222 protein-coding genes, 1 pseudogene and 1 riboswitch (2 of these 224 cut by a window edge) are annotated in these 228160 nt (G+C 60.1%); of the genes and pseudogenes, 103 read left to right on the plus strand and 120 right to left on the minus strand.

Translation table 11 applies throughout. The features are described from left to right. The 3 genes from gcvP to NBG89_RS07730 all read left to right on the plus strand — a co-directional run. On the plus strand, positions 1-1483 hold the 3' portion of the coding sequence (gene gcvP / locus NBG89_RS07720; protein ID WP_431322326.1) for an aminomethyl-transferring glycine dehydrogenase. The gene continues 1382 nt to the left of window position 1, outside the view; only the last 1483 of its 2865 coding nucleotides appear in the window; its start codon lies off the left edge, out of view; its stop codon occupies positions 1481-1483. Positions 1484-1578: 95 nt separating this feature from the next. Further along, positions 1579-1824: a DUF982 domain-containing protein gene (locus NBG89_RS07725; protein ID WP_431322630.1), complete on the plus strand. Its 246-nt coding sequence runs from the start codon at positions 1579-1581 to the stop codon at positions 1822-1824. A 159-nt stretch (positions 1825-1983) separates the two neighbouring features. After that, a complete protein-coding gene (locus NBG89_RS07730) occupies positions 1984-3000 on the plus strand; it encodes a glycosyl transferase family 90 (protein WP_431322327.1) in 1017 nt (338 codons plus the stop codon). A gap of 5 nt (positions 3001-3005) precedes the next feature. Here the strand turns inward: NBG89_RS07730 and NBG89_RS07735 are convergent, their stop codons facing one another. From NBG89_RS07735 to NBG89_RS07775, 9 genes are all read right to left on the minus strand, one after another. Next, on the minus strand, positions 3006-3965 hold the full coding sequence (locus tag NBG89_RS07735) for a UDP-glucuronic acid decarboxylase family protein (protein ID WP_431322328.1): 960 nt from the start codon (positions 3963-3965) through the stop codon (positions 3006-3008). A gap of 80 nt (positions 3966-4045) precedes the next feature. After that, positions 4046-4663: a LysE family translocator gene (locus NBG89_RS07740; protein ID WP_431322329.1), complete on the minus strand. Its 618-nt coding sequence runs from the start codon at positions 4661-4663 to the stop codon at positions 4046-4048. A gap of 139 nt (positions 4664-4802) precedes the next feature. Further along, a complete protein-coding gene (gene sufA, locus NBG89_RS07745; protein ID WP_431322330.1) occupies positions 4803-5195 on the minus strand; it encodes a Fe-S cluster assembly scaffold SufA in 393 nt (130 codons plus the stop codon). A gap of 138 nt (positions 5196-5333) precedes the next feature. After that, positions 5334-5714 (minus strand): SUF system Fe-S cluster assembly protein, encoded by a 381-nt coding sequence (locus NBG89_RS07750; protein ID WP_018854912.1) that lies wholly within the window; start codon positions 5712-5714, stop codon positions 5334-5336. Between the two features lie 11 nt (positions 5715-5725). Continuing rightward, positions 5726-6967, minus strand: a complete 1242-nt coding sequence (locus NBG89_RS07755; protein WP_431322331.1) for a cysteine desulfurase — start codon at positions 6965-6967, stop codon at positions 5726-5728. A gap of 12 nt (positions 6968-6979) precedes the next feature. Then, positions 6980-8254: a Fe-S cluster assembly protein SufD gene (sufD, locus tag NBG89_RS07760; RefSeq protein WP_431322332.1), complete on the minus strand. Its 1275-nt coding sequence runs from the start codon at positions 8252-8254 to the stop codon at positions 6980-6982. A 23-nt stretch (positions 8255-8277) separates the two neighbouring features. Then, positions 8278-9033 carry a Fe-S cluster assembly ATPase SufC gene (gene sufC / locus NBG89_RS07765; RefSeq protein WP_431322333.1) on the minus strand — a complete coding sequence of 252 codons (756 nt, stop codon included), beginning with the start codon at positions 9031-9033 and terminating at the stop codon, positions 8278-8280. A 72-nt stretch (positions 9034-9105) separates the two neighbouring features. Further along, complete coding sequence (sufB, locus tag NBG89_RS07770; protein WP_018854908.1) at positions 9106-10575, minus strand: Fe-S cluster assembly protein SufB; 1470 nt, start codon at positions 10573-10575, stop codon at positions 9106-9108. Positions 10576-10718: 143 nt separating this feature from the next. Next, the gene (locus NBG89_RS07775) at positions 10719-11885 is read right to left on the minus strand and encodes a cysteine desulfurase family protein (RefSeq protein WP_431322334.1); all 1167 of its coding nucleotides are present in this window, start codon (positions 11883-11885) and stop codon (positions 10719-10721) included. A gap of 205 nt (positions 11886-12090) precedes the next feature. On the opposite strand from NBG89_RS07775, the gene NBG89_RS07780 reads away from it, so the two are divergent. Continuing rightward, positions 12091-12768, plus strand: coding sequence for an alpha/beta hydrolase (locus NBG89_RS07780; RefSeq protein ID WP_007789602.1), 678 nt, complete (start codon positions 12091-12093; stop codon positions 12766-12768). Positions 12769-12832: 64 nt separating this feature from the next. Then, on the plus strand, positions 12833-13930 hold the full coding sequence (locus NBG89_RS07785) for an IS630 family transposase (protein ID WP_431322335.1): 1098 nt from the start codon (positions 12833-12835) through the stop codon (positions 13928-13930). Here the strand turns inward: NBG89_RS07785 and NBG89_RS07790 are convergent. Further along, the gene (locus tag NBG89_RS07790; RefSeq protein WP_431322631.1) at positions 13927-14409 is read right to left on the minus strand and encodes a GNAT family N-acetyltransferase; all 483 of its coding nucleotides are present in this window, start codon (positions 14407-14409) and stop codon (positions 13927-13929) included. The genes NBG89_RS07785 and NBG89_RS07790 overlap by 4 nt on opposite strands. Before the next feature lie 41 nt (positions 14410-14450). After that, positions 14451-15569 (minus strand): anhydro-N-acetylmuramic acid kinase, encoded by a 1119-nt coding sequence (locus NBG89_RS07795; RefSeq protein ID WP_431322336.1) that lies wholly within the window; start codon positions 15567-15569, stop codon positions 14451-14453. A gap of 116 nt (positions 15570-15685) precedes the next feature. Between NBG89_RS07795 and tyrS the strand changes: the two genes are divergently transcribed. Next, on the plus strand, positions 15686-16942 hold the full coding sequence (gene tyrS / locus NBG89_RS07800; RefSeq protein WP_431322337.1) for a tyrosine--tRNA ligase: 1257 nt from the start codon (positions 15686-15688) through the stop codon (positions 16940-16942). A gap of 52 nt (positions 16943-16994) precedes the next feature. On the opposite strand, the gene NBG89_RS07805 is transcribed toward tyrS, so the two are convergent. Beyond that, positions 16995-20384, minus strand: a complete 3390-nt coding sequence (locus NBG89_RS07805) for a DUF3971 domain-containing protein (protein ID WP_431322338.1) — start codon at positions 20382-20384, stop codon at positions 16995-16997. Between the two features lie 119 nt (positions 20385-20503). On the opposite strand from NBG89_RS07805, the gene NBG89_RS07810 reads away from it, so the two are divergent. The 5 genes from NBG89_RS07810 to NBG89_RS07830 all read left to right on the plus strand — a co-directional run bounded on the left by NBG89_RS07810 (position 20504) and on the right by NBG89_RS07830 (position 25271). Next, the gene (locus NBG89_RS07810; RefSeq protein ID WP_431322339.1) at positions 20504-20977 is read left to right on the plus strand and encodes a peroxiredoxin; all 474 of its coding nucleotides are present in this window, start codon (positions 20504-20506) and stop codon (positions 20975-20977) included. Continuing rightward, a complete protein-coding gene (locus tag NBG89_RS07815; protein WP_431322340.1) occupies positions 20974-21801 on the plus strand; it encodes a ferritin-like domain-containing protein in 828 nt (275 codons plus the stop codon). Before NBG89_RS07810 ends, NBG89_RS07815 begins: the two co-directional genes overlap by 4 nt. Before the next feature lie 97 nt (positions 21802-21898). Further along, positions 21899-23197 (plus strand): M23 family metallopeptidase, encoded by a 1299-nt coding sequence (locus NBG89_RS07820; protein ID WP_431322341.1) that lies wholly within the window; start codon positions 21899-21901, stop codon positions 23195-23197. Positions 23198-23354: 157 nt separating this feature from the next. Then, positions 23355-24842 carry a DEAD/DEAH box helicase gene (locus NBG89_RS07825; protein ID WP_088694229.1) on the plus strand — a complete coding sequence of 496 codons (1488 nt, stop codon included), beginning with the start codon at positions 23355-23357 and terminating at the stop codon, positions 24840-24842. 6 nt (positions 24843-24848) lie between these two features. Further along, entirely contained in the window at positions 24849-25271 is a 423-nt protein-coding gene (locus NBG89_RS07830; RefSeq protein ID WP_088694230.1) for an NUDIX domain-containing protein, read from the plus strand. 3 nt (positions 25272-25274) lie between these two features. Here NBG89_RS07830 and NBG89_RS07835 read toward each other — a convergent pair whose 3' ends face one another. Genes NBG89_RS07835 through NBG89_RS07865 form a run of 7 tightly spaced genes read right to left on the minus strand, consistent with a single transcriptional unit; the run spans position 25275 to position 30970 of the window. Beyond that, positions 25275-25592, minus strand: coding sequence for a TfoX/Sxy family protein (locus tag NBG89_RS07835; protein ID WP_431322342.1), 318 nt, complete (start codon positions 25590-25592; stop codon positions 25275-25277). A 3-nt stretch (positions 25593-25595) separates the two neighbouring features. Beyond that, positions 25596-27230, minus strand: a complete 1635-nt coding sequence (locus NBG89_RS07840; protein WP_431322343.1) for an NTP transferase domain-containing protein — start codon at positions 27228-27230, stop codon at positions 25596-25598. After that, the gene (locus NBG89_RS07845) at positions 27227-27931 is read right to left on the minus strand and encodes an XdhC family protein (protein ID WP_431322344.1); all 705 of its coding nucleotides are present in this window, start codon (positions 27929-27931) and stop codon (positions 27227-27229) included. The genes NBG89_RS07840 and NBG89_RS07845 overlap by 4 nt, the downstream gene beginning before the upstream one ends. Continuing rightward, positions 27931-28260, minus strand: coding sequence for an XdhC family protein (locus NBG89_RS07850; protein WP_431322345.1), 330 nt, complete (start codon positions 28258-28260; stop codon positions 27931-27933). The genes NBG89_RS07845 and NBG89_RS07850 overlap by 1 nt, the downstream gene beginning before the upstream one ends. Continuing rightward, positions 28257-29519: a vWA domain-containing protein gene (locus NBG89_RS07855; protein WP_431322346.1), complete on the minus strand. Its 1263-nt coding sequence runs from the start codon at positions 29517-29519 to the stop codon at positions 28257-28259. The genes NBG89_RS07850 and NBG89_RS07855 overlap by 4 nt, the downstream gene beginning before the upstream one ends. Before the next feature lie 3 nt (positions 29520-29522). Next, positions 29523-30452 carry an AAA family ATPase gene (locus NBG89_RS07860; protein WP_431322347.1) on the minus strand — a complete coding sequence of 310 codons (930 nt, stop codon included), beginning with the start codon at positions 30450-30452 and terminating at the stop codon, positions 29523-29525. 23 nt (positions 30453-30475) lie between these two features. Continuing rightward, complete coding sequence (locus NBG89_RS07865; RefSeq protein WP_088694462.1) at positions 30476-30970, minus strand: flavin reductase; 495 nt, start codon at positions 30968-30970, stop codon at positions 30476-30478. 171 nt (positions 30971-31141) lie between these two features. On the opposite strand from NBG89_RS07865, the gene NBG89_RS07870 reads away from it, so the two are divergent. From NBG89_RS07870 to purB, 4 genes are all read left to right on the plus strand, one after another. Then, complete coding sequence (locus NBG89_RS07870; RefSeq protein WP_431322348.1) at positions 31142-32224, plus strand: branched-chain amino acid ABC transporter substrate-binding protein; 1083 nt, start codon at positions 31142-31144, stop codon at positions 32222-32224. Positions 32225-32262: 38 nt separating this feature from the next. After that, positions 32263-32943 carry a ribulose-phosphate 3-epimerase gene (gene rpe, locus NBG89_RS07875; RefSeq protein ID WP_431322349.1) on the plus strand — a complete coding sequence of 227 codons (681 nt, stop codon included), beginning with the start codon at positions 32263-32265 and terminating at the stop codon, positions 32941-32943. A gap of 16 nt (positions 32944-32959) precedes the next feature. Then, complete coding sequence (locus NBG89_RS07880; RefSeq protein ID WP_431322350.1) at positions 32960-33451, plus strand: hypothetical protein; 492 nt, start codon at positions 32960-32962, stop codon at positions 33449-33451. A gap of 63 nt (positions 33452-33514) precedes the next feature. Then, a complete protein-coding gene (gene purB / locus NBG89_RS07885) occupies positions 33515-34822 on the plus strand; it encodes an adenylosuccinate lyase (protein ID WP_431322351.1) in 1308 nt (435 codons plus the stop codon). Here purB and NBG89_RS07890 read toward each other — a convergent pair. Both NBG89_RS07890 and NBG89_RS07895 read right to left on the minus strand, forming a co-directional pair. Continuing rightward, on the minus strand, positions 34819-35316 hold the full coding sequence (locus NBG89_RS07890; protein WP_431322352.1) for a low affinity iron permease family protein: 498 nt from the start codon (positions 35314-35316) through the stop codon (positions 34819-34821). The genes purB and NBG89_RS07890 overlap by 4 nt on opposite strands. Before the next feature lie 70 nt (positions 35317-35386). Next, complete coding sequence (locus NBG89_RS07895) at positions 35387-36190, minus strand: DUF2189 domain-containing protein (protein ID WP_431322353.1); 804 nt, start codon at positions 36188-36190, stop codon at positions 35387-35389. Between the two features lie 158 nt (positions 36191-36348). On the opposite strand from NBG89_RS07895, the gene NBG89_RS07900 reads away from it, so the two are divergent. The 7 genes from NBG89_RS07900 to NBG89_RS07930 all read left to right on the plus strand — a co-directional run bounded on the left by NBG89_RS07900 (position 36349) and on the right by NBG89_RS07930 (position 42287). Next, complete coding sequence (locus tag NBG89_RS07900; protein WP_431322354.1) at positions 36349-36906, plus strand: RBBP9/YdeN family alpha/beta hydrolase; 558 nt, start codon at positions 36349-36351, stop codon at positions 36904-36906. 421 nt (positions 36907-37327) lie between these two features. Next, positions 37328-39622 (plus strand): putative bifunctional diguanylate cyclase/phosphodiesterase, encoded by a 2295-nt coding sequence (locus NBG89_RS07905; protein WP_431322355.1) that lies wholly within the window; start codon positions 37328-37330, stop codon positions 39620-39622. 231 nt (positions 39623-39853) lie between these two features. Continuing rightward, complete coding sequence (gene purC, locus NBG89_RS07910) at positions 39854-40618, plus strand: phosphoribosylaminoimidazolesuccinocarboxamide synthase (protein WP_007532892.1); 765 nt, start codon at positions 39854-39856, stop codon at positions 40616-40618. 33 nt (positions 40619-40651) lie between these two features. Beyond that, positions 40652-40894 carry a phosphoribosylformylglycinamidine synthase subunit PurS gene (gene purS, locus NBG89_RS07915; protein ID WP_007789552.1) on the plus strand — a complete coding sequence of 81 codons (243 nt, stop codon included), beginning with the start codon at positions 40652-40654 and terminating at the stop codon, positions 40892-40894. A 21-nt stretch (positions 40895-40915) separates the two neighbouring features. Next, on the plus strand, positions 40916-41161 hold the full coding sequence (locus NBG89_RS07920) for a hypothetical protein (protein WP_028744592.1): 246 nt from the start codon (positions 40916-40918) through the stop codon (positions 41159-41161). Between the two features lie 8 nt (positions 41162-41169). Continuing rightward, the gene (gene purQ, locus NBG89_RS07925) at positions 41170-41841 is read left to right on the plus strand and encodes a phosphoribosylformylglycinamidine synthase subunit PurQ (RefSeq protein ID WP_088694244.1); all 672 of its coding nucleotides are present in this window, start codon (positions 41170-41172) and stop codon (positions 41839-41841) included. A gap of 47 nt (positions 41842-41888) precedes the next feature. Then, a complete protein-coding gene (locus tag NBG89_RS07930) occupies positions 41889-42287 on the plus strand; it encodes a hypothetical protein (RefSeq protein ID WP_431322356.1) in 399 nt (132 codons plus the stop codon). Here the strand turns inward: NBG89_RS07930 and NBG89_RS07935 are convergent, their stop codons facing one another. Further along, positions 42288-42635, minus strand: coding sequence for a DUF1127 domain-containing protein (locus tag NBG89_RS07935; protein WP_431322357.1), 348 nt, complete (start codon positions 42633-42635; stop codon positions 42288-42290). It abuts the gene before it with no gap. On the opposite strand from NBG89_RS07935, the gene NBG89_RS07940 reads away from it, so the two are divergent. The 4 genes and pseudogenes from NBG89_RS07940 to NBG89_RS07955 all read left to right on the plus strand — a co-directional run bounded on the left by NBG89_RS07940 (position 42634) and on the right by NBG89_RS07955 (position 47292). After that, positions 42634-44052, plus strand: a complete 1419-nt coding sequence (locus NBG89_RS07940; protein WP_431322358.1) for a PLP-dependent aminotransferase family protein — start codon at positions 42634-42636, stop codon at positions 44050-44052. The genes NBG89_RS07935 and NBG89_RS07940 overlap by 2 nt on opposite strands. Before the next feature lie 104 nt (positions 44053-44156). Next, positions 44157-44680: pseudogene (locus tag NBG89_RS07945) on the plus strand (acyloxyacyl hydrolase). A 124-nt stretch (positions 44681-44804) separates the two neighbouring features. Then, positions 44805-47039 (plus strand): phosphoribosylformylglycinamidine synthase subunit PurL, encoded by a 2235-nt coding sequence (gene purL / locus NBG89_RS07950; RefSeq protein WP_431322359.1) that lies wholly within the window; start codon positions 44805-44807, stop codon positions 47037-47039. 19 nt (positions 47040-47058) lie between these two features. After that, positions 47059-47292, plus strand: coding sequence for a BolA/IbaG family iron-sulfur metabolism protein (locus NBG89_RS07955; protein ID WP_088694250.1), 234 nt, complete (start codon positions 47059-47061; stop codon positions 47290-47292). Between the two features lie 20 nt (positions 47293-47312). Here the strand turns inward: NBG89_RS07955 and NBG89_RS07960 are convergent, their stop codons facing one another. Beyond that, positions 47313-48464, minus strand: a complete 1152-nt coding sequence (locus NBG89_RS07960) for a hypothetical protein (RefSeq protein WP_431322360.1) — start codon at positions 48462-48464, stop codon at positions 47313-47315. Positions 48465-48748: 284 nt separating this feature from the next. On the opposite strand from NBG89_RS07960, the gene grxD reads away from it, so the two are divergent. The 3 genes from grxD to NBG89_RS07975 all read left to right on the plus strand — a co-directional run bounded on the left by grxD (position 48749) and on the right by NBG89_RS07975 (position 51750). Beyond that, positions 48749-49084, plus strand: a complete 336-nt coding sequence (grxD, locus tag NBG89_RS07965) for a Grx4 family monothiol glutaredoxin (protein WP_007532908.1) — start codon at positions 48749-48751, stop codon at positions 49082-49084. 144 nt (positions 49085-49228) lie between these two features. Next, positions 49229-50434 (plus strand): multidrug effflux MFS transporter, encoded by a 1206-nt coding sequence (locus tag NBG89_RS07970; protein WP_431322361.1) that lies wholly within the window; start codon positions 49229-49231, stop codon positions 50432-50434. A gap of 35 nt (positions 50435-50469) precedes the next feature. Then, positions 50470-51750, plus strand: a complete 1281-nt coding sequence (locus tag NBG89_RS07975; protein WP_431322362.1) for a multidrug effflux MFS transporter — start codon at positions 50470-50472, stop codon at positions 51748-51750. Positions 51751-51825: 75 nt separating this feature from the next. On the opposite strand, the gene NBG89_RS07980 is transcribed toward NBG89_RS07975, so the two are convergent. From NBG89_RS07980 to NBG89_RS08030, 11 genes are all read right to left on the minus strand, one after another. Beyond that, positions 51826-52425 carry a LysE family translocator gene (locus tag NBG89_RS07980; protein WP_431322363.1) on the minus strand — a complete coding sequence of 200 codons (600 nt, stop codon included), beginning with the start codon at positions 52423-52425 and terminating at the stop codon, positions 51826-51828. Positions 52426-52586: 161 nt separating this feature from the next. Next, positions 52587-53411, minus strand: a complete 825-nt coding sequence (locus tag NBG89_RS07985; RefSeq protein WP_431322364.1) for an inositol monophosphatase family protein — start codon at positions 53409-53411, stop codon at positions 52587-52589. Positions 53412-53440: 29 nt separating this feature from the next. Beyond that, positions 53441-54325, minus strand: coding sequence for a tRNA 2-thiocytidine(32) synthetase TtcA (gene ttcA / locus NBG89_RS07990; RefSeq protein ID WP_431322365.1), 885 nt, complete (start codon positions 54323-54325; stop codon positions 53441-53443). A gap of 59 nt (positions 54326-54384) precedes the next feature. Continuing rightward, on the minus strand, positions 54385-55314 hold the full coding sequence (locus tag NBG89_RS07995) for a glutaminase (protein ID WP_431322366.1): 930 nt from the start codon (positions 55312-55314) through the stop codon (positions 54385-54387). Between the two features lie 171 nt (positions 55315-55485). Further along, a complete protein-coding gene (rpsD, locus tag NBG89_RS08000) occupies positions 55486-56103 on the minus strand; it encodes a 30S ribosomal protein S4 (RefSeq protein WP_088694258.1) in 618 nt (205 codons plus the stop codon). A 256-nt stretch (positions 56104-56359) separates the two neighbouring features. Then, positions 56360-57811 (minus strand): alkaline phosphatase, encoded by a 1452-nt coding sequence (gene phoA, locus NBG89_RS08005; protein ID WP_431322367.1) that lies wholly within the window; start codon positions 57809-57811, stop codon positions 56360-56362. Between the two features lie 165 nt (positions 57812-57976). Continuing rightward, on the minus strand, positions 57977-59491 hold the full coding sequence (locus NBG89_RS08010) for a helicase HerA domain-containing protein (RefSeq protein ID WP_431322368.1): 1515 nt from the start codon (positions 59489-59491) through the stop codon (positions 57977-57979). Between the two features lie 91 nt (positions 59492-59582). Further along, positions 59583-60710, minus strand: coding sequence for an MFS transporter (locus tag NBG89_RS08015; protein ID WP_431322369.1), 1128 nt, complete (start codon positions 60708-60710; stop codon positions 59583-59585). 107 nt (positions 60711-60817) lie between these two features. Further along, entirely contained in the window at positions 60818-61618 is an 801-nt protein-coding gene (gene murI, locus NBG89_RS08020) for a glutamate racemase (RefSeq protein WP_431322370.1), read from the minus strand. Then, on the minus strand, positions 61599-62429 hold the full coding sequence (locus tag NBG89_RS08025) for an RNA methyltransferase (protein ID WP_088694261.1): 831 nt from the start codon (positions 62427-62429) through the stop codon (positions 61599-61601). Before NBG89_RS08025 ends, murI begins: the two co-directional genes overlap by 20 nt. Before the next feature lie 212 nt (positions 62430-62641). After that, positions 62642-63172: a hypothetical protein gene (locus NBG89_RS08030; RefSeq protein WP_088694466.1), complete on the minus strand. Its 531-nt coding sequence runs from the start codon at positions 63170-63172 to the stop codon at positions 62642-62644. A 187-nt stretch (positions 63173-63359) separates the two neighbouring features. On the opposite strand from NBG89_RS08030, the gene NBG89_RS08035 reads away from it, so the two are divergent. The 3 genes from NBG89_RS08035 to NBG89_RS08045 all read left to right on the plus strand — a co-directional run bounded on the left by NBG89_RS08035 (position 63360) and on the right by NBG89_RS08045 (position 65823). Then, positions 63360-64571 (plus strand): NADP-dependent isocitrate dehydrogenase, encoded by a 1212-nt coding sequence (locus NBG89_RS08035; RefSeq protein ID WP_431322371.1) that lies wholly within the window; start codon positions 63360-63362, stop codon positions 64569-64571. Between the two features lie 78 nt (positions 64572-64649). Beyond that, complete coding sequence (locus tag NBG89_RS08040; RefSeq protein WP_431322372.1) at positions 64650-65096, plus strand: N-acetyltransferase family protein; 447 nt, start codon at positions 64650-64652, stop codon at positions 65094-65096. Between the two features lie 106 nt (positions 65097-65202). After that, positions 65203-65823: a glutathione S-transferase family protein gene (locus NBG89_RS08045; protein WP_431322373.1), complete on the plus strand. Its 621-nt coding sequence runs from the start codon at positions 65203-65205 to the stop codon at positions 65821-65823. Positions 65824-65833: 10 nt separating this feature from the next. On the opposite strand, the gene NBG89_RS08050 is transcribed toward NBG89_RS08045, so the two are convergent. After that, complete coding sequence (locus NBG89_RS08050) at positions 65834-66685, minus strand: AraC family transcriptional regulator (protein ID WP_431322374.1); 852 nt, start codon at positions 66683-66685, stop codon at positions 65834-65836. Between the two features lie 127 nt (positions 66686-66812). Between NBG89_RS08050 and NBG89_RS08055 the strand changes: the two genes are divergently transcribed. Next, positions 66813-67445 (plus strand): LysE family translocator, encoded by a 633-nt coding sequence (locus NBG89_RS08055; protein ID WP_431322375.1) that lies wholly within the window; start codon positions 66813-66815, stop codon positions 67443-67445. A 96-nt stretch (positions 67446-67541) separates the two neighbouring features. On the opposite strand, the gene alaS is transcribed toward NBG89_RS08055, so the two are convergent. Both alaS and recA read right to left on the minus strand, forming a co-directional pair. Continuing rightward, positions 67542-70202 (minus strand): alanine--tRNA ligase, encoded by a 2661-nt coding sequence (alaS, locus tag NBG89_RS08060; RefSeq protein WP_431322376.1) that lies wholly within the window; start codon positions 70200-70202, stop codon positions 67542-67544. 152 nt (positions 70203-70354) lie between these two features. Beyond that, entirely contained in the window at positions 70355-71443 is a 1089-nt protein-coding gene (gene recA / locus NBG89_RS08065) for a recombinase RecA (RefSeq protein ID WP_088694268.1), read from the minus strand. Between the two features lie 240 nt (positions 71444-71683). On the opposite strand from recA, the gene NBG89_RS08070 reads away from it, so the two are divergent. Together NBG89_RS08070 and NBG89_RS08075 are read left to right on the plus strand one after the other, a co-directional pair. Then, on the plus strand, positions 71684-72628 hold the full coding sequence (locus tag NBG89_RS08070) for a carbohydrate kinase family protein (RefSeq protein ID WP_431322377.1): 945 nt from the start codon (positions 71684-71686) through the stop codon (positions 72626-72628). Positions 72629-72656: 28 nt separating this feature from the next. Continuing rightward, a complete protein-coding gene (locus NBG89_RS08075) occupies positions 72657-73583 on the plus strand; it encodes a pseudouridine-5'-phosphate glycosidase (RefSeq protein ID WP_088694270.1) in 927 nt (308 codons plus the stop codon). Positions 73584-73612: 29 nt separating this feature from the next. Here the strand turns inward: NBG89_RS08075 and cckA are convergent, their stop codons facing one another. Further along, positions 73613-76213, minus strand: a complete 2601-nt coding sequence (gene cckA / locus NBG89_RS08080; protein WP_431322378.1) for a cell cycle histidine kinase CckA — start codon at positions 76211-76213, stop codon at positions 73613-73615. A 287-nt stretch (positions 76214-76500) separates the two neighbouring features. Between cckA and NBG89_RS08085 the strand changes: the two genes are divergently transcribed. Beyond that, the gene (locus NBG89_RS08085) at positions 76501-77511 is read left to right on the plus strand and encodes a flagellar biosynthetic protein FliO (protein ID WP_431322379.1); all 1011 of its coding nucleotides are present in this window, start codon (positions 76501-76503) and stop codon (positions 77509-77511) included. 68 nt (positions 77512-77579) lie between these two features. Here the strand turns inward: NBG89_RS08085 and dksA are convergent, their stop codons facing one another. After that, positions 77580-77999, minus strand: a complete 420-nt coding sequence (gene dksA, locus NBG89_RS08090; protein ID WP_007532954.1) for an RNA polymerase-binding protein DksA — start codon at positions 77997-77999, stop codon at positions 77580-77582. A gap of 273 nt (positions 78000-78272) precedes the next feature. On the opposite strand from dksA, the gene NBG89_RS08095 reads away from it, so the two are divergent. The 4 genes from NBG89_RS08095 (at position 78273) to NBG89_RS08110 (ending at position 82159) form a co-directional block, all read left to right on the plus strand. After that, on the plus strand, positions 78273-78770 hold the full coding sequence (locus tag NBG89_RS08095) for a SixA phosphatase family protein (RefSeq protein WP_431322380.1): 498 nt from the start codon (positions 78273-78275) through the stop codon (positions 78768-78770). 77 nt (positions 78771-78847) lie between these two features. After that, the gene (locus NBG89_RS08100) at positions 78848-80323 is read left to right on the plus strand and encodes a YcjX family protein (protein WP_431322381.1); all 1476 of its coding nucleotides are present in this window, start codon (positions 78848-78850) and stop codon (positions 80321-80323) included. Beyond that, complete coding sequence (locus tag NBG89_RS08105; protein WP_431322382.1) at positions 80320-81396, plus strand: YcjF family protein; 1077 nt, start codon at positions 80320-80322, stop codon at positions 81394-81396. Before NBG89_RS08100 ends, NBG89_RS08105 begins: the two co-directional genes overlap by 4 nt. 211 nt (positions 81397-81607) lie before the next feature. After that, a complete protein-coding gene (locus NBG89_RS08110) occupies positions 81608-82159 on the plus strand; it encodes a hypothetical protein (protein WP_431322383.1) in 552 nt (183 codons plus the stop codon). Positions 82160-82206: 47 nt separating this feature from the next. On the opposite strand, the gene folK is transcribed toward NBG89_RS08110, so the two are convergent. The 3 genes from folK to folP form a co-directional block, all read right to left on the minus strand. Next, positions 82207-82656 carry a 2-amino-4-hydroxy-6-hydroxymethyldihydropteridine diphosphokinase gene (folK, locus tag NBG89_RS08115; RefSeq protein ID WP_431322632.1) on the minus strand — a complete coding sequence of 150 codons (450 nt, stop codon included), beginning with the start codon at positions 82654-82656 and terminating at the stop codon, positions 82207-82209. Between the two features lie 61 nt (positions 82657-82717). Then, on the minus strand, positions 82718-83086 hold the full coding sequence (gene folB, locus NBG89_RS08120; RefSeq protein WP_431322384.1) for a dihydroneopterin aldolase: 369 nt from the start codon (positions 83084-83086) through the stop codon (positions 82718-82720). Next, positions 83083-83955, minus strand: a complete 873-nt coding sequence (folP, locus tag NBG89_RS08125; RefSeq protein WP_431322385.1) for a dihydropteroate synthase — start codon at positions 83953-83955, stop codon at positions 83083-83085. The genes folB and folP overlap by 4 nt, the downstream gene beginning before the upstream one ends. Before the next feature lie 92 nt (positions 83956-84047). Between folP and NBG89_RS08130 the strand changes: the two genes are divergently transcribed. Further along, complete coding sequence (locus NBG89_RS08130) at positions 84048-84674, plus strand: DUF922 domain-containing Zn-dependent protease (protein ID WP_431322633.1); 627 nt, start codon at positions 84048-84050, stop codon at positions 84672-84674. 291 nt (positions 84675-84965) lie between these two features. Here NBG89_RS08130 and NBG89_RS08135 read toward each other — a convergent pair whose 3' ends face one another. Together NBG89_RS08135 and NBG89_RS08140 are read right to left on the minus strand one after the other, a co-directional pair. Then, on the minus strand, positions 84966-85286 hold the full coding sequence (locus NBG89_RS08135) for a 2Fe-2S iron-sulfur cluster-binding protein (RefSeq protein WP_431322386.1): 321 nt from the start codon (positions 85284-85286) through the stop codon (positions 84966-84968). Between the two features lie 205 nt (positions 85287-85491). Further along, positions 85492-85860 (minus strand): Hpt domain-containing protein, encoded by a 369-nt coding sequence (locus NBG89_RS08140; RefSeq protein WP_431322387.1) that lies wholly within the window; start codon positions 85858-85860, stop codon positions 85492-85494. 468 nt (positions 85861-86328) lie between these two features. On the opposite strand from NBG89_RS08140, the gene NBG89_RS08145 reads away from it, so the two are divergent. Continuing rightward, complete coding sequence (locus NBG89_RS08145; protein ID WP_431322388.1) at positions 86329-92784, plus strand: hypothetical protein; 6456 nt, start codon at positions 86329-86331, stop codon at positions 92782-92784. A 196-nt stretch (positions 92785-92980) separates the two neighbouring features. Here NBG89_RS08145 and NBG89_RS08150 read toward each other — a convergent pair whose 3' ends face one another. From NBG89_RS08150 to NBG89_RS08165, 4 genes are read right to left on the minus strand one after another with little or no spacing between them, the layout of a single operon-like run. Then, positions 92981-93589, minus strand: coding sequence for an ABC-type transport auxiliary lipoprotein family protein (locus NBG89_RS08150; RefSeq protein ID WP_431322389.1), 609 nt, complete (start codon positions 93587-93589; stop codon positions 92981-92983). Between the two features lie 22 nt (positions 93590-93611). After that, positions 93612-94982, minus strand: a complete 1371-nt coding sequence (locus NBG89_RS08155) for an MCE family protein (protein ID WP_088704807.1) — start codon at positions 94980-94982, stop codon at positions 93612-93614. 9 nt (positions 94983-94991) lie between these two features. Continuing rightward, complete coding sequence (locus NBG89_RS08160) at positions 94992-95837, minus strand: ABC transporter ATP-binding protein (protein WP_431322390.1); 846 nt, start codon at positions 95835-95837, stop codon at positions 94992-94994. Positions 95838-95846: 9 nt separating this feature from the next. Beyond that, complete coding sequence (locus NBG89_RS08165) at positions 95847-97016, minus strand: MlaE family lipid ABC transporter permease subunit (RefSeq protein WP_431322391.1); 1170 nt, start codon at positions 97014-97016, stop codon at positions 95847-95849. A 99-nt stretch (positions 97017-97115) separates the two neighbouring features. Here NBG89_RS08165 and dgcA point away from each other — a divergent pair, with 99 nt between their 5' ends. Further along, positions 97116-98099, plus strand: coding sequence for an N-acetyl-D-Glu racemase DgcA (gene dgcA, locus NBG89_RS08170; protein WP_431322392.1), 984 nt, complete (start codon positions 97116-97118; stop codon positions 98097-98099). Here dgcA and NBG89_RS08175 read toward each other — a convergent pair. Continuing rightward, on the minus strand, positions 98051-99271 hold the full coding sequence (locus NBG89_RS08175) for an MFS transporter (protein ID WP_431322393.1): 1221 nt from the start codon (positions 99269-99271) through the stop codon (positions 98051-98053). The two genes, dgcA and NBG89_RS08175, sit on opposite strands and share 49 nt — an antisense overlap. Positions 99272-99432: 161 nt before the next feature. After that, positions 99433-100257, minus strand: a complete 825-nt coding sequence (locus NBG89_RS08180; protein WP_431322394.1) for a UDP-2,3-diacylglucosamine diphosphatase — start codon at positions 100255-100257, stop codon at positions 99433-99435. A gap of 227 nt (positions 100258-100484) precedes the next feature. Here NBG89_RS08180 and NBG89_RS08185 point away from each other — a divergent pair, with 227 nt between their 5' ends. Further along, positions 100485-102797, plus strand: coding sequence for an NADP-dependent malic enzyme (locus NBG89_RS08185; protein ID WP_431322634.1), 2313 nt, complete (start codon positions 100485-100487; stop codon positions 102795-102797). A 122-nt stretch (positions 102798-102919) separates the two neighbouring features. Continuing rightward, a complete protein-coding gene (locus NBG89_RS08190; RefSeq protein ID WP_431322395.1) occupies positions 102920-104002 on the plus strand; it encodes a DUF2865 domain-containing protein in 1083 nt (360 codons plus the stop codon). Between the two features lie 6 nt (positions 104003-104008). On the opposite strand, the gene bluB is transcribed toward NBG89_RS08190, so the two are convergent. Next, positions 104009-104698: a 5,6-dimethylbenzimidazole synthase gene (bluB, locus tag NBG89_RS08195; RefSeq protein WP_431322396.1), complete on the minus strand. Its 690-nt coding sequence runs from the start codon at positions 104696-104698 to the stop codon at positions 104009-104011. Between the two features lie 40 nt (positions 104699-104738). Then, positions 104739-104920, minus strand: a riboswitch (cobalamin riboswitch). Positions 104921-104945: 25 nt separating this feature from the next. Continuing rightward, positions 104946-105779 (minus strand): TolB family protein, encoded by an 834-nt coding sequence (locus NBG89_RS08200; protein ID WP_431322397.1) that lies wholly within the window; start codon positions 105777-105779, stop codon positions 104946-104948. Positions 105780-106007: 228 nt separating this feature from the next. Between NBG89_RS08200 and NBG89_RS08205 the strand changes: the two genes are divergently transcribed. The 3 genes from NBG89_RS08205 (at position 106008) to NBG89_RS08215 (ending at position 109556) form a co-directional block, all read left to right on the plus strand. Then, a complete protein-coding gene (locus NBG89_RS08205) occupies positions 106008-107921 on the plus strand; it encodes an LTA synthase family protein (protein ID WP_431322398.1) in 1914 nt (637 codons plus the stop codon). A gap of 81 nt (positions 107922-108002) precedes the next feature. After that, the gene (locus tag NBG89_RS08210; protein WP_431322399.1) at positions 108003-108527 is read left to right on the plus strand and encodes a DUF1003 domain-containing protein; all 525 of its coding nucleotides are present in this window, start codon (positions 108003-108005) and stop codon (positions 108525-108527) included. A gap of 132 nt (positions 108528-108659) precedes the next feature. Continuing rightward, positions 108660-109556 carry a hypothetical protein gene (locus tag NBG89_RS08215; protein WP_431322400.1) on the plus strand — a complete coding sequence of 299 codons (897 nt, stop codon included), beginning with the start codon at positions 108660-108662 and terminating at the stop codon, positions 109554-109556. A gap of 105 nt (positions 109557-109661) precedes the next feature. On the opposite strand, the gene NBG89_RS08220 is transcribed toward NBG89_RS08215, so the two are convergent. Beyond that, a complete protein-coding gene (locus NBG89_RS08220; RefSeq protein ID WP_088694468.1) occupies positions 109662-111035 on the minus strand; it encodes a class II 3-deoxy-7-phosphoheptulonate synthase in 1374 nt (457 codons plus the stop codon). A gap of 290 nt (positions 111036-111325) precedes the next feature. Between NBG89_RS08220 and NBG89_RS08225 the strand changes: the two genes are divergently transcribed. Then, the gene (locus NBG89_RS08225) at positions 111326-112696 is read left to right on the plus strand and encodes a pilus assembly protein TadG-related protein (RefSeq protein ID WP_431322401.1); all 1371 of its coding nucleotides are present in this window, start codon (positions 111326-111328) and stop codon (positions 112694-112696) included. A gap of 6 nt (positions 112697-112702) precedes the next feature. Here the strand turns inward: NBG89_RS08225 and gor are convergent, their stop codons facing one another. From gor to rpiA, 3 genes are all read right to left on the minus strand, one after another. Beyond that, positions 112703-114088 carry a glutathione-disulfide reductase gene (gor, locus tag NBG89_RS08230; RefSeq protein WP_431322402.1) on the minus strand — a complete coding sequence of 462 codons (1386 nt, stop codon included), beginning with the start codon at positions 114086-114088 and terminating at the stop codon, positions 112703-112705. A 111-nt stretch (positions 114089-114199) separates the two neighbouring features. Next, positions 114200-114784: a DUF2059 domain-containing protein gene (locus tag NBG89_RS08235; RefSeq protein WP_431322403.1), complete on the minus strand. Its 585-nt coding sequence runs from the start codon at positions 114782-114784 to the stop codon at positions 114200-114202. A gap of 17 nt (positions 114785-114801) precedes the next feature. After that, a complete protein-coding gene (rpiA, locus tag NBG89_RS08240; RefSeq protein WP_431322404.1) occupies positions 114802-115500 on the minus strand; it encodes a ribose-5-phosphate isomerase RpiA in 699 nt (232 codons plus the stop codon). Between the two features lie 191 nt (positions 115501-115691). On the opposite strand from rpiA, the gene NBG89_RS08245 reads away from it, so the two are divergent. Further along, positions 115692-116396, plus strand: a complete 705-nt coding sequence (locus NBG89_RS08245) for an HAD family hydrolase (RefSeq protein ID WP_431322405.1) — start codon at positions 115692-115694, stop codon at positions 116394-116396. Between the two features lie 57 nt (positions 116397-116453). Here the strand turns inward: NBG89_RS08245 and NBG89_RS08250 are convergent, their stop codons facing one another. After that, positions 116454-118328, minus strand: a complete 1875-nt coding sequence (locus NBG89_RS08250; protein ID WP_431322406.1) for a L,D-transpeptidase family protein — start codon at positions 118326-118328, stop codon at positions 116454-116456. Between the two features lie 400 nt (positions 118329-118728). Between NBG89_RS08250 and fumC the strand changes: the two genes are divergently transcribed. Both fumC and NBG89_RS08260 read left to right on the plus strand, forming a co-directional pair. Next, the gene (gene fumC, locus NBG89_RS08255) at positions 118729-120120 is read left to right on the plus strand and encodes a class II fumarate hydratase (RefSeq protein WP_431322407.1); all 1392 of its coding nucleotides are present in this window, start codon (positions 118729-118731) and stop codon (positions 120118-120120) included. Positions 120121-120277: 157 nt separating this feature from the next. After that, a complete protein-coding gene (locus tag NBG89_RS08260) occupies positions 120278-121885 on the plus strand; it encodes a fumarate hydratase (RefSeq protein ID WP_431322408.1) in 1608 nt (535 codons plus the stop codon). Positions 121886-121891: 6 nt separating this feature from the next. Here the strand turns inward: NBG89_RS08260 and NBG89_RS08265 are convergent, their stop codons facing one another. After that, on the minus strand, positions 121892-122107 hold the full coding sequence (locus NBG89_RS08265) for a hypothetical protein (RefSeq protein ID WP_431322409.1): 216 nt from the start codon (positions 122105-122107) through the stop codon (positions 121892-121894). 349 nt (positions 122108-122456) lie between these two features. Between NBG89_RS08265 and NBG89_RS08270 the strand changes: the two genes are divergently transcribed. Continuing rightward, on the plus strand, positions 122457-123527 hold the full coding sequence (locus NBG89_RS08270; protein ID WP_431322410.1) for a GGDEF domain-containing protein: 1071 nt from the start codon (positions 122457-122459) through the stop codon (positions 123525-123527). Between the two features lie 54 nt (positions 123528-123581). On the opposite strand, the gene NBG89_RS08275 is transcribed toward NBG89_RS08270, so the two are convergent. Together NBG89_RS08275 and NBG89_RS08280 are read right to left on the minus strand one after the other, a co-directional pair. Next, entirely contained in the window at positions 123582-124193 is a 612-nt protein-coding gene (locus tag NBG89_RS08275; RefSeq protein WP_431322411.1) for a pyridoxamine 5'-phosphate oxidase family protein, read from the minus strand. A 50-nt stretch (positions 124194-124243) separates the two neighbouring features. After that, on the minus strand, positions 124244-125197 hold the full coding sequence (locus NBG89_RS08280) for an alpha/beta hydrolase (RefSeq protein ID WP_431322412.1): 954 nt from the start codon (positions 125195-125197) through the stop codon (positions 124244-124246). A 45-nt stretch (positions 125198-125242) separates the two neighbouring features. On the opposite strand from NBG89_RS08280, the gene NBG89_RS08285 reads away from it, so the two are divergent. Further along, positions 125243-125710 carry a MarR family winged helix-turn-helix transcriptional regulator gene (locus tag NBG89_RS08285; RefSeq protein ID WP_088694305.1) on the plus strand — a complete coding sequence of 156 codons (468 nt, stop codon included), beginning with the start codon at positions 125243-125245 and terminating at the stop codon, positions 125708-125710. A 2-nt stretch (positions 125711-125712) separates the two neighbouring features. Here the strand turns inward: NBG89_RS08285 and NBG89_RS08290 are convergent, their stop codons facing one another. Both NBG89_RS08290 and NBG89_RS08295 read right to left on the minus strand, forming a co-directional pair. Beyond that, positions 125713-126903, minus strand: a complete 1191-nt coding sequence (locus NBG89_RS08290; RefSeq protein ID WP_431322413.1) for a low temperature requirement protein A — start codon at positions 126901-126903, stop codon at positions 125713-125715. A 25-nt stretch (positions 126904-126928) separates the two neighbouring features. Next, positions 126929-127303 (minus strand): gamma-butyrobetaine hydroxylase-like domain-containing protein, encoded by a 375-nt coding sequence (locus tag NBG89_RS08295; protein ID WP_431322414.1) that lies wholly within the window; start codon positions 127301-127303, stop codon positions 126929-126931. A gap of 134 nt (positions 127304-127437) precedes the next feature. On the opposite strand from NBG89_RS08295, the gene moaA reads away from it, so the two are divergent. Continuing rightward, the gene (moaA, locus tag NBG89_RS08300) at positions 127438-128484 is read left to right on the plus strand and encodes a GTP 3',8-cyclase MoaA (protein ID WP_431322415.1); all 1047 of its coding nucleotides are present in this window, start codon (positions 127438-127440) and stop codon (positions 128482-128484) included. A 21-nt stretch (positions 128485-128505) separates the two neighbouring features. Here the strand turns inward: moaA and NBG89_RS08305 are convergent, their stop codons facing one another. After that, the gene (locus tag NBG89_RS08305) at positions 128506-129276 is read right to left on the minus strand and encodes an SDR family oxidoreductase (protein WP_431322416.1); all 771 of its coding nucleotides are present in this window, start codon (positions 129274-129276) and stop codon (positions 128506-128508) included. 204 nt (positions 129277-129480) lie between these two features. Here NBG89_RS08305 and NBG89_RS08310 point away from each other — a divergent pair, with 204 nt between their 5' ends. From NBG89_RS08310 to NBG89_RS08325, 4 genes are read left to right on the plus strand one after another with little or no spacing between them, the layout of a single operon-like run. Then, a complete protein-coding gene (locus NBG89_RS08310; RefSeq protein WP_431322417.1) occupies positions 129481-130389 on the plus strand; it encodes a DMT family transporter in 909 nt (302 codons plus the stop codon). A 7-nt stretch (positions 130390-130396) separates the two neighbouring features. Further along, the gene (mobA, locus tag NBG89_RS08315) at positions 130397-131029 is read left to right on the plus strand and encodes a molybdenum cofactor guanylyltransferase MobA (protein WP_431322418.1); all 633 of its coding nucleotides are present in this window, start codon (positions 130397-130399) and stop codon (positions 131027-131029) included. Next, positions 131029-131544, plus strand: coding sequence for a molybdopterin-guanine dinucleotide biosynthesis protein B (gene mobB, locus NBG89_RS08320; RefSeq protein ID WP_088694312.1), 516 nt, complete (start codon positions 131029-131031; stop codon positions 131542-131544). The genes mobA and mobB overlap by 1 nt, the downstream gene beginning before the upstream one ends. 22 nt (positions 131545-131566) lie before the next feature. Beyond that, the gene (locus NBG89_RS08325) at positions 131567-132355 is read left to right on the plus strand and encodes an N-acetyltransferase family protein (RefSeq protein ID WP_431322419.1); all 789 of its coding nucleotides are present in this window, start codon (positions 131567-131569) and stop codon (positions 132353-132355) included. Positions 132356-132422: 67 nt separating this feature from the next. Here the strand turns inward: NBG89_RS08325 and NBG89_RS08330 are convergent, their stop codons facing one another. Further along, positions 132423-134762: an OmpA family protein gene (locus NBG89_RS08330; RefSeq protein WP_431322420.1), complete on the minus strand. Its 2340-nt coding sequence runs from the start codon at positions 134760-134762 to the stop codon at positions 132423-132425. 322 nt (positions 134763-135084) lie between these two features. On the opposite strand from NBG89_RS08330, the gene NBG89_RS08335 reads away from it, so the two are divergent. From NBG89_RS08335 to NBG89_RS08350, 4 genes are all read left to right on the plus strand, one after another. Then, positions 135085-135861 carry an ABC transporter substrate-binding protein gene (locus tag NBG89_RS08335; protein WP_431322421.1) on the plus strand — a complete coding sequence of 259 codons (777 nt, stop codon included), beginning with the start codon at positions 135085-135087 and terminating at the stop codon, positions 135859-135861. Positions 135862-135974: 113 nt separating this feature from the next. Then, positions 135975-136778, plus strand: coding sequence for an ABC transporter permease (locus tag NBG89_RS08340; RefSeq protein WP_088694315.1), 804 nt, complete (start codon positions 135975-135977; stop codon positions 136776-136778). Beyond that, positions 136775-137605 carry an ABC transporter permease gene (locus NBG89_RS08345; protein WP_431322422.1) on the plus strand — a complete coding sequence of 277 codons (831 nt, stop codon included), beginning with the start codon at positions 136775-136777 and terminating at the stop codon, positions 137603-137605. Before NBG89_RS08340 ends, NBG89_RS08345 begins: the two co-directional genes overlap by 4 nt. A 158-nt stretch (positions 137606-137763) precedes the next feature. Further along, positions 137764-138030, plus strand: coding sequence for an usg protein (locus NBG89_RS08350; RefSeq protein ID WP_431322423.1), 267 nt, complete (start codon positions 137764-137766; stop codon positions 138028-138030). Between the two features lie 18 nt (positions 138031-138048). On the opposite strand, the gene NBG89_RS08355 is transcribed toward NBG89_RS08350, so the two are convergent. Further along, the gene (locus tag NBG89_RS08355) at positions 138049-138771 is read right to left on the minus strand and encodes a DUF2270 domain-containing protein (RefSeq protein ID WP_431322424.1); all 723 of its coding nucleotides are present in this window, start codon (positions 138769-138771) and stop codon (positions 138049-138051) included. Positions 138772-138895: 124 nt separating this feature from the next. Between NBG89_RS08355 and NBG89_RS08360 the strand changes: the two genes are divergently transcribed. The 5 genes from NBG89_RS08360 to NBG89_RS08380 all read left to right on the plus strand — a co-directional run bounded on the left by NBG89_RS08360 (position 138896) and on the right by NBG89_RS08380 (position 141571). After that, a complete protein-coding gene (locus NBG89_RS08360; protein ID WP_431322635.1) occupies positions 138896-139711 on the plus strand; it encodes a methyltransferase domain-containing protein in 816 nt (271 codons plus the stop codon). A gap of 122 nt (positions 139712-139833) precedes the next feature. After that, positions 139834-140514 (plus strand): glutathione S-transferase family protein, encoded by a 681-nt coding sequence (locus tag NBG89_RS08365; RefSeq protein WP_431322425.1) that lies wholly within the window; start codon positions 139834-139836, stop codon positions 140512-140514. Further along, positions 140511-140843, plus strand: coding sequence for an ArsR/SmtB family transcription factor (locus tag NBG89_RS08370; RefSeq protein ID WP_431322426.1), 333 nt, complete (start codon positions 140511-140513; stop codon positions 140841-140843). The genes NBG89_RS08365 and NBG89_RS08370 overlap by 4 nt, the downstream gene beginning before the upstream one ends. Before the next feature lie 8 nt (positions 140844-140851). Next, positions 140852-141328 carry an SRPBCC family protein gene (locus tag NBG89_RS08375; protein ID WP_431322427.1) on the plus strand — a complete coding sequence of 159 codons (477 nt, stop codon included), beginning with the start codon at positions 140852-140854 and terminating at the stop codon, positions 141326-141328. Between the two features lie 63 nt (positions 141329-141391). Then, positions 141392-141571 (plus strand): hypothetical protein, encoded by a 180-nt coding sequence (locus NBG89_RS08380; RefSeq protein ID WP_431322428.1) that lies wholly within the window; start codon positions 141392-141394, stop codon positions 141569-141571. Between the two features lie 26 nt (positions 141572-141597). Here NBG89_RS08380 and NBG89_RS08385 read toward each other — a convergent pair whose 3' ends face one another. Then, positions 141598-142413, minus strand: coding sequence for a class I SAM-dependent methyltransferase (locus NBG89_RS08385; protein WP_431322636.1), 816 nt, complete (start codon positions 142411-142413; stop codon positions 141598-141600). A gap of 111 nt (positions 142414-142524) precedes the next feature. On the opposite strand from NBG89_RS08385, the gene NBG89_RS08390 reads away from it, so the two are divergent. The 4 genes from NBG89_RS08390 (at position 142525) to NBG89_RS08405 (ending at position 146696) form a co-directional block, all read left to right on the plus strand. Then, positions 142525-143655, plus strand: a complete 1131-nt coding sequence (locus NBG89_RS08390; protein ID WP_431322429.1) for an ABC transporter substrate-binding protein — start codon at positions 142525-142527, stop codon at positions 143653-143655. Between the two features lie 91 nt (positions 143656-143746). Next, positions 143747-144883 (plus strand): ABC transporter substrate-binding protein, encoded by a 1137-nt coding sequence (locus NBG89_RS08395; RefSeq protein WP_431322430.1) that lies wholly within the window; start codon positions 143747-143749, stop codon positions 144881-144883. Further along, positions 144883-145950: a FecCD family ABC transporter permease gene (locus tag NBG89_RS08400; protein WP_431322431.1), complete on the plus strand. Its 1068-nt coding sequence runs from the start codon at positions 144883-144885 to the stop codon at positions 145948-145950. Before NBG89_RS08395 ends, NBG89_RS08400 begins: the two co-directional genes overlap by 1 nt. After that, positions 145944-146696: an ABC transporter ATP-binding protein gene (locus NBG89_RS08405; protein WP_431322432.1), complete on the plus strand. Its 753-nt coding sequence runs from the start codon at positions 145944-145946 to the stop codon at positions 146694-146696. Before NBG89_RS08400 ends, NBG89_RS08405 begins: the two co-directional genes overlap by 7 nt. A gap of 31 nt (positions 146697-146727) precedes the next feature. Here the strand turns inward: NBG89_RS08405 and NBG89_RS08410 are convergent, their stop codons facing one another. From NBG89_RS08410 to NBG89_RS08425, 4 genes are all read right to left on the minus strand, one after another. Then, complete coding sequence (locus NBG89_RS08410) at positions 146728-147552, minus strand: ATP-binding cassette domain-containing protein (protein WP_431322433.1); 825 nt, start codon at positions 147550-147552, stop codon at positions 146728-146730. Positions 147553-147562: 10 nt separating this feature from the next. Further along, on the minus strand, positions 147563-148399 hold the full coding sequence (locus NBG89_RS08415; RefSeq protein ID WP_431322434.1) for an ABC transporter permease subunit: 837 nt from the start codon (positions 148397-148399) through the stop codon (positions 147563-147565). A 109-nt stretch (positions 148400-148508) separates the two neighbouring features. Next, positions 148509-149684, minus strand: a complete 1176-nt coding sequence (gene ssuD / locus NBG89_RS08420; protein WP_431322435.1) for an FMNH2-dependent alkanesulfonate monooxygenase — start codon at positions 149682-149684, stop codon at positions 148509-148511. Between the two features lie 30 nt (positions 149685-149714). Then, positions 149715-150680 carry an aliphatic sulfonate ABC transporter substrate-binding protein gene (locus NBG89_RS08425; RefSeq protein WP_431322436.1) on the minus strand — a complete coding sequence of 322 codons (966 nt, stop codon included), beginning with the start codon at positions 150678-150680 and terminating at the stop codon, positions 149715-149717. Positions 150681-150930: 250 nt separating this feature from the next. Between NBG89_RS08425 and NBG89_RS08430 the strand changes: the two genes are divergently transcribed. Continuing rightward, positions 150931-151800, plus strand: coding sequence for an NAD(P)-dependent oxidoreductase (locus NBG89_RS08430; protein WP_431322437.1), 870 nt, complete (start codon positions 150931-150933; stop codon positions 151798-151800). Beyond that, positions 151797-152498 (plus strand): DNA alkylation repair protein, encoded by a 702-nt coding sequence (locus tag NBG89_RS08435; RefSeq protein WP_431322438.1) that lies wholly within the window; start codon positions 151797-151799, stop codon positions 152496-152498. The genes NBG89_RS08430 and NBG89_RS08435 overlap by 4 nt, the downstream gene beginning before the upstream one ends. Positions 152499-152563: 65 nt before the next feature. Here the strand turns inward: NBG89_RS08435 and NBG89_RS08440 are convergent, their stop codons facing one another. Then, the gene (locus NBG89_RS08440) at positions 152564-153553 is read right to left on the minus strand and encodes a sugar-binding protein (RefSeq protein ID WP_007533089.1); all 990 of its coding nucleotides are present in this window, start codon (positions 153551-153553) and stop codon (positions 152564-152566) included. Positions 153554-153600: 47 nt separating this feature from the next. Beyond that, complete coding sequence (locus NBG89_RS08445) at positions 153601-154581, minus strand: NAD-dependent epimerase/dehydratase family protein (RefSeq protein WP_431322439.1); 981 nt, start codon at positions 154579-154581, stop codon at positions 153601-153603. Between the two features lie 131 nt (positions 154582-154712). Between NBG89_RS08445 and NBG89_RS08450 the strand changes: the two genes are divergently transcribed. After that, positions 154713-155537, plus strand: coding sequence for an ATP-binding cassette domain-containing protein (locus NBG89_RS08450; RefSeq protein WP_431322440.1), 825 nt, complete (start codon positions 154713-154715; stop codon positions 155535-155537). Positions 155538-155573: 36 nt separating this feature from the next. After that, entirely contained in the window at positions 155574-156572 is a 999-nt protein-coding gene (locus tag NBG89_RS08455; RefSeq protein WP_088694335.1) for an ABC transporter permease, read from the plus strand. A 20-nt stretch (positions 156573-156592) separates the two neighbouring features. On the opposite strand, the gene NBG89_RS08460 is transcribed toward NBG89_RS08455, so the two are convergent. From NBG89_RS08460 to NBG89_RS08470, 3 genes are all read right to left on the minus strand, one after another. Further along, positions 156593-157081, minus strand: coding sequence for an Lrp/AsnC family transcriptional regulator (locus tag NBG89_RS08460; RefSeq protein WP_007533095.1), 489 nt, complete (start codon positions 157079-157081; stop codon positions 156593-156595). 68 nt (positions 157082-157149) lie between these two features. Continuing rightward, positions 157150-157800 carry a uracil-DNA glycosylase family protein gene (locus NBG89_RS08465; protein WP_431322441.1) on the minus strand — a complete coding sequence of 217 codons (651 nt, stop codon included), beginning with the start codon at positions 157798-157800 and terminating at the stop codon, positions 157150-157152. Next, entirely contained in the window at positions 157794-158330 is a 537-nt protein-coding gene (locus NBG89_RS08470; protein ID WP_431322442.1) for a thermonuclease family protein, read from the minus strand. Before NBG89_RS08470 ends, NBG89_RS08465 begins: the two co-directional genes overlap by 7 nt. A gap of 106 nt (positions 158331-158436) precedes the next feature. Between NBG89_RS08470 and NBG89_RS08475 the strand changes: the two genes are divergently transcribed. Then, on the plus strand, positions 158437-159972 hold the full coding sequence (locus tag NBG89_RS08475) for a sensor histidine kinase (protein ID WP_431322443.1): 1536 nt from the start codon (positions 158437-158439) through the stop codon (positions 159970-159972). Between the two features lie 4 nt (positions 159973-159976). Here the strand turns inward: NBG89_RS08475 and NBG89_RS08480 are convergent, their stop codons facing one another. From NBG89_RS08480 to cobT, 4 genes are all read right to left on the minus strand, one after another. Next, entirely contained in the window at positions 159977-160114 is a 138-nt protein-coding gene (locus tag NBG89_RS08480) for a hypothetical protein (protein ID WP_431322444.1), read from the minus strand. A gap of 161 nt (positions 160115-160275) precedes the next feature. Further along, positions 160276-160611: a hypothetical protein gene (locus tag NBG89_RS08485; protein WP_431322445.1), complete on the minus strand. Its 336-nt coding sequence runs from the start codon at positions 160609-160611 to the stop codon at positions 160276-160278. A 428-nt stretch (positions 160612-161039) separates the two neighbouring features. Continuing rightward, on the minus strand, positions 161040-161420 hold the full coding sequence (locus tag NBG89_RS08490; protein ID WP_088694341.1) for a diacylglycerol kinase: 381 nt from the start codon (positions 161418-161420) through the stop codon (positions 161040-161042). Positions 161421-161540: 120 nt separating this feature from the next. Continuing rightward, on the minus strand, positions 161541-162557 hold the full coding sequence (gene cobT / locus NBG89_RS08495; protein WP_431322446.1) for a nicotinate-nucleotide--dimethylbenzimidazole phosphoribosyltransferase: 1017 nt from the start codon (positions 162555-162557) through the stop codon (positions 161541-161543). A 139-nt stretch (positions 162558-162696) separates the two neighbouring features. On the opposite strand from cobT, the gene NBG89_RS08500 reads away from it, so the two are divergent. Genes NBG89_RS08500 through NBG89_RS08510 form a run of 3 tightly spaced genes read left to right on the plus strand, consistent with a single transcriptional unit; the run spans position 162697 to position 164411 of the window. Further along, the gene (locus NBG89_RS08500; RefSeq protein ID WP_431322447.1) at positions 162697-163479 is read left to right on the plus strand and encodes an adenosylcobinamide-GDP ribazoletransferase; all 783 of its coding nucleotides are present in this window, start codon (positions 162697-162699) and stop codon (positions 163477-163479) included. Between the two features lie 18 nt (positions 163480-163497). Continuing rightward, positions 163498-163713, plus strand: coding sequence for a DUF1289 domain-containing protein (locus NBG89_RS08505; protein WP_431322448.1), 216 nt, complete (start codon positions 163498-163500; stop codon positions 163711-163713). Next, a complete protein-coding gene (locus tag NBG89_RS08510) occupies positions 163710-164411 on the plus strand; it encodes a TIGR02281 family clan AA aspartic protease (protein WP_431322449.1) in 702 nt (233 codons plus the stop codon). Before NBG89_RS08505 ends, NBG89_RS08510 begins: the two co-directional genes overlap by 4 nt. A gap of 26 nt (positions 164412-164437) precedes the next feature. Here NBG89_RS08510 and NBG89_RS08515 read toward each other — a convergent pair whose 3' ends face one another. The 3 genes from NBG89_RS08515 to NBG89_RS08525 form a co-directional block, all read right to left on the minus strand. Then, positions 164438-165199: an ABC transporter permease gene (locus NBG89_RS08515; RefSeq protein ID WP_088694346.1), complete on the minus strand. Its 762-nt coding sequence runs from the start codon at positions 165197-165199 to the stop codon at positions 164438-164440. Next, on the minus strand, positions 165196-166122 hold the full coding sequence (locus NBG89_RS08520; protein ID WP_431322450.1) for an ABC transporter ATP-binding protein: 927 nt from the start codon (positions 166120-166122) through the stop codon (positions 165196-165198). The genes NBG89_RS08515 and NBG89_RS08520 overlap by 4 nt, the downstream gene beginning before the upstream one ends. Before the next feature lie 392 nt (positions 166123-166514). Next, positions 166515-167843, minus strand: coding sequence for an extensin family protein (locus tag NBG89_RS08525; protein ID WP_431322451.1), 1329 nt, complete (start codon positions 167841-167843; stop codon positions 166515-166517). 276 nt (positions 167844-168119) lie between these two features. On the opposite strand from NBG89_RS08525, the gene NBG89_RS08530 reads away from it, so the two are divergent. Both NBG89_RS08530 and NBG89_RS08535 read left to right on the plus strand, forming a co-directional pair. Then, positions 168120-169166, plus strand: coding sequence for a diguanylate cyclase domain-containing protein (locus NBG89_RS08530; protein ID WP_431322452.1), 1047 nt, complete (start codon positions 168120-168122; stop codon positions 169164-169166). 123 nt (positions 169167-169289) lie between these two features. Beyond that, positions 169290-169709, plus strand: coding sequence for a DoxX family protein (locus NBG89_RS08535; RefSeq protein WP_431322453.1), 420 nt, complete (start codon positions 169290-169292; stop codon positions 169707-169709). 79 nt (positions 169710-169788) lie between these two features. Here NBG89_RS08535 and NBG89_RS08540 read toward each other — a convergent pair whose 3' ends face one another. The 4 genes from NBG89_RS08540 to NBG89_RS08555 all read right to left on the minus strand — a co-directional run bounded on the left by NBG89_RS08540 (position 169789) and on the right by NBG89_RS08555 (position 175996). After that, a complete protein-coding gene (locus NBG89_RS08540) occupies positions 169789-171198 on the minus strand; it encodes a pyridoxal phosphate-dependent decarboxylase family protein (RefSeq protein WP_431322454.1) in 1410 nt (469 codons plus the stop codon). Positions 171199-171341: 143 nt separating this feature from the next. Then, a complete protein-coding gene (locus NBG89_RS08545; RefSeq protein WP_431322455.1) occupies positions 171342-171581 on the minus strand; it encodes a hypothetical protein in 240 nt (79 codons plus the stop codon). Positions 171582-172299: 718 nt separating this feature from the next. After that, positions 172300-173961: an alpha/beta hydrolase gene (locus tag NBG89_RS08550; RefSeq protein ID WP_431322456.1), complete on the minus strand. Its 1662-nt coding sequence runs from the start codon at positions 173959-173961 to the stop codon at positions 172300-172302. 217 nt (positions 173962-174178) lie between these two features. After that, positions 174179-175996, minus strand: coding sequence for a methyl-accepting chemotaxis protein (locus NBG89_RS08555; RefSeq protein WP_431322457.1), 1818 nt, complete (start codon positions 175994-175996; stop codon positions 174179-174181). Positions 175997-176314: 318 nt separating this feature from the next. On the opposite strand from NBG89_RS08555, the gene NBG89_RS08560 reads away from it, so the two are divergent. From NBG89_RS08560 to NBG89_RS08570, 3 genes are all read left to right on the plus strand, one after another. Beyond that, a complete protein-coding gene (locus NBG89_RS08560) occupies positions 176315-176701 on the plus strand; it encodes an acyl-CoA thioesterase (protein WP_028744706.1) in 387 nt (128 codons plus the stop codon). Between the two features lie 212 nt (positions 176702-176913). Then, positions 176914-177360, plus strand: a complete 447-nt coding sequence (locus tag NBG89_RS08565; protein ID WP_431322458.1) for an SRPBCC family protein — start codon at positions 176914-176916, stop codon at positions 177358-177360. After that, positions 177353-177685 carry an ArsR/SmtB family transcription factor gene (locus NBG89_RS08570; protein WP_431322637.1) on the plus strand — a complete coding sequence of 111 codons (333 nt, stop codon included), beginning with the start codon at positions 177353-177355 and terminating at the stop codon, positions 177683-177685. The genes NBG89_RS08565 and NBG89_RS08570 overlap by 8 nt, the downstream gene beginning before the upstream one ends. Before the next feature lie 27 nt (positions 177686-177712). Here the strand turns inward: NBG89_RS08570 and NBG89_RS08575 are convergent, their stop codons facing one another. After that, entirely contained in the window at positions 177713-178066 is a 354-nt protein-coding gene (locus NBG89_RS08575) for a DMT family protein (protein WP_088704838.1), read from the minus strand. 294 nt (positions 178067-178360) lie between these two features. Between NBG89_RS08575 and NBG89_RS08580 the strand changes: the two genes are divergently transcribed. Next, complete coding sequence (locus NBG89_RS08580) at positions 178361-179434, plus strand: conjugal transfer protein (protein WP_431322459.1); 1074 nt, start codon at positions 178361-178363, stop codon at positions 179432-179434. Further along, positions 179397-179600: a hypothetical protein gene (locus NBG89_RS08585; RefSeq protein WP_431322460.1), complete on the plus strand. Its 204-nt coding sequence runs from the start codon at positions 179397-179399 to the stop codon at positions 179598-179600. The genes NBG89_RS08580 and NBG89_RS08585 overlap by 38 nt, the downstream gene beginning before the upstream one ends. On the opposite strand, the gene NBG89_RS08590 is transcribed toward NBG89_RS08585, so the two are convergent. Next, a complete protein-coding gene (locus NBG89_RS08590) occupies positions 179590-179874 on the minus strand; it encodes a hypothetical protein (RefSeq protein WP_431322461.1) in 285 nt (94 codons plus the stop codon). The genes NBG89_RS08585 and NBG89_RS08590 overlap by 11 nt on opposite strands. Positions 179875-179949: 75 nt before the next feature. Here NBG89_RS08590 and NBG89_RS08595 point away from each other — a divergent pair, with 75 nt between their 5' ends. From NBG89_RS08595 to NBG89_RS08620, 6 genes are all read left to right on the plus strand, one after another. Next, positions 179950-180348: a VOC family protein gene (locus NBG89_RS08595; protein WP_431322462.1), complete on the plus strand. Its 399-nt coding sequence runs from the start codon at positions 179950-179952 to the stop codon at positions 180346-180348. A gap of 399 nt (positions 180349-180747) precedes the next feature. Then, positions 180748-181461 carry a hypothetical protein gene (locus tag NBG89_RS08600; protein WP_431322463.1) on the plus strand — a complete coding sequence of 238 codons (714 nt, stop codon included), beginning with the start codon at positions 180748-180750 and terminating at the stop codon, positions 181459-181461. Then, the gene (locus NBG89_RS08605; protein WP_431322464.1) at positions 181368-181751 is read left to right on the plus strand and encodes a VOC family protein; all 384 of its coding nucleotides are present in this window, start codon (positions 181368-181370) and stop codon (positions 181749-181751) included. Before NBG89_RS08600 ends, NBG89_RS08605 begins: the two co-directional genes overlap by 94 nt. 193 nt (positions 181752-181944) lie before the next feature. Beyond that, entirely contained in the window at positions 181945-184800 is a 2856-nt protein-coding gene (gene uvrB / locus NBG89_RS08610; protein WP_431322638.1) for an excinuclease ABC subunit UvrB, read from the plus strand. 666 nt (positions 184801-185466) lie between these two features. After that, entirely contained in the window at positions 185467-186252 is a 786-nt protein-coding gene (locus NBG89_RS08615; protein WP_431322465.1) for a hypothetical protein, read from the plus strand. Between the two features lie 433 nt (positions 186253-186685). Beyond that, positions 186686-186898 carry a cold-shock protein gene (locus NBG89_RS08620; RefSeq protein ID WP_007533154.1) on the plus strand — a complete coding sequence of 71 codons (213 nt, stop codon included), beginning with the start codon at positions 186686-186688 and terminating at the stop codon, positions 186896-186898. A gap of 406 nt (positions 186899-187304) precedes the next feature. Here NBG89_RS08620 and dusA read toward each other — a convergent pair whose 3' ends face one another. After that, on the minus strand, positions 187305-188333 hold the full coding sequence (gene dusA / locus NBG89_RS08625) for a tRNA dihydrouridine(20/20a) synthase DusA (RefSeq protein WP_431322466.1): 1029 nt from the start codon (positions 188331-188333) through the stop codon (positions 187305-187307). A 160-nt stretch (positions 188334-188493) separates the two neighbouring features. Here dusA and NBG89_RS08630 point away from each other — a divergent pair, with 160 nt between their 5' ends. Next, positions 188494-189189 (plus strand): fumarylacetoacetate hydrolase family protein, encoded by a 696-nt coding sequence (locus tag NBG89_RS08630; protein WP_431322467.1) that lies wholly within the window; start codon positions 188494-188496, stop codon positions 189187-189189. Between the two features lie 12 nt (positions 189190-189201). After that, complete coding sequence (locus NBG89_RS08635; protein WP_431322468.1) at positions 189202-189741, plus strand: gamma carbonic anhydrase family protein; 540 nt, start codon at positions 189202-189204, stop codon at positions 189739-189741. Between the two features lie 36 nt (positions 189742-189777). Here the strand turns inward: NBG89_RS08635 and NBG89_RS08640 are convergent, their stop codons facing one another. From NBG89_RS08640 to NBG89_RS08655, 4 genes are all read right to left on the minus strand, one after another. Next, positions 189778-190164, minus strand: coding sequence for a hypothetical protein (locus NBG89_RS08640; protein ID WP_431322469.1), 387 nt, complete (start codon positions 190162-190164; stop codon positions 189778-189780). A gap of 178 nt (positions 190165-190342) precedes the next feature. Beyond that, positions 190343-190741 (minus strand): Fur family transcriptional regulator, encoded by a 399-nt coding sequence (locus tag NBG89_RS08645; protein WP_088694367.1) that lies wholly within the window; start codon positions 190739-190741, stop codon positions 190343-190345. Then, positions 190738-191553: a zinc ABC transporter permease subunit ZnuB gene (gene znuB, locus NBG89_RS08650; RefSeq protein ID WP_431322470.1), complete on the minus strand. Its 816-nt coding sequence runs from the start codon at positions 191551-191553 to the stop codon at positions 190738-190740. The genes NBG89_RS08645 and znuB overlap by 4 nt, the downstream gene beginning before the upstream one ends. Continuing rightward, positions 191546-192505 (minus strand): ATP-binding cassette domain-containing protein, encoded by a 960-nt coding sequence (locus NBG89_RS08655; RefSeq protein ID WP_431322639.1) that lies wholly within the window; start codon positions 192503-192505, stop codon positions 191546-191548. The genes znuB and NBG89_RS08655 overlap by 8 nt, the downstream gene beginning before the upstream one ends. Positions 192506-192606: 101 nt before the next feature. On the opposite strand from NBG89_RS08655, the gene znuA reads away from it, so the two are divergent. Together znuA and NBG89_RS08665 are read left to right on the plus strand one after the other, a co-directional pair. Further along, entirely contained in the window at positions 192607-193593 is a 987-nt protein-coding gene (znuA, locus tag NBG89_RS08660) for a zinc ABC transporter substrate-binding protein ZnuA (RefSeq protein ID WP_431322471.1), read from the plus strand. A gap of 79 nt (positions 193594-193672) precedes the next feature. Continuing rightward, on the plus strand, positions 193673-194878 hold the full coding sequence (locus NBG89_RS08665) for a GTP-binding protein (protein ID WP_431322472.1): 1206 nt from the start codon (positions 193673-193675) through the stop codon (positions 194876-194878). A 219-nt stretch (positions 194879-195097) separates the two neighbouring features. Here the strand turns inward: NBG89_RS08665 and NBG89_RS08670 are convergent, their stop codons facing one another. The 10 genes from NBG89_RS08670 to NBG89_RS08715 form a co-directional block, all read right to left on the minus strand. Continuing rightward, positions 195098-195409, minus strand: coding sequence for an RcnB family protein (locus NBG89_RS08670; RefSeq protein WP_431322473.1), 312 nt, complete (start codon positions 195407-195409; stop codon positions 195098-195100). A 164-nt stretch (positions 195410-195573) separates the two neighbouring features. Next, on the minus strand, positions 195574-197187 hold the full coding sequence (locus NBG89_RS08675; RefSeq protein WP_431322474.1) for a glycoside hydrolase family 43 protein: 1614 nt from the start codon (positions 197185-197187) through the stop codon (positions 195574-195576). A 96-nt stretch (positions 197188-197283) separates the two neighbouring features. Continuing rightward, positions 197284-198315, minus strand: coding sequence for an L-glyceraldehyde 3-phosphate reductase (gene mgrA / locus NBG89_RS08680; RefSeq protein WP_431322640.1), 1032 nt, complete (start codon positions 198313-198315; stop codon positions 197284-197286). An 85-nt stretch (positions 198316-198400) separates the two neighbouring features. Beyond that, positions 198401-199534, minus strand: coding sequence for a Gfo/Idh/MocA family protein (locus tag NBG89_RS08685; RefSeq protein WP_431322475.1), 1134 nt, complete (start codon positions 199532-199534; stop codon positions 198401-198403). A gap of 8 nt (positions 199535-199542) precedes the next feature. Continuing rightward, the gene (locus NBG89_RS08690) at positions 199543-200304 is read right to left on the minus strand and encodes a sugar phosphate isomerase/epimerase family protein (RefSeq protein ID WP_431322641.1); all 762 of its coding nucleotides are present in this window, start codon (positions 200302-200304) and stop codon (positions 199543-199545) included. A 42-nt stretch (positions 200305-200346) separates the two neighbouring features. Continuing rightward, a complete protein-coding gene (locus tag NBG89_RS08695; protein ID WP_431322476.1) occupies positions 200347-202812 on the minus strand; it encodes a beta-mannosidase in 2466 nt (821 codons plus the stop codon). A 120-nt stretch (positions 202813-202932) separates the two neighbouring features. After that, complete coding sequence (locus NBG89_RS08700) at positions 202933-204018, minus strand: ABC transporter ATP-binding protein (protein ID WP_431322477.1); 1086 nt, start codon at positions 204016-204018, stop codon at positions 202933-202935. 3 nt (positions 204019-204021) lie between these two features. After that, positions 204022-204957: a carbohydrate ABC transporter permease gene (locus tag NBG89_RS08705; protein WP_088694378.1), complete on the minus strand. Its 936-nt coding sequence runs from the start codon at positions 204955-204957 to the stop codon at positions 204022-204024. After that, entirely contained in the window at positions 204950-205852 is a 903-nt protein-coding gene (locus NBG89_RS08710) for a carbohydrate ABC transporter permease (RefSeq protein ID WP_088694379.1), read from the minus strand. The genes NBG89_RS08705 and NBG89_RS08710 overlap by 8 nt, the downstream gene beginning before the upstream one ends. Before the next feature lie 211 nt (positions 205853-206063). Beyond that, entirely contained in the window at positions 206064-207299 is a 1236-nt protein-coding gene (locus NBG89_RS08715; RefSeq protein ID WP_088694380.1) for an ABC transporter substrate-binding protein, read from the minus strand. Positions 207300-207753: 454 nt separating this feature from the next. On the opposite strand from NBG89_RS08715, the gene NBG89_RS08720 reads away from it, so the two are divergent. Both NBG89_RS08720 and NBG89_RS08725 read left to right on the plus strand, forming a co-directional pair. Further along, on the plus strand, positions 207754-208788 hold the full coding sequence (locus NBG89_RS08720; RefSeq protein WP_431322478.1) for a LacI family transcriptional regulator: 1035 nt from the start codon (positions 207754-207756) through the stop codon (positions 208786-208788). Between the two features lie 68 nt (positions 208789-208856). Next, positions 208857-209414 carry a cysteine hydrolase family protein gene (locus NBG89_RS08725; RefSeq protein WP_431322479.1) on the plus strand — a complete coding sequence of 186 codons (558 nt, stop codon included), beginning with the start codon at positions 208857-208859 and terminating at the stop codon, positions 209412-209414. A gap of 59 nt (positions 209415-209473) precedes the next feature. Here the strand turns inward: NBG89_RS08725 and gndA are convergent, their stop codons facing one another. Next, entirely contained in the window at positions 209474-210925 is a 1452-nt protein-coding gene (gndA, locus tag NBG89_RS08730; protein WP_431322480.1) for an NADP-dependent phosphogluconate dehydrogenase, read from the minus strand. Between the two features lie 125 nt (positions 210926-211050). On the opposite strand from gndA, the gene NBG89_RS08735 reads away from it, so the two are divergent. The 3 genes from NBG89_RS08735 to NBG89_RS08745 all read left to right on the plus strand — a co-directional run bounded on the left by NBG89_RS08735 (position 211051) and on the right by NBG89_RS08745 (position 212666). Next, a complete protein-coding gene (locus NBG89_RS08735; protein ID WP_431322481.1) occupies positions 211051-211836 on the plus strand; it encodes a helix-turn-helix domain-containing protein in 786 nt (261 codons plus the stop codon). Positions 211837-211904: 68 nt separating this feature from the next. Next, complete coding sequence (locus tag NBG89_RS08740; protein ID WP_431322482.1) at positions 211905-212303, plus strand: SRPBCC family protein; 399 nt, start codon at positions 211905-211907, stop codon at positions 212301-212303. 9 nt (positions 212304-212312) lie between these two features. Then, positions 212313-212666: a VOC family protein gene (locus NBG89_RS08745; protein ID WP_431322642.1), complete on the plus strand. Its 354-nt coding sequence runs from the start codon at positions 212313-212315 to the stop codon at positions 212664-212666. Here the strand turns inward: NBG89_RS08745 and NBG89_RS08750 are convergent. The 13 genes from NBG89_RS08750 to NBG89_RS08810 form a co-directional block, all read right to left on the minus strand. After that, complete coding sequence (locus NBG89_RS08750) at positions 212620-213384, minus strand: PAS domain-containing protein (protein WP_431322483.1); 765 nt, start codon at positions 213382-213384, stop codon at positions 212620-212622. The genes NBG89_RS08745 and NBG89_RS08750 overlap by 47 nt on opposite strands. 184 nt (positions 213385-213568) lie before the next feature. Continuing rightward, positions 213569-214504, minus strand: a complete 936-nt coding sequence (locus tag NBG89_RS08755; RefSeq protein WP_431322484.1) for a lipid A biosynthesis lauroyl acyltransferase — start codon at positions 214502-214504, stop codon at positions 213569-213571. 4 nt (positions 214505-214508) lie between these two features. Further along, on the minus strand, positions 214509-215537 hold the full coding sequence (locus NBG89_RS08760; protein ID WP_431322485.1) for a zinc-binding dehydrogenase: 1029 nt from the start codon (positions 215535-215537) through the stop codon (positions 214509-214511). 54 nt (positions 215538-215591) lie between these two features. Next, positions 215592-216878: a beta-ketoacyl-ACP synthase gene (locus tag NBG89_RS08765; protein ID WP_431322486.1), complete on the minus strand. Its 1287-nt coding sequence runs from the start codon at positions 216876-216878 to the stop codon at positions 215592-215594. Positions 216879-216889: 11 nt separating this feature from the next. Continuing rightward, positions 216890-218086: a beta-ketoacyl-ACP synthase gene (locus NBG89_RS08770; RefSeq protein WP_431322487.1), complete on the minus strand. Its 1197-nt coding sequence runs from the start codon at positions 218084-218086 to the stop codon at positions 216890-216892. Beyond that, positions 218083-218565, minus strand: coding sequence for a 3-hydroxyacyl-ACP dehydratase FabZ family protein (locus NBG89_RS08775; RefSeq protein ID WP_431322488.1), 483 nt, complete (start codon positions 218563-218565; stop codon positions 218083-218085). Before NBG89_RS08775 ends, NBG89_RS08770 begins: the two co-directional genes overlap by 4 nt. Positions 218566-218679: 114 nt before the next feature. Continuing rightward, complete coding sequence (locus tag NBG89_RS08780; RefSeq protein ID WP_007533215.1) at positions 218680-218958, minus strand: acyl carrier protein; 279 nt, start codon at positions 218956-218958, stop codon at positions 218680-218682. Between the two features lie 171 nt (positions 218959-219129). Then, positions 219130-220110, minus strand: coding sequence for an adenosylcobinamide-phosphate synthase CbiB (cbiB, locus tag NBG89_RS08785; RefSeq protein ID WP_431322489.1), 981 nt, complete (start codon positions 220108-220110; stop codon positions 219130-219132). Then, the gene (gene cobD, locus NBG89_RS08790) at positions 220107-221108 is read right to left on the minus strand and encodes a threonine-phosphate decarboxylase CobD (protein ID WP_431322490.1); all 1002 of its coding nucleotides are present in this window, start codon (positions 221106-221108) and stop codon (positions 220107-220109) included. Before cobD ends, cbiB begins: the two co-directional genes overlap by 4 nt. Next, entirely contained in the window at positions 221105-222412 is a 1308-nt protein-coding gene (locus tag NBG89_RS08795) for a cobyrinate a,c-diamide synthase (protein ID WP_431322491.1), read from the minus strand. Before NBG89_RS08795 ends, cobD begins: the two co-directional genes overlap by 4 nt. After that, complete coding sequence (cobA, locus tag NBG89_RS08800) at positions 222409-223251, minus strand: uroporphyrinogen-III C-methyltransferase (RefSeq protein WP_431322643.1); 843 nt, start codon at positions 223249-223251, stop codon at positions 222409-222411. Before cobA ends, NBG89_RS08795 begins: the two co-directional genes overlap by 4 nt. A 149-nt stretch (positions 223252-223400) precedes the next feature. Continuing rightward, positions 223401-224351 (minus strand): nucleoside hydrolase, encoded by a 951-nt coding sequence (locus NBG89_RS08805; RefSeq protein WP_431322492.1) that lies wholly within the window; start codon positions 224349-224351, stop codon positions 223401-223403. 74 nt (positions 224352-224425) lie between these two features. Next, positions 224426-224845 carry a cobalamin biosynthesis protein gene (locus NBG89_RS08810; protein ID WP_431322644.1) on the minus strand — a complete coding sequence of 140 codons (420 nt, stop codon included), beginning with the start codon at positions 224843-224845 and terminating at the stop codon, positions 224426-224428. Between the two features lie 97 nt (positions 224846-224942). Here NBG89_RS08810 and NBG89_RS08815 point away from each other — a divergent pair, with 97 nt between their 5' ends. Then, positions 224943-225728: a TSUP family transporter gene (locus tag NBG89_RS08815; RefSeq protein WP_431322645.1), complete on the plus strand. Its 786-nt coding sequence runs from the start codon at positions 224943-224945 to the stop codon at positions 225726-225728. Positions 225729-225764: 36 nt separating this feature from the next. Here NBG89_RS08815 and NBG89_RS08820 read toward each other — a convergent pair whose 3' ends face one another. The 3 genes in view from NBG89_RS08820 to cobN are tightly spaced (at most 1 nt apart) and all read right to left on the minus strand, a layout consistent with a single transcriptional unit that may run on beyond the window. Then, positions 225765-226190, minus strand: a complete 426-nt coding sequence (locus tag NBG89_RS08820; RefSeq protein WP_431322493.1) for an EamA family transporter — start codon at positions 226188-226190, stop codon at positions 225765-225767. Beyond that, complete coding sequence (gene cobO / locus NBG89_RS08825) at positions 226190-226822, minus strand: cob(I)yrinic acid a,c-diamide adenosyltransferase (protein WP_431322494.1); 633 nt, start codon at positions 226820-226822, stop codon at positions 226190-226192. Before cobO ends, NBG89_RS08820 begins: the two co-directional genes overlap by 1 nt. A 1-nt stretch (position 226823) precedes the next feature. Next, on the minus strand, positions 226824-228160 hold the 3' portion of the coding sequence (gene cobN / locus NBG89_RS08830; protein WP_431322495.1) for a cobaltochelatase subunit CobN. Its footprint extends 2446 nt past the window's final position; only the last 1337 of its 3783 coding nucleotides appear in the window; its start codon lies beyond the right edge, outside the window; its stop codon occupies positions 226824-226826.

The following is a 228160-nucleotide window of genomic DNA, read 5'->3' on the forward strand; positions in this document are numbered from 1 at the left end:
GGGCCTCGCCCGTACCAGCGAGTACCTGACGCATCCGATCTTCCACATGAACCGCGCCGAAAGCGAGATGACCCGCTACATCCGCCGGCTGTCCGACCGCGATCTGGCGCTTGACCGCGCGATGATCCCACTCGGCTCCTGCACGATGAAGCTGAACGCGACAGCGGAAATGCTGCCCATCACATGGCCTGAGTTCTCGGATATTCATCCATACGTTCCAGCCGATCAGGCGCTCGGCTATCGCGAGATGATCGATGACCTGACAGAGAAGCTCTGCGCCGTAACTGGCTATGATGCCTTCTCCATGCAGCCGAATTCCGGTGCGCAGGGCGAATATGCCGGCCTGCTGACGATCCGCAACTATCATATCGCCAATGGCAACGGTCACCGCGATGTCTGCCTCATCCCGACCTCCGCGCACGGCACCAACCCTGCCTCAGCACAGATGGCCGGCATGAAGGTCGTTGTCGTCAAGGTTCGCGAGAACGGCGATATCGATATGGATGATTTCCGCGCTAAGGCGGAGCAGTATGCGGAAAACCTCTCCTGCTGCATGATCACCTACCCCTCGACGCACGGCGTCTTCGAGGAAACCGTCAAGGAAATCTGCGACCTCGTGCACAGCAAGGGCGGCCAGGTCTATCTCGACGGTGCCAACATGAACGCCATGGTCGGTTTGTCTCGCCCCGGTGACATCGGCTCAGACGTCTCCCACCTCAACCTGCACAAGACCTTCTGCATCCCGCACGGCGGCGGCGGTCCCGGCATGGGCCCGATCGGCGTCAAGTCGCATCTGGCGCCATACCTTCCCGGCCACCCAGAAACCGACGGTCGTTCTGGTGCCGTTTCGGCGGCCGCTTTCGGCTCGGCTTCTATCCTGCCTATCTCCTGGAGCTACTGCCTGATGATGGGCGGCGAAGGCCTGACGCAGGCGACGAAGGTTGCGATCCTTAACGCCAACTACATCGCCGCCCGCCTGAAGGGCGCCTATGACGTGCTCTACAAGTCCGAGGCCGGCCGCGTGGCGCACGAATGTATCATCGACACTCGCCCGTTGGTCGACAGCGCGGGTGTCACCGTCGACGACGTCGCCAAGCGTCTGATCGACTGCGGCTTCCACGCCCCGACGATGAGCTGGCCGGTTGCCGGCACGCTGATGATCGAACCGACGGAGTCGGAAACCAAAGCCGAACTCGACCGCTTCTGCGAGGCGATGCTGGCGATCCGCCAGGAAGCCAGGGACATCGAGGAAGGCCGTTCCGATCGGGCCAACAACCCGCTGAAGAACGCCCCGCACACGGTCGAAGACCTCGTTGGCGAATGGGATCGTCCCTACTCCCGCGAACAGGCGTGCTTTCCGCCCGGCGCCTTCCGCGTCGACAAGTACTGGTCGCCGGTCAACCGCGTCGACAACGTCTTCGGCGACCGCAACCTGGTGTGCACCTGCCCGCCGGTTGAGAGTTACGCCGAAGCTGCGGAGTAACATCCGAATGGCCTTCCCTTTTCAGGGAGGGCCGTTTCCCACATACACTGGAAATGAGGTAGGCGCGGATGCCAAAGGACGACAGCGATTCTGTGATGCAGGCTCCGTGGCCGAAGCCGGTTCTGCTCGCTCTTGAAGAGCCCGGAAAATACGTGACCATCGCGACCACGCAGGCAGCCTCCTGGGCTATGATCGAGGACTGGCCGACCGAAGACGGTGCGGCACTCGACAAGGCACTCCTGGTCTGCGCCGACGTCATCAAGGGCAAGCGCACCAACGAGGATGCGCGACGTGCCTTCATCGAAGCGGCCGTCGAAGCAGGCATCGACATCAAGAGCTGACTAAGTCGTCGCACCGGCGCAGCCTTCCCAGCCTGAGGATTCGTTCGCCATGCCCTGTGGCGAGCGCGCGTGATCTGTTTTTTCACCTCGACCCGTCTTACTGATTGGCGCGTGACAGTGTCAGCAATCGCGTGAAGATCGTCGCCTCAGCTTGGGAACATGATGACTTACTCTACCACTCTCAATCCGCTTCGCCACTACAGCACGCGACGAGTTGGCCCCTATTTCAGGCGTGAGTTCGAACGGGTCGGCGCCCGACCGCCAAGGGTTCGCATTAGCTATGCCGATGCTGGCAATCCCCCCCGAGATGTTCGGATCGAGCGGCATGGGCAACAGTTCACGCTTGTTCTCGAAAGCGCCGCGACACGGTGGTTTTCCGGACACATGCGGTATAAGGTTTGCAGCTTTGCCTATTGGCTTAGCCTGTGCCCGCCAGAGGTGAGGCAGATCACCGTCAACGCCACTGATGGCCAGGCGGTCTCCAACGCACGGTTTGCTGCGTCGGTGCGATTTCCTCATCATGTGGGCTTGCCAGATCCGCATTTCTTTCAGCATGACGGCTTTGCTGCCGAAATGGAACGCGGGAGGACCGCGCCGCGCTGGGAGGACCGCTCGAACGACATCGTCTGGCGTGGGGGCATGAATGGATGTGGCTGGGCGAGCTTTGCGCGGGAAGACATCGACAATCCCGCCGTCCTGCAGAGGATTCGCATGGTCATGCAGCTTAGGGACATGGCGGGATTAGACGTCCGATTCGTCGATCTCCATCCGAGTGCGGACGAGTATGAGACACTGGCGCACAGGCAAAAGTTCCTGGGTCAGCCAATTCCGGCACAGAGCTGGCTTGGGCGCAAGTTCGCGATCGATATCGACGGGTTCACCAACACATGGTCGAACCTCCTGGTTCGCATGCTCTATGGATGCTGCGTTCTCAAGGTCCAGTCACAATTCGGCTTTCGCCAGTGGTACTATGACGAACTCAGGCCATTCGAACACTATGTGCCGGTGGCTGCCGACATGTCGGACTTCCGCGAGAAGGTCGACTGGGTGCGCAGCAACCAAATGGAGGCCAAGGCCATCGCGGAGCGCGGTCAGGCGCTGGCGCGTACGCTCACTTTCGCAACCCAGGCTCGGCGCGCTGCCGACCTTATCGAAGAACACTGGGACCGGAGATAATCCGCCTAAACGACCGCCAGTACCGGCGTCGCACGAACGGATTTGAAGTGGGCAATCGTGCGCATCAGGCCTTCGCGGAGCGGGACACTTGGCGTCCAGTTCAAAAGCCGCCTCGCCTTGTCGACATCCGGCAACCGCTGACGCGGATCGTCAACGGGAAGCGGACGATGGACGATCCTCGAATTGGAGTCGGTCAATTCGAGGACAAGGTCCGCCAACTGGCGGATCGTGTACTCTTCGGGATTTCCAAGATTGATGGGGCCGGTAATATCCGGAAGACTGCTCATCATGGCCATCAGACCCACCACCAGATCATCCACGTAGCAAAACGACCGCGTCTGTGTTCCGTCGCCATAGATGGTGATGTCGTCGCCCGACAATGCCTGAATGATGAAATTTGCGACAACTCTCCCATCGGCGGGATGCATGTGGGGACCATAGGTATTGAAAATGCGTACGACCTTGATCGGCAGGCCGAACTGGCGGCAATAGTCGAAAAATAATGTCTCGGCGCTCCGCTTTCCCTCGTCGTAGCAGGCTCGCGGGCCGATCGGATTGACGTTGCCCCAATAGGTTTCCGATTGCGGATGGACATGCGGATCGCCGTAAACCTCCGATGTCGACGCCTGCAGCACCGGGATATTCCTGAGTCGAGCCAGCTCGAGCACGTTGAGCGCTCCGACGACGCTCGTCTTCAGCGTCGCGATCGGGTCGGCCTGATAATGGACCGGCGAGGCTGGGCACGCCAGGTTGTAGATTTGGTCAACCTCGAGGCTCACGGCCTCGTTCACGTCGTGGGTCAGCAGTCCGAAGGCGGGGTTATTGAGCAATTCCGCGATATTGTGCATGGAACCGGTCGCGAAATTGTCCATGCAGACAACCTGATGCCCTCTCTGGAGCAACTTTTTGCAAAGATGTGTGCCCACGAAGCCGGCGCCGCCGGTAACAAGGATGCGTTGACTCATAATGCCTTGCGCTTGTTTGTGACGTTGCACGCCTATCGCGAATTGGATCTGCCTTCAAGGGAGCCAGACAAGGCCGCACGCTAGAGAAGCGAGTAGGCCGCAGAGGCGAGCGCAGCGAGGCCGAAGAGTATCAGCAGGTAGCTTGTTCCCCGCACGACCTTTGCTGTGAAATCTCTTGGCAATTTGTCCCTGGCAAAGCTAACCGTACCGCTCAAAAAGAACCACCAGGCCAGCGACCCGCTGAAAACACCACCGACGATGACAGCAGAGCTAAATCGTCGTGTCTCCTCTGTCAGCCCGAAACCGGCAAACAGCGCGCCGAAGGAGAGTATGGTGGCGGGATTAGAGACCGTCAGCAAGAACGTTGCAAGCGTTGTGCCCATCAGACCCGCCGCCCCCACATTTGCTGCCCGGACCGGATCGTGCGTGAGCCCACGATAGCCCAGCGCGAGGAGCAATAAGCCTCCACCAATCGCCAGAGGCAGCGTTGCTGCCGACATGGTCTGCTCGAAGACCGCGATGCCGGTTACAGCTACCAGCGCATAACTGGCATCACCGAGCGCAGTTCCGAGGCCACAGGAAAAACCGGCGGTAAAGCCGCGCTCCAGGGTACGTTTGATACAGAGCATTCCAATCGGACCCAGTGGCGCGGTGATGATGACACCCAGCAGAGCGCCCTTCGCAAACAGCAGTAGCATTGTTCAGTCGGTTCCTTTCCGTAGGAGACAATCCTGCGGACTTTTCGAAAGAGAGCCCTTAGAGCGCCATCGCGATGAGGTAAAATAAAAAAGGCCGCCGAAACCGGCAGCCTCATCGATAATTCGACGATTGTGACAATCAGTGCGCGGGAACGACAGCGTTGCCCTGAGCGGCGAGCGCCGCGAGATCCGCCGGCTTCAGCTCGACGGATTCGCCACAGCCGCAGGCAGACGTCTGGTTCGGATTGGTAAAGGTAAAACCGGACCGCAACGTCGTGCTCTCGAAGCCCATTTCCGTGCCGAGGAGGTAGAGCACGGCTGATGGCTCGACCCAGACCTTGGCGCCATCGCGCTCGATCAGGTCGTCCTTCGCATTCGGATCGGTCACGAGGTCGATGGTATACTCCATCCCCGCGCAGCCACCCTTCTTGATCCCGACTCGAATGCCCTTGGCCTCCGGCCCAGAGTTTTCGATGATAGCCTTCACGCGGTTCGCGGCGGCTTCCGTCATGCTCATGATTGCAAAGCCCATCGGCCTCTTCTCCTTCCGCGCACGGATTAAAGGTCCGGCGTTTCACGATTCAAATGTAGTGCCAGCAGCTTAACCGATCAATACCAACCGGACCGCATGATCTGATACCGAAAAGTCTGCGACTTTTCGGTATCATGCTCAGTACCAACCGACGGCGACCTGCGCCTCTTCCGACATGCGGTCCGGCGTCCACGGTGGATCGAAGGTCATTTCCACCTCGACGCCGGACACGCCCTCGACCGCGCCGACGGCATTCTCGACCCAGCCCGGCATCTCGCCGGCGACCGGGCAGCCCGGCGCCGTCAGCGTCATCATGATCTTCACCATGCGGTCGTCTTCGATATCGATCTTGTAGACCAGCCCGAGCTCGAAGATGTCGGCCGGAATTTCAGGATCATAGACTGTCTTGAGCGCCGAGATCACATCGTCGCTGAGACGCGCCAGTTCATCGGCCGGAATGCTGGAATGCACGATGCCTTCGCGCACGTCGATCTTCTGTTCGCTTTCGTCCAGGCTCATATGGACACTCCTTAGGCAAAGAACTTGCGCGCATATTCCAGCGCATCGGCCAAGGCATCGACCTCGGCCCGCGTATTATACATCCCGAACGACGCGCGGCATGTGGAGGTGACACCGAAGCGTTTCAAGAGGGGCATGGCGCAATGGGTGCCTGCGCGAACCGCAACGCCCTGACGGTCGATCACCATCGACACGTCATGCGCGTGCAGACCGGCCAACTCGAAGGAGAAGATACCGCCCTTGCCCGGCGCCGTGCCGAACACTCGCAACGAATTGACCGCTTGCAATCGCTCTGCGGCATAGGCAGCGAGATCTGCCTCATGGCGCGCGATCGCCTCGCGGCCGACCTTCTCCATGTAATCGAGCGCATAGCCGAGCCCGATCGCTTGGACGATCGGTGGCGTCCCGGCTTCAAAGCGATGCGGCGGATCGTTGTAGGTCACGGCATCCTCCGTCACCTCGAAGATCATCTCACCGCCGCCTTGGAAGGGCCGCATCTCGCGCAGCCGATCCTTCTTGCCATAGAGCACGCCGATGCCCGACGGCCCATAGAGCTTGTGACCGGTCATCACATACCAGTCGCAATCGATGTCCTGCACGTCGACGGGCATATGCACGGCGCCCTGCGAGCCGTCAACCAGCACAGGGATACCGCGCTCATGCGCGATACGGCAGATTTCCTTGACCGGAACCACTGTGCCGAGCGCATTCGACATATGCGTGATCGCGACGAGCTTCGTCCGTTCCGTCAAGCTCTTTTCGAAATCCTCGATGTGGAAAGCACCCTCGTCGTCGACGGGTACCCAGACCAGCTTGGCGCCCTGCCGCTCGCGGATGAAATGCCACGGCACGATGTTGGAGTGATGCTCCATGATCGAGATGACGATCTCGTCGCCCTCGCCGAGCTTTGGCATGCCCCAGCCATAGGCGACGGTGTTGATCGCTTCGGTCGAAGACTTCGTGAAGATGATGTCGTTGACATCAGGCGCATTCAGGAAGCGCCTGACCTTCTCGCGGGCGCCCTCATAGGCATCGGTTGCTGCATTCGAGAGGAAATGCAGACCACGGTGAACGTTCGCATACTCGTTCGAATAGGCATACGAAATCGCATCAATCACCGCCTGCGGCTTCTGAGCGGAAGCGCCGTTGTCGAGATAGACCAGCGGCTTGCCATAGACTTCCCGCGCAAGGATCGGGAAATCCTTGCGAATGGCTTCGACGTCGTATGCTGTGGCCGGAACTATCTTGTCCATGACGCTATCCGATCAGGCGTGCTTCTCGAGCCAGGCCGAGATGACGCCTTCCAGCGATTCGACCAGGGCTTCGTCTTCCAGTTCTTCGACGATCTCGGCAACGAAGGCGTTGACGAGCATGGCGCGTGCCTTTGCCCGGGGAATGCCGCGCGCCATCATGTAGTACAGATGATTGTCGTCGATGTCCGCAACGGTGGCGCCGTGACCGCACTGAACGTCGTCAGCGAAGATCTCAAGTTCCGGCTTTACCGAAAATTCGGCGTCGTCGGACATCAGAAGCGTGTTGCAGGCCATCTTCGCGTCGGTCTTCTGCGCATCGGGGGCGACACGGATCATGCCCTGGAAGACACCCTTCGCGCGGTCGAAGACGACGTTGCGGATCACTTCGGTGGAACCAGTATGCGGGACGTTATGGCCGAGCACCATCGTCACGTCGGTATGCGTCTCAGCACCAAGCAGATTGATGCCACGCAGCGTCAGATCGGCGCCCTCGCCCGTCACCTTGATGTGCAGTTCCTGGCGAACCAGCTTGCCGCCGGCATTGATGACGAAAAGCTTCAGCTTGGCATCGGCGCCAAGATCAACGCGGATCTGGCCGAGGTGCGTATCGTCTGCACCCTGCTGCTGGATGATGATCCAGGTAAGCTCCGTGCCCTCTCCGACCGTGATGTCGCTGACGTGCGACACAAAAGCCGCATCCGACGTCACTCCGAGGTGACGTTCGATGACGGTTGCCTTGACGTTGGCGCCGAAGTTGACGGGCAGGCGCGTATGCGTCTGGCCGCCAGCGTGAACGAACTGGATCTCAAGCGGTGCTTCAAGCTCGGTTTCGGCTGCTACGTCAATGACATAGCCATCGCGAACGAAGCTGCCATTGATGCGGCCGATTGCGTCGTCGTTGCCGAGTGCGCCGAGGCTGGTTGCAGCTGTGCCGCTCGAGAGCAGAGCCGCGTAGTCGGAAATATCGAGGCCATCGACCGAAGCCCTGAGATCGGGAGCGCCCTGAATAACCGACAGAACCGAGGACTCTTCGACCAGCGGGTCGCGTGCTTCGGAGCCGGCGTCGCCAGCCTGGTCCGGAATGGCGCGCAGCAGGGTCTTGAGATCGGTATAGTGCCAGGCCTCGATGCGGCGCGTCGGCAAACCCGCCTTCTTCAGGTCGTCAAGCAGCCTGTCCCGAATGGCGATGACCGAACCGTCGCCCGGCAGTTCGCCGATCTGGTTGTTGAAAGCCTCGATGAGCGCCGCTTCCGCGGCGGTCTGGCGGCTCGTCGTCTGCATGTTCATGAGACTCGTCCTTTCCGCCTCGATCAGGCTACCGCCCCGATGATGTCGGCGTAGCCATTGGCTTCCAACTCATGCGCCAGCGTCTTGTCACCCGACTTGATCACCTGGCCCTTGTAGAGAACGTGAACGGTATCCGGAACGATGTAGTCGAGCAGGCGCTGGTAGTGCGTGATGACGACGACAGCGCGATCCGGCGAACGCAGCGCGTTGACGCCATCGGCAACGATCTTCAGCGCGTCAATGTCGAGACCGGAGTCGGTTTCGTCGAGGACGCAAAGCTGCGGCTGCAGCAGCGCCATCTGCAGGATTTCGGCGCGCTTCTTCTCACCGCCGGAGAAGCCGACATTCAGCGGGCGCTTCAGCATTTCGGTGTTGATCTGGAGCTTGCCGGCTGCGTCCTTGACGAGGCGCATGAAGTCAGGTGTCTTCAGCTCTTCTTCGCCGCGCGCCTTACGCTGTTCGTTCATCGCAACCTTCAGGAACTGCATCGTGGCAACGCCCGGAATTTCGACCGGATACTGGAAAGCCAGGAAGATGCCCTTGGCAGCGCGCTCGGCGGCGTCGAGTTCCAGGATGCTTTCGCCGTTGTAAAGGATGTCACCTTCGGTGACTTCATAGTCTTCGCGGCCCGACAGGACGTAGGAGAGCGTCGACTTGCCGGAGCCGTTCGGGCCCATGATGGCGGCGACTTCGCCAGCCTTAACGGTAAGGTTCAGGCCGCGGATGATCTCGGTGCCGTCTTCGGCGATGCGGGCGTGCAGGTTCTTAATTTCAAGCATGGTTTTGTCCCATAAAAAGCAATCGGAGAAAGGCGCGATCCACGCGCCCTCGCGCATTCATGTCATGTTGCGTCAGCCGACGCTGCCTTCGAGCGAGATGCTGATAAGCTTCTGCGCCTCGACGGCGAATTCCATCGGCAGCTCCTGCAAGACTTCCTTGACGAAGCCGTTGACGATCAGGGCGATCGCCGCTTCCTCCGGAATGCCGCGCTGCAGGCAGTAGAAGAGCTGGTCTTCCGAGATCTTCGAGGTGGTTGCCTCGTGTTCGAACTGCGCCGTGGAGTTCTTTGCCTCGATATACGGAACCGTATGGGCGCCGCACTTGTCGCCGATCAGCAGCGAATCGCACTGCGTGAAGTTGCGCGCGTTGCTCGCCTTCCTGTGCGCCGATACCTGGCCGCGATAGGTGTTCTGCGACACGCCGGCCGCGATACCCTTGGAGATGATGCGGCTCGAGGTGTTCTTGCCGAGATGGATCATCTTGGTACCGCTATCGACCTGCTGATGACCGTTCGAGACGGCGATCGAATAGAACTCGCCGCGGCTATCGTCGCCGCGCAGGATGCAGGACGGATACTTCCAGGTGATCGCGGAGCCGGTTTCGACCTGCGTCCAGGAGATCTTCGAGCGGTCGCCACGGCAATCGCCGCGCTTGGTGACGAAGTTGTAGATACCGCCCTTGCCCTGGGCATCGCCCGGATACCAGTTCTGAACCGTCGAGTACTTGATCTCCGCATCATCGAGCGCAACGAGCTCGACGACGGCGGCATGCAACTGATTTTCGTCGCGCTGCGGCGCGGTGCAACCTTCGAGGTAAGACACGTATGCACCTTCCTCAGCGATGATCAGCGTGCGCTCGAACTGGCCGGTGTTCTTTTCGTTGATGCGGAAGTAGGTGGACAGTTCCATCGGGCAACGAACGCCCTTCGGGACAAACACAAACGAGCCATCGGTGAAGACGGCGGAGTTCAGGGTCGCATAGTAATTGTCGGACGTGGGAACGACGGAGCCAAGGTACTTCTGCACCAGTTCCGGATGCTCGCGGATGGCTTCCGAGATCGACATGAAGATCACGCCGGCTTTCTTCAGCTCTTCCTTGAAGGTCGTAACGACGGAGACGGAGTCAAAAACGGCATCGACCGCGATCTTCGGCTTCTCGACACCCGCCAGGATTTCCTGCTCCTTTAGCGGAATGCCAAGCTTTTCGTAGACCTTGAGGATCTCCGGATCGACCTCATCAAGCGACTTCGGACCAGGCGTGCTTTTCGGCGCGGCGTAGTAGTAGATGTCGTTGAAATCGATCTTCGGATAATCGACGCGCGCCCAGGTCGGTTCTTCGAGTGTCAGCCAGCGCTTGTAGGCCTCCAGCCGCCATTCGAGCATCCATTCCGGCTCCTGCTTCTTGGCGGAGATGAAACGGATGATGTCTTCGGACAGGCCCTTGGGCGCCTTGTCCATTTCGATGATGGTCTCGAAACCGTATTTGTACTGATCAACGTCAATCTGGCGGACGCGATCAACCGTTTCCTGGACGGCGGGCATGTCATTCTCCAATCTCGCCGGAGAAAAGGTCCGGCAGCTTGTCGTTCGGGCAGTATCCTTTGCCCCGTATGTAGGTGGCCAAAAGGGACTTTTCAGCCCGAATGGCAAGCGGAAAATTGCGTTTCCGCAAATTTATGAAGCGGTCACGCCGCCTCCCCGGCCGGCTTGCGCCGAGCGGATATTTTCGCAAAGACGGAAATCGCCTTGTCGATCTCTTCTTCGGTCGTGGCAAAGCCCAACGAAATGCGCAAAGCACCGAGCTTGGGATCACGCCCCATGGCAACGAGAACATGGCTCTCGCCGACCTTGCCGGACGAGCACGCAGACCCTGCAGAGAGCGCGACACCTTCGAGATCGAAGGCGATCTGGCCAGTTTCGGCCTTCAGCCCCGGAAGCGTGAAGAAAGTCGTGTTCGAAACGCGTTGGCCCTCGGAGCCGTAGATGACGACGTCGGGCGCCGCGCCGCGCATTCCGGTTTCCAGTCGATCGCGCAGCGCCGAAATGGCCTCGGTGCGCGTCTCAAGTTCCGCGACAGCAGCCTCGGCCGCAGCACCGAAACCGATCACCGCAAGCGAATTCTCTGTCCCAGAACGGTGACCTTTCTCCTGCCCACCGCCATGGATCAGCGGCCGTGGCATCAACACTTCGCCGCGCGTGACAAGCGCACCCGCACCTTTTGGACCGCCGATCTTGTGCGATGACACGATCATGAAATCGGCGGCGAGTGCGTTGATATCCAATTTCAAGCGCCCTGCCGCCTGTACGGCATCGACAACGAGCAGACCGCCATAGGCCTGTACGATCTTCGCGACTTCGGCCATTGGCTGAACAATGCCGGTCTCGTTGTTAACAAGCATGACCGCGATCATCGGCAATCCGGTCGACTTGTCGTGAGCCGCAAGCAGGGTGCCAAGCGCATCAAGATCGACAACGCCAGCCTCGGTAACCGGAATCTCTGTCGTCTGTTCCTTCGGGAACCGGCCTCCTTCGCGCACCGCGGGATGCTCGACCGCCGAATAGTAAAGCCGGCTGACTGTAAGCGGCGTCCGACCCATCTTGAAATCTGGCGTCAGCACCATGTTGGCTGCTTCCGTGGCGCCACTGGTAAAGATCACATGCGCGGGATCAGCACCCGCAAGCGCCGCCACCTGCCGACGTGCCTGCTCGATTGCAGCTCGCACAGCGCGGCCTTCGCCATGCACCGAGTTCGGGTTGCCGAACAGGTCCATCGCGCGCAGAATCGCGTGGCGCGCATGCGGATGCAGCGGCGAAGTCGCGTTCCAATCGAGATAAAGGCGTGGCGGCGCCATGATCTTTCGTCCTGCGCTAAATCCTTGCTAGGCGGCTCGGCTCATTTTCCTTGAAATTTCGGCCGGGCTTGCCTTATGACACATCCCACAATGCGTGGAGCGCCATGCAAGTTTCGAATTGTTCTAAACTGCGTTTTAGAAAAGCTGACAACATTCGTCAAGTCTGCGCAGCGCGAACGCGAAGAAATAAAACGCCGGAGTACCGATGCCCGAAGTCATTTTCAACGGCCCCGCAGGCCGCCTTGAAGGCCGCTACCAGCCCTCCAAGGAAAAGAGCGCGCCGATTGCCCTCATTCTGCACCCGCACCCCCAGTTCGGCGGCACGATGAACAACCAGATCGTCTACCAGCTCTTCTACATGTTCCAGAAGCGCGGGTTCACGACATTGCGCTTCAACTTCCGAGGGATCGGCCGGAGCCAGGGTGAGTTCGATCATGGCGCGGGCGAGCTTTCGGACGCCGCATCGGCGCTCGACTGGGTCCAGAGCCTGCATCCTGATTCGAAGACTTGCTGGGTTGCCGGCTATTCCTTCGGCTCGTGGATCGGCATGCAGCTCCTGATGCGCCGCCCGGAGATCGAAGGTTTCATGTCGATCGCGCCACAGCCGAACACCTATGACTTCTCCTTCCTCGCGCCCTGCCCGTCTTCCGGCCTGATCATCAACGGCGAAGCCGACAAGGTCGCGCCCGAGAAGGACGTCAACGGCCTCGTCGAGAAGCTGAAGACGCAGAAGGGTATCCTGATCACCCACCGCACGGTGCCGGGCGCCAACCACTTCTTTAACGGCCAGGTCGAGACCTTGATGAGCGAATGCGAGGATTACCTCGATCGCCGCCTGAATGGCGAACTGGTGCCAGAGCCGGCTGCCAAGCGCATCCGCTAGTCACCTGGAACCAAAGTAAGCTTCATTTTGTTCTGCTTCTGTCACAAGAGCAGGAGTTTGATCGATGGTTGGCAGGCAGGCGGACCTCGTCGTTCTGAGCGACGCGGATAGAAATTTCCTCGAATCTCAGGTGCGCCGGCATAAAGCGCCACGCTCCTTGTCGGATCGATGCCGGATGGTCTTGCTGTGCGCGCAGGGTTTGCAAAGCAAGGACGTTGCCGAACGCCTGGGTGTTCACGAGCACACTGTTGGCAAGTGCCGCCGCCGGTTCGTACAGGATGGTATTGAAGGGCTGACAGATGAATATCGTGCCGGTCGACCGCGAACTGTCTCCGATGCCCAGGTTGCTCAGGTCGTCGAGCGTACGTTGAACGCCACTCCCAAGGATGCCACGCACTGGTCCATCCGTTCGATGGCAGCCGACAGCGGCCTTTCGCATACCACCATCCGTCGGATCTGGACCGCATTTGGCCTGCAGCCGCATCGTGCTGAGACATTCAAACTTTCCTCTGATCCGCTCTTCGTCGATAAGGTGCAGGACATCGTCGGCCTTTATATGTCGCCACCGGACCGGGCGATCGTGCTATGCGTGGATGAGAAATCGCAAATCCAGGCATTGGATCGCGAGCAGCCTGTGCTGCCGATGGCGCCGGGCGTTGCCGAACGGCGCACTCATACCTATGTCCGCAACGGCACGACATCGCTGTTCGCAGCGCTCGACATTGCCACTGGGGCGGTGATCGGTCATTGCTACAAGCGTCACCGGGCCACTGAATTCCTCGACTTCCTGAAGCGGATCGACGCCGAAATGCCGAACGGGCCGGACGTGCATCTGGTGATGGACAACTATGCGACCCACAAGACGCCGAGGATCAAGGCTTGGCTCGCGCGCCGCCCACACTGGCATGTTCACTTCACGCCAACGTCGGCATCCTGGATCAATCAGGTCGAGCGGTGGTTCGCAGAGCTGACGCGAAAGCAGTTGCAGCGCGGCGTACACCGTTCCACTGCAGAATTGGAAGCCGACATCGACGCCTTCATCGAAACCCACAACGAAAACCCCGCCCCATACAGGTGGGTCAAATCCGCCGACCAAATCCTCGCGTCGGTCAAGCGCTTCTGCCAAAAGACAATGAACCGAACTTCAGATTCAGGTGACTAGGCCGAGCGTATCCCGGCGGTCAGTTCGAACGTCGGGCAGGACAATCCGTCAATGATGATCGGCATGCGGCTTCGCATGCCGATTTTCGTTAGCACATGCTGTGATGCGGTATTGTCCGGATGCGTGAAGGCGATGAACTGCGGCGCGAAGTTCTGTCCGAAAAACCAGTCCGCCAGCCCGTTCGCAATCTCCGTCGCATAGCCCTGGCCCCATTCGCGGTGCCGAAGCGAGTAACCGAGTTCGAAATCCTGCCTGTCACCGCCGAACAGTGAGAAACCGGCGCGGCCGATGAAGCGACCATCCTCACGACTGAGGATTTTGTATTTCGTTGTTCCCTCCCGCGCCTGCTCACCAAACCAGTTGCGCAGCCGCTCCTCGGCCTTCTCCTGCGACCATGGCGCCGCACCAGAGAGATATCGCGTCGTCTCGATCGTCGAGTGAAGCTCCTGGATCAAGCCAGCATCGTCAGGTTCCCACATGACTGCGACCAGGCGCGGCGTCTCCAGAATCACCTGGCGCGTCACGGCTTCACCACGACACCGCCGCTGACCGGAGCGCGCACACCGGTCGTGCCGGGAAACGTCAATGGCAAGCCGTCCAACGACCTCACCGCGAGGTAGGCCCAGGCCTCGGCCTCCATTGAATCGCCGTTGAACCCCGCCAGTTCTGCGGCTATCACCTCGGCGCCCTGGCGATGGGCGATATCTTTCAAATCCTGCATCAGCACGCGATTGAGCCTGCCACCACCGCAGACGACATAGAGGGTCGGCGCCACCGGCAAGTGACCGGCGGACTTGATGATCGAGGCGGCCGCGACATAGGCGAGCGTGCGAGCGCCGTCGGCAAGCTCTGCGTCTGCACCCGATGGCGGCGGAAAGTCGTTGCGGTCGAGCGATCGCCGCTTCTCCCCGGCAAAAAACGGGCTGTTCAAGTAGCGATCTGCCAGTTCCGCGATGATCCGCCCCTCCGAGGCGATCATGCCCCCCTGATCGAACGGTACACCCGCATGGGTCTCGACCCACTGGTCGATCAGTGTATTGCCTGGCCCGCTATCATAGCCGACGAGCACGCCGTCTGCGCCGATATAGGTCAGGTTGGAGATCCCACCGATATTGACGAAGCAGACTGGCAAGGTCGCATCAGGCACGTTGGCGGCGAGCGCTGCATGATAGATAGGTACCAGCGGTGCGCCCTGGCCGCCGTGAACCATGTCGTTGGCGCGGAGGTCGTAGGCGACCGGTATCCCTGTCTCCTGCGCCAGGAGCGCCCCATCGCCGATCTGGACGGTCAGTGCCTCATCCGGCCGGTGCAGCACTGTCTGCCCATGAAAGCCGATGACGTCGATCGTGGCCGCGTCGATCGCGTTCGCGGCGAGAAATTCCCTAACGGCAACTGCATGACGTAACGTCAGTTCGCGCTCGATCGACGCCAGATCGTCCGGCCGTTGCGCACGTTGCGTAATGGCCTTTGCCTGTTCCAGCGCGAGCTTCAATCGATCGCGGAAGGTTGGCTCATAGGGAACTCCGAGAGAGGGCCCGCGCTCGACGACGGCGCGGCCATCGGTACGCAGCAGCGCCACATCGATGCCATCCATCGATGTTCCGCTCATCAAGCCGATCGCGGTCCTGATCTTCTCCATGACGCCTCGCTGGAAGATTTCTGCAAAATGGTGACTGTTCGGCAAAACAGTGCTAAACGCGCCGCGTCACTTCAACAATAGACAATCCGAAAATCCGCATCTGAGAGCAAAAGGTCATGTCCGAGTTCAAATCCGATTTCCTCCGAACGCTGAAAGAGCGCGGCTTCATTCATCAGATCTCCGATGAATCCGGCCTCGACGAACTCTTCGCCAAGGAAACGGTAACGGCCTATATCGGCTTCGACCCGACTGCGCCGAGCCTGCATGCGGGTTCGCTGATCCAGATCATGATGCTGCACTGGATGCAGGCGACCGGCCATCGCGCCATATCGCTGATGGGTGGCGGTACCGGCATGGTCGGTGACCCTTCGTTCAAGGACGAAGCACGCCAGTTGATGACGATTGACACCATTGAGAGCAACATTGCTTCGATCAAGCGGGTCTTCTCCAATTACCTGACCTACGGCGAAGGCCCTAAGGATGCATTGATGATCAACAACGCCGAGTGGCTGCGTTCGATCAACTACCTGGAGTTTTTGCGGGACGTCGGCCGGCATTTCTCAGTCAACCGGATGTTGTCCTTCGACAGCGTCAAAACGCGGCTTGACCGCGAGCAGTCGCTGTCGTTCCTCGAATTCAACTACATGATCCTGCAGGCCTACGACTTCGTCGAGCTTGCCAAGCGCTATGATTGCCGTCTGCAAATGGGTGGTTCGGACCAGTGGGGCAATATCGTCAACGGCATCGACCTCGGTCACCGCATGGGGACGAAACAGCTCTACGCGCTGACCTCGCCGCTGCTGACGACCGCTTCTGGTGCCAAGATGGGCAAGTCTGCGACCGGCGCTGTCTGGCTCAACTCCGATATGCTGTCTGCCTACGACTTCTGGCAGTACTGGCGCAATACGGAAGACGCCGACGTCTCGCGCTTCCTGAAGCTCTACACAACGCTGCCGATGGACGAAGTTGCACGCCTCTCGGCGCTTGCCGGTTCCGAGATCAATGAAGTCAAGAAGATACTGGCGACGGAGGTCACGGCGATCCTGCATGGCCGCGCGGCGGCCGAACAGGCAGCCGAAACCGCCCGCAAGACCTTTGAGGAAGGCGGTCTTGCCGAGAACCTTCCGTCGGTCGACGTCCCGGCTGCCGAGCTCGACGGCGGCATTGGCCTTCTGTCGCTGATCGTCCGCGCCGGCCTGGCAGCCTCAAACGGCGAGGCACGCCGGCACGTTCAGGGCGGTGCCGTACGCATCAACGACCAGGCCGTCAGCGACGAGCGCAAGATCATTGGCAGCGGCGAGATCACTGCCGATGGCGTCATCAAGCTCTCGCTCGGCAAGAAGAAGCACATCCTGATCCGTCGCGCTGCCTAAGCGCGGTCGAGATCTCAAGCGGAAAGCCGGCCTCGCGCCGGCTTTTTTGTGCCTATTGAAACTCGAAAATGTTCCGGAAGACACCGGGCGCGATGATCGACAACGGATTGATGATCATGTCGGGCGATTCCAATTTTCCTGTCAGCTTGAACGTGATGCCGATCAGGCCGCGGTCCGTGCCATTGCCGAGGATGATGCCGATCAGAGGCAATTCGGCAAAGAGCCGATTCAGGCCGTAGGCAGGCATGAAGGTGCCTGTCATGTCCATATTGCCGCGTTGGTCGCGCAGCATGCCTTGGAACACCGCGCCGACCTGATCGCCACGCACGACGCCGTTCTCGATGCTGATCACGCCGTTCCTCGAAACGATCCGTGCAAAGCCGCGCTGGAAGCGTTGTGCCGAGGTGTCGATGTTCCGCTTGACCGCAGAGTTCAGGCTTCGTTGCTCCTGACCGACCGGCGTCGAAACGATCGAGTGCAGACGCTGCTCGTTGACGAGAGAGAAGCGCCTGATGTCGATCGAGCCATCCCAATTGTCACCCGCCCCGAGGCGAATCTGTAGGTTGAGCAGACCGCTCATCATGTGCTGATAGAGATCGGCAAAGCGCGAGACGGAGCCCGCGTCGCCGCTGGTCACATTAATGACGCCATTGCTCTTCGTCTGGGCTACGAACGCCTCGCCGCTGTCGGTGACGCCGGTAAAATTCAGCGACTGCAGCCTGCCGTCCGCAGACACGTAAAGCATGTCGACATTTCGCATCTTCTCGTCATTGAAACCGACGATGCGACCGAGCTTGGCTCGGACGGATACGCTGCCGTTGCGATCGGGATTGTCGCCTCCGCCGCCGGACTTCAGTCTGGCGATGATCGGGCGAGCATCGGCGCTATTGCCTGACACAGAGAGATCAAGCCCTCCCTTGCCGCGCTTCACCGACACGGCAAAGTCGTCCAGCGAAGACAGTTTGACACTGTCGAAATCCGCCTTCACAAGGCTGCCCTTGCCGATGACAAGCGAGCCGTTTGCTCCGAATCCGTCCCCCTTGAGGACGAAATTCTTCAACTCCGTGTTGTCGGCCGGGCCTGAGGATTCGAACGTGGCGGTCGCGCCGATACCGCTACCTTTTGCCCAGCCGATCCATGGGAGAGACAGCCGGGCCCTTCCAAGGTCGACGGTGACCGCCTGCCGGTCCTTATCGATACGGTTGAGCTCGACGTCGATGCTCCCATCGATGATCTCGTTGAGACCGGGCAACACCTTTTCCCGCTGGTCGTTGTTGAGGGTAGCGGTGATGGTCTGCTGCGGTTGAACGTCGGAAGATTTATCCGTTGGCTCGACAAGCTCGATACCGGCGGGAATGCCGTCGATCAGGCCCTTTCCGTCGAGGGTTACCTGCTTCGGATCCGCGTTCAGCACCCCGTTGAGATCAGTGATCTTACGGCCGGACATCGGCTTGGCGACATCGAGATCCTGTAGCTGTAGCACCGCTTTCCATTCGGCCGGCGGAGGATTCTGCGACGAGATCAGCCCGAGCCGGGCCTGCACTTTTGCCGACACCTTGCCCTTGAAATCTTCGGGCACAAAGCCCGCGCGCTGTAATACTTGGATGGGCTTATAGGTCAGCAATTCGCCGACCGCGTCCGCCGCGCCGGAGATGGGAAGATCGAGTTCGGCCATGAGCGGCTTGTCGTAAGTCGACGGCAGGACAAAGGTCCCCTCGCCGACGGTCACCGATCGTCCCGAGGGAAAGAACGCCGTTCCTCCCTTGATCGAAATTGTCGCGCGCGGACCACTCAGATCAAAGTGGGCATCCGTATCGCGGATCGGCGGGATATCGCCGGCCACGTTCATCCGTGTATCGGCGATGTCGAACGCAATGCGGATCTGGTTCGCATCGAGTTTCAGACCCTTGCCAACGGCTTCGTCCAGGCGTCCAAACGGAATGAAGACAGAGATCGATGCGTCGGTAACTGTCCCCCCGAAGAGGTTGTGTTGAACCCACTCGCGGCCCTTCGACGCCATCCAAAAAGGCCACAGCTGTTTGACTGCCGTCGTTTGCAGCTGCTCCGACTGACCGGCAAAGCTGATCTCAGGTGAAACATCGCCGAAGCGGACATGCAGTGAGCCGAAGAGGCCGCCAGCCGGGCTCGAAACCCGCATGTTCTCGAATTGCAGCTCACGACCGGCAACGAGGTATCGGCCGGTTGCCTGGATATCGAAGGCGAGCGGTTGCTCGCCTGACGCAACTGGCGCTGCCGTACCGCCGCTGACAAGCAGGTCGATTCCGAAGCCCTTTCCGGCTAAGGCATCGATCTTGTCCAGATCGATAAGCGCACCGGTAACCGGTACGGAGGTTGCGCCGAACTGAACGCGGGATTTCGCGATCTCGAGCGTTTGCTTGGAAAAATCATAAGCAAGGTTGATGCGACCACCGCTCAACTCCTGCTCGTCGCCGTCCATATAGAAGTGCCCCGGCTTCAGCTCGATTGAGGCACCGAGCGCAGGTGACGCTTGGTCGCCCGTACGAACTGCAGAGATCGCCAAGTCACCAAAGCCGTCGATGCCTTGCCGGATTTGACCCTGGACATTCCGCTTGAGCGTGAACGGCCCTAGGTCGACGCCGACCACCTGCCCTGTCAACTTCGAAGTGCGTCCTCCGGCACTTTCCGTGACGACGCCGAATGTTGCCGGCTTACCATTAATCGCGACCTCGCCATCCAGCGCCAGCGCGCCCTGGCGTGTCCTCGAGAAGGCCAGACTGTCAACGACGATGGAGAGCGGACCGTTTGCCGTATCGGCCAGCTTGATGTCGATGCCCGAGAGCTTCACCGACCGCGTTCCCCCACGCTCCACGAAGCTGTCGATCATGTCGAGCTGGGCAAATGCAGCGCCCATCGCAGCCGGGATTTCGTCGATCCTGACATCATCAAGCTTGAGCGGTTTCCCTGACGGCAGCAGGGCTGTATCGAGCGCGATATCTTCCGCCTCGATCTGCGCAATCGCTATGCGACCGCGAAAGAGTTGCAGCGGGTCGAGCGCTATGCGCATAGCATGCGTCGTCGAAAGGTGCTGTCCGCTCTCCTCATCGATCATGTTGACGTCGCGCGCCTCGAGGGCAAGGCGCATATTCGATGTGAAGCGGATGACCGTAGAACCGACCTCGGCCCGATAGCGCGGCCCGATGGCTGAGTTGAGCGCAGCCTTCGCCTGCCGCGACAGCGGCGCGTCAAACATGCCGCTTTCCACTGTGAAGACAATTGCTGCGAGCACGAACAGAATGACGGCAATGCAGCCGCCCGTAGCACCGGCAGTTCTGCGCATGCGCGAACGCGTTGGCGGGCAGCTGACGATGATGGGATCTTCGGCCTGCGCCGAGGGAAGCTCATGCAGTGCGACGATATCTTTCTTGCGGAATGTAATTTTCTCGCCGCGGATCGCCGACATGCGCCTCGCCTAACGCCTCAATTTGTGGTCTGGACCAGACTGGCTGGACGAATATTCGTTCAGTATATATCTGGCAAATCACCTGTTATCCATAAACTCGGCAAAAGAAAGGTCTCTCCATGGCGGATATCAGCATCGGCACCGCGGCGCCCGACTTCGATCTTCCGCGTGACGGTGGAGGCCGCGTCTCGCTTGGTGATTTCCGCGGCAAACCATTGGTGATTTTCTTCTATCCCAAGGATGACACATCGGGCTGCACGGCGGAATCACTTGCTTTCACGGCGCTGGCCGATGAGTTCGAGAAGGCTGGTGCCGCCGTCATCGGTATGTCTCCTGATTCCGTGAAATGCCATGATCGCTTCATCAAGAAGCACAACCTTTCGGTCGTCTTGGCGTCAGATGAAGAGAAGACGACGCTCGCGGCCTACGGCGTGTGGAAGCAGAAGAGCATGTATGGCCGCAATTTCATGGGCGTGGAGCGCACAACTTTTCTCGTGCGCGAGGACGGGACAATCGGGACGATCTGGCAGAAGGTGAAGGTGCCCGGCCACGCTGAAATCGTGCTGGCCGCAGTGCAGAACCTGTCTCGATGACGCCTCGGTCCAACATCACATCCTTGCGTGGCGGAGCGATCGATGCGATCCGCGCGACAGATCTCGATGAGAAGACCACGCTTGCCCAGGAAACCGCCACACGTTGGTTCGGTCGTACGCTGTCACTGCGTTCGCCGCTCGACGCGCCGCTGCCCGAGAGGCCAGGCCGTCCGGACAAGCCAGACCTGATACCACCGACGCAGGTCGAAAAACGCTCCCTGCATACCGTCAAGGGACGCATCGCACTGCTGCATGCGATCGCACACATCGAGCTGAACGCAGTCGACCTGGCGCTTGATATCGTTGCGCGATTCGCCACCGAACCTGTCCCTAATTCCTTCTTCGATGGATGGATGCAGGTTGCCTTCGAGGAAGCGAAGCATTTCCATATGGTGCGCGCCCGCCTGAATGACCTCGACGCGGACTATGGTGACCTGCCCGCCCACGACGGTCTGTGGCAGGCGGCCCACTCGACGAGGAATGACCTGACGGCCCGCCTCGCCGTTGTCCCACTCATACTTGAGGCGCGTGGGCTCGACGTCACGCCATCGCTACAGGCCAAGATGCGCGAGACCGGCGATCTTGAGAGCGCGGCCGTGCTCGATGTCATTTACAACGACGAGAAAGGTCACGTTGCGATCGGCGCCAAATGGTTCCGCTTCCTCTGCGCCCGCGAAAGGCGTGATCCCGCACGGGCATTCCACGAACTCGTGCGTGCCAATTTTCGCGGTCCGTTGAAGCCTCCCTTCAACGACATCGCAAGGGCCGAAGCGGGCCTGACGCCGACCTTCTACCGGTCGCTGACATCGACCAGTAACGCCTGATCTCATAGCGACAGCCATGCTGACCTAATTAAATATTAACCATAATCGTGCGTAATTAAGGCAATTGAGGCATTGGCCGTCAATTGGGAGAGTCTCCGTGACGCATGCACAGCACAGCCGCGTATTCGGTCAGAAAAAACAAGAGCATATACTGATCCTGGCGAGCGGCGATCGGGTTCGCCACCTAACGATCCGGCCATGGATGGCGGCAGTCGCCTTCTGCTTCGTCGGCGTCTTTGCAATCGGCTATCTCCTGGCGACTTCTTATCTCGTGCTGCGCGACGATCTGATCGGCGCGACGATGGCCAGGCAGGCGCGCATGCAGCATGACTATGAAGACCGAATCGCCGCTCTGCGTGCCCAGGTGGACCGCGTCACCTCGCGTCAATTGCTCGATCAGCAAGTTGTCGAAGACAAGGTCGACAAGCTCATGGAGCAGCAACTGGCGCTCACCTCGCGCCACGGCAAGCTGGGCTCCCTGCTCGACCGCGCCGAAAATTCCGGTCTCGGCGGCAAAGCGACCACACCGCTCCAATCCTATGCACCCGAAGCAAATGACAAGCATGCCTCGCTTTCCGGCGCAGTTCAGGCCATCGAGAACCAGCTTGCTGGCGCTGACGGGCCGGCTGAAGCGACGCCTGATAACGCTACGTTGGCCGACGTGCCGGCAAAGGAGACTGTTGGCGATCGCGCGGACCGCGTTTTCTCCAAGGTGACGCTGTCTCTCAAGGACATCGAGCAGAAGCAACGCAGCCGCATCGCACAACTGACGAGCGATGCCGGTGGCGCGGCCAATGCCATATCGAAGGTCCTGACGCGGTTCCGAATTCCTGTACCGGTCGAGCGCATGAAGCAGGAGGACAGCGCAGTCGGCGGCCCTTACATCGAGCCCGAAAGCGCGGATGATTTCGATACCTCGATCTCGCAGCTCGACGATGCCCTGACCCGCCTGGAGACCGTACGGAGCACAGCGGAATCGCTGCCGTTCCAGAACCCGGCTGTCGGCAAGGAGATCACCAGCTCGTTCGGGAACAGGCGCGATCCATTCCTTGGGCGCCTGGCGCTGCACTCTGGTATCGACTTTCGCTTTGCGCCCGGCGAGAAGGTTCGCCCGACAGCACCCGGCAAGGTGATCGCGGCCGGCTGGACCGGCGGCTACGGCAACATGGTCGAAGTGGATCATGGCAACGGCATTTCCACGCGCTACGGCCATATGTCGGAAATTCTGGTGAAAGTTGGCGACAAGGTTGACCGCAATGACGTGGTTGGTCTTGCGGGCAGCACCGGCCGGTCCACCGGTACGCATCTCCACTACGAGGTCCGCCAGGATGGTCGTGCCGTCGACCCCATTTACTTCATGAATGCGGGCTTGAAGCTTGCGAGTTACATACAGTAACTACGCGCGCTAACCACGTCTTTACCTCTGCACTGGCTGCAAGGCCTGTATTCCTTGACTTAAGGACAGTTTCGGCTTATGTCGCGCTGCATTGCGGCACGCAATCACGCCGACTCAATCAGAGTACGGCCGAACCGGAACGGAAACAGTTTTCCCTTTGACGACATTTGCTGATCTTGGCTTGAGCCAAAAAGTGCTTTCCGCTGTGACAGACGCGGGCTACACGACGCCAACTCCAATCCAGGCTGGCGCGATTCCTTTTGCGCTTGAACGTCGCGACATTTGCGGGATTGCGCAGACGGGAACGGGCAAGACCGCGTCCTTCGTTCTGCCGATGCTTTCGCTGCTGGAGAAGGGGCGCGCCCGCGCCCGTATGCCACGCACCCTCATTCTTGAACCGACCCGCGAGTTGGCTGCGCAGGTCGCGGAGAACTTTGAAAAGTACGGCAAGAATCACCGGTTGAATGTCGCACTGCTGATTGGCGGCGTTTCCTTTGAAGATCAGGATCGCAAGCTTGAGCGCGGCGCCGACGTATTGATCTGCACACCTGGCCGCCTACTCGACCACTTTGAGCGCGGCAAGCTCCTGATGAGCGCTGTCGAAATCTTCGTCATCGACGAAGCCGACCGCATGCTCGACATGGGTTTCATCCCGGATATCGAACGGATCGCAAAGCTTATTCCGTTTACCCGTCAGACGCTCTTTTTCTCGGCGACTATGCCGCCTGAGATCCAGAAGCTCGCCGATCGCTTCCTGCAGAATCCGGAACGTGTCGAAGTCGCTAAGCCGGCATCGACGGCGAAGACCGTAACGCAGCGCTTCGTTGCCTCGCATGGCAAGGACTACGAGAAGCGTGCCGTTCTGCGTGACCTCATCAAGGCGCAGACCGATTTGAAGAACGCGATCATCTTCTGCAACCGCAAGAAGGACGTATCCGATCTCTTCCGTTCTCTGGACCGTCATGGCTTTTCCGCCGGCGCTCTGCACGGTGACATGGATCAGCGCTCGCGCATGACCATGCTGCAGAACTTCAAGGACGGTAACCTCCAGCTTCTCGTGGCTTCCGATGTCGCCGCTCGCGGTCTCGACATTCCCGACGTCAGCCACGTTTTCAACTTCGATGTTCCGATCCATTCCGAGGATTATGTTCATCGCATCGGCCGTACCGGCCGCGCAGGCCGTTCCGGCGCTGCATTCACCATCGTCACCCGCCACGACCAGAAGCACGCCGACGCAATCGAAAAGCTGATCGGCGAGAAGGTCGAGTGGTTGAACGGCGACCTTTCCGCCTTGCCCCCTGCCGAACCTAGCCGTGACGACGATCGCTCGCGTCGCAAGGGGCGAGACAAGGACCGCGGCCGTGGCAAGGGCCGTGGAGGTCATAAATCTGATATCGCCGTCGCAGATAATGACGTCGAGACGATGGAAACGGCAGCACCAGCAAAGGTCGAGAGCGTGAAGCAAGAGCGCAAAGCAGAACAACAGAAGCCGCAGCACAACACGCGCGCCGCTCGTCCCTATCCGGCAAATGATGACAATCGCGATCGCCGCCGCTACCGGGACCACGACGACGGCCCGACGCCGGTCGGCTTCGGCGATGAAATTCCCGCCTTCATGTTGATCACGGCCAACGCCAAGATCTAACGAGCCATGGGCGCGCCGGGTATCGATTTTCCGGGCGTTGGTGTTGGCCTGGTGATTTTGCGTGACCGCAAGATCCTGCTTTATAAGCGTATCCGCGCGCCCGAGGCCGGCCACTGGAGCATCGTGGGCGGCAAGGTCGATCACATGGAGCCGGCCGAGCAGGCGGCGCGTCGTGAAGCGGAAGAAGAGACCGGCCTATCGATTGGCCGCGTCAATCTCCTCGGTCCCGCGGAAGTCATTAGCAAGGCGGATGAACAGCACTGGGTCTCCCTGCTCTATATTGCGTCAGAATTCGACGGCGAACCGAAGCTGACTGAGCCAGAAAAGCTCTCTGACTTCGGTTGGTTCAGCCGTTCCGACCTCCCGCAGCCTCTCTCCGCATTCGCGGCGGCCGCAATGGCCAGGCTGAAAGCCGACGAACTTCTCTAGGCTTCATTCCGCACGGAGCGCTGCCTCATAGGCAAGCCGTACCCACCGCGCCATAAGGTCGGGGTCATCATAGGCATCGTCCGGGATCGACCAATATGGCATCTTCACCGGGTTTCCCTTCTTGCCTTCATATGCCCATTGCGTCGCCCCTGCCGCGGCAAATTCGGGCGCGCTCTGCTCGTCGGCTTTCAGCAGCATCTCACCGCGCACCTCGACTGCAACGATCCGGCCCATGTGGTAGATTCCCTTGCCGCCGAACATCCGTTTGATAGTGACGGGGCCAAGCCCCTGAAACATTTCTTCGATCGCTGCCGCATCCATCCCTCAACCCTTCAAAATTCCACCCGCCGCAACGACGGCCTCCGGCGTGTCCACATCCAGATGCGCCGCATCGCCGATGTCGATGTCTACCACAGGCACGCCTGACGTTTCGATGATATGCCGCGCCCCAACGTCACCTTCCAGCCTCATGACCTCATCGAATAGCGACTTCGGGATGATTACGGGGTTGCCCCGCTTGCCGCGGGACACCGCACGGATGATCGAGTGGCCGCTCGATTGCTCGAACGCTCTGATCAGTGCATCGAGATCGCCACTGGAGACGCCCGGCATATCGGCCAACATCACCAGGATTCCATCCGCCTCCCGCGCCTGCTCAACGGAAAAGCCTGTGGCGAGCGACGAGGCCATGCCAGACGCATAATCCGGATTGTGAACTGTCGTCGCTTTCAGCCCGGACAGTGCTGCTTCGATGTCGTTCTTGCGATGCCCGGTCACGACGATGACCGACGACGACCGACTGCCGATCGCGGTCATCACCGATCGGCGAATGAGCGGCACGCCGTCAAACTCTGCGAGCAGTTTGTGTGGACCGCCCTCGCCCATCCGGCTGGCCTTGCCGGCGGCGAGAAGGACGGTCACAATATTGCCGGCGGGGACAAAGCGCGCCTCCGCTTCACGAATGCTTGGCCGCGTCTGAATTTCCATCAGAAGACCTCCCACGCCCATGCCGCTGATGTCGATTGCGCTTGGCTGTTCACCGGCTAGGACCCGATCGAGTACCCAGTCGAAGCCATTCTCTTTCGGGCTGCGCGCGCATCCCGGCGCCCCGATTACGGGAATGTCGCCGATGTGCCCAAGAACGAGAAGGTTGCCCGGATCCACGGGCATGCCGACCTGCACCACTTCGCCGCCTGCCTGTCGGATGGCCTCGGGGATCACATCCTCGTCGTCGATCACGGCGGACGCGCCGAAAAGGATGAGCAGTTTTGGCGCCTCATCGGGCGCGCTCGCAACCTCTCGCAGTGCTTTTGCAACCGGCTGCGCCCGATGAGCAACCCGGGTTTCCCTCACGAGATGACTGCCTGATGCAATCAGCCGGCGGGAAAGCACGCGGGCGGTCTTATCCATCACCGCTGGCTTCAGCGATGGCAGCTCAGTTGCGATCAGAGAGACCGATCGGCTGGCAAAGGGCTTCACCTCGAACGCGGATGTGGCCCGCAGGACCTCGCACGCAATGTCGAGTTTTGCGCCAGAAACGGCGAGCGGAATGATCTTGAATGTTGCAACCATATCGCCCTTCCGAACTGGCACATGGTCGTTCAAGCAGGCAAGCGTTATGGCGGGGTCGATCCTGTTCAGCCGGTCAACGGTACCGCGACTTGCGACAAACAGACCGTCAACGGTCGAATACACGTTCACCCGCCCGGTGGAGGCCTCCGAGAAGCGCAGGTGGTCGGGCGCGACGGCCTGCGCAAGTCGTTTCGCCGCCTCGTCCTCGCCGATGTCGCCCGGCTCCATGCGCGCCGCGATCACATGCTCTATGCCTTCGCCGCGCAGCCTCACGATATCACTGGCGTCGATCCTGTGACCTTTTGGCAAGCTGCCGCCTGCAAGTTTGACCGCATGCGCGAGAATCACGCCGTCGGCGGCATCGAGGGAAAACGAACCGAATTTCATTTCTTGTCACCAATCGGCGATACGGCCCGTGTCCGCAGCGTCTGGACGATCTCGGCGAGAATGGCGACCGCGATTTCGGCGGGGCTCGCCGCGCCGATATGCAGCCCGATCGGCGCGCTGATCCTGCCGAGTGCCGCCTCGTCCACGCGATCGGCGCGCAGCCGTTCCAGTCGCGCCGCATGCGTCTTGCGGCTCCCGAGGGCACCGACGTAGAAACAGCCAATCCGCAATGCCTCGGCAATCGGGAAATCGTCGATCTTCGGATCATGCGTCACTGCGACGAGCGCGGTATAGGCGTCCAGCGGACGATCCTTGAGGACATCAACCGGCCAATCCGCAGTCAGGTCGATGCCGAGGAACCGTTCTGGCGTGGCGAAAGCCGTTCGCGGATCGATGATCAGCACATCGAAGCCGGCGAGAGATGCCATCTGCGCGAGGACCTGACTGATGTGAACGGCACCGATGATCACGATATGGGCCGGCGGCAAATGCACGTTCAGAAAATAGCGATGTCCGTCGACGTCGATTGCCGTCGATTTGCCGGAGCGCAAGGCAGCCTCGACGGCATCCTGTAGCGAAGGCTCTACAGAATCTCCCTCGATGACGACGCTATCGCTACCGCTCCCGAGATCGGTCAGCAGTATGGCAGCCCGGCGAGCCCGGCGAGCGTCATTGAGCCGCGCAAGATTTGCGGCATCCATCAATCGAGCCTTTCAACATAAACGCGAATGCGGCCACCACAGGAAAGGCCGACCCGCCACGCGGTTTCATCGGCCACGCCAAATTCGAGCATCTTTGCTTTGCCATCGGCGATCACGTCCAAAGCCTCGGCAATAACGGCCCCCTCGACGCAACCGCCCGATACAGATCCCTCAAAATTGCCATCCCGGTCGATCACCAGATGGCTCCCCGCCGGACGTGGCGCCGATCCCCACGTTTCGATCACCGTGGCAATAGCAACGTCCCGCCCGCCCTTTCGCCAGGCTTCCGCCATCATCAGTGGATCAAGGTCAAAGGATGTCCCTGTCATGCGATGCCTTTCAAGGTTTCAAGATATCGGCGCGGATCGTACGTGCTCGATCTGGTCGCGCCGAGTGCCTCCGCGAGGTCGCTCAAGGATGATAGATTGTGAACCGGTCGGAATTCGTCAACATGCGGAAGCATCGCCCGCACGCCACGCGCTCGCGGCTCGAAGCCATCGAAGCGCAGCAGTGGATTGAGCCAGATGAGACGCCGGCAGGAGCGATGCAGCCTGTCCATCTCGGCTGCGAGCAGATCCGTTCCCTCGCGCTCCAGCCCGTCGGTGATAAGCAGCACGATCGCGCCTTGCCCGAGTACCCGCCGAGCCCATAGCCGATTGAACTCCTTTAGCGTTTCTCCGATCCGAGTTCCTCCGGACCAATCCTTTACGGCCGCCGCGCATTCATCCATTGCTTCATCGGGATCCTTGTGTCGCATCTGGCGGGTGACATTCGTGAGGCGTGTCCCGAATAGGAAGGTATGAACCCGCCGGCGCTTCTCCGTCAGCACATGGAGAAAGTGGAGAAAGATGCGCGTGTACTGGCTCATGGAGCCGGAGATGTCGGCAAGAACCACCAAGGGCGGCTGGACCTCGCGGATCTCACGATATCGCGGAAGAATGAGCCCTGCCCCGCTACGCAGTGCCGCCCGCATGGTCGCACGCGGATCGACACGCGTGTGGACATGCGATGGCCGAAAGCGCCGAGTGGGCACCTTATCCAGTGGCAGTTGCAGCTTCGCGAGCGCTTTCTTGGCGGCGGCAATCTCCGTCGCTGACATTTGCGCAAAGTCCATCCGCCGGAAAACCTCGTTGCCCGACATGGTGAAGCGCGCGTCTATCTCGATGTCGGGCTCGTCGCGCGGCGGCTTGTTGTCTCGACGTTCGCCGAGCAAGGCGTCGGCGGCGCGGCTTTCGCCGGGCTTTGCTTTCTCCTTCGCGCGAGTGTCTGGCGCCCGTGGTGACATCATCGCAATCATCTTCTCGACAAGATCGCGTGAGCGCCAGAAAAGGCGAAACGCCTCGTCGAAGACCGGTTTGTCTTCGTGCCGCTTAACGAAGACGGACGAGAGTGCTGCGTGAAATTCCTCGCGCGACCCCATGCCGATTGCCTCTACCGCCTCGATGGCATCAACGATCGCCGCCGGCCCGATCTTCATGCCGGCCTTTCGCAATGCTCTGGCGAAGAAGACGATGTTGTCGGCAAACCGACCGTCGCCGACCGGAGGGGGCGGAACGACGATCCCATCCTGTCCGCTTGTCGGATCCATCCGTTATCCTGCCGCCTGCAGTTCGCTCTTTATGTCGTCCAAGACTTTCGCGCCGTCGCTGCCTTGAATGCGCGCGATATCGTCCTGGTATTTGAGCAGTGTTCCGATCGTATCGGAAATCGTTTCCGGATCGAGCGCCAGACGGTCGAGTTCCGTCAGCGCCGTCGCCCAGTCAATCGTTTCAGCAACTCCCGGGTTCTTGAAAAGATTTAGGGCCCGGAGCCTCTGCACATAGGCAACGATCTGCGCGGACAGCGCGGCATTGCAACCCGGCACCTTTCGGCGAATGATCTCCAGCTCCTGCTGCGCATCGGGATAATCGACCCAATGGTAGAGGCAACGCCTCTTTAGAGCGTCGTGGACCTCGCGCGTCCGGTTCGTGGTGATGATCACGATCGGCGGTTCGGCGGCGCGGATGGTGCCAAGCTCGGGGATCGTCACCTGAAAGTCGGAAAGAACCTCCAACAGAAAGGCCTCGAACGCCTCATCGGTACGATCGAGCTCATCGATAAGGAAGACAGGTGCCCGACCATCAGCACTGGATAAAGCCTGCAGCACGGGACGGCGGATCAGGTATCGCTCGGAGAAGATGTCGGATTCTATTCTGTCCCGGTCGGTCAGGCCGGACGCTTCGGCCAACCGGATTTCCAGCATCTGTGCTGGATAGTTCCATTCGTAGACAGCTGATGAGATATCTAGCCCTTCGTAGCATTGCAGGCGGATCAGCGGTCGCCCCAAAGCCTTCGACAGAACCTTTGCAATCTCCGTCTTCCCGACGCCCGCCTCCCCTTCAAGAAAGAGAGGCCGCTTCATCTTTAGGGCCAGGAAAAGCACCGTTCCAAGCGCCCGCCCCGCCAAATAGTCCTGATCGCCCAGCATCGCGATCGTCTCGTCGATCGACGATGGCAGCGGTGGATGCGCTTGATCCCGCATGTTTCCTCCCTTTTTTCAGGAAGTTATAGCGTGTGATAGTCCCGGTTCATATAGACAAGCGCCGGCTTCGCCTCGTTGTACCGGACCGCCACGACCTCGCCAAAAATGATATGGTGCGTCGACATTTCCTTGATTTCGCTGACGCGGCAATCGAAAGAGGCAAGGGCGTCGTGAAGAATGGGCGCGCCGGTGACCAGCTTGTCAAAGACGCCGGTCGCGAAACGCTCGTCATTTGTGATCTGCGTACGGCCGGAAAAAGCATCCGCAAGCGCTTGATGGTGCGCCGCAAGCGTATTCAATGCGAAGATACCGCTCCGGAAGAAGATGTCGTTCTTCGGATTGCTGTTGTTCAGGCACACCAGAACGGTCGCAGGGCTGTCCGTTACCGAGCAAGCGGCGGTGATGGTAACCCCCCGGCGCTCCTCGCCGATTGCGGTCGTCACGAGCTGCACGTGGCCTCCAAAGCGGCTCATCGCATCCCGGTAGAGGCGCGGATCGATCGGTTGCTTATTCAACAAATGCATTCTCCATCCGGCGTTCGCCAGCTTGCTGTTTCCTGTAGTATGAAGGTGATCGGTTACCTTTTCTACAAAAGCCAGGCGAAAAGCTTCCCGATTGCGCGTTTTTCTTTGACGATCGATGCCGGACGGATAAAAGAGCAGGACAAACGACAGGGACCTGCAGCTTTTATGAATACTTTGCGTGGCCTAGCACTTCTGCCGATGCTGCTCCTTGCGGCCGCAGAATGCCATGCCGGTGGTCTTACGATTGGTGTCGTAGCGCCACAGAGTGGCAACCTCGCGCCAATCGGAGCGCAGATTATCGCCGGTGCCACTGCCAAGATCCAGCAGGACGGCGACACGATCGTCACGGTCGGAGAGACCTGCGAGGAAAATAGCGGTGCGGCCATCGCCGATGCGCTGATCAATGCCAAGGTCCAGGTCGCCATCGGTTTTCTCTGCAGCGAGACGCTCGAGGGCGCGTTGCCGAAGCTGAAGGACGCAGATATTCCGGCGATCACCGTCTCCGTACGCTCGCGCATCCTCATGGAAGACGCTCTAAAAAATGGCTGGCCGCTCTACCGGCTGGCGCCAGCCGATGGCGCCGAAGCGGAGAAGATCATCGAGGTGATCTTACGCGAATGGGCGGCCTCGCCGATCGCCCTGATCGAGGATGGCACCATCCATGGTCGGGAACTTACGGAAGCGATCCGCAACGCCCTCGAGGAAAAAGGCCTTAAGCCCGTCTTCACCGACACCTATCGACCTGGCCAGGAGCAACAGGTTGCGCTGGTGAGGCGACTGAAGAAAGCCGGGGCAACAAAGGTGTTTGTCGGCGGAGATCGCAGCGACGTTGCTGTCATTGCGCGTGATGCCCTGGCGGAAAAGATCCACCTCGATATTCTCGGTGGCGACGCCATGCGCGCCGCCGACCAGCCCCTTACGCTCGCGGATGGCGTTCTCGCCGTAGTTCTGCCCGACTATGCCGCGCGGCCGGAAGCCAAGCCGGTCGTCGATGCGTTTCGCGCGAGCGGCGTCGAGCCCGAGGGCTATGTGCTGCCTGCCTATGCAGCAGTGGAGATTGCGGCGAAAGCCGCCCAGGACGCCAGCGCGGACGACCGCCCCATCGCGCAGCACATTGGCGGCACGTCCTTCGAGACGGTCATCGGAAAAGTTGTCTTCAATGCCGGCCACGAATTGGCCGATAACCCCTACCGCATGCTGCAGTGGCACGCCGGTTCGTTCGTCCCGCCGAGTGCGCCGATCGAATAGGACCTGTCACACGGCATGAGTTTTACGGAGAGACTTCAATGACTACGCCCATTCGCATCGCGCCATCCGTCCTTGCTGCCGATTTTGCTAAACTTGGCCAGGAAGTCCGCGACGTGACGGCAGCCGGAGCCGATTGGATCCACCTCGACGTTATGGACGGTCATTTCGTACCCAACATTTCCTTCGGTCCAGATGTGATCAAGTCGTTGCGTTCCTACACGAATGCGGTTTTCGATTGCCATCTTATGATTGCCCCAGTTGACCCATACCTGGAGGCCTTCGCCAAGGCGGGTTGCGATCGCATCACCGTTCATGCTGAAGCCGGGCCACATCTCCACCGCTCGCTTCAGACCGTGCGCGGCCTGGGCAAGAAAGTTGGCGTAACGATCAATCCAGCCACGCCGCTTTCGGCAATCGAGAACGTGCTCGACGACGTCGACCTGATCCTCATCATGTCCGTCAACCCTGGCTTCGGCGGGCAGAAATTCATCCCCGCAATGGCTGACAAGATTGCCGCCGCCCGGTCACTGATCGGTGATAGGCCAATCGATCTTGAGGTTGATGGAGGCGTAACGGTCGAAACCGCGCCGATTATCGGCAAGGCTGGTGGCAACGTTCTGGTCGCCGGTTCGGCGATCTTCAAGGGCGGTTCGGTCGAGACCTACAAGGCCGCGATCAGTGCGCTGCGAAGTGCCGCCGAAGGCAAGACCAAGCCGTGACGAAAGTGAGCCGTCCTTGATCTCAGAACGACTCAAGGCGGCTCGCCCGCCCTTTTCCGATCTCTTCGCAGGCGCCATTCTCTGGGGCATGCAAATGCTGGCGTCTGCGATGGCCGCGCTCTATCTCCGAAATGGGATGGAGACGGCGCATGTGCGCGACCTCGCGATACTCTATTTCGCAGGCGGCCTGCTGGCATGGCCGTTCATGCTGCCTTTGGCTCGCTTCCTTGCGCATCGACGGTCGCTGGAAACGCGGTTTGCAGCGTTTTTCCTGACACTTGCCGCCGGTACCATCCTGATGACGGCTTTTCTCTTTGCCATGGACTACCGGGTCTTCTACTCCGCGTGGCACGCGTCTTTTGGATCCCTGACATGGGTTTTCCAATTTGTCTTCACCGGAGCCAGCGCGGTCTATCAGTTTGCCGTGCTGGGAATTCGCCTTTTTCTTCCGCTCGGTCTCCTTTGCCTTTTCGGCACCAGTATTGCGCTTGCCAAACGCATGCGTTGAGATTGCCGCCTGTCTTTGCTACAGGGGCGCCAGCATTCCTTTTATGAACGAAAGCAGGAAGCCATGATCCCGCGCTACTCCCGGCCAGAGATGGTCGCCATCTGGTCGCCCGAAACCAAGTTCCGCATCTGGTTCGAGATCGAGGCTCACGCCTGCGATGCGCTCGCCGAACTGGGCGTCATCCCGAAATCCGCTGCCAAGACGATCTGGGAACGAGGCGGCGCCGCTACGTTCGACGTTGCGCGCATTGATGAAATCGAAGCCGTCACCAAGCACGATGTCATCGCCTTCCTGACGCACCTTTCGGAAATCGTCGGACCGGATGCCCGCTTTGTCCACCAGGGTATGACTTCGTCGGACGTTCTCGACACCACGCTGAACATCCAGCTTGTCCGGGCAGCAGACATTCTGCTCGCCGATATGGATCGCTTGCTTGCGGCACTCAAGGCGCGCGCCTTCGAGCTCAAGGACACCGTCCGCATCGGTCGCAGCCATGGCATCCACGCTGAGCCCACGACCATGGGCCTGACGCTCGCGCGCTTCTTCGCCGAAATGAGCCGCAACCGCGCACGTCTCGTGGCCGCGCGTGCTGAAATCGCAACCGGTGCGGTTTCAGGCGCCGTTGGCACCTTCGCCAATATCGATCCACGTGTGGAGGAACACGTCTGCGCCAAGCTCGGCCTGATCCCCGAGCCCGTTTCGACGCAGGTCATTCCGCGCGACCGCCATGCGATGTTCTTTGCCACGCTCGGCGTCATAGCCTCCTCCATCGAAAACGTTGCGATCGAGATCCGCCACATGCAGCGCACGGAAGTGCTGGAAGCCGAGGAATACTTCTCGCCGGGCCAGAAGGGGTCTTCGGCCATGCCGCATAAGCGCAATCCGGTTCTGACCGAGAATCTCACTGGCCTGGCACGCCTGGTTCGCATGTCGGTCGTTCCGGCCATGGAGAACGTCGCCCTCTGGCATGAGCGCGATATCAGCCATTCCAGTGTCGAGCGCGCCATCGGGCCGGACACGACAATCACGCTTGATTTCGCCCTCAACCGTTTGGCCGGTGTCATCGAGAAGCTCGTCGTCTATCCCGACAACATGATCAAGAATCTCGACAAGTTCCGTGGTCTCGTGCATTCGCAGCGCGTACTTCTGGCGCTGACGCAGGCTGGTGTTTCGCGTGAGGACGCCTACCGGCTCGTCCAGCGTAACGCGATGAAGGTTTGGGAACAGGGCAAGGACTTCCTCGAGGAACTACTGGCCGATGCAGAGGTCCGTGCCGCGCTGTCCGAAGAAGAAATTCGTGAAAAGTTCGACCTCGGATATCATACCAAACACGTTGATACGATCTTCCGGCGCGTCTTCGGCGCTGCCTAAGTTGGATTACCGGGACGGCGCCTTCGAGGCGCCGTTTTCCGTTTCGGCTTCCGGGGCTTTGCAGATGCCCTCTTTTCGTTGACCTCACCCCCCGCATTGGCGGCTTCCGGCGCGCCTTTCGTTCGCTCGTCGCGCACTCCCTTCGCGGCCTTGGCGACAAGGCGATCCAAGTGCTCAAGATCCTCGTCATCGAGGTGTTCGATTCCAATGAACCTGTTTTCAGCGTGGCTCGTCAGAATAATCTCATTTAGCTTTGCCTGGACAGCGCGAGCGTCCCTCGTCTGTGCATTCTGCAACACGAACACCATCAGGAACGTGATGATTGTCGTTCCTGTGTTGATAACCAGCTGCCAGGTCTCCGAGAAGTCGAAGAGTGGGCCTGTCCCTGCCCAGACAACGACAAGCACGACGGCAAGCACAAACGTCACCGGCCTCCCTGCCCATTCAGATGTCCTGCTGGCGAAGCGGGTAAAGAGATGTTGCGGCGTAGCCATACCTAACCTCCCTCGGTATTCGCCTCAGCGAAACTCCAAGAGAGGTGGTCCTGTTCCAGTTCTGTGACGGTCAAACGACCGGCGGGGCGACGAGCTTCCTGTAGAGGTGCCAGCTGGCGTGGCCGAGCACCGGCATCACCAGGGCGAGCCCGACAAACAACGGGATCGTACCGACGATGAGTGAAACGGCGATGACCAAACCCCAGAAGAAGACGGGGACCGGATTGGCGACAGTCGCCCTGACCGAAGTTTCCATGGCACAGACGAGACCGACGTCCCGATCTAGCAGCAATGGGAAGGTGACGACGGTCGTAGCCAGAACGATGACGGCGAAGCCGAGACCGAGCAGATGTCCCCATATGATCAGCTGCAAGCCCTCAGGCGTGCCGAAGATCTCCGAGAAGAACAAGGAGATCGAGCGCGGGAAAACCTCGCCGAAAACATTGGAGTAGAGCGTCTGCGCTGCGACGAGCCAGACGATGAAGAAGCCAAACAGCAGCAACCCGCCGGCAATGATCGATGGGAAGGCCGGCGATCTCGTCACCTCAAGCGCATGCCTCCACGAGGTATCCATACCGGCTTCACGCCTGCTGCTGATTTCGTAGAGCCCGATCGCGGCAATGGGGCCGATCAGCGCAAAGCCTGATATCAGCGGGAAAATCATCGGCAGGAGGTTGGCACTTGATGTTGCGAGCGCAAGAAAGATGCCGGCAATCGGATACATCAGGCACAAAAATACATAGTGGGATGGCTTTTCTCGAAAATCGTCGAGCCCGCGCCGAAGCGCGTCTATGACATCCGCAACGCTGATCTTGTTGACGACCGGGCGTGTATAGACATCGCTTGCACCCGACATAACATGGAATGCCGTCATGGCTTTCTCCTCCTCAGCCAAGATAGCCGGCAGCGAAGGGATCGGCGACATCGCCGATACGAGACGCAACCGGCACTGCCGAAAACATAACAAATTTCTCCGGCCTTGTCCCACCCTCCCTTGACATCACCGCCAAGCTTTCTCACATCCGCGGCATCATGAAAGCTTCAGATGCCGAAATCCTCATCATCCCCGGTTATACGAATTCCGGTCCCGACCACTGGCAAAGCCGCTGGGAAGCCAAGCTCAGCACCGCGCGTCGCGTCGAGCAGGCCGAATGGTCGAAGCCGGTCCGCGACGATTGGGTGAAGCGCATCGCCGAGGAGGTGAACGCAGCAACTCGACCTGTCGTGTTGGTCGCGCATTCACTTGGCATTCCCTCGGCCATCCACGCCATTCCCCATTTCCGCAACAAGGTGGCGGGGGCATTCTTCGTTGCGCCGCCCGATGTTGCCAATCCGGCAATACGGCCGAAGCACCTGATGACATTCGGCCCATATCCGCGGGATCCATTGCCTTTCCCGACGATCACGATCGCGAGCCGCAACGATCCTTTCGGCAGCTATGAGCACGCCGACGACATCGCTGCCAGTTGGGGATCGCTCCTTATCGACGCCGGTGAGGCCGGGCATATCAACAGCGAGTCCGGCCATGGCCCGTGGCCGGAAGGAACAATGGTGTTTGCGCAGTTCCTAAGCCGCTTGAAGCCGTCTTAGAGGCGCGTTTGATCCTCGCCTCACTTATAGCCGCATAATTTCAAGGCTGGGGCGATCCGGCTATTTCAAGGCTTCACGCGAGCACTCCCGCGAACCCGCTGACAGTTTGCGCCGCTCCAACCGTCAGTCACCCTCACCGCGAATGAAGAGGACGCCCGCCAAGCCCACAAGAACAATGCATTGCAGTATAAACATTGGCCATTCTGGAGACATGTTGGTCCCTCCCCAATCAGTCCGATATCGGCTGCCGCCGGCCAAGTGTAGGCGCGTTACGGAAAAGTTACACGCATATAGAGCGGGATGGATGGATCGGCAGAGCATATCTATTTGTTTTTAAATGCTTATTATTTTCGTGACATTAATGGCTGTTTAATTCAATGAATGCAAAAATATATACACGCTAAAAGAGCGAGTATGCAGATTGAAGCACACGATTCCCGATACACGGGTCAAATCGAAGACCAAGGTTGAAGCCGCAGCGTTTGACGGCGACACGACACCACCGAACGGTGCTGAACTCTTGGAGCGCGAGAGCCGCTGGAACTACGCTCTTGTCGGATCGGGCATCGGTGTCTGGGACCACAATCTTCGTCTCGGCAAGCGCTATTATTCCGATACTTGGAAGATCATGCGTGGCATGGCGCCCGACGAGGATGCGGACGGCGATTACGACACGTGGATCGAACTCATCCACCCCGATGATCGGGACTTCGTCATAATGGCCGTCGCTCGGCAGAACGCCGGCGACCCGGACTATCAGATTTTCGAGTATCGCGAGCGCCACAGGGGCGGACATTGGATTTGGATCGAGTGCCGCGGCGCTTGCGTCGAATGGGAGGAAGACGGCGCGCCTGCCCGGCTAGTCGGTACCGATACCGACATCACCGAGCGCAAGGAGGCTCAGGAGCGGCTTGCGCACGTGTCGCGACGCCTCGATCTCGCCCTTGATATTTCTAATATCGGCGTCTTCGAGGCCGACATCGAGCTGGGCACGGTCGATTGGGACGACCGACTCCTGGCAATATACGGCATCACTGACACATCACCGGCCAGCACCGGAAGCGCCTGGGAAGCTTCGTTGCATCCGGACGACAGGAACCGTGTACTGGCGACCATCAATGACAGCATCGCCAACAATGCCGATTTTCAGCACGAATTCCGCATCATCAGGCAGGACGGTATGGAGCGCGTCATTCGCGCAAAGGCGGCCTTCTTCCTTGATAGCGACGGGCGCCGCAAGCTGATTGGTGCGAATTGGGATGTCACCGCCGAAGTGCGGCTCAATAGTGAGTTGCAGCGCGCCAAGGATCTCGCGGAAGCCCGAAACAAGGAACTCGAAGGCGCCAAGGAAAGCATCGAGCATCTGGCGCTCCATGACTATCTCACCGGCTTGCCCAATCGCCGTTACCTGGATCGTATGCTGGACGAGCGTTCCGCCGCATGTCGCCAGACCGGCCTGACGCTCGCGATCCTCCATATCGACCTCGATCGGTTCAAGCAGATCAACGACACGCTTGGCCACCGTGCCGGCGACGCGATGTTGAAGCATGCTGCACAGGTCTTGAAGAGGAATGTCCGTTCGACCGATTTCGTGGCTCGTATTGGTGGCGACGAGTTCGTCGTCCTCTGTACGCTCGACGTCACCCCGAAAAAGATCTCCAATCTGGCCGAGCGCATCATCCGCGAGCTCTGCAAGCCTATCCGCTACGAGAGTCACGATTGCCGTTTCGGCGCAAGCATCGGCATTGCGACGGATAGTGGCCCGGCGCTGGATGCCAAGCAACTTCTGCTCAATGCGGATATAGCGCTCTACCGCGCAAAAAGCGGCGGACGCAATCGCCACGAATTCTTCTCGACCGACGAGCGACGCCGCATTATCGCCAGCAAGCGGCTGGCGGACGAAATCCTGCTGGGTCTGGAACGGGGAGAGTTTGTTCCCTTCTACCAGTTGCAGTTCCATGCACGAACGCTCGAGGTTGCAGGCGTCGAAACTCTGGCTCGCTGGCAGCACCGGGAACACGGTTTGCTCGCGCCTGATCGTTTCCTGGCGATTGCCGAGGATCTCGATGTTGTCTCGACGATCGACGGTCTGATCCTCGAGCAAGCACTGGCCGACCGGAAGCGATGGGAGGATGAGGGGCTCCGCATCCCGAAGATCGCGGTCAACGTGTCGTCGCGTCGCCTGGGAGATCCGAACCTGGTGAAAAAGCTTCGCTGCTTGAAGATCGAGCCATGTACGATTTCATTCGAACTGCTTGAATCGATCTCGCTGGACGATTGTGATGATGCCGTGATCGCCAATCTCCGGCACCTGCGCCGCCTCGGCATCGATATAGAGATCGATGACTTCGGTACGGGCCACGCGTCCATTGTCAGCCTTTTGAAGCTGAGCCCGAAAACCTTGAAGATCGACAGCGAACTGATCCGCATGCTGCCACATTCGGCAGAACAGCGGAAACTGGTCCGCTCGATCATCGATATCGGCCGTTCGCTGAATATCCTCGTCACAGCAGAGGGGGTTGAGACGATGGACCACGTCCGCATTCTCTACGATCTCGGTTGCGATATGCTTCAGGGTTATGCGCTAGCCCGTCCGATGCCCGCCCTGCAGATAGCGCCTTTCGTCCGGGCCGCGTCCTGGCGGGGCGTAGATGGCCCTGCCCGTGGCCTGCAACAGGACCTTCGTAAGTCGGTCAGCGGTTCCGGCCAAAGATAAAGGCCTGCATGATTGGCTCGACAGGGACGCATCACATTCCGTTGATCGCAAAAAACCTGTAAACTGCTTTACAGAAAGTCTTCGATTCTCTTAGCGGCACTCCGGCAGTCCCGGATTCCGGGGAAGGAGTGACAGGCGGATTGTGAAACCCTCGCTTTTCCTTTAAGGGGACGCCACGAGATCGATCCACACGCGCTATCCCAAGAGCGCCAACGATAGAGAACAATTGCAATGAACCGTCGCCGCCGTATTTACGAGGGCAAGGCAAAGATTCTGTATGAGGGCCCGGAACCGGGCACGCTGATCCAGTTCTTCAAAGACGATGCCACCGCCTTCAACAAGAAAAAGCACGAAGTCATCGATGGCAAGGGCGTTCTGAACAACCGCATTTCGGAATATATCTTCAGCCATCTGAACAAGATCGGCATTCCGACACATTTTATTCGCCGCCTCAACATGCGCGAGCAGTTGATCCGCGAAGTGGAAATGATCCCGCTCGAGATCGTTGTACGCAACGTTGCCGCCGGCTCGCTGTCCAAGCGCCTCGGCATCGAGGAAGGCGTGGTCCTGCCGCGCTCCATCATCGAGTTCTATTACAAGTCCGACGCGCTCGACGATCCGATGGTCTCGGAAGAGCACATCACGGCATTCGGCTGGGCAAACCCCGCCGAGCTCGATGACATCATGGCGCTCGCCATTCGCGTCAACGACTTCATGACCGGCCTTTTCCTCGGCGTCGGCATCCAGCTTGTCGATTTCAAGATCGAATGCGGTCGCCTGTATGAAGGCGACATGATGCGCATCATCCTGGCCGATGAGATTTCGCCGGACTCCTGCCGTCTGTGGGATATCGATACCCGCGAGAAGATGGACAAGGACCGCTTCCGCCGCGACATGGGTGGACTTCTGGAAGCCTATTCGGAAGTTGCACGCCGCCTCGGCATCATCAACGAGAACGAACCCGTGCGCGGCACCGGTCCGGTACTAGTGAAGTAAGACTTTCAGGCCAAGCAAGACAGGGAAGATAAAGTGATCAAGGCTCGTGTAACCGTCACGCTGAAGAACGGCGTTCTCGATCCGCAGGGCAAAGCCATCGAGGGCGCCCTCGGCGCGCTCGGATTCGATGGTGTCGGCCATGTCCGTCAGGGCAAGGTTTTCGATGTCGAACTCGAAGGGGCCGACAAGGCTAAAGCGGAGAGCGACCTTAAGGCAATGTGCGAGAAACTCCTCGCAAATACGGTGATCGAGAACTATAATATTTCCGTCGACTAATCTGGTCGTGGAGCGCACTCGATGGCTGAATTGACGCAAGAGCTCATGCTTGAGTTGTTGACGAAAATGCACGAGCACATCGACACATTGGATGCCTCTCTTGACGATATCAGGAGCGAAATGCATTGCATGCGCGACACGATGACTTCGATGCAGCAGGAAATACACAGTATTTATGGTGTCCTTGGCCGGCACGAAGGTCGGCTGGAGCGTATTGAAAAGCGTCTCGTACTCAGAGAACTTGCAGAAGCACAAACAAGGTTTTAGTCGCACTCATGAAATCAGCCGTCGTTCAACTTCCGGGTCTCAATCGCGATCGCGACATGATCGCTGCACTGACGAAAATCTCCGGTCGCGCACCGGTGACAATCTGGCAAACGGAAACGGATATTCCGGACGTCGACCTCATCGTTATCCCTGGCGGCTTTTCCTACGGCGACTACCTCCGATGCGGTGCCATCGCCGCGCGCATGCCGGTTATGCAGGCTATCATCGAAAAGGCGAGCAAGGGCGTCAAAGTTCTCGGTGTTTGCAACGGCTTCCAGATCCTTGTCGAGGCAGGTCTGCTACCTGGTGCGTTGATGCGCAATGCCTCCCTCAAGTTCGTCTGCCGCGAGGTCAAGCTCGAAGTCGTCAATGCCGACACCGATTTCACACGCGCCTATTCCAAGGGGCAGATCATTCGTAGCCCAGTCGCCCATCACGACGGCAACTACTTCGCCGACGCGGAGACCCTGGCGAAGATCGAAGGCAACGGTCAGGTGGTGTTCCGCTATGCGGAGGGCACCAACCCGAACGGCTCGATCAACGATATTGCCGGCGTCATGAACGACAAGGGCAACGTCCTCGGCATGATGCCGCATCCAGAAAACCTCATCGAAGCAGCGCACGGCGGTTCCGACGGCCGTGGTCTGTTCGCTTCCGCCCTCGAGGTAATTGCTGCTTAACTTTCGGCACGTAAGAGGCCATCCATCCGGTCCATTGGAGCAAGTTGATGCGCCCTCGCCTTTCGACGACACGTGTTTTCGCCATTGCCGCAACGGCGGCGCTGGTCGCGTCCTGCCAATCGAACACGCCGGCGAAGGGTCCTGATCGGAGCGCGCTTTCCACCATGGAACGCGTTGCTCTTGGGGCGAACGCTTGCTGGTTCAAATCGGGCGACGCGGCCTTTGCCGCCTACAGGCTGGCGCCGGAGCTGAACTCGTTCTCCGGTCGCCCGCGCATTCTCGTCGTGCACAAGGGAAGCCCCGAGAGCCGCCCATTGCTCGTCGTTCAGGCGGAAGGCAACCCCTCCAAGCTCGATGCCTTTGGTCCGATGATGGAAGGCACCACAGGACCGCGGATCGTCAAGGATGTCACCCGCTGGGCCTCCGGCGGCAAGGCTTGCGGCTGATCAATCCCAGAAGAAGGACTTGCTGGCTTCCTTGCGTGCATCCGCACGCGTAACGCCGATGTCCAACAGTTCGCTATCCGTCAGGTCACGGAGCGTCTTTCGGCTCTCCCGCTTTTGATGCCACGACGACAGCTGTCTCCATACGAACTGCAACACGATCCAAGTGCTCGGTGCACGCCCCGCGCGTTGCGAAACACAGTATTGCATCGATTGCACCTGAGGAGACAAAGGTGCAATCAGGGGCTCGTTCTCCTGAACGGCAGACATATCATTCTCCAAGCAGAATTGTATCTGTCGATCAGATAATCTTGACGAACGGAGGGTGACAATATAGAGAATTGTCATCATGACAACTTGGCTCCCAGACGTTACGCGTGGTTCCGGTCCGGTCTACCTTCGGATTGCCGACAGCATTGAAACCGCCATTGCCAGCGGCACATTGCCTGCTGGCAGCAAATTGCCGCCGCAGCGAAACCTCGCCTACGATATTGGCGTGACAATCGGGACAATCGGCCGAGCATATGCACTCGTGCACGAGCGTGGCTTGGTGGCGGGAGAGGTCGGCCGTGGGACCTATGTGCTCGATCGCGCCGAGACCACCCCCGGCAATCAGCCGGATCCGCTGACCATCGCACTCGGGGGCACGCGCGCGATCGATGCGCCAGCCGGCAAGATACGCTTCGATACCACGGCCGCGCCGGATCTTGGCCAAGGTAAGATCATTGGCAGCGTGCTTGCCGCGATCGGTGAGGAACAGCTTTCCGAGATCTCGTCCTATTCCCGCGTCTTTCCAAAGAATTGGTACGAAGCCGGCCGGCGGTGGCTCGCCAGGAACGATTGGATGCCAGACACGGAAAACATCGTCCCTACCCTCGGGGCGCATGCGGCAGCGGTCGCCGTCATTTCGGCCGTGTCATCGCCTGGTGACAAAATCGTATTCGAAGACCTGAGCTACACGCAGGTTAGCCGCAGCGCTCGCATTCTTGGTCGACGCACCATCACAGTTGAGTCCGACGAAAATGGTGTGATTCCCGATGACTTTGAGCGCGTCTGCCTTCAGCAGCATCCCAAGCTCGCGTTCCTGATGCCGACCGCGCACAATCCGACACTGGCAACCATGTCCCACGAACGTCGCGCGCGAATTGCCGAAATTGCACGCCGTCACGGGGTCTGGCTGATCGAAGACGATCTCTATGGCGGAATGACCGGCGACGAGAACCCGCTGCTTGCATCGCTTGCCCCGGATCGCACCTTCCTGATTAGCGGTCTTTCGAAATCGGTAGCTGCCGGAGTGCGCGGCGGCTGGGTCGCCTGCCCGCCGCATTTTGCGCAGCGAGTCAAGGTGACGCACAAGATGATCACTGGGGGGCTGCCCTTCATTCTGGCTGAGGCTTGCGCGCGTCTCGTTGAAAGCGGCCAGGCACACGAGATCCGCAAGGCAAGCACCGCGGAACTGGCTTTCCGCGAGCGGCTCGCTCGGGAACAGTTGCAAGGATACGACTTCGTATCGCATCCGCATGTGCCCTTCCTGTGGCTCAAGCTGCCTGATCCCTGGCTCTCCGGAACGTTCAAGAACGCCGCCTACAGAGACGGCGTGCTGATTGATGACGAGGATGAGTTCAAGGCAGCGCGCGCCGAGAAGGTCTATCATCGTGTGCGGATAGGCTTCTCCTCCCCCCGCAACCGCGAAGATTTGGTTACGGGACTTATGACATTGCGACGCCTGCTAGAAAGCGGCGGCGCGGGCTATGACGGCGAGATCTAAAACTCCGGCGAATCAGCCACAAAGCAGCGACAGCAAGCAGAAGCTACTTTACCCCTACGGAATTCAGATAGCGAATCTGGCGTCAGTCGGACGAGGTAATCTGGATGGCGATCGCTACCAATATCTCGGTCACTCCGGCTCATGCTGGCCAACAAATCTTTGACGAACCGCGTTTCGGCGGGTCCGCCTCGGTACAAGGTGGCGTCGAGCGCGAGGACGGCATCTTTCCCGAGGTAACGGTGTTCTTTGATCCGTTCGGCCAGGATGCCGCCACCGGCTGGAAGCAACAGCTTGCGCGCCCTCGCATCAACCTCGGCACCTCCATCGGCACGTCCGGGGAAGCCACTCAAGTCTTTGCGGGTCTCTCCTGGACGGCGAACTTCAATGAGAAGGTTTTTGCCGAAGCCGGTTTTGGTGGCGTCTGGCACAATGGGGAACTCGAAGGCAATACCGATGGCCAAACCTCGGCTGTCGGTTCCTGTTCCACGATTATCTAGGCGCCGGTTATCGGTTCGATCAGCACTGGAACGTCGTCGCGCAAGTCGCCCATTCGTCCCACGCCAATCTCTGCGACGGGCCGAACAACGGCATGACCCGAGCCGGCATCCAGGTTGGTTACAAGTTCTGACCTTTCGATCAGGTGCATTTCAATGTCCGCTGTCTGTTAACAGCGGGCATTTTCCTGTCGCGCGTTTCATTCACTTAGGCTAAAGACACCGCAATCGCGCAACGGCAGGGACTTCCGAGAGCTCATGACCATTTCCAATACCCGCCCGATCACCCCCGAACTCATCGCCGGCCATGGCCTGAAGCCAGACGAGTATCAGCGGATATTGGACCTGATCGGCCGCGAACCGACCTTCACGGAGCTCGGCATCTTCTCGGCCATGTGGAACGAGCACTGCTCCTACAAATCCTCCAAGAAATGGCTGCGCACCCTGCCGACCAAAGGCCCGCGCGTCATCCAAGGCCCCGGCGAAAATGCTGGTGTCGTCGATATCGACGACGGCGACTGCGTCGTCTTCAAGATGGAGAGCCACAACCACCCTTCCTACATCGAGCCGTATCAGGGCGCGGCTACCGGCGTAGGCGGCATTCTGCGTGACGTCTTCACCATGGGCGCCCGCCCGATCGCAGCGATGAACGCGCTGCGTTTCGGCGAGCCGGACCATCCGAAGACCCGTCACCTCGTGTCCGGTGTTGTCTCGGGCGTCGGCGGCTACGGAAACTCCTTCGGCGTACCGACGGTCGGTGGCGAAGTCGAATTCGACGCGCGCTACAACGGCAATATCCTGGTCAACGCCTTCGCGGCTGGACTGGCGAAGTCGAATGCGATCTTCCTTTCGGAAGCCAAGGGCGTCGGCTTGCCGGTCGTCTATCTCGGCGCGAAGACCGGCCGCGACGGCGTCGGAGGTGCGACCATGGCCTCTGCGGAATTCGATGAATCGATTGAAGAGAAGCGCCCGACTGTTCAGGTCGGCGACCCCTTCACCGAAAAATGCCTGCTCGAAGCCTGCCTCGAGCTGATGCAGACCGGTGCCGTCATCGCGATCCAGGATATGGGCGCTGCGGGCCTCACCTGCTCGGCCGTCGAAATGGGCGCCAAGGGCGATCTCGGCATTCTGCTCGACCTCGATACCGTGCCGGTACGCGAAGAGCAGATGACCGCCTACGAAATGATGCTGTCCGAAAGCCAGGAGCGTATGCTCATGGTTCTGGAGCCTGAAAAGGAAGCCGTGGCGAAGGCGATCTTCGTTAAGTGGGGCCTCGATTTTGCAATCGTCGGCAAGACCACCGACGACCTGCGCTTCCGCGTTGTCCATCAGGGACAAGAAGTCGCCAACCTGCCGATCAAGGATCTCGGCGACCAGGCGCCGGAATATGATCGTCCGTGGCGCGAGTCGGACAAGCCCGCGCCGCTGCCTGCAAACCTCGTCTCCGCTCCGGCAGACTATGGTCAGGCGCTCTTAGATCTCGTCGGTTCTCCCAATCAATCCAGCCGCCGGTGGGTCTACGAACAGTACGACACCCTGATCCAGGGCAACTCGCTCCAGCTTCCCGGCGGTGATGCGGGCGTCGTTCGCGTCGAGAACCATCCGACCAAGGCTCTCGCTTTTTCGTCCGACGTGACGCCTCGCTATGTCGAGGCAGATCCCTTCGAGGGCGGCAAGCAGGCAGTCGCAGAATGCTGGCGCAACATCACGGCAACCGGTGCAGAGCCACTGGCGGCGACTGACAACCTCAACTTCGGCAATCCTGAAAAGCCGGAAATCATGGGCCAGTTCGTCCTGGCCGTGAAGGGTATCGGCGAAGCCTGCCGTGTCCTTGACTTTCCTATCGTGTCGGGCAACGTCTCGCTCTACAATGAAACCAATGGCGTTGCGATCCTGCCGACGCCGACGATTGCCGGCGTCGGCCTTCTGCCCGACTGGAAGCGGATGGCGCGTATCGGCAGCGCATCGAATGGCGATAAGGTGATCATGATCGGCAGAGACGGCAGCCATCTCGGTTCGTCGGCCTACCTGCGCGATGTCATCGGCAGCACTGAAGGCCCCGCTCCCGAGGTCGACCTCTTTGCGGAGCGCCGCAACGGCGACTTCGTACGCTCGGTTATTCGCAACGGCCAGGCAACGAGCTGCCACGATATCTCTTCCGGCGGCCTCGTCCTCGCTCTCGCCGAGATGGCGATGGCGTCAGGCAAGGGCCTGAAGATCGGCCTCAGCGAATGCCGGGGCGCTCCACACGCGCTGCTGTTCGGCGAAGATCAGGCCCGTTACGTGCTGACGGTGCCAGCGGATGTTGCCAATTTCGTCTGTGCTAACGCTGAAGGTGCAGGCGTCCCCTTCCGCCGTCTCGGCACGGTCGAAGGTGAAAGCCTTGTAATTGACGATCTGATGTCGCTGCCAATTCAGCAATTGCGCGACGCCCATGAATCATGGTTCCCTAATTACATGGAAGGCCATGGCACACTGGCTGCCACGGAATAATACGCAAGGAGTAACGATCATGCCTATGAACCCCGGCGATATCGAAGACATGATCAAGGCCGGCATCCCCGGCGCCAAGGTGACCATCCGCGATCTCGCTGGCGACGGCGATCATTATGCGGCGGAGGTGGTAGCGGAAGCCTTTCGCGGCAAGAGCCGCGTGCAGCAGCATCAGATGGTCTACGAGGCCCTCAAGGGGAACATGGGCGGCATATTGCATGCCCTGGCGCTGCAGACCTCGGCACCTGAGTAATGTCGAACGCAAATGCCCGGTTACAAGCCGGGCATTTTGCTATAGCCGCTTTCTGCAAAGACTATACCGGAGCGCGGACCGGCGGTTAGCAGCGTGAAGTCGAAGGATGCTTGCAAATCCGGCCCCAGGACGTACTGCCGATGCACGCGCAGAAAATCCTTCTTGATCTTCCTATAATGTTCAACGGTCAGCATCTGCTTCACGCGAATGAAGATCATTTTCGCAGGGCGGGCGTCGCGCTGTCCGCAAACGGCTACCACCGGCACTTTGTAGAAGTGGATGGCATCGGTCAGACACTGGACATCGAGCCAACTGACACTAGCGCATCGCGCAATCAGGCCCACCCGTGATCGCAGCAATTCCGCGGGACGCAGCAATGCACATTGCAGGATCGCCGAACCGAGGGTCGCAAAGATGACCCTCTTGCCAGACAGGATGTTAGGATCGCGCTCAAGCACCATGCCGATCACATGAGCCGCGACGCTGGAGCCCATGCTGTGCGATGAGATCACATATTCGTCCGCGGCCTCTGACAACGCCGCCCGCGCCGCCTCGGCACGGCGATCGAGCCACTGGTTGAACTGCGAGTCGCTCATACGGGCAAGAGCAATCGCCATACGCCAGTCCGCGAAGAGATGCAGCGTGTAGAAACGCTCAGCGAAGGGCAGAAACGCAAAGACGAAGAAACACAAGGCCAGGGCCACGCTCCACAGGAGATGAAATGCGGGTAGCTCCATTCCGATCGGTATGACGGCGATCGTCGTACTGAGCGCGAAGCCGAGAATCATCATCAGAAACGGAAAGATGAAGAACAGCCCGAACCGCCAAGCATGCCGGAAATAGCCGGCCATTCCACCATAGGCGACCACCTGAAAGGCACTCTGAAAGCCTCTGACGATCTGTGTCGCACGGCCGCCAACTCTAAGCTTCTCGACCAGCGCATTGTGGTCGAAGACATGAATCTGGCTGTTGGTTTCCCAGCCATCCGCGCTCGCCTTCACCTTGAAGCGCGTTGAATCCGCTCCGTATTCTGGTTCGCTCGTCAGCACCGAGAAATCCCAGACCGCTGCACTTTGTTTTGCTGAACGTTCGTAGCGTGCGCTGTGAGCACGCCCGTCAAGTGGCTCGAACCCCGGAAAATGGAGAACGACCCTTTTCGAAATCAATGTCATTATTTTCTTTCGTGGCCGCGGGCGCGGCAGATAATTGCTGCGCCGCAATCGGCGAGAATTGTGGCGAAATCCGGAGCGTCGACTCGGCAAACGGTCATGGCCAACCTGCTGAAGCAGCGGTTAAGGCATTGGAGTAACGCAAGCGCAACAATCCGCGCTCAGCAAACCGGTAGCGTACTCTTTTTTTGCCTGAGCCTGCTGGAATTCCGTCAATCACATGCTATCTAAGCTTAACGATTGAAACGGCGGGCCTTTAACTCGCCTGTGGAAAGGATTAGGTCCCTATGAGCGGTATCAACGAATTCATCGACAACGAAATCAAGAGCAACGACGTCGTCCTCTTCATGAAGGGCACGCCGCAGTTTCCGCAGTGTGGATTCTCCGGGCAGGTCGTGCAGATTCTCGATTATATCGGCGTCGACTACAAGGGCATCAACGTGCTCGCTGACTCCGAAATCCGCCAGGGCATCAAGGATTACTCCAACTGGCCGACGATCCCGCAGCTCTACGTGAAGGGCGAGTTCATCGGCGGTTGCGACATCGTCCGGGAAATGTTCCAGGCCGGTGAGTTGCAGCAGCACCTGCAGGAACACGGCGTGACCGTTCGCGGCGCCGCCTGACCTGTCCGGTCACCGGGCATCCCGCCCGGTTTCCAAATCTTGCATTTTGAGTCCGAGGCGCTGTGCTGAACAGCGCCTTGGCCCGTTTATGGGAATTTCATTGTGACAGATTCATCACAAGCCGTGCACGCGGGCCGATTACCCATGGGCAAAGGGGAATTCATTGCACTCGCTGCCTTCCTGATGGCAGTCAATTCGCTTGCGATCGACATCATGCTTCCGGCGCTTCAGCAGATCGGCGCCAGCCTTGGTGTGGAAAGTGAGAACCATCGTCAGTTTGTGGTCTCTGCCTATCTGCTTGGTTTCGGCGCGGCGCAGCTCTTCTACGGCCCTCTCTCCGACCGCTTCGGTCGCCGGCTGCCGCTGCTGATCGGCCTCGTCATCTATATCTGTTCCGCGCTCGGGATCGCACTGGTGCCATCCTTTGAGGGCCTTCTCCTGCTTCGTTTCATTCAGGGCATTGGTTCGGCGGCAACGCGCGTTATCACAATCTCCATCGTTCGTGACATCTACGGCGGTCGCCAGATGGCAGAAGTCATGTCGCTGATCATGATGGTCTTCATGATCGTCCCTGTTATCGCGCCGGGCAGTGGCCAGATCATCATGTTCTTCGGCAGCTGGCACCTGATCTTCGTATTCATCGCGCTTATGGCTGCTCTCATTTCGGCCTGGGCCTATCTTCGCCTTCCCGAAACTCTGCATCCGTCCAACGTTCGCCCATTTACCGCACGCTCCATCATCGGCGGTTTCAAGCTGGTCCTCACCAACCGGATCGCGCTCTGCTATACGATTGCCAGCACCTTCATCTTCGGCTCGCTGTTCGGGTTCATCAATTCTGCGCAGCAGATCTATGTCGGCATCTACGGTCTAGGGGTCTACTTCCCCTTCGCTTTCGCGGGTGTCGCCATCTTCATGTCGCTGTCGTCATTCCTCAACTCGCGGCTTGTCGGCAAGTTCGGCATGCGGCGGCTGTCGCATGGTGCCTTGGCGGGCTTCATCACGGTCAACACCATCTGGCTGGTGGCCCTTGTCCTGGGGCCGCAGCCGATGCCCTTCCCGCTTTTCATCGGCTTCTTCGGTCTGGCGATGTTCCAGTTCGGTTGGATCGGCTCGAACTTCAATTCGCTTGCCATGGAACCGCTAGGCCATGTTGCGGGAACGGCTTCCTCCGTCCTCGGATTCATGAGCACGGTGGGCGGCGCGCTGATCGGCGCCGGTATCGGTCAGGCCTTCAACGGCACCGCATTACCAATGGTCGCAGGCTATTTCACCGTCTCGATCATCGGTCTGATCTTCGTTTTGATCGCAGAGAAAGGACGCCTCTTCCAACCGCATAACCCCGCGGTCTGATCGAGTCGCCCGCCTCGTATTTCAGGATTTCCATTATGACGCCGCCACATAAACCACATGTCGAAAATCAGGGCTCCAGCCGAATAGGCATGGGCTTCGTCGAATTTGTCATCACCATCGCTATCATGACCGCCAGCGTCGCCATGGCGATCGATAGCATGTTGCCTTCCCTGCCCGCGATCGGCCATTCGTTCGGCGTCACAAACGCCAACGACGCGCAGCTCGTGATCGGCGTCTTCTTCCTCGGCTTCGGCGTATCCCAGATCATCTTCGGCAGCCTTTCAGATACGTTCGGCCGCCGGAATATCCTGCTTGGAGGCCTGGCGGTTTATGTGCTCGCCATGTTCGCCGCAGCCGCCACCGGCAGCTTCGAGATGCTACTGGTCATGCGCTTCGTCCAAGGCCTTGGCGGCGCAGCCGTTCGCATCACTACCATGGCGATTGTTCGCGACTGCTTTGGCGGTCGCGAGATGGCGCGTGTCATGTCCTACGTCATGATCGTCTTCATGATCGTTCCGATCGTGGCACCGTCTGTCGGTCAGTTGATCATCACTTACGCCAACTGGCACTGGATCTTCATCCTGCTCGGCGTCGTCGGCGCCATCCTGTTTATCTGGGCACTGGTGCGCCTCAAGGAATCGCTTCCGAGAGAAGAACGGATCCCGCTGTCGGTCGGCTCGGTCGTCGACGGCTTCAAGACCGTTCTGACCAACAAGGTCACCTGCGGCTACATGATTGGGCTCACGATGTTCACGGGCGTCATCAGCGCCTATGTCATCTCGGTCCAGCAGGTCTTCGGCGAAGTCTACGGCCTCGGCGACTGGCTGCCGATCGCCTTTGCCGCGACGGCGGGCGGCATCGCGGTGGCAAATTTCGCCAACGGCTTCTTCGTGCGTAAATTCGGCATGCGCCGCATCTCGCACGTCGCGATGATCCTGTTCACGATCGTCTCGGCAATCGGCTACGTCAAGGCACTCGGCGGCCGCCCCGATTTCGCCTTCGCCTATGCGCTATTCACGATCCTACTGATGATGTTTGCGGTCATTGCCACGAACTTTACGGCGATCAGCCTGGAACCGATGGGCAATCTCGCCGGCACAGCGACCGCCATCACCGGCTTCGTGTCGACGACCTTCGGCGCGATCCTTGGCGGCACCGTTGGCCAGCTCTTCAACGGCACTGTCCAGCCGCTCTTCGGTGGTTTTGCCGTGTTCGGTGCGATCAGCATCGCGGCAACGCTCTGGGCGGAAGGCGGCAAGCTCTTCACGCATCCGGGCGACAGTCCGCAGCTCGACGCCGGTGCCGGGCACTTCTAGCCGTCTGACAAAACTGCACGTATGGCGTTCCATATCGCTCGCATCAGATCGTTGCGGGCGAAGCTCTTCAGACAGCTACCACCACACCAGAACAACCGATAGAGCCAGCGCCGACGCCATGGCGATATTGAAGAACCTCGCCGAGCGTTGCGTCCGGAGAATCTGGGCTACGAGTGCGCCCAAGACAAGCCACAGCAGCCCGGCTGGAAATGCCGCGGCAGCAAACAGCGTCCCCATCCATAGGGCACCGCTGGTTTGAGCGTACTCCGGCGACAGGAGGTAGGTGCTGCCGGCACTAAGGGCGACCAGCCACCCTTTTGGGTTCAACCACTGGAATAGAAAAGCCTGCCGAAATCCCACCGCCCGCGTCTGGCCGTTCGCTTCGAACGTGCCGGCATTGGCAATCTTCCAGGCCAGCCACAGCAGAAACAGAGATCCCGCCATCTTCATCGCTGTTACGACAACCGGCGCTGCGGCGACAATTTCTCCAACGCCGAAGGCGCTTAGAACGATCATCACGCCCATGCCCAGCGACGCACCGAGCGGACAGCCGATGCCTCTCAAGGCACCGACAGCCGCACCGGTGGACAGGATCATCGCGTTGCTGGGTCCCGGTGTAACCGCCGCGATAAACGCAAACAGCAGGAAAGCCAGCGCCTGAGCGGTATCCATCATTCCCTCCCGGGATTTCTAAAGACGGGAGAAGCTCTACAGCCGGCGTGCCTGATCGTATCGTACGTCTGTGCACACGCCGGAGTCGCGTTGGAACGCAAATCTGCGTCCCCTAAAGCGTCACGTCCTCGCCGGCGATCCGCGTGAGGCGCACCGACTTCGTGTCAGATCGTGAGGACTTCACGCCGCAGAATGTCCCAACTCTCCTTGTCAGGCGCGATCAGCAGACCACCGGTCGTGTGGTGCGGCAGATAAGGTGAGCCGTCAAAGCGGGTCGCGTGACCGCCGGCCTCGATACTCAGAAGCGTGCCTGCAAGATGATCCCAGGGCATGAGCTTGTTATACATGAGATAGTGCACATGACCGCCGGCAAAGGCGCGGTATTCGTGGGCCGCGCAGCGGTAGTTGGCGAGAAACCGGACCTTGGCCAGGTTGGCCAGGATCTCACTGCGCTGGGGCTTCGGAAGGAAGCCGGTCGATGCCATGCCGACCATCTCTTCCAGTGCGACAGGTGCTGCAACGGAGAGCCGTTCTGCCTCCCCATCAGGACGTCGAAGCCACGCGCCGCTGCCCTTCTCTCCGATCACCCAATCGTCGCCCATCGGGTCGTAGATGATACCGGCAACGGTTTCGCCCTTGGATACCACGGATGCCATGACGCCGAAGGCTGGAATGCCCGATGCGAAATTGAAGGTCCCGTCGACGGGGTCCACGACAATCGCAAGATCCGCTCCTTCGAGCTTGGCAAGCAGCGCTGGATCGGCAGCGACCGACTCCTCGCCGATGAACACGGCATCTGGCCAAAGCGCGGCGGCTTCCGCCTTGATCATCCGCTCCGCCTGCAGGTCGGCCTCCGTGACCAGATCGGTTGCCTCGCTCTTGGCGCGCACGTCATCGCTCCCAAGCCGACGAAAACGCGGCAATATCTCTGCCTTCGCCGCCCGCCTCAGGAGATCGGCAAGCGTCGCTACATCTATCGTGGAACTCATGGACTTTCCTTCGTTGGCGTGAGTGTCGATTATTCACTCTTCGGCGCGGTCTCTCCGGCCATCAGGCCAGCGAAATCGAAAAGCTTGGGATCAAGAAGATGCGATGGGTTCACATGCGCGAGCGCCCTGAGCATCGTGTCCTTGCGGCCTGGCATGCGCCGCTCGATATCTGCGAGCATGTCCTTCATCGCATTGCGCTGCAGCCCATCCTGAGAGCCGCAGAGATCGCAAGGAATAATTGGGAATTGCATGGCAGCCGCAAACTTCGCCATGTCGTCTTCGGCGCAGTAGGCGAGTGGCCGCAAAACCATCAGGTTGCCCTCGTCATTGAGCAGCTTGGCCGGCATCGACGCGAGCCGCCCACCGTGGAAGAAGTTCATGAAGAAGGTCTCTAGGATATCCTCGCGGTGGTGGCCGAGCACCAATGCATCGCAGCCCTCCTCCTTGGCAATCCGATAAAGGTTGCCGCGGCGCAGGCGCGAACAGAGCGAGCAGTAGGTCGCCCCCTCGGGCACCTTCTCCTTCACGATCGAATAGGTATCGCGATACTCGATTCGGTGCTTGACGCCGATCTTGGTCAGGTAGTCCGGCAGGATATGCTTGGGAAAGTTCGGCTGTCCCTGGTCGAGATTGCAGGCGACCAATTCCACCGGCAGAAGACCACGCCACTGCAGGTCGAGCAGAAGGGCGAGCAACCCGTAAGAGTCCTTGCCGCCAGAGAGACCGATCAGCCAACGCTTCTGGCCCTTCAGCATCGCAAAATCGTCGAATGCCTGCCTGACGTTGCGCAGCAGCCGCTTGCGCAGCTTGTTGAACGACACCGAGTTCGGAGCCTCTGCAAAGAGCGCGTGCGCGATCGCGCCGTCCGCGGTCGGCGTTTCCAGCTCATCGGCAATGTTGGCTGCGATGTTCATTCTCTCGTCCAATCAGAGTCTGCCTCCGCCTTAGCAGAAAGCGTCACGACAACCCAGCATCAATCACCGAAAACCGACCAGCCGGTGCGAGCCGCCAGCATTTCGAGTGCGACGGCGCCGAGTTGCGAGTTGCCGACCTTGTTGAGACCCGGCGACCAGACGGCGATGGAGGCGATGCCGGGCGCCACGGCAAAGATGCCGCCACCGACACCGCTCTTGCCGGGAAGGCCGACGTGGTAGGCAAAGTCGCCCGAGCCGTCATAATGGCCGCAGGTCAGCATCAGCGCATTGATACGCCGTGCCCGCTTCGGCGACACAACCGAGTGACCGGTCATCGGATTACTGCCGCGCGCCGCGAGAAACAGCCCGGCCTTCGCAAGCTGCTCGCAGGTCATCGACAAGGCGCATTGGTGGAAATAGACGCCGAGCACGTGATCGACGGGGTGATCGAGGTTGCGATAGGAGCGCATGAAATTGGCGAGCGCAAAGTTGCGGTAGCCCGTCTGCGTCTCGGACTTTGCAACGCGATCATCGATGGTGATCGACTCGTCATCCGCGAGATAACGCACGAAGCGCAGCAACTCGCCGATCGCCTCGCGCGGCGCGTGGCCGGCCATGACGACATCTGTCACCGCGATTGCGCCCGCATTGATGAAAGGATTGCGCGGAATGCCCTGCTCATGCTCGAGCTGGACGATCGAGTTGAACGAAGAGCCGGATGGTTCACGGCCGACGCGCTTCCATAAGCCCTCGCCGACCTTGCCGAGCGCAAGCGTCAGCATGAAAACCTTCGAGATGCTCTGGATGGAGAACGGCACGTCGGCATGGCCGACCTTGTAGACCTTGCCGTCTACGGTCACCACGCTCAAACCGAACTGGTTCGGGTCGACTTTGGCGAGTTCCGGAATATAGTCCGCAACCTTGCCCTCGCCGATACGGGGCGCCAGCTCCTTGTGGATGCTGTCGAGAACTGCCTGCAAGTCCGCCATCCTATCTCCCCAGATAACAAAAAAGCCGCCCCAAGAGGCGGCTTTTCCGTATGCGAAAACGCCTCGCGTCCTGCTGCGCCGCGCGTCGAAGACGCGTAAAGGACGCAGTAGTCCCTTAGAGAGACGCATAAGCCTTTCCGACAATCGAAATTCGATTGTCGGGGTTATGCGTTAACGCGAATAGAATTCGACCACCAGATGCGGCTCCATGACGACCGGATACGGTACGTCGCCGAGCGCCGGAACGCGTGCGAAGGTAGCAACCATCTTGTTATGGTCGACTTCGATGTAGTCCGGAACGTCACGTTCAGCCAGGCTAACCGATTCCAGAACGGAAACGAGCTGCTTCGACTTCTGACGAACTTCGATAACATCGCCAGCCTTGCAACGGTAGGAACCGATGTTGACGCGGACGCCGTTCACGGTCACGTGGCCGTGGTTCACGAACTGGCGGGCAGCGAAAACGGTCGGAACGAACTTGGCGCGATAAACGATCGCGTCCAGACGGGACTCCAGAAGACCGATCAGGTTTTCGGAGGTGTCACCCTTGCGGCGTGCGGCTTCAGCGAAGATTGCGCGGAACTGCTTTTCGCGCAGGTCACCGTAGTAGCCCTTCAGCTTCTGCTTGGCGCGCAGTTGCACACCGAAGTCAGAGAGCTTGCCCTTGCGGCGCTGACCATGCTGGCCCGGGCCGTATTCGCGGCGGTTCACCGGGGACTTCGGACGGCCCCAGATGTTTTCGCCCATCCGGCGGTCAATCTTGTACTTGGACGATTCGCGCTTGCTCATCGTATTTCCTTTCAGAAAGTTAGAACGGTTTGTTGCCAAACCGCGTGAAGGAAACACGCCCTCCTTTGATCTTCTTTCGAGGATCCGACAGGATCATCCCATTACGCGAACAGGACAAATCCACGGGACATGTCAAATGAAACACCGGACATCTCTGCCCGGTGCTGGCGCGGTCTTTAGGGCGAAGTCGCTGGAATGTCAATCACAATTCCACGTCCTTGCCCATCAATGCCCCTGGTGGGGTAGCCTTTGCAGCTTACTTGGCGCTCGCCGTCTCGGTCTTCAGGCCGAGCGCGTCACAGATTGTATAGAACAGATCCGTCTGGTCCGTCAGACCGGTAACATTTGCTGCACGCGGCCCGTAGGCCGCGATGCGCAGCTGCGAGCCCGTGTGGCCCTGGTCATTCTCGTCTTCGGAGTTACCGTAGCTCACGGCCATAACAGCCCCATCCTTCGTCATCAGCGCTTCGGTCAGGCCGGGAGCCTTGGTATCTGCCTCGATGATCTGACTTGCGTGGGCATGGTCAGCGGTGACGATAACGAGCGTGTCACCAGCTTCACGCGCAAATTTCAGCGCTTCCTGAACGGCTTCATCGAGATCAACCGTCTCACCGATCTGACCGCACGGGTTGGCAGCATGGTCCTGTTTGTCGATCGACGCGCCCTCGACCTGTAGGAAGAAGCCCTTCTCATTCGTCCGAAGCAGTTCGATCGCCTTCGCCGTCATCTGGGCCAGCGTCGGGGTTGCGGCCGTGCGCTTCTCGTTCGGCTTGCAGACGACCGGCTCCTTCTCGACATTGCCGTAGGCCTTCGGGCCTTCCCAGCGAACCGGCATGTTGCCGTCGGCAAACAGACCGAGCACTGGCGCGCTGTCGTTTGCCTGCTTGATGGCCTGAAGCTCATCGAGGTTCGAAACGATCTTGTAGCCGCGCTCCGCGGCCTGCTGGCGAAGCGTCTTGTCTTTCCACTCGCCGGCCTTGGCGGTCTCGCTAAAGCTCTTGGCGCCACCGCCGAGTGTCACATCAGCACGTGCATTCAGCAGCTGCTCGCTGATCGATCCCTTGCCGCCGTTTTCAAGCGCGTTCGTCGGGCACTTCTCGGTCGTGGATGCCGGGCCGTAGCACTTACGCTGGGTCACGTGTGCGATCTGGACGGCAGGCGTTGCGTCCTGCAATTCGGCGGTCGAGACGTTGCCCGTGCCGATGCCGGCAGCCTTTGCCTTCTCAAGCAGCGTTTCGTGGGCCTTCTCATGGATGTCGACGCCGATCGCGCCGTTATAGGACTTCACGCCGGTCGCCCAGGCGGTTCCCGAGGCAGCGGAGTCGGTCACGTAGGTCGGTTTGCCGGTCTTCTTGTCGAGCGAATAATGCGTGTACTGGCCGGTGACCGGCAGCGCATCGATACCCTTGAAATACTGGCCCGCACCAGCCGCATAGTTGCGCGCGATGGTGATTTCGGAGTCGCCCATGCCGTCGCCGATTAGGAGGATGACATTCTTCGGGCGAGTATCGATGAGCGCAGCGCGGTAAGCCTCGGTGATATCGCCGGAGAGGCGGCGTGCGCCACCAGGAGCGCTCAGATCGGCACTCGCCGCGCGCTCCAGAAGTTTGTTCGCCGCATCATCGGCATAGCCGGGCTGAATGGCAACGGTTGCAAGCAGGCCGCCGCCGACGAGGCGCAGCAGCTGGTGACGAACGTTGTTTCTCATGACCGAGATCTCCTTTTGATAATCCGCATCGACCGCACGGGTCGCGCGCCTTATCCACCACCTGAATGAAGCCCATGTGACAAAAGCAACTTCTTCGTGTGATATTAGAGATCGAGTATAGAGCAGCCCGATAGTTCCCGCGCCATCCTTGCTGCAATCCGACCGTTATTCCGCTGCAGAGCGGACATCACCCGCATCGGGCGCATTGGCATCGCCCGGGGCCGTCTGGCAGTTCATATCGGGGAACGCGACGATGCGCTTGCCCGAGAAATCCGTATGCACGACGACGGTGCCCTGCTCCTCGAAATAGCCAAGCAGGCGTCTCGCACGCCGGGCCGAATGAGTGCCATAGGCTCGCGCAATCCGTGCATCCGAGGGGCACGTCTCGCCACACACAGCGGCCTTTGCCAGCATCAGGAAAACGCCCTGTAGGTCGTCCGTGACGCCTGTCGACAGTGACAGCGCCGTCGCCCAAGCTTCTGTTTCCGCCGTTGCCGCATCCACGCCGGAGCGCGAAATCGCCACGCGACGTCGAAACTCGGGTAGCGACATCGGAGGACCGGGAACCCGGCGCATACGAAGTCGCACGAGGAACTCCTGATAAAGCACAGAATCCGTTCGAAATCCCGAGCCCGGATCGTCCAGTATCTCGTGCAACACTCCTGTCAGCCTCTCTTCGCGCTCCTCGGCCGATAGTTCGGGCTGAGGTGCACGCGCTTCCGAGACAGGAGCCGAGGCAACGGGAGCCGATCGCGACAGTTCGGCAAGAATATCCGTGGTCGGCCGTGGCGCCGGCGGCGCACGGCGGACGATCGGCCTCTGAAACTCCTCTGGATCCGGGGTAAAGATCAGATCCTCGACGTCGTCAGGTGCATCCGGCAGCGGCATGAGCTTCGGGCTCGACGAGCGAGCCGAGGTCTCGACATTGCCGATCTGGATCGGTAGTGGGCGGCGCGACAAGGCTGGCCCGAGCGCAACGAAATTGCCACGCTTCAGATCGCGGAACATTTCCGCCTGACGCCGATCCATCCCGAGGAGATCAGCCGCACGCGCCATGTCGATATCGAGGAAGGTGCGGCCCATCAGGAAGTTTGAGGCTTCCGCGGCCACGTTCTTCGCAAGCTTTGCGAGACGCTGCGTCGCGATCACGCCGGCAAGACCACGCTTGCGGCCGCGGCACATGAGGTTCGTCATGGCGCCAAGCGACATCTTGCGGGCATCTTCCGAAACATCGCCGCCGACTGACGGCGCAAACATCTGCGCCTCGTCGACCACGACGAGAACCGGATACCAGAATTCACGGTCGGCATCGAACATGCCGTTAAGGAAAGCTGCCGCCGCACGCATCTGCTGCTCGATATCAAGACCCTCGAGGGTCAGAACGCAGGAGACGCGATGCTGGCGGATACGATTGGCGATGCCGGCCAATTCGGCCTCCGTGCGCTCGCCATCGACGACGACGTGGCCGAACTTGTCCGACAGAGTGACGAAATCGCCTTCAGGATCGATGATGACCTGCTGCACCCACTGCGCGGATTGCTCCAGCAAACGGCGGAGAAGATGCGACTTGCCGGAGCCCGAATTGCCCTGCACCAGAAGACGGGTAGCCAGAAGCTCCTCGATATCGAGCGTGGCCGGATTGCCTCCCGACGCCGTTCCCATATCGATACCAATCTGCAATGTCACATTCCTCTTTCAATTCGACACGGCGTCCTAGCAGGTTTGGCCGTGTCTTTGGCAACACGGCCGCACAAACCCACAGGAGAAAACGTCAGAACCTGGCTTTCAGCATCCTGGTGAAGACCAGGCTGACCGCGAGTGGAACCAGCAGCACCGCCAACCCGACGCGCAACCCGGACATCTCCGCGATGAAGCCGATCAGAGGCGGGCCGATAAGAAAGCCGGTAAGCGCCATGAAGGACAGGATGGCGACATTGGCGGCTGCCGGTCGATCCCGCAGGCTTGCTGCGGCGGTCACCGCTAGCGGAAAGCCGACCGATACACCGATCCCGACCAAGGCAAAACCCGCCAGCGTCAAAAGGCTGTGCCAGGCAAAAACGACGATAAGCATGCCGACAAGAGCAGCGGCGCCGCAGCCACGAGCCAGCGCGATTGCCCCAAAACGCTGTTTCAGATGATCGCCGCTGAAGCGGCCCGCTGCGACCATCATTGCGAAAATCGTATATCCGACACCGGTCATCATGCCGTCGGTCTGGAAAACATCCTTGAGATAGACGGCGGACCAGTCGGCGATCGCTCCTTCAGTCATCGTAATTCCGAAGACGAAGGCGCAGATACCGAGCAGAGCGCTGCTTGGCAGCTTGAACGGCATATGCGGCGGAGCCTCACCAGCCTCACGATCGGGCGGCAGGCCGAGGCTTGCTACAATGGCAAACGGCAAAACGACGAAGGCAGCCGCCATGATCGCCCATTCGGCGGGCGCAGCAATTGCCACCATTCCCGAACCAAGCAGGCTGCCGGCCATGATGCCCAGGCTCCAGAAGCCATGGCAGCGATTCATGATGATCGAGCCGGTATCCTTTTCAGCGCGATCTGCTTCAACATTCAACCCCAGCTCCAGCGTCGACATAGCAACGCCAAGCAGCGCAAGCGCGATGAAGAGTTCCAGCGGCGTGCGCGAGAAGGCGGGAAGGCAGACAATCACCGAGAAGACGAAGAATCCCCCGATGACGGTGGTTTTGCCGCCAATGCGCGACACCACTCGTCCGGCGACCGGCAGCGTCGACAGAATACCGACCGGCATGCCGAGCAGCGCCAACGCAAGATCGGCCGGACCAAGCACAAGACGAGCCTGGATTTCGGGAATGCGCGGCAACCAGCTGCCGAACGCAATCGGCTGCAGAAAAAAGATAGCCATGACAAGTTTTTGGAAGGACATGCGAAGCCTGGCGGGACGAATCACATCCCACAGTCTGCGCAGTCGCTTGGCTTTGCGATAGCCCCTATTGTATCGAGATGAAGACGGGCTTGGCGCGAGCGCCTGATTCAAGCCTTGAGACCAAATCCCTGCATCAGCCGCCGCGTCGCAAAATCGGGATTGCCAGAAGTGAAGACCGCGAAGTCGAAATTATCAGGGTGCACGCCATCGACGACCTGCGGCACGAGGCTGCGGGCACGCCGCGCGATGGCCTCCGCCGGATCGAGCCAATCGACCGGCCAGGGTGCTAGACGACGGAAAACATTGGCCATGAAGGGATAATGCGTACAGGCTAAAACCACGATATCGGTCTTGGAACCATCCTTCTCCACGAAGCACTGGTCGATCTCGGAAAGCACGGCCTCATCGGATACAGCATCGCCGCGAATATAGGCCTCTGCTATTCGCGCCAGATTTTCCGAGCCGACCAGGCGCACATGGCACTGCTGCGCGAAGGATTGAATCAGGTCGCGCGTATAGGCGCGCTTCACCGTGCCAGGCGTCGCCAGAACCGAGACGAGCCCTGAGCGCGTCCGCTCAGCGGCCGGCTTGATCGCCGGTACCGTGCCGACGAAGGTCATCTGCGGAAACGCCGCACGCAGATCGGCGCCGACAAGCGTAAAGGCCGTATTGCATGCGATAATGCAGACCTCGGGATCATGCTCCGCAAGCAGCTTGGCGAAAAGGCCGATGATCCGTTCCTTCAGCGCCTGCTCTTCCCAGCCGCCATAGGGAAAGCCGGCGTCGTCTGCGATGTAGATGAAGCCACGCTCCGGCATCAGCACGCGCGCTTCGCGCAAGACGGTCAGCCCTCCGATGCCGGAATCGAAGACCAGAACCGGTTTCAGCTCATTCAGCGCTGCTGTCATCTTCCGATTGTTCCTTGACGTCGACGGGCGGCCGACTCCCGCGCGGATATTTCCGCGAGAATCGGTCGAGGGAGGAGATAACGCCGCGCAACACGCTGATTTCTTGCTCCGTGAAGGCGCGGCGGGAAAGGACTGCACGCAGGTTGTCCACCATTTTGGGCTTTTTCGCGGGTGGATGGAAATAATTGCGCGCTTCCAGCGCTTCTTCCAACTGGTCGTAGAGACCGAAGAGCTGTTCTTTCGTGGATTGCGTCTGCGACATTGCCTGGAAGGGAACGCTGCCGACGTCCGCCATCCCCGATTTCATCCATTCATAGGACATCAGAAGCACCGCCTGGGCAATGTTGAGCGAGGCGAAGGCGGGGTTGACCGGGAAGGTCACGATCTCATCGGCCAGCGCGACTTCTTCGTTGGTCAGCCCCCAGCGCTCGCGGCCAAACAGGATGCCGGTGCCCTCACCTGCGCGGAACTTCGCCCGCAGCGTTTCCGCTGCCACCACCGGCGATCGTACAGGCTTGAAGCCGTCCCGCTCGCGCGCCGTCGTCGCATAGACAAAGTTCAGGTCGGCGATCGCCTGTTCCAGCGTCTCGAAGACCTTCGTGCCTTCGATCACATGATCGGCCTTCGAGGCGGCAGCCTGTGCCTTTTCGTTCGGCCAACCATCACGCGGATTGACCAGCCTCAAGTCCACCAGGCCGAAGTTCGCCATGGCGCGCGCGACCATGCCGATATTCTCCCCCATCTGGGGTTCGACGAGAATGACAACCGGGCCTTCCGTGAGAAGTTGCCGCTCGCTGTTCGTGCCTGCCATGATGCTGGATCCTTTTGTTACGGCCGGAATAGCCAAGCCGCGCCGAAACGGCAAGGGTCAAGCATTCGGAGAGCCTGTCCAGCGTCGAGGCGACCATCTCTGCGCCGAGGCGCGGGCCGGCATGTGATAGCGGCCGCGTAACCACAGATTACAATGCAAAGCCTAGCGCGCAGCCCACCTCGGAACAGTACGGCCCACAGTCGTCCGAGCCATTATTGGCCTTTGGCGATCTGCACCATCGTGTTCTTGAGCGAATTCGGTGGCTGGCCTGGGTCGCCCTCGGTGACGATATCATCGATGACAGGCTTGCCGCCCTCATCGAGCACCTCGAACCGCACGGTGGTCACGGCCTGCTTGTCCGACCCGTCATCCATGCATGTCGCCTTCTTGAACGTGACGACCACTTCCGTCGCGCCGTCAGCGACGGACTTCGGCGTGTACGTCAAATCCTCGAGAGGGCAAGCATCTTCGCCATTGACGATGACGTCGTAGTCGAAGGGGGAAACACCATCCTCGTCGGCAGCAGGATTCTGGATGGCGGCCTGGTACTTAGTCACGAAATCCTTGCTGTATAACCGTGAAAGCTTGCTCGGATCGAAGATATCGATCCAATCGCTGTCTGCCCCCGACCAGTTCTTGATCGTCGCATCCATGACCTCTTTTACAGGCGCTGTAACGTCGGCGGCGAGCATCGGGCACGTCGAACCGAGCAGGATCGCAAGGACGAGGGAAATCTTCTTCATGACGAATATCCAGGCAATGGTTTTGCGCCGGAGACTAGCCATTTTCCTCCGCTTGGCAATGGCCGCAAAAACACGATCCCCTTCCTGCTTCCGGCTTTGCACTCCCGGCCCACAATGCTATAGCGCTCGGGATTTGACATCACCCACCCGGGACGCCAGTCCCTTCCAAGCTTAACGAGGCAGATACATGAAGAAGATCAAGGTCGCCAATCCCGTCGCCGATCTCGACGGCGATGAAATGACTCGCATCATTTGGCAGCTCATCAAGGATAAGCTGATCCATCCGTATCTCGACCTTGAGATCGATTATTTCGACCTTTCCGTTGAAAACCGCGACGCCACCAACGATCAGGTGACGATCGACGCCGCCAACGCTATCAAGAAGCATGGCGTCGGCATCAAGTGCGCAACGATCACGCCTGATGAGGCACGCGTCAAGGAATTCAACCTCAAGCAGATGTGGAAGAGCCCGAACGGCACGATCCGCAACATCCTCGGCGGCGTTATCTTCCGCGAGCCGATCATCTGCAAGAACGTCCCGCGTCTCGTTCCGGGCTGGACACAGCCGATCGTTGTCGGCCGTCATGCCTTCGGCGACCAATACCGCGCGACCGACTTCAAATTCCCGGGCAAGGGCAAGCTGACGATCAAGTTCGTCGGCGAAGACGGCCAGGTCATCGAAAAAGAAGTCTTCGACGCACCAGGCGCCGGCGTGGCAATGGCGATGTACAACCTCGACGAGTCGATCCGCGAATTCGCCCGCGCCTCGATGATGTATGGCCTGATGCGCAAGTGGCCGGTCTACCTGTCGACCAAGAACACCATCCTCAAGGCCTATGACGGCCGTTTCAAGGACATCTTCGAGGAAGTCTACGAGACCGAGTTCAAAGATCAGTTCAAGGAAGCCGGCATCACCTACGAGCACCGCCTGATCGACGACATGGTCGCTTCCGCGCTCAAGTGGTCCGGTGGCTACGTCTGGGCCTGCAAGAACTATGACGGCGACGTCCAGTCGGACACGGTTGCCCAGGGCTTCGGCTCGCTCGGTCTGATGACCTCCGTCCTGCTTACGCCGGATGGCAAGACGGTTGAAGCCGAAGCCGCACACGGCACGGTTACCCGCCACTACCGCCAGCACCAGAAGGGCCAGGAGACCTCGACGAACTCGATCGCATCGATCTTCGCCTGGACCCGTGGCCTCGCGCACCGCGCCAAGCTCGATGACAACGCCGAACTCGCAAAGTTCGCCGCCACGCTCGAAAAGGTCTGCGTCGACACCGTCGAGGCCGGCTTCATGACCAAGGATCTGGCGTTGCTCATCGGCCCCGATCAGCCTTGGCTCTCCACCACCGCCTTCCTCGACAAGATCGATCAGAACCTGCAGAAGGCCATGGCATAAGCCAGAACCAATATCAGAATGGACGGCGGGGATTTCCCCGCCGTTTTCGTTTCAGCGACAAGTAAGGGGAACAAAAGGATGACCACTACGATCCGTCCGCTGCAGCCATCCGACCGAGGCGCCTGGGAGCCGCTTTGGGCCGGCTATCAACGCTTCTATGAGGTCGTCATCCCGCCGGAGACAACGGAGCTGACCTGGGCGCGCTTTCACGATCCGACCGAGGACATGCACGCGCTTGGCGGCTTCGACGATAGCGGCCGCCTTGTTGGTATCGTCCATGCGATTTTCCACCGTTCGACCTGGCTGCCGAAATGGACCTGCTATCTCCAGGACCTCTATGTCGACGACACCCAGCGCGGTCTCGGTGCTGGCGCTGCCCTCATTGACGCCGTCGCTGACCTCGCTCGCGAGAATGGAGCTGGTCGACTTTACTGGATGACGCACGAAACAAACGCCACCGCGCGAAGACTCTACGACAGGATCGCCGAGCGATCCGGCTTCATCCAATATCGCAAGGCGCTTTAGATAGTTATCCACTTTGCGCACGACGGTTCTGTCCTATTTCCCTCATGGCGAGCCTTGATCCGCTGCGTTCAGATGGGGGAACACCGAAGGAAGCGAGGAGGAGTACATGAGAGACGAACTGGTATTTTATACGAACCCTATGTCGCGCGGTCGTATCGCCCGCTGGATGCTGGAAGAGACAGGCGTGCCGTACAAAACAGAGATCATGACCTTCGGCGGAACTATCAAGTCGCCGGAATACCTCGCCGTCAACCCGATGGGCAAAGTTCCTGCAATCCGCCACGGCAAGACGGTGGTGACGGAATGCGCCGCCATCTGCGCCTACCTGGCCGATACCTTTCAGGAGGCCGGCCTTGCTCCAAAACCGGACGAGCGTGGCAGCTATTATCGCTGGATGTTCTTCACCGCAGGCCCTCTCGAAGCGGCAGTAACCAACAAGGCCTTGGGCTTCGAAACGCCACCCGACAAGGCACGCATGGCCGGATATGGCAGCTACGCGGATGTGATAAACACGTTGGAGCGCGCTGTAGGCGCCTCGCCCTATGTCACCGGTGACCGCTTCACGGCGGCCGACGTCTATGTCGGCTCGCATATCGGCTGGGGCATGGGCTTCGGCACCATCGAGAAGCGCCAGGCCTTCGCAGACTATCTCGGCCGCGTCACCGATCGCCCGGCTTACAAGCGCGCCGTCGCAATCGATGACGAGGCCATGAAGGCCGCACAATAGCAACCTGATGCTAGACCAGCGGCATGTGAATGTCGGTCAGGAGTTCGGTCGGCGGTACATCACGTGGGTTGTTGAGATATTCCTCAAACATAACTCTGTCGCGAAGTTTCCTGCCCGAAGCGGGCAACCATTCCGCATAGAGCCAATGGTAGGCCTTGTACATGTCGGCGTAAGGTCCCTTGTGACGCAGCACAGCATATTCCCCTCCGTCGAGTGTACGAGTTTCGAACGGCGCCGCCACCGCAAGCTCGCCTTCAACGGTCACGCATGCGACCGAGCGGAGCTTTTCGGCAGGCACAATGTCGGGATCATCAAGATAGACACCGATCATGCGCATCGTGGGCTTGGCAAGCCCACGCGCACAGAGCGTGCCAAACAAGGTCTCGAACGCCTTGCCGATCTGCATGTACGAGCCGATATGCGGCACGCCAAGCAATTGAATTGGCTCGATCTTCCGTAGGGTAACGTCAAACATGGTTGCGGTCTTTCCGTTAGGTGAGGGTTCGAAGGCTTTGTGGCTTCCCTCTTTCCGGTATTGTGCTGGCGGCATGCCATAGACCGATTTGAAAATGCGGTTGAAGGACTGGAGGTTGGGATAGCCAGATCGCCTTGCTATCTCCCGGACAGAAAGATCCGTGGCAACGATGTCGCCGGCGGCACGATGCAGCCTTAATCGCTTGACCGTCGCCGCGAGTGTCTCGCCATGAACCGCGCGATAGATCCTGTGCCAGTGGTAGCTCGACATGCAGGCGATGCCGGCAAGTTTGTCCATGTCGAGCTCCTCGTCGAGATGATCATGGATATAGGCCGATACCCGTCTGAGACGGTTTTCATAGAGCGCCCATGCCGTTTCGTCATTCATGTCAGAACCTCGCGCAAATCGATCGGCGGCAGAAAAGCATACCGCGGTTTGACAAATCCTGCGGACTTGCGCCGCCAGCGAATCCTGATAGACCGGAATTCCGGCTCGAACCCAAGAGGATTTCAAAATGCCGGACTTTTCAACAATCATACTCTTTGCCGTCGCCGCCCTGGTGCTGACCGCGACGCCCGGCCCAGACATGCTGCTGATCGCCTCCCGCAGCATAAGCCAGGGACGCGCAGCCGGATTTCTGACTTATGCGGGCATCGCGCTCGGCACCTATTGCCATGCCCTCGCCGCAGCTCTCGGGCTTTCCCAGCTCCTTCTGACCGTGCCCGTCGCCTACGATGTCGTTCGCTGGGCGGGGTGCTGTTATCTTCTCTATCTCGCATACAAGACGATTCGGTCGGAGCGGACAGCTTTTGCTCCAGCCTCGACGCTCACGAGGCTCTCGGGAAAGCGGATATTCCTTGCAGGACTAGCGACCAATCTCCTGAACCCCAAGATGGCGCTCTTCGTCGTGGCGTTGTTTCCGCAGTTCGTCCGCCCCGGTGGCAGCTCCATGGTCGTACAGCTGCTTGTGCTAGCGAGTGTTTTGAATGGCATCGGCTTCATCGTGAACGGCGCCGTCATCATTCTGGGAAGCAAGATACGCATACGTCTGAGCACTGCGACCCGTTTCCCCAAGCTGCCGCAATATTTGCTGGCAAGCGTGTTCACTGGCCTTGCGTGCCGTCTCGCCGTGCAAACGAGAAGCTGAAACCAGTCAGTAGCACGCGCACAAATACAAACCGGCTGCGAAATACGTCATTTCGCAGCCGGCTCAGATTTTCAGATTATTACCAGTTATGGCGCCTCAACCAGCCAGCGCCGCAGCAACCACTGCGATCGCCTCATCCGCCTTCGATCCATCCGGACCGCCGGCCTGCGCCATATCAGGACGGCCGCCGCCGCCCTTGCCACCGAGCGCAGCAGAAGCGATGCGCACCAGATCGACGGCGCTGAAGCGTCCGACGAGATCTTCGGTGACAGCAACGACAGCACTCGCCTTGCCGTCCTCGGCGACGCCGATCAGCGCGACAACGCCGGAACCGAGGCTTGCCTTACCGTCATCGGCCAGGCCCTTGAGATCCTTGGGATCCACACCAGAGATTGCCTTGCCAAGGAACTTGACGCCGGCAACATCGCGAACCGCATCCGCGGAGCCGCCCTGCCCGCCGCCCATTGCAAGTTTGCGCTTGGCATCGGCCAACTCGCGCTCAAGCTTGCGGCGTTCATCCATCAGCGCCTCAACACGAGTGAGAACATCTGCCGGCTGCACCTTCAACGACGTCGCGAGCGATTTGACGCGCTCGTCCTGTTCCGCCAGGTATTCACGCGCGGATTCGCCGGTGACCGCCTCGATACGGCGCACGCCGGCACCAACCGCGCTTTCGCCGAGAATACGGATCAGCCCGATCTGACCGGTCGCGCCGACATGCGTGCCGCCGCAAAGTTCGATCGAATAGGGCTTTCCGGCCTTCGCGCCGCGCACGCCCTGGCCCATGGCCACAACGCGAACCTCGTCGCCGTATTTTTCGCCGAACAGAGCCATCGCGCCTTCGGCAATCGCGTCATCGACGCTCATCAGGCGGGTCGTGACCGGCGAATTCTGCAACACGATCTCGTTCGCCATGTCCTCGACGACCTTCAACTCGTCAGCCGTCATCGGCTTGGGATGCGAAACGTCGAAGCGCAGGCGCTCGGGGGCGACGAGCGAGCCCTTCTGTGCCACATGCGTGCCCAACACTTCGCGCAGCGCCTCGTGCAGCAGGTGCGTGGCGGAATGGTTTGCGCGCAAGCGCGAGCGGCGCGCATGGTCGACCGTCAACGCGACCGGCTCGCCCGCGTTTACATCACCTTCGACGACAGTGCCGATATGGACGAAGAGGCCCTCGCCCTTCTTCTGGGTGTCGGTGATTTCGATCTTCGCCGTATCGGAGGTAATGACACCCGTATCTCCCATCTGGCCGCCAGACTCGCCGTAGAACGGCGTCTGGTTGACGACGATCTGAACCTTGTCGCCGGCAGAGGCAGAATCAACCGATGCACCATCCTTCACAATGGCCTGAACAACACCTTCGGCGGTCTCGGTGTCGTAGCCGAGGAACTCCGATGCGCCGTGCTTTTCCTTGAGTTCGAACCAGATCGTCTCTGTGGCCTTGTCGCCGGAACCAGCCCAATGCGAACGCGCCTCGGCCTTCTGCCGTTCCATCGCGTCGGTGAAGCCTGATATGTCGACGCCGATCTCGCGGGCGCGAAGGGCATCCTGCGTCAGATCGAGCGGAAACCCGTAGGTGTCGTAAAGCTTGAACGCCGTTTCGCCGTCGAGCATGTCGCCCTTGCCGAGCGTCGTCGTGGCATCCGAGAGTAGCGAAAGACCGCGCTCCAGCGTCTTGCGGAAGCGGGTTTCCTCAAGCTTCAATGTCTCGGAGATCAGCGATTCCGCGCGGACCAGCTCAGGATAGGCGCGACCCATTTCCTGAACGAGCGTCGGCAAAAGCTTCCAGATCAGCGGTTCCTTGGCGCCAAGCAACTCTGCATGCCGCATCGCGCGGCGCATGATGCGGCGAAGCACGTAGCCGCGGCCTTCATTCGAGGGCAACACGCCATCGGCAATCAGGAACGCCGATGAGCGCAGGTGGTCGGCAATAACGCGGTGGCTGGCGCGACGCTCGCCCTCTGCCTTCACACCCGTCACTTCCTCCGAAGCCTCGATCAGGGCGCGGAAGAGGTCGATGTCATAGTTGTCGTGCTTGCCCTGCAGAACAGCAGCGACGCGCTCCAGTCCCATGCCGGTGTCGATCGACGGACGCGGGAGGTCGATTCGCTCTTCCTTGGTGACCTGCTCGTACTGCATGAAGACGAGGTTCCAGATCTCGATGAAGCGGTCGCCATCTTCTTCAGGCGAGCCGGGAGGGCCACCCCAGATGTGATCGCCGTGATCATAGAAGATTTCCGAACACGGGCCGCACGGGCCAGTATCGCCCATCGCCCAGAAATTGTCGCTGGTCGGAATGCGGATAATCTTCTCGTCCGGCAAACCTGCGATCTTCTTCCAGAGATTAAAGGCCTCGTCGTCCGTGTGATAGACGGTGACCAGCAGCCGCTTGGCATCGAGTGCAAATTCCTTGGTGATCAGGTTCCAGGCAAGCTCGATTGCCCGCTCCTTGAAGTAGTCGCCGAAGGAGAAGTTGCCGAGCATCTCGAAGAAGGTGTGATGGCGCGCAGTGTAGCCGACGTTATCAAGGTCGTTATGCTTGCCGCCGGCGCGGACGCACTTCTGCGCCGTCGAGGCCGTCTTGTATGGACGCTGCTCCAGGCCGGTGAAAACATTCTTGAACTGGACCATGCCGGCATTGGTGAACATCAGGGTCGGATCGTTGCGCGGCACCAGCGGGCTCGACGAAACGATTTCGTGGCCGTTCTTCTTGAAATAGTCGAGGAAGGTCGACCGGATATCATTCACACCGCTCATGCTATGCCCTTCAATGCTGCCGGAAGGCAGGTCAAAACTTAAATCCAGTGGCTTTTATCGTTCGCCTTAACCACTGTCCAGCAGACAAACAAAACCGGCCGCATTCTGATCAAAGAATGCGGCCGGTTTTGAACTGTTGGAAACCGATACGATTAGCCGTCGACGGCCTCGTCCCCGTCATTCGCATCAGGGCCGCCGTTCTGCAGGAAGCGGTCCGCAATCAGACCGGCATTCTGACGAAGCGCCGTCTCAATCTCACGCAGGAGATCCGGATTGTCGCGCAGGAAGAGCTTCGCATTCTCGCGGCCCTGACCGAGGCGCTGGCTGTTATAGGAGAACCAGGCGCCCGACTTCTCGACGATACCAGCCTTGACGCCTAGGTCGACCAGTTCGCCGGTCTTCGAAACGCCTTCACCATACATGATGTCGAATTCGACCTGCTTGAAGGGAGGCGCCATCTTGTTCTTGACGACCTTGACGCGGGTCTGGTTGCCGATGACCTCTTCTCGCTCTTTGACCGCGCCGATGCGTCGAATGTCAAGGCGAACGGACGCATAGAACTTCAGCGCATTACCGCCGGTCGTCGTTTCCGGCGAACCGAACATGACACCGATCTTCATGCGGATCTGGTTGATGAAGATGACCATGGTGTTCGACTTCGAGATGGAAGCCGTCAGCTTGCGCAGTGCCTGGCTCATCAGACGCGCCTGAAGACCCGGCAGATTGTCGCCCATCTCGCCTTCGATTTCGGCACGCGGCGTCAACGCGGCGACGGAGTCGACAACGAGAACGTCGACCGCACCGGAACGGACCAGCGTGTCGGTGATCTCAAGCGCCTGTTCGCCCGTATCCGGCTGTGAAATCAGCAGATTCTGCAGGTCGACACCAAGTTTGCGGGCATAGACCGGATCAAGCGCATGTTCCGCGTCCACGAAAGCGCAGATGCCCCCCTTCTTCTGCGATTCGGCAATGGTCTGTAGCGCGAGCGTCGTCTTACCCGAGCTTTCAGGTCCGTAGATCTCGATGATACGCCCTTTCGGAAGACCGCCGATCCCGAGCGCTATATCCAGCCCGAGGGAACCCGTCGACACCGTTTCGATCTCGACAACGTTCTCGTTCGAGCCGAGCTTCATGATTGAGCCCTTGCCGAACGACCGCTCGATCTGTGAGAGTGCCGCTTCAAGTGCCTTGCTTTTGTCCACCGATTTGTCCTCTACAAGCCGCAATGTATTCTGTGACATTCGATCCACCTTTAGGTTATTGAAGCCGCTCAAGCAATGTCGCCGCCGATGTCGATTTTGTACCGCATTTGTTCTCATTGCGCAAGCGACGCTCAAATAATTGAAACAAAAAGGTAAAACTGCCTGTGTTCTACATTTGTTTTAGTCATAGAAAGCAACAGCTTAGAGATAGGGATCTGCTCTCCGGTCGACCAGTGGCGGCAGGACGATTCGTATCTTTCGGCCATGCGGGATGATGAAATGAAGCGGAAGATTCTTGTCCTCGGCGGAGCCCATATCGACAGGCGCGGACGCATTTCAGGAGACACCGTGGCTGGCGCCAGCAATCCAGGTTCATGGTTCGAGGAGCCGGGCGGCGGCGGCTTCAATGCCGCGCGCAATCTTGCCCGGTTGGGCTTCGACGTGACGATGATTTCGCCCCGCGGCGGTGATCCGATCGGCGAGATGGTCAGCGAGGCTGCCGACTTCGCCGGCGTTGATGATCGCCCCTTTGTTTTCCTCGATCGCAAGACGCCGAGCTATACCGCAATCATCGAGAACGACGGAAACTTGGTGATTGCGCTTGCCGACATGGATCTCTACCGCATGTTCGTGCCGAGGCGCCTCTCGATCCGTGCCGTCCGCGATGCCTTTGCCGCGACTGATTTCATCCTCATCGACGCCAATCTGCCAGCAGAGACGCTGGCATCGATCGTCGAGCGTGCGAAAGTGCTTGGCAAGCCGGTGGGCGCAATCGCAATCTCGCCGGCGAAGGCCGTCAAGCTCAAGCCGTGCATCGAAGGGATCGACTATCTTTTCCTCAACGAGGCCGAGGCTGCCGCATTGACCGGCGAACGCCCCAACGATCCAGCACACTGGCCGTCACTGCTGGGTGACATCGGCTTGCGCGGTGGCGTCGTCACGCGCGGACAACGCGAGCTGATCGCCTTCGCGGATCGCCACGCGATAGCGCTGCAGCCCGCAAATCTGGAAGGCGTCGCGGATGTCACCGGTGCGGGAGACTCGCTTGCAGCCGGCGTAATCTCAGGATTGATGCGCGGGATTTCCTTGGCCGATGCCATCAGGGAAGGTGCTGCGGCCGCGGCACTTACCGTACAATCGCCGCATGCCGTCAATGAAAACCTTTCCCCGGATCTGATCAGGGAGACACTTTCCCTTGTTCCACCGGCGAGAATTTTGCATTGAAGGCCGTACCGATGAAATGGAAGAGACAATGACGAAACCGTTCTCCCCCCTCCTGCCGATCGCCTATTCCAAAGAAGTCGCAAGCGCCAAGCAGCGCGGCGCGCCGATCGTGGCGCTTGAATCGACCATCATCACGCATGGCATGCCCTACCCCGGCAACATCGAGATGGCCCGCAGCGTCGAGGCGCTCATTCGTGAGCAGGGCGCCGTGCCAGCCACTATCGCGGTCATTCACGGAACGCTGCATATCGGCCTCGAATCCGATCAGCTGGAGCAACTGGCGCAGGCCAAGGACGTCCTTAAAGTCTCGCGCGCCGATCTCGCCTTCGCGATCGCCGAGCGCCGTCACGGTGCGACGACCGTGGCAGCGACGATGATCGCCGCCGAGCGTGCCGGCATCAAGGTCTTCGCCACCGGAGGCATCGGCGGTGTTCACCGCGGCGCTGAGGAAAGCTTCGATATTTCCGCTGACCTCGAGGAACTCGGCCGCACCGGCGTCATCGTCGTCTGCGCCGGCGCCAAGGCTATCCTCGACATTCCGAAAACCCTGGAGGTGCTGGAAACCGCGGGTGTGCCTGTCGTCACCTATGAAAGCGAGGAATTCCCCGCCTTCTGGTCCCGTGCCTCGGGGTTGCGCAGTCCGCTGACGCTGAACAGCCCGGCCGCCATCGCCAACTTCCAGACGGTGCGCGAGCAGCTCGGCATTGACGGCGGCATGCTGATTGCCAACCCCGTGCCGGAGGCGGACGAGATCCCCCGGGAGGAAATGGAGATCTACATCGAGCGCGCGCTCGATAGCGCCGAGCGCGATGAAATCAGCGGCAAGGAAGTGACGCCTTACCTGCTCAGCACGATCTTTGACTTGACCGACGGCCAGAGCTTGAAGACCAACATTGCGCTCGTAGAAAACAACGCGCGACTGGCGGCAGAAATTGCCGTCGCGCTGGCTGGCTGATCGTTTAGAAAGGGGCGCTGCGGCGCCCCTTAACTGTCCAGCGTCTCTTTGACGACAACGGCAAGCTGCTTCAGGGAGAACGGTTTCGGCAAGAATCCAAACTTGGAATCCGGCGGCAGGTTGCGGGCAAACGCGTCTTCGGCATATCCCGAAACGAAGATGAACTTCAGGTTCGGATAGTTCTTGCGCAACTCGCGCAGCAGCGACGGACCATCCATCTCCGGCATCACGACATCTGAAACGACAATGTCGACCTTGCCTTCGAGCTCCTCCATGATATCGAGCGCCTCTACGCCAGACCCGGCCTCATAAACCGTATAACCGCGTGTTTCGAGCATGCGCTTGCCCCCACGGCGCACTGCTTCCTCATCCTCCACCAGCAGAATAACCGCCGAACCCGTTAGGTCCTCGGGTTGCTCGACCGGTGCCGGCGCCTGTTCCGCAAGCGCACCGATAGCCGGCGTGACTGCATCACCTTCGGCGGCAACGGCTGGCTCGACAATGTGGCGCGGCAGGAAGACGCGGAATGTCGTGCCTTTGCCAACTTCCGACTCCGGCTGAATGTAGCCGCCTGATTGCTTGACGATACCATAGACCATCGCGAGACCAAGCCCCGTTCCCTTGCCCACCTCTTTTGTCGTGAAGAAGGGCTCGAAGATCTTGTCCATGATCTCGGGTGCAATGCCGGTCCCGTTGTCCGAAACCTCGACGAGGACCATGTCCTCATGCGGCATGTAGGAATAGTTGAATGCCGCGACCTCTTCCGCCGTCACATTCTTCGTACGAAGCGTGAGCTTGCCGCCCTGCGGCATGGCATCTCGGGCGTTGACGCAAAGGTTGATCAGCACCTGTTCGAACTGTGACAGGTCGGTCTTCACCGGCCAGAGATCGCGGCCGTACTCGACATCAAGCTTCACATTGGTACCGGAAAGCAGGCGGTCGACCAGCATCCTGAGGTCGCCGACCACATCAGTCAGATTGAGCACCGTCGGTCGCATCGTCTGCTTGCGCGAGAAGGCCAGCAGTTGCCGAACAAGCACGGCGGCACGATTGGCGTTGCGCTTGATTTCCATCAGGTCGGCAAAGCCCGGGTCGGCGGGTCGCGCCTGTAGCAGCAGATGATCGGAGGAGAGCAGGATGGCCGTCAGAACGTTGTTGAAGTCGTGTGCAATGCCACCGGCCAGCGTGCCGACCGCGTTCATCTTCTGCGTCTGCGCCATCTGCGCCTCAAGCGCCTTCTGCTCGGTCACCTCGACGGCATAGACGATCGCGGCCTCTTCCGGCGCCTCGTCGCTCTGGTCGATCACCGCGTTGACGTAGAAGCGGAAATGGCGGGCTTCATCCGTTGGCGTACGAGAGTCGATCGGCGGGATATCGCCCTGCCGATCCTTCGCCGCCGCAAGCGCCTGCTGCAGCTTCGACTTATCGCTGTCATGGACAATGACTTCGAGCAAGGCGCCATTCTCGACGTCATTCCGGGAAACAATCCCGGAAAACAGTTTCAGGAACGGGGCATTGGTTCGCAGGATACGGCCTTCGCCATCGACCGAGGCGATCGCCATCGGCGTGTTGTTGAAGAAACGAGTAAAGCGCATCGCGGCCGCCGTCCCCGACTGATCGTTCTCGCCGCTTTTCTGCCGCGTCAGAACAATCGACCGGCTTTCCCCCGGAGCACCATCGCGCATCGACGTCACGCTGTGGACGATCTGGGCCGGCAGACTCTGGCCGTTCATCTTCTTCAGGTCGAGATCGAGCGTTACCGTCTTTTTCAGGCCCGGATCAGCCTGCACCGATTGGATGAGCGCAAGTCCCTCGCCTGCGACGAAATCGCCGATCGTAACAGAGCCTGGAACGAACTTGGTGAGATCGATGCCAAGCCATTCTGCCAGCGTTGCATTGAGATAGAATATCTCTCCTTTGCGACCGGCCGAAAAGAACCCGGCTGGCGCATGGTCAAGATAGTCGATCGCATTTTGCAGTTCCTTGAAGAACCGCTCCTGATCGTCACGCTCGGATGTGATGTCGCTGATCTGCCAGATGTGGAGTGGCTTGCGCCCGATCTCCTCGCTCTGCAGAGTCCGCGCTTTCAGGCGGTACCAATGCGCTCCTGCACCGTTCGTCGAGGGGCCCAGCGACCGCAACAGGCGGAACTCCTCACTGCCCTCCCGCCCTTCGCGAAGCCCGTTGGAAAGACGATAAAGCGCCTCGTTCGATTCCCGATGACGCGACAGCAGCGCTTCGAGCGTCTGAACTTCTGTCGATTTGCGGGCGCCCGTCAGCTCGCCATAGGCAGCGTTCGCATAGACGATGCGCCCTTTGTCATCGGTAATTAGCGACCCATCGGGGTGGCTGTTCAGAAATGCCCGCGCGAGGCTATCGGACTGCCGCTGCGGCATGACCTCGATAAAGCCGATCACCGACGACACGAGGAAGAAGATCCCGACCATGGCAAGCACGCCGAGAACGCCAAGCACCATTTCGTTGTCGAGAGAACTTTTGAAAACAACGAATGCAGCGGCTGCACCGATCAGCACAAGTGCAAGCAGGATGATCCGCAAGGCCGTTCCCGTGCGGCCCCCGCGGTCCAAGAGCGGTTCGCTATAATCGTCGGCCTGACGCGGTCTCGTCATCTATTCCCTCGCATGGCCTGCCAGGCTTCACTCGCTATGGGGAGACAAAGCAGGAATCAGGCGCCATTTCCTTCTTATCAATTTGCGGTCCCCGCAAAAACACTGGTCTCTGTGAAGACTGATTGAATTCACAACGAAGAGCGCCAATTTCGCCATTAAAATGCGTTGTTAAGAAAGCATGTTCGAATTCCACTTCGGGTTGGCGTGACTGGACAAGGCCATCGGGACTTGTCTACGAAGTGGTAAAGTCGCCATGTGGTTCAAAACCGCGAAGGGAGTAAGCCAAGATGTTCGATGATCTCATGGGAGCCTATGGGAGCCGCTTCCTTCTCGCCGCCGGCGGCGTCGGCATAGCTCTATTGCTGCTGATTGTCGTGCTCTGGTTCATGCGAAACCGGGCGCCTTCGCCCTTCGTGCGGGGTGGCCGCAACCGTCAGCCACGGCTGCAGGTCCTCGATGCGGCGGCCGTCGATGCGCGCAGACGCCTCGTCCTCGTCCGCCGCGACGATGTCGAACATCTGATTATGATCGGCGGACCGACCGATATCGTCATCGAGAGCAGGATTGGCGAGGCCGCCGACAAGCTCGTATCGCTCGAGACAGCTCAATCGGCCGCTGCGCCCGCGCCGGTTGCTACTCCCATGATGACACCACAGCTCGAGGCCCCGCCCGAGCAGCCGGCGCCTGTTCGCATCACGCAGGCCGAACCCCAGGGTACGCCACCGATCCGCAGCCATACGCCAGCCGAAGCTTACGTGCCCGAACGCGCGCCAATCGAAGCCCGCCCGGAACCGGTTATCGTCGCCACGCCGCCCTCGCCTCCCCCCGTCATCGGCGAACGTGAGCGTGCCCCGCGTCCGGCACCATCATTCGAGCCACGCCTGGAACCGCGTCCGGCGCCGGCCCCTATCGAGGCCTCCGCTGCCGCAGACATTCTCGATTCGGCCCGCGAGCGTGTGCTTTCGCAACAGCGCATCGAGCCGCAAGTCACCCCTCCGTCGGTCCGGAGCGCGCCCGCGCCCGTGCAGCCCTCATCGGCATTCGTCGAGGTTGGCACGCTAGCGCCGGCTGCACAGCCGAGCGACTTCCAGCGCATCCTCGAGGAAGAAATGACGAGTACACTTGCCGCCGAGCGCATCGTGCCGACGCCACAGGTGCCCGCTGCAAGACCCGCTCCGGCGCCCGGTAACCTGCCGCGCCGTGATCCTGACATGGCGCCGCTCACCGGTGCTGATGCCGCCCTTCAAAACGAGGTCGCACGCATCTTCGGCGAGATGAGCGTCAACCGCGACAAGTAAGCGGGTCGATCCCAAAAACAAAAAGGGCACCGTGTTTCCGCGGTGCCCTTTTATCTTTTATGTCGGGACTATTCGTCCCGGTAAACCTTTTCCCGGCGCTCGTGCCGCTCTTGAGCCTCGATGGAGAGCGTCGCGATCGGTCGAGCGTCAAGCCGCTTGAGACCGATTGGTTCGCCGGTCTCCTCGCAATAGCCGTAGGTGCCGTCTTCGATACGTTGCAGTGCTGCGTCGATCTTGGAAATCAGCTTTCTCTGGCGGTCGCGGGCACGCAGTTCGATAGCCCGGTCGGTTTCGGACGATGCCCTATCGGCAAGGTCCGGGTGGTTTGCGCTTTCCTCGGCCAAGTGGTCGAGGGTTTCGCGCGCCTCTCTGAGAATGTCGTTCTTCCAGGCGACCAGCTTGGCTCTAAAGTAAGCCCGCTGATTGCCATTCATGAACTCTTCCTCTTCCGAGGGTACGTAGTTGCTAAGATCGATCTTCTCACTCAACGCGATTCTCCTGAAGAACATCTCATCTGGCGGGTGTATATCGCGAGCACTACGGTTGATTCAAGCCAAATACGCTAGGTAAACAGTTTTTTAAATCTGTCATATTTTTAAGCTAACAGGCTATTTTCTCACCCTTATTCCGCCGGATGCATATTCCTCTCCCGGTAACCCTGCACTTTCCCAAGCCGGATTTAGGCGCGACACCTGCGGCCGCGGTTGACGCACGGGCCGCTCACCCGCTACTGAAAAAGTCCCTTCGACGTGGATTTTCCTATGGCCGCAATCACGCCTCCGCCTTCCCGGATTTATCTGCTGCGGCACGCCGAAGCCGCTTGGGCCGCACCTGGACAACGTGATTTCGACCGCCCGCTCAGCGACAAAGGCTATGCCGAGGCCGAACTCGTCGCCGACAGGGCCGCGGACAAGGGGTATCGGCCGGATCTCGTACTGAGTTCGACAGCGGCGCGTTGCCGGGACACGGCCGATGCCGTACATCGGGCAATGGGCTCCACACTCGACCTTCGTTTCGTCGACGAGCTTTATAATGCCTCGCAGGACATCTATCTCGAGATCATCGATGCCCAGCAGGCGATCGAATCAGTGATGCTGGTGGGCCACAACCCGACGATGGAGCAAACGCTAGAAGCGTTGATCGGCCACGAGGCACTCTGTCAGGCATTGCCGACCGGCTTTCCGACGGCCGGTCTTGTGGTTCTGGACTATGACGGTGTGTCGGCAGGCTGGCGTCTCGTCGATTTCGTGATCGACTAAGCTCTTTTCGCGGAACGTCTTTTCGCGTCGATCCGGGGTTCCTATATGGCTTGTCACGATACAACCGGAATTCCGCCTTGCCGCCCAGCCTAACCTCCTTCACCGATGACGCGCGCATCGCCCTCGACAATTTCGCGGACCGGGCATCTGGCCTGATCAATCCAACTGTGCGCCTTGGCGTCACCGGCCTATCGCGCTCTGGGAAGACCGTCTTCATTTCCTCCCTCGTCCACAACCTGCTGCACGGCGGCCGGCTGCCGCTCTTCGAGCCAGTGCAGTCCGGTCGTGTCTCGGCGGTCCGGCTTGAGCAGCAGCCGGATGATGCAGTGCCGCGCTTCCAGTATGAAGATCACATTCGCTCCCTGGTGAAGGACCGCGTCTGGCCGGATTCCACACGCGCCATCTCGGAATTGCGCATCACACTCGAATATCAAAGTGCCAGCGGCTGGAATCGCCTCTTCTCGCCCGGTCGGTTGTCGATCGATATCGTCGACTATCCTGGCGAATGGCTGCTCGACCTGCCGCTGCTCGGAAAGGACTATCGCGCGTTCTGCGAGGAAACGATTGCCTTGGGCAAAACGGGCGTTCGCGCAGACCTTTCGCACGCTTGGCTGACACTCGCCCACGCCACGGACATCAGTGCTCCCGCCGACGAAATGCGTGCCCGCGACCTTGCAATTTCCTTTGCAGATTACCTCAAAGCCTGCAAAGCAGACGAACGCTCGCTTTCCACGCTCCCGCCCGGCCGCTTTCTATTGCCTGGCGATCTCGATGGCTCTCCCGCCCTCACCTTTGCGCCGCTCGCGCTTCCACCCGAGGGCAAAGCACAAAAGGGATCGCTGTGGGCGATGATGGAACGACGCTACGAGGCCTATAAATCGGTCGTCGTGAAGCCTTTCTTTCGCGAGCACTTTGCCCGTCTAGACAGGCAGATCGTGCTTGTCGATGCGCTGCAAGCCATCAATCGTGGCCCCGAGGCCGTACAGGACCTCGAACGCGCCCTGACGGACGTTCTGGCGTGCTTCCGACCGGGCACGAATTCCTGGCTGTCTTCATTGCTTGGCCGCCGCATCGACCGCGTCCTGGTTGCCGCGACCAAGGCCGACCACCTGCATCATGAAAGCCATGACCGGCTCGACGCCCTCACCCGCCGCTTGGTTGAGCGCGCAGCTGAGCGCATTGGAATGGCGGGGGCAGGAATCGACGTCATGGCACTTGCCTCTGTCCGCGCCACCCGCGAAGCGACAGTAAAACGCGACGGCCATAACCTCCCGGTCATCGTCGGGACACCGATGGAGGGAGAAACCATTGGTGGTGAACGTTTCGATGGCCACAGGAAGACGGCGATATTTCCGGGAGACCTTCCTGTGGACCCGGAGAACCTGTTCGAGCGAATCGAATCTGGAGAGCCCGACACCTCGCTGCCCGATATAAATGTCGTGCGCTTTCGTCCTCCGCACCTCGAAGAAACGGGCGGCGGCATAAAGCTTTCGGTCCCACATATTCGCCTCGACCGCGCCATGCAGTTTCTGTTCGGAGATCGCCTCGCATGATCAAACCACCATCCGAACACCCGGTCCACCGCACGCCGGCCGCGTTTTCTTATGAAGAGGACCCAGCGGTCCGACCGACAATCGAGACCAAACACCGCCAGCGAAAGCCAGGCAGCTTCACCGACGAGGTCGTGCTGACCGCCGACGAGGACGATCCATTCCTCAATCCTGAAAAGGATGTCCCTCCCGTGCCGCTCGTCCCCCGCAAGCGTGGCACGTCGTTTGCGAAAATCGCAGCGGCCGCATTCGGCATTCTCTTCTCGCTTGCCTTCGGCCTTTGGACCGACAGCCTTATCCACAATCTTTTCAGCCGCGCGGATTGGCTGGGCTATGCGGCGCTCGCGGCCCTGACGGTCGGCGTTCTGGCGGTGATTGCCATCGTTGTTCGCGAAACAGCCGGGATGATGCGGTTGACGGCTGTGCAGGGGATCAAGGCGGAAGCGGGGACCGCCATGGTCGAGACTAAACCGGCGAAGGCACGCGCACTGGTCAAGCGCCTGGAAACCTTGCTGTCCGACAAGCCCGAGACGGCCAAAGGCCGAGCCACCCTCAAGGCGGCGGAAGCCGATATCATCGACGCGCCACACCTCATTGCCCTCGCGGAACGCGAACTCCTGGCCCCGCTCGACAGGCAAGCCCGAGCTCTGATCGTCAATGCATCGAAAAGGGTTTCCATCGTCACCGCTGTCAGCCCACGCGCCATCGTCGATCTGCTCTACGTACTTTACGAAGCTGCCAGACTCGTTCGCGCGATGGCGGAGCTCTACGGCGGTCGGCCTGGCACACTCGGCATGATCCGACTCATGCGAGATGTTCTGGCGCATCTCGCCGTTACCGGCTCAATCGCCGTCGGCGACAGCCTTGTGCAGCAGGTGCTCGGCCATGGACTGGCCTCGAAACTGTCGGCGCGCCTTGGCGAGGGCGTCATCAACGGCCTGATGACCGCCCGCATCGGAATCGCTGCCATGGATCTCTGCCGTCCCCTTTCCTTCCATGCCCTGAAACGTCCGGGAATCGGTGACTTCATCGGCGATCTGGCTCCCTCGATGACGTCGCGCGACAAGAATTCCTGAGGATTGACGGTTTTGTTGCGCCCCGCCGCGTCTCAAACACGGCGTGGAAATACTTGTCGTGAATTCAATACCCTAGCGCCCCACTCTCACATTCCGCCAACTGCGAAAACGCCCGCTCCTCAGTGTTTTTCGGATGACGGGAAACCAACCGTTAACCATTATTCGGCAAAACTTGGCGCCAGTTAAGCGAGGGTGTCGCTAGGGAAAATCCATGTATTCGCGCAAGTTTCTTCTTCTTTTCGGGCTCGCTGCGGTGGCGCTGTCACCGGTCGCCGACATGGCCCCATCCGCGACAGCTGCAACACGTGACAAAGCCTTCTTCGAGTCCGTTGCCGGCACCTGGCGAGGCCCCGGCGAGATCGTTGCCGGCAAATACAAAGGCACGAAATTCACCTGCAATCTCGTAGGGGAACCGGTCAGCGCGGGCGGCACGGGTATCAAGCTTGACGGAAGCTGCAGGGTCGGTGTCTTCAAGCAGCCGATGACGGCGCTCATCACGCAGTCCGGCAATTCCTATAAGGGCAAGTTCCTTGATGGTGCCGATGGCAAGGGTCTCGACGTCGTTTCGGGTGCGGTAACGCAGGATACGGTGGTCGTCGGTCTCAACCGCTCCAAGCTGAACGGCGCTATGATTGCTCGCGTCAAAGACGACAAGACCATGAACGTTACCGTTTCCGTTAAGGTCGAAAGCCAGATGATCCCCGTCATCGGCCTGACGCTTACGCGCCAACTCGACGAAATCGCCGTCGGCTCCGTCGAATAATTCCAACGCGTACCTGAAAGCGGCGGATTTCCCGCCGCTTTTTTGTTTCAGACGGTATGCCACCAAGTGCTGCGGTCATCGGCAACCTCGATCCCCTGCACATCAGCCTTCGTCAGCCATTCGCGAACTGGTGCCCCATTGACGAGCAGTTCCGGAGCAAAGTCGGCAAGCGGCATCAACACGAAGCCACGGTCCGTCATGCGCGGGTGCGGGAGTTCGAGACGCGGCGCCGATTGCACCACATCGGCATAGGTCAGGATATCGATATCGAGTGTTCGCGGTCCCCACCGCTCGATGCGCTCTCGTTTCATCCCTCGTTCGATATCGAGGCAGACGTCGAGAAGCGCCTCTGGAGCAAGCGTTGTCTGGACTTCAGCGCAAGCGTTGAAGAAATAGGACTGGTCGGTTTTGCCCCAGGGCGGCGTACGATAGAGCCGCGACACCGCTACCACCCGGCAATCGGACCGTCGGTCAAGCGCTCTTAGTGCGACCGCCATCGCATGGACGGGCTCGCCGAGATTGCCGCCGAGGCCAAGTGTTGCGGTCTTGAAAACGGACTCAGGCAAAGTGTTCGATGCTCACTTGGACGAAATCCAGAACACCCGGCACCGGCGCGTTCGGCTTGCGGACAGTAATCTTTGCACGCTTGACCTGCGGAAACTTTGCGCAAAGTCCTTTTGCTATATCAAGGGCAAGCGCCTCGATAAGGTAGCGACGCTTGCCCGTGACAATCTCCTCGATCACCGTGAAGGCGATACCGTAGTTGACCGTATCGTTGATGGAATCGCTCTCCAGAGCACCGCCGGCAATGACGTCGAGCTCGGCATCCACAAAGAAGCGCTGGCCGAGGAACTCCTCCTCGTCGTGAACGCCGTGGCGGGCAAAGAACGCACAGTTCTGAAGCGTGATTGTGTAAGTGGTGCTCATGCCGAGTGTCCTTGCTCCAAACTATAGCGCGCCGCGAGCATAGCATCAGCGATGGCCAAAGCATCCCTGTTGATTGCGACATCGTGCACACGAAAAATGACCGCTCCGGAAAGACGCAGCAACACGCTCGTCGCTGCCGTTCCTGCGTCCCGGTCGGCGGCTTCCCTGCCCGTGATGGCGCCGACAAAACGCTTGCGCGATGTCCCGGCAAGCAGCGGTAATCCAAGGCGGTGAAGTTCGCCGAAACGCACCATCAGCTCAATATTCTCTTCGGTATCCTTCGCAAAGCCGAAGCCCGGATCCAACACGATGCGATCCCTTGCGACCCCCGCGGCCGATGCGATTTCGAGCGAGCGTTGCAGGAAGAGAAACTGGTCGGCGATCACGTCGGCAAGCTTCTCCCGTTCGCGGCCCGTGTGCATCAGGCACAGTCCTGCGCCAGTATCAGCAGCGATCTTTCCGATCTCCGGCTCCTTCTGCAATCCGAACACGTCATTGATAATGTGCGCTCCCGCGCTAACCGCAAGCCGAGCGGTCTCAGCCCGATAGGTGTCGATCGAGATCAACGCATCGGTCCTGCCGCGCAGCGCCTCGATCACCGGCAGGACCCGTGCCTGTTCTTGCAGGGGAGTGACGATATCCGCGCCGGGACGTGTCGACTCGCCGCCGATATCGATGATCTGAGCCCCCTCCCCGGCGGCCTGAAGCGCGTGCGCAACAGCGGCATCGACAGTGTCGTAACGTCCGCCATCAGAGAAGGAATCCGGCGTCGCGTTGACGATCGCCATAATAACGGCGCGTGTGCCCAGTTCTATCTCACGGCCATGCCCGACGCGCCAGAAACTGCTCCCAAGCTGTGCCAACGGCATTCATCCTATCGATCGAAAAAGGCGCCAACCATATTGCGCTGGCCGTGCCTATGCCCCAAGCTCCGCCAAACTTCAACATGAGTATCTGCAGAATGCTTTCCGTACCGCGTTATATGCTCTTCGTGCTCGGGTTTTCCATGGTCGTACCAGCATGTCCTCCGGCCTCTGCCGCCGTCATTGCGACCAAGAGCTACTCCTATTTCGCGATCGGGGGCAAAACCGCGGATCAGCTCGATCAACAGCTGAGCTCCAACGGACCGACGGCAAGTGGCTCGTCAGCCCGCCATCCCGGCGCGACCAAAATCCGTTTTGGCGGCGACGCCACCTATGTCCAGACGGGAGGCAAGTGCAAGGTTGGCAACGCCAAGGTAACGGTCCATACGCAGATTATCCTGCCGCGCTGGACAAACCGCAAAGGCGCCAGCAAACAGCTCTCTATGGTCTGGGATGCACTCTCGAGCGACATTAAGCGCCACGAAGAACGCCATGCCGAAATTGCCCGAAACCAGGCGCGCGTCATGGAAAGACAGATTCTCGCTCTACCGCCACAACCCAATTGTGAGCGGATGCAGGAACTCGTCACCGACGTATCGACGCGCGGCATCGAGGAACACGATCGGCTGCAGGCCCGATTCGACCGAGTCGAAGCTGCCAATTTCGAGAATCGGATGATGAGGTTGCTCGACCACCGGCTAAAAAAATCCGGCGGCGTAAGATAGCCGATTCTTGGGTCAAAAACGATCACAGAAGTTTAGCCGCGCAACAAAACTTGTGTGAAACCGCTGTCGCCCCAGTGTTTTAGTGGTTATTTCTCGGTCTAGCTAAATCAACCACAACGCGGTAATATTCAAACATTCGAAAGTTCAGGTCGGTAAGCCCGAACTTTCGCTCCTGGGTTCTCCTGGCGCGTTGCGAAGCCGCGGATGATCCTCCCTCGTCCGTAGGTAATGCGCCTACCTCGCCTCGCTCGTCTAACGGCCAGCGAGGCTTTTTTTGGGAGTGCGGTGGAATTAGGCCTGCCGCTCGGGCACGTGGACGGTGAGACCATCCAGGGCTGTCTTCATCCTGATCTGACAGGAAAGGCGCGACGTCGGGCGCACGTCAAACGCGAAATCGAGCATATCTTCTTCCATGGCCTCGGGCGGACCAACGCGCTCCGTCCACTCGTCGTCGACGTAGACATGACAGGTTGCGCAGGCGCAGGCGCCGCCGCACTCCGCCTCGATACCCGGCACCGAATTGCGCACGGCATTTTCCATAACAGTCGATCCCTGATCGACATCAAGATCGAAGCGCGTGCCGTCGAAGGCGACAATGGTCAATTTGGGCATGATGATTTCCGGTGGTCGTCAATGGGAGGGTCTGGATTTTTCTTCCAACAAATCGCCGAGGCAGTCAACATCGACCGCTCGATGCTCTTCATCACAAATTGAGAAGCGACGCGCTTGTCAAAATGCGCCATGCCGAAGGTCACAAAAAGACCCGCTGCCCTGAAATGGGCCAGCGGGTCTTGTACCCATGTTGACTTTGCGTCGGTTAGCGGCAGAGTTTGAGAATAAAATTCTCGGCTTCGATTACCGCAAAGCCGACCGCCGCCATGCTGGCAGCGTCGCCGCAATTACCCTCGAGCGCTTCGGCTGCTGCATGAACACGAAACGCGCCAATGGCTCCAGCCGCGCCCTTGAGGCGGTGTGCCGCGGCTTCTATAATCTTGGCGTTGCCGGACGACATCTCCTGCAGGCAAGCCCGCGCCTGCCGCGCAAACATCTGCAGAACTTCGATTTCCAGGCTCTTGTCGCCCATTGTCTGATTTGCCAGATGCACCAGATCGACCGGACGTTCGTGCGAAGGGCGAGGCCCCTTGCAATTGTCGGGCGCCGCGAACGCAATACTGACTGCTGCCATGTGCCAATTCTCCCGTCGTCTATCCCGCCGTTTCATCATCGTGCGGGGTACTGGATGGGAATCGCGTTAAATTCCGGCACATTCAGGGCGGATTTCTCGGGATATGGTTAACGCCTGATAAACGGCATTAACCCTTTGGTTTTTAAAGACGCACATCTCTTAAATGATGTTAACAAGACCTTAATATCATGGGATTTGACCGGTTGCGTTAATTGTCTAGCAGTCGCGGATGTGTCACTACGATACTACTGGGCGAGCTTGCCGGCACCTGCCTTTGCTCGCCAAGTGGATAATGGTAATGTTTTGATACCGTCTGTATGAAAAAGCAGCTATCCACTCTGAAATGATATGCTTATCCGTCCTCGGCAATGTGGGCGGGCGGGCTCAGAGGCTAAGGTTTTGTTCGGGCTCGGCGGGAAGCCCGGATGCGTTGTTGAACCGGCTGGGATGTAACGAGGCGTAACGTAAATGGCGAACAACAAGTACAACGAGTCGATCGAGGACAAGGCGTTCAAGGCATTGGACGAAGCGCTCCAGATCGACTTCGGAAAAGACGATACGCTGTCTCGCAACGGCAAGACCGACGCCCCGGAGGCCAAATTGTCCGAAACACCAAGTGCCCGCAATCAGCAAAGCCAAACAGACGCCAAGCGTGCCCGTGCCGCTAACACGCCTCGCCAGCCCGAACAGCCGTCGCGCGCCCCCTCCTTCGCCGCCAACGATGCCAACCGCATCTCGCCGGCTTCGCTCCTGAAGTCCCTGGAGAACGGCACCAGCCGCTCGGCAGTGCGCAACGCAACGCTCGTGTCGCTTCTCTGGATTGTCGCGGGACTTGGCCTGATGGCCCTGCTCTACTCGCCCCAGATCTGGCAGATCCGCTCCCTCGCCGATCTTTTGGCGCTCCCGGGTGTCATCGCCGGTTTCATCGGCATCATTGTGCCGGTACTATTGTTCTATGCCTTCGCGGTCATGATGGCCCGCGCCCAGGACATGCGCAACGCAGCACGTTCCATGGCCGAAGTCGCGCTTCGCCTCTCCGAACCGGAAACCGTCGCTTCCGAACGCATCATGACCGTCGGCCAGGCCGTTCGCCGCGAAGTCTCCGCCATGAATGAAGGCATCGAGCGTACTATTGCGCGCGCTTCGGAGCTTGAAACCCTCGTCCATTCCGAGGTCAATGCGCTTGAGCGGAGCTACGCCGACAATGAATTGCGCGTACGCGGCCTCGTGCACGAGCTCGGCTCGGAGCGCGAAGCGATCGTTAATCACGCCGAGCGCATCCGCACGTCGATCGCCGGCGTGCACGACCAGCTTAAGGAAGATCTGTCGCTTGCCACGGAAGAGATCGCCGTACGCCTAGCGACTTCAGGTGAAGCCTTCGCATCGATGATCGACACGCGCGCCGCGGCGATCACTGAAAAATCCGAGTCGGCGATCCAGTCGCTCGGCACGCTGCTGGCGGCAAAGACGGATTCGCTGCTCCAAACGCTGACCTCGTCTGGATTTGCGCTAACAAACGAATTCGACACCCGGCTGGACTCCCTCACGTCGAGCCTCAGCGAACACGGAGAGCAGATCCTCCGGCAGTTCGAGACGCGTGCGTCCACGATGGACAGCAACGCCGAGAAGCTCAATGCCGCGCTGAACGACCGCGCCCGTCAGCTGAACGAGATCCTGATTGCCCGCACCCGTGAGATCAACGAGAGCCTGACCGGTGGCGAACGCACGATCAGCACCACGCTTGATGACGTCCTTTCCAAGCTCAACAGCGCACTGGACGAGAAGGGTTCGAGCTTCCGTCAGAGCCTGCAATCGAGCGTCGACGACACTATTATGGACCTCGATCTTCGCTCCGGCTTCTTTGACGAAAGGCTCCAGGCAACCGTCGCGCAGCTCTCGACCTCGTTCGATGAGCGCGTCGCGGAATTCGCCAATGCCTTCGACAAGCGCGCCGGCTCGCTCGACACGAAGCTGATGGAGAGCCTCAACCGCATCAACGACACGATGACCGGCGGTTCGGACGCGCTGAACGGTATCCTGAGTTCGAGCATCGAGCGCCTTGGCGCGTCGCTCACCGACCAGTCCTTCGCGCTGGCCACCGCCCTTGCCACTAGCCAGGAAGTCATGGAAAGCTCGCTGGCAGGCAAGGTCTCCGAAGTCACCGAGGCCATCCACACGCATACGACGGGTATGACGTCGGCGCTCAGCCACGCCACCTCCGAGATCTCCCTGGCGCTCGCATCGGGCACGTCCGAACTCCACAACAATCTGTCCGCGCGTGCGACGGAATTCCGCGACACGCTGCTGTCCACGACCTCCGATCTAAGCTCCGCCGTCTCCGCGGGGACCGATCAGATCACCTCGGCCTTTGGTCGTGCCGACGAACTGAACACGATGATCTCCAGGCGCGCAGCAGATATTACGCAGGCGCTCGATTCCGCGCACGAGCGGATCGACGGAGTGATGGCCGATCGCGGCGGCGCGCTGACGGCTGCCCTCGCGGAGAGCCAGGACCGGTTCGAGAGCACGCTTGCAAGCCGCTCCGAGGCAATCATCAGCGCAGTTTCCGGCAGCCATGAGCGCCTCGCCGACACCCTCGACGACAAGGCGATGACGCTGGCCATTTCGCTGGATGAAAGTCAGAACCGTTTCGAGGATACGATCGCCAAGCGTGCCGAAGCGATTGCCGCTTCGATCGCCAGCGGCCACGACAAGCTTGCCGACACTCTTGATGACAAGGCGATGGCACTCGCGATTTCCCTCAACGAGGGGCAGTCCCGCCTTGCCGACACACTTGGCCTTCATGTCGACGCGGTCGCAAACCAGCTCGCCGGCAGCCACGAAAAGCTCAGCGAAGTGCTTGACGACAAGACGATGGCGCTCGCCATCTCTCTCAATGAAAGCCAGACGCGCCTTGCCGACACCCTCGGACATCACGCTGAGACGATCGCGAACCAACTGGTCGGCGGCCACGAGAAGCTCACAGAGGCTCTCGACGATCGGGCAATGGCGCTTGCCATTTCCCTCAACGAAAGCCAGACCCGTCTCGAAGACACGCTCGGCCATCACGCAGAAACGATCAGCAACTCGCTTTCCGGCGGACATGACCGGATCACCGAAGCGCTCGACGACCGCGTCATGGCACTCGCCGTATCCCTGAACGAAGGCCATAGCCGCATCGAGGACGCGCTTGGGCGGCGCGTCGATACCATCGCGAATTCGATTGCCACGGTTCAGGATCGTCTTTCGGATACGCTCGACGAGAAGGCCATGGCGCTCGCGATCTCATTCAGCGAAAGCCAGAGCCGCTTTGACGACGCGCTGGAAGCGCGTACCAATGCATTGCTTGACACGGTGGCCGGCGCTGAATCCCGCGTTGCCGGTGCCCTCGTTGACAAGTCGGACGCAATTCGCAGCGCCTACACCCAGAGCCAGGAACGCCTCGAGCGCTCGTTGAACGATCACGCATCGACGCTCGCCAACACGCTTTCGAGCGGCGGAGACCGCATCGAGCAGCTGACCGGCGGTGCCGCCGCCCGCATCGAAGACAGCCTGGGCAATGCGCACCGGCGGCTGGAAACATTGCATGGCGACGCAGCCACGCGCATCGAGAGCGGTCTGGATTCGGCTCACGAACGCATTCGCTCGACGCTCACCGATCGCGAACAGGCGATCAATCTCGCGCTGACCGATGCTCACACTCGCCTCAATGACACGCTTTCCGACCAGGCGACGACCATCGGCGCATCGATCGCCACCAGCGTCGGCATGCTGGAAATGTCGCTGGAAGACCACGAGGCTTCTCTTCGCCAGACGATCGACAACAGTGGCCGAGCTCTCGAAGATCGCCTGCGCGACAGCACCGGCCATATTGCCGGTCGCTTCCAGGAGGCTGCAGGCGAGATCTCGCGCACGGCAGAAACCTTCTCCTCGCAGCTCGATCAGTCGATCGAGGGCATGACCGGTCGCTTTGCCGAAACCGGTTCTCGCGTCGAGGCTGGCCTTGCGGCCCTCGAAAACCGTATTCGCGACGGCGTCGGCGGAGTAGCTGAGCAGGTCGACGCGGCTGGCGGTCGCCTCTCAAACACCTTGTCCGATGGCATCTCGCGTCTCGGAACGCTCGGCGAAGAAGCGACCGGCCGCATTTCGGCAGCGCTTGACGAGAGCGCTGCTAAGTTTGCCGAGACGATCGACGGCCGCACGGCCAACCTCACATCGGAGATCGACAGCCGCACGACCAATCTGACGTCCGGTATCGACACCCGCACGGCGAGCATCGGCGAGGCGATGGAGCGCGGCAGTGCTCGCATCGAGGAGCGTCTCTCGACGATGGACCGCGCTCTGACGGTTGGCCTCGACGCGGTCAATCGCACCATTGAAGGCAAGGCTGCCGGCCTCGCCGCTTCGCTGCGTAGCGCCGTCGCCGAGACGACCCAGGGCATGGACGAAGAAGCTGCACGCGCCGCCGAAAATCTCGGCCATACCGGCCAGCAATTTGCGGAGAGCCTCGAAGCCAAGAGCAACGAGTTCAGCCGCACGATCGAAGAGCGTTCCGAACGGATCGTCGGTCGCGTGTCCGAAGCGCAGAACCGTTTGGCCGGCCAGGCAGCAGCCGTCGCTCAGACCTTCTCGGAAGCAGGTAATGCAATCATCAACAAGGTTGCGGAAGCCGAGACCCTGGTCAGCGGCCAAGTGGGCGCCATCTCACGCGCGCTCGGCGACGCACAGGCAACCTTCGAAAGCCATGGCGCCGGCATCCGCACGACGATTTCCGACGCCAGCCAGGAAATCACCTCGACGATGGCCGAGGTCGAACGTGCTCTGGAAGCTCGCGGCAATGCGATCCGGTCAAGCCTCGAGGACCGCACGCGCGAAATAGACTCGACGCTCACCGATGTTGAAAAAGCGCTTGAAGCACGCGGTAACGCCATCCGCACGACGCTCGACGACCGCACGCGCGAACTCAACTCGATGCTTGCCGGCCGCAATACGGAGCTGTCGCGCATTCTCGACGAGACAGCACGCCCGCTGATCGATCGCTATGCCGACGCAGGCAAGGAAGCCGCAGCGCGTATCACGGCGGCAACTGAGCGCAGCACCGAGCGTCTGCGCAGCGAGAATGAGGCCCTGATCAATGCGATCGCCGCACGCACGGAGAGTGCATCCTCGGCTGTCGATGCAATGGAAAACAGCCTTCTTGCCAACGTCAACAAGCTCATCGAGCGCCTGTCGGACAACAGCTCCGCCATGGGGCAAATGATGAGCAGCGCAGCCGAAAACCTGGCAGCAGTGGACGGTCGCCTTGGCGATACGACTTCGCGTTTCACTGAATCAGCATCGAAGGCAGCAGAGATGGTCTCGGCCTCAACGCGCCTGCTCGAAGGCAAGGTCGATCGCCTGTCCGATATTTCGGGTCAGACTCTTGCTCAGGTCGGTGGCATCATTGGCCGGTTCGACGAGCACTCCAAGGTGCTCGGCCAGGCATCCGGCCTGCTCGCGGCGGCTCAATCGAATCTTGTTTCGACGCTCGAGGATCGAGAGACGGCGCTGCAGAACCTCTCGATTGGCCTTGTCCAGCGCTCCGAGGAAATCGAGAAGACCATGCGCTCCCTGGGTGGTATGGTCGAATCCGCCTTCGACCGTGCCGAGCAGCGCTCGAACCAAGTTAGCGGTACTCTGCGCGAAAGCGTGCAGTCCTCGTTCTCCGACATCGGCCGCGTTCTTTCCGAGACCGAAAAGCGTGCGGAGGAAGCAGCCGCGACCATGCGTGCGGCACTCGTCAAGGCCGGAGAAGAAGCCAACGCGACAATCGACGGTGCATTCGGCAACGCCGAGCGTCGTTCCGGTGAGCTCTCGAACCGCTTGCGCGGCGGCCTGACAGCGTCCCTGTCGGAAGTCGAGCGTATGCTGGGCGATGCAGGCCGCGCGTCCGACGGCGCTGCCCAGACCATGCGCGAATCGCTGCGTGAAGCAGTCGAGGAGGCGGTATCCCGCTTCTCAGGTGCAACGGAAGAGATCCGCCGCTCAGCCGGCGATATCCGCAAGGAACTCGATATGACCCGCAGCGAGCTGAAGCGCGGTGCATTCGACCTTCCTGAGGAAGCTAAGGAGAGCGCCGCCGCCATGCGTCGTGCGGTCGCCGAGCAGATCAAGGCTCTGCAGGATATCTCGCATATCGTTGGCCGTTCGACGCAGCAGTTGGAAATCTCAGAGCCGGCGCCGCGGGCTATTGCTCAGCCTCAGCCAGCGCCGCGTCCTGCCCAGCCAGCCGTTACCCAGCAGGCGCCTCAACCTGCTCCGTCGCCAGTCCCCGCGCCTGCAGTAACGCCATCGCCGATCGAAAGCTTCGGTCTGCGGGGTTCGCTGACGCCGCCGACGCCAGCAGCCGTAACCCCGCAGCGAGCACCCGTTGCAGCGCCTGCTCCGGCGACACCGGCAACCGGCGGCTGGATCAGCGATCTTCTGCGTGGCGCATCGCGCGAGGAAACCGCCGAGGAAGCTCCGGCACGGCAACCGGCACCGCGCGCCGAGGCTACCGCAGCAGCACCGGCTCGCACCGCCGATAGCCGCAACCCGCGCCATGTCGTCGAGTCCCTGAACTCGCTTTCAGTGGATATCGCCCGCGCGATCGATCACGATGCATCGGTTGACCTGTGGCGTCGCTACCAGCGCGGCGAACGCGACGTCTTTACACGTCGCCTTTACACGCTGAAGGGTCAGCAGACGTTCGACGAAATTAAGCGCAAGTACGATCGCGAGCCGGAGTTCCGCACGGCAGTCGATCGCTACATCGCCGATTTCGAGAAGCTACTAGCCGATGTGTCCCGCGGCGATCGCGACAAGACGATTACACAGTCCTACCTGACCTCCGATACGGGCAAGGTCTACACGATGCTTGCTCATGCCGCGGGACGGCTGAAGTAAGACGTCCGGAAAACAAAGAAATGGCCGCCCGAGGGCGGCCATTTTGTATTTTGGGGCAGCGGGAGCTATCCGGCTGAGATCTGGATGAAGCGAGCGAAGCTCGTGTGCAGCAAGATGGGACCCCATACAGCCTCATCCCCTGGTCGTTCCGGTCACAAAGCGCCCCGCGGCACTTACCGCCTGTCCGGTTGGACGGTTAGATCGACTGCAGCGTCCAGTCGACGATCTGAGCAGCTGCTGCCGAGAAAGCACGATCGAGCGCTTTCACAAGACCATCGTTCGACCCGCTGGCGGGTGCCTCTTGTCTGAACACTTTCTGAGCCCGTACAGTACCGTTGCGATCGTTCAGGATCTTGGCTGAAATCTCAACCACCGCGCGGCTGCCACCGGTCGTATCGATCTCGAAGGAGCGAATATCCGTCACGAGCTGATAATCGATCGCGAGCCCCTGGCCGGGAACGCCGACGCCGCCGAGCTTGCCGGAATTCTCGTAGGCCTCGACCAGCTTCACCTGAACCATGCGAGGCAGCTTGTCACCCCATTGCGCCCTGGAAAGGTACTGTATTTGCGAAGGCGCCACCCGAACGACAATCTGTTCGCTGTCGATTGCCTTCAACGCGGTCGGTTGCTGCACCAGGATCTGCCGGCTTCTTGCCGCCGGTCCAGTGCCGGTCGCCGACCCCGAGAGATCATAGGTGTCGTTCTTCGCAGCCGTTCCGCAGCCGGCAAGGCCTGCCAATAGCGGCAACGCGATCGCGGTTCTGGATAGCCACGAACGACGCTGCAACAGATCCGATACGGCCATATGCGCTCCCCTAATATCCCTGTTAACGCCGCGTCCGGCCGTCATATTGCTTTACCGTATCCCCGCCGAAGATCAGCCGCTGCGGGTTGCGGTCGAAATCACTTATCGCATTGCTAAGGTTCTGGACGGTGGAGCGCGTGTCGTTGATAAGCGATTGCATATCGCGCAGGCCACCGCTGGAAAACTTCTGCAGATTGTCCGCAATCGGGCCGATCCGTGAATTGAGGTTGTCGGCCACCTTTTTGAACGAGGTGAGCGTGTCACGCGCCTGCGCAAAAAGCGACTGCGTATTGTCCGTTCCGAGCAGCGCATCGAGCTTGATCAGAATACCGTCGACGCGTGTGGACGCCGAATTCAGCTTGTTCGCCATCTGCGACACGTCCTGAATCGTCTGATCGATATCCTTCTGCCGAGCCGAAACGGTGTTTGCGACATCCTTGATGGACGCGACTGCACTGCGCGCATCCTTGGTCGCTTGGGAGATGTCGTCCACGGATCCCTTGACCTTCGCCGGGTCGATCTGCGCTACCAGAGTATCCACCCGATCGAGCGTCGCCTGCGCCTTCTTGCCGAGATCGTTGTAGGTCGTTGCCGTTTCCTGGAATTTCTGGATCGCACCCTTGAAGTCACCCGACGCATCGGCAACGTCGCGGCTGACCTTCTCGGCATTGCTGAGAATAGTATCGATCTTCTTCGCATCAACGGCCTTTACGAGCGCTTCGACCGCCTCCAGCGTCGAGTCGACACGCCCCGAGACCTTCCGAACCGTATCGGACAGTTGCCCGACACTTTGCAGGAATGAATCAATGTTGCCGGAATTCTTGGCCAACGCGTCGGAGAACGTCTCTGCATTCTGCAACGTCTTCGTCAGTGGTCCGCGTGCGTCCTTCACAAACCCCTGAACCTGCCCGATGGCATCGTTTGCGCGGTCCAGAATCTTGTCTGCCGTCGCCAGAAGGTTGGTCACGCTCGACTGGTCAGCGACGATCACCGCCCGCTTCCCTGTGTCAATCGACTGCTGAAGGATGTTCTTCTCACCGATCTTACCGCCGGAGAGCTCGATATAGGCGGCACCCGTCAAACCCTGGATTTCAAGGATAGCTTTCGTCGATGGATAGATCGGCGCATCGACGCGCACCTCAGTGAACGCCAGCGAGAAGCTCGGATCGTCTGCATCGATCGACAGCGACTTCACCGAGCCGACCTGAATGCCGTTGAAGCGCACCGGCGAACCGACGCTCAGACCGTTCGCGGAGCCCGGGATGCGGACGATCAGTTCAGCCATCGGCCCGCCGCGCCCGTATTCGGCCATCCAGTAGACGAAGCCGAACGCCGCCGCGATAACAAGCACCGTGAAAAAGCCGACAATCGTGTAGTTCGCTTTTGTTTCCATCGTATCCGCTCACTTCCCGCGGCTATCTTGCGCCAGGCTGTCGTCGCCGGCGTGGCTGTTTTGCGGCACGATCGAGCGCGCCCTCTTGCCCTTGAAATAAGCCTGAACCCACGGATCATCGCAGGCCAGCATGTCGTCTATTGTTCCCTCGACCAATACCCGCTTCTTGCCAAGAACGGCAATCCGGTCGCAGACGGAGAAGAGGCTGTCGAGGTCGTGGGTGACCATGTAGACGGTCAGTCCAAGCGTGTCCCTGAGCCTTGCAATAAGCTCATCGAACTCCGCTGCCCCGATTGGATCAAGGCCTGACGTCGGTTCGTCGAGGAACACCAGCTCGGGATCGAGTGCCAGGGCGCGTGCCAGCGCCGCACGCTTGATCATACCGCCCGAAAGCTCGGAAGGGTATTTGTCGGCAGCATCAGCCGCGAGTCCGACCAGCCGGATCTTGAGCTGAGCCAGTTCGTCCATCAACGACTGCGGCAGATCCAGATACTCGCGCATCGGCACCTGGATGTTTTCCTTGACGGTCAGCGAGGAGAAAAGCGCCCCCTGCTGAAAGAGCACACCGAGCCGCATGTCGAGCGCATTGCGCTGCGGCTCGTCCAGTTGATCGAAGTCCTGACCGAGAATCTTGATGGTGCCCGAGCGCCGCGGCAGCAGCCGAAGCACGGTCCGCATCAAGACAGACTTGCCCGTTCCCGACGCGCCGACAAAACCGAGAATTTCGCCGCGATAGATATCGAGGTTCAGATTGTCGAGGACGACCTTCGACCCGAAACCGACGGTTACGCCGCGCGCAGACAGCACGACTTTCCGCTCCTCGCTGTTTCCTGTCTCTGTCTGTTGTCCGTCCACGTACGATCCTTAGAAATTGATGGCCGCATAGAACATGGCAAAAAGCCCGTCCATGAGGATAACGACGAAGATCGCCTTCACCACCGACGCGGTCACATGCTGGCCAAGCGACTCAGCGCTGCCGCCGACCTTTAAGCCCTCGACCGCCGCAACGATACCGATAACCAGTGCCATGAACGGCGCCTTGATCATCCCGGACAGGACCGTCGACAGCGTGATCGCCTCATGCAGGCGGGCGATGAAGTTGGCGAAGGTAATGCCGGAGTAGGCCCAGGCAACCACGGCTGCGCCGGCGAGCGACGCAAAGTTCGCAATGACGGTCAACAGCGGCAGCGCCACCGTAAGGGCAACCAGGCGCGGGAAGATCAGCACGCCCACGGGATTGAGCCCCATCACCTTCAGCGCATCGACCTCCTCGCGCATCTTCATGGAGCCGATTTCGGCGGTGATGGCGCTACCGGAACGGCCAGCGATCATGATTGCCGTCAGGAGCACGCCGATTTCGCGAAGCTGCAGGATACCGACGAGGTCGACGACGAAGACTTCCGCGCCGAAATAGCGGAGCTGGAAGGCGCCCTGCTGCGCGATGATCGCGCCGATCAGGAACGACATCAGCAATATGATCGGCACCGCGCGTACGCCCATATGGTCGATCTGATTGACGATCGACGCCGGCGAGACCCCACTGCCGCGCCCGAACTTCATCTGCGCACCGCGCACAGCGGAGCCGAGAATATACATCGCGGCTGCAAGGTTGTTCCAGATCTCGAACGTGATCTTGCCGATTGGTGCGAAGATCCGCTCCAGCAAGCTTGCCCGTTGCTGCGGTTCCTGCTCGGACTGCGGCGGCTCCTCAGAAAACTCCGCAATCATTTCGTCGATATGTGCGTTGCTGCCTTCAAAGCGCACGGTGCCACCTGCGCCTTCAACCTGCTTCTTCAGCCGGCACAGCAGCCAGACACCCGCCGTGTCGATGTCCGTCACGCCTGACAGGTCGAGGGTCACCTCGCCGCTTCGACCCGCAGTGAGCTTCTCGAAGTCGCGCAAAACGAGATGCAGGTTCGCGCTTCGCCAGTTCCCCTCGATATGAACGAGCTGGCCCGCGCCATGGGTCTGGTCGTCCACATGCAGTGAGGCGGCGTTACGGGTTTCGGACTTCAAAACGCTTGTGTCTTTCAAGGCTTACGGCGACATTGCCGACTCGCGAACTAGCGGTTCGCCGCTTCGGATCAATATACCCAAGCCACACCAAATTTCCATGCGCGCAGGATTGCAAATATGCCACGGTCGCTTGAAATTCAGACGGAATCCTTCCCCATATCAGGCACATTTACGATCTCGCGCGGCGCCAAAACGTCAGCAGACGTGATCCTCTGCACAATCCGCGAGCACGGGATTGTCGGCCGGGGCGAGTGTGTTCCCTATCGCCGTTATGGCGAGACCATGGAAAGCGTCGCCGCCCAGATCGAAGCTGCAAGGCCGCTGATCGAGGCGGGCCTGACGCGCAAGGAACTACAGCGAGCGATGCCACCCGGCGCGGCGCGCAATGCGGTTGACTGCGCCCTCTGGGACCTCGAAGCCAAGAGCTCTGGCAATTCGGTCATCAAAAACCTGGGTCTCATGAAGGCGAAACCTTTGACGACGGCCTTCACGATCTCTCTCGGTGAGCCTGATGTCATGGCAGCGCAGGCGCGCGCGAACGCCGATCGGGCACTTTTGAAGGTCAAGGTCGGTACTGGCGACGATGAGAGCCGCATCCGCGCGGTGCGCGAGGCAGCGCCTGATGTCGCGATCATTCTCGATGCCAATGAGGGTTGGCCTGAAGAGACGCTGGAGCATCATCTGCGCATCGCTGCCGAGGTGGGTGTCGCCCTCGTCGAACAGCCGCTGCCGGCGGGCAAGGATGAGCTTCTGGCTGAGATCCGCCGTCCCGTACTCGTTTGTGCGGATGAGAGTGTCCACCACACCGGCGACCTGGCAAGCCTTCGCGACCGCTACGATGCGATCAACATCAAGCTCGACAAGACAGGCGGTCTCACCGAGGCGCTCGCCATGAAAAAAGAGGCGCAACGCCTTGATTTCAAGATCATGGTTGGCTGCATGGTCGGCACATCGCTGGCAATGGCGCCGGCCGTGTTGTTGGCGCAGGATGCCGAATTCGTCGACCTGGACGGACCGCTGCTTCTGGCTCGCGACCGCGAACCAGGGCTGCGCTACGCCGCCTCTCTCGTCTGGCCGCCAGAAACGACGCTCTGGGGCTGAAGATAGTAAGCCACGATGATCAGGCTCAGCCCCGTTAGGGCGACCAGCGCCATGACGTAGTAGCTTGCGAGCCCTAGCCACGCATAGATGTAGCCGGAGGCGATCGTCATCAGCCCCATGAACATGCCGTTGTAGAAGAAATAGGCGCCCTGTGCAGACGATTCCTGAGTCTCCTGCACGGAGGCGACGATCCTTCTCTGTACGCCGGTATGCACGAAGGCGTAGGTGCAGGAATGCATGCACTGGAGCAAAAAGAAGCCCCAGAAACCCCAGTGCATCGGGAACAAGATCCAGCGACAGACGCTGACCGCCGCACCAAACCGAATCAGCGTCCAGGCACTGAAACGACGGCTAAGCCGCCTGGACAGAAAGAACACCGTTACCTCGGCTGCAACGCCGGCACTCCAAAGGATTGCGATCTGCGTCCCTGAGAAGCCGAGATCACGCCAGTAGAGGGACGCAAACGCCTGCAAGACAGCATGACTCGACTGTTGGATTGCGACGCCGATCAGCAATGCAAGCAGATGCGGTTGACGCAGCGAACTCCCGGTCGCCGCTGAAATATCGACGGGCGTTCCGCGCCTGCGTGTCGGGCCGATTCGTGGACAATAGATCGCCATCACAACGGTTGTCATGAAACCAAAGGTCATGACCGGCAACACCATCTCGCCGCCCCAGTGCCCGATCAACTGCCCGCCGATCAGGGTGGAGACGATAAACGCGACCGAACCCCATACTCGCATCGAGCCGTAATCCAGCCCCCAGCGCCTGACACCGGAAATCACGATCGACTCGACGACCGGGACGTAACAGGCAAAGGTCGCTCCCTGGATCGTGTAGACGATCAGCACCGGCCAGAATGTATTCGTCCAGTAGAGCGCGATCGCCGTCAGCAGCGATAGACAGCCTGAAAACAGCAACACATCGGCGCGCTCTTTCATCCGGTCGGCATACATCGCGACGATGGGAGCGACGAGCACACGCACCACCATCGGCACGGCGAGAATGACGCCGATCTCATGTTCGTTGAACTCGTGCAGCGCAAGCCACATCGGGAAAAACGGCAGGGCAACGCCGTTGACGAGCAAAGGCGCACAATAGGACAAGGCACTGAGCACACGGAAGCGCGGTGGTGCCCCCTCACTCGCCGGAGGATTTTGCGCGGGAATCATGGGGTAGACCTGTAGGAACTGAACGTTGCCTAACACGTCAACCTAAGGGCGACTATGGCAAGAAATTGCCCCACTGAAACGTTTTAGAAAATAAACAGGGCCTGTCGCAAAGACACAACGGGCTAAATTGATACATTGAGTTTCGGGCTTGCAAGACCGCTCTAAGCGGCCTGCTGCGCGACGTCCTTTTCGCGATGACCGATCGCCATCGGAATCGACTGTATATCGCTCATGGTGCGCCATTCGATCAATTCAAAGGTGCCGTCTTCATGCTCGGCGATCGCTGTGCAGCTTTCGACCCAGTCTCCGGTATTGATGTAGCGGATCCCGTCCATCTCTTCCATCACCGCATGGTGAATGTGGCCACAGATCACGCCGTCCGCACCATGTTTCCGAGCTTCGTCAGCGACGACGCGCTGGAACTCGCCGATGAAGTTGACCGCATGTTTGACCTGAAGCTTGGCCCATGCGGAAAATGACCAGTAAGGCATTCCCATCCGGCGGCGGATCGCTGCGAGGCCAATATTGATCATGATCGCCATGTCGTATGCCCAGTCGCCGAGATAGGCGAGCAGGCGGGCATTGCGCACCACGACGTCGAACTCGTCGCCGTGCAGCACGAGGTACTTCTTGCCGTCGGCAGCTTCATGCATGATGCGCTCGGCGACCTCGATGCCACCGAAATGGGTGCCTGGAAAGTCGCGAAGGAATTCGTCGTGATTGCCGGGGATATAAATGACCCGCGTGCCCTTGCGCGCCTTGCGCAGCAGCTTCTGAACGACGTCATTGCAATCCTGGGGCCAGTACCAGCTGCGCTTCAGCCGCCAGCCGTCAACGATGTCGCCAACGAGGACAATGGTGTCCGCCTCGTGATGCTTGAGAAAATCCAACAGGAAGTCCACCTTCGCGGCCTTGGAGCCGAGATGTACATCGGAAATGAAAAGCGTACGGAAGTGCCGCGTATCCATGTTGTCCCTCACAAGCATCCTGCTCGTGTCCCATCGTTCACCTGCCTCTCAAAACCAGAGTCGTGTTTCAGGAAGATGACATGCTGGTGCCCTGCCTGATTTTCCCGGTTGCCACCGCGCCTCGACGCAACGGCGACAGATTTGCGCCGTTTTCGTATTTCGAACGGAAATTCCGACTGTTCCGCCATCCCGTTTGATGTATTGAAGGCATTTCAAAGACAGCATGCGGCAGCCCGGAGGCGATGATGGATCATCAGGAAAAGTCCAAGACGGAAAAGAATCTGGCAGGTGGAAGCCTGGACGAGCAGGCGCTCTACTTCCATCGCTATCCGCGTCCGGGCAAGCTCGAGATCCAGGCGATCAAGCCGCTCGGCAACCAGCGCGACCTGGCTCTTGCCTATTCCCCCGGCGTCGCAGCACCCTGTCTAGCGATCCGCGACAATCCCGAGACGGCCGCCGATTATACCTCTCGTGCAAATCTCGTAGCGGTCATTTCTAACGGTACGGCCGTTCTCGGCCTCGGCAATATCGGCCCGCTAGCATCAAAGCCGGTCATGGAGGGAAAAGCCGTCCTCTTCAAAAAGTTCGCTAACATCGACGTCTTCGATATCGAGGTCGATGCATCGAGCGTCGAGCAGATGGTCTCGACCGTCGCTTCGCTCGAGCCGACCTTCGGCGGCATCAATCTCGAGGACATCAAGGCGCCGGAATGTTTCGAAATCGAGCGTCGTCTGCGCGAGACCATGAAGATCCCGGTCTTCCATGATGACCAGCACGGCACCGCTATCATTGTCGCTGCCGCGATCCTCAATGGCCTGGAACTGGCGAACAAGAAGATCGACGAGGTCAAGATCGTTGCCTCCGGCGCAGGTGCTGCCGCCCTCGCCTGCCTCAATCTCCTCGTCACGCTGGGCGCCAAACGCGAAAACATCTGGGTTCATGACATCGAAGGTCTGGTCTACGAAGGCCGCACCGAACTGATGGACGAGTGGAAGAGCGTCTACGCCCAGAAGAGCGACACGCGCACGCTTGCCGAAAACATCGGCGGCGCCGACGTCTTCCTTGGCCTTTCCGCAGCGGGCGTGCTGAAGCCGGAACTGCTGGCGCAGATGGCCGAAAACCCGCTGATCATGGCGCTCGCCAACCCAACGCCCGAAATCATGCCCGATCTCGCCCGCGCTGCCCGTCCCGATGCGATGATCTGCACCGGTCGCTCCGACTTCCCGAACCAGGTGAACAACGTTCTCTGCTTCCCCTATATTTTCCGGGGCGCGTTGGATTGCGGCGCGGTCACTATCAACGAAGAAATGAAGATGGCTGCCGTCCGCGCCATCGCGGCACTTGCGCGCGAAGAGCCATCCGACGTCGCCGCCCGCGCCTATTCGGGCGAAACGCCCGTCTTCGGCCCGAACTACCTGATCCCCTCGCCCTTTGACCCGCGTCTGATCCTGCGGATCGCCCCGGCCGTAGCGAAAGCCGCGGCCGAAAGCGGTGTCGCCCTGCGTCCGATTACCGATTTCGACGCCTATCTCGACCAGCTCAACCGTTTCGTCTTCCGCTCGGGCTTCATCATGAAGCCGATCTTTGCTGCGGCGAAGAATGCCGAGCGCAAGCGGGTGATCTTCTCCGAAGGTGAAGACGAACGCGTCTTGCGCGCCGCACAGGTGCTGCTCGAAGAAGGCATTGCCAAGCCAATCCTGATTGGCCGCCCATTGGTCATCGAAACACGTCTGAAGCGCTACGGTCTGCGCATCCGGCCGCTAGCCGATTTTGATGTCATCAACCCGGAAGACGATCCGCGCTTCCGCGAATATGTCGATCTCTATTTCTCGCTGGTTGGACGTCGGGGCGTCATTCCGGAAGCCGCGCGCACGATCGTTCGTACCAACACGACTGTTATCGGCGCGTTGGCGCTGAAGCGGGGCGAAGCCGATGCGCTTATCTGCGGCCTGGAAGGCCGTTACGAGAAGCATCTGCGCGACGTCCGCCAGATCATCGGCAAGAGGCAGGACGTGTGCGACTTCTCGGCACTCAGCCTGCTGATTTCACAACGCGGCGCCACCTTCTTCACGGACACCTACGTCACCTTCAATCCGAGCGCGGAAGAGATTGCCGAGTCCGCGGTTCTCGCTGCCGAGGAAATCAGACGCTTCGGCATTACGCCGCGCGCTGCTCTTGTGTCCCACTCGAACTTCGGTTCCCGTGAGTCCGAAAGCGCGACGAAGATGCGTGCCGCTCTGAAGCTCGTGCGCGAAGCCGCGCCGGATCTCGAAGTGGACGGCGAAATGCATGGCGAAAGCGCGATCTCCGATGCCCTGCGCAAGCGCGTCATGCCCGACACGACCCTGCACGACGAAGCAAACCTGCTGGTCTTCCCGAACCTCGACGCGGCCAACATCACTTTGGGCGTCGTAAAGTCGATGATTGACGGGTTGCATGTCGGGCCGATCCTGCTTGGCGCTGCCCTGCCGGCGCACATCCTCGCGCCCTCGGTGACCTCGCGCGGCGTCGTCAACATGGCAGCTCTCGCCGTCGTCGAGGCTTCACAGCCAGCGTGATTTGCGGCAGATCGAGAAAATGCGGTAAGATTCCGACCGCAGCTTGTTAAGACAAACGGGCTAGCAATGAAGGCGCGGCGGGATGCCGCGCCCTATGACCTGCTCACCGATGGGACGATGCCTTGAACCGCTGGATTCTGTCACTCGCAACCGCCCTTGCACTCACCGGCCCGACCCAAGCCCAGATGCCGGCGATCTGCGGTGACCTTCGCGCCCGCCTTGCCGATCTGCCACAAATCATCGGCAGCACGCCCGAGGTGCGCAAATTCGCCAGTGCTATTGCCGAACAGAACCTTGAGCTTCGCAAACTCCGTAGCGATCTGCGCCAAAACGGCTGCACAAGCGGCAGCATGGTCGTGATCGGGGATGATGACGGCTACTGCGGTGAGCTCGAGCGCGCGGAAACCAAGATGGTCGACAACATTCGTTATCTGCAGCAGCGGCGCGACGAACTGCGCGGCCAGAGCGATGATGTGCGCACGAGAAATGAGCTGCTTGCCGCGCTCGACGACAACGGCTGCAACGAGGAACAGTGGCCTGAGGATCGCGCCGATGGATACGCTCCGCCGCCGAGCATCGAAGATCAGGCAATGCGAAACGACACCTTCATACCTCTAGGCGGCGATCCCAACCAGCGTCGATACGGTTTCGGCATGTCTACGCTCTCTCACCTGAACACCGTCTGCGTACGCACCTGCGACGGAGGCTTTTTTCCGCTAAGCTCGAACGCAACCTCGCAGGACTTCGCCCGCGATGCCGACACCTGCTCGAAGATGTGTCCGGGCATCGACACCGAGCTCTTCTATCATGACGTCTCCAGCACCGAGACCTCACAGATGATTTCGGCGTCGACGGGCGCCCCCTACAGCGCAATGCCGAATGCTTTCGCCTACAAGAACCGCAAGCCCGGCGAAAAATCGTCCTGCAGTTGCAATCTGAACGCTTACTACGAACAGATGAGGAAAAGCCAAGCGATCAGCGAACCGCCGCAACAAGGATCGATCACCACGATCGAAACCAAGAAGCCCGAGCCGGAGAGCAAAGTCGCCGCCCCGGCTGCGCCGCAGCCGCAAGTGCCGGACAGGCCATACGATCCGGCAAACAACAAGGTGCGCCAGATCGGCCCGCAGTTCCTAGCCGGTGACCAGGGCACGATCGACCTTAAGAATCCCGCAAAGCCCGGCCCTCAGCCGCAGCAACAATAGCCGCCCTCAGTCCAGCGAATTGTCCCAGCGATCCGCGAACACGAGTTCCTCCAGCGGCAGGCGCTGGCGCCATCCTTTGACCGCCAGTTCCGGCTGGTCATAGAGCTGATCGACATAGCCGATGCAGAGCCAGGCAACGATCTCGACCCGTTCCGGAACGCCGAGGATCTCTTTGATATCGGACTCGTGAAAAATGCTCACCCAGCCGACCCCCACGCCTTCGGCTCGGGCCGCGAGCCACAAATTCTGCACGGCGCAAACCGTGGAGTAAGAATCCATTCGCCGGTTATGCGTTCGGCCGAGAACGATATCGCCGCAGCGATCCGGATCGCAGGTCACACAGATGCTGAGTGGTGCGGCTCGGATACCTTCGAGCTTCAGCGACCGGTACAGCCTCTGTCGTTCGCCCTCAAACATCTCGCCAGCCTCACGGTTGGCGCGATCGAAAGCTTGCCACGCCGCCTCCTTCACCTGCTGATCGCGCACCAGGATGAAATTCCAGGGCTGCATGAATCCCACGGACGGCGCGTGGTGCGCGGCTGTCAGAAGCCTGCTGACAACGTCGTCCGGTATCGGATCCGGGAGGAACTCCGAACGGACGTCGCGGCGCGTTGAGATCGCCCGGTAAACGGCGTCACGTTCCTCGGTCGAAAAGGCTGTAGCTCCCGACAGGGAGCCTGAATGGTCTGGTCGCATCGTCTATCCCCAACAACACAACCGCCCGCCGTCCACGCGGGTCAGTCTATGATGTCGGGCCGGTCTTCTGACTTGGCTTCATCCAACTGCCGCGCCTTCCCGGCGCTGGGCCAGTGGCGTGTTGCGGCAGTCGTCAGCCTTACAGCGTTGGGCACGTTTCGGTCTCTCACCGAATTCCCGATTCTCCCGCCTAAGACGGGCACCTGACGAAAGCTCTATGCCCGCAAAAATCGCTCGACGCAATCCTTCACCCAGAGACAGGGTAGTAACGCACATAGGCGAACTCATCGCCGGACGGCGACCAGTTGGGCACGTTGATTGTGCCCTGCCCGCCGAAGAGATCGAAGAGTGTCGTCAGATTGCCCCCGTCCATATCCATCAGCCGCAGACGAACATTGAGATCGCGCGGATGGTCGAAAACATCCGGGTCGTAGGAAAGGATGAGGACCTTGTCGTTGTTGGGCGACGGATGGGCAAACCAGTTCCCATAATTGTCGCTGGTGATCTGGTCGAGGCCAGTGCCGTCCGGGTGGATGCGCCAGATCTGCATGAGGCCGGTGCGGCTGGAATTGAAGTAAATCCATTGGCCGTCAGCGGAGTAGTCCGGCCCGTCGTTGCGTCCCTCGCCGTGCGTCAGCCGCCGTTCTTCGCCGCCATCCACGGAAATCGTGTAGATATCGAACAAGTCGTTGCGGATGCCGCAATAGGCCAGTTGTTTCCCGTCAGGCGACCAGCCGTGCCAATAGGACGGCTGATTTTGCGTCACCAGCCGCGGCATCCCGCCTTCGGCCTGAAGCACATAAATCGTCGACTTCCCGAACTCGGTCTTGTCGGAGATGACGATCTGCCGGCCATCGGGCGAAATGCCATGATCGTTGTTGCACGTTTTGGCAAAACCGGTGTCGACTTTCTCGACCCTGCCTGAACCATCAAGCGCCAGACGGTACAGAAGTCCGTCGCCGTTCAACAGAAGATAGCTGCCGTCGGGCGCAAAGTTGGGCGCCTCCACAAGCTGCGTCGTTTGCCAGACGACGCGCGCCTCGCCTGTCCTGATGTTGTAGATCTCGACGGAACTGCGCAATCTGAATCCTCCCGACATCGTCTCCGTCAGACCTACGACGGCCCGCCACTCAGCACAAGCAAATGCGCCTGGCCAGGTTCGGCCCAGGAATGTCTTTGGAGCGATCGGCCCTTATCCGCCAATCACAAATGCGGGAAACCCAACGGTTCATCTAGCGTTCATGACGAGGATGTGACAGTTCAGTGAAGCTTTTATGACGTTGGAGTTTTCCGGTTGATCGCGTTGGTAATGAGGTCTGCAACGGCAGCGCGCTTTGCGTCGCTTTCCACCGATTTCGGAGGAAGCATCCGATCGCCTGCTATACGCACGGCGCTCGGTGTCCTTCTTTGTGCCCTGCTTGCGCTTCTCACCACGGCCACCGTCGAGATAATTGCCCGCGATGGGCTGACTGACGTTCGCGAATTCCTGACATCGCCGGTGCGTCCCGGCATGACGACCGTTGCGATGTTGACAGTGCTGATGCTGTCGCTCGACGCCGCCTTGGGCCGACGGTTCATTTCAGCGCTGATCGTTCTTCCGATTGTGATCGTCCCCGCCATCGTATCCAACCAGAAGCAACACTACCTTTCGGATCCACTTTATCCGTCCGACGTCCTTTTCGGGCGCCAGATCATGGAACTGCTTCCTGTCATGGTGAGCGACCGTCCCTGGACTGCTGTTGCAATGGCTGTCGGCATCGCCTTTTCCGCTGGCGCAATTGTCATCTTATGGCGTTTCGCCTGGCGCAACTTCCCACACCTCTCAAGGACCGCTCGCGTCCGCCGGCTGTGCGTCGGCTTGCCTGTTATCGCGGCCTTCGGGTCGCTGATGGACTATTCCCAATATTCCTTCATCCGCGACCGCCTTCAGGTGGTTCCAATGATGTGGGACCAAAAGGAAAACTACCGGAGCAACGGCTTCATCCTCGCCTTCATCTTCAATATTCCGATGGCCGAGGTGGCGGCGCCGGTCGGCTTCGGCACGCAGGCGCTCGATACTATCCCGAGCCGCAACTACGGCTATCTCAGCGGCCCGCGCGAAAAGCCCGACGTGATCATGCTGATGAGCGAGTCATTCTGGGATCCTACCCGGTTGAAAACGCTCAGCCTGTCGCCCGATCCCATGCCGACTATCCGCGCCGAGCAGTCTGGCCATGTCTTCTCACCGGAGTTCGGCGGCATGACCGCCAACGTCGAATTCGAGGCGCTGACGGGCTTTTCCAATGCCTTCCTGCCATACGGCAGCATCCCCTATCAGCAATACATCCGTCACGACGTTCCCTCGCTCGCCACGTTCTTCCGTGGCGAAGGCTATGCGGCGCGTTCGCTGCATCCGTTCAGCGGCTGGTTCTGGAACCGCAATGAAGTCTACAAGGACTTCGGTTTCGAGCAGTTCCGCTCGGAAGAGACCATGCCTCCAATGGAAAAGCGGGGCATCTTCGCTTCGGACGACTCGCTCATGAAGGAAATCATGAACGAGGCGGACGGCATTGATCGCCCGTTCTTCTTCTTTGCTGTCACCCTGCAGGGACATGGGCCGTATGAGCCGAACCGTTATGCACGCAATACTATCGATATACAGGGCAACCTGAACGATGCAGACCGCGCAACGCTTGCCACCTATACGCAGGGCATCAAGGAAGCGGACGACAGCCTTAAGTTGCTGATGGATTGGGCAGAGAAGCGCGACCGCGAAACGATCATCGTGCTCTGGGGCGACCACCTGCCGCCGCTCGGCAACGTCTACATGGCGACCGGCTACATGCCGGATCAGGTTGCCACCCGTAAGGCGTCGGTCAGCACCATGAGACAGGAGCATGAGACGCCGCTCGTCATCTGGTCCAACAAGAAGGGCAGCAAGAAGGATGTCGGCACAATCAGCCCGTCACTGCTGCCCTATCATCTCTTGAAGTTCGCCGGCTTCGAGCATCCCTACTACACGGGCTTCCTCGGCCGTGTACAGAAGAAGTACAGCGTCATCGATCGTTATCAGCTGATTGCGCGCGACAACACGCCCTCTCCCGATTGGGTCCTGAAGCCGAAGAACCTCGATCCCCTCGTACGGGACTATCGATACCTCCAGCACGACATCATGTTTGGCAAGGCTCAGACGCTCGATCGCTTCTTCCCACAGCATGCTTGGCTGTATGCTCAAGGCACGTAAAAGAGCGGCACAAGTCCGCATTGCAATTTGAAAACATTACGGAATACTGGCGCCCGAGCGATCTAGCATTCGGAGTCGGCCATGCACAATCTATCGGACTTAATCCACCATCACTTCGATAAGTCTGCTGACGAACTCGGCGAGATCGAGAAGCGCGTTCTCGCAAAGGCCCATGAGCGCAAGATAATCTCGACCGATATCAATGCTGCCTTGCAGGCGGAAGCATCGGCCGGAGAGCGCCTGGCGGATTCGATTGCCCGCGTCGGCGGCTCATGGTCGTTCATTGTCGCCTTCTTGCTGTTCCTGGTGTTCTGGTGCGTCGTAAATACCGTTGTATTGCTCACACGCGCCTTCGATCCCTATCCCTTCATCTTCCTCAATCTCGTGCTCTCGATGCTTGCGGCGATCCAGGCTCCCATCATCATGATGTCGCAAAACCGGCAGGCGGAGCGCGATCGTTTCGAGGCGGCGAAAGACTATGAAGTCAATCTCAAAGCAGAACTGGAAGTTCTTTCCCTGCATCAGAAAATAGACATGCGCGTGCTCACCGAAATTGCGGCGTTGCGCGAAGACATCGAGCGACTGAACCAGCGCCTGCCTAGTTGATGGAACGATCGCTGATCGCTTGAATTTAACTATACCGACCGATTAGCGAGCCGCTAACCAAGTCCCGCATTGAAACACCGTCACAAATGTAAGAGGAGCAATTGGAACCAATCCGATCCACCGTACGAGACGATGCTCACAGGCCGACCGCATACACGCGATGAAATTCTTCATCATCCCCTGTTTCTGTCGATCGAACGCCAGATAGCGCTCCATCTTATTGGCATTCACAAGCGTGCGCCTCGTCTTGCCCGCCTCGCAGCCTCGCACCAAAAGTGGCTGCTGACGCAAACGCTGTTTGCCATGCACACTGCACGAGATCGGGGTAATCCCCGGTCGGGGCTGACGGCCAGTCGCATGATGCAGGTCGCCACGGAGTTTGATCTCGCCAGCAAGAATACTGCCGCCTCGTTTCTTGCCGAACTCATCGCCTACAAATTTCTGCGGGATGCGCCTGACGAAACGCCCGATCGGCGCCTTCGTCGCCTCGAAACGACCGAAACCAGCGAGGAGGCCATGGCCTCCTGGTTCCAAGGGCACATGTCCTGCCTCGATCAACTCGACGGCGGCAATCGTGCAAGCCTGACGGCAGAGGATCCCCGACTTTTCCGCCTCGCGCAACCTCGTGCCGCGCGTGCCCTCATCCAGGAGCCGGTCTGGAAGGAACCGCGGACCAGCATCGGCCACTTCCTCTGGTCCGATGTCGGCGGCCTTGTGCTGCACGATCTGATCAGCCGCCTGCCCGACGACGCGCGGCTGCACGATCGCATACTGCTGAAAGGCGTAACGATCAGCGAAATCGCGAACGAGTTCGGCATCTCCCTGACCAATGTGAAGCGGATGTTCAAGAAGGCCGAAATAGACGGCCTGCTTTGCTGGGAAAACCCGCGCAACCGCGGTGCTCTATGGCTCTCCCGGAGATTCATCGAAGACTATTTCCATTGGCAGTCGGCAAAGTTCGCCGAATTGGACAGCGCCATCCACTGGGCAGCCGGTCAAATCCGTTTCTCCGAAACGAGCGTCAAGTAAGCGAGGCAATCCCAGCCGACATGGGCGCAACGAACGCTGCAAGTTGTTGTTCTGCCCAACAAAAAGCCCGGCATCGGCCGGGCTTCCTTCGTCCATTTTGTCTGATCAGCCGTTGACGGCCATCCGCTTTTCGTCGCGTCCACCCTTCATGCGCTCGGCCAGCAGGAAGGCAAGCTCCAACGCCTGATCGGCATTGAGACGCGGGTCGCAATGCGTGTGATAGCGATCGTGCAGGTCCTCTGCCGTCACGGCGCGGGCGCCGCCGGTGCATTCCGTCACATCCTTGCCAGTCATCTCGATATGGATACCGCCAGGATGCGAACCTTCGGCGCGATGGATCTGGAAGAAACTTTCAACTTCCGACAGGATCCGTTCGAACGGACGGGTCTTGTAGTGGTTGAGCGTGATCGTGTTGCCGTGCATCGGATCGCAAGACCACACGACCTTACGGCCCTCGCGCTCGACCGCCCGGATGAGACGTGGCAGATGCTCGGCGACCTTGTCGTGACCGAAGCGGCAGATCAGCGTCAACCGGCCCGCCTCATTCTCGGGATTGAGAATGTCGATCAGGTTCAGAAGGTCATCGGTCTGCAATGACGGACCACACTTCAACCCGATCGGGTTCTTGATGCCACGGCAGTATTCGACATGCGCGTGATCGGCCTGCCGCGTACGGTCGCCGATCCAGATCATGTGGCCTGAGGTCGCGTACCAGTCGCCAGACGTCGAGTCGACGCGCGTCAACGCTTCTTCGTAGCCAAGCAGCAGCGCTTCATGGCTGGTGAAGAAATCCGTCTCGCGCAAGCTCGGATTGTTTTCCGAGGTGATGCCGATCGCCTTCATGAAGTCCATCGTCTCGCTGATGCGGCCGGCAAGCTTGCGGTAGCGCTCGCCCTGCGGGCTATCCTTGACGAAACCGAGCATCCACTGATGCACGTTCTCGAGGTTGGCATAGCCACCCATCGCGAAGGCGCGCAGCAGGTTCAGCGTTGCGGCCGACTGGCGGTATGCCATGGCCTGACGTTCCGGATTCGGGATACGGGCCTCTTCCGTGAACTCGATGCCGTTGATGATGTCACCGCGATAGCTCGGCAGCGACACGCCATCCTGGGTCTCGATGCCCGAAGAACGTGGCTTTGCGAACTGGCCGGCAATACGGCCGACCTTGACGACCGGCAGCTGCGCGCCGAACGTCAGGACGACGGCCATCTGCAGGAATGCGCGGAAGAAGTCGCGGATATTGTCGGCGCCATGTTCGGCAAAGCTCTCGGCGCAATCACCGCCCTGCAAGAGGAAGCCATTGCCTTCAGCAACGTTGGCGAGATGCTTCTTCAGCCGGCGTGCTTCACCTGCGAAGACGAGCGGCGGATAGGATGCGAGCTGGGCTTCCGTTGCTGCCAATGCCGCCTGGTCCGGATAGTCCGGAACCTGCTGGATCGGTTTTTGCCGCCAACTGCTCGGAGTCCAATTCTGTGCCATCTCACTCACCTGTTTCAGCATCCGGTCCGTCCGGATGTTCCGTCTTAAAAATGTTGCGCGGCTTATAAACCTTTAGCGCCATCTTGCATAGCGGCGTTCCGCTCTTTGGCGCTCCGGATTAGTTTCACGAACAACACCTGAATATAAAGGAAATCCGCCCCGTGTTTTCAAACGGCGGGCACGGGATTAATGATCAATATACCAAGACAGTTTGTATCTAATTTAGGCTTCTGCCGTAGAAATACCCTCAATTCTGATAGCGCGTCATGATGACTCCCGCTTGAACACCGATGGCGTGGTGGAACCGTGGGATACATTTCGTGCGCAGCTTGTATCGTTTCTGTACTGACCGTTCCGGCAATTTCGGCATGCTGACTGCCATCCTGATGGTGCCGCTCATCGGCTCCGCGGGCGTAGCCGTCGACTTCGCTCATGCACTGAGCCTGCGCACGCAGCTTTACGCGGCGGCCGACGCCGCAGCCGTCGGCGCAATTGCGGAAAAATCCGCAGCCGCCTCCGCCGCGATGAAAATGACCGCAGATGGCACGATCTCCGTCGGGCAGAGCGATGCGCGCAATATCTTCGTCAGCCAGATGCAGGGTGAATTGACAGCAAACGAAGTTGCAGTCGACATCCAGGTGAACAAGGCAGCAACCAAACTCAACTCGTCCGTCTACTTCAGCGCGGCCGTCCCGACGACGTTCATGCAAATATTCGGGCGAAAAACCGTCGAAGTATCGGGCACCGCGACAGCAACAATTGAGACAGCGGCCTTCATGGATTTCTACATCCTGATCGACAACACACCATCGATGGGCGTCGGCGCGACACCGAACGACGTCACCACCATGGTAGGTCTCACGAAGAACAACAAATCGAACGCTTCCTGCGCCTTTGCCTGCCATGAGAGCGGCACCAACAAGGGCAAGGATTACTATACGCTTGCCAAGAAGAACAAAGTGACGATGCGCATTGATGTCGTGCGCCAGGCCACCCAGGCCCTGACTGCGACCGCCAAGGCGGACACGGATGATCAATTTCGCATGGCGGTCTACACCTTCGGCGCCAAAGCAGAGGCGGCAGGGCTGAGTGAAATCGTGCCGCTTACGGGCGACCTCGACAAGGTGGGCAGCAAGGTCTCCGAAAAGACCCCAAATCCCCAAGCCGGCGACAGCGAATACGTGCTCGACCTGATGACCATCCCTCAGCAAGGCTACAACGACGACACCCAGACGAGCTTCGATAGCGCACTGACCCAACTCAAGGCCAAAATCCCGGCTGGGGGCTCGGGTACAAGCGCTGCCGATACACAGAAGATCGTCTTCTTCGTGTCCGACGGTGTCGGCGACAGCTACAAGGCCTCGACTTGCACAAAGAAAACGACTGGCAGCCGCTGTCAGGAACCGATCGATACCTCCTTCTGCAAGCCCCTGAAGGACAAAGGCATCAAGATCGCCGTGCTCTACACGACGTATCTGCCGCTGCCGACCAACAGCTGGTACAACACCTGGATCAAACCCTTCCAGGACGAAATTCCGACGAAGATGCAGAGCTGCGCCTCGCCCGGTCTCTATTTCGAAGTCACGCCCACCGAGGGTATCACGGACGCCATGAAGGCGCTCTTCCTGAAGGTCCTCCGCATGCCCCGCCTCACCAGCTGACCGGCATCAGACGCGAACGCCGTCCCGAATGCGATAGCTCGGCGCATACATTGTGACCAGCTCTTCCGCTGCCGTCGGATGCACGGCCATCGTGCGGTCGAAATCGTCCTTGGTGCAGCCGGCCTTCAACGTGATTCCGAGGATCTGTGCCATCTCCCCGGCATCGTGACCGAGGATGTGCGCACCGACGACCTTGCGGCTGGAAGCATCGACAATCAGCTTCATGATCATCTTCTCGCCGCGCCCCGATAGCGTCGCCTTCAGCGGACGAAACTGGGCACGGTAGACCTCGAGTTCCCCGTAGCGCTTGCCCGCCTCCTCCTCGGTCAATCCGACAGTGCCGATTTCCGGCTGCGAGAAGACGGCCGTTGCGATCGTCTCGTGATCCGGCTTGGTCGGGTTATTCTTGTACTCGGTCTCGATGAAGCACATTGCCTCGTGGATCGCCACAGGCGTCAGCTGTACCCGGTCAGTGACGTCGCCGAGCGCATAGATGTTCGGGACGCTGGTGCGCGAATATTCGTCGACGACCACCGCTCCGCGCTGGTCAGTCTTCACACCGGCGGCTTCCAGGCCAAGGCCCTGCGTATTCGGGACGCGTCCAAGGGCCAGCATGACAACATCCGCCGTAAGCGTGCCGTTGTTCAGTGTCTCGACAGCGAGACGATCATCCTGCTTCGATACCCTCTCGAGCGCATCATGGCAGAGAATCCGGATGCCCTTGGCACTCATCGCCTCGTGCAGCCCCCGGCGAAGATCCTGATCGAAGCGCGACAGGATTTCGGCGCCGCGATAGATCAGCGTCGTCTCGACGCCAAGGCCATGAAAGATATTGGCAAATTCCACTGCGATATAACCGCCACCGGCAATCACGATCGACCTTGGCAGCTCTTCCAGATGGAAGGCCTCGTTGGAGGAAATGCAGAGCTCGTTCCCCGGCAAAGCCGCGTGCGGGTTCGGCCGACCACCGGTCGCGATCACGATCGTCTTGGCTGTCACTGTCTTGCCGGTGTTGACCAGTCGGACCGTATGGGCGTCCACGAGCTCGGCCCGCGTTTCCAGGATCTCGGCGTTGGCGCCAGCAAGCCCCTTCTTGTAGAGGCCTTCGAGGCGCGCGATCTCGTTGTCCTTCGCCGCGATCAGCTTCTTCCAATCGAACGAGCTCTCGCCGAGTGTCCAGCCGAAGCCGGCAGCATCCTCAAAGTGTTCATGGAACTGAGCTGCGTACACGAAGAGCTTCTTGGGCACGCAGCCGCGGATCACGCATGTTCCGCCGTAGCGATATTCCTCTGCGATCGCGACCTTTTTACCGAGCGAGGCTGCAACGCGGGCGCCTCGCACGCCGCCCGAGCCCCCGCCAATGACAAAGAGATCGTAATCGTAGGACGTCATGAGAAACTCCGGATGGAATCGGCTGGTGAGGTGAAGGTGATATAGTATCGACCGCCGCAAAAACAAAAGCCCGGACGATGCCGGGCTTTCGATCTGTAGTCGCGTCGTAGCTTACTGCTTCGGCTTGGGGGCCGGCGCAGCCTTTGGCGCGGTCGTTGCAGCCGGGTTGGCCGGATCGGCGGCCGGCGGCGGCGCCTTGATGATCTTGGCAAGCTCAGTGCTCGTCTGCTTCTGAAGATCGCGGGAAATGCCCTGCGCCCAGATGTCGGCTGCCTTCACCGTTTCGCGCGATGCAATCGGGCCATCCTTCAGCAGCTTCTTGCCAACTGGCGAGTTATAGAACTCGGCGATCGCGTTGAGCTCCTCGACGGAGAATGCCTTGGCATAGGTCAGCGCGGCTTCCTTTTCGAGATCGGCGCGACGCGGAGCGAGCGCCAGCGCCTGCTTGTCAACCTCAGCGGTGATCGCATCCTGATAGTTCGGCGAATCCTGGATAAGATCGGCCTTCAGGCGCTCGGCCAGGCCAGGCAGGATGTTGTCGAACTGCGCAGTGGCGCCAATCGCATCGATGGCAGCGCGGGCCGCCTTCAACTGCTCCGGAGAAGCTTCCTGCGCGTGTGCGACAGAGCCGAATGCGACGCCCGAAAGAATAACGGTCGCAGCAGCAAAACGGCCAAGACCTGCAAATTTAATCATGAGTTTCAATGCTCCTGTTACCTGTTCGCCCGCAGCGTGCGTGCACCTGCTGGACCTGCAATGATCGCAAGCGCCGCCATATTGAGAAAAAGCCCGTGTTCAACGACTCCGGGTATCGAATTCAGCTCGTTTGAGAGCGCCTCTGCATCAGGAATGCGGCCAAAAGATGCATCGAGGATGTAGTGACCACCGTCCGTCATGAAGTCTTCTCCACCGGATTGGCGCAGCGTCAAGCCGCCGCTCAACCCCAGTTTCGAGGCCTTCTTTTCGATCGCCATGCGCGTTGAGACCAGCCCGAAGGGATTCACCTCGATCGGCAGTGGAAATGCGCCAAGTGTCGCGACCAGTTTGCTTTCGTCGGCAATGACGATCATGCGCTGAGATGCCGCAGCAACGATCTTCTCGCGCAGCAGCGCACCCCCGCCACCCTTAATGAGCGTCAGGTTGGAATCAACCTCATCCGCGCCATCGATCGTCAGATCGAGTTCCGGCAACTCATCAAGCGACTTCAGCGGTACGCCCAGCTCGACGCAAAGCCTCGCCGTGCGTTCCGAAGTCGGAACCCCTTCGACCTTGAAGCCGGTAGAAACCTTCTCCGCAAGCAGCCGAACAAACTCCTCGGCAGTACTCCCGGTCCCGATTCCAAGCCGCATGCCGTATTCGACATGAGCGAGTGCGGCCTCGGCGGCCCTGATCTTCATTTCGCGGGCATCCATGCGCCGCTGACTCCGATTATTGCGTTGGATGTGCTGTTTACACGGCTCGCTTGCCAAACGAAAGCCAAAATAGCGTAATGATTTTCGAAAAGCCGTGGGCATCTACAACTTGTCGCTTCTGCCGCGAAACGTTGCTTTTCCCGCCCTCATCGCCTACTGCCCAATGACATCATTTCTGAAAGGCGGAATCCTTGCCCCCTGCGCTCATCGTATTCGATCTCGACGGAACACTGCTCGATACTCACACCGATCTTGTCGAGAGTATAAACCATACGATTGCCGAGCTCGGCATCGCGCCGGTCAGCTATGGCGACCTCACGTATCTGGTCGGACACGGTGCCAAGGTCATGATTGAGCGGGCCTGTGGTCTTCGGGGACATCCGTTGTCACAGGAGCAGCTCCCAGCCCTACTCGACCGGTTCATCGCTCACTATGCCAATAACATGCCTGGACATACGTTGCCTTACCCAGGCCTTATCGAGGCTATGAATCAACTGAAGAACGCCGGCTGCAAGCTTGCCGTTTGCACCAACAAGCTGGAAGGTCTGGCGCGCAGCCTGATCGAAAAGCTTGAACTCACCCATTACTTCGACGCCATTACCGGCGGCGATACCTTCGCGGTCAGGAAACCGGACGCCCAGCATCTCCTTGGAACCATTGAGCGCGCTGGCGGCGACTTCCGCAACACCGTCATGATTGGCGACAGCGTCAACGACATTCTTGTTGCTCGAAATGCCGGAGTGCCCTCGATTGCCGTGCCGTTCGGCTATTCCGACGTCCCCGTCGAGACACTCGGGCCGACCCGCGTGATCACACATTTCAACGAGCTCACGCCTGCGCTCGTGGACGAGTTGATCGCGGACTTCGCCGCGAGACCGACTGCCGCAGTAGGCTGACACAAACAAAAAAGGCGGCTCAACGGCCGCCTTTTTTTCATATCGTCCCTAGCGCAATCAGATCTGCGCGCCACGCGCCTTCGTCGTGGCATCGAATGCCTTCTGCACGTAAGCATCGCGGCCGTACACGTCGTCGAAATACTGCACGACGCCGTCCTTATTCGGCCACGCCGTGAAATAAGCCACGTAGACCGGGATCTTCTGTGGAACCTGGATGGCATGGTTCTTGCCGGTCGCGATCTCCTTGCCGATCTGTTCGACCGACGTATTCAACACGGCCGCCGCCATCGCACGCGGCTCGGCGAGACGCACGCAACCGTGGCTGAGAGCGCGCATGTCACGCTTGAAGAAGCTTTTCGAGGGCGTGTCATGCATGTAGATCGCATGCGCATTCGGAAACAGGATCTTGAGTTCGCCAAGCGCATTGTCGTCGCTCGGCGGCTGCCGGACGGAAACATTGGTCGTCGAACCGTACCAATCAACACTGGACGACGCCACGGCACGGCCGCCAACCGTTACCTCATAGCCCATCCGGTCCAGATAGCTCGGGTCGGAGCGCAGACGCGGCAGCATCTCGTTGATGATGATCGACTGCGGAACACCCCAGAAAGGATTGAACTCGACCGTCTCGATCTGATCCTGGAAGAAGAAGGTCTGGTGCGACGGCTGACCGACTACAACACGCATCGACAACTGCTCCTTGTTGTCGTTGTGGTAGTAAACCATGTAGGCCGGCTGGTTGATGAAGACGTAGCGCGAGCCGAGATCATTAGGCAGCCAACGCGCCTGCTCCAACGCAACGACCAGCTTTTCGACTTTCGAGGCGTTGCTGTCGCCGCCGACCATAGTGCGGACCGTGGCTTGACCGATGACGCCGTCCGGCTTCAACCCATGTTCTTTCTGGAACCCTTCGACGAGCGCGACAATCTCGGGCGAATACTCGGTGCCACCTGTATAGGCGGCAAGCGTTGTCGCATGTTCCGCCTTGAGCGCGGCTGAGCCATGCTTGTCGATCGCCTTCACGATATTCGGGATTTCGGACGAGCTCTCGCCGGGGTGAAGCACGCCGCTCAGGGCGACGTTGATGCGATCGTCGCTTGCGCCTTCGGCGCGCAGCTTTGCCAGTTCACCTTCAAGCGCAACAAACTGCGGCCCGTCCGGCGTGCGGCTTCTGAGATAGGCTGCCGTGTCCGGACTAATGCGGGCGAGCTTCAGCACCGGCGCAAGGTTCACGTCCTTACGCTTGAAATCGTGATAGCCGGACAGCTTGTTCGGATCGATGCGACCGCGAATGGTGTCCTGCACATAGGCAAGCACCTTGGCGGATAGCTCCAGTTCGAACTGCGTCAGGGCGCGATCACGGATTGCCGGATCCGGATTGGCCGGATCCTCGGTCGGAACCTGTACCGTATAGTCTGCCGGATCAAGGCCAACCGACGCGGCATCCGCCAATACGGCCATCGCCGCCTTGGCGCGATCGTTGACATCCGTTCCGGCGAGCCAAACCAGCGGGTTCTTCATGTCACCGTAATAGGTTTCAAGCGCCTTGGCGACTTCGACGGGCGCGCGCACCTTCGCCTCGATCAGGAAACGCCGCTGCACCGACGGCGTCGACTCGGTCGTTGCCGACGCATCGGCAACTGCCCCGGTGACAACAGGGTCGGTAAACTTGCCGGTATCGACGAAGCGCATCGCATCCGGCTGATAAGTATAGTAGCGCGGGCTCGAAACCTTGGGCAGCGGCGCATCTGGAGCCGACTGAAGGAATGAGGGAACCGATGCCCTCGGATTGACAATCGTGCTCTGGGTCCGAGCGCGATCCCCGCGGATCATATCCATCAAGGTGTAAGCATGCGCGGGCGCGGCACCCATCGCAGCCATACCGCAGGAAAGCGCAAGTGCGGAGGCCGCACCTTTCAAAAGGAATGTCATGCTTCTATCCAGTCCCAGTGTCATGCTGTCTTCAAATCGCGGGCAAGACCCGCCTCAGAACTTGTTTCATCCGGCGCGAGCGTCACATGGCAGAAAGCAGGCGCAGCCGCCAGCCTCGACCAACTCAACCTTTAGTAACTAGGTAAACTCTTACGCCGGACGTCAGTTCACACAAAATTATGAAATTATTGGTTAATTTTTTACTTTATTTTCGCGACCAGACACAGTGGCCAAAAAGCCGCTGACAGATAAAAATTCAGCCGTGTCTAAAAGATCACTGATCTCGCGCCCGCTAACATGACATCGCCGCTCATATTTATATTTCAAGCGGTTTTCTTCGGATCATTTCGGACCTATAAGACCGCATCTCTGAGACGCACCGCGATAGAAAGGCATGGCCATGACCTCCACCCGCACCGAAACAGATACGTTCGGCCCGATCGAAGTTCAGAGTGACAGGTATTGGGGTGCCCAGGCACAGCGCTCCCTTGGCAACTTCAAGATCGGCGGGGAAAAACAGCCGCTTTCGATCGTTCGCGCGCTCGGCATCGTCAAGCAGGCGGCAGCGCGCGCGAATATGGCGCTTGGCCAGCTCGATCCGGCGATCGGCAACCCCATTGTGGATGCAGCACAGGAAGTCATCGACGGCAAACTCAACGATCACTTCCCTCTCGTCGTCTGGCAGACCGGCTCGGGCACGCAGTCAAACATGAATGCCAATGAGGTGATCTCCAACCGCGCAATAGAAATGCTGGGTGGCGCGATGGGATCGAAGAATCCGGTACATCCAAACGATCACGTCAACATGAGCCAGTCGTCGAATGACACCTATCCGACGGCGATGCACATCGCCTGCGCCGAAGAGATCGTTCGCCACTTGCTTCCGAGCTTGAAGCATCTGCATGCCGCCCTTGACATGAAGGTCACCGAGTTCAACCACATCATCAAGATCGGCCGCACGCACACTCAGGATGCAACGCCGCTGACGCTCGGTCAGGAGTTTTCGGGCTACGCAGCGCAGGTCGGTTCCGCCATCAAGCGCATCGAGATGACGCTTCCCGGTCTTTGCGAACTTGCACAAGGCGGAACCGCCGTCGGAACCGGCCTCAACGCGCCGGTCGGCTTTGCCGAAATGGTTGCCGAAGAGATCGCCGGCATCACCGGCCTCCCGTTCGTCACTGCCCCGAACAAGTTCGAGGCGCTCGCCGCGCATGACTCGATGGTATTCAGCCACGGCGCCATCAACGCCGCCGCCGCTGCCCTCTTCAAGATCGCCAATGATATTCGCCTGCTGGGCTCGGGCCCTCGTTCCGGCCTTGGCGAACTCGCCCTCCCCGAGAACGAGCCCGGCTCCTCGATCATGCCGGGCAAGGTCAACCCGACGCAGTGCGAGGCCTTGACGCAAGTCTGCATTCACATCTTCGGCAACAACACTGCCCTGACCTTCGCCGACAGCCAGGGCCACTTCGAGCTGAACGTCTACAATCCGATGATGGCCTACAACTTCCTCCAGTCGGTGCAGTTGCTCGGTGACGCAGCCATCTCCTTCACCGACAATTGCGTCGTCGGCATCGAGGCACGCGAAGACAACATCAGGGCCGGCCTCGAGCGCTCGCTAATGCTGGTCACCGCGCTCGCGCCGAAAATCGGCTACGACAATGCCGCCAAGATCGCCAAGACGGCACACAAGAACGGCACGACCCTTAAGGAAGAGGCGTTGGCGAGTGGTCTCGTCACCGTTGAGGAGTACGATACGATCGTTCGCCCCGAGGCGATGATCGGCCCTAGATAACCCGCGTCGAACTCGGTTGAAATATGAGAGCCGCCGCACTCGCGGCGGCGTTTTCATAGGTTTTCATGACAAAAACAGACAAGTTTTAGAATTATTGCAATTGCGAAGACGCCCGAATAGACCATCTGCGATTTCGGTCCGCATGAAAGGTCCTTCGATGGCTGACGATCTTTTCCCCCTCAGCAAAGACACCACCCCATACCGCAAGATCAGCAGCGACTACGTCTCTGTCGACAGCTTCAAGGGACAAGACATCCTGACCGTCGAGCCCGAAGGCATCCGCCTGCTCGCCGAAACGGCATTTGCCGACATCAACCATCTCCTCCGGCCCGGCCATCTGAAGCAGCTCGCTTCGATCCTCGAGGATCCCGAAGCGACCGACAACGACCGCTTCGTAGCATACGATCTGCTGAAAAACGCCAACATCGCTGCCGGCGGCGTGCTCCCGATGTGCCAGGATACAGGCACTGCGATCATCATGGCCAAGAAGGGCCGCCGCGTGTGGACCGAAGGCGAGGACTACTCGGCTCTCGCCAAGGGGGTGATGGACGCCTATGAGAAGAAGAACCTGCGCTATTCGCAGCTGGCCCCCGTCAAGATGTTCGAAGAGAAGAACACCAAGAACAATCTGCCGGCGCAGATCGATATCTATGAGGAAGGCACCGACTCCTACGACTTCCTATTCGTTGCCAAGGGTGGCGGCTCCGCCAACAAGACCTTCCTCTATCAGGGCACCCCGTCGCTTTTGACGCATGATCGCATGATCGACTTCCTCAAGGAGAAGATCCTAACGTTGGGTACGGCGGCCTGCCCTCCCTACCATTTGGCAATCGTCATCGGCGGCACGTCGGCTGAGATGAACCTGAAGACCGTCAAGCTCGCCTCGACACGCTATCTCGACGGTCTGCCGACCGAAGGCTCCGATAGCGGCCATGCCTTCCGCGATATCGAGATGGAAAAGGAAATCCACAAGCTGACGCAGCAAATGGGAGTCGGCGCTCAGTTCGGCGGCAAGTATTTCTGTCATGACGTCCGCGTCATCCGCCTGCCACGCCACGGCGCCTCGCTGCCGATCGGCCTCGGAGTTTCCTGTTCTGCCGATCGCCAGGCGAAGGGCAAGATCACCCGCGACGGCATCTTCGTCGAGCAGCTCGAGACGGATCCCTCGAAGTACATGCCTGAAATCGACGAGTCGAAACTATCGGACTCGATGGTCCGCATCGATCTCAACCAACCGATGTCCGGTATTCTGGCCGAACTCAGCAAGCATCCGGTCAAGACGCGGCTGTCACTGACCGGAACGATCATCGTCGCCCGTGACCTCGCCCACGCCAAGATCCGCGAGCGCCTGGAGAAGGGGGAAGGCATGCCCGACTACATGAAAAACCATCCTGTCTACTATGCCGGTCCCGCGAAGACTCCGGCGGGCTACGCCTCCGGCGCCTTCGGCCCGACAACAGCTGGTCGCATGGATTCTTATGTCGACCAGTTCCAGTCTTTCGGCGGATCGATGGTGATGCTGGCCAAGGGCAACCGGTCCCGCGCCGTGCGCGAGGCATGCAAGACACACGGCGGCTTCTACCTCGGCTCGATCGGCGGACCTGCAGCCCGACTGGCGCAGGACTGTATCAAGAAGGTCGAGGTGCTGGAATATCCGGAACTCGGCATGGAAGCCGTGTGGAAGATCGAAGTCGAAGATTTCCCCGCTTTCATCGTCACCGATGACAAGGGCAACGACTTCTTCCAGGAATTCAACCTCGGCTGATCGACCTCAACGGATAGCCGCGGTCGCCCGATGGTCGACCGCGGCGCCCTCCGTCCGGCTCTCGGAGTCTGCAAGGCTAAGCGCCTCTTCAGTCTTCACGCTGGCGAAAATGTCGCTGCGGAAAACCCCATCAAAGAAGCCCTCCTGCTGAATCAGCGCGACAGACGCCGCGACAAATAGGGCAATGAGGACGATGGGCGAAGTATGACGAGACTTATCCATGCGCTTGGCCTTCGATAAGAGCCGGCGGCTCCTTTGACGGGAAGGTGCGCCTTCTCTGTGAGACAGAACAGAGCGACCAATCGACACCGAGCGTCAACAATCTGAAGACGATAAAGCAAAGAGAAAACGACAAGTTGGATTTTCTGTTTTGCGTCACTCACGCATAACGCGCAACAATCGTTACACTGCGGCAAATTCACAGATAAAAATCAAAGCGATAAGCAAGTATTGGAGAATCTCGCGTAAATCTCACATGTAATCATTGGTATATCCCCCCTTAATCATTTCCCAATATTTGTAGGCTAACAAATTAAAGTCTGCATTTGACATTCAATTGAGGAGTAGTCGCATGACGACGACCGCAGCGCCAACGAGGGCGCAGGTTCCCGACGTGGCAGGTCAGATCACGTTCGCCATGCGCTCGATGGGCGTCGCGCCGATTCCTCGGAACTACGAACTCTTCTATGAAGCCTATATCGGCTCCAACCCGGCGCTGACACGAGATCTTGCGGCGCTCGGCAGTCAGGCAACGCAGGAAGAACTCGATAGGCTCGGCGCACAGTATTTTGCGCACAGCCCTGCCCGCGTCTTCGACGACGCGCACGGTCGTATCGCTGCCGAGCTCGAGACGCTGTTGCGCGTCCTGCGCCAGGAGCAAACCTCCCTGGAAAGCTACAACAAGCTACTTGGGGAAACCTACAAGCGGATCAGCTCGAAGAACCATACGAGCGTGGAACTCATCGAAAACGCCCTCACTTTGCTCACCGAGGCCACCGGCGACACCATGGCGCACGGCGAACGCACGGTCGAGAACGTCGTCCAGCGCTCGCAGGAGATGGACCAGGTCCGCAAGGAGCTCGACGAGTACAAGCGCATCGCCAACACCGACTCGTTGACACGCCTGTCAAACCGCCGGGCCTTCGACGACCGCCTCGCGGCGGTTTTCAACAATCCTGCCATGCGTCCGGTCACCGCATTGGTGCTCGCCGACATCGATAATTTCAAGAAGATCAACGACACCTATGGCCATCCGGTCGGTGACAAGATTCTTGCGACTGTCGCTTCTGTCATCCGCGCCAACGTCCGCCGCGACGTTTTCGTCGCCCGCACCGGCGGCGAGGAGTTCGCCCTGATCGTCGAAGGCAACACCGCCGAGGAAGTGATGGGAACGGCGGAACGGATTCGCCGCACGCTTGAAACGACGCCTTTCACGAATTCGCGCACGAGGATCAATTACGGGCCTGTCACCGTATCGGTCGGCGTCTGCATGGCTTCCTACGCGGACGACGCCGGCGAGCTCTACCACAAGGCAGACGTGGCGCTTTACGGCGCCAAAAATTCCGGCCGCAACTGCAGCGTCCTCTTCGAAGACGGCATGCAGAAAGACTTCACGAAGAGCTGGCTGATCTACAAGGGTTAAGCCCGCAAGGACAGTTTGCCAACTGCCCTGGGCTTGAACCTTCTGGTTGCTATTTCACCACATCGTCTTGGCCGCACGCTCCGGCCATTCGCGATCATAGGTCTCGTAATCGAAATCCCCAGTCGCCGCCTTCAGCATCAGCCCGGGGGTCGGCAAGCTCTTCGGATCGATGAACGTTGCTGGATTCCAGAGCTCGGAACGGATCAGCGCACGGGCGCACTGGAAATAGACCTCGTCGATCGTGATAACGATCACTGTCCGCGGATGCTTTCCGTCCATCACGAAGCTGGAAAGGACCGCCTCATCGTTGGTCACGACGCCGCGCCCATTGATGCGCATGGTCGTGTTCGAACCGGGAATGAGAAACATCAGCGCCAAACGCGGATCGCGCACGATGTTGGAGAGCGAGTCGACGCGGTTATTTCCGCGCCAGTCCGGCAGGTGCAGCGTTCTGTCATCGATGATACGCACGACGCCACCAATATCGCCGCGCGGCGAGCAGTCGAGCCCTTCGGGACCCACCGTTGCCAGTGCCACGAAAGGCGAGGCCTCGATCATCTCGCGGTAGAGCGGTGTCAGATAGTCCGTCACCTTGGCTACTGACGCCTGCGTTAGCCCGCCGGCATAGATCTCCGCGAGTTCTTCCACCGTTTCAATGATTTTCATGATCGTCCTGCCGGGTTTGTCGCGGCGGCCTTTAACTGCCTAGCGTGACGTTACAATGACACGCGCCGCGCCGGAAGATGAAAAAGCGGAATGATCTCAGCATCTTTGTCGGAACAGACCTCGCCGAGAAAGCCCGCGATCGTATCCAGAACCGGCCGCGCCGCGACAATTCGGCGGTGCCCAAATCCGTTGGCCCAGTGAATCCGGACTTCATCGCCAGCCGCCGCGTACCGTCGGGCATGGTCGGCGCTTACCTCCTTGTCGTCTTCGGCATGCACGATCAACACCGGGCGCTGGATCGTGCCGGCGGTCCTGCTCGCGTCGAACTCCTCCACTCGCCGGCCGGTGACACGGCGCACCTCGTTCTCCAAGACTTGCTGCGCAGGCCACCCAAGCCCGATCAGCTTGCCGAAATCCTTGAACAGCCAGTGCATTTCGCTCGGCGAGCCGATCAGCACCAGCTTTTGCGGGAGCACGGCAGGCACGCCCGGCAGCAGGCCTGCCGCCGCCACGACCAGTGCGGCACCGCCGAAAGAGTGGCCGATTGCGGCGTCGAACGCGCCGAACCGAACTTCGGCCGCCGCTATCGCCTTCACCGCCATGCCCATATGGAGCGCCCGCCCCGCCGCGCGGCCATGGCCGGGAAAATCGACTGCAATCACCTCCGCGCCCGTTGCCGCCAGAGTCGTCGCAAGGTTGGCCATATAGGCGCTGCTTGATCCCCAGCCATGCGTCACGAGATAGCGGGGGCGGCGCCCCAAGGTGCCACCATTCAGCCGATAGGCATGCGCCCGCCCGCCGCCGGCAAGACGAAGCCTGAACCGCTCCGCGCCGGCCAGCTTTGCTATGCCGGCTGCATGCGCGCCCTTCGCCTTCTCGCCCTTGGGCTTTGAGGAGGGTGTGATGCAGAACAGACGGAACGCCATTTTCCCGGCGATGCGCGGCGAAACCGACTGTAACAAGGAAAATCCGAGGCGGGTGACCTTCAGCGTAAAGTTTGCCATAGTGGGAATCCAATAATGTTCAACACTGAACAATAAAGTACAACGATGAACAAAAATCAATCCCTGCCTTGGGATCATCCGCGTTTCCGCAGCTGGATCAACGTCGCCCGCGCGTGCCAGCTCATGCAGCAGTCGCTCGGTCGCTCGCTATCTGAACTCGATATCAAGACCCCGCATCTCGATATTCTGATCAACCTCTATCGCTTCGAAGGCATTTCCCAGCAGGAGCTCGCCCGCAAACTGCTGGTCGGGCGCTCGAACATGAGCATGCTGCTGCCGCAGATGGAGAAGCGCGGCCTGATCGAACGACGCGGTGACGCAAAAGACAAGCGCGTGCTACGCCTCTTCCTGACCCAGGAAGGGCGCGAAGTCACCGAAAAAGCCATGATCATTCAGACCGACCTCATCGAGCGCGTGCTTTCCCCCGAACCGATCGAGCAATGCATGGCGATGGCGGACTCGATGGAGCGGATTATCCGCGTGCTGCAACGGGATCTGGTCGACGAAGATTGACATCAGTGAACTGTGTGACCGACCGCCTGGCCCGCGAGGGACTTGTATTCCCAAGCGGCCACGATAATCAGCACTGCCGTCGCGAGAACGCCGGCAAGGTAGAGCTCGATAAATGGCGCAATGAAAGCGAGCAGAATCAGGAGCGCGAGGCCGGCCAGATGCGAGAGCGGCAAACGCCCGCTGGTCGCCCCCTTGAACCAGAGATTGCCCGCCAGAAACAGTCCCGAGCCGCCGAGCACCGAGGCAATCACGCCGAGGTCGCCGGTTTCATGCGGGTGCGAAAACATGAACTCAACCCCAACGGCGTGAACGATGATCCCCGCCAAAATCGGGATATGGGCATAGGTGAAGGCCTGTCGTGCGAGGCTTCCCGGCGTTTCATCGTGCTCGATCCGATGCGCAGCCCGCTCGTGGCCGAAGCGGAAATAGAGCCACCACATGGCGACGGTCCCTACGAAACCCGTGGCGAATACCACCGCCGTCAGCACCGAAAACGGCAACTCGGAGAACGTGCGGCCGGAAACAAGAATCGCTTCACCGAGGCAGATGATAACGAAGAGCGCGCAACGCTCGGCCATATGCGCGCCGGACACATCCCAGTCGGCAGCAGTGGACTTACCAAGCCCGGGTACGGCAAAGCCACTCGCCGGCCCCGCGTACTCGATCGCAAGCGCGATCAGCCAGGCAATCAGCCGCGCCTCGTGCTCGAGAAGACCACCGGCAATCCAGAATATGCCGGAAACGGTCAGCCAGGTGCTGATGCGAAGAAAATTGCGGTAGTTGGAAGCACTCGCCTGCTTGACGGCATAGGTCGTGAAGAGCGACCGCCCGACCTGCATCAGCACATAGGCGCCGGCAAATAAAAGACCTTTGTCACCAAAGGCTTCCGGAATGGACGCGGAAAGAACGAGGCCCAGCAACATCAACACGACGAGCATGCCGCGAACGGGCATCTTGTCGGGATCGAGCCAGTTGGTAACCCACGCCGTGAAGATCCACACCCACCAGACGGCGAAGGTCATCAGTCCAGCCTCAAGCGCCCCGAGGGGCGTATAATGCGCCGCCAAGGCATGCGAAAGCTGCGAAATCGAGAAGACGAAGACGAGATCGAAAAACAGTTCGAGAAAAGTGACCCTGCTCCCGCCCGGACTACCCTTCACGCGCAGCCAGTTTCGTTTCTTCGTTCCCGTCACGCATTCACCCCGTGAGTGTTGTTTTTTACCGCGGCTTCTCGGAGGTGTCGCGACTCATGCCCTTTTCGCGCAGCTCTTCCTCGTATGCGGCGAAGAGTTCTTCGCCGCGTTCGCCGAGTTCGCGCAAATAGTTCCAGGTGTAGATACCCGTATCGTGCATGTCGTCGAAGCCGATGCGCACCGCATAGTTGCCGGTCGGCGTCAGCGAGATGATCGCGACATTGCGCTTGCCAGGCACCGTCACCTTCTGCCCCGGCCCGTGCCCCTGCACTTCCGCCGATGGCGAAAGCACGCGCAGCATTTCGGCGGAAAGATCGTAACTCTGCTCGTCGTTGAACGTGACGACGAGGTGCTGCCGATCTTTCGAAACTCTGAGTTCAGTCGGCCAGATATCGCTCATGATCCCATTCCCCTTCAAAATCACGAGTAGGCAATGATGCTTGGCGAGGCAAGCTCAATTTGTCGTGCCCAGAACGCGTTTCCCTTGACGCGACAATGGCATATACGCACATTAGTAGCATTGCGGAGGTATTCGTGAACAGCAACGTCGGAACGACAGGCAACGCATCGCCCCTCGTTGCAGAGGCGAAACAGATGATCGACCCGTTCAAGCGGGCCGTGACTTATCTGCGCGTCTCCGTGACCGACCGCTGTGATTTCCGCTGCACCTACTGCATGGCCGAGCACATGACCTTCCTGCCGAAGCAGGAGCTCTTGACGCTCGAGGAACTGCACCGCCTCTGTTCCGCCTTCATCGCCAAGGGCGTCCGCAAGCTGCGGCTCACTGGCGGCGAGCCGCTGGTGCGCAAGAACATCATGTATCTGGTGCGAGAACTCGGCAAGCAGATCGGCTCCGGTCTCGACGAGTTGACGCTGACGACCAACGGCTCGCAACTCTCCCGCTTTGCCGACGAACTCTATGATTGCGGCGTGCGCCGCATCAACGTCTCGCTCGACACGCTTGATCCAGACAAATTCCGCCAGATCACCCGCTGGGGCGATTTTCACAAGGTGATGGACGGCATCGAGGCGGCCCAGAAGGCTGGCCTCAAGGTCAAGCTGAATGCCGTGGCGCTGAAGGACTTCAACGATATCGAAATGCCTCAGATGATCCGCTTCGCGCACGGCCGTGGCATGGATCTGACCGTCATCGAAACCATGCCGATGGGGGAGATCGAGGAAGACCGGACCGACCGCTACCTGCCGCTGTCAAAGCTCCGTGCCGATCTCGAGCAGCAGTTCACCTTGTCGGATATCGGCTACCGCACCGGCGGTCCGGCTCGCTATGTCGAGGTCAAGGAAACTGGCGGCCGGCTCGGCTTCATCACCCCGATGACGCATAACTTCTGCGAGAGCTGCAACCGCGTGCGGCTGACCTGCACGGGCACGCTCTACATGTGCCTCGGCCAGAACGACGCCGCTGATCTCCGCGCCGCTGTCCGCGCCACTGATGACGACGGGCTGCTCTATGCTGCGATCGACGAGGCGATCTCACGCAAGCCGAAAGGCCACGATTTCATCATCGACCGTACTCACAACCGCCCCGCGGTTGCCCGCCACATGAGCGTCACCGGTGGGTGACGCCCACTGAATTCAAGCAGATCAGGTCCGGTTGATCGAGACTCCGCCATCGGCCAGCATGGACGTGCCGGTCACAAAACTTGCCAGATCCGATCCCAGGAACAGAGCCGCTTTGGCAATCTCCTCCGGCTGCGCCAGTCGTTTCAGCGCATGCAGGCCATGGATGAACGCGACCAACTGCATATCCGGATTCTCGGAGTTTGCCGGGTTCATCGCGGTATCGGTGCCTCCAGGCAGCAACGCGTTGACGCGGATGTTTTTCGGACCGAGTTCGGCTGCAAGCACCTGTACCAGGCCTGTCAGCCCCGCCTTGCTCGCGGCATAGGCACCCATCCCCGGCATTCCCGCCGAATGGCCGACGAAAGTCGAGGTGTAGACGATCGATCCGCCGCCGCGAGCAATCATCGCCGGCACCTGGTATTTCGCCGCCAGAAACGCACTGGTCAGATTGACCGCCAGCATTTCGTTCCAGCCTGCCAAGGATAGATCAACCACCGGCGCTGACTCGCCGGTGCTGCCGGCATTGTTGAAGGCGACATCAAGACCACCGAAACGCTCGACAGCCACCTCGACCAGCCGTCGGTTCAAAGCCTCCTCACGCACGTCGCCGGCAACAGCAAACGCCTCGCCACCGGCATCCGCGATTTCTTCGACCAGCATACCGAGTTCGGCCTCGCGTCGCGCCGCAACGACCAGTCGCGCGCCTTCGGCTGCAAAGAGTTTGGCCGCCGCCCGGCCGATGCCTGAGCTCGCACCGGTTATAATCGCAACCTTGCCATCCAGATATCTCATGTCGGAACCTCCACTTGTTGTTTGCGGCATTCCAAATCTCAGACATCCGCCCGAGCAGCCACCCGTTTCCTGCTCGCGTCTGCGCACGCACCGCCTGCGTTATTGTGCACTGCGCAATCGAATTATCTCGACTGTGTCTTTCGCTCGATACCCAGGCCGCGAGGCGCCCTCTACAAGGACGTGTACGAGAATCGGAATATCGACATGCCGCGGTCCCGCAATACCCAGGGCGCCATCTACATGAGTTCGGCCATGGCCGGATTTTCTTGCAGCGACGCACTTTCCAAATCAGTCATCGCCTACATGAATGCCGGCCAGATCATGTGTCTGCGTGGCCTGTTCACGAGCATCTTCGTCTACGTGATCGCGCGCCACATGGACGCGCTGCGTCCGTGGCGGCTCGTATTGAAGCCGATGATTATCGTCCGAGTCATTTGCGAGATATTGGCAGCGGTGACTTACATTACCGCCCTTGGCATGATGCCGATCGCGAACGCGTCGGCCATCCTGCAGTCGTTGCCGCTCGTCGTCACTTTCGGTGCGGCGCTGTTCTTTCGCGAGCCCGTCGGCTGGCGTCGCTGGTCAGCCATTCTTGTCGGCCTGATCGGCGTTCTGATTATCATTCGACCGGGACCAGAGGGTTTCACGGCCGCAGCCCTCCTCTGCGTTGGTAGCGTCCTCACCACGGCCGGTCGCGACCTCGCCACCCGTGGCATTGGCCCTGAGATCCCATCGCTCATGATTACCGTCGTCACAGCCGTCTCCGTGACGATCGTTGGTGCGTTGCTGACGCCGCTACTCGGCGGGTGGGAGCCGGTCAGCCTGAGCTCGCTTTCCCACCTTTTGCTCGCCGCCATTCTTGTCCTGATCGGCTATCAGTCCGTCATCATGGCAATGCGAACCGGTGAAATCTCCTTCGTGGCGCCCTTCCGCTACACCAGCCTGATTTTCTCGACATTGCTGGGCTTCGTCTTCTTTGCAGAGTTTCCCGATCTCTGGACACTTGCAGGTGCCGCAGTGGTCATAGCGTCCGGCCTCTACACGTTCTATCGTGAGGCCAAGCGCCACGTGCCGCCGGTCGCCCAGGAGTCCGAGCCGAGAACACCCGTCTGAGGCAACAATGAACGATTTTGTGCTCGATAGATCTAATATACCGGGTGTCGTGCTCGCCGGCGGGCGTTCCTCGCGCATGGGCCGCGACAAAGCCTCCGTACGCCTCAGCAACCGCACCTTGCTGGAGCGCGTCGTCGAACAGCTTGAGCCGCAGGTGAATACCCTCGCCGTCAACGCCGACGCGACACCGGAGAATTGCCGGCATTTCTTCATTCCTGATATAATTCCCGGCAAAGCGGGACCGATGGCCGGCATTCATGCCGCGATGGCCTACGGCGCGACGCTCCGGGGGGTAACGCACGTGGTCACGGTTTCTGTCGACAGTCCATTCTTTCCCGGCGATCTCGTCGATTGGCTTGCTGCCGCGATCGATGCGCACGATAAGATCGCTATTGCATCCGCGGAGGGCCGCAGCCATCCGGTGTTCGGCTTATGGCCCGTCGCTCTTGCCGATGAGCTGGCATCCTGGATCGCTACCGACGAAAAACGCCGCGTTCGGGACTTCCTCTTACGGCATAACGTTACGGAAGTTGCCTTTCCCCTACGCCCGACCCGGGCGAGCCTCCTCGATCCGTTTTTCAACGTCAACACGCCCGACGACCTCGCAGAGGCGGAACGCTGGCTCAAGGTACTGGGATGATGGACAAACCGAAGGTCTTTGGCATCGCGGGTTGGAAGAACTCCGGCAAGACTGGCCTGGCCGTCCGGCTCGTCGAGGAATTCACCAGCCGTGGTTACAGCATTTCCACGATCAAGCACGCCCATCATGATTTCGACATCGACAAGGTTGGTGCCGATAGCTACCGCCACCGGCAGGCTGGAGCTCACGAAGTCACCATCGTTTCCGGGACGCGCTACGCCATCATGCACGAGTTGCGCGGCGCCCCTGAGCCGACGTTCGATGAAATCCTTGGCCGCATTGCGCCCTGTGACCTCGTCTTGATTGAGGGCTATAAGCGCGAGCCGATCCCCAAGATTGAAGCCAGGCGGCTCGAATCCACCAACCGCGAACCTCTCGCACCGACCGATCCCTTCATTGTGGCCATCGCGGCCGATCACCCGGTTGCCGAAGGTTTTCTACCGGTGTTCAATCTTGATGATACCCAGGCGATCGCAGACTTCATTTCAGGAATAGTGCAACTGCCTGCAAAATAGAAAAGCTTGTTGCGAGGGAGCAATGACCTACTACGGCTCCGAAAGACAGCAGCGCTTGCAGCGTCAATCCGACGAAGCACAAACCATGATCGCGGCAACGCCCGGCCTCGTGCAGGCCGGCCGATTCTTCTCAACCGACAATTTCGACCTCATCGACTGGGCTTTTGTTGACGAGCGCCTCGCCAAGGACGGCGTCTTCGGCTTTCGAATGATGCCGGCAACGCGTATCGAAGACATCCGCGAAAAACTCGGACGGTCCTACCGGGTCGACGTATGGAACGTCTGCAAGGCCGACGGCAACACGGCGATGGCAGCATGCATCTCAATTCTGAAAGACAATATTCCCGCTGGCTTGACACGCCTCGACCTGCCGCCCGACCCGGAAGACGCGGCTATCCAACGCATTCAAGCCTGCATGGCTGAGAACGGCATCGCCCCGTTTTCCGGCGCTATGCTCGTCGGCAAGATTGTCCCGGCGGTCACAATTGCCCTCGTTGATGACCATGGCGACGTCGTCGCAACGGCCCATGCCAACATGCCTTTCAATGGCGACAGCAAGCATCGAGGCACCGCCTGGGTCGGCCTGATCGCAGTCGCGGCGCAACAGCGTGGAAATGGGCTTGGTCGCCTTATCAACGCCCTGGCTGTCAGAGAGGCCTTCGAAACGCTGGGCGCGGACGAGGTGGTCGAGTTCGTGCACGCTGACAATACAGTCTCACGCCGGATGATTGAGGCCTGCGGTCTGCGGCTTGATCCAGCGATCCTTTGCGGCCTTGCAACCCCAATCGTCGACGCTCGTTTTACGACTTAGTGCGTCGGCCACTGCCCAAAAAAACGCAGAAAGCCGCCGTCTCCCGGCGGCTTTCGACCGGTTCCGACTATCGCCTTGCGGAGGCGACCGGGCGCACCAGCGCCGTCACGCGGCGGATGGTAACGCGACGGTTTTCCTGGTTCGGCCCCTGCGTGTTGACCTTGAGGTAACGCTCGCCGTAGCCCTGAGTCGTCAGGTTTTCCGGTGGAACGCCGTAGACATCCGTCAGCACGTTGGCCACAGACTCCGCACGCTGGTCCGACAAAACGAGGTTACTCTGATCCGAGCCGACGGCGTCGGTGTGACCTTCAATCAGGAAGGTTTCCGCCGGACTCTTCCGCAGCAACTCGTTCATAGCATCGGCCACCTTACGGAGTGTCCGCGCTTGGCTCATGGGAATCTCCGCGCTACCTGTTGCGAAGGTGATCGTATCCAGATCGATACGACGAACCTTGTCGCGAATACGTGCCGAATACCTCACCTCGTCCAGCGAGTAGACGCGTTCCACCGGTTCGACAGGTGGCTCACTGAGGAACTCGTAATAGTCGCGATCCTCGTCGCTGCTGGTGTCGATGATGTAGTCATCAAGCGGAATGGCCAGACGCATCGGCGGCAGGTCGCGGCCCGGATCTTCGAAGTAGCCGCCACGGTCCGGATCCTCATAGAGGTCGGGCGAATAATAGAGGACATCTTCGCGGCCACGGTCATCGATACGCGACCGCTGGATAACGTCGCCGTAGCGGTTCCGGATCGTCACGATCTGATAGCCATCGCGGTCGATCGTCTCGCGATAGCGGTCGCGCGGCAGCTGTTCGTAGATCGGCCGTTCACCATCACGCAGGAAGCGCCGGTCGTCGTCGCCGCGAACGATCGTCTGGTTGTTGATCTGGATGATCACGCGATTGTCGTCGCTGCGCTGGCCGAAGAGCGCGCCTTGCGGCTGCTCGAATTGCGGGCGCCTGTCGAGACGCCTGCCCTCTTCGCTGGTAACGGCTTCGATCTTGATTGGAGCAGCCTTGGCTCCCCCGGTTGCGATCTGGGCATCGGCATCGGACTTCGGCACGCGGAAGTTCTGCTCCTGACCGCGCAGCCTGTCGCGGTCACGACGGGATTGGATGCCGCCGAAGCGGTCAGCGTCCTTGTCGCTGTCGAGAACAGCGGCGCCGTTTTCAACAGGCAGAACGACGGTTTCCGTGCTCTTGCTCGGATCGGCAGCAATTGCCTTGCGGCGCTGGAGCTCCTGCGGCGTGACTTTTTCCGGAGCCGGGATGGGCTGCTCGGCCTGACCAGTTGCCGGCTGGCCGCCCGGTGCGGCATTGGGCTGAGCCGGAACCTGTTCGCCTTGTTGTTGGACAGGCTGCTGCTGACCCTCCTGCGGCGCAGGGGCCTGATTACCCTGCTGTTGGGCCGGTTGCTCTCCGCCAGGTTTGGCTTCAGTCGCAGGCTGCTGTGCGGGAACCGGCGGCTTCTCAGCCGTTGGCGCTTCCGCTGGCTTGGGAACCTTCGGTGCCACGGGTGATTCCTGCGGAGTTGCTTGTTCTGTGGCCGGCTTCTGCGGCTGCGTTTCGGCAGTCGGCTTCTTGCGCGGTTTCACCGGTTGTTCGGCCCCTTCGGTCGCCGGCTGCTTACTTTTGGCCGGCGGCTGCAGTTCTTCACCCTGCGGTTTTGCCTGTTCTTGCTGTGGGGCCACCTGCTCGATCTGCGGCTGCGGTGCAGCCTCTTGCTGCTGCGGCTGCTGCTTCTTATTGCGCCGCGGCTTTTCGGGGCTCTGCGCCGGTTGCTGTTCCTGTCCCGGTGCTACCTGCTCCTGCGGCGCAGCAGGCTCTGCCTGCTGTGCAGCGGGCTGCCTCTTCTTGCGCGGTTGCTCGGGCTGCGCTTCTTGCTGCAACTGCTGAAGTTGCTGCTCGGCGGTGGGTTCGCGCTGATGGCGCGGTTTTTCTGCGGGTGCCTGCTGTTGCTCAGGCTGGGTCTCCGGCGCGGGCTCACGCTGCTTTCGTGGCTTCTCTACCGGCGCTTGCTGCTGTTGTTCGGGCTGGGCCTCGGGCGCAGGCTCACGCTGCTTCCGTGGCTTCTCCACTGGCGCTTGCTGCTCTTGGGGCTGTTCGGCAGCGGGTTGGCGCTGGCCACGCGGCTTTTCGGCGGGCGCTTCCTGCTGGGGTGGCTGTTCCTGGCCTGCCGGCGCCTGTGGCTCGCCGCCACCATCGTGCTGTTTATGCCGCTTCTTCAGAAGCTCTTCATCGGAGGGTGCATCCTGCGCAACCTCGAAACTGCCCGCGACCGCTTGCGGCGCTGTGCGAACCTGATCAACGCTGGCCACTGCGGCGAAGGAATGTGCGGGAGGCATTATGAGCGACAGCGACAACAGCGGAAAGGCGGCACTGGCAAACAATCTGGATTTCATTCCCATAGGGGCTCCTCGTTGACTTTATATTCTTGAGACGCGGTCGCGGCCACGTCCGATTTTGGGGCACTCACCCACGGCGAAAACCGCGCGAGGACTGCATTTGTTCCACGAGTCTTAGGAACTGGACTATTAACCCGGTATGAATGTGGCAGTGCGGCATTGTTCATCTTCGCCATAGTTGACCGCTCGCCGCACCCCTGCGATTCCAGTTGCAATTCCGCTGAAAAAGGGTTGAGTATCGCGCCAAGGCAGTGCCCAGCACCGCCCTGCTCCGCCGCCGCCCAAAAGAAGAATACGAGCGGCAGCACCAACAGAGAGGACTAACATGCGTATCTCCACCCGTATTCTTGCCGCTGCTTCCGTCGCCGCGATGTCTCTTTTCGCAGGCGCCGCCATGGCTGATGGCGAGAAGTATGTCATCGGCACAGACTCGACCTATCCGCCCTTCGAATACGTTGATGCCAGCGGCCAGTTCCTCGGCTTCGACATGGACGTCGCCCGCGCGCTCTGCGCTGAGATGAAGGCCGACTGCACCATCGTCAGCAGTGACTGGGACGGCATCATTCCCGCGCTGCAAGCCAAGAAGTTCGACATGATCATCTCGTCCATGTCGATCACGCCGGAGCGCTCGAAGCTCGTCGACTTCACCAACAAGTACTACAACACCCCACCGGCAATCGCCGTGCCGAAGGATTCGACCGTCACCGACGTTGCCGGCCTGAAGGGCAAGACGATCGGCGCGCAGACGTCCACCACCCACTCGAACTACGCTGAAAAGCACCTGCCCGACACAGAGCTGAAGCTCTACCCGACGGCAGACGAGTACAAGCTCGACATCGCGAATGGCCGCGTTGACGCCGTCATCGACGACATCGTCGTTCTGTCGCAGTGGGTCAAGTCGGATGCCGGCGCATGCTGCAAGATCCTGACGCCGCTCCCGGTCGACAAGGAAATCAACGGCGTTGGTGCAGGCATTGCCGTCCGCAAGGGCGACGACGCGCTGCGCGAAAAGCTGAACAAAGCGATCGCCGCGATCCGCACCAGCGGTGAATACAAGAAGATCCAGGACAAGTACTTCGACTTCGACGTTTACGGCGAATAAGAAAAGCTGTAGGTCGCCCAGAAAGGTGATGGCGGAAGGCTTGCTCTTCCGCCATTTTTGTTTGAAAAGAATGGAAAGATCAAAGCGGTACAAACCGCGAGGGGAAAACTGGCATGGGCGGATTATTTTCCGCACTGGGCTCATTCTGGGCCTGGATTGGGTATATCTTCGATCCGCTTTGCGGACCTGCAGGACTCTTCACCTGGTTCGGCTCTTCGACGATCCTGGCCTGTGGCGACACCGGCTGGGGCGATGAGATTGCCGCCGGCCTGAAGGTCACCGTTGCAGTCGCGCTCCTTACCCTGCCGATCGGACTGATCATCGGCTTTCTCGTGGCACTCGGCCAGCAATCGGAAGAGAAATCGGTCCGCCTGGCCGCCGGCATTTACACCACGATCTTTCGTGGCCTTCCGGAACTGCTGACGCTGTTTATCATCTATTACGGCATGCAGATTCTGATCCAGTCGGTTCTTGCCTCCCTCGGCTACGACAGCCGTATTGAAATCAACGCCTTCTTCGCCGGCATGATCGCCCTTTCGGTCGTATTCTCCGCCTATTGCTCCGAAGTTCTGCTGTCGGCTTTCCGCGCCATTCCGAAGGGCCAGTATGAGGCAGGAGACGCGCTAGGCTTTCATCGCGGCCGCACCCTGCTGCTTATCGTGCTGCCGCAACTCGTGCGCATCGCCCTTCCCGGCCTGGTAAACCTCTGGATGATCCTGCTCAAGGATACGTCCTACGTTTCGATTATCGGCCTCGCCGACATTCTGCGGCAGACCGGCGTCGCCGTTAAGGTCACCAAACAGGCGTTCCTGTTCTATACCGTCGCCTGCGCTCTTTATCTCGGCCTTGCCATCATTTCGTCCTTCGGTCTCAGCTATATCGAGCGGTGGGCCAAGCGGTCGGAGATCAGCCGATGAGCCACGCCCAAACGCTCATTCCGGCGCAGCCGGCGCCGAAGCAGGCGCACAAGCCGATCACCGTTGCGCGCATCACCGGTTACGTCGTCGTCGCTCTCTGGAGCCTTCTTGCCGCCGCGCTGATTGCAATGGTGGTCAGCGGTTGGGATCCGGAAAAATTCACACGCTACGGTCCCCGCTATCTGCATGGCCTGTACACGACGATCATGCTCGTGGTGATCTCGGTTTTCTTTGGCGCCATCCTCTCCTTGCCGCTGGCCTTTGCCCGCATGTCGAAGAACAAGGTCATCAACGGCATCGCCTATTGCTACGTCTACGTGTTCCGCGGCACGCCGCTGCTGGCCCAGCTCTTCCTCATCTACTACGGCCTCGGTGGCTTCCGGCCGCAGTTGGAAGCCGTCGGACTTTGGTGGTTCTTCCGCGATGCCTGGTATTGCGGTCTGTTTGCGATGACCATCAATACGGCCGCCTATCAGGCCGAAATCCTGCGTGGCGCCATCCAGAGCGTTCCGCGCGGCCAGCATGAGGCGGCGGCCTCGCTCGGCATTCACAAGATCGTCGCCTTCCGCAAGATCATTCTGCCGCAGGCCCTGATCGTCGCCCTGCGGCCGTACGGCAACGAAATCATCCTGCTTATCAAGGGCTCGGCCGTCGTCGCGATCATCACCGTTCTCGACCTGATGGGCGAAACGCGCTACGCCTTCTCGCGCACCTTCGACTACCAGACCTACCTGTGGGCAGCGATCTTCTACCTCAGCATGGTTGAAGCGCTACGCCATCTCTGGGCCTGGATTGAGCGGCGGCTGACGCGCCACCTAAAGCGTTGAAGATTTGGCAGCACTCACTGACGATAGCTGCTAACGATCTGAAATTACAAAGAAAATCCATGAAACACTAGCAATTCATCAAGCTTCGGTTAAGCATGTAGTGGTTCCATTTCACGGACCACCAATAAGCGGTCATTGGAACCAGAAGCGAGACGACGATGCACAAGGACATGGAAAGGCAGCTTCAGGGCTACGGCCTTACGACGGCCCAGATCATCTACCGCATGCCGGATCATCAAACGATCCTTCAGACCTATATCTGGCAGGACTACGACCTTGCTCCGGATTTTCCCGAGATGCGCGGCTTCCTGAAGTTCTGGCAGGAGAAGCTCGACGGGCCGCTGCATTCGGTGCGTTACATGCACCGCAAACTCATCTCCGCCACCGAATGGCGCGCGCTGAGAGGCGAGTTCATCATCAACTGACCGCGCAGCGAGCGCCGGTCAGACATGAGCCTCCCCCTGGACGAATTCGTCTTCGTCCATCTCGCGATGCAGTGTGCCGTACAGAATGCCGACATAAGCCAAGCTCACGATGCAGAGCACGGCCCAACCCGGGATTGGGCCAAGCGCCGCGTTGTCGACGACATAGCTCCATGAATGTGCCTGCGTCAGTGGATTTCCTTCGGTCTGGAGCTTGGGTGTCGTGATCTTCAGGCACCATGCGAGAAGCAGGATGAGATACATCCAACAATAATTTCGCCGCAGTCGACGCTTCACGGCGCCGGGATAACTCAAGAGAAATTGCGGCTTGCGCAAGCTCTTGGCGATGGCGCCGGCCCAATCGGGCCTGGACTCGCCGTTCGGCGCAAGAATTTGCGCGAAGTAACCCCGCTCAAGCTTCCTCACACGGGCGCGATAGATATCGAAGAAGCGATAGCGGCGGGCTTCAATGAGCAACAACAGGGTGATCAGCATCATCCCGAAAAGCAGCACGCCATGGTGGGAGGTCGGCGTCGACAGAGAAACGGAAAGCAGTGCCGCCGAGACCGTGATCGCCCAGTTCGATGTTCGGTCGATGCGATCGCGCCAGCTTATCATCCGGCCGAGCTCGCCCCGATAATAATGGCTGAGCGTATTCGTGATCTCCCCGGGACTTGCCGGGAGCGCCGGCCGCGGACTGTCCAACTCCCTCTCGAAATTTGCCTTGCTGATTTCGACGACCATGGCATTTCCTCCATTTTGTTCTTATCCATTAGAGGATGCTTATTTTGCGCCTCGAACGTCGCCATTGCAAAAGACATTCAGTGGCCTTAGACGCAGCTCTGGAATTGAAACGATGGTGAATGCTATGGCCAAGAAGATCGACGAAGACGCACTCGCGGAAGCCTACGAGCGGGCTCTTGCCCTTGAAAAGGCAGGTGATGTCGACGCAGCCGTGAAGGCCTATGAGGAGGTTCTTGCCATCGATCCCGAAGATCATGGGGGCGCAGCCGTCAGAATCGCCTCCATGGGCCGTGGCGAGACGCCAACCAAGGCGCCGGATGCCTATGTCGAGACCCTGTTCGACCAGCATGCCGAGGTCTTCGAGGACGTTCTGGTGGAACAACTCGGCTACCACGTACCGATGATGGTGCGCCAACGCCTGCAGGAGCTGAAGCTTGGCCCCTTCAAGCGCATGCTCGACCTCGGCTGCGGCACCGGCCTCACCGGCAGCGCGCTCGGCGATCTCTGCGAGGACATGACCGGTATCGATATCTCCGAAAACATGGTCGAGATCGCCCACGAGAAGGATCTCTACGAAACGCTCTTCGTCGCGGAAGTCGAAGACTTCCTCGATGACAATGACGAGGATCCCTTCGACCTCATCACGGCAACGGACGTCCTGCCCTACCTCGGCGCGCTGGAACCGCTGTTCTTTGGCGCTGCGGAAAACCTGAACCCCGGCGGCCTCTTCATCTTTTCCTCGGAGGAACTGCCCGAGGCGTCTGCGAACGCCCAACCCTACATGGTCGGTCCCCATCAGCGCTTTCTGCATTCGGCGACTTACATTCGCGAAAGGCTCGCCGCGACGGGATTCGAGCTCGTCGAAATGACGGAGATCAACGTTCGTATGCAGGAAGGGCTTCCAAGCCCTGGCCATCTTGTAATCGCCCGCCTCGGTTGACGCCTGCAGCGAAATACGCCTACCAATAGTTAGCCAACCACGAAACTTTTCATTGATCACAGCTCAAGGAACTGATACTTAGCCAATCGCGCAAGTTTAAAACAACGTGAAAGGCTGGTCGCATGTCGCTCTTCCTCCACAGTCACCCGCTTGCATCCTTCTGCCACAAGGTCCTTGTGGCGCTCTATGAGAACGCCACGCCCTTCGAAGACGCTCATGTCGACCTTGGGAACGAGGCGTCGAAAGCGGCGTTCCTCAGCGTCTGGCCGCTCGGAAAGATGCCAGTCCTTCGTGATGAAGTCCGGAACCGCACCGTGCCCGAAACGACAATCATCATCGAGTATCTCGATCGGTACTATCCGGGCGCAACACCGCTTATCCCTCACGACTTCGACGAAGCGCTCGAGGTCAGGCTGTGGGATCGTCTTTTCGACCTGCACGTACAGGAACCGATGCAGCAGATCGTTGGTGAACGTCTGCGCGGCGGCGATCCGGCCCGCGTGACCCAGGCCGAGGGAGCGCTGCGCAAAGCTTACGCGCTGATCGAGCGGCAGCTTGGCGAACACGCATGGATCACCGGAGATAGCTTCACCATGGCCGATTGCGCGGCCGCGCCCGCCCTCTTCTACTCCGAGACACTGGTCCCGTTCGCGAACCAACCGAAGTTGCAGAGTTACTATGACCGGCTTCTGGCGCGCCCTTCCTTCGCGCGGGTCCTTGAGGAGGCGCGGCCATACTTCAAGTTCTATCCCTACCGCGAGCGGCTGCCCGCCCGCTTCCGGCCTGATGAAGCCGCCGAATGATGCACGAACCAGCCGCTCTCGATCAGATGTTCCACGCGCTGTCCGACCGCAGCCGGCGCGGCATGGTTGATCGCCTCGGCCATGGGCCTGCCTCGGTGTCCGAGCTCGCCGAGCCTCTGTCGATGGCGCTTCCCACCGTCATGAAGCACCTTGCGGTTCTGGAAAAGAGCGGTCTCGTCCACTCGGAAAAGAGCGGCCGTGTGCGCACCTACCACCTACGGAAAGACGCCCTGGCGCAGATGGAGCACTGGCTTGCCACACACAAGGCGAGCTGGAACAAGGCCTTCGACCGCCTGGAACAGTTCCTGTCAGACGACCAACCAGAGTGAGGACGGAGATGATGAAATATTCCGCCATGCACGAGACCTTCTCGATCGAGCGAAAGATCCGGGCGTCGGCCTCTCGCCTTTTTGCGGCCTGGGCCAATCCCGAAGCCAAGCGCCAGTGGTTTGCCTGCCACGACGAGTGGGTGTCCCTCGACTATAGCCTCGACTTCCGGGTCGGCGGCCAGGAGCGGAGCCGCGTCGCCGACAGCAACGGCGTTCCGCACGCCTACGAGGCGCGCTATCTCGATATCGTGCCAGAAGCCCGCATTATCTATGCCTACGACATGAAGCTCGACGAAACACGTATTTCAGCATCGCTCGCGACGGTCACCTTCGAGGCGACGCCGTCGGGAACAACCATGCTCGTCACCGAGCAGGTTGTTTTCCTCGATGGCTACACGGACGGCGGTTCGCGCCGACAAGGGACCGAAATTCTGGTCGACCGCATCCAGGCCTTCGTCGAGCGCGAGGGCAGCATCGCGCACTAAGCGCCACGTGCCTTTCATGCTAGATTGCCGTTCCAGCAATCCACCACCTCGAGCGAAACGGCCATGGCAGCAGGAAACAAACCGTCCCAGGCGGGTGCCCCCCAGAAACGTCGGCACAAATTCAATCCCAAGCGCGACCCGAAACCACAGGTCCTGGCCCAGGCCAATCGCACCGTTTTATGGATGGCTTCCGTGGTGACGGCTGTCTTTCTCGTCGTTGTCGCCGTTCAGGCGCTGTGGTAGCGGCTCGCTGTTGCAGGGCCTTGCTTTCAGCCGCCCGGCTTGCGCGCGCTAATGGCAAAACGATGCTGGATGCCGCGCGAGAGCGCCTTCAGATAGTTCCAGTGCTTCGCTTGCGTCTTATGGATTTCGCGCAGGTTCGTGTCGATCGTCATCCCTTCGAAGCCAGCATCGCCGAGCATGCTTGCGACCAGCTCTGCCCGTGCCCCATTCGAAAAGTGAACGCGCGAAACGATGTCACTGTGATTTTTCATGAGCTCGGGGGGCGCATGCTGCGGATCGGCCTTGAGCAAGCCGGCCCTCTCCATGGTCTTCGCAACTGCCTTCAGCATGCGCTCTACCCGGCTGACATTGACGAAATCCCCGTCAACGATCAGGATAGTGCCACCAGGTTTCAGAACGCGCAGCCATTCGGCAAAAGCCGCTTTGGGATCCACGAGTGTCCATACGAGATGGCGGGTTATGATGACGTCGCAAGTCTCATCGGGCTCGATCGTGTGTTCGACATCAGCCATTCGAAATGAGATCGACCGTCCCCTCGCCTTCGCCTTGGCGCGCGCCCGCTCCAGCATCGGCTCCGCCCAATCGAGCCCCGTGACCTTGAAGCCTAGATCGTCCATCAGGTGGGAAATCACGCCGGTGCCACTGGCGAGGTCAAGCGCCTGCCTGCCATCGCCCGGCCCTAGATGCTTCAGAATCAGTCGGTGCCAGGCAACACGTTCCGGTTCCGAGAAAATCTCATGCCCCGGAGACAGATCGAACGTCGCCGCACGTGCGGACCAATAAGCCTTGATCTCCTCGCGAAGCCCGTAGTTGTGCCCGCCTGCAATCCCTGTTTCACCCATGCTCATGCCGATCGCCATTCCAGTTTGAAATCGTTCTAATAGATATAACTTGACTGCTTTAGTCAGAAAATAATAGACGACGAAAAGTTTTCCACGGGGGTATACTTTTCGATGCGACTTACAGGCAAAACCGCAGCGCTTGCAATGGGCTTTCTCGTCTCCACGGTCCTGCCCGCGCTCGCCGACAAGATCACGATCAAGGACGTGACCGGCCGTAGCGTCGAAGTGAACGCGCCCGTCAACCACATGATTCTCGGCGAAGGACGGCAAATCTACTTTCTCGCCGCGCTCGACAAGGAGGGGCCGTTTGAGCACGTCGTCGGCTGGCGCGACGACCTCCCCAAGGCCGATCCCGAATCCTATGCGGCCTATCTGGCGAAATATCCGGACATCGCCAAGCTGCCGACTTTCGGTGGCATGAAGGACGGCACCTTCGATATCGAGCAGGCCGTGACGCTCAAGCCCGATGTCATTCTCATGAACGTCGACGCCAAGACGGCGACCGAGGAAGCCGGCTACATCGAGAAACTGGCGAAGGTCGGCATTCCGCTTGTCTATGTGGATTTCCGCGAAAAGCCGATGGAAAATACCGAGCCCAGCATGCGCATTATGGGCCAGTTGATGGGCAAGGAGGCCGTCGCCGAGGACTTCATCAAGTTCCGTGCCGACAGCATCAAGCGCGTCACCGACGTCCTGGAAAAGAAAAATCCGGCCAAGCCGGTTGTCTTCGTCGAGCGCGCCGGCGGCTATTCCGATGATTGCTGCATGTCCTTCGGCGACGAGAATTTCGGCAAGATGGTCGAGATTTCAGGCGGTAAGAACATGGCCAAGGACATCATCCCGGGCACCTTCGGCACCGTCAATCCGGAGCAGATCATTGCCTCCAATCCGGACCAGATCATCATCACCGGTGGCAACTGGGACAAGTACGTGCCGGGCGGCGCCTGGGTCGGCGTTGGCTATGGCGCCGACCTCAAGGAAGCGCACCGCAAACTCGAAGCCCTGACCAAGCGCCCTGCCTTCACCGGCGTCAAGGCCGTCGAAGACAAGAACGTCCACGCCATCTGGCACCAGTTCTACAACAACCCCTACCAGTTCGTCGCCATCCAGGAGATCGCCAAGTGGCTGCATCCTGATCTCTTCGCCGATCTCGATCCGGAAGCGACATTCAAGGAACTGCACGCCCGCTTCCTGCCGCTGGAATACAAGCCCGGCTACTTCGTCTCTCTGAAGGACGAATAAGACACTCGGCGGGCCATCCACGGTTCGCCGAAATCGCAAGGCGGGGCCGCGTACGCGGCTCCGCGCTTCTGTTTCAGATTGAGAGGTGTCCATGCGGCTCAAGACACTCTGGCATGTTGCTGTCCTTACCCTCGCGCTCCTGGCCACACCCGCCCTGTCCGCGGAAATCACGGATGTCACCGGTCGCACGGTTGAGATAGACCTGCCCGCCAAGCGCGTCATCGTTGGCGAAGCGCGTCAGATCCATGTGATCGCGGCGCTCAAGGGTGGACAGACCTTCGACACGATCGTCGGCTGGCGTGACGATCTCATCAAGAAGGACCCCGATAGCTACAAGGCTTACGCCGAGCATTTTCCGCGGATCGAAAAGCTGCCTCGTTTCGGTTATGTGCCACAGGGCGATTTCAGCCTCGAAACAGCGATCTCGCTCTCACCGGATGTCATCACGCTCAATCTCGAGGCGGAAAAGTCCGCCAAGGAAAGCGGTTTTGAGCAGAAGGCCGCAGCCGCTGGCATCAAGGTGGTCTATCTCGATTTCCGCATCGATCCCGATAGGAACAGCGAGGCTTCAATTGCGATCCTCGGCAGGCTCTTCGGCGCGGAGGAGCGCGCGAAGGAGTTCATCGCCTATCGCCGCGCCGAGATCGCGCGCGTGACCGACAGGTTGGCAGCCGTGAAAGATCTGAAGCGGCCGAACGTCTTCATCGAGCGCTCGCCCGGCATATCAGGCGAGAACACCTGCTGCCGTACCTTCGGCCCGGTCAATTTCGGCGCCATGGTCGAGCAGGCTGGCGGCCACAACATTGGCGCCGACGTCATAAAGACCACCTTCGGCGATCTCAATCCGGAACAGCTCGTGCTTGCCGATCCGGAACACATCATCGTCACCGGATCGAACTGGGCGGCCGAGTCGGACATAAATCAGTTCGTGCCCGTCGGTCGCGGTGCGGATTTGACGCTGGCCCGGGAGAGGCTGGCAAATCTGATGACCCGGACGCCGTTCCCCGAGCTCAAGGCTGCCAAAACCGGCAACGTGCACGCCACCTGGCATCAGTTCTACGGCGCGCCCTATGAGTTCTTCCCCATCCAGCAATTCGCCAAGTGGTTCCGCCCGGATCTCTTCGCAGATCTCGATCCCGAAGCGAACTTCGCAGAATTCCACAAGCGGTTCCTGCCGGTGACCTACCAGCCGGGATACTTCGTTTCTCTCGAAAAGGGCTCCAACTGATGGCCTCGTTCAGCCAGGTCCAGGCCGAAGTGACGGGGCGCGAGCAATATCGCGCCCTCGCCTTTCGCCGTATCCTCATCCTCGTCGGCCTAACCGCGGCGCTCTGCTTCAGCATCTCGGCCGATATGGCGCTTGGCCCCGCCAACTACGCGCTGTCGGACGTCCTTTCGGCACTCTTTGATCCCGCCGCGGCCGCCAACCAGCTTCGCGTCATTATCTGGGACATCCGTATGCCGATCGCCTTGATGGCGGTGACCGTCGGCGCTTCGCTTTCCGTTGCGGGCGCGCAGATGCAGACGATCCTTTCGAACCCGCTGGCGAGCCCCTTCACGCTCGGCATTTCCGCTGCCGCGAGCTTTGGTGCGGCTCTCGCTTTGGTCGGCGGCGTCGCGATATTTCCGGGTGCGATCGAATACATGGTGCCGCTCAATGCCTTCCTGATGGCGATGGCGGCAGCCCTTTTCATTCATTTCGCCTCGACAATGCGTGGCGTGAGCGTCGAAACGATCGTGCTTCTCGGCATTGCCCTCGTCTTCACCTTCAATGCCGCGCTATCACTGCTGGAATACCTAGCCTCCGAGCAAGCTCTGGCCGCCGTCGTCTTCTGGACGATGGGCAGCCTGACCAAGGCGACCTGGATGAAGGTCTTTTTCACCGCCGCGGTGCTTGTTGTCACAGTGCCGCTCTTCATGCGGCAGGCCTGGGCACTGACAGCTCTCCGTCTCGGTGACGACAAGGCCGCCAGCCTCGGCATCAACGTCCGCCGGCTGCGTCTGCAAACAATGATGATCGTCAGCCTCCTGGCTGCCATCCCCGTGTCGTTCGTCGGCACCATCGGCTTCGTCGGGCTCGTCGGACCGCACATCGCCCGCATGGTCGTTGGCGAGGACCAGCGCTTCTTCCTGCCGGGTTCCGTCATCTGCGGCGCTCTTCTCCTGTCGGTGACATCTGTGGTCAGCAAGATCCTGATCCCCGGCGCAATCCTGCCGATCGGCGTCATTACGGCGCTCGTCGGCGTCCCCTTCTTCTTCGTCCTCATCTTCAGCAATGGGAGGCGCTCATGGTAGCCCTAGCCCTCGCAGATGTCGGCGCTTCCTATGGACGCACGACCGTTCTATCGAACGTGAGCATCGACGACTTGAAAGGCGGCAGCGTCACGGCCATCATCGGCCCCAACGCGGCAGGCAAATCCACGCTATTCAAACGGATCGCGGCCCTGGTGAAAGGTCCTGGCCTGGTCGAGCTTTCCGATACCGATCGCGGATCGCGTACGATCTGCTACATGCCACAAGATACCGGCGCCAATGCCGTTCTGACCGTTTACGAGTCGATTCTGCTGTCAGCTAAGCAAGGCGGCGGCTGGCGGGTCGCCGACGACGAGCTCAATGGCATCGATGAAATCCTGAAGGCTCTTCGCATCGAAAACCTGGCTTTCCGGGGCCTTGGTGAACTCTCCGGCGGCCAGCGCCAGCTTGTGTCTCTCGCGCAGGCGTTGGTACGCAGGCCCGAGGTGCTGCTGATGGACGAGCCGACCTCCGCGCTCGACCTCCACAGACAGATCGAAGTATTGAGCTTTATCGCCGACCTCGCCCGCCGCAACGGAATGATCGCGCTCATCGCGCTCCACGACCTCAATCATGCGCTGCGCTATTGCGAGAACACAATTGTTATCGCCAATGGTGCAATGGCGGCGAGCGGACCGACATCGGACGTCATTACCGACGCCATGCTGCGCGACATCTACAAGATCAACGCTCGCATAGAAAACTGCTCGCAAGGCACACCGATGGTGATTGTCGACGGCGCGATCTGAGATCGCTCCGTCGGACACCGCAATCGGCAATTCAATGAGCGGTGTCCGTCCCCATGATCGCCGCCAAAAGCCGCCCTTCGAGCTCGGCGAGCGCGGGATTGCCGTATCGACGCGGATGCGGATAGGGGATCGCCAGATCAAGCGCAACGCGCCCCTCTTCCATCACGATCACACGATCGGCGAGATGCACCGCCTCGCTGACGTCGTGCGTAACCAGGACGGCCGTAAAGCCCAGCTCCCGCCAGACACGATTGAGCAGTTCCTGCATGCTGATCCGCGTCAATGCGTCGAGCGCGCCCAGCGGTTCGTCGAGTGCCAACACGCCAGGCTTGCTGACAAGTGCCCGCGCCAGCGCGACACGCTGCCGCTGCCCGCCAGAGAGACGAGCAGGCCATTCGGCCGCCTTTTCGGCAAGCTGCACCTCGCCGAGCACCGCCTCGGCCTCCCTGAGAGCGATGCGCTTATCGACCCCACCGCCAAGCCCGACCGCCACGTTTTCGGCGACGCTCAACCAGGGAAGCAGACGAGGCTCCTGAAACACGATCCTGGCATTCGCTTCCGCATCAGCGCCATCGGCGTTCTCGAAATGCAGTTCACCGCTCGTCGGCTCGTCGAGCCCCATCAGAATGCGCAGCAGCGTACTCTTGCCGCAGCCGCTCTTGCCGATGACGGCAACGAACTGCCCGGCCGGAATGTGGAGATTGATGCCGCGGAGCACGCGATTGCCGCCGAAGCTCTTCTCAAGTCCCCTCAGCGTGATTGCCGCAGCGCCGGTGCCGGCTGGCGTCGCGCGATCGGTCTCGTATTCGAACTCGTCCGAGGCTCCTTGAAAACGCTCATGCGCAATGATGGTCATGACGCCTCTCCTACTTCTGGTAAACCGGGTTCCATTTGAGGGCCCGGCGTTCGAGTGCCCGGGCGACGACATCGGCAAGCTTGCCGAGGATGGCGTAGATGACCAGCGCCAGCACCACGACGTCGGTCATCATGAACTCGCGCGCATTGTTCGCCATGTGACCGATGCCGGATGAAGCGGCGATCGATTCCGACACAATCAAGGTCAGCCACATGATGCCGAGCGCGTATCGCAGCCCGACGAAGATAGACGGCAGCGCGCCGGGGAAGATCACCTTTCGGAACAATGTCCAGCGTCCCATCCCATAGACGCGGCCCATTTCGATCAGGTCACGATCGACGTTGCGAACACCATGATAGGTGTTGAGATAAATGGGAAAGAGCACGCCGAGCGAGGTCAGGAACAACTTCGATTCTTCGCCGATCCCGAACCAGAGGATAACCAGCGGGATCATTGCAAGATGCGGGATCGTACGCAGCATCTGCAGCGTCGTATCCGTCAGTTCTTCTAAGATTTTCGAGACGCCGTTGGCGATCCCAAGGAGGAAGCCGATCGAGCCACCTACCAGCAGACCGGCAAAGGCGCGACCGGCGCTGACCAGGATATCGTGCGGCAACTGTCCTGTGACGGTCGTCGACCAGAACGCAACGCCTACATCGGCGGGCGATGGCATGATGCGGGAGGAGATCCAGCCGGCTGACGAGGCCAACTGCCAGGCGGCAATAATTGCCACCGGCACGAGGAAGGGCAATAGCTTGTCCCGCCCTGCAAGCGAGACATGGAGCCTTCCGTTGCGTTCAACGCGCTCGGTCAGCGTCCGCCCAATCGGCGTATCGAAAGTCGACATGAAGGTTTTCCTCGCTTCTGCTTGCATCACCCGGCCTCCGAGGGGTTTGGTGGGCTGGTGCGGTCGATGAAGAAGCGCCGCCCGACAGCGGACGGCGCCAATTGGCAGATCAGGAGCCGGAGACGACTTTCAGGTTTCCGCCATGGCTGCCGCCGCCGAAGACCTGATGCTTTCCAAAATCAGTCTGGAAGCCGTGTCGCTGCTCCTCGCGCGTGATCCCGAGTTCCGGGAACAATAGCTCGGCGACGCGATAGGCCTCCTCAAGATGCGGATAGCCGGATCCGATGACGGTATCGATGCCGACGTCCTGATATTCGCGGAGCCGCGCGGCGACTGTCTTCGGCGAGCCGACCAGTGCCGTCCCTGCCCCGGCGCGTACTAGGCCGACGCCGGCCCACAGGTTCGGCGACACTTCCAGCTTGTCGCGCCGGCCGCCGTGCAATGCCGCCATGCGCTTCTGGCCGACGGAATCGGATTCATTCACGAAACGCTCCTGCGCCTCGCGGATCGTCTCATCGTCGAGTTTCGAGATCAGGCGATCTGCCGCTGCCCATGCTTCCTCATCGGTTTCGCGGACGATGAAATGCAGGCGAATGCCGAAGCTCACTTCGCGCCCCTTTTTCGCAGCAGCAGCGCGCACCTTTTGAACCTTTTCGGCAACTTGAGCCGGTGGCTCGCCCCAGGTCAGGTATTTGTCGACACGGCCGACCGAGAAGTCGATGCCGGCATCCGACGAACCACCGAAGTACAGCGGCGGTCGCGGGTTCTGGACGGAAGGAAAACCAAGCTTCGCGTTCGTCGCCTTGATGTACTTGCCATCATAGCTCGCGACACCCTTCTCCAGCAGCTCTTCGAAAACCGTGAAGAACTCGTCGGCATGGGCATAGCGTTCGTCATGCGCGAGATGAATGCCGTCGCCGGCAAGCTCCGCCGGACTGCCGCCGACGACGATGTTGAGCAGCAGGCGCCCATTCGAAATACGGTCCAGCGTCGTCGTCAGGCGCGCGTAATATGCCGGCGATGCCGTGCCGGGACGGATAGCCACCAGGAACTGCAGCCTCTCGGTATTGGCGGCAAGTGCTGCTGCCGTCACGAAGGACTCTTCGCAGGCAACGCCCGTCGGCAGCAGCACGCCGGAGTAGCCGAGACGATCAGCTGCCTGGGCGATCTGCGTCAGATAGCCGATCTCGGGCGCGCGCGTCTGCTCGTTCGAACCGAGATAGGCGCCATCCCCGGAGGTCGGGATGAACCAGAGGAAATTGATAGGGGCGTGTTTGCTGGTCATGGATGTGATGCCTTCTAGTCGGAATGGAAATCAGCTTGCCTTGGCGCGCCAGATGATGTCGCCGGTGTTCAGCTGCTTCGGCACGATGCCGAGCTTGTAGAACTCATCGGCCAGCCCCTGCTGGTAGGCCGCGGCCGCATCCGTGATGCCAGATACGCTGCCGAGATCGGCTCCCGCGCGCGTCAGGGTCACGCGTGTTACCTCCGGCGGCACGCCGGTGATCTCGGAGAGCTCCTTGATTGTCTGATCGAGATTGCTCTGAGCAGAGCTCCCGACCTGCTTAAGCTCATCAAGCACATCGGTGATGACCTGCCCGTTTGCGTCGGTGAACTCGGCATTCGCAAGGAAGAAGCTGTAGGAGTCGACAATGCCTTCAGCCGTCGTCAGAACCCGCGTTTCCGGATCGGCTTCAGCAATTGCGAGATAGGGGTCCCAAATCGACCAGGCGTCGATGCTACCATTCTTGAAGGCTGCCGCCGCATCCGCCGGGCTGAGATCCACGCCCTCAATGTCTTCCGGTGCCAGGCCTGCCTTACGCAGGACCTTGACTGTAACGTTATGCGCGCTCGAACCGCGCTTGAAGGCAATCTTCTTGCCCTTCAGATCTTCCAGCGTCTGGATGGGCGAGTCCTTTCTGACAAGGATTGCCGAGCCTGCCGGGCTGCCTCGATAGAGCCCCACATAGTAGAGGTGACCGCCGGCCGCCTGGGCAAAAAGCGGAGGCACGTCGCCCGTTGCACCGAAGTCGAGCGCACCAGCGCCGAGCGCTTCCAGCAGAGGCGGGCCGGAGGTGAATTCCGACCAGCTGACGCTAATGCCTCTGTCCGCTAGCCGCTTTTCCAGCGCGCCGCGGCGCTTGGCGAGGGCCAGGACCCCGTTCTTCTGCCAGCCGATCCGAAATTCGGTCGTTGCCGCGCGCGCACCCTTGATGCCAGGCAACAATGCCGTGGCAGCCGCAGCGCCGAAAAGTCCCAATGTTTGACGTCGTGAGATCATGATCGTTCCCTCGTTGGGAGGCAGCCGGTCTCGGCGCTCCAGCGTTTCGATACTCCAATCTTGATAAAACCTATTAAATCGATCGACATTTATAATTATCATCTTTCGACGCTCCCGGGATTATCCGAACCAGCATTCGCCGCTTTCGAGGAAAATTTTTCTGTCTCGAGGTTGCCGGCGCTCCGATGCCTTTTCGCGCGCAGTGCTTTCGGCTAATCCTCATGCCCTGCATTCAGAAAAGGATAGGCACATGGCAAAAGTCGCATTCATCGGTCTTGGCGTGATGGGGTTTCCCATGGCGGGCCATCTCAAGGTGAAAGGCGGCCATGACGTCACGGTCTACAACCGGACCGCATCAAAGGCGGCTGCCTGGGCAGAAAAGTTTGGTGGTAAATCGGCCCCAACGCCTGCGGAAGCAGCCAAGGATGCGGATTTCGTCTTCACCTGCGTCGGCAATGACGACGATCTCCGCTCCGTGACAACGGGCAAGAACGGCGTTTTTGAAACGATGAAGCCCGGTGCGATCCTGATCGACAACACGACCGCGAGCGCCGAAGTTGCCCGCGAGCTTGATACCGCAGCGAAAGACAAGGGCTGCGGCTTCATCGATGCCCCAGTATCGGGCGGACAGGCGGGCGCCGAGAACGGCGTGCTGACGGTCATGTGCGGCGGCGAGGAGACCACGTTCGACAAGGCAAAGCCTGTCATCGATGCCTACGCCCGCATGGTCGGCCTCATGGGACCGGCGGGCGCCGGCCAACTGACCAAGATGATCAACCAGATCTGCATCGCCGGCCTCGTCCAGGGACTTGCGGAAGGCATTCATTTCGGAAAGCGCGCCGGCCTGGACATCGAGAAGGTCGTCGAAGTTATCTCCAAAGGTGCTGCCGGCTCGTGGCAGATGGAGAACAGGCATAAGACCATGAACGAGGGGAGATACGATTTCGGCTTCGCCATCGATTGGATGCGCAAGGATCTCGGAATCGTGCTCAGCGAGGCGCGCCGCAACGGTGCGAAACTGCCGGTGACAGCCTTGGTCGATCAATTCTATGGCGACGTCCAGGCCATGGGAGGCAACCGCTGGGATACGTCCTCACTGCTGGCTCGACTGGAGAAATGATCGGCCCCTCCTCCAGTGCCGCGGAACTGATCGCGCATCTGCAAACGCTGCGCTCGGAGGAAAACATATCCGGCATGGCCCGTTTTGGTATCGTCACCGAAACCGCGCTCGGCATCTCCAATCCGGATCTCCAGAAAATCGCCCGGATAGTGAAGCTGAACCATGCCCGCGCCCTTGAGCTTTGGCAGAGCGGCATCCGCGAAGGCCGCTTACTCGCTCTCTATACGGCAGAGCCCAATAAGCTTACGCTCGAAACCGCGCGAGCCTGGGCCGACGACTTCGACTCATGGGAAATCGTCGATTGCGCAGCAGACCTCTATGTCGAAGCACGCATCGAAACGCTCATTCCCGAATTCGCATCCGACGAGCGGGAATTCGTCCGGCGCACAGCCTTTGCAATGATTGCGGGCGCGGCCGTCCACCTGAAGAAGGAGCCGGATGAGACATTGCTGGCCTCGCTTCCGCTGATCGCGACCCATGCCGACGATCCGCGCAATTTCGTGCGCAAGGCTGTGAACTGGGCGCTGAGAAACATCGGAAAACGAAGTCTCTACTGCCATACCGCAGCACTGGAGCTCGCGAAGAAACTGGCGGCATCGGATGATCAGACGGCACGTTGGATCGGCAAGGATGCCGTCCGGGAATTGACGAGCGACAAGGTGCTCGCCAGACTGGATCGGAGGGCGGCTCTACGGTGACCGCGGTATCCGCCATCGGAAAGACAGCGGGCGGACGATGCTTCGCCCGCTGTCTCGCTTGTCAACTACTTCTGAATGCACGTCTTGACGGTATCTTTGGTGCATTCGTCGAGACCGGTGAAGACGGGATCCGGAACCTTCTTTCCGGCGATCAGGTCCATCATGACCGTTGGCGCCTTGTAGCCCATTTCGAACGGCCGCTGACCGACAAGAGCGGTCACGAGACCTTCCTTGGCGATCGCGACTTCATCGCCGATCGTGTCGGCTGCACCGATCACGAACTCGTTCTTCGAAATCTTCTTAGCCATCGGCTTGAATAGGTCGCGATAGGGTTGCGGTGCGCCAAACAGCGGCCAGCCACCCATGATGCCGAAGGCATCGAGGTCCGGATTGGCCTGAAGAATGTCGGTCATGGCCTGAACGCCCTTGGCGCCGTCGTCGTTCGTGAAGACCGGGCAGCCGGCAACCTCCGTCCATCCACCCTCACCCTTCAATGCCGTCAGGCCTTTCTTCCCGGTCAAGGTATCGCGCATACCCTGAGCACGCCGGAGAATGTTGTCGGCGCCGGGGTTGCCTTCGATCGTGCAGATCTTGCCACCCTTTGGCTTCGCTTTCTTGATATATTCGCCGATGCGCGCGCCCATCAGATAGTTATCGGTGCCGAGATAGGTCTTGCGCAGAGCTGAATCCTCTGCCGCAAGGTCGGCGTCGAGGGTCATCACAGGAACCTTGGGATTTGCCGTCTTCAGCGTCTGCGCGATCAGTTTGGCGTTCGACGGAGATATGGCGATTGCCGCCGTTTCGGCCTTGCCCAATACGTCCTGAACGATCTGCGCCTCGCCGGCCTCATCCGATGTCGATGCTGGGCCCGTGTAGAAGCACTCGTACTCGGACTTGGCGTTTTCCTTGTTCCACTTCTGGCAACCTTGGTTGATCGCCTCGAAGAACGGGTTGTCGAGGCCCTTCACAACGATGACCAACTGCTTCTTGGCTGCCAGGGCCTGTCCGGCCGTCAGCGCCAGCACCGCGACTGTAAGCAATAATGCCTTCTTCATAGCTTCCTCCCATTGAAAAATGGCGGACGCCATCGCCCGCCACATGATCAACCCGGATACCAGACGATGCGAGAATCCTCCTCCGAACGCACATACCCCCAGGCCGAGTCGATTAGCATTTCCAGATCGTAAACGGGCCGCCACCCGAGCAGGTATTTCGCCTTGCTGTTGTCCATCCAGTTCGAGTGGAACTGGCTCGGCATGTCGACGGAACCGAGGCCGCGCGTGCGCGCAAGGTGGAGGGCAACCTCACCGTAGTCGACAGGTCGATCCATGCAAATGTTGAACAGCTGGCCGCGCGCGCGCGGATTGTCGAGCGCTGCAAGTATTGCGGAGACGAGATCGTCGACGTGAACGAAATTGCGCTTCAAGGGGTGGCCATCGGCGTCACGCAACAACGGAACCGTCTGCTCCCGCGCATAGCGCACGGCGTCGCTCTCCGGAACGAGCGTCTTCCAATCCGGCCCCCCGAAAACATCGTCTCCGAACGACAGCGTGAACTTGAAGTCATCCTTCTCCATGATCCAAGGCGCACGCAGGCAGCAGCCATTGATGCCATACTGGATCTGGAATTGCTCCAGCATCACCTCTTCCAGCACCTTCGATAGGGCATAGCAGCCGGGATAGGCCTGATGCGGCGTCGCTTCGGTAATCGGCGCCTCGTGGCGATAGAAGAAATGCCCTATCGCGGCATCGCCGCCGATGAGAATGAACTGGCGCGCAGTGGCGCTGGTCCTGAAGCCCTCGAGAAGCCAGAATAGCCCCTTGACGGTGACATCCATCACGTCATCGGGCGTCTCCTTGCACGTCGCGAGATGCACGACATGCGTGACATCAGCAAGCGCGCTCGTAACCGCCTCGCGATCGCTGATCGAGCCGCGTACCGCCTCGACGCGTTCGGTTTCTGGGCACAAGCGGTTATGACAAAGCGCGCGAATGCGCGCCTTCGAAAATCGCGGATCGTCGAGCAGCCCAGCGATGAAGTGCTGCCCGACCTTGCCCGTTGCACCGGTGACAAGGATCAGCATGCTCTCCTCCACGAACAGCTAATATACAGACACCTCCGCGCGTCAATCGAATTGTACTATAAAACGAGTAATTGTAACGAACGCCGTAAATTAGCAGCATCCGATTGACGGTTTCGCGCGGTTCTGGATAAATGCTGAGAGCGCTCGCAGGGAGGAACTGGCGGGTGAAATTGCGGCCTGAAACGCGGTCGCTGCTTTGGGAGGCTAGACAGCTGGTGGCAGTTCTCGAGCTCACCAACATCTCAAAACATTTCGGCGCCATACAGGCGGTCAACGACGTATCGTTTTCTCTGGAAGCGGGAGAGGTCGTCGGGTTGATGGGCGACAACGGCGCCGGTAAATCGACGCTTGTGAAAATGATCGCCGGCAATTTCCGTCCAAGCCACGGAACGATGCGGCTCGACGACCAAGACCTCGTTCTGCATCGGCCGGTCGAAGCCCGACAACGGGGCATCGAGATCGTCCACCAGGACCTCGCGCTTTGCAACAATCTGACGGCCGCCGCCAATGTATTCCTCGGCCGCGAGATCCGCAGTGGTTTCGGCCCCCTTCGCATCCTCGACTACAAATCGATGTACAAGCGCGCCGGCGAAATCTTCAAGGAGCTGAAATCGGAGACACGACCACGAGATCTGGTAAAACAGATGTCGGGTGGCCAACGCCAGGCCGTGGCAATCGCTCGTACCATGCTGGCGGAGGCGAAGCTCGTGCTCATGGACGAGCCGACCGCCGCCATCTCCGTACGCCAGGTTGCGGAGGTTCTTGCTCACATCCGTCAACTGCGCGATCGCGGCATCGCAGTCATTCTGATCAGCCACCGCATGCCTGACGTCTTCTCGGTTGCCGACCGCGTGATCGTCATGCGGCGCGGGCGTAAGGTCGCAGACAAGCCGATAGCGGCGAGTTCGCCGGAGGAAGTCACGGGGCTGATAACGGGCGCAATCGAACAGGTGTGATTAGCACACGGTAGTTAACGCAAGCGAAGGTCGACCATGGCAATAACCCTCGATCAGACGATAGCGCAGAAGCAGCGCAACTGGTTCTCGTCCATTTTCGCCAGTCAGACCTTTTGGGTGCTCGTTGCCGTCGTCCTCGCCTGCATCTTCCTGTCCTTCGCCACGAGCTCCTTCGCCACGCCCACCAACCTTTACAACATCACCCGCAACGTCACCTTCGTCGCGATTATTGCGCTTGGAATGACGCTGGTCATCATCACCGGCGGAATCGACCTGTCGGTCGGCTCCGTGCTTTGCCTCTGCAGCATGATCCTTGCGATCACCATGCATGCCGGCTATGGCATCGGAACGGGCATTGCAGCCTCGATCGGCACAGCGCTGGTGGTCGGCGCCTTCAACGGCATTCTGATCGCCTACCTCGGATTCCCGCCCTTCGTCGTCACCCTTGGCATGTTGTCGATCGCCCGAAGCCTAGCGATGGTGGCCTCGAACAACACCGTCGTCTTCCAGTTCGGCCCCGATCACGACAAGCTGCTGGCGCTCGGCGGCGGTGCATGGCTCTTCGGCATCGCCAATCCCGTGCTTTACATGGCTGTTCTGGCATTGCTGACCGGCTTCGTACTGCGCTGGACACGCTTCGGTCGCTACGTCTTCGCCATCGGTGGAAACGAGCACGCCGCGACCCTGACCGGCGTGCCGGTCAGGAAGATCAAGGTCGCGGTCTACATGATCTCGGCTCTGTCGGCCGGTGTTGCCGGCATCATCCAGACAGGTTGGCTCGGAGCCGTCACGACGAACATCGGCGCCGGGATGGAATTGCAGGTCATCGCCGCAGCCGTGATCGGCGGCGCCAATCTCGCCGGCGGTGTCGGCACCGCCTTCGGCGCCCTTGTCGGCGCCGCCTTGATCGAGGTTATCCGCAACAGCCTTGGCCTATTGGGCATCAATGCCTTCTGGCAAGGGACCTTCATCGGCGGCGCGATCGTTCTTGCGGTTCTGTTCGACCGGCTGAGAAACCTGCGGCAGAGCGAATAACGCTGCGCCGCCGTCGCTTGTCAGTCCTCGTTCGACTTCGCGTTGTCGAGGATCATGTAATCGAGCGGCAGTTGCGTCGAATACTTGATCTGCTCCATGGCAAAGGCGGACGACACATCGCGGATCTCGATCTTGGCGATCATCCGCTTATAGAAGGCGTCGTAGGCGGCAATGTCAGGCACAACCACACGCAACAGATAGTCCACATCGCCGCTCATGCGATAGAACTCGACCACCTCGGGAAAATCGGCAACGACTTCGGAAAAGCGCCGCAGCCACTCGATCGAGTGCGTTGCCGTCCGGATCGACACAAAGACCGTGACCTTGGTGTTGACCTTTTCCGGATCGAGGATCGCAACGCGGCGCTTGATCACACCGTCCTCTTCCATCTTCTGGATGCGCCGCCAGCATGGTGTCGTGGAAAGCCCGACCTTCTTGGCAAGGTCGGCAACAGCCAAAGTCGAATCTTCCTGCAAGAGACGCAGGATTTTGCGGTCAAGACGGTCCATCTGGAAAAGCCCCTTCGAATTTATTTTCTCTGTATAGCGCGATTCCGGCAGGTTAAAAGAATTTTTTTTCAGCGCAGCAGCGCGCCGACCCGTTCCCGCAGCACAGGCAGCAACTCCTCCTCGAACCATAAGTTGCGCTTGATCCAACCGGTGTTGCGCCAGCTCGGATGCGGCAACGGCAGAATTGACGGCAGATGTGTCGGTGAAAGCGTCGTCCGCCAAGCCCGCACCGTCTCGGTCATGTTTTGGCGGCGTTCCGTGCGCATGTGCCAAGCCTGCGCATACTGGCCGACTGCAAGGATAAGCTCGATCTGCGGCATTGCCGAAATGACCCTGCTCCGCCAATGCGGTGCACATTCGCGCCGCGGCGGCAAATCACTGCCCTTGGCATCATAACCGGGAAAACAGAAGCCCATCGGCACGATGGCGAAACAGTCGCGGTCATAGAACGTCTCTCGATCGACCTGCAGCCAGTCCCGCAGGCGATCGCCGGATGCATCGTTGAATGGCAGGCCAGTCTCGTGAACCTTAAGACCTGGTGCCTGCCCCGCGATCAATATCCTCGCCATCGACGATATCACCGCGACCGGCCGCGGCTCGTGCGGCAAGCGAGCGTCCGCGCCGCCAAGCGGCGTATCCCGACAGATGCGACAGGCCGCAATTTCCTGCCGGAGAATATCGAGCGCCTGCTCGTCTGGCGGAGCCTTCCCGCTCACCATCCGAGCAGCCCCATGATGCCGCGGGTATCCGATCGCGGCGCGTGGTCGCGCACGCTGCGGGGCATTTCGAACGCACCCGCCCACAACCCGACTTTCTCGACCTTTGCTTGCGTCTCCTCATCACGGTAAGCACCGTAGGATACTGCCATGCCCTTGCGCACCATTTCCGCGTTCAGGTCGATGCCGCCGGCATGGCAGATCACCAGCATGCGGTCGAAACGATCCCGTTCGGTTCCACCGCAGCGCGTATCGCCAGGTCGAGCAAGCGCTTGCAACGCTTTCTTCGCCTCCTGACCGCAAGCCCATCGAGCGCCTTCCCGCTCGCATGTCTGGGTGAGCTCGGGGGCATCGACGCCGTAGAGCCGCATACGCTCGCTGCCGAGATTCAGACTATCGCCGTCAACAGCATGAAATTGGCCGACATAGTTCGTCTCGGCCCTGTCGTTCAGCTTGGCCGCGATCAGCCACAGAAATGCCAGCAGAGCCAGCGCTGTCACGCCGTCGCGCATCACTCGCCAACCGCGCGTCACGCTTTCGCCTCCTTAAAAAACAAATCCTTGGCAAAGATGGCTAACATCATCTTAAGAATTGCCGTTTAGGGTGTAGACACCCGCGGATCAAGTTTCAACGTACACAATGAGTACTGGCGTTAGCACATCGACCGATAAGAACATCGTCGACAAGTCACGCAGTCACCGGAACAAGCCAGTGTCGAAGGCTGTCCGGCTGACGCGGGAGCGCCTCCAGTCGAGCCACGCCGGAAGCGGCGCATTCGATCGCGACGTGCTCGTCATGTACATCAATGCGGTCCTCCAGGGCGCATCGATCGTCCCACTCTTTGTCACGATCATCGCCGCTCTCGGCGTCTATTTCACTGAGAACACCCAGATCTTCCTGTGGGCGCTGCTGACGCTGACGGGCCATGCCACGAATGTATTTCTCGCGCGCCGGGCCAGAGGCCAGGAAATCAATGCGACGACGGCGCGCAAATGGCGCCGCGTTCTCCTGCTTGGGCAATTCATGGTCGGCTGCTGCTGGGCAGTGTTCGCCCTGCAGGACTGCACCGCCTGCGAGCCCTCAAGCTTTCTGCTCTACAAGGGCGCCACGCTGCTTATTGCGCTTTCGATCACAGCGATGTCGAATTTCATGCTGACGCCGTCGGTGCTCATTACCTTCGCACCCGTCGTTCTTGGACTGATTGCCAAGGCCGGCCTCTCCCGCGAAATGCTCGAGATCAGCCTGACGACCGTCTTCACCACGACGGTCATCCTCTTCAACTACATCAGCGACCGGCTGTTCCAGTCCAACCTCAAGATCCTCGCCTACCAGGCCGAGAAGGACGATCTGATCGCCGAGCTGGAAGTCGCAAAGTCCATGTCGGATGAAGCCCGCCGCCGGGCGGAAGAAGCAAACCTTGCAAAGTCCCGCTTCCTCGCATCCATGTCGCATGAGCTGAGAACGCCGCTTAATGCCATCCTGGGCTTCTCCGAGGTCATGTCCGCCGAGGTGATGGGGCCGCTCAACAATCCGACCTACAAGGAATATACCGGCGACATCCACCGATCGGGCGAACATCTGCTGAACCTCATCAACGAGATCCTCGATCTCTCGCGCATCGAAGCCGGCAAGTACGAGCTCAGCGAGGAGGCAATCTCGCTGCTGAACATCTCCGAAGACTGCATCGGCATGGTGCAGTTGCGAGCCCGCGGCAAGAACATCACCATCTCCCAGCAGTTCGAGCCAGAATTGCCGGCCGTCTGGGCAGACGAGAAGTCGCTGCGTCAGGTCATCCTCAACCTGCTTTCGAACGCCGTGAAGTTCACGCCGCAAGCCGGCGAAATCCACGTCAAGGTCGGCTGGACCGCAGGCGGTGGCCAATACATCTCGATCAAGGACAACGGTCCCGGGATTCCTGAAGAAGAGATCCCGGTTGTTCTTTCTGCTTTCGGCCAGGGCTCGATTGCGATCAAGAGCGCCGAACAAGGCACCGGCCTCGGCCTGCCGATTGTTCAGGCGATCCTCGCCAAGCACGACGGCCAGTTCATCCTCAAGTCGAAGCTGCGCGAAGGCACAGAAGTCATCGCCATCCTGCCCGCCAAACGTGTGCTGCAGACCGTCCCGGCCGTCGAGGATGCCCCCGCGGTTTCCCGCAGGCGCCGGAGTTTTGCATAAAAGTCTAGTCGACGATCCGGTTGAAATCCGGATCATCTTCGAAGTCCTGCAGGTCATTGTCGATGCTGGTCGGATCAGTCAAGTTTTTTAGAGCCCGTTTCGCAGCTTCGCTGAGCTCGACCGCCTTGCGCGCAGCGTGCAAGACAGCATCTCGCGCAATCCGTCGCTCATCGGGGGATGCGTCGTTCGGCAAATAGTGATGCTTTTGACCACAGGCAGCAACCATCAAGAACCAGTATTATGTGGCGACCTTCTTGACCTCGTTCACCATTTCCTCTTTCAGCCGTTCGGCCCCAGGATCAGTTAGTATTTTTTCAACGTAAAGGAACAGCGGTGAGAGATCGATGCGAGTATATAAATAGAAGAATCTAAAGCCGCTGACCAAGCCCGCGACCAGAAGAAACGGCCCCACTGCTGGCAGAATCCCGCAGACGACGATCCATCTCTGAAGATCATTACCCTTTCTGCCAGGAAATCACTAAAATCGCGAAATCGATCACCCAGCGAGTCAACCTCGGTGAGGCCGACACCAACGAGCATCGTCGTCAGCCACTCGGAGATGCGTTCGAGGTTGGTATTGGATCCGAGAAGCCGCTCTTTTCCGGCTGCAGGCAACGTCGCATTTTGATAGTCGAGCACCGCGGCCTTCGGATTTGCAGGCGTGTTTGTTGACGCCGTAGCAGCAGCTAGGGTCGCCGGATTGTCTCTCACCAAAACACGGGGGGACGGAAAACAAAAAGCCTAGGAACCCTCCGACCGCGATTCCCGCCAAAACGATGAGCGCGCCCACCCCGAAACCACCGAGAATTCCATCTGCCTGCGCCATACCCGCGCCGACAAATGCTGCCGCCGTTGCGCCCAACCCCGCTTTGAGGAGTAGGACGGCATGCCTGTTGCGTTCTGCGGCTTCGAACCGCTCGCCAAAATATTGGTCCGATTTTTCCGGTTAGGTCGCCATTGCATCCCCCACTTTCCGCCCGGGGATGGAATGGTCATATTTCGAATGCAATTGCAAGGTGTATAATGGCTATATACACAACAAAAAGCCACTGCTGGTTGCGGTGCCGTTAGCCAAACAGCAGATGCTTCCCGATCGTAAACAGCAGGAACAAACCGCACGCCGCGATCATGCAGACGACCGCGAAGGAGCCGAGATCCTTGGCGTGCTTCCCGACCATCGAGATCTCCGGCGAAATCCTGTCGATGACCTCCTCGATCGCGGTGTTCAGCGCCTCGACGGCGAAGAGCGCGAGAAACAGCACGGTCGCAATCATCATCTCCGCCAACGTGGCGCCAACGGCGATCAGGAGGATCATCGAAACCGCGAAAAACAGCAGTTCCTGCCGGAACGCGGCCTCCTTGATAAGCCGCCTGAAACCGCCCAGCGAATAGCTGGCGGCTGCAAAGAAGTGGCTGATGCCGGTGAGTTTTGTCACGGCAGGTTTCATCAAGTGCCCTCGTCGTCCTTCGATGGCGGGCCATTGCCGCCATCGGTCAGAAATTGCGAATACCGGTTCACGGTCCCCGCGGCAAGAACTCTGTCATCAACCTGTCACGAGCCTGAAGGCTCAATGCTTGTTGCTGACGCCTGCTTGCGAGAATGTTGCCATCCCGGAATGGCATGCGGCGGCTGCCTTGACGATCCCGGCCGCAAGGGCCGCGCCCGTCCCCTCGCCGAGCCGCATGCCAAGCGCCAGAAGCGGCGTCTTGCCGAGCATCTCGATTGCCCGCAAATGTCCCGGCTCGCCAGAGACATGGCCGATCAGGCAGTGATCAAGCGCTGAGGGATTGGCAGCCTTCAGGATGGCGCCGGCGGCGGTCGCGACATAGCCGTCGATCAGAACTGGGATCCGCTCGACACGCGCCGCAAGGATCGCCCCGGCCATCGCCGCAATCTCGCGCCCGCCAAGACGGCGCATGATCTCCAGCGGATCGCCCAGATGATCGCTGTGCAGCGCAACCGCTCTCTCGACGGCCGCGATCTTGCGCTCCAGCATGTCGCCTTCTGAGCCCGTACCCGGACCAACCCAATCACGCGCCGTGCCACCGTAGAGGGCGTAGTTGATCGCCGCTGCGATCGTGGTGTTGCCGATCCCCATCTCGCCGATGCAAAGAAGATCGGTGCCGCCAGCAATTGCTTCCATTCCAAACGCCATGGTCGCCGCACAGTCACGCTCGGACAATGCGGGTTCTTCGGTAATGTCGCCCGTCGGATAGTCGAGCGCCAGATCGAAGACCTTCAGACCGAGGTCATAGGCCACGCAGATCTGATTGATCGCGGCGCCGCCAGCCGCGAAATTCTCGACCATCTGCTGCGTCACGCTGGGCGGGAACGGCGTGATGCCCTGCCTGGTGACGCCGTGATTGCCGGCAAAGATCGCCACCAATGGCCGGTTGACCGCGGGCACCCTGCCCGTCCAGGCTGCGAGCCAGAAGGCGATTTCCTCGAGTCGTCCGAGCGCGCCGGGCGGCTTCGTCAACTGTGCATCGCGCTCGCGCGCGGCCGCCAGCGCCCTGGCATCCGGTCCCGGCAGATCGCGTAGAAGTGCCCGAAAATCGTCGAATGGCATGCCTGAAACGCTCATGAATGCGGTTTCCTTGTCTTGGTCGGTAACTTGTTTTTTTGCTGCAAATCAGCTTCTTTCGTCGCCACTCTCTTAAAGGCAGGCGCCGAGGCGAACAACTCCTAAAGCGCTGCATATGGTCGCGGAGTCAGGGTCAAAAATGTACATCGGAAATTATGCGACCGACCTTGCTCGTGCCGTTGCTTTCCTCAGCCGCATTCCGATGCCGTCTTTCGCCTTCGGCGGCTTCAACGGCAAGCTGGACAGAGCCTCCCGCACCTTCCCCACGGCAGGCATTTTCATTGCACTCCTGCCCGCTCTAGTCTTCCTGCTCATGCTTGGCCTGCACGCCGACCGGCTGATGTCGGCGTTCTGCGCGCTTGCCGTCCAGGCGGCACTGACCGGCGCGCTGCATGAGGACGGCATTGCCGACTGCGCCGACGGCCTCGGTGGTGGGCGCGACCGCGATCATGCGCTGTCGATCATGAAGGACAGCCGCATCGGCACCTATGGCGCGATCTCGCTGATCCTGTCGTTCGCGCTTCGAGCGGCGGCACTCGCCGCGATCGCGCGCGCAGCGCCGCCCCTGGCCGCAGCGCTTGCTATCCCGGCGATTGCCTGCATCAGCCGCGCCGCGATCGTCTGGCATTGGCATCGGCTGCCGCCGGCCAAACCCGATGGCGTCGCCGCGGCGGCCGGACAGCCGGGTGAAGGCGCGATGCATATGGCGCTCGTCTCCGGCTGCCTCTTGTCTGCTCTGATGCTCTGGCCGAGCTTCGGTCTCCTGCCCCTCGTCTGTGCCCTTCTCGCCTGTGGTTTATCCGCCATGGCCTTCACCCGCATCGTCCGTCGCAAACTGGCCGGGCACACGGGCGACACGCTTGGCGCGACCCAGCAGATTTCGGAAATCGCCGCCCTCTGCGCCCTTGCCATGGCTTTGTGAAATCTCGATATAGATTGCATGCAAACACCCTGCATCCATGTCTGCTCGATCGACCCGGGAACCGGCCTGTGCATAGGTTGCGGCCGCACGCTCCCGGAGATCGGTGGTTGGATATCCTTCTCCGACGAGGAGCGCCGGCGACTGATGACCTTGTTGCCCGCGCGACTTGCCGCGAGCGGACTGACGATACCATTACAGCCGACCACCCAGGCCGGCGCGGAGCAGCATGTATGAACCGTCTGACGATCGTCCTTGCGGTCCTTGGCCTGGGTCTCGCGGTCCTCATCTTCAGCGACGACACGAGCCGCATCTTCGGTATGCGGACCGACGATTTCGGCCGTTTTGTCTATTTGCTTCCTATCGCATTGATGCTGGCCGCGGGCATTTGGGCGCGGCGCACCAGCGCGAGCGAGACTTTGCGCAACCTGATGATCTGGCTCGTCCTGATCCTCGGCCTCGCTACCGTCTATCTCTACCGACAGGAGGCGCTTGGCGTCGGCAACCGCCTGCTCGCCGGCCTCGTGCCGGGCCGCGCCGTGGTCGTGACCACCAGCGAGGGCGGTCAGGAGGTGATCCTTCACAAGCTCCTGAACGGGCACTACGAGGCCTATGTCACGATCAACGGCCAGAGCATTTCGATGCTGGTCGATACCGGCGCCAGCATGATCGCGCTGTCCCGCCAGGATGCCGAGCGAGTGGGCATCATGCCCGACAACCTCGATTATACGATGAGCGTCATGACGGCCAATGGCCGCGCCCGTGCCGCCCACGTGACGCTCTCCGAGGTCGCGATCGGCCCGATCATCCGCCACAACGTTCCTGCCAGCGTCGCGCAGGACGGCAAGCTCGATCAGAGCCTCCTCGGCATGAGCTTCCTGTCTACTCTCGGCTCGTTGCAGATACAGACCGACGAACTTCGGATGCGCGACTGAGGCCGGCGCGCCCCGCCGATCCGCGTTTAGCTCCGCAGCCTATAGCCTGTCCGGAAGATCCAGCCCAGCGTCCCGAGGCAAAGCACGAGGAAGAGTGAGATCATCCCAAGGCTTACCAGCGGATTGACGTCGGCGATGCCAAAGAAGCTCCAGCGGAAACCGCTTACCAGATAGAGCACCGGGTTGAAGTGGCTCACCGCCTGCCAGAACGGCGGCAGCATGCTGATCGAATAGAAGCTGCCGCCAAGGAAGGTCAGCGGCGGCACGACCAGCATGGGAATGAGGTTCAACTGCTCGAAGTTGGTCGCCCAGATTCCAATCATGAAGCCGAATAGGCTGAATGTGATGGCCGTCAACAGAAAGAACAGCACCATCATCACGGGATGCTCGATCCTCACCTCCACGAAGACGTTCGCCGTCAGCAGGATGATCACCCCGATCATCAGCCCCTTTGTTGCTGCCGCCCCGACATAGCCGAGCAAAATCTCGGTCATTGCCACCGGCGCCGACAACACCTCGTAGATCGTGCCGGTGAACTTCGGAAAATAGATCCCGAAGGAGCCGTTGCTGATGCATTGGCCAAGCAGCGTCAGCATGATCAGCCCTGGCGTGATAAACGCGCCATAGGACACGCCCTCCACCTCCTGGATCCGCGAACCGATCGCCGCGCCGAAGACGATGAAATAGAGCGATGTCGAAATGACCGGCGAAACGACACTTTGCAGGAGCGTCCGGCGCGTCCGCGCCATTTCGAAGAAATAGATGGATTTGATGGCTTCGACGTTCATTTCGCTCCTCCCACGAGCGCCACGAAGATGTCTTCCAGCGAGCTCTGCTGCGTCGAAAGATCCTTGAAGTGAATGTTCTGCTCACCGAGGCGCGTCAGCAGTGTGGCAACGCTCTCCTGTTCATTCTGTGCGTCGAAATCGTAGATCAGGCGGCTGCCGTCCGCGGCGAGCGAGAGGCCGTTGCCGGCAAAACACTCCGGCAGCGCTTGTAGCGGCTCGTTCAGTTCCAGAATGAGCTGTTTGCGGCCAAGCTTCGCCATCAGGGCCGTCTTCTCTTCCACCAACAGCAGCTGCCCGCCATTGATGACACCGACGCGGTCGGCGATCTCTTCCGCCTCCTCGATGTAATGCGTGGTCAGGATGATCGTCACGCCCGCCTTGCGCAACTTCTCGACCACATGCCACATATCCTTCCGCAGCGTCACATCCACGCCCGCCGTGGGCTCGTCGAGAAACAGGATTTCCGGCTCATGCGACAGCGCCTTGGCGATGAGCACGCGCCGCTTCATGCCACCAGACAGTTGCCGCAGCATGTTGTCTTTCTTGTCCCATAGCGACAGATCGCGCAGCACCTTTTCGATATGCGCCGGATTGGGTCGCTTGCCATACAGTCCGCGCGAGAAGCTGACGGTATTCCAAACGGTCTCGAACTGGTCCGTCGTTAGCTCCTGGGGGACGAGACCGATCATGGAGCGCGTCGCCCGGAAATCCTTCACCACGTCATGACCGGCAACGATGACCGTGCCGCCACTCGGATTGGCGATACCGCAAACAATCGAGATCATCGTCGTCTTGCCAGCGCCGTTCGGCCCGAGCATTGCCAAAATCTCGCCTCGCTCGACATCGAGGTCGATGCCCTTGAGTGCCTGAAATCCGTTGGCATAGGTTTTGGTGAGATTTCGGATGGAAATGATCGGGGCCATAAAGGGCTCTTCTGACATCTGCGGCGGAAGTTGCTGGGCGCTATATAGCCGCTTCGGGTAGTTTTGACATCCCGATACAGATGAACAGAGTATTCACTTGTGTGAAAACGCGCGCGAAGAAAAAACCGTCCGGGCCTGTGGAAAACCTGGCGGCGGCAAGATGTCATCAGCCGGTGATATTTCTCATCCATAAAGACGGCGAGGCAAGCAAGCGCTCTCCGTCCCGCCGCACCCCTTGCGGAGCAGCCGTCTGAGCGATCTCGTTACGCTCCTTTTGCTTCCTCGACATGCAGTAGAGTGCATTACCAGTAGTTACATGACATGACCCGGTTGGGCGGCGCCGCCCACGCCGCGTTCGCCTTGGGGCCGGCTCTCGAGCCGGCCTTTCCTTTTCAATCGCAGTAGACCCTGCCGCTTTGGCGTGCTCGCAGATCGAAGTGGAAATGGTTCCAGTGCTCCGGATTGCTGCCCGGTCCCAGCACCGTGTTGAAATACTTGCAGCTGTCGCTGCGCACGGCCTGCAGCAGCCTGCCTTCCCGGAAAGAGAACAGCCCCTTCTTGCGCACGTCGATCGCGTGACCGCTCTTCAGGACAAACTTGCCGACGTCAATCGCGTTGCCACGGGCATGCTCAGACATCGGATTGTAGCGCTGCCGGCTGTTGTTCATACGGCGGCAGCTATATCCACCGAGCGGCTGAATGGTCTTGATGCCGGACCAGTAGCGAAAGCGAGCGGAGGGCGCGAGTTCGTTCTTGACCCATTTGGCGAAGGCGAGCGTCACCTCGCAATTCAGCGTCACCGCCGGCTGGACGCCGATATTGCCGGAAAGGCCCTGCAGGGAGATCGGATATGGCACCTGGCAGGCGGGCCCCTGCGAGATCGGCGGCTTCTCGGTATAGACGACACCCATCCGCTTCAATTCGCGACGGCAGGCAAGTTCCCGGGCCGGCATCATGCTCGGATCCACAGGAGCCGCTGGTTCGCTGATCATCGGCGCGGTCGGGTTGTTCGGTCGCAGCATGGCGACCTCCTGCTCCTCGTTCTCCTCCGGCACGCGCGCCGGGGCGACGACCGGCCTTCCATCGGTCCACACAGGCGCGCTGCCCATCCGCGCCTGTGCTGCGGGCGCCGGGATACGCGCACGGTTAAGCTGGGTCGGATTTTCGGTACCGATGCCGTCGACAACGGGCTGATCGGATTGCCCCTCGGCGATCTGCTGCTGCTCCTCGGCAAGGCCAACCACGGGCTCCGCGCCAAGTTCAGCATCCATGTTGACACCGCCCTCGGGCACGGCGAGCTGCTGCGTGCCGCCCCAGGTCGAAGGCTGGCTTCGAAGCGAGCCGGCTGCGCCTTGTGCGCCCGCCATTGCCTCGTCGCTATCGATCATCGGCAGCCGCCTAGGCTGCGCCGGCGCCTGAAGCGTTTGCGGCTGGCGCTGGACGCGGGTTTGTCCCGTTCCGGCAAGATTGGGTGTGTTGAGGTAGTCGACGGATCCGGCAGCATCGCTGACCGGCGCATTGCCAAGCGGATAGGCCTGTTCAGTTGGTGCCGTTTGCATCCGCGCCGCGGCGACGCGACGCTCGGGCGGAGAGATCGACCCCACCCGCGTACCGTTGTCCACCTCACCGGGGGGGATAAGGCCATCGGTCGAACACGTCACCAGCGCCGTTGCGAGCAACACTGGCAGCACGTACTGCCGAAGAATGGATACAAAGGCCATGCTCTCATCGCTTCCGAAGAACGGCAGGGATCTAAAACTTAGGCCGAAATTTAATGAAGAACGGTGAACGAAAGCTTACCCGGACCACCGCCATCCCCCGTTCCGAAGCGGAAACCAAGCCGGAACACACACACGCACAGGTTCATCCCAGGCGTTCGAATGTCCCGGTTTGGGCTCGTTCACATTCGACAACGCAAGTTGCCGCACGACCAACAAAACGAAATCTTAAGTCATTCCAACGATTGTAGGATTAGGCCGTCTAACGTTGGGTTGGGCATGAAATTTTTTGCTGCTTTCGCTAAAATCGCCGACCGCCTGCCATCATTCCGGCGCGAGAGCGAGGCCGCCATCGAGGCGCTCCAGCGCGCCCTCGCGGAAAAGCAGCAGCGGCTCGATCAGCAGGCAGTCGCCCTCGCCCACAGCCGCAAGATATTCGATCGCTCCTCGGAAGCCGCAAGGATCGGTGTGTGGGAATGCAGCCTGCCGGACAACAGCCTTGTCTGGACCAAGATGGTCTACGACCTCTTCGACATGCCATACCACGCCGAGCTCGATCGCTCGGAAATCTTGAAATGCTACTCCCAGGAATCGCTGGCCGAGCTCGTGCGACGGCGCAGTCGCGCGATTGAGGAGCGAAGCGGCTTTACACTCGACGCGGAGATCGTCACGCCGAAGGGCAACACCCGTTGGATCCGCATTACGGCTACAGTCGAATGTGAGGGCGATGTCCCTGTCCGCATCTTCGGCATGAAACTCGACATCACGGCCGAAAAGATGATGTTCGACCAGATCCGCTATCTTGCGGAATTCGACATCCTGACCGGCCTGCCGAACCGCGCACAGTTTCAGACTGCCCTGCAGCGCCTGCCCCGGCAGGCTGTCGGCGAAACCACCATGGCCTTGCTTCTCATCGACCTCGATGGCTTCAAGGGCATCAACGACACGTTCGGTCACCAGGCCGGCGACGAGTGCCTCAAGGAAACGGCAGAACGATTACAGGCGGCATGTAAAGGGGCAGACCTTGTGGCCCGCATTGGCGGCGATGAATTCGCGGTCATTGTCACCGGCTACGATAGCGCCGAGAGCGTCACCAAGCTCGCCGAAACGGTTATCCAAAGCCTTAACCGCTCCGTCGAACGGGATGGCTCCAGAATGCATGTCGGCGCATCCGTGGGCGTAGCCTTCTTCCATGCATCGCTGCGTTCCGACATCTTCGTTTGTGCCGACTCCGCGCTCTATAAGGCCAAGACTGACGGCAAGAACCGCTTCAAGGTGCACCAGGATCCTGCCTGCATCGGCAATCAAAAGATGGATGCTGCCTAACCCGGTTCTTATCCGTGAAAGCAGCGCCGTTCTCTCTGAAGAGTTGGCGACGTATCCTCGTCGATGAACTATAATGGGCCCGCTGCTCAGAGGTCGCTGGCGGCGCGGGCACAGGAGCAAGAGATGGCGGACAGCAAACCCTCGGTCGGCACGAACGTACGCGATATTGCCCTGTTGATCGGTCGGCTGCTGCTTGCCTGGATCTTTCTGCATGAGGGCGTTTCGCTGGCACTGAATTTTTCGGGTGCGGTCGAGATGGCCGCACAGTTCGGCTTGAGTGTTCCCCTGCTGGTCGCAACGATCGCTCTCCAGATCTGCGCCGGTCTATCCATCGCCACGGGATTTTTGACCCGCATCGGCGCTTCGGCCTTGGGTCTGTTTTGCGTGGCCACCGCCACACTCTTTCACACCAACTTCAGCGATCAGAACGAACTCCTCCATTTCGAAAAGGATTTAGCCATCGCGGGTGGCATGTTTGTGCTCGCGGCCATCGGCGCCGGCACCCTCTCGATTGACCGCTGGCTAAGGGACCGCAGCCGGTAGCATTGCAGTTTTTGCAGACGGCGACTGAGCAGTGCCCCAACCCACTAAAGACATAGCGGCAGAGCATGTCACGATGCGGTCACACTGCAGAGCGCCGTTCTTCCCGGTAGGCTCTCAAAATGGCGTCGACCGCCGTCAAGGCTTCAACGGCATTCGTCTGGTAATTGGTGACCGATAGACGCATAACCTGCCTACTGCGCCATGTTGCTCCGCCGGCAAACAGGACGCCTTCCCGCTGCAAGGCACCGATCACTCGGCTCGTCAGATCATCGGTCTGTTCGGGCGGCAAGTCCGCTCCGAAGCGCACGATCACCTGGTTGAGCTGGACATCGTTGCCGATCGCAATTCCAGGCTCCGTTGCGAGTGCTCGCGCCACGCCTGCCGCGGCGTCACACGCTCCATCGACAACAGCTTCGATGCCGCTGCGCCCCAGATGTCGGATCATCGCCCATGTCGCGAAGCCTCGCGCGCGGCGTGACAGTTCCGGCACATAATGCGAAGGGTCACGCTCGCCCTCGCTGGCAAGCGGCAGATAGCTCGCCGAAATCGTCATGGCCCGCCGATGCGCGAGCTCGTCGCGCACGATCGCATAGCCGCAATCATAGGGCGTCTGAAGCCATTTATGCCCATCGGTCGCCCAACTGTCAGCCTGCTCGACACCGGCGGTCAAATGGCGTCGCCGTGCGGAAGTCTGGGCCCAGAGGCCGAATGCTCCATCGACATGCACCCACGCGCCCTTCGATTTGGCGATGGGGATCAGCCTGCAGAAATCATCGCAGGCGCCCGTATTGATTTGCCCAGCCTGGAGGATGGCGATGCACGGCCCGGTAACCTCGCTGGCAGCCTGCTCAAACGCGGTCGGCAGGATGCGCCCCTGATCGTCCGTCGCAATCCGCACCACGCGGTCGTGGCCGAGACCGAGAAACTGCAAGGCGGAGAACACAGTCGTATGCGCGTCATCGCCAATCAGCACTGTGATCGGCGGCGCTCCGAACAGCCCTTTGGCGTCGGCGTCCCAGCCGGCCCGCAGCAGCACCTCGCCACGGGCAGCCGCAAGGCAAGTGAAATTCGCCACGGTCGCGCCTGTGACAAAGCCCACTGAGGAGCCTGCGGGAAGGTCTAGCAGTTGAAGCAGCCAGCGTGCCCCTACGGCTTCGACGGCCGCAGCTGAGGGCGACACGGTGTGGTTACCGGCATTCTGCCCCCACGCGCTCGTCAGGAAATCCGCGGCAACGCCCATGGGATGAGAGCCGCCAATGACCCAGCCGAAGAAGCGCGCCCCTGTCATCAAATGCAACCCAGGTTCCGCCGTTGCCACCAGCTCGTCGAGTACGTCGATCATCGGCGCCGACAGTTCAGGCAGCGGGGCGCCAAACGCTTCCACGGCGGCGTCATAGTCACGCAAAGGACGATGGAGACGGTTGTTCGTCGTCTCGCGAAAACGAGCCGCATGAGCAGCGGCAATCGAGAACAATTCCATGGTGCTCACCGCATCCGCCTCCCCGCCATGCCGTGCGCCTCCCGAATTCGCACACGACATCGCTGTCAAAGCCTGTGGCGACGGAGAATAACCTGAACCTTACGCCCGTGCCAGCACGGCGCCATAACGCGCAATAGTGGCGCCCGAGAACATCAGCACCCGCCGCGACACGTAGTCTGGCCAAGGTCATCGCTGGATAAACGAGCCGCATCGCGCTTCTCGTTACCGTACAACTCGTTCATGATTTTGGCGACTTCAATGGCGTGGCCTTCTGTCAGGCCATGCAATATCTGCCCGCCGAAGGATGCAGGCTCTTCAGTCTCGTTGTCCCACACCATCCAGAGGTCGAGCGGGTCGCAAATGACATCATAACGTTGATCGGAACTACACATGGGTAAATTGCCTTAAGAACCCCTACCCGCTTAAGCCCCTGACTCTTAACGTGCTCTTGCTTCGAAATGACCAATTAGCGCGAGCGATTTCTTGTCCTGATGATCGGGAAGCCCAGAAAATACCAGGACAAGGCTGTTCCAAGGCCCACCGGCGCGATCGCACCGATATTGCCGCCGCGCAAAAGGCAAGCCAGAAGTCCCGCGACCACCCCAACGATCACCAGATCGATCAGGCACGGCCGTGACTCGGATGATGATTTCTCTCCCATGATATCGGCTTAGGTCATCCGCCGAGGTTGCAAAAGGCCTCACGTCCCTAACGCTTAACAAAGTCTGAATATCAGTTGCGACGCCTCACTGGGAGACGTCCGGGGTGCCGATTTGATACATCCACCGGCGCAGGCAAGGGATAAATCTGACGCACGTTCATTTTATCGTGCAGGAACACTGCCCGTAACGATCCGATCAGTCTTCATAACGTCCATCTGCGGCCAATTGGACGCAGCCTCAGTCGCCGGACGACTGCCGGCCGCCAGAATTGTGATCAAACCAGCCACGATGGCAGTAAGAAGCAAGCCGCTGTAGGTCATTGTTTCGAGCCTCAATGCTGTGGTTTCCCAGCCACTGCGGCGCAAACTGATACGAGACGCTAAATGAAACGCTAACGGACATGGTTAATGCACAGCGTTTCCCGGTTTGGGACGCAGACTGTGGATAACTAGTCGCCTGCGCCTGCCTGCACCGACCGGGTCTCGAACAGCCGCTTCAGCGCATCGAGCTTCTCTGCATCGATCTTAGCGTCCGTCACGGCAACCCAGCCATCGATATAGTGCTGCGGCGCATAGACGTGGCCGTACCCCATCGGAGAACTTGTTGCGATCGCCAGATCGACCAGCAATTGCAGCATTGTCAGCGCGGGAAACCAACGCAGGCTCGGCGAAACGTCCGGCCCGCGCGGACGCCGCATCCATGCCGGTTCGCGATAGAAAGAATAGGGATCGAAGAACGTCACGGCATCGCTGGCATATTGCAGATAGACGATGCGAATAGGCCCCCAGTTTGCGCCGGGAATATCCAGCTGGTTCGTCTGGTTTGTGAACCGGATGAGAGACCCGTCGCGGAACTGCGGCAACCACGCAGGCGATTCGGGATTGCGCGCAGCCGTCACGTCTCGCCACATTGTGCTTTCAAAAGGTGGCCCACTCCACAACGCCCCCTGGAATGGATCCGCAACGATGTCGAAAATATCGGCCGACACTTGGGAATTCAGCGCTCCGAGGCTGAGGCCGTGCAGGTAGAGCTTCGGTCGCTTGTCCCGTGGCAACGTCGTCCAGTAGCCGTACACTTCCCGAAACAACGCCTTGGCGGAAGCAGAACCGTATTCCGGCTCGACCAGCAGCGACAACCAACTGGTCAGATAGGAATACTGAAGTCCGACGCTCGCCACATCGCCGTGATGCAGATATTCGAGCGTGTCCATCGCCTCCGGATCGATCCAGCCGGTTCCCGTCGGGGCGATGATGACCAGGAGCGAGCGTTCAAACGCGCCTTGGCGCTTCATCTCTTCGAGCGCGAGCTTTGCGCGCTCTTCGATCGTTTCCGCGTTGTTCAGGCCGACATAGGTTCGCAGCGGCTCGCGCGCCGGCGTCTTCCAGAAATCAGCGATCTGCGCAGCTGTCGGCCCTGATCCGATGAAATTGCGGCCCTGACGCCCAAGTCCCTCCCAAGTGACAAGCGAGGCGGCGCTTCCGGTCTTTGCCGGATCACTTGGCTTGGGGACGCCATCTTCCAGAAGCGCATCGACCCTCTGGAACGAACTATCGGCCAGATGCAACGCCGCGCGCAGCAGGACGCCATCCACCACAGACCAGAAAAGCGCGATCGCAAGAATACCCCCGATCACCTGAGAGACGCGGCGCGGCACGAAGCGCGATAGCCATTCCGACAGGAACAGACACGTCAACCGGAACAGCCTACCGGCCAGAACGGCAATGAAGAAAGCAACGATCGCGACGAAGGCGACGCTGAAGGGCTCAGCTGTGTCGACGCGCTCCATGTGCCACAAGTCGCGGATCGAATTCTGCCAGCCGGCCGCGCGCCACAGGACGAGGACGGACAATACAACACCAAGTCCGCAAACGATCAGGTTGCCGGGCAGTCTTCGCCCGGGCGGCAGCGGCAGTTCCAGGTATTTCCAAAGCCAGGTAAAGGTTACCCCGAACAGATACCCGACGGCGGCGGCGATGCCGGACAGTGCACCTTGAACGAAGAAGGATCGTGGCATGAGGCTCGGCGTCAGCGACGCGGCAAAGAAGATGAAGCCAAGCGCCAGCCCCGGCGTCGAAAGCGACACGAATAGGCGCAGCAGCAAACGTTTCATGCGTTCCCTCTCACGCTTCTGACACCGATATCAACCGGCTGCACCTGCGCCCCGCCTCGCTGACGTCACCATCAAAGTCGGCAGGCAATCCGCTACGGGACGCCAAGCACCTTACTATCTGAAAGCGCAAACTCAAGGGACGCACGAACAGGTAGGCTCCATACAAAAAAGCTCCCGAACACTACCGGGAGCCTCCGCTTTGTTACCAATCCGCCATTCAGGCGGCGCGCGACATCCGCCTCGTGCTGTTGCCAGTCGCGCGCAGCTTGAAATTGGCAAGCAAGGTGCTCAACTGTCGGCTTTCCTCGGCCAGCGTCTGGCTAGCAGCCGTCGTCTCCTCCACCATCGCGGCATTCTGCTGCGTCATCTGGTCCATGTGGTTGACCGAGGTGTTGATCTCGTTGAGGCCCGTGGCCTGCTCGCGCGCCGCCGTGGCGATCGAGACGACATGGTTGTTGACGCGATTGACCAGCTCCTCGATTTCGAGCAGCGCATCACCAGTGGAGCGCACCAGCATCACGCCGTTGCCGACTTCGCTTGCCGAGGTGCTGATCAACACCTTGATCTCCTTCGCGGCATTGGCGGACCGCTGCGCAAGCTCGCGCACTTCCTGTGCGACGACGGCGAAACCGCGTCCCGCCTCGCCTGCACGCGCGGCTTCGACGCCGGCATTGAGCGCGAGCAAGTTCGTCTGGAAGGCAATCTCATCGATAACGCCGATGATCTGGCTGATACGGTTCGATGAATCCTCAATCCTGTTCATCGCCGTGACCGCATTGCGGACGATGTCGCCCGACTTGCCGGCGCTGGTCTTGGTTTCCGCCACCATCTCGCGGGCTTCCGCTGCACGTTCCGAGGCGGTCCGCACGGTCGCTGTGATCTCGTCGAGTGCCGCCGCCGTCTCTTCCAGCGCAGCCGCCTGCTGCTCGGTGCGCTTCGACAGATTGTTCGTGGCCTCGCTGATATTGCCGGCGCTGCCGTTGACGACGCGGGTCGATTCCGCGATCGCTTGGATGACGCCGTTCAGCGCATCGACGGCCGAGTTGAAGTCGGAGCGCAGCTTTGCATAGTCCGCACCGAGATCGCCGATGGACACGGTCAGGTCGCCGGCAGCCAGTTTCTCAAGTCCGGCACCGAGCGACTGGATGGCAAAGGTCTGGCGATCCGCTGCCGAGCGCCAGCTTGCCTCGTTGCCGCGACGCTCCTCCTCGATCTGCAGCTGGTGCTGGCTCTCGCGGTCCCGCATCAGCACCCGCTCGCGGACGGAATCCCGCAACACAAGGAGAGATTTCGCCATTGCGCCGATCTCGTCGCGCCGGTCGTGATCGACGATATCGACCGCGTCGCGTTCTTCGGCAATCGCGTTCATCGCGCCCTTTAGCCGGGCGATCGGCGACGTCACGCTACGAACGATACCAAAGGCGACGCCGATGATGATGATCGCCCCGACGAGGCAGGCGCCGGCAGCCCAGATCGCGTTCTGGCGATAGAGCGCTGCAAGATCATCGGCATAGACGCCGGTGCCAACCACCCAGCCCCAGGGCTCGAAGCCGACCACATGAGAATATTTGAGCACCGGATCGGCCGCGCCCGGCTTCGGCCAGTAGTAATCGACGAAGCCTTCGCCACTCTTCTTCACGGTATTGGCGAACTCGACGAAGATGAACTTACCGGTCGGATCCTTGTTTTGGGACAGGTCCGTTCCGTTCAGCTCCGGCTTGATCGGATGCATGATCATCGTCGGATGCATGTCGTTGATCCAGAAATAGCCGTTGCCACCGTAGCGCATGGCCGAGATCACGTCCTTCGCCGCGGTCTGCGCCTGCTCCCGGGTCATGGCGCCGGACTGTTCCAGCTTGTAGTATTTCTGGAAGATGGCGATCGCGGTCGCATCCATTTGTGCAAGACCTTGCTTGCGTTCGCTCTCCAGCTTGGAGTGTGAATAGTTGAGGAAGAATGTGATGGCGAGCACCAGAATGGTCAGCGCCAGCCCCACGAGAGAATAGAGGCGGGTGGAAATCTTGACGTTACGCATTGAGCCCCGGCAGTTCAGAATTTGATCATAATGAAATACTGCTATGTGGGCCTTACCGGATCGTGAATTTAAATTAGAATCAGCTCAATTACCGTAGGGTGGGCATTCTTGCCATTGGCCCAATTTTCTATGCAAGGCATTGATTTCTATCGATAAGGGAAAGCCGATACAAACCGCGCTAGGTAACTTCTCGTAGAACCATAGTAGCAGATCCGGCGACGAACCGACCGTCTCTCGACAGCGCCGCGTTTCGCTTCCGAGCCATCTGCGCTACGGTCCTTCCGGAATCGTTATCCCTTTCCCGAACAGGAGCCCTCCATGACCGACAACGCCAAGCCGAACGGCGCGCTGACTCTTCGCACCGTGGCGATGCCTGCCGACGCCAATCCGGCAGGCGACATTTTTGGTGGCTGGGTCATGGCGCAGATGGACCTTGCCTCGGGCATCATGGCTTCCGAGCGTGCCAAGGGCCGCGTTGTCACCGCTGCCGTCAAGGAGATGGCCTTCGCCCTTCCCGTGAAGATCGGCGATACGCTCTCGGTCTACACAACGATCGTGGCTGTCGGTCGCACCTCGATCACGCTCTCGGTCGAGGCATGGGCGACGCGCGCCCGCTACAACAACATGGAACAGGTGACGGCGGCGACCTTCATCATGGTCGCGCTCGACGAGAGCGGAAAGCCGAAGCCGGTCCCCGCGGAGTAGATGCTAGAGACGGTCACCCCGCCCGAGGTCTTCCTCCACGTCAAGGCGGTGATGGGGATGGTGATCTCGCTGAGCCTGGCGCGGTTACTGACTGGTCTATCAGGTCAGCTTCATTTTCCGCATCTACGATGTCCTTGGCTAAGAACACGCAACTTTTTGGTTGCCATTTCGCCGCCGTCATGCGATAAAAAGGCAACCAGGAGGTTGCTGATATGTCTGATCGCATCGAGAAGATCATCGAACTGAATGCTCCGGTCGAACGCGTCTGGAAGGCCATCACCGATCACCGTGAGTTCGGCGAATGGTTCCGCGTCCAACTGGACGGCCCCTTCGTGCCGGGCGAAAATTCGACAGGCCACATCACCTATCCCGGCTACGAGCACATTCGCTGGCAGGCGACCGTCAAGCGCATGGAGGAGCCTGAGCTCTTTTCCTTCACCTGGCATCCCTACGCCATCGATCCTGATGTGGACTATTCCGGTGAGCCGCCGACACTCGTCGAATTCCGCCTCGAACCGACGCCGTTGGGTTCACGCCTGACGGTTACGGAATCGGGCTTCGACAAGGTCCCGCCGCACCGCCGGGAGGAAGCCTTCCGCATGAACGACGGCGGCTGGGCCGAACAGATGAAAAACATCAAGGAATACGTCAATCGATAACGTCGAACTCCACGGCGAGAACGCGGCAATCCTGTTCGCCGCCCTCGGAGACCCAACGCGCCTGTCGCTGCTGACGACCCTCAGCGATGGGCGCGAACGCTCGATTGCAGGGCTTTCGGTCGGCACTGTGCTCACTAGGCAAGCGGTGACGAAACACCTGCATGTGCTGGAACAGGCCGGCCTCGTCCGCTCCACCAAGGTCGGGCGGGAAAGCCATTACGCTTTCCAACCCGATCGCATCGGCGAGATGCGCGCTTATCTCGACGGTGTCTCACGACAATGGGACGACGCACTCGAGCGCCTGCGCGCCTTCGTGGAACGATAGGCACATCGGGCCAGCTGGCGGCCAGACCTAGCCGCGAAAAATGAACGATGCGCCGATCGCAATCAGGGCGAAACCGATGGCATGGTTCCACGTCAGGCTCTCGCCCAACCAGAATACCGAAAAGCCCGAGAACACGAGCAGCGTGATCACTTCCTGCATCGTCTTCAGCTGCGCCGTCGAATAGACGGCCGAACCGATCCGGTTAGCCGGTACGGCAAGGCAGTATTCGAAGAAGGCGATCGCCCAGCTGACGACGATGGCGATAAATAGCGCCGCGCCCTTGTGCTTGAGATGGCCGTACCAGGCGAAGGTCATGAAGATGTTGGACGCGAAAAGCATGACAACCGGCCAGACGGCGGTTGGATTGAAGACAAAGGGCATGGGCGATTCCCGAAGTTGAAACTGGCGGCAGCATGTATCGCCAAATTTTCACTCTGCAAGGGGCTGCGCCGACTTGCCCCCTCAAGGCAGCACACGGGCGGCGGCAACACTCGCAGGCCCCTCGAAACACAATCAGTGATTGATTAGTGTGAATTCCTCAAAAGCTGTGCGCCTAATAGCAGAGATCCGCAGATCGACAGTCCGATACGCTGCAGCGGAAGGAATTGCCGCAACATCGCCCCACATCGCCGGTCCGGATCGCCTTTACCAGTCATCTGCCGGAGGGGACGCGCCATGGACACGATCACAGATATAGTCAAAACCAGTTTGGCCGGAGTGCTCGCCGCTCTGGCGCAAGCGAAAATGAAGATCGGCTCGATCGTCGATGCCGGCGGTACCTATACCGTCACCTACGACCTCGCATTGTCTTCCTCGGACGGAGTTAGCCTTAGCGAAACTCTGCCGAGCACGCCGCCCGTCGCCAACATGGACAGCCCTGCCCCACCACCCGCCGGCGCGCATGGACCGTTCGTCCACGCCCGCGCGATCGCACCAAAAACGATCCTCTATACCGACGCGGATGGCCGCGACGAAATCCGCGAGGGCGGCTCCCGCTCCTGGCGCAACTGCAACCCGGGCAATATCCGCAAGGGCGATTTTTCCATCAATTGCGGCGCCATTGGCGACGACGGCAGTTTTGCGATCTTTCCAGAGGAGGACACGGGAAAGGCGGCAATCATCGCCCTGCTCCGAACGGCAACCTATATCAAACTCACCCTCAAACAGGCGATTTTCCGCTATGCACCGCCAAGCGAGAATAACACGGAAGCTTACGCCCAGTTCATCCACAGTAAGACCGGGATAGCGCTGAATGCCCTACTCTCCAACCTGAAGATGGAGGACTTCCGCAAGATCGCGAAGTTCATCCAGATCGTAGAGGGCTGGAAGCCGGGCATCGTGAGGTTAAATGCGCCGCCCGCACCGCTGATGGCTGCGTCCATCGGCGTTGCGTCTTCAGCGGCATCGGCCACGCAGGACTGGATGGCCATCGCCCGCCGCGAAGCCGCCCTGCCGGCGCATGAACGCAGCCAGTGGCCAGACCCCGGAGAGAACCCACGCATCCCCAATTACTTCAAGGTCTGCGCGCCATGGTTCGAGGTTGCCGGCGGCGGCGAGGTCGATTGGTGCGCCGCTTTTGTCAATTACTGCCTTGTCAGCAGCGGCCACATGGGCACTGATCATCCCGGCGCCCGATCGTTCTTTTGGAACAAGAAGAACCAATTCCTCGTGCTTAAAGAACCGAAACCAGGTGCCATCGCGGTTCGCCGCTATGCGCCTTTCACCGATCCGAACTGGCCCGACGGGTAACGGCCATATCGGCTTCGTGGTCTCCTGGACCAACGCGACAGTAACGCTGCTTGGAGGAAACCAGAGCAATACGGTCTGCGAAAGGACGTTTCCACGTCTGGAGAAGAACGCTGCTGGCGCAAAGGAATCCGAATTCGTCGCCTTCCTGATGCCGGTCATCGTTTAAGGGCCTCAAGGGTCCGGTATTCGGCAATGAAAGCCATCGGCGACTGCCGGTGGCGGTCCGCAAGTGCCCCCAGCATCCCGGCAATCCGGAAGGACCACGAAGGATCGGGCGACCGCTGTTTCAACCATTCGGCCCTTGAGGCTGCGGCGATCAATCGAGGTGTTCGCCGCCGACGGCTGGCATGACACCAAAGCTTTTTGGCCGCATGCAGCGCCTCCAGCATGCTGCCCTCGGCGGATTGATTTCCATTTTTCCATTCCGCGACACTTTTCAAGTGATAAAATCGACGGTGACGTAGAACGGCGACGCCTTCAGGCAGAACGCGCCTGCTCAGCGATGGGAGGAGGAAATGTCGGAAACGACCGTCAATGTCCGTTACATGGTCGATGATGTCGAAGCAGCCATCACATGGTACACGACTCATCTGGGCTTTTCAGTTCTGTCGAACTACGCCCCCGCTTTCGCGGATGTGCGGCGCGGAGCGCTGCGACTGTTGCTCAGCGGACCGACGAGTTCGGCGGCACGACCGATGCCGGACGGCGCACAGCCCCGATCCGGCGGTTGGAATCGTATACATCTCATCGTCGACGACCTGCCTGTGGAAGTGGCACGCCTGCGTACCGCCGGCGTCCAATTCCGCAACGACATCGTCACGGGACCGGGCGGATCGCAGATCCTGCTGATAGACCCGTCCGGAAATTTCGTTGAACTCTTTCAGCCGGCACTGCGTCTCGAGCGTCAGCAATAATATCCCTGTACCATCCCATTCCCGTCATCGCGCCAATCGGCAATCCGTCCAGGGGCGCACGCCATCGCAACCACCGCGTTTAATATAGTCGGAACGCCGCCGTCTGGCGCGGAAATTTCCGCCAAGCATCTGCTTCTAAATAGCTATTGCGGTGAACGGTCAAATATGAGACAAGTATTACAAGTTGCATATGCAGATCATACAGCAAGCACAATAGATCACACCTATACCGGTAATGTGCCCGTCAGACATCTGGCGGCGATGATACCGCTTGCGAAAAATCGATGAATCAAGACCTGAAACACGTTGCACGACGACAGTAGATCAATCGTCGGTCTGAACAGTTTCCGCCACGCGCATTGACATCCTAGGCCGACAAGCCCCTGTGGAGGAGAAGCCATGTCTTTTGACCTTACTCAGCCGCTCTCGTGGGAGAGCGCGGCAGGAGACGCAGCCGTGATGCTCGACGAACTCCAGCCGAACATAGTCAAGGCACACACGCGCGAATTCCTGACCATCCTGTTCCTGAAATTCACCGATCTGGCCGGCGGTCGCACGCTGCTGAAATCACTGGCACAGCCACCGACCGGCGCGCCGCTGCTGAAATCCGCCCGGACTCATCTGATGGAGGTCAAGGCGTTCAAGGCCGCCGGCACGAAGGGCACTCCCTACGTCGGCGTCGGCATCACGCGCGACGGTTACACGGCCCTGCAAGTCCCCGACCCGAAGATCCCGCCGGACGCCTCCTTCCACTCGGGTATGAAGAACGCCGCGCTGAACGACCCAGCCCCGGCGAGCTGGGATCCGCATTTCCGCGACGTCATCCACGCCGTCATCCTGGTCGGCGACCGGATGTCCGGGCCGCGCAACAAGGCGCTTGCGGAAATGAGGCGCACATCATCTGCCGCGACGGGCTTCCCTTTTCTCCGAGCCGCGACAGTTTTCCTGGTGAGGCAATTGGCGGTCACGCGTGATGGCGACCGACGCCGCCCTTGGCCGCCCAACATTGGGAGGAGGACATGGCGGAAACCACAGTCAATGTCCGCTACATGGTCGATGATGTCGAGGCAGCCATCGCCTGGTACACAACGCATCTCGGCTTTTCCGTTCTGACGAATTACGCTCCCGCCTTCGCGGATGTGCGGCGTGGAGCGCTGCGGCTTTTGCTCAGCGGCCCGACCAGTTCCGCGGGACGACCCATGCCGGACGGCGAACTGCCCCGCCCCGGCGGTTGGAACCGCATCCATCTGATCGTCGACGATCTGTCGGCGGAAGTGGCGCGCCTGCGCGTCGCCGGCGTCCAATTCCGCAACGAGATCGTCACCGGGCCGGGCGGGTCCCAGATCCTGCTGATCGATCCCTCCGGAAATTTCGTTGAGCTCTTTCAGCCGGCACGCGGATGACGCCGACCTGATGTCCGCAAGCAGCCGTGACGCCGATGATCAGGACCGGATGGCTTCGACGCCGCCTGGACGCGGTATTGCGCCGCGTCACGCGTCGCTCCCCCATCAATTCCCGACATCCGCGAAAAAATCCGTTTCCCTTTTGTACTCTTTGCCCCTTCACTTTCGCAGTGACTCTCGCCATATTCCGCCCATGGCCAAAACTCCGAAGAAATCCGCCGCCCCTGTTGGCTTCGAGGAAGCCCCGCAGTCGTCCTTCGAGGGCGCTCCCCTGTCCGGTTCCGTTGCCGACTGGGTGAAGCAGCTGGAGGCCGATGCCGAGGCGTCCAGTGTCGAGACGCAGCGCCAGATCGCCTCGAAGGCCGGCAAGCATCGCAAGAAGGTGGAGATCGCCGCCTCCAAATCCGCGCGCGGCACCTCGATGGGCGGCTCGACCGACCCGAAGACCCGCGCCGCCGCCGGCCTCAATCCCGTTGCCGGCATGGACACGACGCTGGAGGAAGCCGCTTCGCTGCAGGCCGGCACCGCCGTCACCGCCACTGTCGACGCGCTTGCCAAGCTGATCGAGAGCGGCAACCCGCTGCACAAGAACGGCAAGATCTGGACGCCGCACCGCCCTGCCCGGCCGGACAAGTCCGAAGGCGGCATCTCGATCCGCATGGACAGTGAATACAAGCCCGCCGGCGACCAGCCTACCGCCATCAAGGACCTCGTCGAGGGCCTTGGCAATGGCGATCGCAGCCAGGTCCTGCTCGGCGTCACCGGCTCCGGCAAGACCTTCACCATGGCCAAGGTGATCGAGGAAACGCAGCGCCCGGCCCTGATCCTGGCGCCGAACAAGACGCTCGCCGCCCAGCTCTATTCCGAGTTCAAGAACTTCTTCCCCGACAACGCGGTCGAGTACTTCGTCTCCTACTACGACTACTACCAGCCCGAAGCCTACGTCCCGCGCTCCGACACCTACATCGAGAAGGAATCCTCGATCAACGAGCAGATTGACCGCATGCGCCACTCGGCGACGCGCTCGCTGCTCGAGCGCGACGACTGCATCATCGTCGCCTCGGTCTCCTGCATCTACGGTATCGGCTCGGTCGAGACCTATACCGCCATGACCTTCCAGATGAATGTTGGCGACCGCCTCGACCAGCGCCAGTTGCTCGCCGACCTCGTCGCCCAGCAATACAAGCGCCGCGACATGGATTTCCAGCGCGGCTCGTTCCGCGTCCGTGGCGACACCATCGAAATCTTCCCGGCCCACCTGGAAGACGCGGCCTGGCGGATCTCCATGTTCGGCGACGAGATCGACGCCATCACCGAGTTCGACCCGCTGACCGGCGCCAAGACCGGCGACCTGAAATCGGTGAAGATCTACGCCAACTCGCACTACGTCACCCCGCGCCCGACGCTGAACGCCGCCATCAAGTCGATCAAGGAGGAGCTGAAGCTCCGTCTCGTCGAACTTGAGAAGGCTGGCCGCCTCTTGGAAGCCCAGCGCCTCGAACAGCGCACCCGCTACGATATCGAAATGCTCGAAGCCACCGGCTCCTGCCAGGGTATCGAGAACTATTCGCGCTACCTGACCGGCCGCGACCCCGGCGACCCGCCGCCGACGCTCTTCGAATACGTCCCCGATAACGCCATCGTCTTCATCGACGAAAGCCACGTCACCATCCCGCAGATCGGCGGCATGTACCGGGGCGACTTCCGCCGAAAGGCGACGCTCGCCGAATACGGCTTCCGCCTGCCCTCCTGCATGGACAACCGGCCGCTGCGCTTCGAGGAATGGGACGCCATGCGCCCGGACACGATCGCCGTCTCGGCCACCCCCGGCGGCTGGGAGATGGAGCAATCAGGCGGTGTCTTCGCCGAGCAGGTGATCCGCCCGACCGGCCTGATCGACCCGCCCGTCGAGGTCCGCTCCGCCCGCAGCCAGGTCGACGACGTGCTCGGTGAAATCCGCGAGACCGCCGCCAAGGGCTACCGCACCCTCTGCACCGTGCTGACCAAGCGCATGGCCGAGGACCTGACCGAATACCTGCACGAACAGGGCGTCCGCGTCCGCTACATGCACTCCGACATCGACACTCTGGAGCGTATCGAGATCATCCGCGACCTCCGCCTCGGCGCTTTCGACGTCCTCGTCGGCATCAACCTCCTGCGCGAAGGCCTCGACATTCCCGAATGCGGCTTCGTCGCCATCCTCGATGCCGACAAGGAAGGCTTCCTGCGCTCGGAGACCTCGCTGATCCAGACGATCGGCCGCGCCGCGCGTAACGTCGACGGCAAGGTCATCCTCTATGCCGACAACATCACCGGCTCGATGCAGCGCGCCATGGACGAGACCGCCCGTCGCCGCGAAAAGCAGGTGGCCTACAACGAGGAACACGGCATCACGCCCGAGAGCGTCAAGGCGAAGATCTCCGACATCCTCGACAGCGTCTATGAGCGCGACCACGTCCGCGCCGACATATCGGGCGCCTCGGGCAAGGGCTTCGCCGATGGCGGCAACCTCGTCGGCGGCAACCTCCAGACGCATCTTAACGCGCTGGAAAAGCAGATGCGCGACGCCGCCGCCGACCTCGACTTCGAAAAGGCCGCCCGCCTGCGCGACGAGATCAAGCGCCTCAAGGCCGCCGAACTCGCCGTCATGGACGACCCGATGGCGCGGGAAGAAGCCCGCTCGCAGGAAGGCAGCAGCAAGAAGAGCGCCAAGCCGGCCGCGGGCGGTGGCTCCCTCTTCGCCAAGCCCGATCTGGACAACATAGGTCGCGACCTCGCCGACCCCGCCGGCAAGACCCTCTTCCGCCGCAACACGCTTGACGAAATGACCGTCGGCCGCACCGAAAAACCGGTCACCGGCCACCTGCCGGACAAGCCCGATGCCGCCAAGGGCACGAAGCGCTTCTCACCGATGCTGGAAGGCCAGCCGGAGCGCGACGATGTCAGACCGCTGGTGCGCGGCAAGACCGGCGTCGGGAGCTACGAGGATCCGGTGGACCAGAAGCGCAAGGGGCGAACCAAGGGGAAGACGGGGCGGCCGGGGCGGTAGAGAACAAGACAGCTACGCTCAAGCGAACAGTGACAGCTGCTGTAACTACCGCGAAGGGAATCGGCTATGCAAAACACCCCATGCAGTCATGGCTCAGCGCTTTGAACCCAAAGATAGCGCTGACGACTTCCCAACACCACCTTGGGCAACTCGCGCTCTCGTTGAGCACGTCATTGGCCCGGCTGAAGTAAAAGGCTTAAATTGCTTAGAGCCTGCCGCCGGTCGAGGCTACATGAGCAGGCCTTTGATGGAGTATTTCGGTTCCGTTGCGTCGGCGGACGCATATTCGTACGGCCTTGGACACGTGCGCGACTTCCTGAACTACCCATATGAAGCGCTATCTCACGATTGGGTAATAACCAATCCCCCGTTTCGTCTCTCGGAGGAATTCGTCACGCGGTCAATGACCGTTGCGAGAGTTGGGGTCGCTATTCTTGCAAGAATGCGGCGTCGAGTTGAGCCCCGGACGTGCCTGTGTGGCACACATGGCCCCCAGGGGAAGCGGAAGCTTCCTCCGGCAAGGCCGCAGAGGGACCGGAGTTGCGGGCACAAACCGCCGAACGGGGCGCTCGACAGCGCCATTTTGCACTTTTCAGATAAGGCTCTTTCGAGCAAAGCCGCGCGCCGCCGCCGGCGGACCGGCGAGGCAGGGACGGAGGGGCAGACATGACGGGATCCGCAGGCAAAACGGGCGAAGGGACGATGAGCGAATGGGAACGCCGCATCGGCGACTACGGCACGCTGGCGCTGCGCCTGCGCAACGCCGAGATGCTCGGCCTGCCGGCGAGGGTCTGCGGCGTGCGCAACTGCCGCCGCAAGAAATCCTGCCTGCTCGTCTTCACCCACAACAGGCTGCCGCTCTGCTACACCATGCTGACCGACGAGGAGCGCAAGGCGCATGACGAGTTCTTCGATTTCGCCGCCAGCGTCTACGAGGCGGCGCAGTCCGGCCACTTCGGCAATCTCTACCGCCTGCGGCTGATGGACAGGCCGGAATATCACCAATCGGTGACCGAGATCGTCCGCCACGCCCTGCCGCCCGGCCATCGCGCCCATGGTGGCCTCGACGCGATCGAGAGGATCGAGGCGCAGATTGCCAAAGCAGACCCTCGCGCCGGGATTGCGGCCGCACGACGCCCCCTGACACCGTCCCGGCCGGCCGCCACCCGCCTGATGGGCCGCGGCTCGTTAAACTTGCATCAATCCCTGCGTGGCATATCTGCCCCGGCAATGCGAAAGGAGACATGCATGGCATTCGTAGGCTTCAAGAACACCCACAACAACGCGATCTATGTCAATCCGGCGCAGGTCCTTTACGTCTCGGCCTTCGAGGAAGATGTCACCATCATAGCCTACGCCGTCGCCGATGCCGGCGGCAAGCCGGTGGTCTCGCATGTCCGCGGCAGCGCCGATTTCGTGCAGCACAAGCTTGGCGGCGGCGCCGCCCGTTAGGATTGCACACGCCTTGCGGATACGCCCGAGAAAGGGAAAGCGGCGCGGCAGTGCCGTTCCGGCACAGTTTCCGGAAACGGGACAGCAACATCTGTGCAGGGTTACCAATCGTCAAGTGTCTGAATCTTTGGCGATTCCCGCTGCCCAGAATCGCGTGCCACAATATTGCCGCTTGCCTTTTGCTTCGAATGCTGTCACCAAATGCGGCTCTCGGGCATTTGCATGCCGGTGACTGGACTGATGTGGTAAAGCTTTCCGGCAGGAAGGCGGCGTGGGGGGTACCCGCGTGCGTAGACGTTCTTTCCCCGTTCGTGAACTACTCGACTGACCCTTCGCGCGTCGATTTTTCAATGAGAACGCGCGAAAGCTAAAGCCGTTCATTTCCTCTCGGGGGGATGGATACCAGACAGACTAAGGGAAAAGGACTATCCCAATGGCCACTAAGGGCACCGTAAAATTCTTCAACCAGGACAAGGGTTTTGGTTTCATCACGCCGGAAGGCGGCGCGAAGGACGTTTTCGTCCACATCTCCGCGCTGCAGGCTTCGGGCATCCAGTCGCTGCGCGAAGGCCAGCAGGTCACCTTCGACACCGAGCCGGATCGCATGGGCAAGGGCCCGAAGGCCGTCAACATCTCGGCTAACTAATCTGAGATTTCCTGTTTCGGCAGGATGGAACGGCGCTCCGCGAGGGGCGCCGTTTTCGTTTGCCGGCATGGTGGCCGGATCGGCCGGCAAGGGATGCTCCAGGTGGCCTTCCACGGATATGCTGTCGCAGACACGAATATCCCCGCTCTCCGCGACGGTGCGATACTTGCTCCGAAGATCCGCACTTCCCGCACGTCCAGGAACCAGGTGCAGACCAAGGCGAAGGAGATGAGACGGGCGCGTGTGTACAGACGTCGAAGAGGCTTTTTCCGCGCAAGGGCGCGCGTCGCCTGCTTTTCTTTAGCCGGCGTGAGAATGCCATCTCGAACGGAGTCCAGCCCGGCAGCCAGGGCACAGCTTCGCCGCCCGCTGCTCACCGGTCACCGGCGCATCGCGCAGCACTAAGCTAGGCGCCGACCGCTTCCCGCGCGCCTTCGAAATCCACCGCGGCAAAGGCGGCCGCGATCACCTCGGGCCCAGCCCCTGTCTTGACCGCTTCGGTCGAGAGGATCTGCCGATAGCGCCGCGCACCCGGCAACCCGGTAAACAGCCCCACCATATGCCGTGCCACCTGCTGCAGCCTGCCGCCGTTGGCGATATGGCGCTCGGCATAGGCCATCATCCGGTCGCGGATCGCGCCCCAGTCGGCCGTCTCCGCCGCCGCGCCGTAGAAGCGATGGTCGACTTCGACAAGCACGGCGGCGTTCTGGTAAGCCGCGCGCCCGAGCATGATGCCGTCGATGTGGTTCAGATGATCAGCCGCCTCGTCGAGCGTCTGGATGCCGCCATTGATGCCGACGAAGACATCGGGCCGCGCCTCTTTCATGCGGTAGACGATCTCGTAATCGAGCGGCGGGATCTCGCGGTTCTCCTTCGGCGACAGGCCCTTCAGCCAGGCCTTGCGCGCATGGATCCAGACGGCATCGGCGCCGGCATCGAGCACCCGGTCCAGAAGCTCGGGCAGTGCCACCTCCGAATCTTGCTCGTCGACGCCGATCCGGCATTTCACCGTCACTGGCACGTCGGCCACCGCCTTCATCGCCGCCACGCAGGCCGCCACGGTGTCGGGCGTCAGCATCAGGCAGGCGCCGAAAGTACCGGATTGGACCCGATCCGACGGGCAACCGACATTGAGATTGATCTCGTCGTAGCCGTAAGGTGCCGCGATCCTGACCGCCTCGGCAAGCTTCGCCGGATCCGATCCGCCAAGCTGCAGCGCCACCGGATGCTCCGCCGCATCGAAGGACAGCAACCGCTCGCGCGGCCCATGAATGATCGCATCGGCCACGACCATTTCCGTGTAGAGCAGCGCATTGCGGCTGATCTGCCGGTGGAAATAGCGGCAATGCCGATCGGTCCAGTCGATCATCGGCGCAACGGCGAAGATCGGCCGGCCGGTTTTTAGGGCCTCGGCGTAGAAATTGGATGTCGTCATGCCGCGCTCATAGCCTAAAGGCTGGCGAAACGCCAGTTTTCCCCGTGCAAGGCAACAATGTTAGGATGCAAGGCAACGATGACCGGTGGCTTTTCGATGCTTTCCCCCGCCGTTGGTTTCCGTTTAAGATGCCAGGACTCACGAACAGCAAGAGCCTGCAATGCCCCTTCCCGCGACTGTCATCCCTCTTCCGCAACCCGTCCTGCTTCCCGTCGAGGGCACAGCCGAGGCATTCCCCGTGCGCCGCGTCTATTGCGTCGGGAGAAACTATGCCGACCACGCGATCGAGATGGGGCATGATCCAAGCCGCGAGCCGCCCTTCTTTTTCCAGAAGAACGCCGACAATCTGCTGCCTGAAGGCAAGGATTTCTCCTACCCGCCGCTGTCAAGCGATGTGCATTTCGAGGTCGAGTGCGTGCTGGCGCTGAAGGCCGGTGGCCAGGATATCGCCGCCGACAAGGCGCTCGACTGCGTCTACGGCTACGCGGTCGGCATCGACTTCACACGTCGCGATCTGCAGGCAGAGGCGAAGAAGCTCGGCCGCCCCTGGGAGGTCGCCAAGGCCTTCGAATATTCGGCACCGGTGTCACCGATCGTTCCGGCAGCCAGGCTCGGTCACCCCTCGTCAGGCAGGATCTGGCTGGAGCTCAACGGCAAGCGCGTGCAGGATGGCGACCTCAACCAGATGATCTGGAAGGTGCCGGAGATCATCGCCGAACTGTCGAAGCTCTTTATTCTGGCACCCGGCGACGTCATCATGACCGGCACACCGGCCGGCGTCGGCGCCGTGAAGAAGGGCGACCGCGTCGATTGCGGCATCGACGGCATCGCCACTCTGTCGGTCAACGTGGCCTGAGGGGGAGACGTCATGCCTGTCTATGTGCTTGGCGAATTGACGCCGGACCTGCCGCCATCGGGCACCTATTGGATCGCTCCCGACGCCCACGTCATTGGTCAGGTTTCACTTGGCGTCGACGTCGGCATCTGGTTCGGCTCGGTTCTGCGCGGCGACAATGAACCGATCACGGTCGGCGCGGCAACGAATATCCAGGAAGGTGCAATGCTGCACACCGATCCGGGGTTTCCGGTAACGATCGGCGAAGGCTGCACGATTGGTCATCATGCCATCGTCCACGGCTGCACGATCGGCGACAATTCCCTGATCGGCATGGGCGCCACGGTGCTGAACGGCGCCAGGATCGGCAACAACTGCCTGGTCGGCGCTAATGCGCTGATCACCGAGGGCAAGGAGTTTCCCGATAACTCTCTGATCGTCGGCTCGCCCGCACGGGTTATCCGTACGCTCGACGAGGCGGCAATCGCCGGGCTCCGCCGCTCCGCCGAGAAGTATGTCGGCAATTGGAAACGCTTCGCGCGGGACTTGCGTCCGCTCGGACCATCAGAATAGGTGCAAAAGTCGCGTCAACAGGCATGGATGTTTCCCCTACTTCAATGAGCCTTCCATCGTCTTTGGAATCCCGCAGATATTCCGAACGATCGAAATATTGTCCGCCTCGTTAGGCTGCTGGCCGTCCGCTTCGAAAGACGCCCGCGACATTTCGATCGCGTGGTGGCAGCGGTCGATGTTGTCTGCCAAAAGTCGCGCGGCAGTGGCTGACGGTTTGCCATAGAGATAGGCAGGTCGCTGCCCGGCGATATCGCCTGCATCCTTCACCATCGCGAGGGCCTCGATGTCATATGGCTCCACGTCGCGATAGCGGGCACGTTGCGGCGCTTTCGTCTCCAGCGTGGTTTCTATTTTTGTCAGGCTGGAATGCGCGCCGTCGAGCTTGGTATAGATGGCCTCGTTCCTCGTTATAAGCAGGCGCAAACATCGAACATCCGCTGAGCGGAATGGTCAGTATCAACGAGATTAGATGGTATTTCGGCATATGTGCGGCCCCGAGCCCCGCCGCACATCATAAATCAGCCAGAGATACAATCAATAATTACGTTGCAATTTTTACACAATCAATACGGGATATCAGTTGCACGGTCTTGGCGTCAGCCTAAGCGGCACACGCCTCACATAGGCCACGGATTTCGATCGTGGTCTTCTCTGCCTTGAACTTCTTGCCGCGCGTCCAATCCATGAGGCGGTGATCGACCTCGTGGTCGTGGAACTCCATGACATGCCCGCAGCTCTCGCAGATCGCAAACGCAACGATGCCGTGGCTGTGGCAGTTTTGCTCCGGATGCGCGCAGGCAACGAAAGCATTGATACTTTCGAGCCGGTGCACGACACCGTATTCGAGCAGCTTCTCCAGCGCCCGGTAGACCTGCAGCGGCGCGCGAAAACCGTGATCGCGCAGCTTGTCGAGGATCGTGTAAGCGCTCAGCGGTCCGTCAGCCTTTTCGAGCACCTCGAAAACGAGAGTCTGGTTCTTGGTCAAAGCAGGTGCATTCATGAACGTTGTCCTTCCAAGGCCTGCCCGCGCCCGCGCTTCGGCAGCAGGCTCAAAACGAAGAGGATCAGGGCTGCGACGACGATCGACGGGCCGGAGGGCGTGTCGTAGGTCAGCGAGCCGAACAGCCCGCCGACCACAGCAACGGCGCCGATCAGCGAGGCGAAAATGGCCATCGCCTCCGGCGTCGAGGCGAAGCGCCGGGCAGCCGCCGCCGGGATGATCAACAGCGAGGTGATCAGCATGATGCCGACGATCTTCATGGCAATGGCGATGACGACGGCCATCAGCAGCATGAAGAAGAGCCGCGCCCGCTCCGGCCGCAGCCCCTCGGCCTCGGCAAGCTCGGGGTTGACGGTGGAGGCCAGAAGCGGCCGCCAGAGCCAGGCAATCGCCGCCAGAACGAGGATGCCGCCTCCCCAGATCATGACGATATCCGTCTTCGAGACCGCAAGGATGTCGCCGAACAGAAAGGCGATGAGATCGATGCGCACCCAACTCATGAAGGCGACCATGACGAGACCGATCGCCAGCGTCGCATGCGAGAGGATACCGAGCAGCGCATCCGCGGACAGCGCCTGGCGCTTCTGAAGGAACAGCAGAAGGATCGACACCGTCGCCGCAACTAGGAACACCGCGAGCGTCAGGTTGAACTGCAGCAGCAGCGACAGCGCGACGCCGAGCAGTGCTGAATGGGCGATCGTATCGCCGAAATAGGCCATGCGCCGCCAGATGATGAAGCAGCCAAGCGGGCCTGTTGTCAGCGCCAGCCCGACGCCGGCAAGGATAGCGCGGACGAAGAAATCGTCAAACATGGCGCTCTCCTGCGGGCTGCTTGTGATCGTGGATATGATCATCGGCATGATGACCATCACCAAAGATATGGCTGTGGTCATGGCTATGACCGGCGTGATCATGCCCTGCGTGGTCGTCGTGGGTGTGGTCGTGCCCGTCATGGTCATGATGATGGCCATCGTCGGGGTGGCAGTGATTAGTGACGGAGCCATCGGAATGCAACACGCGACCATCGGGCAGATGCGTATGGTCGTGGTGGTGGCTGTAGACGGCGAGCGCCTGCGCCGCGCGACTGCCGAACAGGCGGACGTATTCCGCGCTCTGGGTGACGGTCTGCGGGGTGCCGCGGCAGCAGACGTGACCGTTGAGGCAAATCACCGTATCGGTTGCCGCCATGACGACGTGCAGGTCGTGCGAGATTAGCAGAATGCCGCAGCCGGTCGTATTGCGGATCGACTGGATCAGATCGTAGATCGCGATCTCGCCCGAGAAATCAACGCCCTGCACCGGTTCGTCGAGCACCAGGAGGTCAGGTTTGCGGGCGATCGCGCGCGCCATCAAGGCCCGCTGAAACTCACCGCCGGACAGGTGCTGCACTTCGGCACCGAGCATATGCGACAGCCCCACAGCTTCGAGAGCAGCCGCCATATCGGCGTCGGAAAGAGGCCCGGTCAGCGTCATCAGCCGGCGGACTGTGAGCGGTAGCGTCCAGTCGATCGCCAGCTTCTGCGGCACATAGCCGACCTTGAGGCCGGCGGCGCGCTCCACCCTTCCCTCGTCGGGCTTCAATACGCCGATCGCCGTCTTGACGGTGGTCGATTTGCCCGAGCCGTTGGGCCCGATCAGCGTAACGATCTCGCCGCGCGAAACGGAGAAATCCACGCCGCGGACGAGCCAGCGGCCGTTTCTTCGAACGCCGACATTGGAAAGCGAGACCAATGGCTTCGCTTCGGAATTTGCGGGAGAGAACATCATTTTTCCGAATGTGCTGTTGCGACTTGCTATCGCACACGTTATAGCATAACGCAATTGATGTAATAACATAACAATTGTAATTCAAGCGGAGTACACCGATGAAATTCGCGATGGCCCTTACCCTCGCAGTCCCCGCCATCTTCTTCGCCGAGGCGGGCAGAACGGCGGATGCGCCTGTCGTGGTAACCTCGATCAAGCCGGTTCACTCGCTCGTATCGGCGATCATGCAGGGCGTCGGCACGCCCGAACTGATCGTCGATGGTGCCGCCTCGCCCCACACCTACAATATGAAGCCGTCAAACGCACGCGCGCTACAGAACGCCAAAGTGCTGTTCTGGGTCGGCCCGGGGCTCGAGGCGTTTTTGGAGAAGCCGCTGGAGGCGATCGGGTCCGATGCCATCGTCGCCGAACTCGACAAGGCGCCCGGCCTCACGAAGCTCAAGTTCCGCGAAGGCGGCGCCTTCGAGCCCCACGATGACGGCGACCACGACGGCGACGATCATCATGACGGCGATGGGCACGATCATGCCCATGCGGACGCAGATCATGACCACGATCATGGGGCATTCGACACCCATCTCTGGCTTGATCCGGAAAATGCCAAGGCGATGGCCGCCGAGATCACCACCACCCTCGTCGCAGCCGACCCCGCCAACGCCCTCACCTACCAGGCCAACGCCAAGACGCTGGACGACCGACTAGACGCGCTGGACAAGGAAATCACCGGCATCGTGTCACCGGTCAAGGACAAGCCGTTCATCGTCTTCCACGATGCTTACCAGTATTTCGAGAACCGCTATCATGTACGGGTCGCCGGCTCGATCACCGTCAGCCCCGAAACGATCCCGGGCGCAGAACGCATTGCGGAGATCCACAAGAAGGTCGGCGAACTCGGCGCCACCTGCGTCTTCGCCGAACCGCAGTTCCAGCCGCGATTGGTCGATGTGGTGATCGAGGGGACCAAGGCGAAAGCCGGTGTCCTCGATCCGGAGGCAGCCACGCTGGATGCCGGGCCGGACCTCTATTTCAACCTCATGCACGGCATCGCCAATAGCATGAAGGACTGCCTTTCGAGAGAAAGCTGAGGAAGATGGCAAAGGCGGACCTCGCAGTCCGCCTTTTTCAGCATCACACATGTAATTATATAACATATCGGAGAACTGAATGAATACGAAGCTTCCCGTAACGGTGCTGTCAGGCTTTCTGGGCGCAGGAAAGACCACGCTGCTCAACCACGTCCTTGGAAACCGCCAGGGTCTGCGTGTCGCCGTGATCGTCAATGACATGAGCGAGGTCAACATCGACGCCTCCCTGGTACGCGATGGTGGCGCCAACCTCTCGCGGGCAGACGAAGAGCTGGTGGAGATGACGAATGGCTGCATCTGCTGCACGCTGCGTGACGATCTGCTGAAGGAAGTCCGCCACTTGGCGGAACAGGGACGCTTCGATTATCTCCTGATCGAATCAACAGGAGTTGCCGAACCTCTGCCGGTCGCGACGACCTTCGAGTTCCGCGACGAGAACGGCGCAAGCCTCTCCGATGTCGCCAGGCTCGATACCATGGTGACGGTGATCGACGCGGCCAACCTGCTCTCCGATTATGCGTCCGCGGACTTTCTGGCCGATCGCGGTGAAACCGCAGGCGATGGCGACAATCGCGCTATCATCGATCTCCTGGTCGAACAGATAGAATTCGCCGATGTGATCATCCTCAACAAGATCGGCACTGCGACGCCGGCTGAGCGCCAGGCAGCACGCCAGATTATCGTGGGGCTCAACCCGGACGCCAGGCTTCTTGAAACCGATTTCGGCCAGGTCGACCTTAGCGACGTGCTGGGAACGGGACGCTTTGACATCGAACGCGCTGAAACGCATCCGCTCTGGTACAAGGAACTGCACGGCTTTTCCGAACATGTGTCGGAAACAGAGGAATACGGCATCCGCTCTTTCGTCTATCGCGAAAGGCGCCCCTTCGACCCCGCCAAGTTGCAGCGCTTCTTCGATACCGCCTGGCCGGCTGTCGTCAGAGCGAAGGGCTTCTTCTGGCTGGCGACACGCCCGCATCACGTCGGCGAAGTCAGCCAGGCCGGAGCGCTGCTGCGGACAGGCAAGATGGGGTTCTGGTGGTCGTCCGTGCCGCGCGAGCGATGGCCGGACGACGAACGCTTCCTGACAGCACTATCGCCCCATCTCGACCCCGTCTGGGGCGACCGCCGGCAGGAAATCGTCTTCATTGGCAGCGATGCGATGGACGAGGATTGGATACGGCTGCAGCTCGATGCCTGCCTCGTGCCGGAGGAGACCTTTGCACCCGAAAAATGGCGCGGGCTGCCGGATCCCTTCGCGAGTTGGGGAGAGCACGGGGCGTGACGACGCAAGCTGCGAAAACCTATCGCTGCCACTGCCTGGAATGTGAGCCCCTGCCGCCGATCGAGGGATTGGCTACGCCACGACGAGCAGAAACGGAGACAGGCGCCATTGCGCGGCTGGCCGCCGCCGTGCAGCGGCTCCTGGATTTGCGCAAACAGGCGCCCGATTGAATCAGAAGGGCGGCATTCAAGCCGCCCTTCCACATATTCGGCGTTGTGCCTAGCGAACGACAATATTCGCGATCACGCCGTTGACCGAGCCGATGAGCAGGAAGTCGTTATCGACCTGTACCCAACGATAGCCGCGCGGCGGAGCCGACAGGTGGTAGCGATGATAGTCGCGCACGTCGCGCATGTGGCGGCGCTCGGCGGGCGTCATGCGATGGCCGCGCGTCCACTTGTACTTCTTGACGTGAACATCGCGCTCCACAACAATCGGCCGACGATGATCCTGGGCGCTCGCTTCAGTCGTTGCCAGCAAAGGAGCGGCAATCACGGTAGCGGCAAGAAGGATGGTGGTGAGCTTTTTCATTGGGAGGTTCCTCGTGTTGAACACGCCTCGAACCTAGGCTCAAAAAAATGAACCGAAACTGAAAATTAGGTTAAACTTCTGTAATCATAACAGACACTTAAAAGAGTATTCTAAATTACAAAATGCGATATCGCCCGGATTTCCGGGCGATATCGAGCCATCGATCAAAGTTCGTCGTAGTTGAACCAGTCGAAATCTGCCGTCTTTGCACGACCCGACGTATCGAAGGCGAAGAGCCCGGCGAAGGCACCCGTAAACGAGCCATGTTCACCACGCCCGCCTTCATCTGACACGACGCCCGCATCGAGGACCGGACCAATTGGCTGCCACGCCCCCTTGCCTTCTGTCTGCCAGAAAAACTGAAGGTCGTTGTCCCTGATTTCCATGGAAAGCTGTACACGCCCCTCCGCCGGAATCGCCACACCGCTGCCTGCAGGGAAGCTGAGACGGCTGTTCGGGTAGTCGCCATCACAGGAGAAGATCGTGACGCAGCGTCCCAGCTTTTCATGCAGGGTCACGCCGATCGCATGAAATTTGTGCCTGTTGTAATAGTGGGTCAGGCCGGCGACCTGCTGATAGGTGTCGGGATCGAATTCGACGACCGTCTCTGCCCGGAAGCTGTGGTGCTCCTGGCGGCGCGCGACGAGAGACTGTTCGAACCACGAGCCGATGCTTTCACGCGCGATTAGCCTGAGGTGTCCGGGCCGGTCAGTCAGGTTGAAGATGCGCTCCGGCTTCGGCGTGCGAAGCCACTGGAAATCAGCAGGCAGGCTGCCGCCTTCGAAACTGTATTCACTGCGAACGGGCTTTTCGACCGGCACGGCGCCGGCCAGTCCCGGCACGGCAACATCGGGGACGGTCGTGCCGTTTTCGAGATAGAGCCAACCATCTTCCTTCCAGACGCACTTCTGCAGGCTGGTTTCGCGGCCGAGCGTACAGCGGCGCTTCGGCGGCATCGGCCGGCCGCAGAGATGCGTATGATAGACCTCGCCATCCGGCGTTTCGACATACTGGCCGTGCCCTGCCCGCTGAAGAACGGCTTCCGGATGGTCCTTCGACGTGATGAGGTGCTTGTTCGGATGCATCTCATAGGGACCGTCGATGTCACGTGAACGCGCCATTGTCACCGCATGATCATAGCCGGTGCCGCCCTCGGCGGTCGTCAGGTAGTAATAGCCATTGCGCTTGAAGAGATGCGGTCCTTCGACGAGGCCGAGCGAACTGCCGGCGAAGATGTTCTTGATCGGCCCCTTCAGCGACTGTGTCGCCGCATCCCACTCCTGCATGAGGATACCATCGAACGCCGGCGATTTCGGCGCGCCGCCGAAGCTCTCGGTGCGGTGGTTCCACTGCATGTTCAGGAACCACTTGCGGCCGTCATCGTCATGGAACAGCGACGGGTCGAAGCCGGAAGAATTCACGTAGACAGGCTCGGACCATCCGCCCTCGATCGTTGGCGAAGTCACAATGTAGTTGTGCGCATCCTTGAAGTTGCCGTCGAAGCGCTTAACGTCGGTATAGACCAGCCAGAACAACCCGTCGGCATAGGAAAGACAGGGCGCCCACACGCCGCAACTATCGGGATTGCCGCGCATGTCGAGCTGCGACTGGCGCTCGAGCGGACGCCGCACCATCGTCCAGTTCACGAGATCGCGTGAATGATGGATCTGGACGCCGGGATACCATTCGAAGGTCGAGGTGGCGATATAATAGTCATCCCCGACACGGCAGATGGACGGGTCCGGGTTGAAGCCCGGTAGGATCGGGTTGCGGATCACGGTGAAATCTCCTCCCTGAGATACGCGCACAGATTGCGGTACGTACATCAAATTCCAAAGAAAGAACGCCCGGAAGGTCGTTCCGGGCGCTTCGGCTTATTCGCGCTCCGCGGACTTGGCCCACAGATTGATGTCCGCCTCGCGAGCGTAGACATCGATCTCCTTGAGCTCCTCCGCGGTGAAGTCGAGATTGTCGAGCGCCTTGACGCAATCGACGATCTGCGACGAGCGGCTGGCGCCGATCAGCGCCGAGGTCACACGGTCGCCGCGCAGCACCCAGGCGATCGCCATCTGTGCCAGCGTCTGGCCACGACGTTCCGCGATCTCGTTGAGCTTGCGGATGTTGTCGATGATCTGAGGACGAATGAAGTCCTTCTTGAGGAAGTGATTCTGCGCCGCACGGCTGTCCTGAGGGATGCCGCCGAGGTACTTCGTCGTCAGCATGCCCTGTGCCAGCGGCGAGAACACGATCGAGCCCATGCCGACCTCGTCGAGCGTGTCGAGCAGCTTGTCGTCCTCGACCCAGCGGTTGAGCATGGAATAGCTCGGCTGGTGGATCAGGCAGGGCGTGCCGAGATCCTTGAGGATGGCGGCGGCTTCGCGGGTGCGCTGCGAATTATAGGACGAGATGCCGACATAGAGCGCGCGGCCGGAGCGCACGATATGATCAAGCGCGCCGCAGGTTTCCTCGAGCGGCGTATCCGGATCGAAGCGGTGCGAGTAGAAGATATCGACATAATCGAGCCCCATGCGCTTCAGGCTCTGGTCGCAGGAGGCGATTAGATACTTGCGGCTGCCCCACTCGCCGTAAGGACCCGGCCACATGTCGTAGCCGGCCTTGGACGAGATGATCAGCTCATCGCGCAGGCCGGCAAATTCGGTGCGCAGGATCTCTCCGAAGGCGGTTTCGGCGCTGCCCGGAGGCGGGCCGTAGTTGTTGGCGAGGTCGAAATGGGTGATGCCGAGGTCGAATGCCGTGCGGCACATGTCGATCTTGCGGTCATGCGGCGTGTCGCCGCCGAAATTGTGCCAGAGGCCGAGGGAGACGGCCGGCAGCTTCAGGCCGGAACGGCCCGTGCGGTTGTACATCATCTTCGAATAGCGGTCGGAAGCCGGTTGCCAGCTCATCATTCTGATCCTTTAAGCAAAAAGGCGCGGGCTCGTCGCCCGCGCCGGACCATAGTCCTTTGGACGCTTACTTCAAGAGCGCCCATTATTTCAGGAGCGCTTGGGCCTCTTCAATGCCGAGTGCGGCCGGCTGCGTGCAGGTCGTCGTCAGCTCGATGAAGCGGCCTTCCTCGCCCGACTTCAGGATCGAGGTCATGACGTCGACGCCGTGCAGCGTACGATCGAGCGAGCAACGCGCATCGCGGCCCTCGATGATCGCCATCGCCATGTCGGCAAGACCTGCCGTGCGGTAGTTCGCGCGCGGTCCCTGCGGGCTCTCCTGGTTGAAGATGCCGAACGGATGCTCCCAACCGTCGAGCGGCTTGACATCTTTGTCGCGGCCGCTGGCCTCGACCACGCCGCCGAAGAAGTTCGGATCCGGCACGTAGAGCGAACCGTCGGTGCCATAGAGCTCCATGTTGGCATGGCGATGAGACCAGACGTCCCAGCTCGCCGTCAGCGTGATCGTCGCGCCGCTGACGAATTCGAGGATCGCCTGGATCGTCGTCGGCGTCTTGACCGGGATAACCTCGCCATGACGCGGCTGGCTGGTGATCGTACGCGTATCAGATGCCATGGAGGTCATCGCGCCAACCCGCTTCACCGGACCGATCAGGTTGATCAGGTTGGCGATATAGTAAGGGCCGAGATCGAGGATCGGGCCGCCGCCGGGCAGAAAGAAGAAATCCGGGTTCGGATGCCACATTTCCATGCCCGGGCTCATGACATAGCACGCGCCCGAGGTGACGCGGCCGATGCCGCCCTCGTCGATATACTTGCGGGCGAGCTGATGCGCGCCGCCGAGGAAGGTGTCGGGCGCGCAGCCGACGGAGAGGTTCTTCTCCTTGGCGATGCGGCGCAGCTCCTCACCCTGCTCGAGGGTCAGAACCAGCGGCTTTTCCGAATAGACGTGCTTGCCGGCTTCGAGGATCGCCTTCGAAACCGGGAAATGCGCATCCGGGATTGTCAGGTTGACGACGACGTCGATCTCGTCATTGGCGAGAAGCTCGTCGATCGTCTGTGCCTTCACGCCGTACTCCTCGGCGCGAGCCTGGGCGGCCTGCACGTTGATATCTGCGCAAGCCAGAACCTTCAGGCCCTTGAAGAGCGGGGCCAGCGAGAAGTAGGTAGTGGAGATGTTGCCGCATCCGATGATGCCGACGCCAAGTTCCTTGGTCATGATGGTCCTCAGTAGGTCTTGAAAGATGCGATCGAGCGGGTGATCAGGCGATCGACATCGGCGGGATTGTCATGTTCGACGACATAGTGCTTGGTCTTGGTGCCCTTCAGCGCCGCGATGAGCTTTGCCCAGGGCAGCGTGCCATGGCCGACATCGGCCCAGCCGTCCTCGTTCTTGTTTTCGCCAGCCGGCGCGATGTCCTTGACGTGTGCCGAGGTGATGCGGGGCCCAAGCTTTTCGATCCATGCGAAGGGATCCGCACCGCCGCGAACGACCCAGGCAATATCCGCTTCCCAGGAAATGTCAGGCGCGCCTTCGAAGATGCGCTCGATCGGCAACGAACCGTCGGCAAGCTTCACGAATTCGAAGTCGTGGTTGTGCCAGCCGAACTCATAGCCGGCGTCCTTGTAAGGCTTGCTCATTTCCTGCAGGCGCTTGCCGAATGCCAGCCAGCCGGCACCATCGGTCGGGCGCTGATCGGCGGCCAGATGCGGGGCATAGATCGAGTCCATACCGAGGATCTTGGCAATGTTCAGCGACTTCTGCACTTCGCCGTCAAGGAAGTCGGGGCTGAAGTGGCCGCTCGCCATGACAAGGCCGTTCTTGTCCAGTTCGGCGCGCAGGCTTTTCAGGCCGGCATCGTCGAGATCGGCATAGATACCGCCGAAGCCTTCGACTTCCTGATAGCCAGCCTTGCCGAGCTTTTCGAAGATCGCCGAATAGGGCTGGAAGTTGCGGGCGCTGTAAAGCTGGAAACTCAGTTTCGTCATCATTCCTCCTCGGGCCTCGTGCCCATTACATTTCAATCAGCATCAATCCACGGACTGACAGGACTGCAGGTCGTAGAAACGGAAATCCGGCAGGGCGCCGCCCTCAAGCGGTGTGGCCGGGGTGAAGGTAATGCGGCGCGTCTCGCCCGCCGCCAGATCGAAGGCATTGTCGGAATATTTGCCGTCGGTATCGGTCTCGATCATCACGAAGAGCGCAAGTCCCTTGGCGGTGACATTTAGGCAGACGGAGCCGTCCTCCTCGACATATTCGTGCGTGACCATGAGGCCCGCAGGCTCTAGCTCGAGCGCCTTGTAGGTGCCGTGCATATAGTGCCCCTCGCCGCCCATGCCGTTCGAGGCGGTGAAGCGCCAGGCGAGCAGCGTGCCTGCCGGAAGGTCAACCACCTCGATCGTTGCAGCAGTGACCGCGGCATCCGGTGTGCAGACCGCCTGAACATCCTTCAGGTGCTTGCGCTCGCCCTTCATATCGAGGACCGAGAGAGACAAATCGATGCTGACCTCGGCAAGTGTATCGTTGACCAGCGAAAAGCGGATCTGCTTGCCGTCTTCCGATGGGATGGCGGCGACCGCCACCGGCTGGAAGAAGCGCTTGACCAGATAGTGCATCGCCTTCCAGCGGCCGCCATAATCGAGGCTCGACCAGGAAGCCACCGGCCATGTGTCGTTGAGCTGCCAGTAGATCGTGCCCATGCAATGCGGCTTCAGCGACCGCCAGTATTCCACGGCCGTCTTGATCGCGAGACCCTGTTGGATCTGGCTGAGATAGACGAAATTAGGGAAATCCTTCGGGAAGCGGAAATAGCGGAACATCGTGCCGGCGATGCGCTCGTTGCCGCCGGCGTTCTTCTGGTGCAGTTCCATGACCGGCGACGCGACGTTCATGTCCTTGGCGTCGGCATAGGTCTTGACGACGGGCAGCGATGTATAGGACTGGAAACCGAACTCCGAGCAGAAGCGCGGCCGCACCGAGCGGTAATTGTCGAACGACTTGTTCTCGTGCCAGACCGACCAATAATGCATGTCGCCGGACCCATCGGCATGCCAGGCATCGCCGAAATCGAGATAGCCGGAAGCCGGGCTCGACGGCCACCAGATCGCATCGGGCGCCGCCTTTTTCATCGCCTGCTCGATCGTCCGGTTGAGGCGATCGTACGAGACGAGATAGCGGTCGCGGTCCTTGCGCGATTCCTCGAACCAGGTCAGCGCGCCCACGAGTTCGTTATCGCCGCACCAGAGCGTGATCGACGGATGCGAATTCAGGCGGCGAACCTGATAGTCGACTTCAAGCGTGACGTTGTCGAGGAAGTCCTCGGTCGACGGATAGAGATTGCAGGCGAACATAAAGTCCTGCCAGACCATGAGGCCGAGCCGGTCGCAAAGATCATAGAAATGATCATGCTCGTAGAAACCGCCGCCCCAAACGCGGATCATGTTCATGTTGGCGGACTTGGCCGATTGCAGCAGGTCCTCGGTCTTTTCGGGCGACGACAGCGAGAAGAGCGCGTCCGCGGGGATCCAGTTGGCACCGCGGCAGAAGATTTCGCGGCCGTTGACCTTCAGCGCGAAACGGCTACCGGCAGCGTCAGGCGTCGTGATAAGTTCGACGGTGCGAAGACCGATCTGCTTGGTCACCGCATCCGTTGGCAGATCGACCGTCAGTGCATAAAGCGCCTGCTCGCCGCTGCCGGAAGGCCACCAGAGCCGCGGCTTCTCGATCTCGAAAACATGATTGACGACCGTTTCTCCGGCTCCGACGCCGACGTCCAGGCGAACGCGCTCACCATCAAGCGAGAAATGGATCGGCACGATACCGGGGTTCTTCGCAAACAGTGTCGCAGTAACCTGCAGATCCACGGAACCGTTCAGATTGTGCACCTGCCGCGTCGTCACGTGTTCGATGCGAGCCGTCTCGAGTTTGCGCAGCGCGATCGTGCCGTAGAGCCCAAGGGGGGCAATCGCGATGTTCCAGTCCCAGCCGAAATGGCACTGAGGCTTGCGCAGCATATTGCCATTTGCAATCGGCGAGTTGCCGGGATGATATGGAATGTAAAAGGGCTGCCTGGCCTGCCGGTCGACACCGGCGGCAATGCTCGAATGCAGGACGATACGGATAATGTTGTCGCCGGTTTTCAGCTGGCCGCTAACATCAGGTCGATAGCGCCGAAAGCTGTTATCTGCGAGCAGAACCGGCGAGCCGTTGATGAAGACGGCAGCCACGGTATCGAGATAATCGATATCGAGATACCAATCGCCATCAGGCTCCGACAGCGTGAAGCTGCGCTCAAGCACCCAGTCGCGATGCGCCACCCACTGAACGACTTCCTCGTTGCGGCCGAAATAGGGATCGGGAATGAGCTTGGCAGCATGCAGCGCCGTGTGCACATCGCCCGGCAGCGTGATCGACGTCGTGATGTCCCCATCGGCGGAGCTAAGCGTCCACGATCCGGAGAGGTCGAGGTTGAACCCGTTTTTCGGCAAGGATGTCATCACATTATCCCGATCGGGCTACGCTTGGGAATGCCCGCACCAGCGAGCCGCAGCCGAACTTGGTGGCCAGATGGCCGATTAAAAGAACGGGCGGAACGATAGCTCCGCCCGCATTGCGGTCTAAAGACGAAGCTCGGTTTCCGCATCGAAGATCGACGCCAGCGACATATCAAAGCCGAGCTTGAGGGCTGTGCCGGGGCTGAAGCGGCGCGCGCCATTGATGCGTACCGACATTGTGTGGCCGGCATGCTTCAGCCACAGCAGGTTGTCGGCGCCCATCGGCTCTTCGATATCGACCGTAGCATCGTGGACTTCAGCACCGAGGTTCTCGTTGACCTTCACATGTTCCGGACGAACACCGAGAATGACCTTGCGGCCCGCCTGCAGCACTTCCGGTATGTCGTAGTGCGCCAGCGAGAAGTTCACGCCGTTCGCGGTAAAGAACGTCTGATCCCCCTGCTTGGTGATCTCACCGCGTAGGAAATTCATCGACGGCGAACCGATAAAGCCGGCAACGAAGAGATTGCGCGGCTTGTTGTAGATCGTGGTCGGATCGGCAAGCTGCTGGATGATGCCGCTCTTCATGATCGCGATACGGTCAGCCAAGGTAAGCGCCTCGATCTGGTCGTGTGTGACGTAGATCATCGTGTTGTTCAGCGACTGGTGCAGGCGCTTGATTTCGACGCGCAGTTCCGAGCGCAGCTTGGCGTCGAGGTTCGACAGCGGTTCATCGAACAGGAACACATCCACATCGCGTACCAGTGCGCGACCGATTGCGACGCGCTGGCGCTGACCGCCCGAAAGTTCGGCTGGCTTGCGCTTCAAGAGCGGCTGAATCTGCAGAATTTCCGCGGCGCGCGCCACGCGCTTGTCGATCTCCTGTTGCGGCACCTTGGCGACCTGAAGACCGAAGGAGAGGTTTTTCTCGACGCTCATCTGCGGATAGAGCGCGTAGGATTGGAACACCATGCCGATGCCACGATCCTTGGGCTCTTCCCAGGTAACATTCTTGCCCTTGATGAAAATCTGGCCGTCGGAGGCGTCGAGCAAGCCGGCGATGCAGTTCAACAGCGTGGACTTGCCGCAACCGGACGAGCCGAGAAGGACGAGGAACTCCCCGTCATTGATTTCGAGATTGAGGTCCTTGAGAACGCTAATCGCGCCGAAATTCAAAGACAGATCGCGGATGGAAACACTGGAATTCATGGATCAGCCTTTCACTGCGCCGGCGGCGATGCCACGGACGAAAAGTCGTCCCGATACGAAGTAGACAACGAGCGGCACCAGACCCGTCAGGATCGTTGCGGCCATGTTGACGTTGTATTCCTTCACGCCCTGGACAGAATTGACGATGTTGTTGAGCTGCACGGTCATTGGGTAATATTCCGGCCGGGTGAAGACGACGCCGAACAGGAAGTCGTTCCAGATGCCGGTGACCTGCAGGATCATGGCGACGACGAAGATCGGCAGCGACATGGGCAGCATGATCTTGAAGAAGATCTGCCAGAACCCTGCCCCGTCGATACGAGCCGCCTTGAAGAGTTCCTGCGGCAGTGATGCGAAGTAGTTCCGAAACAGCAGCGTCAGGATCGGCATGCCGAAGATGCTGTGCACGATGATCAGGCCGGTTAGAGTCCCGTAGATCCCCATTTCACGCAGCACGATAACGATCGGATAGATCATCACCTGATAGGGAATGAATGCGCCGACGACGAGGATCGCGAAGAACAGCTCGGAACCCTTGAAACGCCAGTTGGCGAGCGCATAACCGTTCACCGAGGCGATGGCGATCGAACCGATCACCGAGGGAACCGTGATACGGACCGAATTCCAGAAGCCGCGAGAGAGACCGTCGCAGTTGAGCCCGGTGCAGGCGGTTGCCCAGGCTTTTACCCAGGGCTCGAAGGTGATTTCGACCGGCGGCGAGAAGATATTGCCAAGGCGGATTTCCGGCATGCCCTTCAGCGACGTGACGATCATCACGTAGAGCGGAAGCAGGTAATATGCTGCGGCAACGAAGAGCGTGCCGTAGAGCATGATGTTGCGCGGAGAAATCACCCGCTTGGGCTTGGGGCCACTCGGCCCCGAGACGGACTTGCCGGACGCACGGCCATCGGCGGTCTTGAGAGCAATAGCATCAGGCACGTTTACGCCCTCCGAATTCCAGATAGGCCCAAGGAATGATGATGATCGCGACGGTGATCAGCATCATGGTGGAGGCGGCGAAACCCTGCCCCAGATTCTGAGCCTGGAACATGTAGTCGTAGACGTATTTGGCGGGCACTTCCGACGCGATGCCGGGACCGCCTGATGTCTGCGCCACGACGAGGTCGTAGACCTTGACGATGCCGCTCGCGATGATGACGAGCGTCGTGATGAACACCGGCCGCATCATCGGAATGACGATGAAGAGATAGGTCTTCCACATCGGGATGCCGTCGACGCGCGCAGCCTTCCAGATATCTTCATCGATGCCGCGCAAACCGGCCAGCATCAGGCACATGACAAGGCCTGTTCCCTGCCAAAGCGCGGCGATCAGGATGCCATAGATGACGATTTCGGGCGTATAGAGCGGATCGAAGGTGAAACTCGACCAGCCGAGCGAGCGGACGACGGACTGCACGCCGAACTCGGGATTGAGCACCCACTGCCAGACGAGGCCCGTCACGATGAACGACAGGGCGAATGGGTACAGGAAGATCGTACGGAACGTATTCTCGAACCGGATCTTCTGATCCATCAGAGCCGCAAGCACAAAGCCGATCACGAGGCTGAAAATTAGGGAGAGAACGCCGTAAACGGCCAGATTCTCGATCGAAACGATCCAGCGCGGAGCAGCCCACAGGCGCTTATACTGATCGAAACCGACGAAGCTCAACCGAGGAAGGAGCTTCGAGTTGGTGAATGAATAGACCACCGTCCAAGCCGTGCCGCCGAGAAAGATAACAAGGGCGGTAAGGATCATGGGGATGGAAGCAATCTTCGAATTCAGATTGCGCAGTAACTGATTTGGCCGGCCTGCTTTCGCTTGACCCGTCATTGTAATTCCTCCTGAATCGCAATTCCTCTGTGATCCAGAGCGGCGAACCGTCTGCCGGTCGCCTCCTCCTCTCACTCCCATATCGAGACCGGCGATTGCACATCAGCGCATCAGCCTCGAGCGCTGCCGCCACCCGGATCACGATGGGAGTTCCGGGCAAATCCGGCTCCGTCAAACGGAGCCGGATCGCAACAGCAGCGGAATGCGACGATCAGTCGGCAGAAGCGATGATTTCAGCGAAGCGCTTCTGAGCGGCTTCCGGCGTCATCGACGGATTTGCGAAGAACTCGGAGAAGAGGTCTTCCTTCTGCTTCTGGCTATCAGCCGACAGAAGCTGGTCCGTGCCTTCGATCACATTGCCCTTGGCCAGGATATCGAGGCCCTTCTTCATGCAGTCGTTGGCGGCTCCGAGGTCAACGTCGCCGCGAACCGGCAGAGAGCCCTTCTTCAGGTTGAAGGCAACCTGCGTCTTGGGATCGAGAAGCGTCTTGGCGAGGACATCCTGCGCCTTCGACTTGGCTTCATCCTTGAGCAGCGGGAAGTAGAAGGCATCACCACCGGTGGAGATGATCTCGTTCACGCCAAGGCCCGGAAGGCAGGTGTAGTCGGTACCGGCCTTCTGACCAGCAAGCTGGAACTCGCCCTGCGCCCAGTCACCCATGATCTGGCCGCCGGCCTTGCCGGTTATGACGAGGTTGGTCGCCTGGTTCCAGTCCTGAACGTTGCTACCCTTCGACATGCGACGCGCATCGTCCGCGGCCTTGAAGACCTTGGCGATCTCGGGACCGGCAGCCACTTCGGCGTCCTTGTCCTTGAATACCTTGTGGAAGGTATCCTTGCCGGCGATCGCGACCATCAGGACATCGAATGCGCCTGCGGCCTGCCATGGTTGACCACCAACGGCGAGCGGAACGATGCCGGCCTTTTCAAGCGCCGGAGCAGCGGCAACGAATTCATCCCAGTTCTTCGGCACTTCGACGCCGGCCTTCTTGAAGGCCGCGTTCGAGAGCCACAGCCACTGCCAGGAGTGGATATTGACCGGGGCGCAATAGATCTTGCCGTTGATCGTGCAGGAATCGAGCAGGCTCGACGGACGGATGATGTCCTTCCAGTGCTCGGCGGTGGCGACATCGGTCAGATCGCGCATCAGGCCAGCCTGGACCAGCTCTTCCGCCTGGCGACCATGGTTGAACTGCGTGGCACCCATCGGGTCGCCGCCGGTGATGCGGCTGATCATGATCGGACGCGCGGTACCACCGGAACCGGCGATTGCACCGTCAACCCACTTGTTGCCGGTCGCATCGAATGCCTTTGCGAGTTCTGCCACGGCAGCAGCTTCGCCGCCGGATGTCCACCAATGGGTGACTTCAAGATCGGTCGCGTTGGCCGCACCGAGCGGCAACACGACGGAAGCGGCAAGCGCAGCCGCCATCAAACGAAAATTCATGAGTTCTCCTCCCTCACTGAAACGTTGCCGGAAAAACTTAGTTCAATCGATATTTGGGTGCAACAGCCCGCCTCGAAAATTTTCCCTTTGGCTGCCATTTGCTACCATTGCCTGTCAAAACGCCGCGTTTTTCGACAGCATGCCATAATGATGAGCGACCGATTGAGCAGCTGCACAATCAAAAGCATACTATTGATATATATAAATTATTTATAATAAGCTTAGAGCGATCATCTAAACCTTCACTCGCACCTGCAAAAAATCCGGGCAAAATTCGCAGTTTCAACCATTGCGAGCACAGACAACACCATCGCGAAAAAAGACTCTCGACATTTCAACTGTATCGTTACAGATTTTGCTTCTTCAGAGGAGGAGCAGCTAGCGTTCTTTGTGCTTACAGCGCTTCGAAAAGACACTATAAGCGGGACCAAATTGCGCAGGACGGCCTAGAGGGATGGAAAACAAAGCGAATTTTGCAGGAGCCACCGCAGAGGCAACTCGCGAGCGGCCAACACTGAAAACAATTGCCTTCATGACCGGGCTCGGCGTGACGACAGTGTCGCGCGCCCTCAAGGATGCTCCTGACATCGGCGCGGAAACCAAGGAACGGGTTCGCATGGTCGCCCGCCAGCTCGGCTACCAGCCGAACAGGGCCGGCGTACGCCTGCGCACCGGCAAGACCAACGTCATTGCGCTGGTACTCAGCATTGATGAAGAGATTATGGGTTTCAGCAGCCAGATGGTGTTCGGCATCTCGGAGGTATTGACCGGCACGCCCTATCACATCGTCGTCACGCCGCATTCGCACAGCAAGGATCCGATGCTGCCCGTGCGCTACATCCTGGAAACAGGGTCGGCCGACGGCGTCATCATCTCCCGCATCGAGCCCGACGATCCCCGAGTCCGTCTGCTCACCGAGCACAACATGCCCTTTGCCACGCACGGGCGCACCGATGCCGGTCTCACCCATCCGTTTCACGACTTCGACAACGAGGCTTTCGCCCATCAGGCTGTCGAGAAGCTGGTCGGACGGGGACGCAAACGCATCGCCCTGCTCCAGCCTCCAAGCAAGCTGACCTATTACACGCACACGCGGATCGGATTTCAGACCGGACTACATGACTACGACGCCGAGGAAGTGCCGTTGCGCGTCACGATCGACAATCCGCTGGAGGAAATCCGCAACGCCGTAGAAGTCATGATGCGCGCATCGAACGCACCGGATGGAATCGTTTGCTCGGCCGGAAGCGCCGCCATCGCCGTCAACGCCGGTATAGAGGCCGCCGGCAAGCGGCTTGGCCGGGATGTCGACATGGTCTCCAAGGAGTCGGCGCCGATCCTCAACTGGATCCGTCCCGAGATCATCACCGCCTACGAAGACGTCCGCCATGCAGGACGGGAAATGGCGAAGGCAGTCATCGCCCGCATCGACGGCGTCGAACCGGAACTGTTGCAAAGCATCAGCCAGCCTGTCTGGAAGAGCAGGTAGACATCGCCACGCCAACCCTTATTGAAGGCGGTAGAGGCACAACCAATCACAGCGGAGACGCACTGGATATGACGACGGCACTGCTGATCATCGACGTTCAGAACGCCATTCTCAGAGGCAAGGGCACGCCCGATCGCCAACCCATCATCGATGCGGCGCTGGACGAGACCGTTTCGCGGCTGCAATCACTTCGTGACGAGGCCCACCGCGCGGGCGCGCCTGTTATCCTCGTCCAGCACGATGGCGACCCAGGTCATCGACTGGCGGTCGGCACCGACGGCTGGGCCATCCGGCCGGAACTGTCGCCGGACAAGGGCGACACCGTCGTTCACAAGAAGAGCTCAGACTCGTTTTTCCAAACGGACCTCGCCGACAGGTTGGCAGAACGGAACGTCACGCACCTGATCGTCGGCGGCTGCATGACGCAGTTTTGCGTCGACACGACCGTCAGGCGCGCGGTGTCGCTTGGCTATGATGTCACGCTGGTTGCCGACGGCCACACCACGGCCGATTCGGGAACACTGAACTTCGCCGATATCGTTGCGCATCACAACGAAACGCTTGACGATTTCGATGCTGGCAACGCCCGCATCCTGGTTCGGCCGATCGAGGATATTCGCTTCTGAAGCGACGCTTTCGGGCCTGAGACCAGCCGGGCGAACCCGGCCGGCCTTTTCAGCAGCTTTTAGAACGTTGACGCGCCACTGCCCCAAGGGCCGTGGTGGAAATCCTTGCCGTCGAGGCGATCGAAGCCGTGCGCGCCGAAGAAGTCGCGCTGCGCCTGGATCAGGTTGGCCGTACCGCGACCCTGGCGATAGGCGTCGAAATAGGTCAGCGCCGAGGTAAGCGCCGGAACCGGCAGGCCGGCCTGCAGGGCCGCCGTGACGACACGGCGCAGTGCCGGGATTGATTCCTTGACCATCTCGGAGAAGGCAGGCGTCACGATCAGGTTGGCCGCACCCGGCGCCTTGGTGAAGGCCGAGGTGATCTCGTCAAGGAACTGCGAGCGGATGATGCAGCCGGCACGCCAGATCTTGGCGATAACGGGCATCGGAAGCGACCAGTTAAACTCGCGCGAGGCCTCCGCCATCACCGCGAAGCCCTGCGCATAAGCGCCGATCTTGGCCGCAAACAGCGCCAGTTCCAGATCCTTGTTGAGTTCCGGTCCGTAGGCGATAGGGAACTTGTATTCCGGCTTGCCGAAGATCTTCTCGGCGGCTTCGCGTTCGGTCTTCATCGACGACAGGCTGCGGGCGGCGACGGCAGCCTCGATGGCGGTTGCCGGAATGCCCATGTTCTGGGCTTCGATCGCCGACCACTTACCGGTGCCCTTCTGGCCGGCCTTATCGAGGATCATGTCGACCATCGAGCCACCGGCGACCGGATCGGTCGCGGCCAGCACCTTTTCGGAGATTTCGATCAGATAGGAGTTCAGGCGGCCCTTGTTCCATTCGCCGAAGATGCCGCTGATGTCCTTGGCGCTCTTGCCGAGCCCGTCGCGCAGGACGCCGTAGATCTCGGCGATCATCTGCATATCGGCATATTCGATGCCATTGTGGATCGTCTTGACGAAGTGACCGGCACCGTCATTGCCGAGCCAGGCAACGCAAGGATCGCCTTTGTACTTGGCGGCGATCGACGTCAGCACCTTCTCGACGCGCTTCCAGGAGTCCTCGGTGCCACCGACCATGATCGACGGACCATGGCGTGCACCCTCTTCACCACCCGAGACACCCATGCCGATGAAGGTGAGGTCGGTGTTCTTCAGGCGGTCGAAACGGGCGATCGTATCGCGGAAGTTAGCATTACCGGCATCGATCATGATGTCGCCCTTGGAGAGGTAGGGGCGCAGCGCTTCCATCTGCTGATCGACGGCCTCACCCGCCTTGATCATGATGATAATCGGACGTGGCGGGCGGATCGCTTCGACGAATTCCTCGATCGTCTTGCAGGGAATGATCTGCTTCTTCAGATCGCCGGCGCTTTCGTAGAATTCATCCGTCTTCTCAGGTGTACGGTTGAAGACAGCAATCTTGTTGCCTTTTTCCGCAATGTTGAGCGCCAGGTTGGAACCCATGACGGCAAGGCCGATCAGCCCGATTTCTGCCTTTTCCACGATACACCTCCGATGAGTCATTTTGGACCGGTGTTGTGGCACTCTCTGGCTCAAACGGCAAGTTCGATTCGGCTTCGAATCGGCCTCGTATTGCCGGCGTTGCAAACTAAGCCATATTCCCTCTTAGTCTCACAGGAAGAGAACCGATGAGCCGCGCAGGAACACATGAGGATGCAGTTCTCGCCGCGCGCGCCGGCCGATACACGGAGTATGCGCCCTCGCCTGCGCTTGGTGCTCATTTTGGCTGCCTTTGGTCACACGATATTCACGAAGGAGCCGATCAGAGGATCGCGATCGTGCCCGACGGCTATTGCGACATCGTCTGGATGGGCGGCAGGCTTGTGGTCGCAGGCCCGGACCGCAGCAGCGCCTTCCCGACCCTCGCCGGTGGCGAGAGGATAGTGGGCGCGCGCTTCGCCCCGGGAGCAGCGGCCGAGTGGCTGCAGGTGCAGCTCTGCGACATCGTCGGTCAATCAATTCCTCTGGAAGGTTTCTGGGGAGCGGCGGCACTGAGATTGAATGAATTGCTAGGCGCCTGCGCCAATTCGGACGAACGGCTCTTGCAGCTGAGATCCTCTCTTGAGCAAGAGGCCGCGAAACACGCAACATCGGCAAGGGACATGGCCTCGGTATTTGCGCGGGCAAGCGACATTTCGCAGTCCCGGGACGTGGTCGATGCAATGCTCGACGACCTCTCCATCGGCGCGCGCCAACTTCGTCGACGTTGCCACGCCCATTTCGGTTACGGACCGAAGACGCTCGCCCGAATTCGCCGATTTCAGGGCATGCTCGGTCTTTGCCGTAGCAAGAGCCTCCCGCTCGCAGAGTTGGCAGTTGCGGCCGGCTACGCCGATCAGGCGCATATGACCCGCGATGTACGCGAAATTTCGACGCTGACGCCCATGCAGCTTCAGCAGCAGATAGCGGGTTGAACGTCCGTTTTCTTCAATACGAAACCGTTTGTTTTGCTATCTCCATTAGAGCACCACAGGAAAGCGCCATGTCTACGATGCCCGCAAGGATCATCCACCGCTCCATCGACCGGAATTGGCGCGACGTCTATGCCTTTGCGGCCGCCCCTGAGAACATGCCACTCTGGGCGTCCGGATTGGCATCGGGGCTGGAGCGCAGCGGCGAAGACTGGATTGCTACCGGCGCCCTCGGCACGGTGAAGGTCAGTTTCGTCCCGCACAACGAGTTCGGCGTCATCGACCACACGGTAACAATCGAGAGCGGGCTGCGCGTCTACAACGCACTACGGATCGTGCCGAACGGCGATGGCTGCGAGGTCATGTTCACGCTGTTGCGCATCCCCGGCATGACAGACGAGCAATTCGAGGCCGATGCCGCCCATATCGCGAAGGATCTGGCGGCATTGAAGGCATTGATGGAAGCATAGGAGGCGATGATGGCTGCAACAGCGGACACCCGACGCATCGACTACATCGAATTCGACGTCGGCAATATAGAAGCCTCCAAGGCGTTCTATGGCAGGGCCTTCGGCTGGTCCTTTACCGACTACGGGCCCGAATACTGCGAGTTCGATGACGGGCGGCTCAAAGGCGGCTTTACGACACTGGGCACTCCGCGACCTGGCGGCCCCCTCGTCATTCTCTATGCGGACGATCTTGAGGCCGCCCTTTCAAGCGTGGAAGGCGCCGGTGGGACGATTGTGAAACCGATCACCGGGTTCCCTGGTGGACGCCGGTTTCACTTCAGTGATCCGGATGGATATGAGCTTGCCGTTTGGACGAAGAGTTGATCAAGCGACGGTCGGCGCCTTCGCTCCCTGTGTGCTGCATGATGATCAAGGCACCGATCACGCTTCCTGAAGAATCTCGCAACGGCGACATGCGGCAACGAACCGTTTTCACCGCATCGCCGTCGCCGCGCTCATAAGCGTAGTCGCTTCCGCGCCCTGCAAAACAAGCGTCGAGCCTTGCCTTCGCGCCTCCATGAAAGCGCTTCTCGCCAACAAATTCGATCAGGTGACGACCGATCAAATCGATCGCCTTCTTGCCGAGATAGGTCGAGTTGACGGTATTGGAATAGAGATACCGATAGTCCCTCGTCAGCACAGCGACACGATCCGGTATGGCATCGAGGATTGCGGCATTCAGGAAGTTGCCATTGTCGACGTTCGGCGTGAACGCAAAGGGATCGACAATAGGCGGCCTCTCGACCGGCATCATCCGCCAGCGAGGCGCGGCCCCACCGAAGTACTTTTCCATGAGCGTGGAAAGCAGCGCAACATAGCCGCGAACGGACTCACTGTCCTCCGCATACTGGTCAATGAGACAGCTGACGAATTCGAGCTGCATATGAACTTCGAGGATATTCGTCGCAGAGTGCCCGAGGATTGCGTCGACGAGCGGCTCGACCGAGCAATCGAGTATGCTTACGCGCGCGTCATCGCCCGCTGCGATAGCCGCATCGATCTGCGCACAACACAATGAGAACGCCCGAAAAAGCCCCAGCAAGACGCCTCCAAATGCATTCCGGAAGAGAATGCGACCGAGATCGGCCGAGCTTTGCTTCACGCAAGTTGAAACCGCGGACGCCTAGCTACTCGCCTTGATGGTAATTGGTAACATGACACACGTTCATATTCAATGAACGCATGCCCCTGTTTTTCAATGATAAGATGTAGGGATCGGGTTGCGCTTACTTCAGCACGGCGTGCTTGATCTTCCAGCGGTCATGATACCAGAGCCACTGCTCGGGATATTGCCGCACCCAGCTTTCGACCTTGTCGTTTAGGAGCTGCGCGGTCGCCACCATATCGAGATTGCCGTTAGCATCCCGAGGAATGTCGAGCTTCGGCTCGATTTCCAGCCGATAGCGATTTCCCGGAAGCCGGATACAGCGGGCCGGATAGACCTCGCAATTGAACTGACGGACGAGCTTTCCGAGCAATGGGTTGGTTTTGACATCGAGCCCAAAAAACGTCGTCTTCAGGCCCTTGCGGAACTTCTGGTCGACGAGGACGCCAACGCCCTGCCCTGCCTCCAGCTGCCGCGCCAAGGCGAAGGACGAGCCGGCGTGAGACGGCACCAGCTTGCCCATTCGCGCGCTGCGAAAATCGAAGACTTTCTGCGCGACATAGGGGTTGTTCGGTGGGCGGAAGAGCACGGAAACATGGAGACCAAATGCCGCGCCGGCCACCGGCAGCAACTCGAAATTGCCCGTGTGCGCTGTGAAAACAATGAATGGGCGCGGATTTTCCAGCAGATCGATAAAAATCGGAATCCCCGACACCTCGACCCGGCCCGGCTCCTTGCGCAAATAATCGAAATCGAACAGCCGGTCGAGAAACACGTACTCGGCGGCGAGACGTCCCATGTTGCCCCAGCTCGCCAGGGCAATTTCCTCAATCTCCGCCTCGCTCTTTTCGGGAAAGGCATTGCGGAGATTGGTCAGCATCAAACGATGGCGCTTCGTGCGCGGGCCGAGCTTTCGCGTCAGCCAATCTGCAAAATTGATCGCACCGTCGGCCGGAAACAGCTTCAGGAAGTTCAGGAAACCGAACATCGCCTGCGCGATCAACCACTGGCGAAAGTGGATGAAGGCCAGCACAATCTTAGTGATGAAGAGCTTCAAGGGCTCAATCCATCTTGAGGATGATCTTGCCGAAGATCTGGCGCGATTCCATCCGCTCCAGTGCGCGGTCAATGTCATCGAAGCCGACTTCGGTGTCGATGACGGGATGGACCAGCCCGCGCCCCATCTTCTGCATGGCATTCGCCATGTTTTCCATGCGGCAGCCGAAGGAGCCGAGCAACTTCAGCTGTTGCTGGAAGAGCATCATGAGGTTCATGTCGGTGGAGACGCCCGAGGTCGAGCCACAGGTGACGAGGCGACCGCCGCGCTTCATCGACAGCATGGAACCGGCCCACGTATCCTTGCCGACGTGCTCGAAAACGACGTCGACGCCCTTCTTCTTGGTGAGCTTGCGGACCACGCCCTCGAAGCGGTCGGTGCGATAGTTGATGACGTGATCAGCCCCGAGCGCCTTGGCTTTCTCGATCTTGTCGTCAGAGCCAACAGTCGTAATGACGGTGCAGCCAATCTTCTTGGCGAGCTGGATCGCCGCCGTGCCGATGCCGGAACCGCCCGCGTGCACCAGAATGGTTTCGCCTGGCTCCAGCTTGGCATTGTCGAACAGCATGTGCTCGACCGTTCCAAAGGTCACCGGAGCGAGTGCGGCGCCAATTGCGTCGACGCCGGGAGGAGCCGGAACAAGCAGGCGCGCCGGCAGGTTCACCTTCTCCTGCGCGAAACCGTCCAAATGGAAACCATGAACCCCAGAGACATGCTCACACAGATTGTCGCGTCCCTCGCTGCACGGACGGCAGAGACCGCAGGTGCGGGCGCCGTAGATCGACACGAGCTGTCCTGGCAGGACGTTGGCAACGCCAGGCCCGATCGTTTCGACAACGCCCGCAGCTTCTGCGCCGATCACCAGCGGCATCTTGCGCTTCGCGAACGCCATGCCGCGCCAACCCCAGACGTCGATATGATTGAGAGCAACTGCCTTGACGCGCAGTGTGACCTCACCCGGGCCGGGCGCATCCGGTTCCGGCAGGTCAGTGATCTCAAGCTTGCGATCGTCAATCAGTTGCAAAGCGCGCATGGCAAAATCCTTCGCCGCGAAGGCGTTCTATCTCGATGTTTTGTCGGGAACCGATTAAGCCGGTTCGAGCGCCATGACAAGGCTGGCGTTCTGCCCGCCGAAGCCGAAGGAGTTGGAAAGCACGGCGCTGACCTGGCTCTCCCGCTTCTTGTTCGGCACCACGTCAATGACGATCGATGGATCGGGATTGGTGTAGTTGATCGTCGGCGGCAGCGTACCGGTCAGCATCGTCTGCAGCGAGAATACCGCCTCCACAGCCCCTGCGGCCGTCAGCGTATGGCCGATCATCGATTTGTTCGACGACAATGGAATGGATGCCATCCGCTCACCGAACACGGCCAGCATCGACGCATATTCCATCTTGTCGTTCTCAGGCGTGGAGGTGCCGTGGGCATTGATGTAGCCGATATCACCCTCACCCATGCCGGCGTCGGCCAGTGCCGCGCGGATCGTCGCGATCGCCGGACCGCCATCGGGAGATGAACGGGTACGATGGAAGGAATCGGCCTTCTCGCCGGCGCCCTTCATGATGCCGAGAACCTTGGCGCCACGCGCGACAGCTGCCTCGAGCGATTCCAGTACCAGCGTCGCAGCGCCTTCGGCGATAACGAATCCGTCGCGATCCTTGCTGAACGGTTTCGAAGCCTTCGTCGGCGGATCGTTCTGCGTGGAGAGAGCTGAAAGCAGCGAGAAACGGATCAGTGCCTCTGCGCTTACAGAACCGTCGGTCGCAACAGCCAGCGCCCGCGACGTGCGGCCCTGGCGGATTGCTTCGATACCGAGCTGGATTGCAGTTGCGCCGGATGCGCAGGCGGTCGACAGCGTCACAGGCAGGCCACGCGTGCCGAAGCGATCGGCCAAGCGCTCGGAAATCGCACCGAACAGCGATGCTTCGTGGAATGCAGCGTCGGGACGCAGCCGCATGGCTGCCAGGAACCGGTCGTAGGCATCGCCGGCATGATCGGCCGGCGGCGAGCGGTCGGCGAGATCGAAGCGCGCGCTCCATTCCGGTTCAATCGGCGGCGCAGCCAGGAACAGCGGCCCATCAAAATCACCGCTGATGCCGGCATCTGCGAGGGCCTCAATTGTGGTCTCCCGCGCGAATGCATACGAGCGCTCGACGGCATTGGCGAACGGAATATCGATGAAGTCAACTGTGCCGGCAATGCGCGTCGAAAGCCCCTCGGTCGGGAAACGTTTGATCGCGTGAATGCCAGAGGTGCCGGCGGTCAGTGCCGACCAGTTGTCCTTCAGGCCCTGCCCCAGCGAGGTAATGATACCCACACCCGTCACTGCGACGATCGGACGGCCAAGATGATCCTTGTAAGCTGAATCTTTCATTTGCACACTCCTCACGCTTCCGCGGAAAGAACCGCGACGCCTTCGCCGCGCTGATGACCGACTGTCGTAACGATAGCTGCCTTGGTCGCGGCCGCCATCGGCTTCTCGTGGGCCGGGTCGAAAACCGGAACCTTAGCCTTGCTGTCGACGGCCAACGCCGCCAGCGTCAGACCGAGCGTGAAATGTGCCTCAAGACCGTGGCCGGTGACGCCACCGAAACCGCGGACAGCCGCACCGGGCAAATGACGTTCGAGGACAGCCTTTTCGCGCCCAGCAAGGTCGGGAATACCTGTGGAGCCGGAGAAGATAGCGGTGCTTTCCGGCGAAAGGTCAGAGGCGGTTTCCAGCAGCCGCCCAAGGCGCTTCTCGAGCTTGCCGACATCGCGGTTGCCACGATCGCCTTCAATCGACGAAATCGATGCGTAGATGTGCGCGCCGCGTGCTTCGGCATGGGCACGCGATTCCAGCACGAGGAACGCGCCAACCGAACCCGAAATGACGCCGCCTTGATCGCGCGACCAGAGAGGCTGCCAGTCGTCGCGGGAGTAGACGTTGATGGCTTCGAACAAAAGCACCATGTCCAGGCGCTCCGCTGAATAGGCGCCACCGACCAACGCGTGCGTCGATTCGCCCGACTTGATGCGATAGAAGGCCGTCTCGACAGCGGAAATGCCAGCGGATTCCTCGCCCATGAAGGTCCTCGAAGAACCGGTGACCTTGTGGACGATGGAAATGTTGCCGGCGAGCAGATTTGAAAGCTGAGCCAGGAACAGCGTCGGCCGCAGCTCCGTCGTCAGCTTCTCGTTCAGGAGAGCCTCGCGGTCATTGCGCTTCAGGCCCTCGTCAACGATCAGCGTATCGACGTTAATATCGCGCTCGCCGCCACCAGCCGCGACGATCATGTCCATGGTGCCGCAGGCTTCCGCATCATCCTTGAAACCGGCATCATCGAGTGCGAGCCCGGCGGCGAAAACGCCGATGCGCTGCCAGTTTTCCATCTGTCGCTGATCGCCGCGCTTGGCGATCTGTTGCGACCAGTCGATCTCCGGAAGCGGATGCACGGGATACGGCTTGAATTTTTCAAGCTCGACGATCGTCTGCGGCGCGCCCTCGGCGTTGAGCAGTGCGATATGCGGCTCCTTGCCAACGCCCTGGCACGTTACAATGCCGACGCCCGTGATCACGACATCATTCTGAGCCTTGCTCATCCATTCACTCCCTGTGCAGCGATCGCATCCATCAGGCCAACTTCACCGGCACGCTTCTTGACGATATCTCCAAGCGGAACCTCGCTGAAGGGCATGGTCCGCAGCTTCAGCTGCGCATCGCAAACCTTCTTGCCGCCGCTTGTGATCTTGGCCTTGGTTACAGCAAATCCCGAACCGTCGTGCTCCAGAAACGCCTCGATCTCAAGCACCGCCTCTGGTTCCACGAAGGTACGCATCTTGGCGCCGTCGACGGACATCAGGAATGGCATGGCAGTGAAATCGGTAGCTGCGAGCACAAGCATGCCCGACGCTTGCGCCATCGTTTCGATCAGCAACACGCCCGGAACCAGGGGCATGCCGGGAAAATGACCTTCGAAGACCGGGCTCTTCGCCGGCACGACTGAGCGCGCCTTGAGCGTCCCCTTCTGAAGGTCGACCGCCTCGATGCGGTCAATCATCTGGAAGTATTCCAGTAGCATCGAATCCTCCGGCCACAAGGACACCTTGCCCTGCGGCTAGGCCTACTTAGGAACGAAACCGCCCGGCCGCCATGGTTAACAGCGGCAGGGCGGAGAAAAAGATGACGGTGCCGGTCAGGCCTTGGCGGCGCGCAGCTCGTCGATCTTGGCACAGAGGTTCTTCAGCACGAAATATTCTTCCGTCGAAACCTTGCCCTCGTTGACTTCCTGCGTCCACTTCTCGAGCGGGATCTTGATGCCGAATTCCTTGTCGATCGCAAAGACGATATCGAGGAAGTCAAGGCTGTCGATACCGAGGTCGTCGATCGTATGGCTTTCCGGCTTGATCGTATCGCGATCGATCTCGCTGGTTTCTGCAATGATGTCGGCAACTTTATCGAATGTGGCGGTCACGCACTTACCTCTTGAAATGACGAGTTAACCCTCCTCATAGGCAAATCTATTTCAAAAAGCCAATGCTTTCCGCCGTCTCGGCATGCAATTTGCAGGACCAGTGTTGCTTAAACAGCAAAGCACAACGAAGCGTTTGCTGGGCGCGCGTGAGCGGAGCACTTCCGTTCGCGCCTAGAGCAGAAGCAGGAAAAGGACCAGGGCGGCCGCGGCAAGGATCGAGCAGCTGGCATAGAAGACCGAGACGCCATCTTCGATATCGGCGACCGTTGCCGTATCGCGCCCGCCACCATTGATCATCGGCTCCATGACAACAACTCCGGAATACACGCGCGGCCCGGCGAGCTGCACATTCAGAGCCCCGGCCATCGCCGCCTCCGGTCGCCCGGAATTCGGCGAGCGATGCAGTCCGCCGTCCCGCACGGCAACGCGAAGTGCCTCCTGAAAGGCGGTGCGACCTCGGCGCAACCACGCTCCAGCAGCGATCAACAAAATCGAGAGGCGCGCTGCCGGCCAGTTGGCGAAGTCGTCCAGGCGCGCCGCCGCCCAACCGAAATCGGCATATCTATCGGACTTGTGGCCGATCATCGAATCCGCCGTGTTCAGCATCTTGTAGGCAAACAGGCCGGGCAAGCCGAAAACTGCGTACCAGAGGGCTGGAGCAACCACGCCATCTGAGAAATTCTCGGCCAGGCTCTCGATCGCCGCACGGCAGACGGCTGGCTCGTCGAGGGCTTCCGGATCACGCCCAACGATTCGCGAAACGGCGAGCCGGCCACCGCTGATGCCTCCGGTTTTCAGCCCGGCGGCAACAGCCTCCACATGATCGGCAAGGCTCTTCTGTGCCATGAATACGGCAACGCAAATCACCTCCAGCAGAATTCCGGCCAAACCAAACAGCGAGAAAAGCCAATGCAGCGCGACACCCGCAACGGCACTGAGGATCAAGAGACCGGCAATCGACCAGACGCCGTTGCGCCGCCGTTCGCGCTTGTGAAACTCATCACGATTGAACATCCGGTCGACGCGGGAGATCGCGTTTCCAAACAGCACGACCGGGTGCTGCAGGCGCATCCACAAGGCATCCGGATCACCGACAATCCGATCCAGCAAAAGGGCAAGAACCAGCACGAGAAGGTTGTGGTCAAGCATCATGATGTGAAACTCTGCAGTGCATCGGAAAGCCGTTGGTCGCCAGCCGCGTCAGGGGCGAGACCGAAACGCAACCAGCGCGGCTCATAGTCGAACTTGCGGACCAGAATATGATGCCGGCAAAGATGCCGGTGCAAGTCGGCGGCGTGCCCGTGTTCGACAAGCGCAAACAGATCGGTCCTGCCGACGATGCGCAAGCTGCCTCGCTCGAGCGTAGTGCGCAGCGCACCGGCCCTTTCCGATAGCCTACACTGTATCGGGGCAACATCTGACGCGAAAAGGTCTGTTGCGATCGAAAGCGCCGGACCTGACACCGCCCATGGCCCAAGCAGGTCTTCGACGCGCTTCAGGATCGGCTGCACCGCGAGGACGAACCCCAGGCGTAATCCTGCCAGTCCGAAGAACTTGCCAAAAGAACGGGAGATGAGAACGTTCGGCAGCCGCGGGGCAAAAGGCGCCAAGCTTAACTGCGGGCATGTGTCCCCAAAGGCTTCGTCCACGATGACAACACCTCCCCTGGCCTCCATCTCTTCGCTGAACGCGACGAGTCTCTCGGGAGAGTAAAAGCGACCGGTGGGGTTGTTCGGATTGACGACGACGACAATTGCGTGATCGGCTGCGACGTCATCAAGGTCGGCGACAAGATCAACGGAGCGACCTGCCCTCCTGAACGCGCGCTCATACTCGCCGTAGGTCGGCCCCAGAATCGCGACCCGTCCGGCAACCTCGAAGAGCCGCGGCAGCAGCTGGATCACGGATTGCGTACCGGGAACAGGAAGCGGGAAAATGTCACCACTGCGATAGTAGCCCTGTGCCGCAACGCGCGCTCGATCGGCTAGATGGGTATCAGGCAGGCGATGCCAGGCACGCATCGGCACGTCTGGGAGTGGAACGGGGCACGGATTGATCCCCGTCGAAAGATCAAGCCAATGTTCAAGCTCGCCGCCGTGGATTGCAGCCGCAGCCGTGATGCCGCCGCCGTGAACGATCGGAGCATTCATCTTGTCCCCTCGGCAAGGTCAATCAGGTGCATGTAGGATCCCGCAACCTGACCACGCTGGAGGCCAGCTTGCCCGAGATCATTGCCCAACGCGTCCGTCACCTGAAAAACGCGATCGGCTTCCCCTTCGGAAACCACCGCCGAATAGTGAAACTCGTGTGCCGTCATGGGCTTTTCGAAGTAGGACGAGTTCAACGGTCTCACGCGCCGATAGCCAAGGTGACGTTTGCGTTCCTCATAACTCGTGACGACAGGTAGGAGACCGAGCATTTCGTGACGCTTGCCGGTGCCGTCTATGAGGCCTTCACCGAGAACCATGTATCCGCCGCACTCACCATAGATTCGCACGCCCTTGCCCGCTGCATCGATAAGCTTTGCCCTGAAATTGCTCGCAGCGGCGATCCGCCCTGGATGCAACTCCGGATAGCCGCCTGGAAGATAGATGGCGTCTGCCGTCGAATCCGGTGCCTCATCGGCAAGCGGTGAGAAGAAACTGATCTCCGCGCCGCGTCGACGCCAACCAAGCAACATATGCTCGTAGGAAAAGGCGAAGGCGATGTCGCGGGCCACGGCGATCCTGCTGCCGAGCGGCCGCAACCGCGCAATGTTCGCCGTCGACGGACGGTTCAGGCCTTGGCGCGCAATGCGCAGCAGGAATTCGAAATTGCATTCTTCCGATACGGCATCCGCCGCATGCTCGATGAAGCTCTCGAGCGTCTGATGCTCTCCCGCCTGAACAAGGCCGAGATGCCTTTCGGGAAGGGCAATGTCATTGTCGCGGCGGACGACGGCAACGATCGGCATGCGGATCGCTTCGAGCGCCTTGCGAAGCATCATCTCATGGCGTTCACCGCCGACCTTGTTGAGGATCACGCCGGCGATGCGGACATCGGCACGGAAGCCTGCAAATCCTGTCACCAGCGCCGCCACCGACTGCGACATATGCGAGGCATCGACGACGAGCACCACGGAAAGCCCAAGCATGGCGGCTAGATCGGCCGCCGTCCCTTTGCCGTCGGTCGCACCATCGAAGAGCCCCATCATCGCTTCGATGATGAGAATGCGGTCGCCGGAGCGATGCAGGGTCGCATTGGCGGCGATTAGTTCCGGGCGCATCGCCCACGGGTCGAAGTTGAGACAGGCAACGCCGCTCGCAGCCGCATGAAACGCGGGGTCAATATAGTCTGGGCCCGCCTTCCCTGGCGCAATCGCAACACCGCGTTTGCGAAGTGCGCGCAAAAGCCCCAGCGTCACCGTCGTCTTGCCCGATCCGGAAGAAGGGGCTGCAATCAACAAACCGCTCATGCCGTCTCCCTGCTGTTCGAGTCTTGGAACGGATCAGGGCGCAATCTGCGTCCCGCGAGTGCGCCCAGCCAATCAAGCGACTGACGCAGCCGCACGACCTCCCCGATCACGACGATCGCCGGCGGTTCGAGGCCGGAAGCAGCGACAGCGGAAGGCGCTTCGCCGAGCGTCGTTTCCAGGACCTGCTGGTCGCCGGTCGATGCGTTGCAGACGAAGGCGACAGGCTCCATCGGGGAGCGCCCTGCGGCCATCAGGTTCCTGCTGATCTGCGCGATATGCTTCATCGCCATATAGATGACGATCACAGGCGAGCCCTTGCCGATGGCTTCCCAATTGATGGCATCCGGCACGATGCCCGAGGAATCGTGTCCCGTCAGGAATGTCACTGCATGGTTGACATCCCTGTGTGTGACCGGAATGCCGGCATAGGCCAGCCCGCCGATACCTGCGGTAATGCCGGGCACGATGCGGAACGGGACATTGTGCTCGACCAGCATCAACGCCTCCTCGCCACCCCGCCCGAAGACGAAGGGATCGCCTCCCTTGAGACGCAAGACCCGCTTTCCGGCACGGGCGAGTTCGACAAGCCGCAGCGAAATGTCACGCTGCTTGGCGGACGGCTTGCCACCACGCTTTCCCGCATATTCAAGCAGAGCGTCGGGCCGTGCGAGCTTCAGGCAGTCGACATTCACCAGCGCGTCGTGAACGACCACGTCCGCCTCCGCCAGGCCCTTGGCGGCAAGAAGCGTCAGCAGTCCGGGCTCGCCCGGACCTGCACCAACAAGCCAGACGCTGCCCGGCTCAAGAGCCGGCAGATGTGAAAACGCAGCTTCGATCATTGGCATGATCTATGCCCCGTCGCTGGCAAGGTCAACGCCGCTGATCGGGCGGAAGCAAGATGTGAAGCCACGCCTGTTCCAACCGTTCTATCGCGCGCGATCGTTCCTTGTGATTCGCGCTCCGTAGTCCGTGTAACGAGACCCAATCCTCACGTCCGCAGAAGGGTATCGCGTATGAGATCGATGACCTTCTCGGATTCGATGCCGGTGCAGACAACCTGGCTTGGCAGGCCATCCCAGTCACCCGGCGGAAAGCGACGGCCGTCCGGCTTCACGATCGTCTGTCCGTCCGCAATCCCGCCGCAAACGACTCGCACCGCGCCGCTGATGGTCGAGAACAGCTCGGGCGCTACGACATAGACGCAAGCGCAGCTGTCGTGAACCATCATGCCGTCTTCGACGGCGTGCTTGTAGAAGTCGATGTAGTCCTGCGAGAGATCGTTCAGCAGCTTGACTGCGCTGTCGCCCTTGGCGGCAACGTCGGCAAGATAGCTGCGGCTCATTGTCGTGATCGCGGTCACGTCGATGCCGATGACGGCAACCTTCCAGGCCGCAGTCAGAACGATGTCGGCGGCCTCGGGATCGCCGTGGATATTGGCTTCGGCCACCGGCGACACGTTGCCCGGAACATAGAAGTTGCCGCCCATGATGACGACGTCCTTCACGAGCCTGGCGATCTCCGGGTCTTCCTTGAGCGCCATCGCCAGGTTGGTCATACGGCCGACGGCAACCAGCCGGACTTCGCCCGGATTGGCGCGAACCGTATCGATAATGAAGCGATGGGCAGGACGCGGATCGATCGGCAGGTCGATGGTTTCGGGCACCTCGATGTTGCCGAGGCCGTTTTCGCCATGCACGAAGGTCGGCCACGCCCTTTCCTCGCGGGTCGGATCCACGGTCACGCTGGCGCCCTTGGCAACGGGCGCAGGAATGTTCCATTCGCGCTTCAGGAACAGCGCGTTGCGTGTCGTCGTCTCCACCGACGCGTTGCCGAAGACGGTCGTGATACCGATCAGGTCGATCTCGGGATGGCGGTGCAGGAAGAGCAGAGCCATTGCATCATCGACGCCAGGATCCGTGTCATAAATGACCTTGTGCATGAGTGTGCCTCTTTTTCGTTATTGTCGCAGGGCAGCCGGACGGCGCCGCGAAGTCGGTGCCACCATAGCGCCCGCTAATCTTTCTGCAACAGGCCACACGCAACCGCCGCCGTCGCGCGCGGCGACTTGATCTTCGGAACAACAAGCTCCGCATGCGGTCCAATCGCTGCCAGCGCAGCGGATTCCGCGACCCCATGACACCCCACCCGGGCGAAGACAGTGGTCGAAGGATTTTTCAGCCTCGGCGTTTCCTCTTCGAGCCGCAGCGCACTGAAGAAAAGGAGTGGCACCCCGAGGTCACGTGCCAACCCAAGGATCGCGGGCTCGTTGCCGCGCGTGTCGATAGATGCGACGCCCGCAAGCTCACCCGGGCCGATGCCAGCCACCGCCAGCGCCGCACTGGCAAGCTCGGTTACCTCGTCTTGAGGCGTTCCACGCTCGCAGCCGATGCCGAGTACATGCCGGTGCGCCCCATCGAATACAAATCCAGTCACGTGCGACAATGAAACCTGCCCCTGTGTCCACCAAGCCATTGCAGCACAGGGCCGGAAATGCAACATGCGCCGCGTACCACGCTCCAGAGTTCCCTCCTTGTCCGATCTTGCCCCTCATCTCATCTTCATGCTGGCCGCGGCCGGCTTTTTTGCTGGCTTCGTCGATTCCATCGCCGGCGGCGGGGGCTTGATCACCGTCCCGGCGATGCTGATCGCGGGTATTCCGCCGCTGCAAACACTCGGCACCAACAAGGTACAGTCCGTATTCGGGGCAGCCTCCGCGACGATCGCCTATGCCCGTAAGGGACATGTTCACCTACGCACCCAGCTGCCGATGGCGCTGATGGCAATCTTCGGCGGCTCCCTTGGCGCTGCCTTGGCAACGATCGTACCGGGCGACGTGTTGCGCGCGATCATGCCGGTCCTTCTGGTGGCAATCGCACTCTATTTTGCGCTGAAGCCGAACCTCGGTGATGTCGACAAGCATCGCCGCATCACGCCCTTCGTTTTCGGCCTGACGTTGGTACCGGCCATCGGATTTTACGACGGTGTCTTTGGTCCCGGCACGGGATCGTTCTTCATGCTGTCGTTCGTGTCTCTTGCCGGTTTCGGCATGCTGAAGGCGACGGCGCACACCAAACTGTTGAATTTCGGCTCCAATGTTGGCGCTCTCATCGTCTTCGTTTCCTTCGGCGCGATCATTTGGAAGATCGGGCTGATGATGGGCGTCTGCCAGTTCCTGGGCGCGCAGCTAGGCTCGCGCCTTGCGATGCGCACGGGCGCGCGCCTGATCAAGCCACTGCTCGTCATCGTCTGCATCGCCTTTACGATCAAGCTTCTGGCCGATCCAGCCAATCCGATCCGCGTCTGGCTCGAGATCTGATATTGGCGGTCTGCCTCGCGTAAATTGCGGAAACGCTTAGAATAGAGCGAGCAGGAGCGCCCCACCAGCGATCAGGCCCACGCCGAGCCAGTTCATGAGGTTCAGCTTCTCACCGAGGAAGACGACGCCGAAAACCGCGACGAGAACGATCGAAAGCTTGTCGATCGGGGCGACGCGTGCAGCATCGCCGATCTTCAATGCGCGGAAATAGGCAAGCCAGGAGGCGCCGGTCGCCGCCCCCGAAAGGCAGAGGAACAACCACGTCTTGCCTGAAATGCTGGAGAACGGCTGCCACTGCCCGGTTGCCGCGACAATGGCGCTGATGATGAAGACAATAACGACGGTGCGGATCAGGGTGGCGAGATCGGAACTGATGCCGGCAACGCCGATCTTGGCAAAGATCGCTGTCAATGCGGCGAAAGCCGCCGAAAGCACCGCCCAGAAAATCCAGCTCTGCGTCATCAGAACTCCACGCCCGGCTGCCCCTTGATGCCCGAGCGGAAGGGATGCTTGATAAGCTCCATCTCGGTCACGAGATCGGCGATCTCGATCAGTTCGTCCTTGGCGTTGCGCCCGGTCAGAACGACATGAGTCATATACGGCTTCTCGTTCTTCAGAAACTCCACGACCTCGTTGATATCGAGATAATCATATCGAAGCGCGATGTTGATCTCGTCAAGCAGCACCATCGAATTGCGCTCGTCGCGGATCAGCTCTTTGGCCTTCTCCCAGGCGGCACCGGCGGCCGCTACATCGCGAGCGCGATCCTGCGTCTCCCAGGTAAAGCCCTCGCCCATGGTGTGGAACTGGCAGACATCGGAAAAGTGCTTTTCGATCAGGTCGCGCTCCCCGGTCCACATCGCGCCCTTGATGAACTGCACGACGGCCGAAGGCTTGCCGTGCGCGATATGCCGGAAGATCATTCCGAAGGCCGACGACGATTTACCCTTGCCCTTGCCAGTATGGACGATGATCAGGCCCTTTTCGTCCGTCTTCGTCGCCATGATCTTGTCGCGGGCGGCCTTCTTCTTCGCCATCTTCTCGGCGTGGCGGGCGTCGTCGTGGCCAGCGGCTTCGGTGGTTTCGTCGGTCATCTCAATATTCCCCGGATGTAAGCTTGCCTTGATGCAAGCCGAATGTGTCTGAAAGGTCGAACCGCGCCGAATTGCTGCGCGGCGTCCAGAGGCTGCGATCGATCGCTTCCAGCAGCCGCTCCTTCATGTCGGCGAAGGCGGCTGGATTCTTCTCGATCATGAAATCGCGGACCTCAGTATCCACCACGAAAGCCTGGTAGACAGCTTCGAAGTGATGGTTGCCAACGGCACCCGTCGTCGCCGCAAAGGCAAAGAGGTAATCGACGGTCGCGGCAATCTCGACGGCACCCTTGTAGCCATGGCGCATGACGCCATCGATCCACTTCGGATTGACGACGCGGCCACGTACGACACGCCCGATCTCTTCTTCCAGAGATCGAATCACCGGCTTCTCGGGCCTCGAATGGTCGTTGTGATAGATCGATGGCCGATCGCCCGCCAGCATTTCGGCCGCAGCCGCCATCCCGCCCTCGAACTGGTAGTAGTCGTCGCTGTCGAGAAGGTCGTGTTCGCGATTGTCCTGGTTCTGCACGACCGCCTGGATCGAGCGCAGCCGTTCTTCGAAGACGCCACGCTCCGCCCGGCCCTCTTCGCCTGCGCCATAAGCATAACTTCCCCAGACAAGATAGGCTTCGGCCAGATCGGCGCGGCGCTCCCACCCCTTCTCATCGATCAGCGCCTGCAGACCGGCACCGTAAGCGCCAGGCTTCGAACCGAAGATGCGATAGCCGGCGCGGCGAGCAGCCTGCGCTGCATCCAGTCCCGCCGCCCCAAGACGGGCAGCCTGGCCGCGCATGCGCTCCGCAATCGGATTGTCGGTGGCATCCTCTTCCAGCGCCCCAACCGCACGGATTGCCTTGTCGAACAGCGCGATCTGCTCCGGAAAGGCGTCCCGGAAGAAGCCGGAGATACGCAATGTCACATCGACGCGCGGCCGACGCAGCAGCGCGGGCGGAATGATTTCATAGCCGGTGACGCGCCGCGAGGTCATGTCCCACACCGGCTTCACGCCGATCAGGGCGAGCGCCTGGGCGATATCGTCGCCGCCGGTGCGCATGTTCGAGGTGCCCCAGGCGGTCAGGCCGAAGGAGACCGGCCACTCGCCGTGATCCTGCACGTAGCGGCGGATCAGCAGTTCAGCGGACTTCTTCCCGAGCTCGTAGGCCGCCGGCGTCGGCACAGCCCGGCTGTCGACCGAGTAGAAATTCCGTCCGGTCGGCAGCACGTCCGGTCGGCCCCGCGTCGGCGCACCTGATGGTCCCGGCGCTACGAAACGGCCGTCGAGCCCTCGAAGCAGACCTTCGATCTCAGCAGTCCCGCAGGCGAGAATGGCGGGCT

It is taken from the genome of Rhizobium sp. YTU87027 (assembly GCF_050644135.1).
Taxonomy (GTDB): Bacteria; Pseudomonadota; Alphaproteobacteria; order Rhizobiales; family Rhizobiaceae; genus Rhizobium.

Bases quoted from the DNA above. Each gene is read 5' to 3' on its own strand.
- NBG89_RS07725 (WP_431322630.1), top strand. From the start codon at position 1,579: ATGCAGGCTCCGTGGCCGAAGCCGGTTCTGCTCGCTCTTGAAGAGCCC.
- NBG89_RS07730 (WP_431322327.1), top strand. From the start codon at position 1,984: ATGATGACTTACTCTACCACTCTCAATCCGCTTCGCCACTACAGCACG.
- NBG89_RS07735 (WP_431322328.1), bottom strand. From the start codon at position 3,965: ATGAGTCAACGCATCCTTGTTACCGGCGGCGCCGGCTTCGTGGGCACA.
- NBG89_RS07740 (WP_431322329.1), bottom strand. From the start codon at position 4,663: ATGCTACTGCTGTTTGCGAAGGGCGCTCTGCTGGGTGTCATCATCACC.
- sufA (WP_431322330.1), bottom strand. From the start codon at position 5,195: ATGGGCTTTGCAATCATGAGCATGACGGAAGCCGCCGCGAACCGCGTG.
- NBG89_RS07750 (WP_018854912.1), bottom strand. From the start codon at position 5,714: ATGAGCCTGGACGAAAGCGAACAGAAGATCGACGTGCGCGAAGGCATC.
- NBG89_RS07755 (WP_431322331.1), bottom strand. From the start codon at position 6,967: ATGGACAAGATAGTTCCGGCCACAGCATACGACGTCGAAGCCATTCGC.
- sufD (WP_431322332.1), bottom strand. From the start codon at position 8,254: ATGAACATGCAGACGACGAGCCGCCAGACCGCCGCGGAAGCGGCGCTC.
- sufC (WP_431322333.1), bottom strand. From the start codon at position 9,033: ATGCTTGAAATTAAGAACCTGCACGCCCGCATCGCCGAAGACGGCACC.
- sufB (WP_018854908.1), bottom strand. From the start codon at position 10,575: ATGCCCGCCGTCCAGGAAACGGTTGATCGCGTCCGCCAGATTGACGTT.
- NBG89_RS07775 (WP_431322334.1), bottom strand. From the start codon at position 11,885: ATGGCGCCGCCACGCCTTTATCTCGATTGGAACGCGACTTCGCCGCTG.
- NBG89_RS07780 (WP_007789602.1), top strand. From the start codon at position 12,091: ATGCCCGAAGTCATTTTCAACGGCCCCGCAGGCCGCCTTGAAGGCCGC.
- NBG89_RS07785 (WP_431322335.1), top strand. From the start codon at position 12,833: ATGGTTGGCAGGCAGGCGGACCTCGTCGTTCTGAGCGACGCGGATAGA.
- NBG89_RS07790 (WP_431322631.1), bottom strand. From the start codon at position 14,409: ATGTGGGAACCTGACGATGCTGGCTTGATCCAGGAGCTTCACTCGACG.
- NBG89_RS07795 (WP_431322336.1), bottom strand. From the start codon at position 15,569: ATGGAGAAGATCAGGACCGCGATCGGCTTGATGAGCGGAACATCGATG.
- tyrS (WP_431322337.1), top strand. From the start codon at position 15,686: ATGTCCGAGTTCAAATCCGATTTCCTCCGAACGCTGAAAGAGCGCGGC.
- NBG89_RS07805 (WP_431322338.1), bottom strand. From the start codon at position 20,384: ATGTCGGCGATCCGCGGCGAGAAAATTACATTCCGCAAGAAAGATATC.
- NBG89_RS07810 (WP_431322339.1), top strand. From the start codon at position 20,504: ATGGCGGATATCAGCATCGGCACCGCGGCGCCCGACTTCGATCTTCCG.
- NBG89_RS07815 (WP_431322340.1), top strand. From the start codon at position 20,974: ATGACGCCTCGGTCCAACATCACATCCTTGCGTGGCGGAGCGATCGAT.
- NBG89_RS07830 (WP_088694230.1), top strand. From the start codon at position 24,849: ATGGGCGCGCCGGGTATCGATTTTCCGGGCGTTGGTGTTGGCCTGGTG.
- NBG89_RS07835 (WP_431322342.1), bottom strand. From the start codon at position 25,592: ATGGATGCGGCAGCGATCGAAGAAATGTTTCAGGGGCTTGGCCCCGTC.
- NBG89_RS07840 (WP_431322343.1), bottom strand. From the start codon at position 27,230: ATGAAATTCGGTTCGTTTTCCCTCGATGCCGCCGACGGCGTGATTCTC.
- NBG89_RS07845 (WP_431322344.1), bottom strand. From the start codon at position 27,931: ATGGATGCCGCAAATCTTGCGCGGCTCAATGACGCTCGCCGGGCTCGC.
- NBG89_RS07850 (WP_431322345.1), bottom strand. From the start codon at position 28,260: ATGACAGGGACATCCTTTGACCTTGATCCACTGATGATGGCGGAAGCC.
- NBG89_RS07855 (WP_431322346.1), bottom strand. From the start codon at position 29,519: ATGGATCCGACAAGCGGACAGGATGGGATCGTCGTTCCGCCCCCTCCG.
- NBG89_RS07860 (WP_431322347.1), bottom strand. From the start codon at position 30,452: ATGCGGGATCAAGCGCATCCACCGCTGCCATCGTCGATCGACGAGACG.
- NBG89_RS07870 (WP_431322348.1), top strand. From the start codon at position 31,142: ATGAATACTTTGCGTGGCCTAGCACTTCTGCCGATGCTGCTCCTTGCG.
- rpe (WP_431322349.1), top strand. From the start codon at position 32,263: ATGACTACGCCCATTCGCATCGCGCCATCCGTCCTTGCTGCCGATTTT.
- purB (WP_431322351.1), top strand. From the start codon at position 33,515: ATGATCCCGCGCTACTCCCGGCCAGAGATGGTCGCCATCTGGTCGCCC.
- NBG89_RS07890 (WP_431322352.1), bottom strand. From the start codon at position 35,316: ATGGCTACGCCGCAACATCTCTTTACCCGCTTCGCCAGCAGGACATCT.
- NBG89_RS07895 (WP_431322353.1), bottom strand. From the start codon at position 36,190: ATGACGGCATTCCATGTTATGTCGGGTGCAAGCGATGTCTATACACGC.
- NBG89_RS07900 (WP_431322354.1), top strand. From the start codon at position 36,349: ATGAAAGCTTCAGATGCCGAAATCCTCATCATCCCCGGTTATACGAAT.
- purC (WP_007532892.1), top strand. From the start codon at position 39,854: ATGAACCGTCGCCGCCGTATTTACGAGGGCAAGGCAAAGATTCTGTAT.
- NBG89_RS07920 (WP_028744592.1), top strand. From the start codon at position 40,916: ATGGCTGAATTGACGCAAGAGCTCATGCTTGAGTTGTTGACGAAAATG.
- purQ (WP_088694244.1), top strand. From the start codon at position 41,170: ATGAAATCAGCCGTCGTTCAACTTCCGGGTCTCAATCGCGATCGCGAC.
- NBG89_RS07930 (WP_431322356.1), top strand. From the start codon at position 41,889: ATGCGCCCTCGCCTTTCGACGACACGTGTTTTCGCCATTGCCGCAACG.
- NBG89_RS07940 (WP_431322358.1), top strand. From the start codon at position 42,634: ATGACAACTTGGCTCCCAGACGTTACGCGTGGTTCCGGTCCGGTCTAC.
- NBG89_RS07935 (WP_431322357.1), bottom strand. From the start codon at position 42,635: ATGATGACAATTCTCTATATTGTCACCCTCCGTTCGTCAAGATTATCT.
- purL (WP_431322359.1), top strand. From the start codon at position 44,805: ATGACCATTTCCAATACCCGCCCGATCACCCCCGAACTCATCGCCGGC.
- NBG89_RS07955 (WP_088694250.1), top strand. From the start codon at position 47,059: ATGCCTATGAACCCCGGCGATATCGAAGACATGATCAAGGCCGGCATC.
- NBG89_RS07960 (WP_431322360.1), bottom strand. From the start codon at position 48,464: ATGACATTGATTTCGAAAAGGGTCGTTCTCCATTTTCCGGGGTTCGAG.
- grxD (WP_007532908.1), top strand. From the start codon at position 48,749: ATGAGCGGTATCAACGAATTCATCGACAACGAAATCAAGAGCAACGAC.
- NBG89_RS07970 (WP_431322361.1), top strand. From the start codon at position 49,229: ATGGGCAAAGGGGAATTCATTGCACTCGCTGCCTTCCTGATGGCAGTC.
- NBG89_RS07975 (WP_431322362.1), top strand. From the start codon at position 50,470: ATGACGCCGCCACATAAACCACATGTCGAAAATCAGGGCTCCAGCCGA.
- NBG89_RS07980 (WP_431322363.1), bottom strand. From the start codon at position 52,425: ATGATGGATACCGCTCAGGCGCTGGCTTTCCTGCTGTTTGCGTTTATC.
- NBG89_RS07985 (WP_431322364.1), bottom strand. From the start codon at position 53,411: ATGAGTTCCACGATAGATGTAGCGACGCTTGCCGATCTCCTGAGGCGG.
- ttcA (WP_431322365.1), bottom strand. From the start codon at position 54,325: ATGAACATCGCAGCCAACATTGCCGATGAGCTGGAAACGCCGACCGCG.
- NBG89_RS07995 (WP_431322366.1), bottom strand. From the start codon at position 55,314: ATGGCGGACTTGCAGGCAGTTCTCGACAGCATCCACAAGGAGCTGGCG.
- rpsD (WP_088694258.1), bottom strand. From the start codon at position 56,103: ATGAGCAAGCGCGAATCGTCCAAGTACAAGATTGACCGCCGGATGGGC.
- phoA (WP_431322367.1), bottom strand. From the start codon at position 57,811: ATGAGAAACAACGTTCGTCACCAGCTGCTGCGCCTCGTCGGCGGCGGC.
- NBG89_RS08015 (WP_431322369.1), bottom strand. From the start codon at position 60,710: ATGTCCTTCCAAAAACTTGTCATGGCTATCTTTTTTCTGCAGCCGATT.
- murI (WP_431322370.1), bottom strand. From the start codon at position 61,618: ATGACAGCAGCGCTGAATGAGCTGAAACCGGTTCTGGTCTTCGATTCC.
- NBG89_RS08025 (WP_088694261.1), bottom strand. From the start codon at position 62,429: ATGGCAGGCACGAACAGCGAGCGGCAACTTCTCACGGAAGGCCCGGTT.
- NBG89_RS08030 (WP_088694466.1), bottom strand. From the start codon at position 63,172: ATGAAGAAGATTTCCCTCGTCCTTGCGATCCTGCTCGGTTCGACGTGC.
- NBG89_RS08035 (WP_431322371.1), top strand. From the start codon at position 63,360: ATGAAGAAGATCAAGGTCGCCAATCCCGTCGCCGATCTCGACGGCGAT.
- NBG89_RS08040 (WP_431322372.1), top strand. From the start codon at position 64,650: ATGACCACTACGATCCGTCCGCTGCAGCCATCCGACCGAGGCGCCTGG.
- NBG89_RS08045 (WP_431322373.1), top strand. From the start codon at position 65,203: ATGAGAGACGAACTGGTATTTTATACGAACCCTATGTCGCGCGGTCGT.
- NBG89_RS08050 (WP_431322374.1), bottom strand. From the start codon at position 66,685: ATGAATGACGAAACGGCATGGGCGCTCTATGAAAACCGTCTCAGACGG.
- NBG89_RS08055 (WP_431322375.1), top strand. From the start codon at position 66,813: ATGCCGGACTTTTCAACAATCATACTCTTTGCCGTCGCCGCCCTGGTG.
- alaS (WP_431322376.1), bottom strand. From the start codon at position 70,202: ATGAGCGGTGTGAATGATATCCGGTCGACCTTCCTCGACTATTTCAAG.
- recA (WP_088694268.1), bottom strand. From the start codon at position 71,443: ATGTCACAGAATACATTGCGGCTTGTAGAGGACAAATCGGTGGACAAA.
- NBG89_RS08070 (WP_431322377.1), top strand. From the start codon at position 71,684: ATGAAGCGGAAGATTCTTGTCCTCGGCGGAGCCCATATCGACAGGCGC.
- NBG89_RS08075 (WP_088694270.1), top strand. From the start codon at position 72,657: ATGACGAAACCGTTCTCCCCCCTCCTGCCGATCGCCTATTCCAAAGAA.
- cckA (WP_431322378.1), bottom strand. From the start codon at position 76,213: ATGACGAGACCGCGTCAGGCCGACGATTATAGCGAACCGCTCTTGGAC.
- NBG89_RS08085 (WP_431322379.1), top strand. From the start codon at position 76,501: ATGTTCGATGATCTCATGGGAGCCTATGGGAGCCGCTTCCTTCTCGCC.
- NBG89_RS08095 (WP_431322380.1), top strand. From the start codon at position 78,273: ATGGCCGCAATCACGCCTCCGCCTTCCCGGATTTATCTGCTGCGGCAC.
- NBG89_RS08105 (WP_431322382.1), top strand. From the start codon at position 80,320: ATGATCAAACCACCATCCGAACACCCGGTCCACCGCACGCCGGCCGCG.
- NBG89_RS08110 (WP_431322383.1), top strand. From the start codon at position 81,608: ATGTATTCGCGCAAGTTTCTTCTTCTTTTCGGGCTCGCTGCGGTGGCG.
- folK (WP_431322632.1), bottom strand. From the start codon at position 82,656: ATGGCGGTCGCACTAAGAGCGCTTGACCGACGGTCCGATTGCCGGGTG.
- folB (WP_431322384.1), bottom strand. From the start codon at position 83,086: ATGAGCACCACTTACACAATCACGCTTCAGAACTGTGCGTTCTTTGCC.
- folP (WP_431322385.1), bottom strand. From the start codon at position 83,955: ATGCCGTTGGCACAGCTTGGGAGCAGTTTCTGGCGCGTCGGGCATGGC.
- NBG89_RS08130 (WP_431322633.1), top strand. From the start codon at position 84,048: ATGCTTTCCGTACCGCGTTATATGCTCTTCGTGCTCGGGTTTTCCATG.
- NBG89_RS08135 (WP_431322386.1), bottom strand. From the start codon at position 85,286: ATGCCCAAATTGACCATTGTCGCCTTCGACGGCACGCGCTTCGATCTT.
- NBG89_RS08140 (WP_431322387.1), bottom strand. From the start codon at position 85,860: ATGGCAGCAGTCAGTATTGCGTTCGCGGCGCCCGACAATTGCAAGGGG.
- NBG89_RS08145 (WP_431322388.1), top strand. From the start codon at position 86,329: ATGGCGAACAACAAGTACAACGAGTCGATCGAGGACAAGGCGTTCAAG.
- NBG89_RS08150 (WP_431322389.1), bottom strand. From the start codon at position 93,589: ATGGCCGTATCGGATCTGTTGCAGCGTCGTTCGTGGCTATCCAGAACC.
- NBG89_RS08155 (WP_088704807.1), bottom strand. From the start codon at position 94,982: ATGGAAACAAAAGCGAACTACACGATTGTCGGCTTTTTCACGGTGCTT.
- dgcA (WP_431322392.1), top strand. From the start codon at position 97,116: ATGCCACGGTCGCTTGAAATTCAGACGGAATCCTTCCCCATATCAGGC.
- NBG89_RS08175 (WP_431322393.1), bottom strand. From the start codon at position 99,271: ATGATTCCCGCGCAAAATCCTCCGGCGAGTGAGGGGGCACCACCGCGC.
- NBG89_RS08180 (WP_431322394.1), bottom strand. From the start codon at position 100,257: ATGCTTGTGAGGGACAACATGGATACGCGGCACTTCCGTACGCTTTTC.
- NBG89_RS08185 (WP_431322634.1), top strand. From the start codon at position 100,485: ATGGATCATCAGGAAAAGTCCAAGACGGAAAAGAATCTGGCAGGTGGA.
- bluB (WP_431322396.1), bottom strand. From the start codon at position 104,698: ATGCGACCAGACCATTCAGGCTCCCTGTCGGGAGCTACAGCCTTTTCG.
- NBG89_RS08205 (WP_431322398.1), top strand. From the start codon at position 106,008: ATGAGGTCTGCAACGGCAGCGCGCTTTGCGTCGCTTTCCACCGATTTC.
- NBG89_RS08210 (WP_431322399.1), top strand. From the start codon at position 108,003: ATGCACAATCTATCGGACTTAATCCACCATCACTTCGATAAGTCTGCT.
- NBG89_RS08215 (WP_431322400.1), top strand. From the start codon at position 108,660: ATGCTCACAGGCCGACCGCATACACGCGATGAAATTCTTCATCATCCC.
- NBG89_RS08220 (WP_088694468.1), bottom strand. From the start codon at position 111,035: ATGGCACAGAATTGGACTCCGAGCAGTTGGCGGCAAAAACCGATCCAG.
- NBG89_RS08225 (WP_431322401.1), top strand. From the start codon at position 111,326: ATGGCGTGGTGGAACCGTGGGATACATTTCGTGCGCAGCTTGTATCGT.
- gor (WP_431322402.1), bottom strand. From the start codon at position 114,088: ATGACGTCCTACGATTACGATCTCTTTGTCATTGGCGGGGGCTCGGGC.
- NBG89_RS08235 (WP_431322403.1), bottom strand. From the start codon at position 114,784: ATGATTAAATTTGCAGGTCTTGGCCGTTTTGCTGCTGCGACCGTTATT.
- rpiA (WP_431322404.1), bottom strand. From the start codon at position 115,500: ATGGATGCCCGCGAAATGAAGATCAGGGCCGCCGAGGCCGCACTCGCT.
- NBG89_RS08250 (WP_431322406.1), bottom strand. From the start codon at position 118,328: ATGACATTCCTTTTGAAAGGTGCGGCCTCCGCACTTGCGCTTTCCTGC.
- fumC (WP_431322407.1), top strand. From the start codon at position 118,729: ATGACCTCCACCCGCACCGAAACAGATACGTTCGGCCCGATCGAAGTT.
- NBG89_RS08260 (WP_431322408.1), top strand. From the start codon at position 120,278: ATGGCTGACGATCTTTTCCCCCTCAGCAAAGACACCACCCCATACCGC.
- NBG89_RS08265 (WP_431322409.1), bottom strand. From the start codon at position 122,107: ATGGATAAGTCTCGTCATACTTCGCCCATCGTCCTCATTGCCCTATTT.
- NBG89_RS08270 (WP_431322410.1), top strand. From the start codon at position 122,457: ATGACGACGACCGCAGCGCCAACGAGGGCGCAGGTTCCCGACGTGGCA.
- NBG89_RS08275 (WP_431322411.1), bottom strand. From the start codon at position 124,193: ATGAAAATCATTGAAACGGTGGAAGAACTCGCGGAGATCTATGCCGGC.
- NBG89_RS08280 (WP_431322412.1), bottom strand. From the start codon at position 125,197: ATGGCAAACTTTACGCTGAAGGTCACCCGCCTCGGATTTTCCTTGTTA.
- NBG89_RS08285 (WP_088694305.1), top strand. From the start codon at position 125,243: ATGAACAAAAATCAATCCCTGCCTTGGGATCATCCGCGTTTCCGCAGC.
- NBG89_RS08295 (WP_431322414.1), bottom strand. From the start codon at position 127,303: ATGAGCGATATCTGGCCGACTGAACTCAGAGTTTCGAAAGATCGGCAG.
- NBG89_RS08305 (WP_431322416.1), bottom strand. From the start codon at position 129,276: ATGAGATATCTGGATGGCAAGGTTGCGATTATAACCGGTGCGAGCTCA.
- NBG89_RS08310 (WP_431322417.1), top strand. From the start codon at position 129,481: ATGCCGCGGTCCCGCAATACCCAGGGCGCCATCTACATGAGTTCGGCC.
- mobA (WP_431322418.1), top strand. From the start codon at position 130,397: ATGAACGATTTTGTGCTCGATAGATCTAATATACCGGGTGTCGTGCTC.
- mobB (WP_088694312.1), top strand. From the start codon at position 131,029: ATGGACAAACCGAAGGTCTTTGGCATCGCGGGTTGGAAGAACTCCGGC.
- NBG89_RS08325 (WP_431322419.1), top strand. From the start codon at position 131,567: ATGACCTACTACGGCTCCGAAAGACAGCAGCGCTTGCAGCGTCAATCC.
- NBG89_RS08330 (WP_431322420.1), bottom strand. From the start codon at position 134,762: ATGGGAATGAAATCCAGATTGTTTGCCAGTGCCGCCTTTCCGCTGTTG.
- NBG89_RS08335 (WP_431322421.1), top strand. From the start codon at position 135,085: ATGCGTATCTCCACCCGTATTCTTGCCGCTGCTTCCGTCGCCGCGATG.
- NBG89_RS08340 (WP_088694315.1), top strand. From the start codon at position 135,975: ATGGGCGGATTATTTTCCGCACTGGGCTCATTCTGGGCCTGGATTGGG.
- NBG89_RS08345 (WP_431322422.1), top strand. From the start codon at position 136,775: ATGAGCCACGCCCAAACGCTCATTCCGGCGCAGCCGGCGCCGAAGCAG.
- NBG89_RS08350 (WP_431322423.1), top strand. From the start codon at position 137,764: ATGCACAAGGACATGGAAAGGCAGCTTCAGGGCTACGGCCTTACGACG.
- NBG89_RS08355 (WP_431322424.1), bottom strand. From the start codon at position 138,771: ATGGTCGTCGAAATCAGCAAGGCAAATTTCGAGAGGGAGTTGGACAGT.
- NBG89_RS08360 (WP_431322635.1), top strand. From the start codon at position 138,896: ATGGCCAAGAAGATCGACGAAGACGCACTCGCGGAAGCCTACGAGCGG.
- NBG89_RS08365 (WP_431322425.1), top strand. From the start codon at position 139,834: ATGTCGCTCTTCCTCCACAGTCACCCGCTTGCATCCTTCTGCCACAAG.
- NBG89_RS08370 (WP_431322426.1), top strand. From the start codon at position 140,511: ATGATGCACGAACCAGCCGCTCTCGATCAGATGTTCCACGCGCTGTCC.
- NBG89_RS08375 (WP_431322427.1), top strand. From the start codon at position 140,852: ATGATGAAATATTCCGCCATGCACGAGACCTTCTCGATCGAGCGAAAG.
- NBG89_RS08380 (WP_431322428.1), top strand. From the start codon at position 141,392: ATGGCAGCAGGAAACAAACCGTCCCAGGCGGGTGCCCCCCAGAAACGT.
- NBG89_RS08385 (WP_431322636.1), bottom strand. From the start codon at position 142,413: ATGGGTGAAACAGGGATTGCAGGCGGGCACAACTACGGGCTTCGCGAG.
- NBG89_RS08390 (WP_431322429.1), top strand. From the start codon at position 142,525: ATGCGACTTACAGGCAAAACCGCAGCGCTTGCAATGGGCTTTCTCGTC.
- NBG89_RS08395 (WP_431322430.1), top strand. From the start codon at position 143,747: ATGCGGCTCAAGACACTCTGGCATGTTGCTGTCCTTACCCTCGCGCTC.
- NBG89_RS08400 (WP_431322431.1), top strand. From the start codon at position 144,883: ATGGCCTCGTTCAGCCAGGTCCAGGCCGAAGTGACGGGGCGCGAGCAA.
- NBG89_RS08405 (WP_431322432.1), top strand. From the start codon at position 145,944: ATGGTAGCCCTAGCCCTCGCAGATGTCGGCGCTTCCTATGGACGCACG.
- NBG89_RS08410 (WP_431322433.1), bottom strand. From the start codon at position 147,552: ATGACCATCATTGCGCATGAGCGTTTTCAAGGAGCCTCGGACGAGTTC.
- NBG89_RS08415 (WP_431322434.1), bottom strand. From the start codon at position 148,399: ATGTCGACTTTCGATACGCCGATTGGGCGGACGCTGACCGAGCGCGTT.
- ssuD (WP_431322435.1), bottom strand. From the start codon at position 149,684: ATGACCAGCAAACACGCCCCTATCAATTTCCTCTGGTTCATCCCGACC.
- NBG89_RS08425 (WP_431322436.1), bottom strand. From the start codon at position 150,680: ATGATCTCACGACGTCAAACATTGGGACTTTTCGGCGCTGCGGCTGCC.
- NBG89_RS08430 (WP_431322437.1), top strand. From the start codon at position 150,931: ATGGCAAAAGTCGCATTCATCGGTCTTGGCGTGATGGGGTTTCCCATG.
- NBG89_RS08435 (WP_431322438.1), top strand. From the start codon at position 151,797: ATGATCGGCCCCTCCTCCAGTGCCGCGGAACTGATCGCGCATCTGCAA.
- NBG89_RS08440 (WP_007533089.1), bottom strand. From the start codon at position 153,553: ATGAAGAAGGCATTATTGCTTACAGTCGCGGTGCTGGCGCTGACGGCC.
- NBG89_RS08445 (WP_431322439.1), bottom strand. From the start codon at position 154,581: ATGCTGATCCTTGTCACCGGTGCAACGGGCAAGGTCGGGCAGCACTTC.
- NBG89_RS08450 (WP_431322440.1), top strand. From the start codon at position 154,713: ATGCTGAGAGCGCTCGCAGGGAGGAACTGGCGGGTGAAATTGCGGCCT.
- NBG89_RS08455 (WP_088694335.1), top strand. From the start codon at position 155,574: ATGGCAATAACCCTCGATCAGACGATAGCGCAGAAGCAGCGCAACTGG.
- NBG89_RS08460 (WP_007533095.1), bottom strand. From the start codon at position 157,081: ATGGACCGTCTTGACCGCAAAATCCTGCGTCTCTTGCAGGAAGATTCG.
- NBG89_RS08465 (WP_431322441.1), bottom strand. From the start codon at position 157,800: ATGGTGAGCGGGAAGGCTCCGCCAGACGAGCAGGCGCTCGATATTCTC.
- NBG89_RS08475 (WP_431322443.1), top strand. From the start codon at position 158,437: ATGAGTACTGGCGTTAGCACATCGACCGATAAGAACATCGTCGACAAG.
- NBG89_RS08490 (WP_088694341.1), bottom strand. From the start codon at position 161,420: ATGAAACCTGCCGTGACAAAACTCACCGGCATCAGCCACTTCTTTGCA.
- cobT (WP_431322446.1), bottom strand. From the start codon at position 162,557: ATGAGCGTTTCAGGCATGCCATTCGACGATTTTCGGGCACTTCTACGC.
- NBG89_RS08500 (WP_431322447.1), top strand. From the start codon at position 162,697: ATGTACATCGGAAATTATGCGACCGACCTTGCTCGTGCCGTTGCTTTC.
- NBG89_RS08505 (WP_431322448.1), top strand. From the start codon at position 163,498: ATGCAAACACCCTGCATCCATGTCTGCTCGATCGACCCGGGAACCGGC.
- NBG89_RS08510 (WP_431322449.1), top strand. From the start codon at position 163,710: ATGAACCGTCTGACGATCGTCCTTGCGGTCCTTGGCCTGGGTCTCGCG.
- NBG89_RS08515 (WP_088694346.1), bottom strand. From the start codon at position 165,199: ATGAACGTCGAAGCCATCAAATCCATCTATTTCTTCGAAATGGCGCGG.
- NBG89_RS08520 (WP_431322450.1), bottom strand. From the start codon at position 166,122: ATGGCCCCGATCATTTCCATCCGAAATCTCACCAAAACCTATGCCAAC.
- NBG89_RS08525 (WP_431322451.1), bottom strand. From the start codon at position 167,843: ATGGCCTTTGTATCCATTCTTCGGCAGTACGTGCTGCCAGTGTTGCTC.
- NBG89_RS08530 (WP_431322452.1), top strand. From the start codon at position 168,120: ATGAAATTTTTTGCTGCTTTCGCTAAAATCGCCGACCGCCTGCCATCA.
- NBG89_RS08535 (WP_431322453.1), top strand. From the start codon at position 169,290: ATGGCGGACAGCAAACCCTCGGTCGGCACGAACGTACGCGATATTGCC.
- NBG89_RS08545 (WP_431322455.1), bottom strand. From the start codon at position 171,581: ATGTGTAGTTCCGATCAACGTTATGATGTCATTTGCGACCCGCTCGAC.
- NBG89_RS08550 (WP_431322456.1), bottom strand. From the start codon at position 173,961: ATGAAACGTTTGCTGCTGCGCCTATTCGTGTCGCTTTCGACGCCGGGG.
- NBG89_RS08555 (WP_431322457.1), bottom strand. From the start codon at position 175,996: ATGCGTAACGTCAAGATTTCCACCCGCCTCTATTCTCTCGTGGGGCTG.
- NBG89_RS08560 (WP_028744706.1), top strand. From the start codon at position 176,315: ATGACCGACAACGCCAAGCCGAACGGCGCGCTGACTCTTCGCACCGTG.
- NBG89_RS08565 (WP_431322458.1), top strand. From the start codon at position 176,914: ATGTCTGATCGCATCGAGAAGATCATCGAACTGAATGCTCCGGTCGAA.
- NBG89_RS08575 (WP_088704838.1), bottom strand. From the start codon at position 178,066: ATGCCCTTTGTCTTCAATCCAACCGCCGTCTGGCCGGTTGTCATGCTT.
- NBG89_RS08580 (WP_431322459.1), top strand. From the start codon at position 178,361: ATGGACACGATCACAGATATAGTCAAAACCAGTTTGGCCGGAGTGCTC.
- NBG89_RS08585 (WP_431322460.1), top strand. From the start codon at position 179,397: ATGCGCCTTTCACCGATCCGAACTGGCCCGACGGGTAACGGCCATATC.
- NBG89_RS08595 (WP_431322462.1), top strand. From the start codon at position 179,950: ATGTCGGAAACGACCGTCAATGTCCGTTACATGGTCGATGATGTCGAA.
- NBG89_RS08600 (WP_431322463.1), top strand. From the start codon at position 180,748: ATGTCTTTTGACCTTACTCAGCCGCTCTCGTGGGAGAGCGCGGCAGGA.
- NBG89_RS08605 (WP_431322464.1), top strand. From the start codon at position 181,368: ATGGCGGAAACCACAGTCAATGTCCGCTACATGGTCGATGATGTCGAG.
- uvrB (WP_431322638.1), top strand. From the start codon at position 181,945: ATGGCCAAAACTCCGAAGAAATCCGCCGCCCCTGTTGGCTTCGAGGAA.
- NBG89_RS08615 (WP_431322465.1), top strand. From the start codon at position 185,467: ATGACGGGATCCGCAGGCAAAACGGGCGAAGGGACGATGAGCGAATGG.
- NBG89_RS08620 (WP_007533154.1), top strand. From the start codon at position 186,686: ATGGCCACTAAGGGCACCGTAAAATTCTTCAACCAGGACAAGGGTTTT.
- dusA (WP_431322466.1), bottom strand. From the start codon at position 188,333: ATGACGACATCCAATTTCTACGCCGAGGCCCTAAAAACCGGCCGGCCG.
- NBG89_RS08630 (WP_431322467.1), top strand. From the start codon at position 188,494: ATGCCCCTTCCCGCGACTGTCATCCCTCTTCCGCAACCCGTCCTGCTT.
- NBG89_RS08635 (WP_431322468.1), top strand. From the start codon at position 189,202: ATGCCTGTCTATGTGCTTGGCGAATTGACGCCGGACCTGCCGCCATCG.
- NBG89_RS08645 (WP_088694367.1), bottom strand. From the start codon at position 190,741: ATGAATGCACCTGCTTTGACCAAGAACCAGACTCTCGTTTTCGAGGTG.
- znuB (WP_431322470.1), bottom strand. From the start codon at position 191,553: ATGTTTGACGATTTCTTCGTCCGCGCTATCCTTGCCGGCGTCGGGCTG.
- NBG89_RS08655 (WP_431322639.1), bottom strand. From the start codon at position 192,505: ATGTTCTCTCCCGCAAATTCCGAAGCGAAGCCATTGGTCTCGCTTTCC.
- znuA (WP_431322471.1), top strand. From the start codon at position 192,607: ATGAAATTCGCGATGGCCCTTACCCTCGCAGTCCCCGCCATCTTCTTC.
- NBG89_RS08665 (WP_431322472.1), top strand. From the start codon at position 193,673: ATGAATACGAAGCTTCCCGTAACGGTGCTGTCAGGCTTTCTGGGCGCA.
- NBG89_RS08670 (WP_431322473.1), bottom strand. From the start codon at position 195,409: ATGAAAAAGCTCACCACCATCCTTCTTGCCGCTACCGTGATTGCCGCT.
- mgrA (WP_431322640.1), bottom strand. From the start codon at position 198,315: ATGAGCTGGCAACCGGCTTCCGACCGCTATTCGAAGATGATGTACAAC.
- NBG89_RS08685 (WP_431322475.1), bottom strand. From the start codon at position 199,534: ATGACCAAGGAACTTGGCGTCGGCATCATCGGATGCGGCAACATCTCC.
- NBG89_RS08690 (WP_431322641.1), bottom strand. From the start codon at position 200,304: ATGACGAAACTGAGTTTCCAGCTTTACAGCGCCCGCAACTTCCAGCCC.
- NBG89_RS08695 (WP_431322476.1), bottom strand. From the start codon at position 202,812: ATGACATCCTTGCCGAAAAACGGGTTCAACCTCGACCTCTCCGGATCG.
- NBG89_RS08700 (WP_431322477.1), bottom strand. From the start codon at position 204,018: ATGAATTCCAGTGTTTCCATCCGCGATCTGTCTTTGAATTTCGGCGCG.
- NBG89_RS08710 (WP_088694379.1), bottom strand. From the start codon at position 205,852: ATGACGGGTCAAGCGAAAGCAGGCCGGCCAAATCAGTTACTGCGCAAT.
- NBG89_RS08715 (WP_088694380.1), bottom strand. From the start codon at position 207,299: ATGAATTTTCGTTTGATGGCGGCTGCGCTTGCCGCTTCCGTCGTGTTG.
- NBG89_RS08720 (WP_431322478.1), top strand. From the start codon at position 207,754: ATGGAAAACAAAGCGAATTTTGCAGGAGCCACCGCAGAGGCAACTCGC.
- NBG89_RS08725 (WP_431322479.1), top strand. From the start codon at position 208,857: ATGACGACGGCACTGCTGATCATCGACGTTCAGAACGCCATTCTCAGA.
- gndA (WP_431322480.1), bottom strand. From the start codon at position 210,925: ATGACTCATCGGAGGTGTATCGTGGAAAAGGCAGAAATCGGGCTGATC.
- NBG89_RS08735 (WP_431322481.1), top strand. From the start codon at position 211,051: ATGAGCCGCGCAGGAACACATGAGGATGCAGTTCTCGCCGCGCGCGCC.
- NBG89_RS08740 (WP_431322482.1), top strand. From the start codon at position 211,905: ATGTCTACGATGCCCGCAAGGATCATCCACCGCTCCATCGACCGGAAT.
- NBG89_RS08745 (WP_431322642.1), top strand. From the start codon at position 212,313: ATGGCTGCAACAGCGGACACCCGACGCATCGACTACATCGAATTCGAC.
- NBG89_RS08760 (WP_431322485.1), bottom strand. From the start codon at position 215,537: ATGCGCGCTTTGCAACTGATTGACGATCGCAAGCTTGAGATCACTGAC.
- NBG89_RS08765 (WP_431322486.1), bottom strand. From the start codon at position 216,878: ATGAAAGATTCAGCTTACAAGGATCATCTTGGCCGTCCGATCGTCGCA.
- NBG89_RS08770 (WP_431322487.1), bottom strand. From the start codon at position 218,086: ATGAGCAAGGCTCAGAATGATGTCGTGATCACGGGCGTCGGCATTGTA.
- NBG89_RS08775 (WP_431322488.1), bottom strand. From the start codon at position 218,565: ATGCTACTGGAATACTTCCAGATGATTGACCGCATCGAGGCGGTCGAC.
- cbiB (WP_431322489.1), bottom strand. From the start codon at position 220,110: ATGATGCTTGACCACAACCTTCTCGTGCTGGTTCTTGCCCTTTTGCTG.
- cobD (WP_431322490.1), bottom strand. From the start codon at position 221,108: ATGAATGCTCCGATCGTTCACGGCGGCGGCATCACGGCTGCGGCTGCA.
- NBG89_RS08795 (WP_431322491.1), bottom strand. From the start codon at position 222,412: ATGAGCGGTTTGTTGATTGCAGCCCCTTCTTCCGGATCGGGCAAGACG.
- cobA (WP_431322643.1), bottom strand. From the start codon at position 223,251: ATGATCGAAGCTGCGTTTTCACATCTGCCGGCTCTTGAGCCGGGCAGC.
- NBG89_RS08805 (WP_431322492.1), bottom strand. From the start codon at position 224,351: ATGCACAAGGTCATTTATGACACGGATCCTGGCGTCGATGATGCAATG.
- NBG89_RS08820 (WP_431322493.1), bottom strand. From the start codon at position 226,190: ATGACGCAGAGCTGGATTTTCTGGGCGGTGCTTTCGGCGGCTTTCGCC.
- cobO (WP_431322494.1), bottom strand. From the start codon at position 226,822: ATGACCGACGAAACCACCGAAGCCGCTGGCCACGACGACGCCCGCCAC.